The 224,430-nt window shown below is 67.4% G+C and carries 215 protein-coding genes, 5 tRNA genes, 1 other RNA gene and 1 riboswitch (1 of these 222 only partly in view); of the genes, 94 read left to right on the top strand and 127 right to left on the bottom strand.

Annotated elements, in window-relative coordinates; translation table 11 throughout:
- The 7 genes from mgtE to pyrG form a co-directional block, all read right to left on the bottom strand.
- Positions 1 to 1,186, bottom strand: partial view of a magnesium transporter gene (gene mgtE, locus J7I44_RS16000; protein WP_209623071.1) — the 5' portion only. It extends 200 nt beyond the left edge of the window; 1,186 of the gene's 1,386 nt are visible here — the first part of the coding sequence; its start codon is at positions 1,184 to 1,186; the stop codon falls past the left edge of the window.
- Positions 1,183 to 1,656, bottom strand: a complete 474-nt coding sequence (ispF, locus tag J7I44_RS15995; RefSeq protein WP_245188231.1) for a 2-C-methyl-D-erythritol 2,4-cyclodiphosphate synthase — start codon at positions 1,654 to 1,656, stop codon at positions 1,183 to 1,185. Before ispF ends, mgtE begins: the two co-directional genes overlap by 4 nt.
- Complete coding sequence (gene ispD / locus J7I44_RS15990; RefSeq protein WP_209623067.1) at positions 1,656 to 2,345, bottom strand: 2-C-methyl-D-erythritol 4-phosphate cytidylyltransferase; 690 nt, start codon at positions 2,343 to 2,345, stop codon at positions 1,656 to 1,658. The genes ispF and ispD overlap by 1 nt, the downstream gene beginning before the upstream one ends.
- Before the next feature lies 1 nt (position 2,346).
- The gene (gene ftsB / locus J7I44_RS15985; RefSeq protein ID WP_209623064.1) at positions 2,347 to 2,673 is read right to left on the bottom strand and encodes a cell division protein FtsB; all 327 of its coding nucleotides are present in this window, start codon (positions 2,671 to 2,673) and stop codon (positions 2,347 to 2,349) included.
- A 21-nt stretch (positions 2,674 to 2,694) separates the two neighbouring features.
- Entirely contained in the window at positions 2,695 to 3,993 is a 1,299-nt protein-coding gene (eno, locus tag J7I44_RS15980) for a phosphopyruvate hydratase (protein WP_209623063.1), read from the bottom strand.
- A gap of 115 nt (positions 3,994 to 4,108) precedes the next feature.
- Positions 4,109 to 4,942, bottom strand: coding sequence for a 3-deoxy-8-phosphooctulonate synthase (kdsA, locus tag J7I44_RS15975; protein WP_209623061.1), 834 nt, complete (start codon positions 4,940 to 4,942; stop codon positions 4,109 to 4,111).
- A gap of 91 nt (positions 4,943 to 5,033) precedes the next feature.
- Complete coding sequence (gene pyrG / locus J7I44_RS15970) at positions 5,034 to 6,707, bottom strand: CTP synthase (RefSeq protein ID WP_209623059.1); 1,674 nt, start codon at positions 6,705 to 6,707, stop codon at positions 5,034 to 5,036.
- A gap of 346 nt (positions 6,708 to 7,053) precedes the next feature.
- On the opposite strand from pyrG, the gene J7I44_RS15965 reads away from it, so the two are divergent.
- From J7I44_RS15965 to J7I44_RS15955, 3 genes are all read left to right on the top strand, one after another.
- Positions 7,054 to 8,853 carry an aminopeptidase P family protein gene (locus J7I44_RS15965; RefSeq protein WP_209623057.1) on the top strand — a complete coding sequence of 600 codons (1,800 nt, stop codon included), beginning with the start codon at positions 7,054 to 7,056 and terminating at the stop codon, positions 8,851 to 8,853.
- Between the two features lie 218 nt (positions 8,854 to 9,071).
- Positions 9,072 to 10,961: a DNA topoisomerase IV subunit B gene (gene parE / locus J7I44_RS15960; protein WP_209623055.1), complete on the top strand. Its 1,890-nt coding sequence runs from the start codon at positions 9,072 to 9,074 to the stop codon at positions 10,959 to 10,961.
- A gap of 293 nt (positions 10,962 to 11,254) precedes the next feature.
- Entirely contained in the window at positions 11,255 to 11,782 is a 528-nt protein-coding gene (locus J7I44_RS15955; RefSeq protein WP_209623053.1) for a 3-hydroxyanthranilate 3,4-dioxygenase, read from the top strand.
- Between the two features lie 66 nt (positions 11,783 to 11,848).
- Here J7I44_RS15955 and J7I44_RS15950 read toward each other — a convergent pair whose 3' ends face one another.
- Positions 11,849 to 12,400, bottom strand: coding sequence for an NUDIX hydrolase (locus J7I44_RS15950; protein ID WP_209623051.1), 552 nt, complete (start codon positions 12,398 to 12,400; stop codon positions 11,849 to 11,851).
- Positions 12,401 to 12,561: 161 nt separating this feature from the next.
- On the opposite strand from J7I44_RS15950, the gene J7I44_RS15945 reads away from it, so the two are divergent.
- Both J7I44_RS15945 and J7I44_RS15940 read left to right on the top strand, forming a co-directional pair.
- Positions 12,562 to 14,046 carry an amino acid permease gene (locus J7I44_RS15945; RefSeq protein WP_209623049.1) on the top strand — a complete coding sequence of 495 codons (1,485 nt, stop codon included), beginning with the start codon at positions 12,562 to 12,564 and terminating at the stop codon, positions 14,044 to 14,046.
- 73 nt (positions 14,047 to 14,119) lie between these two features.
- A complete protein-coding gene (locus tag J7I44_RS15940) occupies positions 14,120 to 15,574 on the top strand; it encodes an amino acid permease (protein ID WP_209623048.1) in 1,455 nt (484 codons plus the stop codon).
- A 469-nt stretch (positions 15,575 to 16,043) separates the two neighbouring features.
- Here J7I44_RS15940 and J7I44_RS15935 read toward each other — a convergent pair whose 3' ends face one another.
- Positions 16,044 to 16,379 carry a high-potential iron-sulfur protein gene (locus tag J7I44_RS15935; protein ID WP_209623047.1) on the bottom strand — a complete coding sequence of 112 codons (336 nt, stop codon included), beginning with the start codon at positions 16,377 to 16,379 and terminating at the stop codon, positions 16,044 to 16,046.
- Between the two features lie 163 nt (positions 16,380 to 16,542).
- On the opposite strand from J7I44_RS15935, the gene J7I44_RS15930 reads away from it, so the two are divergent.
- The 4 genes from J7I44_RS15930 to J7I44_RS15915 all read left to right on the top strand — a co-directional run bounded on the left by J7I44_RS15930 (position 16,543) and on the right by J7I44_RS15915 (position 19,706).
- Complete coding sequence (locus J7I44_RS15930; RefSeq protein WP_209623046.1) at positions 16,543 to 17,184, top strand: methylthioribulose 1-phosphate dehydratase; 642 nt, start codon at positions 16,543 to 16,545, stop codon at positions 17,182 to 17,184.
- A gap of 160 nt (positions 17,185 to 17,344) precedes the next feature.
- Positions 17,345 to 17,908 (top strand): 1,2-dihydroxy-3-keto-5-methylthiopentene dioxygenase, encoded by a 564-nt coding sequence (locus J7I44_RS15925; protein ID WP_209623045.1) that lies wholly within the window; start codon positions 17,345 to 17,347, stop codon positions 17,906 to 17,908.
- 102 nt (positions 17,909 to 18,010) lie between these two features.
- Positions 18,011 to 18,697: an acireductone synthase gene (gene mtnC, locus J7I44_RS15920; protein ID WP_209623044.1), complete on the top strand. Its 687-nt coding sequence runs from the start codon at positions 18,011 to 18,013 to the stop codon at positions 18,695 to 18,697.
- Positions 18,698 to 18,704: 7 nt separating this feature from the next.
- Positions 18,705 to 19,706, top strand: a complete 1,002-nt coding sequence (locus tag J7I44_RS15915; protein WP_209623043.1) for a C13 family peptidase — start codon at positions 18,705 to 18,707, stop codon at positions 19,704 to 19,706.
- A 93-nt stretch (positions 19,707 to 19,799) separates the two neighbouring features.
- Here the strand turns inward: J7I44_RS15915 and hisIE are convergent, their stop codons facing one another.
- From hisIE to J7I44_RS15870, 9 genes are all read right to left on the bottom strand, one after another.
- On the bottom strand, positions 19,800 to 20,411 hold the full coding sequence (hisIE, locus tag J7I44_RS15910) for a bifunctional phosphoribosyl-AMP cyclohydrolase/phosphoribosyl-ATP diphosphatase HisIE (protein ID WP_209623041.1): 612 nt from the start codon (positions 20,409 to 20,411) through the stop codon (positions 19,800 to 19,802).
- Positions 20,404 to 21,201, bottom strand: a complete 798-nt coding sequence (gene hisF / locus J7I44_RS15905; protein WP_209623039.1) for an imidazole glycerol phosphate synthase subunit HisF — start codon at positions 21,199 to 21,201, stop codon at positions 20,404 to 20,406. Before hisF ends, hisIE begins: the two co-directional genes overlap by 8 nt.
- A 73-nt stretch (positions 21,202 to 21,274) precedes the next feature.
- The gene (locus J7I44_RS15900; protein WP_209623037.1) at positions 21,275 to 22,003 is read right to left on the bottom strand and encodes a 1-(5-phosphoribosyl)-5-[(5-phosphoribosylamino)methylideneamino]imidazole-4-carboxamide isomerase; all 729 of its coding nucleotides are present in this window, start codon (positions 22,001 to 22,003) and stop codon (positions 21,275 to 21,277) included.
- Positions 22,000 to 22,638 carry an imidazole glycerol phosphate synthase subunit HisH gene (hisH, locus tag J7I44_RS15895; RefSeq protein WP_342451999.1) on the bottom strand — a complete coding sequence of 213 codons (639 nt, stop codon included), beginning with the start codon at positions 22,636 to 22,638 and terminating at the stop codon, positions 22,000 to 22,002. Before hisH ends, J7I44_RS15900 begins: the two co-directional genes overlap by 4 nt.
- Before the next feature lie 5 nt (positions 22,639 to 22,643).
- Positions 22,644 to 23,708: a bifunctional histidinol-phosphatase/imidazoleglycerol-phosphate dehydratase HisB gene (gene hisB, locus J7I44_RS15890; protein WP_209623036.1), complete on the bottom strand. Its 1,065-nt coding sequence runs from the start codon at positions 23,706 to 23,708 to the stop codon at positions 22,644 to 22,646.
- A gap of 91 nt (positions 23,709 to 23,799) precedes the next feature.
- Complete coding sequence (gene hisC, locus J7I44_RS15885) at positions 23,800 to 24,858, bottom strand: histidinol-phosphate transaminase (protein WP_209623034.1); 1,059 nt, start codon at positions 24,856 to 24,858, stop codon at positions 23,800 to 23,802.
- On the bottom strand, positions 24,855 to 26,171 hold the full coding sequence (hisD, locus tag J7I44_RS15880; protein ID WP_209623032.1) for a histidinol dehydrogenase: 1,317 nt from the start codon (positions 26,169 to 26,171) through the stop codon (positions 24,855 to 24,857). Before hisD ends, hisC begins: the two co-directional genes overlap by 4 nt.
- Positions 26,168 to 27,064 carry an ATP phosphoribosyltransferase gene (gene hisG / locus J7I44_RS15875; RefSeq protein ID WP_209623030.1) on the bottom strand — a complete coding sequence of 299 codons (897 nt, stop codon included), beginning with the start codon at positions 27,062 to 27,064 and terminating at the stop codon, positions 26,168 to 26,170. Before hisG ends, hisD begins: the two co-directional genes overlap by 4 nt.
- Positions 27,061 to 27,393, bottom strand: a complete 333-nt coding sequence (locus J7I44_RS15870) for a YerC/YecD family TrpR-related protein (protein WP_209623028.1) — start codon at positions 27,391 to 27,393, stop codon at positions 27,061 to 27,063. The genes hisG and J7I44_RS15870 overlap by 4 nt, the downstream gene beginning before the upstream one ends.
- A 569-nt stretch (positions 27,394 to 27,962) precedes the next feature.
- On the opposite strand from J7I44_RS15870, the gene J7I44_RS15865 reads away from it, so the two are divergent.
- From J7I44_RS15865 to J7I44_RS15805, 13 genes are all read left to right on the top strand, one after another.
- On the top strand, positions 27,963 to 28,463 hold the full coding sequence (locus tag J7I44_RS15865) for a hypothetical protein (protein WP_209623026.1): 501 nt from the start codon (positions 27,963 to 27,965) through the stop codon (positions 28,461 to 28,463).
- The gene (locus tag J7I44_RS15860) at positions 28,463 to 29,344 is read left to right on the top strand and encodes a VirB8 family type IV secretion system protein (protein ID WP_209623024.1); all 882 of its coding nucleotides are present in this window, start codon (positions 28,463 to 28,465) and stop codon (positions 29,342 to 29,344) included. The genes J7I44_RS15865 and J7I44_RS15860 overlap by 1 nt, the downstream gene beginning before the upstream one ends.
- Positions 29,341 to 30,108 (top strand): TrbG/VirB9 family P-type conjugative transfer protein, encoded by a 768-nt coding sequence (locus J7I44_RS15855; protein ID WP_209623022.1) that lies wholly within the window; start codon positions 29,341 to 29,343, stop codon positions 30,106 to 30,108. The genes J7I44_RS15860 and J7I44_RS15855 overlap by 4 nt, the downstream gene beginning before the upstream one ends.
- Positions 30,105 to 31,283 carry a TrbI/VirB10 family protein gene (locus J7I44_RS15850; RefSeq protein WP_209623019.1) on the top strand — a complete coding sequence of 393 codons (1,179 nt, stop codon included), beginning with the start codon at positions 30,105 to 30,107 and terminating at the stop codon, positions 31,281 to 31,283. Before J7I44_RS15855 ends, J7I44_RS15850 begins: the two co-directional genes overlap by 4 nt.
- A 4-nt stretch (positions 31,284 to 31,287) precedes the next feature.
- Complete coding sequence (virB11, locus tag J7I44_RS15845) at positions 31,288 to 32,346, top strand: P-type DNA transfer ATPase VirB11 (RefSeq protein WP_245188253.1); 1,059 nt, start codon at positions 31,288 to 31,290, stop codon at positions 32,344 to 32,346.
- A gap of 39 nt (positions 32,347 to 32,385) precedes the next feature.
- The gene (locus J7I44_RS15840; RefSeq protein ID WP_425599774.1) at positions 32,386 to 33,174 is read left to right on the top strand and encodes a lytic transglycosylase domain-containing protein; all 789 of its coding nucleotides are present in this window, start codon (positions 32,386 to 32,388) and stop codon (positions 33,172 to 33,174) included.
- A gap of 117 nt (positions 33,175 to 33,291) precedes the next feature.
- Entirely contained in the window at positions 33,292 to 33,699 is a 408-nt protein-coding gene (locus J7I44_RS15835) for a TrbC/VirB2 family protein (protein ID WP_209623013.1), read from the top strand.
- Positions 33,692 to 34,000 (top strand): VirB3 family type IV secretion system protein, encoded by a 309-nt coding sequence (locus J7I44_RS15830; protein ID WP_209623011.1) that lies wholly within the window; start codon positions 33,692 to 33,694, stop codon positions 33,998 to 34,000. The genes J7I44_RS15835 and J7I44_RS15830 overlap by 8 nt, the downstream gene beginning before the upstream one ends.
- 49 nt (positions 34,001 to 34,049) lie before the next feature.
- Positions 34,050 to 36,530 (top strand): VirB4 family type IV secretion/conjugal transfer ATPase, encoded by a 2,481-nt coding sequence (locus J7I44_RS15825; RefSeq protein ID WP_209623009.1) that lies wholly within the window; start codon positions 34,050 to 34,052, stop codon positions 36,528 to 36,530.
- A 29-nt stretch (positions 36,531 to 36,559) separates the two neighbouring features.
- Positions 36,560 to 37,354 (top strand): hypothetical protein, encoded by a 795-nt coding sequence (locus tag J7I44_RS15820; RefSeq protein WP_209623007.1) that lies wholly within the window; start codon positions 36,560 to 36,562, stop codon positions 37,352 to 37,354.
- Positions 37,355 to 37,422: 68 nt separating this feature from the next.
- Positions 37,423 to 38,547, top strand: a complete 1,125-nt coding sequence (locus tag J7I44_RS15815; RefSeq protein ID WP_209623005.1) for a TrbL/VirB6 family protein — start codon at positions 37,423 to 37,425, stop codon at positions 38,545 to 38,547.
- 108 nt (positions 38,548 to 38,655) lie between these two features.
- Complete coding sequence (locus J7I44_RS15810) at positions 38,656 to 38,928, top strand: hypothetical protein (RefSeq protein WP_209623003.1); 273 nt, start codon at positions 38,656 to 38,658, stop codon at positions 38,926 to 38,928.
- Positions 38,929 to 38,971: 43 nt separating this feature from the next.
- Entirely contained in the window at positions 38,972 to 40,696 is a 1,725-nt protein-coding gene (locus J7I44_RS15805) for a type IV secretory system conjugative DNA transfer family protein (RefSeq protein WP_209623002.1), read from the top strand.
- Here J7I44_RS15805 and lpxK read toward each other — a convergent pair.
- The 14 genes from lpxK to J7I44_RS15735 form a co-directional block, all read right to left on the bottom strand.
- Entirely contained in the window at positions 40,689 to 41,678 is a 990-nt protein-coding gene (gene lpxK / locus J7I44_RS15800) for a tetraacyldisaccharide 4'-kinase (protein WP_209623001.1), read from the bottom strand. The two genes, J7I44_RS15805 and lpxK, sit on opposite strands and share 8 nt — an antisense overlap.
- 9 nt (positions 41,679 to 41,687) lie before the next feature.
- Entirely contained in the window at positions 41,688 to 43,463 is a 1,776-nt protein-coding gene (msbA, locus tag J7I44_RS15795; RefSeq protein ID WP_209623000.1) for a lipid A export permease/ATP-binding protein MsbA, read from the bottom strand.
- Positions 43,460 to 43,888, bottom strand: a complete 429-nt coding sequence (locus tag J7I44_RS15790) for an ExbD/TolR family protein (RefSeq protein WP_209622999.1) — start codon at positions 43,886 to 43,888, stop codon at positions 43,460 to 43,462. The genes msbA and J7I44_RS15790 overlap by 4 nt, the downstream gene beginning before the upstream one ends.
- An 8-nt stretch (positions 43,889 to 43,896) precedes the next feature.
- Positions 43,897 to 44,553, bottom strand: a complete 657-nt coding sequence (locus J7I44_RS15785; RefSeq protein ID WP_209622998.1) for a MotA/TolQ/ExbB proton channel family protein — start codon at positions 44,551 to 44,553, stop codon at positions 43,897 to 43,899.
- Positions 44,554 to 44,653: 100 nt separating this feature from the next.
- Positions 44,654 to 46,960, bottom strand: a complete 2,307-nt coding sequence (locus J7I44_RS15780; RefSeq protein WP_209622997.1) for a DNA internalization-related competence protein ComEC/Rec2 — start codon at positions 46,958 to 46,960, stop codon at positions 44,654 to 44,656.
- A gap of 155 nt (positions 46,961 to 47,115) precedes the next feature.
- The gene (lolD, locus tag J7I44_RS15775) at positions 47,116 to 47,835 is read right to left on the bottom strand and encodes a lipoprotein-releasing ABC transporter ATP-binding protein LolD (RefSeq protein WP_245188230.1); all 720 of its coding nucleotides are present in this window, start codon (positions 47,833 to 47,835) and stop codon (positions 47,116 to 47,118) included.
- A complete protein-coding gene (locus J7I44_RS15770; RefSeq protein ID WP_209622996.1) occupies positions 47,828 to 49,072 on the bottom strand; it encodes a lipoprotein-releasing ABC transporter permease subunit in 1,245 nt (414 codons plus the stop codon). Before J7I44_RS15770 ends, lolD begins: the two co-directional genes overlap by 8 nt.
- A gap of 163 nt (positions 49,073 to 49,235) precedes the next feature.
- The gene (locus J7I44_RS15765; protein ID WP_209622995.1) at positions 49,236 to 49,658 is read right to left on the bottom strand and encodes a hypothetical protein; all 423 of its coding nucleotides are present in this window, start codon (positions 49,656 to 49,658) and stop codon (positions 49,236 to 49,238) included.
- The gene (locus tag J7I44_RS15760) at positions 49,630 to 49,869 is read right to left on the bottom strand and encodes an FAD assembly factor SdhE (RefSeq protein WP_209622992.1); all 240 of its coding nucleotides are present in this window, start codon (positions 49,867 to 49,869) and stop codon (positions 49,630 to 49,632) included. Before J7I44_RS15760 ends, J7I44_RS15765 begins: the two co-directional genes overlap by 29 nt.
- 219 nt (positions 49,870 to 50,088) lie before the next feature.
- A complete protein-coding gene (locus J7I44_RS15755; protein ID WP_342451996.1) occupies positions 50,089 to 50,868 on the bottom strand; it encodes a succinate dehydrogenase iron-sulfur subunit in 780 nt (259 codons plus the stop codon).
- Between the two features lie 22 nt (positions 50,869 to 50,890).
- Positions 50,891 to 52,678 (bottom strand): succinate dehydrogenase flavoprotein subunit, encoded by a 1,788-nt coding sequence (gene sdhA / locus J7I44_RS15750; RefSeq protein ID WP_209622990.1) that lies wholly within the window; start codon positions 52,676 to 52,678, stop codon positions 50,891 to 50,893.
- Between the two features lie 5 nt (positions 52,679 to 52,683).
- On the bottom strand, positions 52,684 to 53,079 hold the full coding sequence (gene sdhD, locus J7I44_RS15745) for a succinate dehydrogenase, hydrophobic membrane anchor protein (protein WP_209622988.1): 396 nt from the start codon (positions 53,077 to 53,079) through the stop codon (positions 52,684 to 52,686).
- A complete protein-coding gene (gene sdhC / locus J7I44_RS15740; protein WP_209622986.1) occupies positions 53,076 to 53,471 on the bottom strand; it encodes a succinate dehydrogenase, cytochrome b556 subunit in 396 nt (131 codons plus the stop codon). The genes sdhD and sdhC overlap by 4 nt, the downstream gene beginning before the upstream one ends.
- An 86-nt stretch (positions 53,472 to 53,557) precedes the next feature.
- Positions 53,558 to 53,725 (bottom strand): DUF1674 domain-containing protein, encoded by a 168-nt coding sequence (locus tag J7I44_RS15735; RefSeq protein WP_209622984.1) that lies wholly within the window; start codon positions 53,723 to 53,725, stop codon positions 53,558 to 53,560.
- 113 nt (positions 53,726 to 53,838) lie between these two features.
- Here J7I44_RS15735 and ygfZ point away from each other — a divergent pair, with 113 nt between their 5' ends.
- Entirely contained in the window at positions 53,839 to 54,636 is a 798-nt protein-coding gene (gene ygfZ, locus J7I44_RS15730; RefSeq protein WP_209622983.1) for a CAF17-like 4Fe-4S cluster assembly/insertion protein YgfZ, read from the top strand.
- 52 nt (positions 54,637 to 54,688) lie between these two features.
- Here the strand turns inward: ygfZ and J7I44_RS15725 are convergent, their stop codons facing one another.
- The 11 genes from J7I44_RS15725 to cmk form a co-directional block, all read right to left on the bottom strand.
- On the bottom strand, positions 54,689 to 54,862 hold the full coding sequence (locus tag J7I44_RS15725) for a hypothetical protein (protein ID WP_209622981.1): 174 nt from the start codon (positions 54,860 to 54,862) through the stop codon (positions 54,689 to 54,691).
- 240 nt (positions 54,863 to 55,102) lie between these two features.
- The gene (locus J7I44_RS15720) at positions 55,103 to 55,435 is read right to left on the bottom strand and encodes a tRNA-binding protein (protein WP_342451995.1); all 333 of its coding nucleotides are present in this window, start codon (positions 55,433 to 55,435) and stop codon (positions 55,103 to 55,105) included.
- Positions 55,436 to 55,437: 2 nt separating this feature from the next.
- Entirely contained in the window at positions 55,438 to 56,727 is a 1,290-nt protein-coding gene (locus J7I44_RS15715) for an NAD(P)/FAD-dependent oxidoreductase (RefSeq protein ID WP_209622976.1), read from the bottom strand.
- Between the two features lie 204 nt (positions 56,728 to 56,931).
- Entirely contained in the window at positions 56,932 to 57,804 is an 873-nt protein-coding gene (gene galU / locus J7I44_RS15710) for a UTP--glucose-1-phosphate uridylyltransferase GalU (RefSeq protein ID WP_209622974.1), read from the bottom strand.
- Positions 57,805 to 59,727 carry a polysaccharide biosynthesis protein gene (locus J7I44_RS15705; protein ID WP_209622972.1) on the bottom strand — a complete coding sequence of 641 codons (1,923 nt, stop codon included), beginning with the start codon at positions 59,725 to 59,727 and terminating at the stop codon, positions 57,805 to 57,807.
- Complete coding sequence (locus J7I44_RS15700; RefSeq protein ID WP_209622970.1) at positions 59,714 to 60,733, bottom strand: MraY family glycosyltransferase; 1,020 nt, start codon at positions 60,731 to 60,733, stop codon at positions 59,714 to 59,716. The genes J7I44_RS15705 and J7I44_RS15700 overlap by 14 nt, the downstream gene beginning before the upstream one ends.
- 20 nt (positions 60,734 to 60,753) lie before the next feature.
- Positions 60,754 to 61,926 (bottom strand): lipopolysaccharide assembly protein LapB, encoded by a 1,173-nt coding sequence (gene lapB / locus J7I44_RS15695; protein ID WP_209622968.1) that lies wholly within the window; start codon positions 61,924 to 61,926, stop codon positions 60,754 to 60,756.
- The gene (locus J7I44_RS15690; protein ID WP_209622966.1) at positions 61,923 to 62,180 is read right to left on the bottom strand and encodes a lipopolysaccharide assembly protein LapA domain-containing protein; all 258 of its coding nucleotides are present in this window, start codon (positions 62,178 to 62,180) and stop codon (positions 61,923 to 61,925) included. Before J7I44_RS15690 ends, lapB begins: the two co-directional genes overlap by 4 nt.
- 231 nt (positions 62,181 to 62,411) lie before the next feature.
- A complete protein-coding gene (locus J7I44_RS15685) occupies positions 62,412 to 62,720 on the bottom strand; it encodes an integration host factor subunit beta (protein ID WP_209622964.1) in 309 nt (102 codons plus the stop codon).
- A gap of 86 nt (positions 62,721 to 62,806) precedes the next feature.
- Positions 62,807 to 64,480: a 30S ribosomal protein S1 gene (gene rpsA, locus J7I44_RS15680; protein ID WP_209622963.1), complete on the bottom strand. Its 1,674-nt coding sequence runs from the start codon at positions 64,478 to 64,480 to the stop codon at positions 62,807 to 62,809.
- 181 nt (positions 64,481 to 64,661) lie between these two features.
- Positions 64,662 to 65,342, bottom strand: coding sequence for a (d)CMP kinase (gene cmk / locus J7I44_RS15675; protein WP_209622961.1), 681 nt, complete (start codon positions 65,340 to 65,342; stop codon positions 64,662 to 64,664).
- Positions 65,343 to 65,440: 98 nt separating this feature from the next.
- Between cmk and J7I44_RS15670 the strand changes: the two genes are divergently transcribed.
- From J7I44_RS15670 to ykgO, 4 genes are all read left to right on the top strand, one after another.
- Positions 65,441 to 65,698 carry an acyl-CoA-binding protein gene (locus tag J7I44_RS15670; protein WP_209622959.1) on the top strand — a complete coding sequence of 86 codons (258 nt, stop codon included), beginning with the start codon at positions 65,441 to 65,443 and terminating at the stop codon, positions 65,696 to 65,698.
- Positions 65,699 to 65,820: 122 nt separating this feature from the next.
- Positions 65,821 to 67,833, top strand: coding sequence for an NADPH-dependent 2,4-dienoyl-CoA reductase (locus J7I44_RS15665; protein ID WP_209622957.1), 2,013 nt, complete (start codon positions 65,821 to 65,823; stop codon positions 67,831 to 67,833).
- A gap of 211 nt (positions 67,834 to 68,044) precedes the next feature.
- Positions 68,045 to 68,953 carry a LysR substrate-binding domain-containing protein gene (locus J7I44_RS15660; RefSeq protein ID WP_209622955.1) on the top strand — a complete coding sequence of 303 codons (909 nt, stop codon included), beginning with the start codon at positions 68,045 to 68,047 and terminating at the stop codon, positions 68,951 to 68,953.
- 64 nt (positions 68,954 to 69,017) lie between these two features.
- The gene (gene ykgO / locus J7I44_RS15655; protein WP_008215056.1) at positions 69,018 to 69,143 is read left to right on the top strand and encodes a type B 50S ribosomal protein L36; all 126 of its coding nucleotides are present in this window, start codon (positions 69,018 to 69,020) and stop codon (positions 69,141 to 69,143) included.
- Between the two features lie 145 nt (positions 69,144 to 69,288).
- Here ykgO and greA read toward each other — a convergent pair whose 3' ends face one another.
- From greA to carA, 3 genes are read right to left on the bottom strand one after another with little or no spacing between them, the layout of a single operon-like run.
- Positions 69,289 to 69,765 (bottom strand): transcription elongation factor GreA, encoded by a 477-nt coding sequence (gene greA / locus J7I44_RS15650; protein ID WP_209622953.1) that lies wholly within the window; start codon positions 69,763 to 69,765, stop codon positions 69,289 to 69,291.
- Positions 69,762 to 72,989 carry a carbamoyl-phosphate synthase large subunit gene (gene carB, locus J7I44_RS15645; protein WP_209622951.1) on the bottom strand — a complete coding sequence of 1,076 codons (3,228 nt, stop codon included), beginning with the start codon at positions 72,987 to 72,989 and terminating at the stop codon, positions 69,762 to 69,764. The genes greA and carB overlap by 4 nt, the downstream gene beginning before the upstream one ends.
- Entirely contained in the window at positions 72,989 to 74,116 is a 1,128-nt protein-coding gene (carA, locus tag J7I44_RS15640) for a glutamine-hydrolyzing carbamoyl-phosphate synthase small subunit (RefSeq protein WP_209622949.1), read from the bottom strand. Before carA ends, carB begins: the two co-directional genes overlap by 1 nt.
- 209 nt (positions 74,117 to 74,325) lie before the next feature.
- Between carA and J7I44_RS15635 the strand changes: the two genes are divergently transcribed.
- A complete protein-coding gene (locus tag J7I44_RS15635) occupies positions 74,326 to 75,021 on the top strand; it encodes a 2OG-Fe(II) oxygenase (RefSeq protein ID WP_209622930.1) in 696 nt (231 codons plus the stop codon).
- 3 nt (positions 75,022 to 75,024) lie between these two features.
- On the opposite strand, the gene J7I44_RS15630 is transcribed toward J7I44_RS15635, so the two are convergent.
- The 6 genes from J7I44_RS15630 to hrcA form a co-directional block, all read right to left on the bottom strand.
- Positions 75,025 to 76,023 (bottom strand): sodium:calcium antiporter, encoded by a 999-nt coding sequence (locus tag J7I44_RS15630; protein WP_209622928.1) that lies wholly within the window; start codon positions 76,021 to 76,023, stop codon positions 75,025 to 75,027.
- A gap of 68 nt (positions 76,024 to 76,091) precedes the next feature.
- A riboswitch (yybP-ykoY riboswitch) is annotated at positions 76,092 to 76,257 on the bottom strand.
- Between the two features lie 108 nt (positions 76,258 to 76,365).
- Positions 76,366 to 77,160 carry a 4-hydroxy-tetrahydrodipicolinate reductase gene (gene dapB / locus J7I44_RS15625; RefSeq protein ID WP_209622926.1) on the bottom strand — a complete coding sequence of 265 codons (795 nt, stop codon included), beginning with the start codon at positions 77,158 to 77,160 and terminating at the stop codon, positions 76,366 to 76,368.
- A gap of 278 nt (positions 77,161 to 77,438) precedes the next feature.
- Entirely contained in the window at positions 77,439 to 78,572 is a 1,134-nt protein-coding gene (gene dnaJ, locus J7I44_RS15620) for a molecular chaperone DnaJ (RefSeq protein WP_209622924.1), read from the bottom strand.
- A 107-nt stretch (positions 78,573 to 78,679) separates the two neighbouring features.
- On the bottom strand, positions 78,680 to 80,596 hold the full coding sequence (gene dnaK / locus J7I44_RS15615) for a molecular chaperone DnaK (protein WP_209622921.1): 1,917 nt from the start codon (positions 80,594 to 80,596) through the stop codon (positions 78,680 to 78,682).
- Positions 80,597 to 80,714: 118 nt separating this feature from the next.
- Entirely contained in the window at positions 80,715 to 81,236 is a 522-nt protein-coding gene (grpE, locus tag J7I44_RS15610) for a nucleotide exchange factor GrpE (RefSeq protein ID WP_209622919.1), read from the bottom strand.
- Between the two features lie 81 nt (positions 81,237 to 81,317).
- The gene (gene hrcA / locus J7I44_RS15605; RefSeq protein WP_209622917.1) at positions 81,318 to 82,373 is read right to left on the bottom strand and encodes a heat-inducible transcriptional repressor HrcA; all 1,056 of its coding nucleotides are present in this window, start codon (positions 82,371 to 82,373) and stop codon (positions 81,318 to 81,320) included.
- A gap of 118 nt (positions 82,374 to 82,491) precedes the next feature.
- On the opposite strand from hrcA, the gene recN reads away from it, so the two are divergent.
- Positions 82,492 to 84,165, top strand: a complete 1,674-nt coding sequence (gene recN, locus J7I44_RS15600; protein ID WP_209622915.1) for a DNA repair protein RecN — start codon at positions 82,492 to 82,494, stop codon at positions 84,163 to 84,165.
- A 96-nt stretch (positions 84,166 to 84,261) separates the two neighbouring features.
- Here recN and J7I44_RS15595 read toward each other — a convergent pair whose 3' ends face one another.
- On the bottom strand, positions 84,262 to 84,900 hold the full coding sequence (locus tag J7I44_RS15595; protein WP_209622913.1) for a response regulator transcription factor: 639 nt from the start codon (positions 84,898 to 84,900) through the stop codon (positions 84,262 to 84,264).
- Positions 84,901 to 85,069: 169 nt separating this feature from the next.
- Between J7I44_RS15595 and J7I44_RS15590 the strand changes: the two genes are divergently transcribed.
- Positions 85,070 to 86,665 carry an MASE1 domain-containing sensor histidine kinase gene (locus J7I44_RS15590; protein ID WP_209622911.1) on the top strand — a complete coding sequence of 532 codons (1,596 nt, stop codon included), beginning with the start codon at positions 85,070 to 85,072 and terminating at the stop codon, positions 86,663 to 86,665.
- Positions 86,666 to 87,007: 342 nt separating this feature from the next.
- Here J7I44_RS15590 and fur read toward each other — a convergent pair whose 3' ends face one another.
- Positions 87,008 to 87,424, bottom strand: coding sequence for a ferric iron uptake transcriptional regulator (gene fur, locus J7I44_RS15585; RefSeq protein ID WP_209622909.1), 417 nt, complete (start codon positions 87,422 to 87,424; stop codon positions 87,008 to 87,010).
- Between the two features lie 74 nt (positions 87,425 to 87,498).
- Between fur and J7I44_RS15580 the strand changes: the two genes are divergently transcribed.
- Positions 87,499 to 87,948 (top strand): outer membrane protein assembly factor BamE, encoded by a 450-nt coding sequence (locus tag J7I44_RS15580; protein ID WP_209622907.1) that lies wholly within the window; start codon positions 87,499 to 87,501, stop codon positions 87,946 to 87,948.
- A gap of 2 nt (positions 87,949 to 87,950) precedes the next feature.
- On the opposite strand, the gene J7I44_RS15575 is transcribed toward J7I44_RS15580, so the two are convergent.
- Both J7I44_RS15575 and J7I44_RS15570 read right to left on the bottom strand, forming a co-directional pair.
- Positions 87,951 to 88,217, bottom strand: a complete 267-nt coding sequence (locus J7I44_RS15575; protein WP_209622905.1) for an RnfH family protein — start codon at positions 88,215 to 88,217, stop codon at positions 87,951 to 87,953.
- Positions 88,210 to 88,638: a type II toxin-antitoxin system RatA family toxin gene (locus tag J7I44_RS15570; RefSeq protein ID WP_209622903.1), complete on the bottom strand. Its 429-nt coding sequence runs from the start codon at positions 88,636 to 88,638 to the stop codon at positions 88,210 to 88,212. Before J7I44_RS15570 ends, J7I44_RS15575 begins: the two co-directional genes overlap by 8 nt.
- A gap of 67 nt (positions 88,639 to 88,705) precedes the next feature.
- On the opposite strand from J7I44_RS15570, the gene smpB reads away from it, so the two are divergent.
- Together smpB and ssrA are read left to right on the top strand one after the other, a co-directional pair.
- Entirely contained in the window at positions 88,706 to 89,197 is a 492-nt protein-coding gene (gene smpB, locus J7I44_RS15565; RefSeq protein ID WP_209622901.1) for an SsrA-binding protein SmpB, read from the top strand.
- Between the two features lie 78 nt (positions 89,198 to 89,275).
- Positions 89,276 to 89,628: a transfer-messenger RNA gene (gene ssrA / locus J7I44_RS15560) on the top strand.
- Between the two features lie 73 nt (positions 89,629 to 89,701).
- On the opposite strand, the gene J7I44_RS15555 is transcribed toward ssrA, so the two are convergent.
- From J7I44_RS15555 to serC, 11 genes are all read right to left on the bottom strand, one after another.
- Positions 89,702 to 90,157 (bottom strand): response regulator, encoded by a 456-nt coding sequence (locus tag J7I44_RS15555; RefSeq protein ID WP_209622900.1) that lies wholly within the window; start codon positions 90,155 to 90,157, stop codon positions 89,702 to 89,704.
- A gap of 15 nt (positions 90,158 to 90,172) precedes the next feature.
- Positions 90,173 to 90,259: transfer RNA gene (locus J7I44_RS15550), tRNA-Leu, on the bottom strand.
- 161 nt (positions 90,260 to 90,420) lie between these two features.
- A tRNA-Cys gene (locus J7I44_RS15545) sits at positions 90,421 to 90,494 on the bottom strand.
- 74 nt (positions 90,495 to 90,568) lie between these two features.
- Positions 90,569 to 90,644 (bottom strand) — tRNA-Gly (locus J7I44_RS15540).
- Positions 90,645 to 90,770: 126 nt separating this feature from the next.
- A tRNA-Gly gene (locus J7I44_RS15535) sits at positions 90,771 to 90,846 on the bottom strand.
- 37 nt (positions 90,847 to 90,883) lie between these two features.
- A complete protein-coding gene (pgsA, locus tag J7I44_RS15530; RefSeq protein ID WP_209622899.1) occupies positions 90,884 to 91,498 on the bottom strand; it encodes a CDP-diacylglycerol--glycerol-3-phosphate 3-phosphatidyltransferase in 615 nt (204 codons plus the stop codon).
- 48 nt (positions 91,499 to 91,546) lie between these two features.
- Complete coding sequence (uvrC, locus tag J7I44_RS15525) at positions 91,547 to 93,373, bottom strand: excinuclease ABC subunit UvrC (protein ID WP_209622898.1); 1,827 nt, start codon at positions 93,371 to 93,373, stop codon at positions 91,547 to 91,549.
- 107 nt (positions 93,374 to 93,480) lie between these two features.
- On the bottom strand, positions 93,481 to 94,251 hold the full coding sequence (gene kdsB / locus J7I44_RS15520; RefSeq protein ID WP_209622897.1) for a 3-deoxy-manno-octulosonate cytidylyltransferase: 771 nt from the start codon (positions 94,249 to 94,251) through the stop codon (positions 93,481 to 93,483).
- Positions 94,252 to 94,571: 320 nt separating this feature from the next.
- A complete protein-coding gene (gene aroA / locus J7I44_RS15515) occupies positions 94,572 to 95,900 on the bottom strand; it encodes a 3-phosphoshikimate 1-carboxyvinyltransferase (protein ID WP_342451994.1) in 1,329 nt (442 codons plus the stop codon).
- Positions 95,897 to 96,985, bottom strand: coding sequence for a prephenate dehydratase (gene pheA / locus J7I44_RS15510; protein ID WP_209622896.1), 1,089 nt, complete (start codon positions 96,983 to 96,985; stop codon positions 95,897 to 95,899). The genes aroA and pheA overlap by 4 nt, the downstream gene beginning before the upstream one ends.
- Positions 96,986 to 97,031: 46 nt before the next feature.
- Positions 97,032 to 98,117, bottom strand: a complete 1,086-nt coding sequence (gene serC, locus J7I44_RS15505; RefSeq protein WP_209622895.1) for a 3-phosphoserine/phosphohydroxythreonine transaminase — start codon at positions 98,115 to 98,117, stop codon at positions 97,032 to 97,034.
- A gap of 164 nt (positions 98,118 to 98,281) precedes the next feature.
- Here serC and J7I44_RS15500 point away from each other — a divergent pair, with 164 nt between their 5' ends.
- Both J7I44_RS15500 and aat read left to right on the top strand, forming a co-directional pair.
- On the top strand, positions 98,282 to 99,418 hold the full coding sequence (locus J7I44_RS15500) for a GNAT family N-acetyltransferase (protein ID WP_209622894.1): 1,137 nt from the start codon (positions 98,282 to 98,284) through the stop codon (positions 99,416 to 99,418).
- The gene (gene aat, locus J7I44_RS15495) at positions 99,415 to 100,137 is read left to right on the top strand and encodes a leucyl/phenylalanyl-tRNA--protein transferase (RefSeq protein WP_209622892.1); all 723 of its coding nucleotides are present in this window, start codon (positions 99,415 to 99,417) and stop codon (positions 100,135 to 100,137) included. The genes J7I44_RS15500 and aat overlap by 4 nt, the downstream gene beginning before the upstream one ends.
- Here the strand turns inward: aat and J7I44_RS15490 are convergent.
- From J7I44_RS15490 to J7I44_RS15480, 3 genes are all read right to left on the bottom strand, one after another.
- Complete coding sequence (locus J7I44_RS15490) at positions 100,134 to 100,970, bottom strand: HD-GYP domain-containing protein (RefSeq protein ID WP_209622891.1); 837 nt, start codon at positions 100,968 to 100,970, stop codon at positions 100,134 to 100,136. The genes aat and J7I44_RS15490 overlap by 4 nt on opposite strands.
- 150 nt (positions 100,971 to 101,120) lie before the next feature.
- Positions 101,121 to 102,380 carry a flavodoxin-dependent (E)-4-hydroxy-3-methylbut-2-enyl-diphosphate synthase gene (ispG, locus tag J7I44_RS15485; protein WP_209622889.1) on the bottom strand — a complete coding sequence of 420 codons (1,260 nt, stop codon included), beginning with the start codon at positions 102,378 to 102,380 and terminating at the stop codon, positions 101,121 to 101,123.
- Positions 102,381 to 103,155: 775 nt separating this feature from the next.
- Positions 103,156 to 103,638 (bottom strand): hypothetical protein, encoded by a 483-nt coding sequence (locus J7I44_RS15480; RefSeq protein ID WP_209622887.1) that lies wholly within the window; start codon positions 103,636 to 103,638, stop codon positions 103,156 to 103,158.
- Between J7I44_RS15480 and J7I44_RS15475 the strand changes: the two genes are divergently transcribed.
- Both J7I44_RS15475 and J7I44_RS15470 read left to right on the top strand, forming a co-directional pair.
- Positions 103,637 to 104,935, top strand: coding sequence for an SDR family oxidoreductase (locus tag J7I44_RS15475; RefSeq protein WP_209622885.1), 1,299 nt, complete (start codon positions 103,637 to 103,639; stop codon positions 104,933 to 104,935). The genes J7I44_RS15480 and J7I44_RS15475 overlap by 2 nt on opposite strands.
- Positions 104,935 to 105,402, top strand: a complete 468-nt coding sequence (locus J7I44_RS15470; RefSeq protein WP_209622883.1) for a DUF2269 family protein — start codon at positions 104,935 to 104,937, stop codon at positions 105,400 to 105,402. The genes J7I44_RS15475 and J7I44_RS15470 overlap by 1 nt, the downstream gene beginning before the upstream one ends.
- 41 nt (positions 105,403 to 105,443) lie before the next feature.
- Here the strand turns inward: J7I44_RS15470 and J7I44_RS15465 are convergent, their stop codons facing one another.
- A complete protein-coding gene (locus J7I44_RS15465) occupies positions 105,444 to 107,393 on the bottom strand; it encodes an acetyl-CoA hydrolase/transferase C-terminal domain-containing protein (RefSeq protein WP_209622881.1) in 1,950 nt (649 codons plus the stop codon).
- An 82-nt stretch (positions 107,394 to 107,475) separates the two neighbouring features.
- Between J7I44_RS15465 and J7I44_RS15460 the strand changes: the two genes are divergently transcribed.
- The 3 genes from J7I44_RS15460 (at position 107,476) to J7I44_RS15450 (ending at position 112,137) form a co-directional block, all read left to right on the top strand.
- Positions 107,476 to 108,900: a phospholipase D-like domain-containing protein gene (locus J7I44_RS15460; RefSeq protein ID WP_209622879.1), complete on the top strand. Its 1,425-nt coding sequence runs from the start codon at positions 107,476 to 107,478 to the stop codon at positions 108,898 to 108,900.
- 307 nt (positions 108,901 to 109,207) lie between these two features.
- Entirely contained in the window at positions 109,208 to 110,563 is a 1,356-nt protein-coding gene (gene xseA / locus J7I44_RS15455; protein ID WP_209622877.1) for an exodeoxyribonuclease VII large subunit, read from the top strand.
- Positions 110,564 to 110,703: 140 nt separating this feature from the next.
- Complete coding sequence (locus J7I44_RS15450; protein ID WP_209622875.1) at positions 110,704 to 112,137, top strand: aldehyde dehydrogenase family protein; 1,434 nt, start codon at positions 110,704 to 110,706, stop codon at positions 112,135 to 112,137.
- Between the two features lie 3 nt (positions 112,138 to 112,140).
- On the opposite strand, the gene J7I44_RS15445 is transcribed toward J7I44_RS15450, so the two are convergent.
- Entirely contained in the window at positions 112,141 to 112,908 is a 768-nt protein-coding gene (locus tag J7I44_RS15445; RefSeq protein WP_209622873.1) for a YdcF family protein, read from the bottom strand.
- Between the two features lie 141 nt (positions 112,909 to 113,049).
- Here J7I44_RS15445 and J7I44_RS15440 point away from each other — a divergent pair, with 141 nt between their 5' ends.
- The 9 genes from J7I44_RS15440 to J7I44_RS15400 all read left to right on the top strand — a co-directional run bounded on the left by J7I44_RS15440 (position 113,050) and on the right by J7I44_RS15400 (position 125,513).
- Positions 113,050 to 114,495, top strand: a complete 1,446-nt coding sequence (locus J7I44_RS15440; RefSeq protein WP_209622870.1) for an esterase/lipase family protein — start codon at positions 113,050 to 113,052, stop codon at positions 114,493 to 114,495.
- Positions 114,496 to 114,544: 49 nt separating this feature from the next.
- Positions 114,545 to 115,147, top strand: a complete 603-nt coding sequence (locus J7I44_RS15435; RefSeq protein ID WP_209622868.1) for an IMPACT family protein — start codon at positions 114,545 to 114,547, stop codon at positions 115,145 to 115,147.
- A gap of 135 nt (positions 115,148 to 115,282) precedes the next feature.
- Positions 115,283 to 117,007, top strand: coding sequence for a vWA domain-containing protein (locus tag J7I44_RS15430; RefSeq protein WP_209622866.1), 1,725 nt, complete (start codon positions 115,283 to 115,285; stop codon positions 117,005 to 117,007).
- Positions 117,008 to 117,140: 133 nt separating this feature from the next.
- Positions 117,141 to 117,695 carry an RNA polymerase sigma factor gene (locus J7I44_RS15425; RefSeq protein ID WP_245188244.1) on the top strand — a complete coding sequence of 185 codons (555 nt, stop codon included), beginning with the start codon at positions 117,141 to 117,143 and terminating at the stop codon, positions 117,693 to 117,695.
- Complete coding sequence (locus J7I44_RS15420; protein WP_209622862.1) at positions 117,692 to 118,486, top strand: hypothetical protein; 795 nt, start codon at positions 117,692 to 117,694, stop codon at positions 118,484 to 118,486. Before J7I44_RS15425 ends, J7I44_RS15420 begins: the two co-directional genes overlap by 4 nt.
- A 309-nt stretch (positions 118,487 to 118,795) precedes the next feature.
- On the top strand, positions 118,796 to 120,784 hold the full coding sequence (locus J7I44_RS15415; RefSeq protein ID WP_209622860.1) for an OPT family oligopeptide transporter: 1,989 nt from the start codon (positions 118,796 to 118,798) through the stop codon (positions 120,782 to 120,784).
- Between the two features lie 246 nt (positions 120,785 to 121,030).
- Positions 121,031 to 122,800 (top strand): ABC transporter transmembrane domain-containing protein, encoded by a 1,770-nt coding sequence (locus J7I44_RS15410; protein ID WP_209622858.1) that lies wholly within the window; start codon positions 121,031 to 121,033, stop codon positions 122,798 to 122,800.
- A 130-nt stretch (positions 122,801 to 122,930) separates the two neighbouring features.
- Positions 122,931 to 123,917, top strand: coding sequence for a ligase-associated DNA damage response exonuclease (locus J7I44_RS15405; RefSeq protein WP_209622856.1), 987 nt, complete (start codon positions 122,931 to 122,933; stop codon positions 123,915 to 123,917).
- Positions 123,918 to 123,920: 3 nt separating this feature from the next.
- Positions 123,921 to 125,513 carry an ATP-dependent DNA ligase gene (locus J7I44_RS15400; RefSeq protein WP_209622854.1) on the top strand — a complete coding sequence of 531 codons (1,593 nt, stop codon included), beginning with the start codon at positions 123,921 to 123,923 and terminating at the stop codon, positions 125,511 to 125,513.
- A gap of 98 nt (positions 125,514 to 125,611) precedes the next feature.
- Here J7I44_RS15400 and J7I44_RS15395 read toward each other — a convergent pair whose 3' ends face one another.
- The gene (locus J7I44_RS15395) at positions 125,612 to 126,379 is read right to left on the bottom strand and encodes an FHA domain-containing protein (RefSeq protein ID WP_209622852.1); all 768 of its coding nucleotides are present in this window, start codon (positions 126,377 to 126,379) and stop codon (positions 125,612 to 125,614) included.
- A 99-nt stretch (positions 126,380 to 126,478) separates the two neighbouring features.
- On the opposite strand from J7I44_RS15395, the gene J7I44_RS15390 reads away from it, so the two are divergent.
- Entirely contained in the window at positions 126,479 to 126,763 is a 285-nt protein-coding gene (locus tag J7I44_RS15390) for a polyhydroxyalkanoic acid system family protein (RefSeq protein WP_209622850.1), read from the top strand.
- A gap of 83 nt (positions 126,764 to 126,846) precedes the next feature.
- Positions 126,847 to 127,065: a translation initiation factor IF-1 gene (gene infA, locus J7I44_RS15385; RefSeq protein ID WP_019466733.1), complete on the top strand. Its 219-nt coding sequence runs from the start codon at positions 126,847 to 126,849 to the stop codon at positions 127,063 to 127,065.
- 155 nt (positions 127,066 to 127,220) lie between these two features.
- On the opposite strand, the gene clpA is transcribed toward infA, so the two are convergent.
- Both clpA and clpS read right to left on the bottom strand, forming a co-directional pair.
- Positions 127,221 to 129,491, bottom strand: a complete 2,271-nt coding sequence (gene clpA, locus J7I44_RS15380) for an ATP-dependent Clp protease ATP-binding subunit ClpA (RefSeq protein WP_209622848.1) — start codon at positions 129,489 to 129,491, stop codon at positions 127,221 to 127,223.
- 65 nt (positions 129,492 to 129,556) lie between these two features.
- Positions 129,557 to 129,883, bottom strand: a complete 327-nt coding sequence (gene clpS, locus J7I44_RS15375; RefSeq protein ID WP_091332759.1) for an ATP-dependent Clp protease adapter ClpS — start codon at positions 129,881 to 129,883, stop codon at positions 129,557 to 129,559.
- A gap of 129 nt (positions 129,884 to 130,012) precedes the next feature.
- Here clpS and J7I44_RS15370 point away from each other — a divergent pair, with 129 nt between their 5' ends.
- From J7I44_RS15370 to hflD, 3 genes are read left to right on the top strand one after another with little or no spacing between them, the layout of a single operon-like run.
- Positions 130,013 to 130,501 (top strand): NUDIX hydrolase, encoded by a 489-nt coding sequence (locus J7I44_RS15370; protein ID WP_209622846.1) that lies wholly within the window; start codon positions 130,013 to 130,015, stop codon positions 130,499 to 130,501.
- A complete protein-coding gene (mnmA, locus tag J7I44_RS15365; protein ID WP_209622844.1) occupies positions 130,498 to 131,610 on the top strand; it encodes a tRNA 2-thiouridine(34) synthase MnmA in 1,113 nt (370 codons plus the stop codon). Before J7I44_RS15370 ends, mnmA begins: the two co-directional genes overlap by 4 nt.
- A 19-nt stretch (positions 131,611 to 131,629) precedes the next feature.
- Positions 131,630 to 132,253, top strand: a complete 624-nt coding sequence (hflD, locus tag J7I44_RS15360; RefSeq protein ID WP_245188242.1) for a high frequency lysogenization protein HflD — start codon at positions 131,630 to 131,632, stop codon at positions 132,251 to 132,253.
- Between the two features lie 82 nt (positions 132,254 to 132,335).
- Here hflD and J7I44_RS15355 read toward each other — a convergent pair whose 3' ends face one another.
- Positions 132,336 to 133,262 carry a LysR family transcriptional regulator gene (locus J7I44_RS15355; RefSeq protein ID WP_209622840.1) on the bottom strand — a complete coding sequence of 309 codons (927 nt, stop codon included), beginning with the start codon at positions 133,260 to 133,262 and terminating at the stop codon, positions 132,336 to 132,338.
- 259 nt (positions 133,263 to 133,521) lie between these two features.
- On the opposite strand from J7I44_RS15355, the gene acnA reads away from it, so the two are divergent.
- On the top strand, positions 133,522 to 136,200 hold the full coding sequence (gene acnA, locus J7I44_RS15350; RefSeq protein WP_209622838.1) for an aconitate hydratase AcnA: 2,679 nt from the start codon (positions 133,522 to 133,524) through the stop codon (positions 136,198 to 136,200).
- A 303-nt stretch (positions 136,201 to 136,503) separates the two neighbouring features.
- Here acnA and J7I44_RS15345 read toward each other — a convergent pair whose 3' ends face one another.
- Positions 136,504 to 136,929, bottom strand: coding sequence for a hypothetical protein (locus tag J7I44_RS15345; RefSeq protein WP_209622836.1), 426 nt, complete (start codon positions 136,927 to 136,929; stop codon positions 136,504 to 136,506).
- Between the two features lie 113 nt (positions 136,930 to 137,042).
- Here J7I44_RS15345 and J7I44_RS15340 point away from each other — a divergent pair, with 113 nt between their 5' ends.
- Positions 137,043 to 138,728, top strand: coding sequence for an AMP-binding protein (locus J7I44_RS15340; RefSeq protein WP_209622834.1), 1,686 nt, complete (start codon positions 137,043 to 137,045; stop codon positions 138,726 to 138,728).
- Between the two features lie 107 nt (positions 138,729 to 138,835).
- Here J7I44_RS15340 and J7I44_RS15335 read toward each other — a convergent pair whose 3' ends face one another.
- Entirely contained in the window at positions 138,836 to 139,204 is a 369-nt protein-coding gene (locus J7I44_RS15335) for a PilZ domain-containing protein (RefSeq protein WP_209622832.1), read from the bottom strand.
- A 687-nt stretch (positions 139,205 to 139,891) separates the two neighbouring features.
- Between J7I44_RS15335 and J7I44_RS15330 the strand changes: the two genes are divergently transcribed.
- From J7I44_RS15330 to arsC, 4 genes are read left to right on the top strand one after another with little or no spacing between them, the layout of a single operon-like run.
- Positions 139,892 to 140,794 carry a segregation and condensation protein A gene (locus tag J7I44_RS15330; RefSeq protein ID WP_209622830.1) on the top strand — a complete coding sequence of 301 codons (903 nt, stop codon included), beginning with the start codon at positions 139,892 to 139,894 and terminating at the stop codon, positions 140,792 to 140,794.
- A gap of 29 nt (positions 140,795 to 140,823) precedes the next feature.
- Positions 140,824 to 141,669 carry an SMC-Scp complex subunit ScpB gene (gene scpB, locus J7I44_RS15325; protein WP_209622828.1) on the top strand — a complete coding sequence of 282 codons (846 nt, stop codon included), beginning with the start codon at positions 140,824 to 140,826 and terminating at the stop codon, positions 141,667 to 141,669.
- Positions 141,666 to 143,102 (top strand): pseudouridine synthase, encoded by a 1,437-nt coding sequence (locus J7I44_RS15320; RefSeq protein WP_209622826.1) that lies wholly within the window; start codon positions 141,666 to 141,668, stop codon positions 143,100 to 143,102. Before scpB ends, J7I44_RS15320 begins: the two co-directional genes overlap by 4 nt.
- Complete coding sequence (gene arsC / locus J7I44_RS15315; protein ID WP_245188227.1) at positions 143,102 to 143,452, top strand: arsenate reductase (glutaredoxin); 351 nt, start codon at positions 143,102 to 143,104, stop codon at positions 143,450 to 143,452. Before J7I44_RS15320 ends, arsC begins: the two co-directional genes overlap by 1 nt.
- A 136-nt stretch (positions 143,453 to 143,588) precedes the next feature.
- Here arsC and J7I44_RS15310 read toward each other — a convergent pair whose 3' ends face one another.
- The 4 genes from J7I44_RS15310 to J7I44_RS15295 form a co-directional block, all read right to left on the bottom strand.
- Positions 143,589 to 144,596: a peptidoglycan-binding protein gene (locus tag J7I44_RS15310; RefSeq protein ID WP_209622824.1), complete on the bottom strand. Its 1,008-nt coding sequence runs from the start codon at positions 144,594 to 144,596 to the stop codon at positions 143,589 to 143,591.
- A gap of 680 nt (positions 144,597 to 145,276) precedes the next feature.
- Positions 145,277 to 146,092, bottom strand: a complete 816-nt coding sequence (locus J7I44_RS15305) for an amidohydrolase (RefSeq protein ID WP_209622822.1) — start codon at positions 146,090 to 146,092, stop codon at positions 145,277 to 145,279.
- A complete protein-coding gene (locus J7I44_RS15300) occupies positions 146,080 to 147,225 on the bottom strand; it encodes a pyridoxal phosphate-dependent aminotransferase (RefSeq protein ID WP_209622820.1) in 1,146 nt (381 codons plus the stop codon). Before J7I44_RS15300 ends, J7I44_RS15305 begins: the two co-directional genes overlap by 13 nt.
- Positions 147,226 to 147,268: 43 nt before the next feature.
- Positions 147,269 to 148,246 (bottom strand): LysR substrate-binding domain-containing protein, encoded by a 978-nt coding sequence (locus J7I44_RS15295; RefSeq protein ID WP_209622818.1) that lies wholly within the window; start codon positions 148,244 to 148,246, stop codon positions 147,269 to 147,271.
- A 116-nt stretch (positions 148,247 to 148,362) separates the two neighbouring features.
- Here J7I44_RS15295 and J7I44_RS15290 point away from each other — a divergent pair, with 116 nt between their 5' ends.
- The 13 genes from J7I44_RS15290 to J7I44_RS15230 all read left to right on the top strand — a co-directional run bounded on the left by J7I44_RS15290 (position 148,363) and on the right by J7I44_RS15230 (position 159,221).
- Positions 148,363 to 148,947, top strand: a complete 585-nt coding sequence (locus J7I44_RS15290) for an FMN-dependent NADH-azoreductase (RefSeq protein WP_209622816.1) — start codon at positions 148,363 to 148,365, stop codon at positions 148,945 to 148,947.
- Between the two features lie 192 nt (positions 148,948 to 149,139).
- Positions 149,140 to 150,807: an amidohydrolase gene (locus J7I44_RS15285; RefSeq protein ID WP_209622814.1), complete on the top strand. Its 1,668-nt coding sequence runs from the start codon at positions 149,140 to 149,142 to the stop codon at positions 150,805 to 150,807.
- 320 nt (positions 150,808 to 151,127) lie between these two features.
- Positions 151,128 to 151,451, top strand: coding sequence for a hypothetical protein (locus tag J7I44_RS15280; RefSeq protein ID WP_209622812.1), 324 nt, complete (start codon positions 151,128 to 151,130; stop codon positions 151,449 to 151,451).
- A 3-nt stretch (positions 151,452 to 151,454) separates the two neighbouring features.
- Positions 151,455 to 151,829, top strand: coding sequence for a GntR family transcriptional regulator (locus J7I44_RS15275; protein ID WP_209622810.1), 375 nt, complete (start codon positions 151,455 to 151,457; stop codon positions 151,827 to 151,829).
- Positions 151,826 to 152,683 (top strand): ABC transporter ATP-binding protein, encoded by an 858-nt coding sequence (locus J7I44_RS15270; RefSeq protein WP_209622808.1) that lies wholly within the window; start codon positions 151,826 to 151,828, stop codon positions 152,681 to 152,683. Before J7I44_RS15275 ends, J7I44_RS15270 begins: the two co-directional genes overlap by 4 nt.
- On the top strand, positions 152,680 to 153,675 hold the full coding sequence (locus J7I44_RS15265) for an ABC-2 transporter permease (protein ID WP_209622806.1): 996 nt from the start codon (positions 152,680 to 152,682) through the stop codon (positions 153,673 to 153,675). The genes J7I44_RS15270 and J7I44_RS15265 overlap by 4 nt, the downstream gene beginning before the upstream one ends.
- A 60-nt stretch (positions 153,676 to 153,735) precedes the next feature.
- A complete protein-coding gene (locus tag J7I44_RS15260) occupies positions 153,736 to 154,386 on the top strand; it encodes a YggN family protein (RefSeq protein WP_209622804.1) in 651 nt (216 codons plus the stop codon).
- 24 nt (positions 154,387 to 154,410) lie between these two features.
- On the top strand, positions 154,411 to 154,947 hold the full coding sequence (locus J7I44_RS15255; protein ID WP_209622801.1) for a DUF2884 family protein: 537 nt from the start codon (positions 154,411 to 154,413) through the stop codon (positions 154,945 to 154,947).
- 39 nt (positions 154,948 to 154,986) lie between these two features.
- A complete protein-coding gene (locus tag J7I44_RS15250) occupies positions 154,987 to 155,700 on the top strand; it encodes a DUF4386 domain-containing protein (protein ID WP_209622797.1) in 714 nt (237 codons plus the stop codon).
- A gap of 131 nt (positions 155,701 to 155,831) precedes the next feature.
- Positions 155,832 to 156,248, top strand: a complete 417-nt coding sequence (locus tag J7I44_RS15245) for a DUF6326 family protein (RefSeq protein WP_209622794.1) — start codon at positions 155,832 to 155,834, stop codon at positions 156,246 to 156,248.
- 147 nt (positions 156,249 to 156,395) lie between these two features.
- Positions 156,396 to 156,974: a GDSL-type esterase/lipase family protein gene (locus tag J7I44_RS15240; protein WP_209622791.1), complete on the top strand. Its 579-nt coding sequence runs from the start codon at positions 156,396 to 156,398 to the stop codon at positions 156,972 to 156,974.
- Between the two features lie 76 nt (positions 156,975 to 157,050).
- Entirely contained in the window at positions 157,051 to 158,550 is a 1,500-nt protein-coding gene (locus J7I44_RS15235) for a DNA-3-methyladenine glycosylase 2 family protein (RefSeq protein ID WP_209622788.1), read from the top strand.
- 161 nt (positions 158,551 to 158,711) lie between these two features.
- Entirely contained in the window at positions 158,712 to 159,221 is a 510-nt protein-coding gene (locus tag J7I44_RS15230; RefSeq protein ID WP_209622785.1) for a methylated-DNA--[protein]-cysteine S-methyltransferase, read from the top strand.
- Positions 159,222 to 159,264: 43 nt separating this feature from the next.
- Here J7I44_RS15230 and J7I44_RS15225 read toward each other — a convergent pair whose 3' ends face one another.
- Entirely contained in the window at positions 159,265 to 159,675 is a 411-nt protein-coding gene (locus tag J7I44_RS15225) for a hypothetical protein (RefSeq protein WP_209622783.1), read from the bottom strand.
- A gap of 47 nt (positions 159,676 to 159,722) precedes the next feature.
- Here J7I44_RS15225 and J7I44_RS15220 point away from each other — a divergent pair, with 47 nt between their 5' ends.
- A complete protein-coding gene (locus J7I44_RS15220) occupies positions 159,723 to 160,967 on the top strand; it encodes an alkaline phosphatase family protein (RefSeq protein WP_245188226.1) in 1,245 nt (414 codons plus the stop codon).
- Between the two features lie 99 nt (positions 160,968 to 161,066).
- On the opposite strand, the gene J7I44_RS15215 is transcribed toward J7I44_RS15220, so the two are convergent.
- On the bottom strand, positions 161,067 to 162,329 hold the full coding sequence (locus tag J7I44_RS15215) for an MFS transporter (RefSeq protein ID WP_209622777.1): 1,263 nt from the start codon (positions 162,327 to 162,329) through the stop codon (positions 161,067 to 161,069).
- A gap of 272 nt (positions 162,330 to 162,601) precedes the next feature.
- Here J7I44_RS15215 and J7I44_RS15210 point away from each other — a divergent pair, with 272 nt between their 5' ends.
- Positions 162,602 to 163,225, top strand: a complete 624-nt coding sequence (locus J7I44_RS15210; RefSeq protein WP_209622775.1) for a hypothetical protein — start codon at positions 162,602 to 162,604, stop codon at positions 163,223 to 163,225.
- Positions 163,226 to 163,355: 130 nt separating this feature from the next.
- On the opposite strand, the gene J7I44_RS15205 is transcribed toward J7I44_RS15210, so the two are convergent.
- On the bottom strand, positions 163,356 to 164,735 hold the full coding sequence (locus J7I44_RS15205; protein WP_209622772.1) for a formimidoylglutamate deiminase: 1,380 nt from the start codon (positions 164,733 to 164,735) through the stop codon (positions 163,356 to 163,358).
- A gap of 92 nt (positions 164,736 to 164,827) precedes the next feature.
- Here J7I44_RS15205 and J7I44_RS15200 point away from each other — a divergent pair, with 92 nt between their 5' ends.
- The 3 genes from J7I44_RS15200 (at position 164,828) to hutI (ending at position 169,115) form a co-directional block, all read left to right on the top strand.
- Positions 164,828 to 166,393, top strand: a complete 1,566-nt coding sequence (locus J7I44_RS15200; RefSeq protein WP_209622769.1) for a bifunctional GNAT family N-acetyltransferase/carbon-nitrogen hydrolase family protein — start codon at positions 164,828 to 164,830, stop codon at positions 166,391 to 166,393.
- A 65-nt stretch (positions 166,394 to 166,458) separates the two neighbouring features.
- Complete coding sequence (locus J7I44_RS15195) at positions 166,459 to 167,886, top strand: chloride channel protein (RefSeq protein ID WP_209622766.1); 1,428 nt, start codon at positions 166,459 to 166,461, stop codon at positions 167,884 to 167,886.
- Positions 167,883 to 169,115, top strand: a complete 1,233-nt coding sequence (hutI, locus tag J7I44_RS15190) for an imidazolonepropionase (RefSeq protein ID WP_209622762.1) — start codon at positions 167,883 to 167,885, stop codon at positions 169,113 to 169,115. The genes J7I44_RS15195 and hutI overlap by 4 nt, the downstream gene beginning before the upstream one ends.
- Positions 169,116 to 169,334: 219 nt before the next feature.
- Here hutI and J7I44_RS15185 read toward each other — a convergent pair whose 3' ends face one another.
- From J7I44_RS15185 to trpB, 16 genes are all read right to left on the bottom strand, one after another.
- Positions 169,335 to 170,135, bottom strand: coding sequence for a cysteine hydrolase family protein (locus J7I44_RS15185; RefSeq protein WP_209622759.1), 801 nt, complete (start codon positions 170,133 to 170,135; stop codon positions 169,335 to 169,337).
- 16 nt (positions 170,136 to 170,151) lie between these two features.
- Positions 170,152 to 170,619, bottom strand: coding sequence for a PA2171 family ribosome-binding persister protein (locus J7I44_RS15180; protein WP_209622755.1), 468 nt, complete (start codon positions 170,617 to 170,619; stop codon positions 170,152 to 170,154).
- Positions 170,620 to 170,758: 139 nt separating this feature from the next.
- Positions 170,759 to 170,920: a 30S ribosomal protein THX gene (locus J7I44_RS15175; RefSeq protein WP_209622752.1), complete on the bottom strand. Its 162-nt coding sequence runs from the start codon at positions 170,918 to 170,920 to the stop codon at positions 170,759 to 170,761.
- Positions 170,921 to 171,031: 111 nt separating this feature from the next.
- Entirely contained in the window at positions 171,032 to 171,964 is a 933-nt protein-coding gene (locus J7I44_RS15170; protein WP_209622750.1) for a cation diffusion facilitator family transporter, read from the bottom strand.
- A gap of 47 nt (positions 171,965 to 172,011) precedes the next feature.
- The gene (locus tag J7I44_RS15165) at positions 172,012 to 172,434 is read right to left on the bottom strand and encodes a MerC domain-containing protein (RefSeq protein ID WP_209622747.1); all 423 of its coding nucleotides are present in this window, start codon (positions 172,432 to 172,434) and stop codon (positions 172,012 to 172,014) included.
- A 430-nt stretch (positions 172,435 to 172,864) separates the two neighbouring features.
- Positions 172,865 to 173,395, bottom strand: a complete 531-nt coding sequence (locus tag J7I44_RS15160) for a transcriptional repressor (protein WP_209622741.1) — start codon at positions 173,393 to 173,395, stop codon at positions 172,865 to 172,867.
- Positions 173,396 to 173,401: 6 nt separating this feature from the next.
- On the bottom strand, positions 173,402 to 176,017 hold the full coding sequence (locus tag J7I44_RS15155; RefSeq protein WP_209622739.1) for an XVIPCD domain-containing protein: 2,616 nt from the start codon (positions 176,015 to 176,017) through the stop codon (positions 173,402 to 173,404).
- A complete protein-coding gene (locus J7I44_RS15150) occupies positions 176,014 to 176,445 on the bottom strand; it encodes a hypothetical protein (protein WP_209622736.1) in 432 nt (143 codons plus the stop codon). Before J7I44_RS15150 ends, J7I44_RS15155 begins: the two co-directional genes overlap by 4 nt.
- A 154-nt stretch (positions 176,446 to 176,599) precedes the next feature.
- Entirely contained in the window at positions 176,600 to 176,869 is a 270-nt protein-coding gene (locus tag J7I44_RS15145; RefSeq protein ID WP_209622734.1) for a hypothetical protein, read from the bottom strand.
- Between the two features lie 16 nt (positions 176,870 to 176,885).
- Positions 176,886 to 178,286 (bottom strand): glutamate--tRNA ligase, encoded by a 1,401-nt coding sequence (gene gltX, locus J7I44_RS15140; protein WP_209622732.1) that lies wholly within the window; start codon positions 178,284 to 178,286, stop codon positions 176,886 to 176,888.
- A gap of 83 nt (positions 178,287 to 178,369) precedes the next feature.
- Positions 178,370 to 178,699: a hypothetical protein gene (locus J7I44_RS15135; RefSeq protein WP_209622730.1), complete on the bottom strand. Its 330-nt coding sequence runs from the start codon at positions 178,697 to 178,699 to the stop codon at positions 178,370 to 178,372.
- A 22-nt stretch (positions 178,700 to 178,721) separates the two neighbouring features.
- Positions 178,722 to 179,153 carry a DUF4399 domain-containing protein gene (locus tag J7I44_RS15130; protein ID WP_209622727.1) on the bottom strand — a complete coding sequence of 144 codons (432 nt, stop codon included), beginning with the start codon at positions 179,151 to 179,153 and terminating at the stop codon, positions 178,722 to 178,724.
- 359 nt (positions 179,154 to 179,512) lie between these two features.
- Entirely contained in the window at positions 179,513 to 180,382 is an 870-nt protein-coding gene (accD, locus tag J7I44_RS15125) for an acetyl-CoA carboxylase, carboxyltransferase subunit beta (protein WP_209622722.1), read from the bottom strand.
- A gap of 104 nt (positions 180,383 to 180,486) precedes the next feature.
- Positions 180,487 to 181,287 (bottom strand): tryptophan synthase subunit alpha, encoded by an 801-nt coding sequence (trpA, locus tag J7I44_RS15120; protein ID WP_209622719.1) that lies wholly within the window; start codon positions 181,285 to 181,287, stop codon positions 180,487 to 180,489.
- Between the two features lie 8 nt (positions 181,288 to 181,295).
- A complete protein-coding gene (locus J7I44_RS15115; RefSeq protein ID WP_209622717.1) occupies positions 181,296 to 182,300 on the bottom strand; it encodes a HEAT repeat domain-containing protein in 1,005 nt (334 codons plus the stop codon).
- A 122-nt stretch (positions 182,301 to 182,422) separates the two neighbouring features.
- Complete coding sequence (gene trpB, locus J7I44_RS15110; protein ID WP_209622715.1) at positions 182,423 to 183,634, bottom strand: tryptophan synthase subunit beta; 1,212 nt, start codon at positions 183,632 to 183,634, stop codon at positions 182,423 to 182,425.
- A 116-nt stretch (positions 183,635 to 183,750) separates the two neighbouring features.
- Between trpB and J7I44_RS15105 the strand changes: the two genes are divergently transcribed.
- Entirely contained in the window at positions 183,751 to 184,635 is an 885-nt protein-coding gene (locus J7I44_RS15105; protein WP_209622713.1) for a LysR family transcriptional regulator, read from the top strand.
- A 110-nt stretch (positions 184,636 to 184,745) separates the two neighbouring features.
- Here the strand turns inward: J7I44_RS15105 and J7I44_RS15100 are convergent, their stop codons facing one another.
- From J7I44_RS15100 to prmB, 11 genes are all read right to left on the bottom strand, one after another.
- A complete protein-coding gene (locus J7I44_RS15100; protein WP_209622710.1) occupies positions 184,746 to 185,381 on the bottom strand; it encodes a phosphoribosylanthranilate isomerase in 636 nt (211 codons plus the stop codon).
- A complete protein-coding gene (gene truA / locus J7I44_RS15095) occupies positions 185,378 to 186,145 on the bottom strand; it encodes a tRNA pseudouridine(38-40) synthase TruA (protein WP_209622708.1) in 768 nt (255 codons plus the stop codon). The genes J7I44_RS15100 and truA overlap by 4 nt, the downstream gene beginning before the upstream one ends.
- A gap of 160 nt (positions 186,146 to 186,305) precedes the next feature.
- The gene (locus J7I44_RS15090) at positions 186,306 to 188,615 is read right to left on the bottom strand and encodes a motility hub landmark protein FimV (RefSeq protein WP_209622706.1); all 2,310 of its coding nucleotides are present in this window, start codon (positions 188,613 to 188,615) and stop codon (positions 186,306 to 186,308) included.
- 161 nt (positions 188,616 to 188,776) lie between these two features.
- Positions 188,777 to 189,079, bottom strand: coding sequence for a hypothetical protein (locus tag J7I44_RS15085; RefSeq protein WP_209622704.1), 303 nt, complete (start codon positions 189,077 to 189,079; stop codon positions 188,777 to 188,779).
- Complete coding sequence (locus tag J7I44_RS15080) at positions 189,079 to 190,110, bottom strand: aspartate-semialdehyde dehydrogenase (protein WP_209622701.1); 1,032 nt, start codon at positions 190,108 to 190,110, stop codon at positions 189,079 to 189,081. Before J7I44_RS15080 ends, J7I44_RS15085 begins: the two co-directional genes overlap by 1 nt.
- 31 nt (positions 190,111 to 190,141) lie before the next feature.
- Complete coding sequence (locus tag J7I44_RS15075) at positions 190,142 to 191,149, bottom strand: 2-hydroxyacid dehydrogenase (protein ID WP_209622699.1); 1,008 nt, start codon at positions 191,147 to 191,149, stop codon at positions 190,142 to 190,144.
- 19 nt (positions 191,150 to 191,168) lie between these two features.
- Positions 191,169 to 192,257 carry a chorismate synthase gene (aroC, locus tag J7I44_RS15070; RefSeq protein ID WP_209622697.1) on the bottom strand — a complete coding sequence of 363 codons (1,089 nt, stop codon included), beginning with the start codon at positions 192,255 to 192,257 and terminating at the stop codon, positions 191,169 to 191,171.
- 117 nt (positions 192,258 to 192,374) lie between these two features.
- A complete protein-coding gene (locus tag J7I44_RS15065) occupies positions 192,375 to 192,602 on the bottom strand; it encodes a Tsi2 family anti-toxin (protein ID WP_209622695.1) in 228 nt (75 codons plus the stop codon).
- Positions 192,603 to 192,629: 27 nt separating this feature from the next.
- Entirely contained in the window at positions 192,630 to 193,040 is a 411-nt protein-coding gene (locus J7I44_RS15060; RefSeq protein WP_209622693.1) for a Tse2 family ADP-ribosyltransferase toxin, read from the bottom strand.
- Positions 193,041 to 193,153: 113 nt separating this feature from the next.
- A complete protein-coding gene (locus tag J7I44_RS15055) occupies positions 193,154 to 193,690 on the bottom strand; it encodes a GNAT family N-acetyltransferase (RefSeq protein WP_209622692.1) in 537 nt (178 codons plus the stop codon).
- 21 nt (positions 193,691 to 193,711) lie between these two features.
- Entirely contained in the window at positions 193,712 to 194,632 is a 921-nt protein-coding gene (gene prmB / locus J7I44_RS15050; RefSeq protein ID WP_209622689.1) for a 50S ribosomal protein L3 N(5)-glutamine methyltransferase, read from the bottom strand.
- A 90-nt stretch (positions 194,633 to 194,722) separates the two neighbouring features.
- Here prmB and asd point away from each other — a divergent pair, with 90 nt between their 5' ends.
- Positions 194,723 to 195,574: an archaetidylserine decarboxylase gene (asd, locus tag J7I44_RS15045; protein WP_209622685.1), complete on the top strand. Its 852-nt coding sequence runs from the start codon at positions 194,723 to 194,725 to the stop codon at positions 195,572 to 195,574.
- Positions 195,575 to 195,662: 88 nt separating this feature from the next.
- Positions 195,663 to 196,115 carry a hypothetical protein gene (locus J7I44_RS15040; protein ID WP_209622682.1) on the top strand — a complete coding sequence of 151 codons (453 nt, stop codon included), beginning with the start codon at positions 195,663 to 195,665 and terminating at the stop codon, positions 196,113 to 196,115.
- 83 nt (positions 196,116 to 196,198) lie between these two features.
- Here the strand turns inward: J7I44_RS15040 and J7I44_RS15035 are convergent, their stop codons facing one another.
- The gene (locus tag J7I44_RS15035) at positions 196,199 to 197,680 is read right to left on the bottom strand and encodes a transglycosylase SLT domain-containing protein (RefSeq protein WP_209622679.1); all 1,482 of its coding nucleotides are present in this window, start codon (positions 197,678 to 197,680) and stop codon (positions 196,199 to 196,201) included.
- Between the two features lie 140 nt (positions 197,681 to 197,820).
- Between J7I44_RS15035 and J7I44_RS15030 the strand changes: the two genes are divergently transcribed.
- The 3 genes from J7I44_RS15030 to greB are packed head-to-tail and all read left to right on the top strand — an operon-like array spanning position 197,821 to position 201,076.
- The gene (locus tag J7I44_RS15030) at positions 197,821 to 199,314 is read left to right on the top strand and encodes a helicase HerA-like domain-containing protein (protein WP_209622676.1); all 1,494 of its coding nucleotides are present in this window, start codon (positions 197,821 to 197,823) and stop codon (positions 199,312 to 199,314) included.
- Entirely contained in the window at positions 199,314 to 200,573 is a 1,260-nt protein-coding gene (locus J7I44_RS15025) for a hypothetical protein (RefSeq protein WP_209622674.1), read from the top strand. Before J7I44_RS15030 ends, J7I44_RS15025 begins: the two co-directional genes overlap by 1 nt.
- A complete protein-coding gene (gene greB, locus J7I44_RS15020; RefSeq protein ID WP_209622670.1) occupies positions 200,570 to 201,076 on the top strand; it encodes a transcription elongation factor GreB in 507 nt (168 codons plus the stop codon). The genes J7I44_RS15025 and greB overlap by 4 nt, the downstream gene beginning before the upstream one ends.
- On the opposite strand, the gene J7I44_RS15015 is transcribed toward greB, so the two are convergent.
- From J7I44_RS15015 to rimO, 3 genes are all read right to left on the bottom strand, one after another.
- Entirely contained in the window at positions 201,061 to 201,465 is a 405-nt protein-coding gene (locus J7I44_RS15015) for a YidH family protein (RefSeq protein WP_209622666.1), read from the bottom strand. The two genes, greB and J7I44_RS15015, sit on opposite strands and share 16 nt — an antisense overlap.
- 294 nt (positions 201,466 to 201,759) lie before the next feature.
- The gene (locus tag J7I44_RS15010; RefSeq protein ID WP_209622663.1) at positions 201,760 to 202,554 is read right to left on the bottom strand and encodes a DUF3025 domain-containing protein; all 795 of its coding nucleotides are present in this window, start codon (positions 202,552 to 202,554) and stop codon (positions 201,760 to 201,762) included.
- A 6-nt stretch (positions 202,555 to 202,560) separates the two neighbouring features.
- On the bottom strand, positions 202,561 to 203,898 hold the full coding sequence (rimO, locus tag J7I44_RS15005) for a 30S ribosomal protein S12 methylthiotransferase RimO (protein ID WP_209622660.1): 1,338 nt from the start codon (positions 203,896 to 203,898) through the stop codon (positions 202,561 to 202,563).
- 330 nt (positions 203,899 to 204,228) lie between these two features.
- On the opposite strand from rimO, the gene J7I44_RS15000 reads away from it, so the two are divergent.
- Together J7I44_RS15000 and J7I44_RS14995 are read left to right on the top strand one after the other, a co-directional pair.
- The gene (locus J7I44_RS15000; protein WP_209622657.1) at positions 204,229 to 204,897 is read left to right on the top strand and encodes a dienelactone hydrolase family protein; all 669 of its coding nucleotides are present in this window, start codon (positions 204,229 to 204,231) and stop codon (positions 204,895 to 204,897) included.
- Positions 204,894 to 205,310: an HIT domain-containing protein gene (locus J7I44_RS14995; protein ID WP_209622654.1), complete on the top strand. Its 417-nt coding sequence runs from the start codon at positions 204,894 to 204,896 to the stop codon at positions 205,308 to 205,310. Before J7I44_RS15000 ends, J7I44_RS14995 begins: the two co-directional genes overlap by 4 nt.
- A gap of 59 nt (positions 205,311 to 205,369) precedes the next feature.
- Here the strand turns inward: J7I44_RS14995 and J7I44_RS14990 are convergent, their stop codons facing one another.
- The 4 genes from J7I44_RS14990 to apbC all read right to left on the bottom strand — a co-directional run bounded on the left by J7I44_RS14990 (position 205,370) and on the right by apbC (position 208,316).
- Positions 205,370 to 205,855, bottom strand: a complete 486-nt coding sequence (locus J7I44_RS14990; RefSeq protein WP_209622651.1) for a hypothetical protein — start codon at positions 205,853 to 205,855, stop codon at positions 205,370 to 205,372.
- 94 nt (positions 205,856 to 205,949) lie between these two features.
- On the bottom strand, positions 205,950 to 206,516 hold the full coding sequence (dcd, locus tag J7I44_RS14985; RefSeq protein ID WP_209622648.1) for a dCTP deaminase: 567 nt from the start codon (positions 206,514 to 206,516) through the stop codon (positions 205,950 to 205,952).
- 154 nt (positions 206,517 to 206,670) lie between these two features.
- Positions 206,671 to 207,225 carry an NADPH-dependent FMN reductase gene (locus J7I44_RS14980; protein WP_209622644.1) on the bottom strand — a complete coding sequence of 185 codons (555 nt, stop codon included), beginning with the start codon at positions 207,223 to 207,225 and terminating at the stop codon, positions 206,671 to 206,673.
- Positions 207,222 to 208,316: an iron-sulfur cluster carrier protein ApbC gene (apbC, locus tag J7I44_RS14975; RefSeq protein WP_209622641.1), complete on the bottom strand. Its 1,095-nt coding sequence runs from the start codon at positions 208,314 to 208,316 to the stop codon at positions 207,222 to 207,224. The genes J7I44_RS14980 and apbC overlap by 4 nt, the downstream gene beginning before the upstream one ends.
- 158 nt (positions 208,317 to 208,474) lie before the next feature.
- On the opposite strand from apbC, the gene J7I44_RS14970 reads away from it, so the two are divergent.
- Complete coding sequence (locus tag J7I44_RS14970; protein ID WP_209622638.1) at positions 208,475 to 208,921, top strand: DUF2147 domain-containing protein; 447 nt, start codon at positions 208,475 to 208,477, stop codon at positions 208,919 to 208,921.
- Between the two features lie 93 nt (positions 208,922 to 209,014).
- Here the strand turns inward: J7I44_RS14970 and panC are convergent, their stop codons facing one another.
- The 4 genes from panC to pcnB all read right to left on the bottom strand — a co-directional run bounded on the left by panC (position 209,015) and on the right by pcnB (position 212,708).
- Positions 209,015 to 209,860 carry a pantoate--beta-alanine ligase gene (gene panC, locus J7I44_RS14965; protein ID WP_209622635.1) on the bottom strand — a complete coding sequence of 282 codons (846 nt, stop codon included), beginning with the start codon at positions 209,858 to 209,860 and terminating at the stop codon, positions 209,015 to 209,017.
- A gap of 20 nt (positions 209,861 to 209,880) precedes the next feature.
- Complete coding sequence (panB, locus tag J7I44_RS14960) at positions 209,881 to 210,711, bottom strand: 3-methyl-2-oxobutanoate hydroxymethyltransferase (RefSeq protein WP_342451993.1); 831 nt, start codon at positions 210,709 to 210,711, stop codon at positions 209,881 to 209,883.
- Positions 210,712 to 210,874: 163 nt separating this feature from the next.
- Positions 210,875 to 211,357, bottom strand: a complete 483-nt coding sequence (gene folK / locus J7I44_RS14955) for a 2-amino-4-hydroxy-6-hydroxymethyldihydropteridine diphosphokinase (protein ID WP_209622632.1) — start codon at positions 211,355 to 211,357, stop codon at positions 210,875 to 210,877.
- Between the two features lie 10 nt (positions 211,358 to 211,367).
- Positions 211,368 to 212,708, bottom strand: a complete 1,341-nt coding sequence (gene pcnB, locus J7I44_RS14950; protein WP_245188223.1) for a polynucleotide adenylyltransferase PcnB — start codon at positions 212,706 to 212,708, stop codon at positions 211,368 to 211,370.
- Positions 212,709 to 212,890: 182 nt separating this feature from the next.
- On the opposite strand from pcnB, the gene J7I44_RS14945 reads away from it, so the two are divergent.
- Both J7I44_RS14945 and fdxA read left to right on the top strand, forming a co-directional pair.
- Positions 212,891 to 212,966 (top strand) — tRNA-Glu (locus tag J7I44_RS14945).
- A gap of 187 nt (positions 212,967 to 213,153) precedes the next feature.
- Positions 213,154 to 213,477, top strand: coding sequence for a ferredoxin FdxA (fdxA, locus tag J7I44_RS14940; RefSeq protein ID WP_209622623.1), 324 nt, complete (start codon positions 213,154 to 213,156; stop codon positions 213,475 to 213,477).
- 340 nt (positions 213,478 to 213,817) lie between these two features.
- Here fdxA and J7I44_RS14935 read toward each other — a convergent pair whose 3' ends face one another.
- Positions 213,818 to 214,396 carry a hypothetical protein gene (locus tag J7I44_RS14935; protein WP_209622619.1) on the bottom strand — a complete coding sequence of 193 codons (579 nt, stop codon included), beginning with the start codon at positions 214,394 to 214,396 and terminating at the stop codon, positions 213,818 to 213,820.
- A gap of 41 nt (positions 214,397 to 214,437) precedes the next feature.
- Positions 214,438 to 215,331, bottom strand: coding sequence for a 4-hydroxy-tetrahydrodipicolinate synthase (dapA, locus tag J7I44_RS14930; protein WP_209622616.1), 894 nt, complete (start codon positions 215,329 to 215,331; stop codon positions 214,438 to 214,440).
- A gap of 163 nt (positions 215,332 to 215,494) precedes the next feature.
- Here dapA and J7I44_RS14925 point away from each other — a divergent pair, with 163 nt between their 5' ends.
- The 5 genes from J7I44_RS14925 to mfd all read left to right on the top strand — a co-directional run bounded on the left by J7I44_RS14925 (position 215,495) and on the right by mfd (position 222,879).
- Complete coding sequence (locus tag J7I44_RS14925) at positions 215,495 to 216,052, top strand: glycine cleavage system transcriptional repressor (protein ID WP_209622613.1); 558 nt, start codon at positions 215,495 to 215,497, stop codon at positions 216,050 to 216,052.
- Positions 216,053 to 216,359: 307 nt separating this feature from the next.
- Positions 216,360 to 216,821: a peroxiredoxin gene (locus tag J7I44_RS14920; RefSeq protein WP_209622610.1), complete on the top strand. Its 462-nt coding sequence runs from the start codon at positions 216,360 to 216,362 to the stop codon at positions 216,819 to 216,821.
- Positions 216,822 to 216,942: 121 nt separating this feature from the next.
- Complete coding sequence (locus J7I44_RS14915; protein WP_209622607.1) at positions 216,943 to 218,322, top strand: PhoH family protein; 1,380 nt, start codon at positions 216,943 to 216,945, stop codon at positions 218,320 to 218,322.
- Between the two features lie 249 nt (positions 218,323 to 218,571).
- Positions 218,572 to 219,174 carry a GNAT family N-acetyltransferase gene (locus J7I44_RS14910; RefSeq protein ID WP_342451998.1) on the top strand — a complete coding sequence of 201 codons (603 nt, stop codon included), beginning with the start codon at positions 218,572 to 218,574 and terminating at the stop codon, positions 219,172 to 219,174.
- 255 nt (positions 219,175 to 219,429) lie between these two features.
- On the top strand, positions 219,430 to 222,879 hold the full coding sequence (mfd, locus tag J7I44_RS14905) for a transcription-repair coupling factor (protein ID WP_209622600.1): 3,450 nt from the start codon (positions 219,430 to 219,432) through the stop codon (positions 222,877 to 222,879).
- A gap of 69 nt (positions 222,880 to 222,948) precedes the next feature.
- On the opposite strand, the gene J7I44_RS14900 is transcribed toward mfd, so the two are convergent.
- Positions 222,949 to 223,956 carry an integron integrase gene (locus J7I44_RS14900; RefSeq protein ID WP_209622597.1) on the bottom strand — a complete coding sequence of 336 codons (1,008 nt, stop codon included), beginning with the start codon at positions 223,954 to 223,956 and terminating at the stop codon, positions 222,949 to 222,951.
- Between the last annotated feature and the right edge of the window lie 474 nt (positions 223,957 to 224,430).

Here is a 224,430-nt window from a genome sequence, read left to right as displayed (position 1 = left end):
TCTCGTACAGCAGCCAAGCCACCACGCCGATCACCCCGCCCCAGACCAGGCCGTTGAACAGCGACACGGCCAACTCCTTGCGCCACAGCCGCTTGGCGCTGTCAGGCGTGATCTGGTTGAGCGCCAGCGCGCGCACGATCATGGTGATGGTCTGGTTGCCGGAGTTGCCGCCGATGCCGGCGACGATCGGCATCAGCGTGGCCAGCGCCACCAGCTTCTCGATCGCGCCCTCGAACAGGCCGATCACGCGCGAGGCGATGAAGGCGGTCACCAGGTTGATGGCCAGCCACGACCAGCGGTTGCGCAGGCTCGCCCATACCGAGGCGAAGATGTCCTCTTCCTCGCGCAGGCCGACGCGGCTGAGAGCTTCGCTTTCGCTCTCCTCGCGGATCACGTCGACCATCGCATCGACCGTGATGCGTCCGATCAGGCGTCCGCCGTCGTCGACCACCGGCGCGGTCACCAGGTCGTAGCGCTCGAACGCCTGGGCCACCTCGTACGCGTCATCGGCCGGGTGGAAGGTGTTGACGTCCGGCGCCATCACTTCGCTCACCATCTTTTCCGGCGAGTTGACCAGCAGCCAGTGCAGCGGCACCACGCCGGTGAGCAGGTTGTCCTGGTTGATCACGAACAGCTTGTCGGTCTGCGCGGGCAGCTCGTCGAAGCGGCGCAGGTAGCGCAGCACGGTCTCCAGGCTCACGTCCTCGCGGATCGTGACCATCTCGAAGTCCATCAGCGAACCGATCTGGTCCTCTTCCCAGGACAGCGCCGACTGCACCCGCTCGCGCTGCTGCGCGTCGAGGCTGGCCATCAGCTCGGGCAGGACCTCGGTCGGCAGGTCCTCGACCAGATCGGCCAGCTCGTCGGCATCCAGCGGCTCGACCGCGGCGAGGATCTCGCGCTGGTCCATGTCCGCGATCAGCGATTCGCGAACCGCGTCGGACACTTCCAGCAGGATTTCGCCGTCGCGGTCGGCCTTGACGCGTTGCCAGACCGCCAGGCGCTCGTCGAGCGGGAGCGCCTCCAGCACGAAAGCGATGTCCGCCGGATGCAGCTCGTCGAGCAGCTGCTGCAGCTGTGCCTGGTCGTCGGGCGAGGGCGTTTCGGCCAACCGCTCCAGCAGCGCGGTAATGGCTTCCAGCTGCTCCGGCAGCCGGTTCGCGCCGCGGGCCTCGGCTTCGCTCACGCGCGCTCCAGCAGCACGCAGGCCTGCGCCGCGATGCCTTCGCCCCGGCCGGTGAAGCCGAGCTTTTCGGTGGTGGTGGCCTTGACGCTGATGCGGGCGACCTCACAGGCGAGATCCTCGGCCAGGTTCGCGCGCATCGCCCCGGCGTGCGGGCCGACCTTGGGCGCTTCGCCGATCACGGTGATGTCCGCATTGCCCAGCGCGTAGTTGTGCTGCGACATCAGAAGCGCCGCGTGGCGCAGGAACTGGCGGCTGTCGGCATCGCGCCAGCGCTCGTCCGACGGCGGGAAGTGCCTGCCGATGTCGCCGAGCGCCAGCGCGCCGAAAATGGCGTCGCACAGCGCGTGGATCACGACGTCGCCGTCGGAGTGCGCGACCACGCCGCGATGGTGCGGCACACGCACGCCGCCGAGCACGACGAAATCGCCCTCGCCGAACGCGTGCACGTCGAAACCCTGGCCTATGCGCATCACCCCGTCCTCGTCAGCAGGAACTCGGCCAGCGCGAAATCCGCGGCCGTCGTCACCTTGATGTTGTCCTCGGCACCCTCCACCAGCAGCGGCGCAACGCCCGAGTGCTCCATGGCCATCGCCTCGTCGCTGACCGGCACACCCGCGCGGCTGGCCGCCTCCAGCGCTGCCACAAGCTGCCCGCGGCGGAACATCTGTGGCGTGAAGGCGCGCCAGCGCTGTTCGCGCGGCTCGGTCCGGACACTGCGATGGCGTTCGTCGGCGCGCTTGAGGGTATCGCGCAGCGGCGCACCGAGCAGGCCACCCTCGACCGCCGACGCCAGCTCGACCAGCCGTTCGATGTCCGCAGCCCGCACGCAGGGGCGTGCCGCGTCGTGCACCAGGACGAATTCATGCTCGCCAACGTCGGCCGGCAGCGCGCGCAGGCCGGCCAGTACCGAGTCGGCGCGCTCGCCGCCGCCGGTCGTGGTGAGCACGGGTTTGCCGCCCATGTGGGCGATGCCCGGCCAGCGCGCGTCATCGGCCGCCAGCGCCACCATCAAGCCGGCGATGCGCGGGTGCGACGCCAACCGCTCCAGCGTATGCAGGATCAACGCGCGTCCCGCCAGCGGCAGGTACTGCTTGGGGCAGTCGCCGCCGACCCGGGTGCCGCGCCCGGCGGCCGGTATCACGCACCACAGCGGGGCCACGTCAGTGCCCGCCGCTGTCGCTGGCCGGCGGCGGGCTGCTGGCGCTGCCGGCCGGTCGTTCGACCACCTGATAAAAGGTCTCGCCGGGCTTGATCAGCCCCAGCTCCGCGCGGGCGCGCGCTTCGACCGCCTGCTCGCCGTGCTTGAGGTCGCTGACGTCGGCCGCCAGCGCCTGGTTGCGCTGTAGCAGTTTGTCGTTCTCGCCGGTCTGCTTCTGCACCGACGCACGCAGCGTCTGGACTTCATGCATGCCGCCGCTGCCGGTCCACAGCTTCAGCTGCAGACCGATCAGGATCACGATGAGGATCAGGGCGATCCAGCGCAGCATGGGCAGTGCGACCTGTCAGCGTCAGCCCGGCAGGCGGGCGAGGTTGGGGAACGCGTCGCGACCGGCGTAGCGGGCGGTACTGCCCAGCTGCTCCTCGATACGCAGCAGCTGGTTGTACTTGGCCACGCGGTCGGTGCGGCAGAGCGAGCCGGTCTTGATCTGGGTCGCGGTCGTCGCGACGGCGATGTCCGAGATGGTCGTGTCCTCGGTTTCGCCCGAACGATGCGACACCACCGCCGCGTACCTGGCGGCATCCGCCATGGCGATGGCTTCCAGCGTCTCGGACAGCGTGCCGATCTGGTTGACCTTGATCAGGATGGCATTGGCAATATGCTTTTCGATGCCTTCCCGGAAAATGGCCGGGTTGGTCACGAACAGGTCGTCGCCCACCAACTGGACCTCTTTGCCGATCTTGTCGGTCAGCAGCTTCCAGCCGTCCCAGTCGCCCTCGGCCATGCCGTCCTCGATGGTGACGATCGGGTACTGCTTCGCCCAGCCGGCCAGCAGGTCGACGAACTGCTCCGGCGCGTAGACCTTGCCCTCGCCTTCCAGATCGTACTTGCCGTTCTTGAAGAACTCGGAACTGGCCACGTCCAGGCCCAGCAGGATCTCGCTGCCGACCTTGTAACCAGCCTTGCCGACCGCCTCAAGGATGGTATCGAGCGCCTCGATGTTGGAGCGCAGGTTCGGCGCGAAACCGCCCTCGTCACCCACCGCGGTGCTGAGGCCCTTGCCCTTGAGCACGGCCTTGAGCGCATGGAAGATCTCCGCGCCGGCGCGCAGCGCCTCGGCGAAGTTGGGCACGCCGACTGGCAGGATCATGAACTCCTGCACGTCGACGTTGTTGTCGGCGTGCGCGCCGCCGTTGACGATGTTCATCATCGGCACCGGCAGGCTGCCCGGCTTGCCGTGCGAGAGGTACTTCCACAGCGGCTCGCCGCGCGAGGCGGCCACCGCGTGCGCTGCAGCCATCGACACGCCCAGCAGCGCGTTGGCGCCGAGCTTGCCCTTGTTCGGCGTGCCGTCCAGCGCGATCAGCTTGCCGTCCAGACCTTTCTGGTCGGCGGCGTCGAAGCCCTTCAAGGCCTCGGCGATGGCGCCATTGACGTTCGCCACCGCGCGGGTCACGCCCTTGCCACCATAGCGCGCCTTGTCGCCGTCGCGCAGCTCGACCGCCTCGCGCGAACCGGTCGAGGCGCCGCTGGGCACCGCCGCCCGGCCGAACGCGCCGCCGGCCAGGGTGACTTCGGCTTCCAGCGTGGGGTTGCCGCGCGAGTCGAGGATTTCACGGGCGTGGATGCGGGTGATCGTCGTGGTCATGGTGGTCCGTCATCAAAGGTGGAAGGGTTACCGCAGGAGCCCGCTTGCGGGCGATGCGCTTCGCGTCTTGCCGAGCGCATCGCCCGCGAGCGGGCTCCCTAAAAGGAGGCCGAGCTTATAGCGCTTGTTCCAGGAAGCCGTGGCGCTTGGTCACGGCGTCCAGTTCCATCAGGGTTTCCAGCAACGCTTCCATCTTGCCCAGCGGCCAGGCATTGGGGCCGTCGGAGAGCGCCTTGCTTGGATCGGGATGGGTCTCGGCAAACAGGCCAGCCACACCGACCGCCACCGCCGCGCGCGCCAGCACCGGCACGAACTCGCGCTGGCCACCGGAGCTCGCGCCCTGGCCGCCGGGCAGTTGCACCGAGTGGGTTGCGTCGAAGACCACCGGGCAATCCGTTTCACGCATCACGCTCAGCGAGCGCATGTCCGAGACCAGGTTGTTGTACCCGAAACTCGCGCCGCGCTCGCACACCATGATGTCGTCGTTGCCCACGGCCTTGGCCTTGGCGACCACGTGCTTCATGTCCCACGGCGCGAGGAATTGGCCCTTCTTGATGTTCACTGGCTTGCCGGCGCGCGCCACGTTCTGGATGAAATCGGTCTGGCGGCACAGGAACGCGGGCGTCTGCAGCACGTCGACCACCGCTGCCACTTCGTTCATCGGCGTGTATTCGTGCACGTCGGTGAGCACGGGCACGCCGATCTGGCGCTTGACCTCGGCCAGCACGCGCAGGCCTTCTTCCAGGCCCGGGCCGCGGAAGCTCTGGCCGGAGGAGCGGTTGGCCTTGTCGAAGCTGGACTTGAAGATGAAGTTCACGCCGAGCCGAGCGGTGATTTCCTTCAACTGGCCGGCCACATCGAGTTGCAGCTGTTCGGACTCGACCACGCAGGGGCCGGCGATCAGGAACAGGGGCTGGTCGAGGCCAACTTCAAAACCGCAAAGCTTCATGGGTGTTTCCCGTCATGGGCCCGCCTGACCGGCGGACCACTGCTGGAGGGGCCGCTGCCGCGCGCCCCGTGAGTCTCGTACTACCGCGCAGTCACGCCCTTGCCTGTGCTCCGGCCAGCTTTTCGCTTTCGCGCATCGCCTTGTACTCGCGCGCTGCCTCGACGAAACCGATGAACAGCGGGTGCCCGTCGCGCGGCGTGGAGGTGAACTCCGGGTGCGCCTGGCAGGCCAGGAACCACGGGTGCTTCTGCTGCGGCAGCTCGACGATCTCCACCAGCAGGTCGTCCATCGACTTGCCGGAAACCACCAGGCCCAGATCCTCGAAATCCTGTCGGTAGCGGTTGTTGAATTCGTAGCGGTGGCGATGGCGCTCGCGCACCACTTCCTGGCCGTAGGTCTCGCGCGCCAGCGTGCCGGTCTTCAGGCGCGCTTCCTGCGAGCCCAGGCGCATGGTGCCGCCCAGGTCCGAGTGCTCGCTGCGCTGTTCGGTCTCGCCGGTGGCGGTGGTCCACTCGGTGATCAGCGCGATCACCGGGTTGGCGGTGTTGCGGTCGTTCTCGCTGGAATCGGCGTCCTTCAGGCCCGCCACGTTGCGGGCGAAGTCGACCACCGCCGCGTGCATGCCGTAGCAAATGCCGAAATACGGCACCCCGTTCTCGCGGGCGTACTTGGCCGAGAGCACCTTGCCCTCGAACCCGCGCTTGCCAAAGCCGCCCGGCACCAGGATCGCGTCGGCCTTGCCGAGCACCTTCTGCGCGCCCTCGGCCTCGACCTGTTCGGAATCGATCCAGTCCAGGTTGACGCGGGTCTGCTGCTTGATGCCGCCGTGGCGCAGCGCCTCGCCGAGCGACTTGTAGGCGTCCTTGTGCTCGACGTACTTGCCCACGATCGCGATGGTGACCTCGTCCTTCGGATGCTCGACCGCCTCGACGGTACGGCGCCAGCTGGACAGGTCCGCCGGCTTGGCGTCCAGCCCAAGGCGCTTGACCACGATGTCGTCCAGGCCCTGGCCGTGCAGCCACAGCGGAGTCTTGTAGATCACGTCCACGTCCACCGCGCTGATGACGGCGTTTTCCGGCACGTTGGTGAACAGCGCGATCTTGCGCCGCTCGCTCTCCGGCAAAGCCTCTTCGCAACGGCACAGCAGGATGTCCGGCTGGATGCCGATCGAGCGCAGTTCCTTGACCGAGTGCTGGGTCGGCTTGGTCTTGATCTCGCCGGCGGCCTTGATGTACGGGACCAGGGTCAGGTGCATGAACAGGCACTTCTCCGGCCCGTGCTCGATGCGCAACTGGCGGATCGCCTCCAGGAACGGCAGCGATTCGATGTCGCCGACGGTGCCGCCGATCTCTACCAGCGCCACGTCGAAGCCGCGGGTGGCCTCGTGCACGCAGTGCTTGATCTCGTCGGTGATGTGCGGGATCACCTGCACGGTGGCGCCCAGGTAATCGCCGCGGCGCTCCTTGCGGATCACCGACTCGTAGATCTTGCCGGTGGTGATCGAGTTCTTGCCGGTCAGGCGGGTGTGGACGAAGCGCTCGTAATGACCCAGGTCCAGGTCGGTCTCCGCGCCGTCGTCGGTCACGTAGACCTCGCCGTGCTGGAAGGGACTCATGGTGCCCGGATCCACATTGATATAGGGATCGAGCTTCATCATGGTGACCGAAAGCCCGCGCGCCTCGAGGATGGACGCAAGCGACGCCGCCGCGATGCCCTTGCCGAGCGAGGACACCACACCGCCGGTGACGAAAATCAGGGGGGTCATGGAATGCAGCCGTGCTGGAAATTCGGCATTTTAGCGGGTGACGGGCCCGGCGGCGAGACTTAAAGAGTCGCGCGATTCATGCTCGGGGCCCCTTTCCCTCCGGGCAAGGGTTCGCTGGCACCCGATTCCGCGCTCCGCCCGTTCCCTGATCGGCCCTTCGAGCCCTCTCCACCAACGATAGAGGGCTGTGGTTCGGCCTCACCATATCCGCCACACCGTTCGCCCTGGCTTAGCGCCAGGCGATGGAGTCGAAGGGCTCACCGGGACCGCCGCGGCGCTTCGACCCCGGTGGTTCTTGCCCGCACCGGGCGTGAACCACTCTCGTGGAAGGCGCTAGCATGGATGGATGACCACCCCCATCCCCTCCCGCCTTGCGGCCCTGCGCATGGCCATGCAGAAGCACGGCGTTGCCGCCTGCCTGATCCCTTCCGCCGACCCGCACCTGTCCGAGTACCTGCCCGCGCACTGGGCCGCGCGCGAGTGGCTGTCCGGCTTCACCGGCTCGGCCGGCACGCTGGTGGTAACCGCCCACGCCGCCGACCTGTGGACCGACTCGCGTTACTTTTCCCAGGCCGAACAGCAGCTGGCCGGCACGGGCGTGGCGCTCAAGAAGCAGAAGATCTCGCACGCCCCCGAGCACCTGCAGTGGCTGCAGGAACACCTCAACGAGGGCGACGTGCTGGCGGTCGCCGGCGACAGCCTGTCCGTCGCCGCCCGCAAGCAGGTCGAACGCCTGCTTGGCGAGGCCGGCGCGCGGGTGCGCACGGACCTGGACCTGCCGGGCGAGGTCTGGACGGACCGGCCCGCCCTGCCCAGGGCGCCGGTGTTCGAACACGCCTCCGGCTTCCCGGGGGCCACCCGCGCGGAAAAACTCGAACGCCTGCGCGCCAGCCTGCGTCGCCAGCAGGCCACGCACCACCTGGTGTCCAGCCTGGACGACGTCGCCTGGCTGACCAACCTGCGCGGCAGCGACGTGGAGTGCAATCCGGTGTTCCTGGCCCACCTGCTGGTGCAGACCGACGGGCCCGCCACGCTGTTCGTCGACCGCGGCAAGTTGTCCGATACGCTGGTCGCCGCGCTCAAGGCCGACGGCATCCGCATCGCCGATTACGCCACGGTCACCGACGCGCTGGGGGAGCTGGGCAAGAACGCGCGCCTGCTGCTCGATCCAGCCCGCGTGGTTTGCACCGTGGCCGACGCGATCGGCACCGAGGCCGGGCGCGTGGAAGCGGCCAACCCCTCGACGGCCTTCAAGGCCCGCAAGACCGAAGCCGAGCTCGAACACATCCGCGAGGTGATGCGCCGCGATGGCGCCGCACTGGTGCGTGCCTTCCGCCGGCTGGAAGAGCGCCTGGCCGCCGGCATGACGCAGTCCGAGCTGGATGTCGATGCGCTGCTGCGCGACGAGCGCTCGGCACAGCCGGACTTCATCGGTGAAAGCTTCGCCACGATCGCCGGCTACCAGGCCAACGGCGCCCTGCCCCACTACCGCGCCACCCCAGAAGCGCACAGCACGCTGCAGCGCAAGGGCCTGCTGCTGGTCGACTCCGGCGGCCAGTACCTCGGCGGCACCACCGACATCACCCGCGTGCTGGCGCTGGGCGAGACCAGCGCCGAGCAGCGTCGCGACGCCACGCTGGTGATGAAGGGCCTGATCGCGTTGTCCCGCGCTCGCTTTCCCAAGGGCGCGAGCGGCCCGCAGCTGGACGCGCTGGCGCGTGCGCCGCTGTGGGCCAGCGGCCTGGACTACGGCCATGGCACCGGCCACGGCGTGGGTTACTTCCTCAACGTGCACGAAGGCCCGCATGCGATCCGCCCGCCGGCGCCCCAGGGGGCACTGGTGCCGCTGGAGCCGGGCATGATCACTTCGATCGAACCGGGCCTATACAAGCCGGCGCGCCACGGGATCCGCCACGAGAACCTCGCGGTCGTGGTGCAGGCGGACCAGACCGAGTTCGGCGAGTTCTACGCCTTCGAGACGCTCACGCTGTGCCCGTTCGATCGTCGCGCGCTGGAAGCGGGCCTGCTCAACCCGGAAGAGCGCGCCTGGCTGGACGACTACCACGCCACCGTGCGGGCGGCCCTGGCGCCGTTGCTGGAGGATGCGGACCTGGCGTGGCTGGAGCGGCACTGCGCGCCACTGTAGTTCGGCGCAAGGGTGCCTCCATCCGCGCTTGCGGGCACCTCCCTGCATAGAACGAGGTGCGACACGAACACCCCGCCCTCTCCTGTCGAGCCTCCATCCCGCAACGCGGAGAAGGTGTCGGAGGCGGGCGGGGGCACCGCCCGCGAGCGTCTCCGCTTGACCACCCCGCCCGCCTCTCGCCATCCTGCAACGCTTCCGTCCCCTGACCGACCCCACGCATGAGCAGTCGCTACAACGCCGCCGACATCGAAGTCCTCTCCGGCCTCGATCCCGTCAAACGCCGCCCCGGCATGTACACCGACACCTCGCGCCCGAACCACCTGGCGCAGGAAGTCATCGACAACTCGGTGGACGAGGCACTGGCCGGACACGCCCGAGCGATCGAGGTGGTGTTGCACACCGATGGCTCGGTCGAGGTCAGCGACGACGGTCGCGGCATGCCGGTGGACATCCATCCGGAGGAAGGCGTGCCGGGCGTGGAACTGATCCTCACCCGCCTGCACGCGGGCGGCAAGTTCAGCGGCAAGAATTACAACTTCTCCGGCGGCCTTCACGGCGTCGGCGTGTCGGTGGTCAACGCCCTCTCGCAACGCGTGGAAGTGACCATCCGCCGCGACGGCAGCGAATACCGCATGGCGTTCGAGCACGGCGATCGCGTCAGCGAGCTGGAGGTCATCGGCTCGGTACCCAAGAAGAAGACCGGCACCACCGTGCGCTTCTGGGCCGATCCGAAATACTTCGATTCGCCGAAGATCTCGGTGCCCAAGCTCAAGCACCTGCTGCGCGCCAAGGCCGTGTTGTGCGCAGGCCTCAACGTCAAACTGGTCGACGAGACCAGCGGCGAAACCAGCGAGTGGTACTACGAGGACGGCCTGCGCGACTACCTGCGCGGCGAGCTTGATGGCGCCGAGGCGATCCCTTCGGAGCTGTTCGTGCACCACGTGGCCCGCGACACCGAGGGGCTGGACGTTGCGCTTACCTGGCTGCCCGAGGGTGAGCTGGTGCAGGAGAGCTACGTCAACCTGATCCCCACCGCACAGGGCGGCACCCACGTCAACGGCTTGCGCTCGGGCCTGACCAACGCCATCCGCGAATTCTGCGATATCCGCAACCTGCTGCCGCGCGGCGTGAAGCTGGCGCCTGAAGACGTGTGGGAACGCCTGGCTTTCGTGCTCTCGGCCAAGTTGCAGGACCCGCAGTTCGCCGGCCAGACCAAGGAGCGCCTGTCCTCGCGCAATGCCGCGGCGCTGTGCGAGAGCGTGGTGCACGACGCCTTCAGCCTATGGCTCAACCAGCACGTGGACCTGGGCGAAAAGATCGCCCAGCTCGCCATCGAGCGCGCCAGCGCGCGCCTGAAGGCGGCCAAGCAGGTGGTGCGCAAGAAGATCACCCAGGGCCCCGCCCTGCCCGGCAAGCTGGCCGACTGCACCGCCACCGACCTCACCCGCACGGAGCTGTTCCTGGTCGAGGGCGATTCGGCTGGCGGCAGCGCCAAGCAGGCGCGCGACAAGGAGTTCCAGGCGATCCTGCCGCTGCGCGGCAAGATCCTGAACACCTGGGAAGTCGAGTCGACCTCCGTGCTTGCCTCGGAGGAAGTCCACAACCTGGCCGTGGCCATCGGCTGCGATCCGGGCAAGGACGACCTCTCCGGCCTGCGCTACGGCAAGGTGATCATCCTGGCCGATGCCGACTCCGACGGCCTGCACATCGCAACCCTGCTCTCGGCCCTTTTCCTGCGCCACTTCCCGTCCCTGGTGCGCGAGGGCCACGTGTTCGTGGCGATGCCGCCGCTGTTCCGCGTGGACGTGGGCAAGCAGGTGTTCTATTGCCTGGACGAGGCCGAAAAGCAGTCCATGCTGCAGAAGATCGAGCGCGAGAAAATGAAGGGCGCCGTCTCGGTCACCCGCTTCAAGGGTCTGGGCGAGATGAACCCGGCGCAGCTGCGCGAGTCGACCATCCATCCGGACACCCGCCGCCTGGTCCAGCTGACCGTCGACGACAGTGAAGGTACGGCCAAGCTGATGGATATGCTGCTGGCGAAGAAACGTGCCGGCGACCGCAAGAGCTGGCTGGAAGAAAAGGGCGACCTGGCCACCCTGGAAGTCTGACCGCCTGCCGGCATGCGCGCAGCCGGCAGGCCGCGGCGCATGCCAGCCCCGGGGCCTGCCCATCCAGCGTTCCGGCTGTCGTGCGGCGATCGCGTCAGTCCCGCCTCGCCGCTCGACCACGAGACGGTCCGCGGCGAACCATGTCAGCCCAAGCCGTAGCGGTCCGGCCATCGCCGTGGACCGTGCGCAGAGCGCATCCTGCGCGACGACCCACATAGCGGTCGCACACAGGCGCGCTCCAGGCGACCACTGTCCGCGCTAAGGTACGCGCTTCCAACCGTCCGAGCGCAGCCATGGCCCTGCTACCGCCTATCGACCTGCAACGCTGGATCGACGAACACCGCCATCTGCTCAAGCCGCCGGTGGGCAACAAGTGCATCGTCGACGGCGACTTCATCGTCATGATCGTCGGTGGCCCCAATGCGCGCACCGACTACCATTACGACGAAGGACCGGAGTTCTTCTACCAGCTCGAAGGCGAGATGGTGCTCAAGGTGCAGGATGAAGGTGCCGCGCGGGACATTCCGATCCGGGCCGGCGAGCTGTTCTACCTGCCCGCACGGGTGCCGCATTCGCCCCAGCGCATGCCCGAATCGGTGGGTCTGGTGATCGAACGCCGCCGTCTGGCTGGCGAACAGGACGGCCTGCTGTGGTTCTGCGAGCGCTGCAACCACAAGTTGTACGAGGAGTACTTCACGCTGCAGAGCATTGAACAGGATTTCCCGCCCGTGTTCGATCGCTTCTACCGCTCACGCGAAGCACGCACCTGCGACGCCTGCGGGCACCTGAACCCCGCCCCCGCACGGTACGAGCCCGCCTGACGGCGCAGGGTGGGCTTCAGCCCGCCGCTCGGGTGCCGCGCGGGAAACGGTGGGCTGAACCCCACCCTACGGAGAGCGGACCAGCCAGCGCTGCGCCATGCGTCGCAGCGATTCGTCCGCCTGCGGGTCCTGAGCGATCGCCCGGATGGAGCGCCAGGCCAGTTCGAGCGACTCCTCGCTGACGGCGAACGCCTCGCTCCCCGTCGCGCGCACGACGTAACGCACGTCGTAGTGCCAATGCGCCGGTTCGTTGCCGCGAGCAGGGATCAGGTGCCGGTCCAGATCGAAAATGTCCGGCTCGACAGCCAGTTCCGGCAGGCCGGACTCCTCTTCCGCCTCACGCCGGGCCACGCGCGCGAGGTCCCGATCACCATCGGCATGCCCGCCCAGCTGCAACCAGCGGCCCAGCTTGCGGTGATGGGTCAGCAACACCCGCTCGCCATCCGCGCTCACCAGCCAGGCCGAACCGGTGAAATGGCCCGGCCCATGCGTACGCTCGAACACCTCCGGCGCGCTGGCCAGAAAGCCCAGGAATCCATGTACCTCCGGGTCGCCCGGCGAGGCTTCTGCGAATCTATGAAGGGCGTCGCCAAGCGGGTGGTTCGATGTCTCGGGCATGTTCGTGGGGCGAAGGACAAACCGCGATTCTAGCGACGCCGCCGCATGGCTTGCGGCGCTTGTACCCCCAGTCACGCTCGGCTAAGGTTGCCCGTCACTTCGGCTCGACGCGTGGCTAACGCAAAGGTCGGGGAGCACGTTGTCTTTCCATGGGGAACGCTATGCTGTTTAAGCGCGTCAAGCCGCTCGACCAGATTCTCGCTACCGCCGAAAAGAAGTCCCTCGTCCGCCAGCTCGGCCCGTTCCAGCTCACCATGCTGGGTATCGGCGCGATTATCGGAACCGGCATTTTCGTGCTCACCGCCGAAGCAGGCCAGAAGGCCGGCCCCGGCATGATGATCGCCTTCGTCATCGCTGCCGTCGTGTGCGCCCTGGCTGCACTGGCCTACGCCGAACTCGCCTCGATGGTGCCGGTGGCCGGATCGGCCTACACCTACACCTACGGCGTGCTAGGTGAAGGTATCGCCTGGATCGTGGGCTGGGCGCTGGTGCTCGAATACACCATTGCCGCCAGTACCGTCTGCGTCGGTTGGGCCGGTTACGTCAACGGCCTGCTGACCCACGCCGGATGGGGCTTGCCGCATTTCCTTCAGGTGGGTCCGATGGATGGCGGCAGCTTCAACCTGCTGGCATGTGCGATCGGCCTGGCCGTCACCCTGTTGCTGGTGCTGGGCACTTCCAAGTCGGCCAAGGTCAACACCGTGCTGGTGCTGATCAAGATCGCCGCGCTCACCGCCTTCATCTTCGTCTCCCTGCCGGCGGTGCAGGACCAGAACTTCCACCCGTTCGTCCCCAACGGCTGGGGCAGCCCGATGGGCGGCATCGGCGTGTTGGGCGCGGCCGCGTCGATTGTTTTCGCCTACATCGGCTTCGACGCGATCTCCACCGCAGCCGAAGAAACCAAAAACCCCAACCGCAGCATCCCGATCGCACTGATCGGTTCGCTCGGCGTCTGCACGATCTACTACCTGCTGGTGAGCTACGGCGCGGTCGGCTCGGTGGGCGCGCAGCCCATGCTCGGTCCGGATGGTGTGGCGCTGGCCCCCGGTACGCCGGCCTTCGCGGCGGCCTGCGTTGGCTCGGACGCGCTGGTGTGCAGCAAGGAGGCGCTGGCCCATGTGGTGCGCCTGCTGGACCACAACACCATCGGCGGCTTCATCGCCTTCGCTGCCGGCATCGCGTTGCCGTCGGTGATCCTGACGATGACCTACGGCCAGACCCGCATCTTCTTCACCATGTCGCGCGACGGCCTGCTGCCGGGCTCGCTCGCCAAGATCCACCCGCGCTACCACACGCCCCACGTGATCACGCTGATCACCGGCACCTTCGTGGCGCTGTTCGGCGCGCTGTTCCCGGTCGGCATCCTGGCGGACATCACCAACTCCGGCACCCTGTTCGCGTTCATCATGGTGTCGATCGGCGTGCTGATCCTTCGCCGCACGCAGCCGGAGCGCCCGCGCCCGTTCCGCACGCCGCTGCCGTGGCTGATCTGCCCGCTGGCGATCATCGGTTGCCTGCTGCTGTTCCTGAACCTCTCGAAGGAAGCGAAGATCACCTTCTTCGTGTGGGGCGCCATCGGCCTGGTGGTGTATTACCTCTACGGCCACCGCAAGAGCCACCTGGCCAACGGTACCGAACCGGTCTGACGCTTGCGTCGCCTTCCCAGCAAACACCTGCCGGCACGGTGAAAACCGTGCCGGTTTCATGTCCGGAACGCCCATGCTGAAGCAACTGCTCGCCCGCAAGACCGACTTCTCCGACGCCGATGATGCACACGGCCCTGGCCTGCGCCGCACGTTGGGCCCGTGGGGACTGACCGCGCTGGGCATCGGTGCGGTGATCGGTGGCGGCATCTTCGTCATCACGGGGCAGGCCGCGGCCGAACATGCCGGCCCGGCGGTGATCCTGGCCTTCATCATCGCGGCGGTGTGCTGCAGCTTCACCGCGCTGTGCTACGCCGAATTCGCCACACTGATCCCGATGTCGGGCAGCTCCTATTCCTATGCCTATGCGACGCTGGGGGAACTGGTCGCCTGGTTCATCGGGTGGAACATGGTGCTCGAGTACGGGGTATCGGCCTCCGCCGTCGCTGTGAGTTGGACCGGGTATTTCGTCAGCCTGCTGGACCATATCGGAATCCACCTGCCCGCCGCCCTCACTACGGCCCCCCTCGCCTACCAGGGTGGCCATCTGGTCAGCACTGGCGCGTTGTTCAACCTGCCCGCCGTGGCCATCGTGCTGGCGCTGACCTGGCTCTGCTACGTGGGCATCCGCGAGTCCAGCGGCGCGAACGTTGCGATGGTGTTGCTCAAGGTCGGCCTGATCGTGGTGGTGATCGTGGCCGGCTGGCGCTACGTGAATCCGGATCTGTGGCATCCGTTCATCCCGGCCAATGAAGGACCGGAAAGGTTCGGCTGGTCCGGCATCATGCGCGCATCGACGCTGGTCTTCTTCGCGTACATCGGTTTCGAGGCGACCTCGACCGCCGCGCAGGAGGCGAAGAACCCGCAACGCGACCTGCCCATCGCCACAATCGCCTCGCTGGCCATTTGCACCGTGCTCTACGTGGGCATGGCGGCGGTCATTACCGGTCTGCTGCCGTTCAAGCTGCTGGGCACGGCCGAGCCGGTGGTCACCGCGGTCAAGGCCCACGCAGAACTGGAATGGCTGCGCTGGCTGGTCGAGGTCGGCGCGCTGATCGGCCTGTCCTCGGTGGTGCTGGTCATGATCATCGCGCAGCCGCGCATCTTCATGATCATGGGCCGGGACGGCCTGCTTCCGCCGGTATTCGCCAAGATCCACCCGCGCTACCGCACGCCACACATCAATACGGTGATCACCGGGCTGGGCATCGCCGCGCTGGCGGCGGTGTTCCCGCTGGACATTCTGGGTGACCTGGTTTCGATGGGCACGCTGATCGCGTTCGTGGCGGTATGCGCGGGCGTACTGGTCCTGCGTCATACCCAGCCGGAACTGCCTCGCACCTTCCGCGTCCCGTGGGCGCCAGTGACCTGCACGCTGGGCGTGCTGAGCTGCCTGACGCTGCTCTACTGGGAAAACTGGTACCAGTGGCTGATGCTGGGCATCTGGACGGCGGTCGGGCTAGTGATCTATTTCGCCTACGGCCGCCGGCATAGCCAGTTGCGCAAAGCGTCGCTGTCCGCCGGCAGCTGACGTGCGGTTGCCGGGCAGGCACCCGCTTCGGGGAAGCATTCAAGCCAACCGGGCGTCCGACCTGGGCAAGCGGCTTTCGAGCCGTCTGTCGCAGACCTGCCCAAGGTTTCAGGAACCCGTTCGTTCGGCGACGTTCGTAGGCGGACGCGACACTTAACTTCAATATAACAATCGCAAACGACCGACCACGAATCATTTACAGCCCCAAAGCCTTGATATTTAAAGGTTTAACGGAACTTTTTCGATAAAAAATCCAGCGACCCGCATCCGAACTGCCCCCCACGGGAGTATCATCTGTGTTCCGAGGGTTGATCACTTGGCAGTGGGCCCCGGATCGCCGCCCGGCGCGTCAGGCGGGTCAGCTCCTCAGCCTGACGCGTCTGGGCAGCACTTTTCACACTGGCCGATCGGCCGCTTTCCCTACACGTAAATCCTCGGCGCGGCGCGCGTCGAACGCGTGCGTGCCTACTCAGGCCTTCCTGGCCGTGTGCGAGACACACCAGCCCTTGGCGTTCACCGACTTGCCAGGGAACAACTGGCAGGGACCGTAAGCCTTGGCGCTGGGGTCGGTATAGAACTGGCAGTTTGCGCAGACATCGCCGGGCTTGCGCTTGGGATTCTTCGACTTGCTGGCGTCCTCGACATAGTCGAGCGCCTTGGCGGTCGGGTCGGATTCCGCCACGTGCGGCAGGTCAGCTGCGCGCGCGATGCGTGGCAAGCCACCGACCACCGCAGCGGCTGCGGCGGTTCCGGCCGCCACCTTCAGGAAGCGACGACGCGATTCGAGGTCTTTCTCTTGCGACATGGTTGAACCTCCATTGTTTCCGCCCACCGCGGACGCGGCGGCCTGTCGCGATGGTACGCCGCGAACGTCAATTCCACCTGACTTGCGAGAACGACTCGCATTTGCCATTGGGCGCACGGGTGAGCGTGTTATAGTCGCACACCGTTTGGACGTCCAAATCACCATGCAGGAATTGCCCTCCTCCGTCGACCCCGCCCGCTTCGCGCTCTGCGCCGACGCCATCGCCGAAGCCGCGCGCGAGCTCGCCTCGCTAGGCTGGACGCCTGCCACCAGCAGCAACTTCTCCATGCGCGTGAACGGCGAACTCGCGGCCATCACCATTTCCGGCCGCGACAAGGGACGGCTGGGTCGCGAGGACATCATGCTGGTGGACATGGCTGGCCACGCGGTCGGCACCCGTGCCCGTCCCAGCGCGGAAACCGGCCTGCATACGCAGGCCTACCGGCGACTGCCGCACGCGCACGTCGTGCTGCACACCCACTCGCGCACGCAGAGCGTGGCATCGCGGCTGTTCGCGCGCGAGGGCGCCGTGCGGCTGGAAGGCTGGGAGCTGCAGAAAGCCATCACCGGCTACACCACGCACGAGAGCGTGCTGGAGATCCCGGTGTTTCCCAACACCCAGCACATGCCCGAACTGGTCGAGCGCATCGACGCCTGGCTGGATGCCGGCAAGCCGCTGCATGCCTACCTGATCGACGGCCACGGGATCTACACCTGGGGCGCCGACATGGCCGAGGCGAGGCGCCACCTGGAAGCGCTGGAATTCCTGCTCGCCTGCGAGCTGGACCTGAGGGTCTATTCATGACCTCCAGGCGTCACGCACCGGAGTGGCTTGCACGCGTACCAGCGTCATCGCCCGATCGTGGACGGGCGCCCAATCCCCGACTCCTCCCTGGCCTGCGCACCCCCCCCTTCCTGCGCGCGGCACTTGGACATCGTGAAGAGACCTTCCGGAGACTATCCATATGAGCCGCCTTCGCATCTACGACGACGCCCAGCCGTCCACGCCTGTTTCGGTGCATAGCGCGCCAGCCGAGATCGCTCGTGAGCTTGGCCAGGTGGGCGTGCGCTTCGAGCAGTGGGAAGCCAACGCACCCATCGCTCCCGGTGCCAGTCAGGACGAAGTGATCGCTGCCTACCGTGCGGACATCGACCGCCTGATGCGGCAGGAGGGCTACCAGTCCGTCGACGTCATCAGCCTGGCGCCGGATCACCCCGATCGCGCCACGCTCCGCGAGAAATTCCTTAGCGAACACACGCACAGCGAGGACGAGGTCCGTTTCTTCGTCGCAGGCAGCGGCCAGTTCACGCTGCATGTTGGCGGCAAGGTCTACGACGTGCTGTGCGAGGCCGGCGATCTGATCGGTGTGCCAGACGGTACGCCGCACTGGTTCGACATGAGCGAATCGCCCTACTTCGTGGCCATCCGCCTGTTTACCAACAAGGAAGGCTGGGTTGCCAATTTCACCGGCACCGATATCGCCGCGCGCTTTCCGCGCATGGAACCCACCACGCGCCGAGTCCCGTAGGGGGCTTGAGCCTACCTTCGATTTCGCCGCGAGGCCCGGCGGGCTGAAGCCCGCCCCACGGAGCTCAGCTATTCTTGCGGTCTCCCTGAACACGTGCCGCCCATGACCACCATCCGCGCCATCGTCACCGACATCGAAGGGACCACCAGCTCGATCGATTTCGTCAGGGACGTACTGTTCCCGTATGCCCGCAAGCGCCTGCCGGCCTTCATCGAGACGCATGCCGACACGCCCGAAGTACAGCATTGGCTGCACGAGGCGGCGAAAGAAGCCGGCATCATCGAGGCCAGCCGCCAGGAGGTGATCGAGCTGCTGCTTGGCTGGATCGACCAGGACCGCAAGTCAACCGCGCTCAAGGCGCTGCAGGGCATGATCTGGAAGGAAGGTTACGAGACAGGCGAGTACCGCGCGCACGTCTATCCGGAAGTGTCCGCCCGCCTGCACGCCTGGCGCGCTGACGGCCTGCACCTGTATGTCTATTCGTCCGGTTCGGTGCCGGCGCAGAAGCTGTTCTTCCGCCACAGCGACGCCGGCGACCTGACGCCGATGTTCGCCGGCTACTTCGATACCGAAACCGGACCGAAGCGCGAATCGGCCTCCTACGCGAAGATCGCCGAGGCGATCGGCGAACGGCCGGAGCACATCCTGTTCCTTTCCGACATCGTCGACGAACTGGACGCCGCCCGCGCCGCCGGCATGCAGACCGGTTGGCTGTTGCGCGCACCGCAGGCACGGCCTGCCGAGCCGCGCCATCGGGCCTACACGGATTTCGACGCCATCGAGCCCTGACGCCACCATGCGCACCAGCCTAATCGCCCTGCTCGCGTTTGCCGCCGGCGTGCTGGCAATGCTGCTGGTGCAAGGCTGGCTGCCCCACCCGCAGGCATCCCAACCGTCCGTTCACCCCGCGCCTGCGTTGCTGGACGACGCCGACGCGCCCGCGCCGCCGCAGGATGATTGGCCCGAGCAGGCTCCCACGCCGGAGCAGGTGCTCTATACCCAGCCGCAACTGCTGGATGCCGCGCTCGCCAGTCTGCGCCCACGCATCCCCGGCAAGCCGAACCTTTACCTGCTCGCCTTCGCCGGTGATGGCACCGAAGACGTCTTTCACAACGAAGTGGAGTACGCCGCACACCTGTTCACCCGGCACTTCGGACCCACGGCACATGCACTGGTGCTGGAGAACTCCCCGAACACGCTTTCCACCCGGCCACTGGCCACCTGGAGCAACCTGGAAAACGCGCTCGACCGTCTATCCGCTGTCATGGACCCGCAACAGGACATCCTGCTGCTCTACCTGACCACCCACGGCAGCGAGGACCACACCCTGCTGGTTGACATGGACCCGCTGCCGCTGGACCAGATCGGCGCGCAGGACCTGGGCGCGATCCTCGCCGCGCATCCCTTCAAGTGGAAGGTCGTGGTGGTCAACGCCTGCTACTCCGGGGGCTTCATTCCGCCGTTGCAGGGCGACGGCACCCTGGTACTCGCTGCCGCACGCAGCGATCGCAGTTCGTTTGGCTGCGGCAACGACTCGGCGGCGACCTATTTCGGCCGCGCCTGGCTGATCGACGCGCTCAACCGCACTCCGGATTTCATTGCCGCGTTCGCCCAGGCGACGGACGAGATCGCGAAGTGGGAGCAACAGGACCGGCTGCTCCCGTCCGAACCGCAGATGGCGGTCGGCAAAGGTATCGCGGCGCAGTTGGCACGATGGCGCGACGGCTTGAGGCTTGGCCCGAAGGTGCCGTTCCGGCCGTCAGTACAACCGCAGGTTTCGCTGGCTGCCCCTCGCTGAGCTACCTGGCAGGAGCGCACCTGGGCGCGACCGGCAACGCCAGATACACGTAGATGCCGACATGGCGGTCGCGCACGGGGTGCGCTCCTGCAGTTATTCGGTCGAGCGCTGAGCGTGTCGGTCAGCCAGCACCGCCGCGGCATCCGCAAGCCCCAGCCCCCGCGCCCGCAGGGCGACGGTGAGGTGGAACAACAGATCCGCCGCTTCACCGAGCAGCTCCGCGTCGCCTTGCGCGACGGCAGCAAGCGCCGTCTCCACGCCTTCCTCACCGACCTTCTGGGCGATGCGGCGAATGCCTCCGTCGAACAGCTCCGTCGTGTAACTGCCGGCCGGTCGCTCGGCCGCACGCCGGGCGACCAGCGCGTCGAGTTCGGCTAGAAAGCCCAGTGGCAACTGCGCCCCGTCGAAACAACTGGGCGTGCCGCGGTGGCAGGTCGGCCCGGCCGGTTCGGCTAGCACCAGCAACGCGTCTGCATCGCAGTCCAGGTGCAGGCTCTTGAGCTTCAGCACGTTCCCTGAACTTTCGCCCTTGGTCCACAGGCGGCCCTTGCTGCGGCTGTGAAAGCTCACCCGTCCGGTGTCGCGCGTGGCCGCCAGTGCCTCGGCATCCATGTAGCCCAGCATTAGCACCTCGCCGGTTAGCCAGTGCTGCACGATCGCCGGTACCAGGCCGCCGCCCTTGGCGAAATCGGGTTGCTCAACCATCACAGGTCTCCGGTTCGATAGCGACGCGGACCATCACGCCTTGATTCGCCAGCCACCGCTTCAGTGCCGACACGTCGATCGCGCCGGAATGGAACACGCTTGCGGCGAGCGCACCGTCGACATCGGCACCGGTGAAGACATCGCGGAAATGCTCCGCTGCGCCCGCGCCGCCCGAGGCGATCAGGGGTACCTCGCAAACCGCACGCGCCTGGGCCAGTTGCGCCACGTCGTAGCCCTGCCGCACGCCGTCGCTGCCCATGCAATTGAGCACGATCTCGCCCGCGCCCAGATCCTGCGCCTGGGCGATCCAGTCCAGCGTGCGCCGCGGCAGCGCCTGCGTGCGCGACGGATCGCCCGTGTACTGGCGCACCCGCCACTGCCCATCGGCGTCGCGGAGCGAATCGATGCCCACGACGACGCACTGCACGCCGAACGCGTCGGCCAGCTCGGCGATGAGCGCGGGCCGTTCGAGCGCCGGCGAATTGATCGACACCTTGTCGGCCCCGGCGTGCAGCACCGCGCGTGCGTCCTCGACGCTGCGGATGCCCCCGGCCACACAGAAGGGAATGTCGATCTTGCGCGCGACCCGTTCGACCCAGGCGCGGTCCACCGAGCGGCCTTCCGGACTGGCGGTGATGTCATAGAAGACCAGTTCATCCGCGCCGGCGTCGCGATAGCGCAGCGCCAGCTCGACGATGCCTCCGACGACCGCGTGGTCGCGGAAGCGCACGCCCTTGACCACCTGCCCCTCGCGCACGTCCAGGCAGGGAATGATGCGACGGCTCAGCACGGGCGACGCTCCCCGGCCATAGCGGCACGTCCGCGGGCGAACACCGCGCGACACCCGGCAAACAGAATCCCGTTCATGCCGCCATCGCCTCCCCTAGCCCGAAACGTCCTTCGAGCAACCCGCGCCCGAGAATCACGCCGCGCGCGCCGGCGGTCCGCGCGGCACAGATGTCCTCCACCGAGCGCACGCCTCCGGACGCCTGCACCGCAAGCTCGGGGGCGATCGCCGCCAGGTGGCGATAGAGCGCCAGGTTGAGTCCGGCCAGCATGCCGTCGCGATCGATATCGGTGCACAGCAGATGCCGCGCGCCGTGCGCCGCATACCAGGGCGCCAGTTCGTCCAGCGTGCGGGTTTCGGCCTGGGTCCAGCCGGCGCTCGGCAGCGTCCAGCGGTCGTCCGACCAGCGCGTGTCCAGCGCGATGGTGAAGCGCTCGGCACCGTGTCGCTGCAACCAGTCGGCCACCCGTTCCGGATGGCGGATGGCGACACTTCCGACCACCACGCGCTCCACGCCCGCATCCATCAACCGGTGCACGTCAGCCACGCGACGCACGCCGCCGCCGGCCTGCACGCGCAATCCCGTGCGCGCCAGCGCCTCGATGACCGACAGGTTGGCAAAGCCGCCCGACTGGGCACCGTCGAGGTCGACCACGTGCAACCAGTTCGCCCCGGCAGCCGCGTAACTTGCGGCCAATGCGACGGGCTCGTCCTGGTAAGTCGTCTGGCGGGCATAGTCGCCCTGGGCGAGGCGAACGACGCGGCCTGCACGCAGATCGATGGCGGGGATGATGTCGGCTTTCATAGGGCGAGGAAGTTGCGTAGCAGGCGGGCGCCCACCGTAGAGGAACGTTCCGGGTGGAACTGCATGCCGAAGAAGTTGCCGCGCGCCACCACCGCCGAAAAGGGGACGCCGTGTCGGGCGGACACCAGCGTGTAGTCGCCCGGCGGCACCGCGTAACTGTGTACGAAATACACCTGTGCGTCGGCATCGATGCCATCAAGCAGGGGATGTTCGCTGCACGTACGTAGCCGGTTCCATCCCATGTGGGGGACACGCACACCGGATGCGGGCTGCAGCCGTCGCACGGTCGCGGGAATCAGTCCGAGGCAGTCCACGTCGCCCTCTTCCGACCGCGCGCAGAGAAGCTGCATGCCCAGGCACACGCCCAGCACCGGCTGGGTAAGAGAGCGCAGCACATCGATGAGGCCCAGTGCCTGCAGGCGCGCCATGGCAGGACCGGCCGCCCCCACGCCGGGCAGTATCACCTTGCCGGCCGCACGGATCGCTGCCGGGTCCGATGTCAGCGGCGCATCCACGCCCAGGCGCTGCAGGGCGTAGCGCACCGAGCCGATGTTCGTACCACCGGCGTCGACCAGTACGACCGAGGCGCTGGACGGCTCGGTTCCTGCACGCGCGTCTGGCGTGGACGTCACCACAGCGCTCACAACGCCCCCTTGGTACTGGGCAGCTCGCTGCCTTCGCGCCGCAGGGCCTGGCGCAATGCGCGGGCGACGACCTTAAAGCAGGCCTCGACCATGTGATGTGCGTTGTCGCCACGCACCGAAAGGTGCAGGTTGGCGCCCAGCGTTTCGCACAGCGAACGGAAGAAATGCGGTACCAGCTCGGTCGGCAGATCACCGACACGCTCGCGCGGGAATGCCCCGTCGAATACAAAGCATGGCCGCCCGGAAAGATCGAGCGCCACACTGGCGAGTGACTCGTCCATCGGCAGGGTGAAGCCGTACCGGCCGATGCCGCGCTTGTCGCCCAGTGCCTGGCGAAGCGCCTGCCCCAGCGCCAGCGCGCAGTCCTCGATCGTGTGGTGTTCGTCCACCTGCGTATCGCCGGCGCAGGCGAGCGTGAGGGCAAAACCGCCGTGCTTGCCGATCTGCTCCAGCATGTGGTCGAAGAAGCCCAGTCCGGTGCGCACCTGCGGCTCGGCCGTGCGATCCAGGTCAACGGTTACGTCGATGGCCGTCTCGCGCGTGCGTCGGTTCACCGAAGCGGCGCGCGGCGCGTCCAGCAGGCGATGCGCAAGCTCTTCCCAGCCGGCCCCCTGCGGACCGATCCGCAAGCCGCGCACGCCAAGATTCGCTGCCAGTTGCATGTCGCTTTCGCGGTCACCGATCACCGCGGAGGCGCCGCGGCTCCAACCGTCGTCGGCAAGGTAATGGCGCAGCAAGCCGACCCCCGGCTTGCGCGTATCGAGCCCCTCGTGCGCGAAACTGCGATCGACCAGCACTTCGCGAAACACGATGCCCTGCGAAGCCAGGATGCGTAGCAACAACGCCTGCGGCCCGCGGAAGGCTTCTTCGGGGAAGCTCGCGGTACCCAAGCCGTCCTGGTTGGTCACCATCACCAGCTCGTAGCCGGCCGCGACACAGCGCTTCAACGCGCCGATCACGCCCGGCAACAGGTCGAGCTTGGCGAAGCTGTCGATCTGCTCGTCCGGCGGCTCGACGATCAGGCAGCCGTCGCGATCGACAAACAGCAACTTCCTGGTCATGCACCCACCCCGCAGGAGCGCACCCCGTGCGCGACCGCGCTGCCGACCCTGTCGGCCCATCGCGCATGCGGCGCTTTACGGCAAGCAATTCTCACAGTCCACCTCCGAGCACCGCCAGCACCCGGTCGTTTTCCCGCGGCGTCCCGACCGTGATGCGCAAGGCATCGGCCAGCCCCGGATATCGCCGCACGTCACGCACGACGATGCCCGCCTCGAACAACCGCCGATACGCCGCCCCTGCGTCCTCGAAACGCACGGCGAGGAAATTCGCCTGCGACGGAAGCACCGCACGCACGCCCGCCATCGCTCCGAGCGCCGCTGCCATCCGGGCACGCTCGACGCGCACCACGCCGATCCGTTCGCGCGCGGCCACCTGTCCTGCCGGTGACAAGGCCTCCAGCGCCGCTGCCACGCAGGGACGCGGCAGCGGATACGGCGGCAGGATGCGCCGCAGCAGGGCCACCACCTCCGGCTGCGCCAGCAGGCAACCGAGGCGCGCACCGGCCAGCGCCCACGCCTTTGACAGCGTGCGCAGCACAGCCAGGTGCTCGTACCGGTCCAGCAATGACGCGGCGCTGCCGCCGTCTGCGAACTCCACGTAAGCCTCGTCCACCACCAGCAGCGCACGACCGGCCAGCCGCTGTGCGAGGCGTTCAACCGCCTCCAGCGATATGCCAGCCCCGGTCGGATTGTTCGGCGCACACACGAACACCAGCTTCACCGCCGGCGTTACGGCCGCCAGCAGCGCGTCGGCGTCGAGCGCGAAATCCGCCGCCAGCGGTACTTCGATCACCCGCGCGTTCTGCACCCGGGCACAGACGGCATACATGCCGAAGGTCGGCGGCTGCACCAGGATTGCGTCCTCGCCCGCACGGCAGAACGCGCGCACCAGCAGGTCGATGGCCTCGTCGCTGCCACGCCCGACCAGCACCTGTGCGGGACGCACGGCGTACAGCGTGGCCAGCCTCTCCACCAACGCCGCGGGCTGCGGATCGGGGTAGCGGTGGCAGTCCATTCCGGCGTCACCGAACGGCGCCCAGGCCGATTCATTGGCGTTGAGCAGCAAGGCGCCACCCGTCGCCTCCATGCGCGCGGAGGAATACGGCACCAACGCGCGGATCTCCGCGCGCGCAAGGTCGAGCACGCTCATGCGAGGGAAACCTCCGCGTCGAGCGCAGCCAGCCGCAGCGTCACCGCGCGGCGGTGCGCGTCCAGTTGCTCGGCGGCGGCCAGCGTGGCCGTGCACGGTCCGATCGCACGCAGCCCTTCGGGCGTAAGCTCCTGCACGCTGATCTGCTTCTGGAAGCTGGCTACCGACACGCCGCTGTGGCTGCGCGCATAACCGTAGGTCGGCAACACGTGGTTGCTGCCGCTGGCATAGTCACCCACGGATTCGGGCGTCCACGCGCCCAGGAACACGGAGCCGGCACATTCCACTTGCGCCAGCCAGACGCGCGGTTCGGCCACCTGCAGGATCAGGTGCTCGGGTGCGTAGCGGTTGCTGACCTCGATTGCCTGCGCGACCGAGTCGACCCGGATCAAGCGGCTGTGGGCCAGCGCCCCGAGTGCGATACCCGCCCGCGGCAAGGCCGCGCACTGGCGTTCGACTTCCTCGGCCACGGCATCGAGCAGCGCGTCCGATGGGCTCACCAGCAATACCTGCGAGTCCAGCCCGTGCTCGGCCTGCGACAGCAGATCGGCGGCCACGAACGCCGGCTCGGCCAGCGCATCGGCCACCACCAGCACTTCGGACGGGCCGGCCGGCATGTCGATCGCCGCGCCGCGTGGATCCGTCGACACCTGCACCTTGGCCTCGGTCACCCAGGCATTGCCCGGGCCGAACAGCTTGTCGCAACGGGGCACGCTGGCCGTTCCGTAGGCCATCGCGGCGATCGCTTGCGCGCCACCGAGCTTGAATACCCGGTGCACGCCGACCACGCGCGCTGCATACAGCACGGCGGGATCGCACCGTCCATCCGCACGCGCCGGCGAGCACAGCACGACCTCCGCGCAGCCGGCGATACGCGCCGGCACGCCGAGCATCAACGCCGTGGAAGGCAGCGGCGCGCTTCCGGCCGGCACGTACAGCCCGACACGGTTGATCGGCCGCAGCACGCGCTCCACCCGCACACCCGGCGCGGTCTCCACCGCCACGGCAGCCGGTGCCGCCGCACGATGGAAGGCGTCGATGCGCCCGGCCGCCTCACGAATGGCCGCCTTCAGCGTCGGATCGAGCGCTGCTTCGGCTTCCTTGAATTCATCCGGCGTCACGTCCAGCCGCTCCAGCTCGCAGCGGTCATACGATGCGGTAAAGCGCAACAAGGCTTTGTCGCCATGCCGGCGTACTTCGGCCACGATCCGGCGGACCACTTCGTTCAGGCCGACCGCATGCGTCTGCACTGGCCGCGCCAACGCCGCTTCGCGCCCCGCTTCGTCCAGCGCATTCCAGACCAGCCGCTTCATGCCAGCATCCTCTCGACCGGCAGCACGAACATCTCGCGCGCACCCGCCTTCTTGATCTCTTCCAGCTGACGCCAGCTCACCTCGCCCGCGCACAGCGCCTGCAGCATCACCTGGTCCGGCTGGCCGGCCAGCGGCAGCAACGTCGGCTGCGGGCCGCCCGGCAACAGCCGGGTGATCGCCTCCAGCGAGCCTCGCGCGGCCTGCAACAGCAGCAGCCGCGACTCGCGCACCTGGATCACGCCATCGATGCGCTTGAGCAGCAGTTCGACCAGGTCGCCCCGCTCGTCCGCCGGCAACACCTGCGGACCGACCAGCAGCGCCTCGCTGTCGAGCACCACTTCGACCTCACGCAACTGGTTCGCCACCAGCGTGCCGCCGCTCTGCACCAGATCGCAGATCGCCTCGGCTGTACCCAGCCGGGGCGCGATTTCCACCGAACCGGCCAGCGTCACTACGCCGGCCTCGATGCCCTGCTCGCGCAGCCAGCGGCCGAGCAGCCCCGGATACGACGTGGCGATGCGGCGTCCGGCGAGATCCGCGGCGCCGGCATAGTCCATCTCCTGCGGCACCGCCAGCGATAGCCGGCAGCGCCCGAAGCCCAGCCCGCGCCATTCCGCCAAGGCCAGGTCATTCTCGCGTCCGGCGGTAAGTTCGTACTCGTTGAGCACGTTGCGCCCGACGATGCCCAGATCACACACGCCCTGTGCGATCAGCCCGGGAATGTCGTCGTCGCGCACCAGCAGCAGGTCCACCGGCTCGCCCTCGCCGAAGCAGAACAGCTTGTCGCGGCTCTGCCGGAAGGTGAACCCGCAGCGGGTGAGCAGATCCTGCGCCGGCTCGGTGAGCCGCCCGGACTTCTGCATCGCGATGCGCAGTCGATCGCGCGGCCTCATGCCGGTGCCTTTGCGGTCTTGCGCTTGCGTGCCGCGCGCGCCGCCGCGGCAAGATAGCCGCCGTTGCCCTGGTTGAGGTAGCGCGCCACCCGCCCAATGGTGGTGATGCTCACCCCTGTGCGTTCGTGGATCTCCCGGTACGGCAGCCCCTCCTGCAGGTACGGCACCACCCGCCAGCGATCCACCATCGCCTCCAGCTCCGCCGGCGTGCACAGGTCATGCAGGAACGCCTGCATCTCGTCCACGTCGCGCAGCGCCAGTAGTGCCTCGCACAGGCTGCGCTCCACCGACTCGTTCGGGGTCTCGGGATCGATCGCTCGTCGCTTCATAATGTACTAGCACGTTAATACAACGAGCGCGCACTATAGACACACTTCGCTCCCGGCACAAGCCTGGCCGGACAGGTCCCGCGCGACTCGCCCGCACAGACCCGCTGCCAGCCACTCGCCCGCCGAGCCGTAAGCTTGCGCCCACACTCACGATGTCCCACGGATTACGTCATGCACTGAAGCATCGCGCTTGTCGATCACGCCGGCCGCGGCTGTAATGGGGCCCGCGTTCAAGTGACGTGAACGCTGCTGCCAACAGGCCCTCGCCTTGCACACGTGGCCTGCTTGAAGACGGAATAGACAGGGGGTCGGAATGGATTCGTTTTCTCGTGCCACGCGAGAGCTGCCGTTTGTCGCGCTCGAAACAGGGGAGGCGGCAAGAAGGGCCGGCTGGTCCATCCGCAAAAGCTCGTACATGGCGGGCAGCACGCTCGCGCCTCGTCGAACCCTGTTTCTCCTCCGCATTTTTTGATTTCCGATACCGGGAGGCTCGGCGTGCCGCACGACCGGCACGTGCGAACCCGCCTTACGCCCTGCGGCTGACGGCCGCCCCCACCTGCGAGCACCACGTGAACAAGGCTTCTCCGAACCGGATCCTGGGCACCCTGCTGCCGGCGATCCTGCTGGCTGGCTGCGGAACGCCTGCCGCCAAGGACTTCGGCGGCCGCTGGAAGCCGGTCAACCGTTTCCAGTCGTCCACCACCGAGATCCCGTTAAACCGGCCGTACACCTATTACGCCGCCCCGATGGACGAAACACTGCGGAACATGCTGGTCCGCTGGACGACCGACACCGGCATCACGCTGGTCTATCGTCTTTCTTCCGACTACACGCTGTTCGCGCCGGTCACCAAAGTGCGCACGGCAGACGTCCGGCAGGCGGCCAGGGAGCTGAGCGCGATCTACGCGGCGCAAGGTGTGTCCGTGACCTTCGCGGCGGGAAGGCTGCAGGTCGATCGCGTAAAGACCTTCGGTTCCAACATCACGCCCGCCAGGACGCAAGCATCCGGCCCGGCGTCCAGCGCGACGACGGATCCCGGCTCACCTGCCATTGCCGAGGGGGTGCGCTGATGCTTGCCGGTAAAGCCAGCTCCCGCAAGGTCGAGGAAGCCGTTTCCAGAGCGGTCAATTACGAACTCTCGATCGCCGACATCGCCCGACGCAGCGAGCGGCGTGCCTGGTGGGTGGCGTTTTCCGCTCTTGGCATGTCGCTCGTCCTCGCCGGCGGCTACTTCTACATGCTGCCGCTCAAACAGAAGGTGCCCTACCTGGTGATGGCCGATGCCTATACCGGTACCAGCACCGTGGCGCGACTGACCGAAGACCTCACCCATCGCCGGATCAGCACCAGCGAGGCGATCAACCGCAGCAACGTGGCCCATTTCGTGATGGCCCGCGAATCCTATGACCTGGCCCTGCTCAACCTCGGCGACTGGACCACCGTACAGACCATGGCCTCGCCCGGAGTCAAGGCTGACTACACGCGGCTCTATTCGCAAATGAACCCGGACAGTCCCTACAAGACCTACGGCAAGGACAAGGCCATTCGCGTGAAGCTGTTGAGCATCGTGCTGATCGGCGGCGGTCCGGGCCGCGTGCCGACCGGTGCCACCGTCCGCTTCCAGCGCAGCCTCTACGACAAGCAGAGCGGCTCCACGCAACCGCTGGACAGCAAGATCGCCACGATGGAATTCACCTACAAGGCGAATCTGGAAATGGACGACCGCAACCGCATCGAGAACCCGCTGGGCTTCTGGGTGACCAGCTACCGGGTGGATAATGATTACGCCACACCCGCGCCTGCCGAGATCCCGGGCACCGCCAATGCGCAGGCCATCACCCAGCCTCCCGCGCCAGGCTACCCGGCGGCATCCCCGCCCACTGAGGGCAAGGATTCTTCGCAGCCGCTCGGTGCAGCGGGAAATGCCGCGGTAACGGGGGCGGCTCGATGAACCGGTGCCATCTGGCGTTTCTCGCGACGCTGGTTTGCGCGGCCGCCATCGGCAAGCCGAGCCTCGCAGAGGCACAGGTCGTGCAGCAGTACGAATACCAGCCGGACCACATCTACCCCGTGCGCACGGGCCTGGGCATCACCACGCAGATCGAGCTCAGCCCGAACGAGCAGATCCTCGACTTCAGCACCGGCTTCAGCAGCGGCTGGGAACTCACGCGCCGCGACAACGTGTTCTACCTGAAGCCCAGGAACGTGGACGTGGACACCAACATGATGGTGCGCACAGCCACGCATTCGTACATCTTCGAATTGAAGGTAGTGGCAACGGACTGGAAAGCCCTCGACCAGGCCAAACGCGAGGGCGTCCAATACAAGATCACCTTCGCGTACCCCGCGGACACCAGCTTTTCGACCGAAAAGAAAAAGGTCGCCGAAGCACCGCCGCTGGATACCCGCCTGGTTCCCGGGCGCAGCTACAACTTCGACTACGAGTACGCCACGCGCAGCAAGAGCGCGCCGTGGCTGGTACCTGCGCATGTCTACGACGATGGTCGCTTCACCTACATCCGCATGAGCGACCTCAAGCGCTTCCCCACCGGCAACTTCCCGGCAGTCTTCATGCGCGAGACCGAACACGGTGAGGACTCCCTCGTCAACACGACAGTCGAGGGCAACACCATCGTCGTCCATGGAACGTATCCCTACCTCGTCATCCGCCATGGCGACGACGTCATCGGCCTGCGAAGGAACGCCGCCAAGTGAGCACGCACACCTCCTACCAGGCCGCCGATGACGCGGATGCCGGTCATGGCGAAGCGTTGAACCATAACCCCTATTCCATGCATTACCAGCAGTCCGCTGCTCCCGACCTGGACGCCGGCGCGCCCGTGCTGAAGTCGAACGAGCTGCGAAGGGCAAACCGGCGCGCACTGCTGATGCTCGGTTCGGCTGTCGTGCTGCTGCTGTTGGTTTCCTACTGGATGATCAGCAGTGCCACCTCGCGCCGTGAACCAAACAAGCCCAGGGAAGAAAAGGTCACCGTGGCCGACGCACCTCCGGCCTTGGCCCTACCGCCTGCGCGCCAACCCGAGCCCGCACCGATTCCGCTGGCCAGGCAACCTGCTCTGCCGCCTCTACCGCCGCCGCAACCGGACGTCCAAACCGCACAGGCGCCGCTGGCCTACGCACCACACGAACCTTCGCTGATCGAGCGCCGGATCGCGGGCGCGTCGGCCCCGATGACCGATCTTTCAGCTGCGCCGGCCAGTGCACCCTCCGCAGGCATCGGACCGTTGGCGACCGGTCGTGCAAGGTCGACCCAGGCCAAGCCCCTGGAGCACGCCGATGCGCTGATGCAGCGCGGCACCTATATTCGCTGCGTGCTGGAGACGCGAATCGTCACCGACGTTCCGGGCTACACCTCCTGCCTGGTCACCGAGCCGGTGTATTCGTTCAACGGGCGCAAACTGCTGCTCCCCAAAGGATCCAAGGTGCTCGGCGCCTATTCGAGCGGCCCCAAGGGCCGACGCGTCGCCGTGGTGTGGGACCGGATCATTACGCCCACTGGCATCGATGTGGACATGAGCAGCAAGCCGAGCCCGGGTATCGACAACCTGGGTGGGGCCGGCCTGCCGGGTCATTACGACGCCCATTGGGGTAGCCGCATCAGTGCTGCGCTGCTCATCAGCATGCTCAGTGATGCGTTCAAGTACGAGGCGGCCAAGCATGGCCCCACGACCTCGTCGATTGCCGCCAGCGGCGTGGTCGTGCAGGAGCCTTTCGAGAGCAACACCGCCCGCACCTTCCAGAACCTGGCCGATATGGCCGTGCGAGAGGCAGCCAACCGGCCGCCGACAGTGACCATCAACCAGGGCACGGTGATCTTCGTCTATGTCGCCCGCGACGTGGATTTCAGTGATGTCGTCGCCCGCTTCTGAGCGCATGGGAACCATGGAAGACACCCTGGCCCTCGTTTCCAACGAATTCCTCGACTACCAGTACGAGGTGTTGGGTGTGCGCGAATTCATGGCCTCACCGGAGGTCACCGAGATCTGCATCAACCGACCGGGCGAGCTTTACCTGGAAAGCCGCGGCGGTTGGCAACGGGTAGAGGTGCCAACGCTGACATTCGAGCGTGCGCGTCAGTTCTGCACCGCCGTGGTGAATGAGAGCAATACCGGCCAACGCATCACCGACATCGATCCGGTAGTTTCACTGACCTTTCCGACTGGCCAGCGTGCCCAATTCGTCATCCCGCCCGCCTGCGAGGCAGGCAACGTCTCAATCACGATCCGCCTTCCCTCGAAGCAGGCCAGGACCCTGGACCAATACCAGGCCGATGGCTTTTTCGACCAGATTCTGGAAGACGGGCGCGACCTGGGCCAAGAAGATCGCCACCTGCTGGACCTGCGCGGACGACGCCGCTATGCCGAGTTCTTCAAGGCGGCCGTACGCAGCAAGAAGAACATCGTGGTGTCAGGGGCAACCGGTAGCGGCAAAACTACCTTCATGAAATCGCTGGTCCATCACATCCCGGCCGAGGAGCGGCTGGTGACCATCGAGGACGCCCGCGAGCTTTTCATCAGCCAGCCCAACGTGGTGCACCTGCTCTATTCCAAGGGCGGCCAGAGCGCCAGCAACGTGACCGCCAAGAGCTGCATGGAAACCTGCCTGCGCATGAAGCCCGACCGCATCATCCTGGCCGAATTGCGTGGCGACGAGGCGTTCTACTTCATCCGCAACTGTGCATCGGGGCATCCCGGATCGATCACCAGCTGCCACGCAGGCAGCACCGAGCAGACCTGGGATCAACTGGCATTGATGGTCAAGGCCTCGGTCGAGGGCGCCGGGCTCGAGTTCGCGACGATCAAGCGGTTGCTCCGGCTGACGATCGACATCGTCGTGCACATCAAGGCGCACGCAGGCCAGCGCCACATCACGGGCATCGACTTCGATCCCGCACGCATTTCGTTGCAAGAACCGCTGCAGCAAGTGCGCTGAGCGACGAGGAATCCAGGGATGGTGCCCGCATACAACCCAATGTCCTGCCCTCATCTGGCGGTTCCTGCGGAAATCATGCAACACGTTGTCCAGGCCGAATCCGGCGGCAACCGCTTCGCGATCGGCGTTGTCGGCGCCCGGCTGGAACGCCAGCCCCGCAACCTTGGCGAAGCGATCGCTACCGCACGGATGCTCGAGTCCGGCGGATACGATTTTTCGCTTGGCGTTGCCCAGATCAACCGCAGCAACCTGTTGCGCTACGGACTGGATACCTTCGAGCAAGCCTTTGACGCCTGCGCCAACCTCAACGCGGGCGCACGCATCCTGGCGGAGTGTTACGCCCGATCCGGCGACGACTGGGGCAAGGCCTTCAGTTGTTACTACTCGGGTAACTTCACCACCGGCTACCGCGACGGCTACGTGCAGCGGATCTTCGCCTCGCTCGGTGCCGGCGTGCCTGACGGCTCCGCGCCCATCACCGTCCGCCCCCGGACAACCGAACACCCTGCCGGTCATCCGACGCCGGCGGAACGCACTGCCTTGCCCGGAAGTGCCGCCTATCGCGCATCGATCCGTTCGACGGCCATCGACACGGTTGCGGGTGCGCTGGTTACCGCTGTGGCAGGAACCCCTGGCCATGCGGAGACGGCCGAAAGCCCACCTCCTCCCTCGCTCCCCGAGCCTGCCGAGCCGAGCGCATCGGCGTTCGTACCGCGTGTTAGCGAACCAGGCGCTCCGCCACGGAGCGACGTTCCGGCGGCCGGCTCCGCCACCGGCAGTCAAGCCACCCGCGACCAGGAGACAGCGGATGCCGCGTTCGTCTTCTGACAGTGGCCGGCAAGCGACTTGCCACCACCGAACCTGGCTGCCCATTCGGGCTGCCACCCATGAAGCGTCCATTGCCCGATGGCCGCTGCTGTCCAACCGTCACAAGGAAAAACCAAGATGGCCAAGAACCTGAACGCAAATCCGAACGCCCGCAACCCCATCCGTAGCGGCACCGCCGTGTTCATGGCCATGGCGATGTGCCTGACGCTCGCGCTGCCAGGTATCGCATTCGGCCAGGATGTCACCGATACGATCGCCACCACGTGCGGTTTCGCCAGCAACGTAAACAAGATCCTCAACGCGATCTCGATCATCGTGGTGACGATCGCGATCGTCTTCTCCGGTTACCAGATCGCCTTCGCGCACAAGCGCATTTCCGACATTTCGCCGGTGTTGATCGGCGCCGTCCTGATCGGCGCCGCGGGGCAGATCGCCAAGATGTTCCTGGCCGGCAGCACCAGTGCTTCGGGCGCCACGGCGTGTACCGCGAGCCTGGTCGCTCACGTGCTCAACTTCTATGCATAAGGATGCATTGTTCCGCGGCTGCACCCGCCCACCCATGTTCATGGGCGTGCCTTACGTGCCGTTCTTCATGGGTGCGGGCGGATGCATGTTGCTGGCGATGTACTTCAACCTTTTCTTCCTGCTGTTGATGCCGCCGGTGCTCTTCGTGATGCGCCAGATGGCCCGCCGCGACGAGATGATCTTCCGGCTGCTCGGCCTGCGCCTGCAATTTCGTACTCGGGTCAGGAACATCGGGGAGAACGATGGCATGTGGGTGTTCACGCCTAACATCCATCGCGGCCAGTCGAAAGCCAATTCGTAACCCACAGCTACCCTGGCGTCACTGCCAGGGCGGCCACCGGAACCTGCGCATGTCCAAGCCGGCTTTTTTGCCCGACACCCCGATCAGCGATCTCGTGCCGCTGTCCACCCACGTCTCGCCTACGGTGCTGAAAACCACAGGTGGCGACTTCCTTATGGTCTGGCGCCTGGGCGGGCTGCCGTTCGTGGGGCGAGAGGAATGGGAACTGGAGCATCGCCACGCCACGTTCAACCGCATGTTGCAGACCCTACGCGCACCCGATTTCGTCAACGTCGCCTTCTGGGTGCACGACGTGCGGCGCCGGCGCCGCATTGCTGACCGCGCGCGTTTCGCGCAGCCATTCAACCAGTCCGTATCCGATGCCTACTACGAAGCGCTGTCGAGCCAGAAGCTCATGCAGAATGAGCTTTACCTGACGATGCTCTACCGCCCTGTCGTCGGCGGCAAGAAACTGGCGGAAAAGTCGAGCGATGTCACCCGGTTGGAGGCCGAACAGCAGCATGCTGTCGACACGGCCTTGGAGCTGGCGGGCAATGTCGAGGCCGTGCTCAAGGATTACGCCCCTTACCGCCTGGGCATGTACGAAGCCGCCAACGGCGTAGTGTTCTCCGAAGCGTTGGAGTTCTACGGTTACCTGCTCAACCGGGTGGACGAGCCGGTCCCCGTGCTGCCCGCGGCGGTCTACAACTATCTGCCTGTAAGCAAGCAGCGCTTTTCCGCCAAGACTGGCGACTTCGTCATCACCACCCCTGAGGGGGTCAACCACTTCGGCGCGATCCTCAACATCAAGGAATACACCGACGGCACCTATCCGGGCATCCTCAACGGCTTGAAGTACCTCGGCTTCGAGTACGTGATCACGCACTCCTTCAGCCCGATGGGGCGCCAGGATGCGCTAAAGGCGCTGGACCGGACCAAGGGCATGATGGTCTCGTCTGGCGACAAGGCGTTCAGCCAGATCGCCGAACTGGACCTGGCGATGGACCAGCTGGCCTCAGGCAACTTCGTACTGGGCGAATATCACTTCACCGTCGCCATCTATGCACCCAGCCAGGAAACGCTGTCGCAGCAGATCGCCGCGACCCGCGCCGAGCTTTCCAACGCCGGCTTCGTATCGGTGAAGGAAGACCTTGCCGTCACCGCGGCCTTCTATGCGCAATTGCCGGGTAACTGGAAGTACCGCACCCGTCTTGCCAACGTCAGCTCGTTGAACTTTCTGGGCCTGAGCCCGCTGCACAACTTCGCCATGGGCAAGCGGGAGAACAACCCCTGGGGCGACTGCGTCACCACCCTGCAGAGCACCAACGGGCAGCCCTACTACTTCAACTTCCACGCCACCCATCCGGCGGAGAACTCGCTGGGCGAGAAGGCCATTGCCAACACGATGGTCATCGGCAAATCCGGCACCGGTAAGACCGCGCTCATCAACTTCCTGCTGAGCCAGGTGCAGAAGTTCGAGCCGGCTCCCACCATCTTCTTTTTCGACAAAGACCGCGGTGCGGAAATCTTCGTGCGCGCCTGCGGCGGCAATTACCTTGCGCTGGAGAACGGCAAGCCCACCGGCTTCAACCCGTTCCACTGCGAGCGGACCGAGGCCAACGTCCAGTTCCTCGCCGACCTGGTCAAGGTTCTGGCCGGCAAGAGCGTGTACAGCTCGCGCGAGGAAGAGGACATCTTCCGTGCGGTCGAGAACATGCTCGATACCCCCATGCGCCTGCGCAACATGACGAACTTCCAGAAAAGTCTGCCGAACCTGGGCGACGACGGCCTGTTCATCCGCATGCGCAAGTGGACTTCCGGCAGTTCGCTGGGCTGGGTATTCGACAACCCGGCCGACACGATCGACCTGGAAAAGGCCAACATCATTGGCTTCGACTACACCGACATCATCGACAATCCGGAAGTCCGGGCACCGGTTATCAACTATCTGCTGCATCGTCTGGAAGCGCTGATCGACGGCCGGCCCCTGATCTATGTGATGGACGAATTCTGGAAAATCCTCGATGGCAAAGGCGGCCTAAAGGAATTCGCCAAGAACAAGCAGAAGACCATCCGCAAGCAGAACGGTCTGGGAATATTCGCCACGCAAAGCCCTGAGGACGCCCTGGCCAGCGATATCGCCGCCGCCCTGGTCGAGCAGACGGCCACGATGATCCTCTTGCCCAATCCCAATGCCAGCCGCGAGGACTACATCAACGGGCTGAAGCTGACCGAAGCGGAATACCAGGTGGTCGTGAGTCTCGACGAGCGATCCCGCTGCTTCCTGGTCAAGCAGGGCCACGCCAGCGCCGTCTGCCAGCTCAACCTTCGCGGCATGGACGACGTCCTGGCGGTGATCTCGGCGTCCACCGACAACATCGACATCATGCACAGGGTCCTGCGCGAATGTGCTGCCGCCGAAGGCATGCACGTCGATGCCTTGCGCCCCGAGCACTGGCTCGACCTGTTCTATGCCAGCCGCAAGGGCAGCGGCAAAACCCGCGCCGTCGCGCAGTCCGTCTCCCGTGCGTCCTGCGCAACGGCCGGTTAGTTCAACGTCATCTGCCAGAGGAAAAAGCCATGATGCACGTATTCCCTCGCCCGTTGCGCCCGCGCCTGTGGGCCCAGGCCGCGCTCGTCGTGGCCCTGCTCGGCACCGTCCAAGCCCCCCGGGCCCAGGTGCTGGTCACCGACCCTACCGCCATCGCGGCGAGCGAGGAAGGCTTCAAGTCGCAGTTGGCACAGAGCCTTGCGGGGTACGCCAGGCAGGGCATGCAGTACGCCAAGCAGCTTGAGCAGTATTACCAGCAAGTGGAGCAATTGAAACAATTGCTCATGACCATTGAAGGCCTGGGCAGGAATATATCGTTCGCCTCAAGCAAGCTTGAGCCGATTGACGATCCGACTAAGCTCATCGACCAGAATTGTCCAGGTGCATCGGGCGGCTCGATCGTGGGAGCCCTGGTGACCTCGGCTGAATCGTCGATCAGTTCGGAAAAGCCCATCCTCCTGGCCCAGCAGCAGATTTGCGCAAACATCACGATGTTGCACATCGACGAGTACAACCGCACGGTGGCTGTGCTCAAGCAGCTTGATGAGTACGGCGGGACCTTGCAGAAGTTGAACAAGCTCGCTAACGAAGTCAGAACCTTGGGCACGACGAGCGGCGCCACTACTCAGGCTGCCACTATCAGCGCCACCACAGCCTTTGCGATGCAGCAGTGGCAGACGGCCATCGCCGGGGACGAGGCGGTGATCAAGACGCTCAACCAGCAGCAATCGATGTTGGCAAAAGCCGCGCTGAGGGGACAAATCAACCCGCTCGGGACCGTAGTACAGGCCGCAGCGTTGAAAGCTGCATTCTCGGTCGACTGACCCATTCCGCGCGGCGCCCCAAGCAGCAGGGACGAATCGCCCGACGCGCAAGAAAGGAATCAGGCGCAATGCCAACAAACCTCGCCGATTTCGTTTACTTCAGGCTGGTGTACGACTACCTGAGTAAGCAGATCAATACGTTCGGAATGGACCTCATGGCGTCTTTCATGACCTGGGCAAGCGCGCTGGCGCTGCTCATGGTCACGCTGTGGATCATGATCCAGGGTTACCGCCTGATTACAGGGCGGTCGCACGAATCGCTGATGGCGATGGTGATGAACATGACGCGAATCGTCATCATCGTCAGCGCCGCCACCACGATGTCGGTCTTTGGCTCCAACCTGCAACGACTGTTCACCACCGACCTGAGTACCGGCGTAAATGAGCTGTTCACCGGTAGCGACGACACGGCTGCAGAGACCATCGACCAGAACCTGGCGTGGACGCAGCTCGCCTTGGGCGCAATCGACGCGGTGCAGGTCGCCCCTGGAGACATGGAGAATGCCGAGCGCAAGGCGCACGCCATGCTCATCGCGGGACTGGGCACTGCCAGCCCACCGATGGCCGCCGGTGCGATGCTGCTGCTCTACCAGGCCACCATTGCCCTCTTCGTCGGCATGGGGCCGCTGTTCATCCTTTGCCTGATCTTCGACCAGACCAAAGACCTCTTCCGCAAGTGGCTGCTTTACGGCATCGGCACCATCTTTTCCATGGCCGCGCTTAGTTTCATCAGCTCACTTGTGTTGCAACTGACGTTGCGCGTGGCAGCGGCGCTCTGGACCGCAAACCTGATCAACAAGATGACCGGTCTCGGTGCGCAGGGCCTGTCCAACCAGGCCCTGCAGCAAGGCGGTATTGGCTTGCTGATGACCGTTCTGATCGTCAGCGTACCGCCACTGGCCGCTGCTTTCTTCCAGGGCACCGTCGGAAGTTTCATGCATTACTCCGCCTTCGGCGGTGGGCCTGGCAATCGCCCCGGGCCGCAGGGGCAACCCCCCGGATCCTACGGTGGCTATGGCCGGTCCCCTGCACATCAACCGGTGCAGGGCAGCCCCCCGAACCCTTACCAACATGGCGGCAGCGGCCCGCACCGCGGTGCGCTGCCCGTATCCGGCGCAGGCACCACGGCGATGTCGGCCCCGCCTAGGGAGGAAGCCATCCCGGTGCGCCCGCATCCGAGAGACCGGACCTGATCTGGCCCGCGTCAGTTTCCTCACACAACACCTTGCCAATCGATGGAGGCCGCCTCGATGCGATATGCCCGTTCTGCCCTGCTTGCGCTCGGCGTTGGAGTCGCTGGCATGACCGCAACGCCAGTTCACGCCCAGAGCGTGGATCCATGCACCGTCTATACCTGCATGGCCGGCATCTCCGGCGCTGGTGCAAGCGGAGGCCCCGCCTGTGTGCCTGCGACCACCTATTTTTTCAGCCTGGCCGTGTTCGACCCCTGGTTCGACGCGCCGGCGACCTCGCAGTTGCGCAGGACCTACCTGATGACCTGCCCTGGCGCAAACGTCGCGACCAATGCCGCGCTGCTGAACGCCATCATCGCCGAATGGGGCACTGTGCCCTGACTCCCAGGCCGGCCGGTTCTCAAATACGTTCAGAGGTAAGCCGATGACGTTGCGCAACAAGGCGCTTGCCGCATTCCTTGCTCTCCTGCTGGCCTTGGGCGCGGGTCTTTATGCGTCCGGGTGGTGGGTGCTGACCCTCCTGCATGTGCAGGCGCCGCTCGACCTGGCAACCTACGGTCGTTACCTGGCCGCAACCGCCAGGCCGGAAGTTCACCCCTTCTTGGCCAGGATCGAACTGGCCGGCGGCGCGGGCTTCGGCTTGCCGTTGGCGGCTTGGGCGGGTTTGCTCTATTTCATCTTCAGGCCACGGGCACGTTCCACCCACGGTGACGCCCGCTTTGCCTCCCGAGGCGATCTGGCTCGACTCGGGCTACTCAACGAGGACCCCACCGGCATCATCGTGGGCAGGCACGGACGCAGCTTCCTGCGTCTTCCAGGCACACGGCACGCCCTGCTCGCCGCGCCAACCCGAAGTGGCAAGGGTGTGGGTGCGGTCATTCCGAACCTGCTCAGCTACCGGGGCTCGATGGTCGTGCTGGACATCAAGCAGGAAGCCTTCGACATCACTTCGAAATGGCGTTCCCGGCTTGGCCCTACCTACCTGTTCAATCCCTTCGCCGAGGATTTGCGGACCCATCGCTGGAATCCGTTCGCCTACGTTCGGAACGAGGCGACCCATCGCACCTCGGACCTGCAGGCCATTGCCGACTGCCTGTACAAGGACCCGCCAAACCAGGACCCATTCTGGGCGACCATGGCGCGCTCGACCTTCGTTGCCTCTGCCAGCCTTCTCTTCGACTGCTGGGCGGACGGCTTGAGCAAGGGATTGCCCAAAGACGATGGCTATCCCACGCTCGGCGCGATCTATCGCCTGCTTTCCGGAGATGGGGCCGACCTCAAGACGCACCTGAAGTCGGTGCTCCAGCTCCCCTATGTCAGCCAGGAGACACGCATAGCCTTTGCCAACGTCACCACGTTGGCGGACCAGACCTTCACGTCGGTGATCGCAAGCACGCAGGCCCCCCTTCTCATTCTTGCCAATCCCATCCTGGACAACGCCACCTCGGGCAACGACTTCTGGCTGCCCGACCTGCGCCGCCGGGTGCAGTCGATCTACGTGGGCATTTCACCCAGCAAGCTCACCGAGGCAGCGAGCCTGCTGAACCTGTTCTTCAACCAGGCGATCAAGCTCAACGTGGACGTCACCCCGGACAAGGACGCGACGCTGCGACATCCATGCCTGTTCATGCTGGACGAGTTCACCACACTGGGTCGGGTGGACGTGATGGTGGATGGGGTGGCCTTTTTTGCCGGCTATAACGTGCGCGTGTTCTGCGTCATCCAGTCGCTCTCCCAACTGGATGCCGTGTACGGCCCCGACAAGGCCCGCAGCATGATCACCAACCTGGCCTGCCAGATGGTCTACACGCCCCGCGAGCAACGCGACGCCAACGAGTACAGCGAGATGCTCGGCTACACGACGCAACGCAAGCGTCAGCGCACGCGTTCCAGGGGCGGCTTCGGCCAGGGCAGCAGTGTGTCACTGGCTGAAGTGGAGGAAAAGCGCGCGCTGATGCTGCCGCAGGAGCTGAAGGCGCTCGACCCCAGGAAGGAAATCGTGTTCATTGAAGGCACACCGCACCCCATCCTTTGCGACAAGATCCGCTATTACGAGGACAGCTACTTCAAGTCCCGGCTTCTTGGCGCCTCCAGCGTGCCCCACCTGGAGATCGGTCGTCCTCGCAGGGAGACCGCCGGCCTCAGCTAGCCCCGCGCCCGGTGGCAACCCGGACACGGCCAGCCAATGCCTCGAAGAACTCCTCCGGCAATTCGGCCCGCACGGGCACCCGCCACCACGCCGGCTGGGCGAAGTGCCGGCACTTGATGGCGTCCTTGTCGGTCATCAGCACCGGCAGGTCCTCGCCAAAGTGGAAGTCCCCGGGGGCGAAGGCATGATGGTCAGGGAAAGCGTGTTCAACCGGCAGGATGCCGTACGCTCGCAGACTGTCGAAGAAGCGCGCCGGATGACCAATCGCCGCCACGGCGTGCACGCGCTGGCCGGTGAAGGCGGTTAGCGGCTGACAGGTGTTGTCGATGAGCGAGCAGGCCTCGCCGCCGCGTAGCTGCATGGGATAAGCGCCCATGCGTTCGCCACCGTTGCAGACGCGGATGTCCGCGGTGGCCAGGCGCATCAGCGGCTCGCGCAGCGGACCGGCCGGCAGCAGGCGACCGTTGCCGAAGCCGCGCACCGCGTCGATCACGCACACTTCCACGTCGCGGGCAAGGCGGTAGTGCTGCAGGCCATCGTCGGCAATGACCACGTCACAACCAGTGCCGATCAGCAGGCGTGCGGCGGCGGGACGGTCACGGCCCACCGCCACCGGAATACCCTGAGTGCGGATCAGGCTGGGCTCATCGCCAACCCGTTGCGGGTTGGGCGTGTCACCGAGCAACAGCGGCACGCGCTGGGTTCCGCCGTAGCCACGACTGACTACACCCGGGTTGAAGCCGCGCTCGCGCAGCGCCTGGGCAACGGCAATGGCCAGCGGCGTCTTGCCGGTACCACCGGCGGTGATGTTGCCGATCACCACCACCGGCACGGGCAGGCGGATGCTGCGGCGCCAGCCATGCCGGTAGAGGAAACGGCGCAGGCTGCTCACGCTGGCATAAAGCCAGGACAACGGGTGCACCCACAACGGGGTGCGGCCATCGTTGTACCAGGCTTCTTCCAGCTTCTGCGCGAGCGCCATAAGGACGCCTCAGCCTTCTTCCTGCTCATGGAACTGCATGCGGTGCAGCGCGGCGTACTGACCGCCCAAGGCTACCAACTCGGCGTGAGTACCGCGTTCAACGATGCGCCCCTGGTCCATCACGGCGATCTGATCGGCATGTTCGATAGTGGACAACCGGTGCGCGATCACCAGTGTCGTGCGATCACGCATCAGGCGCTGTAGCGCTTGCTGGATCAACCGCTCCGACTCGGTATCGAGTGCGCTGGTGGCCTCGTCCAGCACTAGGATCGGCGCGTTCTTGAGGATGGCGCGGGCGATCGCCAGGCGCTGGCGCTGACCGCCGGAAAGCATGCCGCCACCTTGCCCGATGGGACTATGAATGCCATCGGGCATGCGCCGGATGAACTCCATCGCATTGGCCGCCTCGGCCGCGGCAACGATGTCCGCCTCGCTGGCACCCGCCAGTTCACCGTAAGCGATGTTCTGGGCGATCGTGCCGTCAAACAGCACCACGTTCTGGCCAACCCAACCAATCTGCCGGCGCAAGGCGGCCAGGGTGTATTCGCGGTAGTCCTTGCCGTCGAGCACGATGCGCCCGGCGCTGGGCTCCTGGAAGCGCGGCAACAGGCTGACCAGACTGCTCTTGCCACTACCGGAGCGGCCCACCAGAGCGGTCACGGTGCCGGGTGCGCAATGCAGGTCGATGCCACGCAGGGTATCGACCTCGCTACGCGGGTAACGAAGGCGTATGCCCTCGAAACGCAGGTCGCCGCGGGCGCGTTCGAGCTCGAGTCGGCCCGTGTCTTGCTCCGGCGGCAGGTCGATGACCTCGAACAGGTCCTCGGCCGCCGAAATGCCGCGCTGGATGGTGCCCTGCACGTTCGCCAGCCTCTTGAGCGAGGGCATCATGGCGCCCATGGCAGTCAGAACCGTGACAAAAACGCCAGGGGAAATGCCATCGATGACCTGCGGCCGAGTCGCTAGGTAGACCAGCAGCGCGAGTGCAAGCGCGGCGACCGTCTGGATAGCGGTGCTCGACGTCGCGCTCGTGGTGGCGATTTTCATGTTCAGGCGACGAGCGTAGTGCGAGACATCCGCAAAGCGCGCTGCCTCGTGTTGCTGTCCACCGTAGACACGCACTTCGCGGTGCGCATTGACCGATTCGTTGACTGCACCGGTTACCGAGCCCATCGAGCCCTGGATGCGCCGGCTGATCTGCCGATAGCGCCGGCTGACCATGGTCGCAACCAGCGCGATGCCGGGCGCCATCATGAGCAGCGTGAGCGAGAGATACGCACTGTTGGTCAGCATGACGTAAAGCATGCCGATGACGGTGACACCTTCGGTCACGACGACTTTCAGCGCATCCGTGGACGCCGAAGCCACCTGCTCGCTCGTGTAAGTGATGCGGGAGATCTGCTGACCGGAGGGTTCGTTGCCGAAAAACGCAGCCGGTAGCCGCAGGTAGGCAGCAAACACATCGGCCTGCATGGCCTGGACGACGTTACGGCCGACATACGAAATGCCGTAGCTGCTGACGAACGTGCCGACACCGCGCGCCGCAAAAATCAGCACGATCCAGATCGGCATCCAGAAGATGAGATAGGGGTCCTTCTTGGCGAAGAGCTCGTCGATCATCGGCCGCAGTTTCTGGGTGAAGGCCGCCAATGCGCCGCCATCGACCGCCATGCCGATAATGGCGATCGCGCCGATGGCCCACCATCGTCGCGTGTAGCCGAGCAGTCGCTTGTAGACGCGCAGGGTCTCGGCGTCCCAGATCGCCACCTTGCTGGCGGCTGTCAACGCGCCGGTTCCTGGCTGGGCGTGGTCGCGATCGCCAGACGGGTGAAACCGAGTTGGCCAAGCGCGTCCATCGCGGTCACGACGTTCTGGTGCGGCGTCTGCGCATCGGCGCGGATCGTGACCGGCCGGTCGTGGTCGTCGCCGGCCACGCGTGCGATCGCCTGCTTCAGCGGGTCGACGCCCTCGCCCACCACCGCGTCGCTACCCACATAGAAGTGCCCGTCGCGGTCGATCATCACGGTCAGCGCGGGCGCCTGCATGTCGCGCTCTTCGGCGCTGGCCTGCGGCAGCGTGACCTGCATGCGCGAGTGCTGTACGAACGTCGTGGTCAGGACAAAGAACATCAGAAGCGTCAGCAGCACGTCGATCAGCGAGATCACGTTGATCTCGAAGTCGTCCTGCCGACGGTCGGAACCGATACGCATGTTTACCCTCAGCCGCTGGTTGCGGCGCTCGTCGCCGTACGGCGCGGTCGGACCGCCGGGGCGGGCGTACCGGTCAGGTCGTCCAGCAACGCGGTGGCCTGCCTCTCCATGTCGACGCAGTAACCAGCCACCTTGGAGCGGAAGTAGCGGTGCAGCACGTAGGCGGGGATCGCCACCACCAGGCCCATGGCGGTGCAGATAAGCGCCTCGCCGATGCCACCGGCCATCTTGGTCGGATCGGCCATGCCGCCGGCCATCACCTGCATGAACATGCGAATCAGGCCGATCACCGTGCCGAGCAGGCCCAGCAGCGGGCCGATGAGCGCGATGGTGCCGAGGGTGTTGAGGTAGCGTTCCATGCGATGCACGACGTGGCGTCCGGTGTCTTCGATGCGCTCCTTGATTTGCTCGCGGGGGCGGTTGCGCACGGCCAGGGCGCCAGCCAGCAATTCACCCAGCGGCGAACCGGCAGCGAGCGCTTCCAGGTGCGCCGGATCGAGCTGCCCGCTGCGAGCCCACTTGCGCACTTCTTCGCCCAAGCCCTCGGGCAGCACGGCCTTGCGGCGCAGGGACCACCAGCGCTCCAGCACGATCGCCAAAGCCACCGCCGAACAGATCAGGATGGGGGCCAACGCCCATCCGCCAGCCATCAGAATTTCAAGCACTGCCTAACTCCCGCCAGGGCAACTTCTCAAGGAGACGCCGAATCATAGCAGTCCCTTCACATCGTTCCGCGGCGCGCTTGGCAGTTGCAAAACCGCGGATTCATTCGCGCCAATAGCGGGGGCGTCGCTGGCGCCAGGTGGTTGTCACAGCGGGCTCGTCCGTGGGTGGGGCGCCGATCTCGATGGCACCGCGCGTGGCGGTGTTGAGCAAGGGCACACCCGCCTGGGCGTAGCGCGCGAGCACGAGCGGGTGCGGATGGCCGAAGCGGTTATGCCAGCCGGCGGAGACCAGCGCCACGCGCGGTGTGATGGCGGCGATAAAGGCAGGGTCGGACGAGTAGCGGCTGCCATGGTGCGGCACCACCAGCACGGTCGGGCGGCTCACCCCGACTGCCGCTGCCACGATGGGTTCGATCTGGCTACTGATGTCCCCGGTGAGCAGCAGACGCCCACCCGCACCATCCACGGCCAACACGCAGGAACGGTCGTTGCGCCGCCCGGTCACCTGGGGACCGGGCGAAAGTACGCGGAAGTCCACGCCATCCCAGTGCCATGCCTGCCCCGCCTGGCAGGGTTTCGCCGGGAGCGGCATGCGACCGGGTTCGCCCGCGTAGCGTGAGGCCTCGGGAAACGCCTCCGCCACCGCGGGCGCCCCTCCGGCATGGTCGTTGTCGGCATGGCTGACGATCAGTCGATCCAGCCGGTCGATGCCCAGCGCGTGGAGCGCAGGCACCACGACCGCCTCACCCAGGTCGAAGCCTGATGGATAGCGCGCGCCGGCGTCGTAAACCAGCGCATGCCGGCGTGTGCGTACCACGATCGAAAGCCCCTGCCCCACGTCCAGCACCCAGGCCTGGAACCCGCCGATGGCCGGCAGCCGGGCCACCGGCCAGACCAGCGGCAGGAACAGCAGCACGCCCAACCCACGCAACGGCAGCCCGCGCGGGGCGAACAGCCATAACGCCCCCAACGTGGCCAGCAGCAGCGCGCACGGCTGCGTTTCCGGTAGGTACCAGTGCGCGCCGGGCCATGTGGCCAACCGTTCCAGCAGCCACCACTGGACGTGGGCGAACACGGCCGCCAGCTTCAACACGGGCGTCGCGGCAACTGGCGCGAGCAGAAGCAGCAGCATGCCCAGTAGCGCACAAGGCACGATCACGAAGCTGACGAAGGGCACGGCGATGAGGTTGGAGAGCGCGCCGACCAGCGAGGCCTCACCGAAGAACCACAGCGTCAACGGCAACAGCGCCACCGTCATCACCAGCTGCCCGGCGGAGAGCTCGTGCAGAAACCCGCGCAGGCCCCGGGGACGGGCGTCAAGGCAAAGCATCAGGAAGGCCACGCCCACGAACGACAACCAGAAGCCGGCCGACAGAACCGCCAGCGGGTCGGCCAGCAGCATCGCGATCAAGGCCAGACCCAGCGTCTGCGCGCCATCGATCGCGCGACGGCTGCAGCGGGCCAGCGCGATCACGGCGATCATCAGCAAGGTACGCACCGTGGGCAGGCCGAGCCCGGCCAGCGCTCCGTACAGCCCGGCGACCAGCAACGCCGCAGCCGCCTGTGCAGGCATGCGCGGCATCCGGAGCGCCAGACCGGGCCACAACAGATAAAGCAGGCGCACCATTCCCACCCCGAACAGGGCGGCAACGCCCACGTGGAAGCCGGAGATCGCGATCAGATGGGGGACGCCGTTGGCGCGAGCCACCTCCCAGTCGTCCTGATCCAGTCCCCGTGTATCGCCGATGGAGAAGGCCTGCAAAAGCGCAGCGTCGTGCGGGTCGGATACGCGGGCGGCGATCCCGCGGGAGATCCGGTCCCGCACCCCGTCGATACAGTCCGCAGGCCCCAGCAGACGGTCGATTCCGTCCTCGCGGACGTAGCCGGTCGCGGCGATGCGCTTTTCCAGCGCGCTGCGTTCGCCGTCGAAACCGCCCGGATTGAGCAGCCCCCGCGGCCGGCGCAGTCGCACGTGCAGTTGCCAGCGCGAGCAGGCCGGTAGCACGGGGGCATCGTCGTACCAGCTCAGCCGCACGTGGCCGCGCAGTGGAACCGGCGTTCCGTCGAGGGTCGCGTGATCGACATCGAACACGAAGCGGGTGGCATCGCTGCGTACCTGTGGCAATCCGGATACGGTGCCGACCACGTCGAAATCGCGCCGTTCCAGGTCGCGCGGCAGGCGCAGGTCGAGCGCGAGGGTGCCACGCCAGACCGCCCAGGCCGCGCCCAGCAGGACCAGCGCCGGCAGACGCAGCCGAGGCCAGTGCAGGCTGGCCCACAGGACGACCAAGCCGGGAAGCGCGCTCCACGCCGATGGCGGCAAGGCGGGCAGCCATTGCACGGCCGCCACGCCAAGGAGCAAGGCGACGCTGGTCATCGCCGCACCGGGCATCCGTGCCTCGCGCATTGCTTCCTCCCGTCGAAGGAACCAGCTTACTGGCTACCCGCCGGGGGGATGGCTGAAATGCCTGTAGGCGTACGGCGCCTCGAACGCAGCACGCAGGATGGGCCTCAGCCCGTCATCGCCGCGGTGTGCGGTGAGCTGTCTACGCCTTGCGACTGTCAGCCCAGCGGCGCGCGCGCCTTTTCCTGCAACACGCCGTTATGCAACTCGAGCGTACGATCCATCTTTGCCGCCAGCCGATGGTCGTGGGTCACCAGGATGAAGCTGGTGCCCACCTCGCGGTTGAGCTCGAGCATCAGTTCGTAGACATGCGCCGCATTGCCTTCGTCGAGGTTGCCGGTGGGCTCGTCGCCGAGCACACAGGCCGGGCGCGTCACCAGCGCACGGGCGACAGCGCAGCGCTGGCGTTCGCCACCGGAAAGTTCTGCAGGCTTGTGCGCCTCGCGCTTGCCCAACCCCACCCGCTCCAGCAGCACGCGCGCCTGGCGCTGCGCCTCGGCGATGGCCACGCCGCGGATCAGCAGCGGCATGCACACGTTTTCCAGCGCGGTGAACTCCGGAAGCAGATGATGGAACTGGTAGATAAAACCCAGCGACCGGTTGCGCACGCGCCCGCGCTCGGCGTCCGACAGTTGCGAAAGGATGCGGCCGTCCACCTCCACTTCGCCCCGGGTCAGCGTGTCCAGTCCCCCGATGATGTGCAGCAGCGTGCTCTTGCCCGAGCCCGACGCGCCGACGATGGCCAGCGTCTCGCCGCGTTTCAAGGTGAAGTTGACGTCGGTGAGCACCTCGGTCTTCAGGTCGCCTTCCTCGTACGTCTTGGCGATCCCGCTGGCGCGCAGTACAAGGTTCTTGTCCATGGTGGAAGGCTTACTCATAGCGCAGCGCCTGTGCCGGCTGCGTGCGCGAGGCGCGCCACGCCGGATAGAGCGTGGCCAGCAGCGAGAAAACGAAGGTGACCAGCGTGACCCAGCCCACGTCGCTGGCGACCAGTTTGCTCGGCACTTCGCTGATGTAATAGACGTCCGGCGAGAGGAAGGTCACGCCGGTAAGGTGCTCGATCCACTTGACGATCGCCGGCAGCTTCCACGACAGCAGCGAACCGAGGCCCACGCCGAAGCCGATGCCGACCACGCCCACCAGCACCCCCTGCACCATGAACATGCCCATGATGCTGCGCGGGGTCGATCCGAGCGTGCGCAGGATGGCGATGTCCGCCTGCTTGTCGGTCACCAGCATCATCAGCATCGAAATCAGGTTGATCACCGCGACCAGGATGATCAGCGACAGAATGATGAACATGACGTGCTTCTCCATCGAGATCGCGGAGAAGAAGTTGGCATGGCTGTCCATCCAGGTCTGTACGAGGTAGAACTGGCCCAGTGCGTTGGCCAGCTCGCGTGCGACCGGACGCGCGTTGAACATGTCGTCAAGCTTCAGGCGAATGCCGCTGGGACCATTGAGGCTGCCGAGTTTCTCGGCATCGTGCATGTTGACCAGCGCCAGGCCCGAGTCGAATTCCTGCATGCCGAGTTCGAAAATGCCCACGACATGGAAGCCACGCAGGCGCGGCACGCTGCCCATCGGAGTGGCGCGAAATTCGGGCACCGCCATGGTTACGCGGTCGCCGACCGTCACGCCCAGCGTCAGTGCCAGTTCCTTGCCCAGCACTATGTTCCAGCTGTCGGGCTTGAGCTCGTCCAGGCTACCCTCGACCATGTGCGTGTCGATGTCGGAGACCTTGGGCTCCTGCGCCGGATCGACGCCGCGCACCAGCGCACCGCTGGGGCGACGGGCCTGCAGGAAGGCTTCCATCTCCACGTAGGGAGCAGCGCCCTTCACGTGCGGGTTGGCCTCGGCGATATGTACCGCGCGCGGCCAGTCCCGCACGGCCTCGCCGGGCAGACCGGAAACCGTAGCGTGCGAGATGGCACCCAGGATGCGCGTGCGCAGCTCCGAGTCGAAGCCGTTCATCACGGACATCACCGTGATCAGCGCCGTGACGCTGATGGCAATGCACACGATGGAAACGGTAGAGATGAAGGAGATGAACTGATTGCGGCGCTTGGCGCGCGTGTAGCGCAGGCCGATGAACAGTTCGAGCGGTCGGAACATGGGCGGTCGCTTCTTCCAGTCGATGGGCGGGCCGCCCTGTCGGAGCATTATCGGGTATTCGCTCGGACCGTGCCCATGCGCGAAAGTGCCGCGCGGCATGTGTAGGAGCGCCCGCGGGCGCGACCTTCATATCCATGCATGGCGGTCGCGCCCAAGGGCGCTCCTACAGATCGGCAGCCCGCGACTGGGCGGCCAGGCGCATGCGCAGGCGGCGGCGGATGTCAGGATCGCTGTTGTCCGATGCCAGCAGCAGGGTTTCAGTCGCGCGGCCGGTCTTCAACCGCAGCAGGACGCTGGTACCGATCACGCGATGGGAGACCAGCGTCGCCGGAAGCTGGCTGCGGTCGGCCTGGTAGAGCGTCCAGCCGTCGGAACCGTAACCCACGCCGGCGATGCGCGGGCGCATCGAGCGGCGTGCCGTGATAACGCTCGACACCGCGACGCCGGCTGCGAGCAACAGCTTGAGGCCTAGCGGTGCGCCACTGAGTCCGATGGCGACCAGCGCAAGCGTAGTGACAACGGCCAGCAGCCGGCCCGGCAGGCGCGATGGCCGGTAATCAAAGCCGATGGCGGGCGCGGATGTCATCGATGATCGCCTGCCAGTCGGCACGCGCCGCCTGCGCGTGACCCATGATCCAGTCCCACAGGTCCGGGTCCTGGACATCGAGCAGCTCGTCGAAAGCCAGGCGGGTCGGCGCATCCGCCCCTTCGTAGCACTCGTCCAGCCAACCACCCAGCAGGGCGTCCAGTTCGCGTGTGCCGCGACGGGCACGCCAGCGCAGGCGGGCGAGGTTCATCGGGAGGTGCCTGCTTCGGCTCCCTCTCCCCTCCGGGGAGAGGATTGGAGTGAGGGGCAGGGCTCGTGCAAATGGTGGGGCCGGACTCCGACGCAATCGGAGCTCTTCGCGTGTCCAGGCTGCATGGCGGGAGTCCTGATGGAAGTGTGTCGCAAGAGTGGCCCCTCACCCAGCCCTCTCCCCGGAGGGAGAGAGCGCAAAATCCCGCGTGCTTATGCTTTACGAGCGGCGCTCGACCATCAGCTTCTTGATCTCGGCGATCGCCTTGGCCGGGTTCAAGCCCTTCGGGCAGGTGCGCGCGCAGTTCATGATGGTATGGCAACGGTAGAGCTTGAACGGGTCTTCCAGGTCGTCCAGGCGCTCGCCGGTGGCCTCGTCGCGACTGTCCGCGATCCAGCGGTAGGCCTGCAGGAGGATCGCAGGTCCGAGGTAGCGATCACCGTTCCACCAGTAGCTCGGGCAGCTGGTCGAGCAGCAGGCGCACAGGATGCACTCGTAATAGCCATCCAGCTGCTTGCGGTCTTCTGGCGACTGCAGGCGCTCGCGCGCCGGCGCCGGGCTCTGCGTACGGATCCACGGCTTGATGGAGGCGTACTGCGCATAGAAGTGCGTCAGGTCCGGCACAAGATCCTTGACCACCGGCATGTGCGGCAGCGGATAGATCGCCACTTCGCCGCCCTTGCAGTCGTCGATGGCCTTGGTGCAGGCCAGCGTGTTGGTACCCTCGATGTTCATCGCACAAGAGCCGCAGATGCCTTCGCGGCAGGAACGGCGCAGCGTGAGGGTCGGGTCGATCTCGTTCTTGATCTTCAGCAGCGCGTCCAGAACCATCGGCCCGCACGTGGCCATGTCGACCTCGTAGGTGTCGACGCGCGGGTTCTGGCCGTCGTCCGGGCTCCAGCGGTAGACCTTGAAGGTGCGCGGCTTCTTGGCGCCTTTGGCCGGATAGTGCTTGCCGGACTGGATTTTGGAATTCTTCGGTAGCGTGAACTCTGCCACGATGTGTCTCCGGTCCGGTTGCTCAGTAAACGCGCTTCTTCGGCGGCACCACGTCGACCTCGTCGGTCAACGTGTACATGTGCACCGGGCGGAAGTCGAAGCTGGTCTGGCCCACGTCGTTCAGGCTGACCAGAGTGTGCTTCATCCAGTGCTCGTCATCGCGCTCGGGGAAGTCCTCGCGCGCGTGGGCGCCGCGGCTTTCCATGCGCTGTTCGGCCGAGTGCATGGTGACGACGGCCTGCGCGAGCAGGTTGGACAACTCCAGCGTCTCGATCAGGTCGGAGTTCCACACCAGCGAACGGTCGGTGACGCTGACGTCCTTGAACGAGTCGAACACCTCGGAAATGCGGCGCTTGCCCTCGGCGAGCGTCTCTCCGGTGCGGAACACCGCCGCGTCTTTCTGCATGGTCTTCTGCATCTCCGCGCGGATCTGCGCCGTGGGCTTGCTGCCCTTGGCGTTGCGTAGCGCGTCGAAGCGACCCAGCGCCTTGTCCAGGATGCTGGTCGGCAGGTCCTTGTGCAGCGAGTTGGGTTTGACCAGCTCGGCGCATCGGCCGGCGACCGCGCGACCGAACACCACCAGGTCGAGCAGCGAGTTGGAACCCAGGCGGTTGGCGCCGTGCACCGACACGCAGGCGGCCTCGCCGATGGCGAACAGGCCCGGCACCACGGCGTCGACGTCGTCGCCCTTCTTCTGCACGACTTCGCCGTGGTAGTTGGTCGGGATGCCGCCCATGTTGTAGTGCACCGTCGGGATGACCGGGATCGGCTCCTTGGTCACGTCCACGCCGGCGAAGATGCGCGCCGATTCGGCGATGCCCGGCAGACGCTCGTGGATCACGTCGGCGCCAAGGTGCATCAGATTGAGGTGGATGTGGTCCTTTTCGGGACCGACGCCCCTGCCCTCGCGGATCTCGATGGTCATCGCGCGGCTGACCACGTCGCGGGAGGCCAGGTCCTTGGCGCTCGGCGCGTAGCGCTCCATGAAGCGCTCGCCCTCGGAGTTGGTGAGGTAACCACCCTCGCCGCGCACGCCCTCGGTGATCAGGCAGCCCGCGCCGTAGATGCCGGTCGGGTGGAACTGCACGAACTCCATGTCCTGCAGCGCGAGGCCCGCACGCAGCACCATGCCGCCGCCGTCGCCGGTGCAGGTGTGCGCGGACGTTGCGCTGAAGTAGGCGCGGCCGTAGCCGCCGGTCGCCAGCACCACGGCGTGGCCGCGAAAGAAGTGCAGCGTGCCCTCGTTCATGTCCAGCGCGAGCACGCCGCGGCAGATACCCTCTTCGTCGAAGATCAGGTCGATCGCGAAGTATTCGATGAAGAACGTCGCGTCGTGCGCCAGCGCCTGCTGGTAGAGCGTGTGCAGGATCGCGTGGCCGGTACGGTCGGCGGCGGCGCAGGTGCGCTGTGCGGTGCCCTTGCCGTAGTGCGTGGTCATGCCGCCGAACGGGCGCTGGTAGATCTTGCCCTCCTCGGTGCGCGAGAACGGCACGCCGTAGTGCTCAAGCTCGATGATCGCGGCCGGCGCCTCCTTGCACATGTACTCGATCGCATCCTGGTCGCCTAGCCAGTCGGAGCCCTTGATGGTGTCGTAGTAGTGGAAGCGCCAGTCGTCCTCGCCCATGTTGCCCAGCGCGGCGGAGATGCCGCCCTGAGCCGCCACGGTATGCGAGCGGGTCGGGAAGACCTTGGTGATGCACGCGGCCTTCAGGCCCTTCTCGGCCAGGCCGAAGGTGGCGCGCAGGCCCGCGCCGCCGGCGCCGACCACGATCACGTCGTACTTGTGTTGCTGAACCTTGTAGGCTTCCATCGAACTCAGGCTCCCAGGGCGATGCGCAGCACCGCGAGCACGCCGGCCAGGGTGGCCAGCACGGCAATGAACTTGATCGCCATCAGGAGCGTCGCTTCCTTCCAGCGGGTATGCACGTAGTCCTCGATCACCACCTGCAGGCCGAGCACGGCATGCCAGAACGCGGTGACCACGAAGGCGATCAGCAGCACGGCATTCCAGGGGCGGGCGACCAGCTCGCGGGCGGCTGCGTAGTCGGCATGCAGCACGCGCAGCACCAGCGCGACCAACCAGATGCCCAGGCCGACCAGTGCGACCGCGGTGACGCGCTGCACCCACCAGTGGCTTACGCCATGCTGGGCCGAGCCCAGGCCGCGGGCCTTCTTCAGCGGGTTGCGGTATTCCTTCGGATAGGCGCTCATGCGGCAGCTCCCAGGGTCAGCACGTAGGCCCACACGGCCGCGGTCAGCAGCAGGCTGACGATGATCGAGGCCCAGCTGGAGCGCACGAACTGCACGATCTCGTAGCCGTAGCCGCCATCCTGCACCAGGTGCCGGATGCCGTTGCACAGGTGGTAGAACAGCGCCCAGCTCCAGCCGATCAGCAGGATGATTCCGACCGGACTGCCGACGAAGGCGGTGAAGTGGCCGAAGCGCTCCTCGCCGCCGGCCAGCGCAAGCAGGCCCCAGGCAATCAGCAGCAGGCCCACGGACAGGGCAATGCCGGTGGCGCGGTGCAGGATGGAAGTCACCATCTGCACTTGCCACTTGTAGACGGAAAGATGCGGTGAGAGCGGTCGTCGCGTGTCTGCCATGGCGGCTGTCCGTGTGGTGGATTCGCGTCTCGCCCGAGTCGCTCGCTCCTGATGGGCCTGTGCCGGCTCGCGCCGTCACGGGCGGATCAGAAGTCGATGCAGCGTCCGTTCTTTTCCCAGTCGCCGTAGCGGGTGGGATCCGGCGCCGGCCGCTCCGGTCGCGCCTCGCCCTGTGCCGGCCGCGCGGGCACAGCGGGTTGCTCCGCGGGCGCGGAAGCAGGGGCGGGTTCGTTCTTGGAGGAGGTCTCGGACATAAGTAAAGCCGCAGAAGCGTAATACGCGCTGACCGGACAGCACAACCTTGACGGATGCGCAAAAACCTGTCCGGGCCTTGCCTTCACGCGATGCTTCCCTTATTTCATGCGCCATGCCCAGCACCTACCCCGCCGAGCTCGTCGCGCTCGAAGGCCCGGACGCGATCGCGTTCGCGCAAGCCCAGTTCAGCAGCAATCTCGAATCGCTCGATGATGGCCAGTGGCAGTTCAGTGCCTGGCTCGATGCCCAGGGGCGCGTGCGTGCCTTGTTTCATCTGGTCCGGCTCGACGGGCAGCGCCTGCGGCTGTTGCTGCGCGGTGGTCGGGCGGAGGCGCTCGCCAGCCAACTGCAGCGGTATGTGTTCCGCGCCAAGGTGCGTGTCCTCGCTTTGCCCGCGCAAGAGCTGGTGACCGCTGGGCCCATGTCGCTACATGCCGTTGCGGAACAGGACGGCACGCTGGTGCTCGGCTGTGGTTCGCATGGTCTGCAACTGGCGGCACGGGGCGATGACGACTGGCGCCTGCTGCAAGTGCGCGCCGGCTGGCCGTGGCTTGCCTCCCACACCGCAGGCGAGCTACTGCCGGCTTGGCTCAACCTCGGCGCACTGGGCGCCACCGCACTGGACAAAGGGTGCTACCCGGGCCAGGAGATCGTCGCGCGCATGCATTATCGCGGCGGCAGCAAGCGCCACCTCCATCGCCTGGAGCTGTCACGCGTGCCGGAGCCCGGTAGCGTGCTCGCCGTGGACGGCAAGGCGGTGATCCAGGTGCTCGACGCGGTAACGGTCGATGACGCCGCCGAGGCACTGGCGGTAGTGCACGACGATGCACAGGCCAGCCTGGTGTCCGGTGCGCAAGCCGAACTTCCGGACAGCGCCGGCACAGTTCGGGTCATCGGGTTGCCTTCGTAGGGTGGGCTTGAGCCCACCGCATCTGCAACGGGCGCCGGTGGGCTAAAGCCCCCTACGGGGCCACCAGGCGCTTGTCGTAGACGTGCTGGCTCTTCTGCCGCCCGAAGCCCAGGCCTTCATGGAACGGATGCGAAACCTGCCGCTCCACGTTGGAGCGTACGACCACCAGCTCGGTGCCCTGCTCCCGCGCCCGCGCCTCGACCGCGCCGACCAAGTCGAGCCCCAAACGGGCGCGACGTCGACCACCAGGCCGGTGATCTCCACGCGTTCGCCGACCTCCAGGCTCAAACGCCGCGCGGCGGCAATCCACCCGCCAGGCGCTCGCCTTCGTCGATCACACACGTATTGGCGCCGATCCCCGATCAACGCGTCCAGGCCATGCTGGCGGTAGCGACCGGATAACCCAGCTCACCTGCCAGACGCGCGACCTCGGCGGCGTCGGAAGCGCACGCCGGACGCGGAGGACTCACGCCAGCCGCGAGCCGTTGGGCACCGGACGCTCGACCGTGGTGACGACCACGCCCGCGTCCGTGTGGAAACCGGTCAACAGGAACTGCGAACGGAACGGGCCGATCTGCTTCTCGGGGAAATTAAGCACGCCCACGATCTGCTTGCCGATCAGTTGCTCGGGCGTGTAAAGCGCCGCGATCTGCGCGCTGGTCTTGCGCTCGCCGTAAGCGCCGAAATCAGCCCATACCTTCCAGGCCGGTTTGCGCGCCTCCGGAAAGGCCTCGACGCGTACGATAGTGCCGGCCACGATCAGGACCTTCTCGAAGTCCGCCCAACTGATCTCTTCCACACTCATCCTTCCAGTCTCGTTTTCAGCCAGTCTTGCAACTCGGCGCGCCAGTAGCTCGCCTGCGCCGCCATGAAGCCCAGCGGGCGGTAAGTCGACGCCAGCCCGTAATCACTGAATTCGCGCCACGCCGGATCGCCCTCGGCAATGGCCGCCGCCAGCAGCTCCCCGGCTGCGCAGGTCGAACTCAACCCATGACCGCCGAACGCCTGCGCCCACCACAGGCCGTCCTCGCGCCCGCCGATCTGCGGCATCTGGTGGCGCGCGTAGCTCATCAAGCCCGACCAGGCGTAATCAACGCGCACCTCGCCCAACTGCGGGAACACGCGCAACAGGTCGCGCCGCAGCAGGCGTTGCACGGCGCGCGGCGCGCGATCGAGCACCGAGATGCGGCCGCCCCAGAGCAGCCGCGTATCAGGCAGGGGGCGGTAGTAGTCGAAGGCAAAACGGGTGTCGTAGATGGCCGCGCGCGTGGCCAGGCAGGCGGCCAGGCGGTGGCCCAAGGGTTCGGTCACCATCACGTAGGTAGCAATGGGCAGGATCGCCCGATCGATCCGTCGCTCGAGCCCGGCCAGGTACCCGCCGCAGGCCAGCACCACCTGCTCGGCCCATACCTCGCCAGACGCGGTCTGCACGCACCAGCGATCGCCGTCGCGCTGCAGCCGGCGCACGCCGCTGTGCTCATGGATGCGCACACCCTGCCCTGCCGCAGCTCCAGCCAGGCCAATCGCATAGTTGAGTGGGTGTAGATGCAGCGCATCGCGCTCGAACAGGCCATCGTGATAGCGCGGGCTGCGGACGAGCTCACGCAATTGCGGTTCGGACAACCATTCCCAGTCCACACCATAGCGTTCCGCCAGCAACTGCTGGCGACCTCGCAGTACGCCTGGATCCCGGAACCAGTTGGCCCAGATCACGCCGGCATCCACGGCATCGCAGGCGATCGCGTAATGCCCGATGCGCTGGCGGATGCGGTGTACGCCATCAATGGTGCGCCGGAATAGTGCCCGTGCACGCGCCGCACCCAGCTGTTGGAACAAATCCTGCTCGCCCAGCGAATAGCCGGCGAAGACGAAACCGCCATTGCGCCCCGAAGCGCCAAAACCGACCTGCTCGCGTTCCAGCAGCACTACGTCGTGCAGCCCGCGTTCGGCCAGTCCGAGCGCAGTATTGAGGCCCGCGAAACCACCGCCGATCACCACCACGCGCGCCTGCTGCCGGCCAAGGAGCGGCGCATACGGCTCGTACGGCGTAGCCGTGGCTCGGTAATAGGAAAGAGCGGGCGACGGCGTCATGGGCTCGGGCCAGTCGGGCGACGGCTGAGCATATCGCGAGCGCCGGCGTCGTTCGACCGGCCGGCCGGCAGGCGTGGTGCCGGCGTCGCCCGAATGGATGCAACAGGCCCGCGCGGAACAGGAGCCCGCGTTCGGGCAAGGCTCCTGGCTAAGACAGGTGCATCGCCCGCCAGTGCGGGCTCCTGCTCCTGGCATCGACGAGCGTCAGAGCTGCCCGGCGAACTCGCGCACCACCGGTGCGAGTTTGGGATCCTGCATGGCCATGTGCATGGTGGCGCGGACCAGCCCGGCCTTGTTGCCGCAATCGAAACGGGTTCCCTCGAAGCGGTACGCGAGCACTTTACCCTGCTCGGTCAGCAACGCTTCGATGGCGTCGGTGAGCTGGATCTCACCGCCAGCGCCCGGCTGGGTCTGCTCCAGCAGTTCGAAGATGCGGCCGGGCAAAACGTAGCGACCGACGACAGCGAGGTTCGACGGCGCATCGGCAGGCTTTGGCTTTTCGACCATGTAGCGGATACGCGCGCTGCGTTGATCGATCGGCTCGGCGTCGACGATGCCGTACTTGTCGGTCTGGTCGTGCGGCACTTCCTCGACCGCGATCACACCGGCGTTCTCCGATTCGGCCAGCGCGGCCATCTGGCCCAGAGCGCCCTTGCCGCGGTTCCAGATCAGATCATCCGGAAGGATGATGCCAAACGGTTCGTTACCCACGACCGGCTTGGCACAGAGCACCGCGTGGCCCAGGCCATGGGCCTCGGGCTGGGTGACGAAGATCGCGCGCACGTTGGGCGGTAGCGTGCCCTGCACAAGCGCGAGGAGCTCGTCCTTGCCCTTTTCCTCCAGCTTGGCCTCCAGTTCGTAGGCCTTGTCGAAGTAGTCGGCGATGGCGTGCTTGTAACGGTTGGTGACGAACACCAGGGTGTCGGCGCCGGCGTCCACCGCCTCATCGACGGCATACTGGATCAACGGCTTGTCCAGCACCGGCAACATCTCCTTGGCGACCACCTTGGTCGCGGGCAGGAAACGGGTGCCGAGGCCGGCCACGGGGAACACCACCTTGCGCAACGGCTTGGTCACTCAACTTTCTCCTCTTTCCATACGGCCCTGTTCGATACCTCCCGCCTCGCGACGGATGGACACAACATTGTCCGGCTGAGCCACGTCGCTCCAGCGGAACGATGGCAACAAGCTCGAAACGCAACGCCGCAGTTCCTCTTCGTTGAAGGCGGCGGTAGCCTCGACGGCCTTGTTGAGCCAAGCCTGTAGCAACTCCCACGAGACCTCACGGTGTTGCGCGAGGAAGATTTTGGTATGTGCGGTCGCGCTGTAGTTCTCAAGCTGGTGGAAAAGCTCTTCGAACAGCTTCTCGCCTGCGCGCAATCCGGTATATACCAGCGGCACCTCGGTGCCTGGCTTCTTGCCGGCGAGCCGGATCATCTGTTCGGCCAGATCGCGGATCTTCACCGGCTCGCCCATGTCCAGCGCGAAAATCTCGCCTCCCTGCCCAAGGCAGGACGCCTGCAGGATCAGCTGGCAAGCTTCCGGAATCGTCATGAAGTAGCGGGTGATTTCCGGGTGGGTGATGGTCACCGGGCCACCATCCCGGATCTGCTGGCGGAACAGCGGCACTACGGAGCCGGCCGAATCAAGCACGTTGCCGAAGCGCACGGTGATGTAGTGCGTGGCCGAATGGGCATTGAGGTTCTGGCAGTAGATTTCGGCCACGCGCTTGCAGGCCCCCATCACGCTGGTGGGGTTCACTGCCTTGTCGGTCGAGATCAACACGAAGCATTCGACATGGAACTCATTGGCCAGATCGGCCACCGTGCGGGTGCCCAGCACGTTGTTGCGGAAGCCGGCGCGCAACTGCTTCTGCAGCATGGGCACGTGCTTGTAGGCGGCCGCATGGAAAACCACCTGGGGCTTGGTTTCGGCGAACGTCTTCTGCATCGCGATACGATCGCCGCAGTCGCACAGCACGCATTCGAGCAACAGCTCGGGGTAATCGGTACGCAGCTCCTTGCCGATGCGGTAGAGGTTGTATTCGCTCTGCTCGACGATGATCAGCGACTGCGCGCCAAGGCGGGCGACCTGGCGACACAGCTCCGAGCCGATCGAACCGCCGCCACCGGTGATCAATACGCGCCGCCCCGTGAGCGTCTCGCGTATGGCCGTCCAGTCCAGCTCGACGGCATCACGGCCGAGCAGGTCCTCGATCGCCACTTCCTTGATCTCGTTGAACTGCGCACGACCGGCCACCACGTCTTCGAGCCGCGGCACCGTCCGGTAAGGCAGGCCGGTCTGGTCACACAGCTCCACCACCCGGCGCATTTCGGCCGTGGTGGCGCCCGGCATCGCGATGAGCAGCATCTCGACCGCCGCCTCGCGTGCCAGCTCCGGCAGTTGGTCGATGCCGCCCAGGACGGGATGGCCGTTGATGGATGCGCCGCGGAGGCTGGCTTTGTCGTCAACGAAACCGATCACGCTGAAACGCCCATCGTGGCGCAGGTCACGCGACAGCGCTTCACCTGCGCGATCGGCACCGACGATCAGCACACGCTTGGATGTGCGGGTGCTGAAAAGATCGAGCCGACTGTCCTTCCAGAACCGGTAGGCCAGACGCGGCAGGCCAAGCAGCAGGGTCAGCACCACCGGATAGAGCAACAAGACCGAGCGCGGTACGCCTTCCATACGCTCGTACAGAAACAACGCCAGGCCGATAGCCAATGCCCCGAAGACCGCTGCCTTGAGGATGTTCCAGAGGTCCGGCAGGCTGGCGAAGCGCCAGACGCCCTTGTAGAGGCCTGTCCAGGTGAACATCAACCCCTGCATCGCCAGCACGATGGGGAACTCGAGCATGTCGAAGCTGCCGTCCTGTCCGGGCGCCGTGGCATACCGCAATGCCTTGGCGATCCACCAGGCAAGGCCCGCCATCGTCAGGTCGTGCACGACGACCGCGATGCGGGGATGGATGAGGGCAATCCACTTACGGGGCGACATGACGGTGGTCCTTCAATGTTGCACGCCGCATGCAGCGGCGCTTGGTAACGATCCATGTTGCGCCCGCCGCCGTGTAAACGGCGGCACAGGCGGGCAATGCCATGGCTGGAAGTTGTCTTGCGACAACCGCCGCAGGTGCGGCAATGAGCAGGTTCCAGGTCAGGTACCACGCGGCAGCGCGCGCATGCGTGCGGCCGGATCGTACCAGCCACTGGTAGAGATGCTCGCGATGTGGAGCATACCAGCGTCTGCCGCGTAGGAAGCGGTTCAGCAACGTCAAACTGGCATCTGCAACAAAGCTGGACCCCAGGATGAGGGCCGGCCAGAGCAGTGCCGGTTCAATGCCCCAAAGCATGGCGGCCAGGGCAAAAAGCAGCAGCCCGACGCTGCCGCTGCCCACGTCGCCCATGAAGATGCGCGCCCGTGGCCGGTTGTAGAACCAGAAGCCGAGACAGGAGGCCGCTACAGCGAAGCCCGCACCGGCTAGCGCCGGCTGGGTCACACTGGCCGCCAGGCAGCCGATTCCTGCTGCTACGAAAATCCCTTGCTGTGCCAGCAGTGCATCGATGCCGTCCATGAAGTTGTGCAGATTGATGCTCCAGCCCCCGGCCAGGACCAGCAGTGGCAGCCATGCCCACGCCATGCCGGTACCGACAAGCAGGGCGGCGCTGAAAAGCGTGGTTGCCAGCAATTGCACGCCCAGCCGCGGCCACTGCCTCAAGGGCCGATGGTCGTCCCACCAGCCGATGGCTGCCACCAGCAGCAGCGCCAACACCAAGCTGGCGATCGTCCACACCGGCCACGGGCGGGACAGGGTCGCCAGCGTGCCGGGTAGCACGACCAGGCAGGCAAGCACGATGCCGATGCCGCCCCCGCGAGGGGTCGGGAGCGTGTGCGAGCGGCGCTGCCCAGGTTGATCCAGCATGCCCCTACGGTGCGCGTAGGCGATCGCGGCGCGTGCCGCCAGCGCCGCAATCACCAGCCCCGCCAGGCTCCATCCCAGCACAATGATGAATCCCTGCCCAGTCACTCGTTGGCGACGCCGTGGATCGGGCGGATCGTGCTCCAGCCCTTGCAGCTGGGGCACTGCCAGTGGTGCGCCTTCGCGCCAAAGCCGCAACGGCTGCAGCGGTACATGGCCTGGCCTTCGAGCAGCTTGCGGGTGAGGTCGCGCAGGATCAGGAAATTCTCGCGGGCTTCGCCCTCGATCTTGTCCATCGTGGCGTCGATCAGCGCCATCAGGCCGCGGACCGAGGGGCGCTGGCGCAACTGCGACGTCAGGAACTCGATGCCGGCCCGTTCGCCATCGCGCTGGTTGTAGAGCTTGGTCAGTGCCAGCACCGGCGAGATGCCGTTGTAGCGCGCAAGGATGTCGCGCAGGAAGTGTTCGGCGCGCTCCATCTGCCCGGTACGCGCGTAGCTGTTGAGCAGCGGCGGCAGGATCTCCGGCACGAAGGCGATGTCCGCGCCGACGGCCGCTTCGTAGGCTTCGACCGCCTCGGCATGCTCACCCGCCTCGGCATGCAGACGGCCGGTGAGCATGAAGGCACGCACACAGTCGGGCTGGCATTCGAAGGCCTGATGCAGGTAGTCGCGCGCTTCCGACCGCGCACCGTGCTGGCGCGCCTGCTCGGCCAGTTCGCAATAGAACTGGGCGATCATGGGCGACTCGTCGTCGCCGGTCATTGCCTCGAGCCGGCGCGCGTGGTCGATGGCTTTGTGCCAGTCGCGCTCGTGTTGGTAGATCGCCACCAAGTGTCGCAATGCCGAAGGGGCGTGCGCGTTCATGGCGACCAGATCGGAGAACAACGCCTCGGCACGGTCGAGCAGGCCGGCGCGCATGTAGTCCTCGCCCAGCTCCAGCAAGGCGACCGTCTTCATCGCTTCGCTCAGGCCGGGCCGCGACACCAGATGCTGGTGCAGGCGGATGGCGCGATCGACCTCGCCGCGACGGCGGAACAGGTTACCTAGGGCGAGGTGGGTTTCCACCGTGTCGCGGTTGTACTCGGCGAGTTTCAGGAAGACTTCGATCGCCTTGTCCTGCTCTTCGTTGAGCAGGTAGTTCAGACCACGGAAGTAATCGGACGACAGTTCGCTGACGCGCATGCCCGAACGGTGCACCGCCGCCCGCCGGGCCGCGAACCAGCCGCTGGCGAAAGCGGCTGGCACCAGCAGAACCAGCACATAGAGAATGCTCATGCGCGGGCCGGCGTCTTCCCGTTGGACGGCCGTGTGCGGCGCAGCACACGGCGGTGGCGCAGGCTCATGCCGAGCCAGGCGGTCAGGCCACCGAGCAGCCAGCCGATCACCAGGGCGAGCAGCACCCCTGCTCCCTTGGGCATGGTTACCTGGAAGAAAGCCAGATCGTAGCTCACCGGGCCAGCATTGAGCGCGCCGACCACCACGCCGGCGACGATAAACAACGCAAGGATGAGCAGGGCAATCAATCGCATCGCGCGACTTTACCCGAATCGGCTTGAACTGGCACGAACCACAAGGTATGCCATCGAGTTCACGCATCAATCCGGGACGATGGCGTATCGGGATCTCATCAAGACGACACCCTGCCCCGGCCATGGCGGGAGGGCGTTGACACCACGGCGCTTGCGCAAGGGCAACAAAAAAGCAGACGACTCACGCCGCCTGCCTTGGAAAACTCGAAAGTTCGAACTCCGCTGCAGCGCTCAGGCCGCCTCGGTTTCTTCAGCCTGCAACGAGAGATTCACCCGCTCACGCAGTTCCTTGCCCGGCTTGAAGTGCGGCACGTGCTTGCCCGGCAGGGCCACCGCGTCGCCGGTCTTGGGGTTGCGCCCCATGCGCGGCGGCCGGTAGTGCAGTGCGAAGCTGCCGAAGCCGCGGACCTCGATGCGCTCGCCCTGGGCCAGGGCATGGCTCATCTGCTCGATCACGCTTTTGACCGCGAGCTCCACGTCGCTGAACGCGAGGTGGGTCTGGCGCCTGGCAAGCGCCTCGATCAGTTCGGATTTGGTCATGGGTCCCCAATGTCCGTGACGTTCAAACGACGGGGCGGCCTGGGGCCGCCCCGCTTCGTACTCAAGTCATTGTAATCCTAAAGGAATTACTCGGACTTGTTGAGCTGCTCCTTGAGCAGCGCGCCCAGCTTGGTGGTGCCGCCGGCCGCGGAGCCGTACTCGGCCATTGCGTCCTGCAGGTCTTCCTCGTCCTTGGCGCGGATCGAGAGCGCCAGCTGGCGACCCTTGCGGTCCATGCCGGTGAACTTGGCTTCCACCTTGTCGCCCACCTTCAGGTGCTGGGTGGCGTCGTCGATGCGCTCCTTGGCGATGTCGTTGGCGCGCAGGTAACCCTCCACGCCCTCGCCCAGGTCGATCACCGCGCCCTTGGCGTCCACTTCCTTGACGGTACCGTTGACGATCGTGCCGCGCGGATTGTTGGCCATGAACTGGCCGAACGGATCCTGCTCCATCTGCTTGATGCCGAGGGAGATGCGCTCGCGCTCCGGATCGACCGCCAGCACCACCGCCTCGATCTCGTCGCCCTTCTTGAAGTTGCGCACGAGGTCTTCGCCGGAAGCCTGCCAGGAGATGTCGGACAGGTGCACCAGGCCATCGATGCCGCCTTCCAGGCCGATGAAGATGCCGAAATCGGTGATCGACTTGATCTGGCCGGATACCTTGTCGTTCTTCTTGTGCATGGCGGCGAACGCTTCCCACGGATTGGAGCGCGTCTGCTTGATGCCCAGCGAGATGCGGCGACGCTCTTCATCCACGTCCAGCACCATCACTTCGGTCTCGTCGCCGACCTGCACCACCTTGGCCGGATTGACGTTCTTGTTGGTCCAGTCCATCTCGGACACGTGGACCAGGCCCTCGACGCCCGGCTCGATCTCGACGAAGCAGCCGTAATCGGTGACGTTGGAGACCTTGCCGAAGATGCGGCTGCCGACCGGGTAACGACGCGAAATCGCGACCCACGGATCGTCACCCAGCTGCTTGAGGCCCAGCGACACGCGGTTGCGCTCGCGGTCGTACTTGAGCACGCGCACGTCCAGCTCGTCGCCGACGTTGACCACCTCGGACGGATGGCGCACGCGCTTCCACGCCATGTCGGTGATGTGCAGCAGGCCGTCGATGCCGCCCAGGTCCACGAACGCACCGTAGTCGGTGAGGTTCTTGACCGTGCCCTTGACCACCGCGCCCTCGGTCAGGCGCTCCAGCAGCTTCTCGCGCTCCTCGGAGAACTCGGTCTCGACGACGGCGCGGCGGCTGACGACCACGTTGTTGCGCTTGCGGTCCAGCTTGATGATCTTGAACTCGAGGTCCTTGCCCTCGAGGTACACCGGGTCACGGACCGGGCGCACGTCGACCAGCGAGCCCGGCAGGAACGCGCGGACGTCCTTGATGTCGACGGTGAAGCCGCCCTTGACCTTGCCGGAGATCTTGCCGGTGATGGTCTCTTCCTTGTCGAAGGCCTGCTCGAGGTCGTCCCACACCATCGAACGCTTGGCCTTCTCGCGGGAGAGCTTGGTCTCGCCGAAGCCGTCTTCCAGGGCGTCGAGGGCAACCTTCACCTCGTCGCCTACCTGCACTTCCAGCGTGCCCTCTTCGTCCTTGAACTGCTCGATCGGGACGATGCCTTCGCTCTTGAGGCCGGCGTTGATCACGACGACGTCGTTGCGGATTTCCACAACGATGCCGGTGACGATGGCACCCGGCTTCAGCTTGGCGATGGCCTGCTGGCTCTGTTCAAACAGCTCGGCAAAACTTTCAGTCATGTTGATTCCAGAAATGAGAAAAGGCCGTAGCCCCCTGTGCGCGCCGTCGGATGTATTGCGCACGGGCTAACCGGCCCACCGGTTGTGGGTGTCGCAGAAACGTGCCCTGTGACGGACCGCCTGTCGGCACCGTTGACCAAAACCCCCGCCGCGGCGGAGGCGCCTAAAGCCGCGTGCAGCCTTACGGCCGCACGACGGCTAAAACCTTCGCGACCACGGTGTCGATGGGCATGCCGGTGGAATCCACCAGAACCGCATCCTCGGCCGGGCGAAGCGGAGCGACCGTACGCGACGCATCGCGTTCATCGCGCGCCTCGATCTCGCGCTGAAGGGCGCCAAGTGTAACGTTCAGCCCCTTTTCCTTCAACTGCTTATAGCGCCTTTTCGCCCGCTCGGCGGCGCTGGCGGTGAGGAAGACCTTGAACGACGCGTCCTGAAAGATCACCGTACCCATGTCGCGCCCGTCCGCGACCAGACCAGGCGCCTTGCGGAAGCCCAGTTGCAGGTCGACCAGCGCCTGGCGCACCGACGGGATCGAGGCAATCGCGGAGGCCGCCGCGCCGGCGGTCTCGGTACGCAACTCGTCGGTGGCGTCGTGGCCATTGACGATCACCCGTGTGTCGCCGCCATCGGCAGCCGCCTGGAAGCGGATCTTCGTGGTCCGGGCGCAACGGGTCACCGCGTCGGCATCGGACAAGTCCAGACCCTCGGCACCAGCTGCGTAACCGACCGCCCGGTACAACGCGCCCGAGTCGAGCAGACGCCAGCCCAGTTGCTCGGCGACCCGCCGGCTGATGGTGCCCTTCCCCGACCCGGACGGCCCGTCGATAGTGAGGACCGGGACCGGCTGCGTGCGGCTCATGGAGCTCCCTTGGGATCGGCAAAACGCCATGGTAGCGCGTTGACCACCTCCCGGGCGCGTGCTATCTAGCCGCGCACCGCCGTTGCATCCCCTCTGTCATGACCGATCTTCGCCGCGAGTTCGAGCAAGCCGCCGAAGATATCAAACGGCTCGGCACCCGGCCCGACAACGATACGTTGCTCAGGCTCTATGCTCTCTACAAGCAGGGTTCGCTGGGTGATGTCCAGGCCCATCCGCCCGGTTTCTTCGATTTCGTCGGCACCGCCAAACACGAGGCCTGGGCGCAGTTGGCCGGCATGCGGCAAGACGAGGCGATGCGGCGGTATATCGCCCTGGTGGGCCAGCTCCTCGCTTGAGCCATTCCCGGATGCAGGCAGCAAAGCCACACTCCTTTCCAATTTGAAGCAGGCCAGGCTGGCGGCTTGCTTTCGTCACGCCTACCCGGCACATTCATACGATCGTTTGAATGGACGCCGGCATGCACTACCCGCACCTGTTCGCCCCACTGGACCTGGGCCACGTCACCCTGCCCAATCGCATCCTGATGGGCTCGATGCACACGGGACTGGAAGACCGCGCAGCGGACTACGACAAGCTGGCTGCGTACTTCGCCGAGCGCGCCCGGGGTGGCGTGGGCCTGATGGTGACGGGCGGCATCGCGCCCAGCCTCCAGGGCTGGCTGAAGCCGTTCGGTGGCCGGCTGTCGATGCCCTGGCATGTGGCGCGCCACCGCAAGCTCACCCGCGCCGTGCATGCCGAGGGCGGGCACATCTGCCTGCAGATCCTGCATGCGGGCCGTTATGGCTATCACCCCCTGTCGGTGGGGCCCTCGAAAATCAAGTCGCCGATTACGCCCTTCACGCCACGCGCCCTCTCCGCACGCGGCGTCGAGCGCACAATCGCCGATTTCGTGCGCTGCGCCCAGCTCGCCCGGAACGCCGGTTACGACGGCGTGGAAGTGATGGGCTCGGAGGGGTACCTGATCAACCAGTTCCTTGCCGCACGCACCAACCATCGCGACGATGCCTGGGGCGGTGATGCCACCCGCCGCATGCGCTTTGCGGTCGAAATCGTGCGGCGCACGCGCGAGGCGCTTGGGCGCGACTTCATCATCATTTATCGGCTGTCCATGCTGGAACTGGTCGAAGGTGGTCAGTCCTGGGACGAGATCGTCCTGCTGGCCAAGGCCATCGAGGCGGCCGGCGCCAGCATCATCAATACCGGCATCGGCTGGCACGAGGCGCGCGTGCCGACAATCGTCACCTCGGTGCCCCGCGCTGGCTTCGCGTGGGTCACGCAGCGGCTCAAGCGCGAGGTCGGCCTGCCGCTGGTGGCCACCAATCGCATCAACATGCCCGAGGTTGCCGAGCGGGTGCTGGTCACCGGCGAGGCGGACATGGTCTCCATGGCACGCCCGCTCCTGGCTGACCCGAACTGGGCGGCCAAGGCACGTGCCGGCCGCGGCGCTGCCATCAACACCTGCATCGCCTGCAACCAGGCCTGCCTCGATCATGTGTTCCAGAACAAGCGGGCCAGTTGCCTGGTCAATCCACGTGCCTGCCACGAAACCGAATTGGTGGTTGTGCCGGCCGCGCAACAGAAGCGCATTGCCGTGGTCGGCGCCGGTCCTGCCGGATTGGCCTGCGCCACCACGCTGGCCGAGCGCAAGCATGCGGTGACGCTTTTCGAGCAGGCGGCCGACATCGGTGGCCAGTTCAACTACGCCAAGCGCATTCCAGGCAAGGAGGAGTTCTACGAAACGTTGCGCTACTACCGCCATCGCATGTCCGAACTGGGCGTGGAACAACGGCTGGGCTGCCGGGCGGGCGTGGAGGAACTGCTCGGTTTCGACGAGGTCGTGATCGCCACAGGCGTCACGCCGCGGCAGATCCGCTTTCCCGGCAGCGACGACCCGCGCGTGCTGGGCTATCTGGACGTGCTCGCCCACGATCGCCCGGTGGGCCCGCGGGTGGCCATTATTGGCGCCGGCGGCATCGGTTTCGACGTGGCCGAATTTCTGGTTGAGCAGCCACCCTCCCCCTCGCTGGATCCCGTCCGCTGGGCGCAGGCCTGGGGCGTGGATCGCACGCTGACCGCCCGCGGCGGGCTGATTGCTGCGGCGCCTGAACCGCCCGCCCGGCAGGTCTGGCTGCTGCAGCGAAGCGAAGGCCGTCCCGGCGCCCGCCTCAACAAGACCACCGGCTGGGTCCATCGGTCCACGCTCAAGGCGCGTCAGGTACAGATGCTTGGCGGCGTGCAATACGAGCGCTTCGACGACGCGGGCCTGCACATTCTGCTGGACGGCAAGCCGCAGGTGCTGCCGGTCGACAATGTGGTGGTCTGCGCGGGCCAGGAGCCGGCCCGCGCCCTGGCCGACGCCCTGCTTGCGGCCGGCGTCAAGCCACACGTTATCGGGGGCGCCGATGTGGCGGCGGAGCTTGATGCCAAGCGGGCGATCGCCCAGGGCACGCGCTTGGCCGCGGGACTCTAGGCGGAGCCGGAAAAAGAAAGCGCTCCGCGAACGACGCGTCGGTGCCGGCTCTGGGGGAGGAGGACCGGGACCGCGGGGATAGCGTCGCTGCGGAGCGAGGGTCACCGCCACCTGGGGGGAGGGGGAAGGTGGCGGGACGAGGCAAACGATACCCTCGTCACAAACACCCTTCCAATATATATTTGCATGCCGATTTATTTGCGAATCGACTATGTTCGACTTCCGCCAGCTTCGCTATTTCGTAGCCGTCGCCGAGGAGCTGAGCTTCACCCGTGCCGCTCAACGCTTGCACATCTCCCAGCCCCCGCTGTCGCAGCAGATCCAGGCGCTGGAGCATGATCTGGGCACCCGCCTGTTCGATCGGGACAAGCGCAACGTCGCGCTGACCGGGCCCGGGCGCATCCTGCTTGAGCAGGCACGGCAAATCCTGGCCCAGGCCGATCAGGCCCGGGCGTACGTGAGCGATGCGGCGGCGGGTTTCAGCGGGTCGCTGCGCCTGGCCTACACGATCTCGGTCACCTTCCACCGCGCCTTGCCGCAGACCCTGCTGCGCTTCCGCCAGCACGTACCGAAGGTACGCATGCAGTTGCAGGAGATGTACAGCGAACCGCAATTCACCGCCTTGCGCGCCGACCAGATCGACGTCGGTTTCGTGCGTGACGAGCCGCGCCACGAATCAGACGCCCGTACGCTGCGGATCGACGTGATCGACTATGAACCGCTGGTGCTGGCCGTGCCTTGCGGCCACCCACTGTCGGGGAAGGACAGCGTGCAATTTGGCGTACTGGCCAACGAAGTATTCGTCAGCCAGCCCCGGGAACTGGCCGCGACCTTGTACGACCGGCTCGTGCAGCTGGCCGGCAAGGCGGGCTTCCATCCGCTGATCGGTCAGCAGGCCCAGCAGATCAACGGCCTGCTGGCCCTGGTCGCCGCCGGCATCGGGCTGGCGCTGGTCCCGGCCAGCATGCGGGCGGTTCAGCTGGGCGGCGTCAGTTACGTGTCGCTGGAAGACCCGGACGCCTACCTGCTACTTGCCGTGGCCAGCCGCAAGGACAACCCTTCGCCTGTCCTGGCCAAGTTCCTGCAGATCGTAAAGGGCGTGGAAGACGCGGACTTGTGAAGCCGGCGAACTGTGGCTACACTTAGCGGCTTGAATTTTCCCGAATTGTTTCCAGGAGCTGGCCGTGAAGGTGCTTTCCTCTCTGAAGTCCGCCAAGCAGCGGCACCGTGACTGCAAGGTCGTGCGCCGTCGCGGCAAGGTCTTCGTGATCTGCAAGAGCAACCCGCGTTTCAAGGCGCGCCAGCGCTGAGCCGTCCGGGTTGACGCAAAAAGGCCGCTCGAAGCGGCCTTTTTTTGTGCCCGCGTTTTCAGCCGATACATAAGGGTGGGCTTCAGCCCACCCTATGTGGCCGCGGCAAGGTGGGCTGAAGCCCACCCTCCCCCACCCGCGGCGGTTACTCGTAGCGGACGCCGGTGATTTCGTAGTGCTTGACGCCGTTGGGCGCCCTGAACTCGAAGCTGTCACCCTCACTCTTGCCGATCAGCGCGCGGGCGATCGGCGAAGACACGGCGATCAACCGCTGCTTGATGTCGGCCTCAAGGTCGCCAACGATCTGGTAGGTCACGGCGTCACCGGAGTCCTCGTCCTCCAGATCCACGGTGGCACCGAACACCACCTTGCTGCCGGCACCAAGCCGCGAAACGTCGATCACCTCAGCGGTGGACAGCGAAGCTTCCAGCTCGGCAATGCGTCCCTCGATGAAACTCTGTTGCTCGCGCGCGGCGTGATATTCGGCGTTTTCCTTCAGGTCGCCATGGGCGCGGGCCTCGGCGATCGCCGCGATGATACGCGGGCGCTCGACCGACTTGAGGCGTTCCAGTTCGCCGCGAAGACGTTCCGAACCGGCCTTGGTCATGGGTGCGCGACTCATGCGGTCAGCTCCTTGTGCAGTTCCTGCAGGCTGTGCACGTCCGCCTCGCCGTGGAAATCAAGCGAGTGGACGAGCGCACGCGCGCCTGCCACGGTGGTCGAATAGGTGACGCGGTGCTGCAAGGCCTCGCGTCGGATGGAGAACGAATCGGCGATCGCCTGCTTGCCCTCGGTCGTATTGACGATATAGACGATCTCGCCATTCTTGATCAGGTCGACGATGTGCGGCCGCCCCTCGAGCACCTTGTTGATGCGCTCGCATGGCACGCCGTGATCGTTGAGGAAGGCCGCGGTACCGCCGGTGGCGACCAGGCTGAAGCCGCGCGCCAGCACTTCCTTCGCGACCGGCAACAGGCGGTCCTTGTCGGCATCCCGCACGGACAGGAAGATCTTGCCCTTGGCTGGCGCCTTGATCCCCGCCGCCTCGTGGCCGCGTGCAAACGCGGCGCCGAACTTGCGGCCCACGCCCATCACCTCGCCGGTGGAACGCATTTCCGGACCCAGGATCGGATCGACGTTCTGGAACTTTAGGAACGGGAAGATCGCTTCCTTCACCGAGTAATAGTCGGGAATGATCTCCCGCGTGGCGCCCTGGCTTGCCAGCGTGCGCCCCGCCATGCAGCGGGCGGCGATCTTGGCCAGCGGCATGCCGGTGGCCTTGGAGACGAACGGCACCGTGCGCGACGCGCGCGGATTCACTTCCAGGATGTACACGGTATCGCCCTGGATGGCGAACTGCGTATTCATCAGGCCGACGACCTTCAGTTCCTTGGCCATCGCGGCAGCCTGGCGGCGCAACTCGTCCTGGATCTCGGCCGAAAGCGAGTACGGCGGCAGCGAGCAGGACGAATCGCCCGAATGCACGCCGGCCTCCTCGATATGCTCCATGATGCCGCCGACCAGCACGTTGCCCTCGGCGTCGGCAATGATGTCGACGTCGACCTCGACCGCGTGGTCGAGGAAGCGGTCCAGCAGCACCGGCGAATCGTTGGACACCTGCACCGCCTCGCGGATGTAGCGCGAAAGATCGGCGTCGTCGTAGACCACTTCCATGGCGCGGCCGCCAAGCACGTAGCTTGGGCGCACCACCATCGGATAGCCGATCTCGCGCGCCAGCGCCAAGGCCTCGTCCGCGTTGCGCGCAGTGCGGTTGGGCGGCTGGCGCAGGCCCAGCTTGTGGATCATCTGCTGGAAGCGCTCGCGGTCCTCGGCCAGGTCGATGGAGTCGGGTGAGGTGCCGATCACCGGCACGCCAGCCGCTTCCAAGGCACGCGCGAGCTTTAGCGGGGTCTGGCCGCCGTACTGCACGATCACGCCCTTGGGCTTCTCCAGCTCGACGATCTCCAGCACGTCCTCGAGCGTCAGCGGCTCGAAGTACAAGCGGTCGGAGGTGTCGTAGTCGGTCGAGACGGTTTCCGGATTGCAGTTGACCATGATGGTCTCGAACCCGTCCTCGCGCAGCGCCAGTGCGGCATGCACGCAGCAGTAGTCGAACTCGATGCCCTGGCCGATGCGGTTCGGGCCACCCCCGAGCACCACGATCTTTTCGCGGTCCGAGGGATTGGCCTCGCACTCTTCCTCGTAGGTCGAGTACATGTAGGCCGTGCTGGTGGCGAATTCCGCCGCACAGGAATCCACGCGCTTGTACACCGGGCGCACGCCCAGCGTGTGACGCAGGTGGCGCACGGCCGCCTCGTCGGTGTTGAGCAGCTGCGCGATGCGCGCATCGGCGAAGCCCATGCGCTTCAACTCGCGCATGCGTGGCGCGTTGAGCGCGGTCATACCCTGGGCCTTGACCTCCTTCTCGGTGAGGACGATGTCCTCGAAGGCGGCCAGGAACCACGGATCGATGCGGCTGCAGTCGTGGATCTCTTCCAGCGACAGGCCGGCGCGGAAGGCGTCGGCCACGTAGAACACGCGCTCGGGGCGCGGCTCGCGCAGTTCGCGGCGGACCCTCGCCTGGCCCTCGACACTGGCCAGATCCAGGCCGGTCGGGTTCAGGCCCGTCTTGCCGATCTCCAGCCCGCGCAGCGCCTTCTGCAGCGACTCGTGGAAGGTGCGGCCCATCGCCATCACCTCGCCCACCGATTTCATCTGCGTGGTCAGGCGCGCGTCCGCCGAAGGGAACTTCTCGAAGGCGAAGCGCGGGATCTTGGTGACCACGTAGTCGATGGTCGGCTCGAACGACGCCGGCGTCAGCCCCCCGGTGATGTCGTTCTTGAGCTCGTCCAGCGTGTAGCCGACGGCCAGCTTGGCCGCGACCTTGGCGATCGGGAAACCGGTCGCCTTGGAAGCCAGCGCCGACGAACGCGACACGCGCGGGTTCATTTCGATCACCACCACACGGCCGTTCTCGGCATTGATGCCGAACTGCACGTTGGAGCCGCCGGTATCGACACCGATCTTGCGCAGCACGGCCAGGCTCGCATCCCGCAGGCGCTGGTATTCCTTGTCGGTGAGTGTCTGCGCCGGCGCCACGGTGATTGAGTCACCCGTGTGCACGCCCATTGGATCGAGGTTCTCGATCGAACAAACGATGATGCAGTTGTCCGCATGATCGCGGACCACTTCCATCTCGAATTCCTTCCAGCCGAGCACCGACTCCTCGACCAGCACCTCATGCACCGGCGAGAGTTCCAGACCGCGCTTGACGATCTCCTCGAACTCTTCGACGTTGTAGGCGATGCCGCCGCCGGAACCGCCCAGCGTGAAGCTCGGGCGGATGATGGTCGGGAAGCCGACCCGCGTCTGGATGTCGACGGCCTGCTCGTAGCTGCGCGCCACTTCCGCCTTCGGACAGTCCAGGCCGATCTCGGCCATCGCCTGCTTGAACAGCTCGCGGTCCTCGGCCATGCGGATCGCGTCGCGCGAGGCGCCGATCAGCTCCACGCCGTACTTCTCGAGCACGCCGTTGTCGGCCAGGTCCAGCGCGCAGTTGAGCGCGGTCTGGCCACCCATCGTCGGCAGCACCGCGTCGGGCTTTTCCTTGGCGATGATTCGCTCGACCGTCTGCCAGTTGATCGGCTCGATGTAGACCGCGTCGGCCATCTCCGGGTCGGTCATGATCGTGGCGGGGTTGGAGTTGACCAGGATCACCCGGTAACCCTCTTCCCGCAGTGCCTTGCACGCCTGCGCACCGGAGTAGTCGAACTCGCAGGCCTGGCCGATCACGATCGGGCCGGCGCCGATGATCAGCACGCTCTTGATGTCAGTGCGCTTGGGCATTAGCGGGCCTCCTGCATGAGCTGCGCGAAGCGCGCGAAGAGATAGCCGACGTCATGCGGGCCGGGCGCTGCTTCCGGATGGCCCTGGAAGCAGAACGCCGGGCGGTCGGTCAGCGCGAAGCCCTGCAGCGAACCGTCGAACAGCGAAGTGTGGGTCACGCGCACGTTCGCCGGCAGCGTCGCCGGGTCCACGGCGAAGCCGTGGTTCTGGCTGGTGATCAGCACGCGGCCGTCGTCGTGGTCCTTCACCGGATGATTGGCACCGTGGTGGCCGAACTTCATCTTGATGGTCTTGGCGCCCAGCGCGAGCCCCATCAGCTGGTGGCCCAGGCAGATGCCGAACAGCGGAATCTTCGCGTCCAGGAATGCCTTGGTCGCCGCGATGGCGTAGTCGCACGCGGCCGGGTCGCCCGGACCGTTGGACAGGAACACGCCGTCGGGCTTCATCGCCAGCACGTCGGCGGCCGGCGTCTGCGCCGGCACCACGGTGATGTCGCAACCATGGCTGGCCAGCAGCCGCAGGATATTGAGCTTGGTACCGTAGTCGTACGCGACCACCTTGTAGCGGGTATCCGGCTGAGTGAACGCGGCGCGGTCGAGGTCGTACACGCCCTCGGTCCAGCGGTAGGGCTCGCGCACGCTGACCACCTTGGCCAGGTCCATGCCGTTCAAGCCCGCGAACGCGCGCGCCTTGGCCAGCGCGGTCTCGGCGTCGATCCCCTCGCCCGCCAGGATGCAGCCGTTCAACGCGCCCTTGTCGCGCAGGATGCGGGTCAGGCGGCGGGTGTCGATGCCGGCGATCGCCACGATGTTCTGGCGTGCCAGGTACTCGGGCAGGCTCTCGGTGCTGCGCCAATTGCTCGGCCGGCGCGGCACGTCGCGCACGATCAGGCCGGCAGCCTGCACGCGCGTGGACTCGGCGTCGGCCGGGTTCACGCCGGTGTTGCCAACGTGGGGGTAGGTCAGGGTGACGATCTGGCGGGCGTAGGAGGGATCGGTGAGGATCTCCTGGTAGCCCGTCATCGCTGTATTGAAAACCACCTCGCCTACGGTTTCGCCAGTCGCACCCACGGCATGGCCGTGGAACACGCTGCCATCTTCGAGGGCAAGCAGAGCGGGAATGGGCATGGGGGCCGCCTTTAGGTGCAGCAAAGTCCGCAAGCCGCTGCTAGCAGGCTTGTGGACCTTGGGTCGGAAGAAGTCTCGGGCGGGTCGCAATGATAGGTGCCAGGGCCGATTCTGTCCACCGCGTGAAGCGTGAACAAGACATCCACACGGGCCTCTGCGTGTGCTCGGCGCGCGCTAAACTTGCCGGTATCCGGTCCACGAAGGCGTCCATGAAAGCCACCGTCATGCTCGATCCTGCCCGCCTCGACCGCCCCGACACCGACGTGCGAAGGGAGCCGTTTCCGCTCCTGATCGCCCACGGCCAGCTGCCGGAAGATGCGCGCAACGAACTGGATCGCGACTTTCCCCGCTACAGCAGCGCCGGCTTTTTTCCCTACGACCCGGTCGACTGCGGCCCGTCGATCAATGCCCTGGTGACCGACCTCACCGCGCCGGCCTTCGCCAGTGCCATCGGGCAGCGGCTGGGTATTCCGAATCTGGCCGAGTACCCCACACTGGTGACGCTGTGCCGCTACCTCAACAAGCGCCACGGCACGATCCACACCGACAGCAAGTCCAAGGTCGCCACCGCCCTGCTCTACCTCAACAGGCAGTGGACCGACACCAGCAATGGCTGCTTGCGCTTCCTCCACCGCATCGACGACATCGACGACATGGTGGCCCCCGAGCTGACGCCGCTGTACGGCGAGTTCGCGGTATTCAAGCGTTGCGAAAACTCGTTCCACGGTCACTTGCCCTTCGAAGGCGAGCGCCGGGTCATCCAGGTCGCCTGGCTGACCAGCGAAGAAGAAAAGCTGCGCAAGACCCGGCGCGGAAAATTCTCACGAGCCTTCAAGAAGCTCGTCGGTGCGCTGGATCGCCGTTTCGGCGCCCGACGCGACCGCAACGCCGCGCACCGGGACTGATCCTCAGGCCAGGTGCCAGGCCACGAACGCGGCGAACACGCCGTAGAGCAGGCCCACCGGTACCAGCCAGCGCGCCTTGACGTGCCCGCGCTGGAAGAGCCACCACAAGTAGCCGACCGCCACCGTGGTCAACACGCCGGCCACGATCAGCGGCAGGTCGAACAGCCATGGCGTAAAGAACAGCGCCAGCGAACTGGGAATGGTCGCCTGGATCATCATGGCGCCGGAGATGTTCGCCAGCGCCAGCCGCTCCTTGCCCTGGCGGACCCAGATCAGCGCATTGACCGTTTCAGGCAACTCGGTCGCCACCGGGCTGAGGACCAGCGCCACGACGTGCGCGGACAGGCCGAAGGCCAGTCCGATCACCTCGATCTGCGTGACGAAGATACGTGAGGCGATCGCGATCACCACCAACGCGAGCCCACTCTGCAAGGCCACGCGCCACATCGCCGGATCGGCCGCGTGGGGTTGGAACTTCAGCGGTTCGAGCTCCTCCTCGTCCGCCGCCATGTCGCCGGTCTTCAGCTCGCGCCAGACGTACAAGCCGTAGGCGCCGATGAACAATACGCCCAGCCACGGCTTCAGCGCGAACGCGACCAGGCCCAGAGCGCACTTGACCACGAAGATCGAGAGGAACCAGCGCTGGTCGCGCGCAAGCCGTGCGTGGTCGACCTTCACCACTGCGTCGGGCCGTCGCAACCGATGCCGGTTGCTCCAAAGCGCAATGCCGACGACCGCATAAGCGATCGTGCCCAGCACCAGCGGTCCGCCGAGGGCCGCCCCGACGCCGATACCCTTTTGCTCGGGCGTGTGTCCAAACACCACGGCGATGAAAGTGACGGCACTTTCGGGCAATGCGGTGCCGAACGCGGCGAGCACCGTACCGGTCGCCGTGGCGTCAAGCCGAAACTTGCGGCCCAACCACTCGATGCCATTGACGAAATACTCGCAGGCGGCATAGATCGCGCCGGCGGAGAGCAGGAACCACAAGGCGGTGAGCATCAACACGTATCCGGCCGGGCGAGCGGAAAACCGATGGCGCGACGATGCGGCTCGCCCGGCGAGGGTTCGAGCGCATCGTGGCCAAAGGTCTCGCCGGGCACCACCCGCCGGTTTCCGGCGGTGCGGCCATCCACGCCATGGAGCATTGGCTCCAAGTCTGTTGACGCGGATTCCTCGGGGGACGAAGGCTGAATGCCTTCGCGGTGAGGATGGCTACTCCCCAATGACAAGAGGGAAATGGTACCGGCGGACCGCGGGTGGAACAAGCGTCGCCGCCCCTAGGGTGGGCTTCAGCTCACCGCGGCCGTGCAGGATGGGTGGACTCAAAGCCCACCCTGCGGGCTAGGCGCCCAGTCGCGCAGCCAGCAGTGCTTCAAGATCGTAGGCACCTGGAGGCTGGTCGTGCAGCCAATGTGCCGCTTCGATCGCGCCGCGCGCGAAGATGCTGCGATCGGTCGCGCGATGGGCCAGTTCCACGCGCTCGCCCGCGCCGATCAGCATGGCGGTGTGTTCCCCCACGATGTCGCCGCCCCGCACGACCGCGAAACCGATGGAGCCTGCGCGACGCGGCCCCTCGCGCGAACCGGCGACGCCATCCTGCGCAAGCGTGGTGTTGCGCGCCGCCGCGGCGGCCTCCCCGAGCGATAGCGCGGTGCCCGAGGGTGCGTCGGTCTTGCGCTGGTGATGGGCTTCGATGATCTCCAGGTCCCATTGCGGCAAGGCTGCGGCGGCCTCGCGAAGCAGCCGGGTGAGCACGGCCACGCCGAGGCTGAAGTTGCTTGCATGCATCAGCGGGATCCGTGAAGCGGCTTGCGCCACGCGCGCCTTGAGCGCGGCGTCGATCCCGGTGGTGCCGCTGACCAGCGCCGTGCCGTGGGCGGTGCAGTAATCCAGCGCAGAAGCCAGCCCGCCCGGACCGCTGAAGTCGATCACCACGTCCGGCCGGTCCTGCGGCCATTCCACCTGGAAGCACGGCGCGGCGCGGTCATGCCAGGCGCGCTCGCCCAGTTGCGGCATGCCCAGCCCGGTGAGCGCCGAGGTGACCTCGAAGCGCGCGTCGTCACGCAGCAGCTCGAGCAATACGCGTCCCATGCGGCCGGTGGCGCCGTTGACGGCAAGGCGTAGCGGTCGGCTCATCGCGTGGTTCCGTGCGTGCTGGGACGCGTAGCGTAACCGGGAGGGGGCGACTGCGCATGCCGCCAATAGCGCCTGCTCTGCTCCCTCTTCCCTGCGGGGAGAGGGCCGGTGAGGGGCCGGGACTCGCGGCAAGTTCAGGTCGAGCCGAAGAGGTCATTGCCCGCCAAGAGCAAAGATTTGTCTCGGAAGGAAGCTACACCCCCGCGAGCGCCGCCCCACGCCCCAACCTTCTCCCTGGTGGCGAGAGGGCGCTGATTCGCGGCGAAGGGCTGCCGGGCTTACGAAGTGACGCGGGAGAGGAATTCTTTGACCCCGTCGACCCAGCTCTTGGCACGCGGTGTGTGCGCGTCGGGGTCGCCTTCGCTGAAGGTGGCCTCTAGCTTCTCCAGCAGCTCGCGCTGCTCGCGAGTCAGACGCACGGGGGTTTCCACCACGACACGGCAGAGCAGGTCGCCGACACGGCCGGAGCGCACCGACTTCACGCCGCGACCGCGCAGGCGGAAGGTCTGGCCGGTCTGGGTTTCCGGCGGGATCGACACCGGCACTTCGCCTTCCAGTGTCGGGACCTTGAGTTCGGCGCCCAACGCCGCCTGCGAAAAACGGATCGGCACTTCGCAGTGCAGATCGTTGCCTTCGCGCTGGAAGATCGCGTGTTCACGCACGCGTACATCGACATACAGGTCGCCCGGCTCGGAACCGGCTGGGCCGGCTTCACCTTGCCCGGAAAGACGAATACGGTCGCCGTTGTCCACACCGGCCGGGATGTGTACCGACAGCGTGCGCCGCTCCTCCAGCAGGCCTTCGCCATGGCACGCCTTGCAGGGTTTCTCGATGGTCTGGCCGCTGCCTCCGCAATGGGGGCACGCCTGCTGGATCGAGAAGATGCCGTTCTGCATGCGCACGCGGCCATGGCCATGGCAGGTCTTGCACTGCGTGGTCTTGCCGTCGGCCGAACCGCTGCCATTGCAATGGTGGCAATTGACCTGGGTCGGGATCTCGATCGTCTTCTCGACGCCGAAGACCGCCTCTTCCAGATCCAGGTCCATCACGTAGCGCAGGTCCGCGCCCCGACGAGGACGGCCGCGGCCGCCGCCGCCCATGCCGAAGATATCGCCGAAGATGTCCCCGAAGATGTCACCCATGTCGCCGAAACCACCGCGACCGCCCATGCCGCCCTCGAAGGCGGCGTGGCCGTGCTGGTCGTACATGGCGCGCTTCTGCGCATCGGAGAGGACCTCGTAGGCCTCCTTGGCCTCCTTGAATTTCTCCTGCGCGGTGGGGTCGTCCGGGCAGCGGTCCGGGTGGTACTTCATCGCCAGACGGCGAAAAGATTTCTTCAGCTCGACTTCGGTGACGGTGCGTTCGACACCGAGCACCTCGTAGTAATCGCGCTTGCCCGTTGCTGCATTCATGACTTCAACCACACCCCTGATCCAGATCTGGCCGCCGATCAGCAGGCAGCCCGCGCGACATGATAGCCGGCGCGGGCTGCTTCATCGGCTGCGCCGCGTTCCCTCGTTTACTTCTTCTCGTCCTTGACCTCGGTGAACTCGGCATCGACCACGTCGTCGGGCTGGGCCGAGCCGCCGCCCGGGGCAGCCTGCGGGCCGGCCTCCGCGCCGCCGCCCTGGGCCGCGGCGTAGAGCGCCTGCGCGGCCTGTTCGAGCTTCTCGATCTTGGCCTCGATCTGCGCCTTGTCGTCGCCGTCCTTGATCTTCTCCAGCTCCGACAGCGCCTCCTCGATGGAGCCGATCTGCGCGCCGACCTTGCCGCCATGCTCCTTCAGCGCGCTGCGGGTGGCGTGCACCAGCTGGTCGGCCTTGTTGCGGGTGGCGACCAGTTCGTGGAACTTCTTGTCCTCTTCCTTGTTGGCCTCGGCGTCGGCGACCATCCGCTGGATCTCTTCCTCGGACAGGCCCGAGCCGGCCTTGATCTCGATCTTCTGTTCCTTGCCGGTCTTCTTGTCCTTGGCCGACACGTGCAGGATGCCGTTGGCGTCGATGTCGAAGGTGACCTCGATCTGCGGCATGCCGCGCGGCGCCGGGTCGATGCCGGACAGGTCGAAGCGGCCCAGCGACTTGTTCGCGCTGGCGCGCTCGCGCTCGCCCTGCAGCACGTGCACGGTCACCGCGGTCTGGTTGTCGTCGGCGGTGGAGAAGGTCTGCGCGGCCTTGGTCGGCACGGTGGTGTTCTTCTCGATCAGCTTGGTCATCACGCCGCCCATCGTCTCGATGCCGAGCGACAGCGGGGTGACGTCCAGCAGCAGCACGTCCTTGACCGAGCCGCCCAGCACGCCGCCCTGGATCGCCGCGCCCACGGCCACGGCCTCATCCGGGTTGACGTCCTTGCGCGGCTCCTTGCCGAAGAAGTCCTTGACCGATTCCTGCACCTTGGGCATGCGGGTCTGGCCGCCGACGAGGATCACCTCGTTGATGTCCGAGACGCGCAGGCCGGCGTCGTTGAGCGCGATGCGGCAGGGCTCGATGGTGCGCTTGACCAGGTCTTCCACCAGCGCTTCGAGCTTGGCGCGGGTGAGCTTGATGTTCAGGTGCTTCGGGCCCGAGGCGTCGGCCGTCACGTATGGCAGGTTCACCTCGGTCTGATGCGCGGAGGAGAGCTCGATCTTGGCGCGCTCGGCCGCGTCCTTCAGGCGCTGCAGCGCCAACGGGTCCTTGCGCAGGTCGATGCCCTGGTCCTTCTGGAACTCGTCGACCAGGTAGTCGATCACGCGCTTGTCGAAGTCCTCGCCGCCGAGGAAGGTGTCGCCGTTGGTGGCCAGCACCTCGAACTGCTTCTCGCCGTCGACTTCGGCGATCTCGATGATCGACACGTCGAACGTGCCACCACCGAGGTCGTAGACCGCGATCTTGCGGTCGCCGCCCTTCTTGTCCAGGCCGTAGGCCAGCGCGGCCGCGGTCGGCTCGTTGATGATGCGCTTGACCTCCAGGCCCGCGATGCGGCCGGCGTCCTTGGTCGCCTGGCGCTGGCTGTCGTTGAAGTAGGCCGGCACCGTGATCACCGCCTCGGTGACCGGCTCGCCCAGATAGTCCTCGGCGGTCTTCTTCATCTTCATCAGCACCTTGGCGGAGATTTCCTGCGGCGCCATCTTCTTGCCGTCGGAAGTCTGCACCCAGGCGTCGCCGTTCTCGTGGGCGACGATGCCGTAGGGCACGATGTGCAGGTCCTTCTGGACCTCGGCGTCGGTGAACTTGCGGCCGATCAGGCGCTTGACCGCGTAGAAGGTGTTCTTCGGGTTGGTCACGCTCTGGCGCTTGGCCGGCGCGCCCACCAGGACTTCGTTGTCCTTGCTGAAGGCGACGATGGACGGCGTGGTGCGATCGCCCTCGGCGTTCTCGATCACCTTCGCGGTGCTGCCGTCCATCACGGCGACGCAGGAATTGGTGGTACCCAGGTCGATGCCGATGATCTTGCCCATAGTGTTCAGCTCCAATGCTTTCTAGGCGGCCCCCGCGGCCGCGATGGTTTTCCAGATGGTGGCCCGTATCCGGCGATTCAATGCCGCGGGGCCGTATGTGTGTTCAGCGAGTGACGCGTCAATCCCTGGCCACGGCGACCAGCGCGGGACGCAGCAGCCGGTCGTTGAGCACGTAGCCTTTCTGCAGCACGTTCACCACGGTACCGGGCGCCTTGCCGGGCGCCTCGACCATGCTCACGGCATGGTGGCGTTCCGGGTCGAGCGGCAGGTCGACCGGGTCCACCTGCACCAGACCGTGGCTCTCGGCCACCTTCAGTAGCGCCTTGAGGGTCAGCGCCAGGCCTTCGCGCACGGCGGCCGCGTCGCCGCTTTCGATCGCCAGGCCGCGCTCCAGGCTGTCGTAGACCGGCAGCAGCTCGTTCAGCAGCTTTTCGTTGGCGAAACGGCGAGCCTGTTCCAGGTCGCGATGCAGGCGCCGGCGTTGATTTTCCAGCTCGGCGTGTTCGCGCAGCACGGACTCGCGCAACTCGGCGTTGCTCGCTTCCAGCTCGGCGATCCGCGCCTGCAGCGCCTCGGTCCCCTGCGCCTCGGAAGAACCTAATTCCTGCACCTGGTCCGGCGTCTGCTCGTTGTTCTGCATGCGTTACTCCAAACGAATGTCCGGGCCGGCACCTTGAGTGCCGACCGCCATAAAACGCGGGAAACCCGCCCTCCGGGGCGGTTATAGGGACGTCGCGGCGCGATTCAAGGCGTCGCTGAGCAATCCGGCCGTCGCCTGCACCACCGGAATCACCCGGTCGTAGGCCATGCGGGTAGGTCCGATCACGCCGACCGCGCCCAGCACCCTGCCCTGCACGCCGTAGCTGGCGGTCACCACGCTGCAGCCATCGAGCGCGGCAAAACCCGATTCCTCGCCGATGAACAGGCGCACGCCCGGGGCCCGGGCGCACACTTCCATCAGTTGCAGCAACTCGTTCTTCTTCTGGAACGCTTCGAACAGCTCGCGCAGGCGATCCAGGTCGGCCAGTTCCGCGTAGCCCATCAGGTTGGTCTGGCCACTCACCAGGACGTCGTCCCCGCCCCCTTGAGGGGCAAAGGAGGCGGCTGCCAGTTCCGTCGCACTGGCAACCAGGCGGTTGAGTTCGCTCCCCGCCTCGCGCAGCTCGCGCAGGAGGTGCGCGCGGATGTCGTCCACGCGAAGCCCGGCGAAATGCGTGTTGAGGTAGTTGGCCGCCTGCTCCAGCTCGCGGCTGTCCAGCGGCTTGCCCAGCTGCACGATGCGGTTCTGCACCTGGTTGTCGGAGAACACCAGGATGACCAACACCCGGGCGTCCGGCAGCGGAACGAAGTCGATATGCCGTAGCGGGAAATCGCCCTGGCGCGGCACCGTCACCACGCCGGCGAAGTGGGTCATCGCCGAAAGCAGGGTGGACACGTTGCCAAGCAGGTCACGCGTGGTCGTGGGGCCAGGGGGCAGCTCGCGCTTGAGCCGGGCCATCTCCTCGCGCGGCAGCGGCTGCAACTCGATCAGGCTGTCGACGAACAGCCGCAGGCCGCGTGGCGTGGGCACGCGACCTGCCGACGTGTGCGGCGAGGCGACCAGGCCCGCGTCCTCAAGGTCCGCCATGATGTTGCGGATCGTCGCCGGGCTCACGTCCAGGCCGGAGGAGCGGGACAGCGTGCGCGACCCCACCGGCTCGCCGTCGGCCAGGTACTGCGCAATCAGGGTGCGCAGCAGGCGGCGGGCGCGGGCGTCGAGGTCGTGAGGTCGGGTCATTCGCTGTGGCAAACGGTGAGACGGGACAGAAATAAGGTGTCGCCGCCGAGTTTGCAAGAACACCGGTCGCGGCGGTAGCCGCGCCCGCGCGTCCCTTCTGCCCGTACAATTCCACGCCATGCTCACTTCCCTTTACGTCCGCCATTTCGCCGTCGTCGAAGAAGCCGAGGTCGCCTTCGGGCCCGGCCTGACCGTGGTCAGCGGCGAAACCGGCGCCGGCAAGTCGCTGCTGGTCGACGCGCTGATGCTTCTGGCCGGCGCGCGCGCCGACAGTGGCATGGTGCGCGAAGGCTGCGACCGCGCCGAACTGATCGCCGAATTCGACCTGACCGCCCTTCCCGAGGCCCGCGCCTGGCTGGCGCGGGAAGAGTTGGACGACGAAGGAGCCTGCCAGTTGCGACGTGTGATCCGAGCCGAAGGCAGCTCGCGCGCCTGGATCAACGGCCGGCCGGCCAACGCCAGCCAACTTGGCGAGCTGGCGACCCTGCTGGTGGAAATCCACGGCCAGCACGAGCACCAGGCGCTGCTCTCGCGCAGCCACCAGTTGAACCTGCTCGACGCCTACGCCGGGAACGAAGAGCAGGTCGCGCAGGTCCGTGCGCTGGCCACGCAATGGCGGGAGCTGGGCGCGCGCATCCGCAAACTCAGCGGCGGCGACGACCGCGAGCAGCGGCTGGAACTGCTGCGTCACGAAACCGGCGATCTCGAACGCTGGGCCTTGCCGCCGGCGGAACTGGCCGAACTGGAAGCGAACCACAAACGTCTGGCCAACGCCGGCCGGCTGGCCGAGGGCGCCTCGGGCGTGGTGGAACTGCTCGACGGCGACAGCGAATTTGCCCTGCGCAGGGCGCTCGGCCGCGCGCATGGCGAACTGGGCAAACTGGCTGCGCTCGATCCGCGCCTCGCGCCGCTGCTGGAGCTGCTCGACAACGCCGAAATCCAGCTTGGCGAGGCCTCCGACGGCCTCTCCCGCTACGCCCAGGACGTCGATCTCGATCCCGAACGCTACGCCGAGGTCGACGCCCACCTCACCCGCCTGCATGAGCTGGCGCGCCGGCATCGCCTGCCGGTCGCCGAGCTGCACGAACGGCTGGGCGCTCTGCAGATGGAACTGGCCGAACTGGAAGGCGCCGGCGATGCGCTCGAGCGGCTCGCCGCCGAACGCGCACGACTGGAACGCGACTACGCCAAGGCCGCCGACGCCCTGGGCCTCGCCCGCCGCACGGCCGCCGCGCGCCTGGGCGAGGAAGTCAGCGCACTGATGGGCGAACTGGGCATGGCAGGTGGCCGGCTGGTGGTCGAACTCGAGCCGGTCGACGGGGACGAGCCCGACTTACAGGGCCGCGAGCGCTGCGAGCTGCTGGTCAGCGCCAACCCCGGCCAGCCGCCGCGCGCGCTGCGCAAGGTCGCTTCCGGTGGCGAACTGGCGCGCATCAGCCTGGCCATCGAGGTGGCCACGCTGGGCAAGGACACGATCGGCTGCATGGTATTCGACGAGGTCGACACCGGCATCGGCGGCGCGGTAGCCGAGGTGGTCGGGCAGAAGCTGCGTGCGCTTGGCGGCGAACGCCAGGTGCTGTGCGTCACCCATCTGCCGCAGGTCGCCGCACAAGGCCACGCGCATCTGCGGGTGAGCAAGCACAGCGACGGCGACACCACGCGCACGCAGATCGAGAAGCTGGATGCCGCGGGACGCCGCGACGAGTTGGCGCGGATGCTGGGCGGCGTGGAGATTTCGCGCGAAACACGCGCCCACGCCAGGCAGATGCTGGAGCGCGCGCAAAGCGCCTGATCGCGCGACTGACGTGCAGGAGCCCGCTTGCGGGCAATGCTCTTGCCCGGCAGGGACCAAGAGCATCGCCCGCAAGCGGGCTCCTGCGAAAACAGGCTAGTTCTTCCGCTCGGACAACAGCCCGCGCTCGCTGGCCATCCGGTAGAGATCCAGTTCCGAGCCTGCGCCAAGCTTGCCCATCAGGCTCGCGCGATGGATATAGATGGTCTTCTGCCCCACCCCCAGCGCCGCCGCGACCTGCTTGGGCGCCTTGCCGGCCGCGAGCAGCAGGAATACCTCACGCTCGCGCGCGGTCAGCCGGTTGACCGGATCGAGTGCCTCGCTGGGCCGCTCGGCACGGCGCTGGCGCAGATCCGAACTGAGGAACGTCTCGCCTTGCATCACCTGGCGCAGGCCCGCCACCAGCTCTTCCGGCGCGGCACCTTTGGTGACGTAGCCACTGGCGCCACGGCGCAACGCTTCGGAAACGTAAGGCTCGCCGTCATGCATGCTCAGCACCACGATATGCGTGTCCGGCGCCAGGCTGTGCAGGTGCTCGATGAGCGGCAGGCCGCTGCCGTCGGGTAGCGAGAGATCCAGTGCGACAAGGTCGGGCCGGCGCTGGTTGATCGCGTCCACCGCGTCGTCGGCGCACCGGCATTCGGCAATCACCTCCAGGTCCGGCTCCAGCTCGATGAGCCGCTTGAACCCCTCGCGGACGATGGCGTGGTCGTCGACCAGAACGATGCTGTACATGCTGCCCCGCTGACTTTCTGTTTTTCGGGCGGCGCGCCTTGATACGGCTCGACCGCTTCGGACGCCCCCGCGTCCGGCCCTAGCTTCCTGAGTCTATAAGAGTCCGGCAACCCCTGCCCAAACGCCCGTCCTGCGCTGGGCAGGCAGCAGTCGCATGTACCATCGCCGCATGCGATCGAAGCCCTTTTCCTTGCCTGACTCCGGCCCGCTGCTGGGCGTCATCTACGTGCTGCTGTGGCTGGCGTTGCTGCCTACGCAGCAACCCTACTGGATGCTGCCCTTCGGGCTGCGCTTCGCCGCACTATTGATCGTACCGGTGCGACAGTGGTTCTGGCCGTTGGGGCTGGAACTGGCGGCGACGGTGATCCTGGACCTGCGCTCCGGGCTACCGATGGGCTGGGAAACCTTCATCATCGGCGACCTGCCCGAGCCGCTGGTCATGGCGATCGGCCTGTGGCTGCTGCGCCGAGTCAACCTGCACGCCAGCCTGCGCGACCCGGAAGAAGCCACACGCCTGCTGCTATCGGCCGTGCTCGTGGTGGTTGCGGTGGCGGCGACCGATGCGGTGCTGCTGGCCCTGCTCCACCAAAGCGCGGCTCCCGCGGCGATGGTGCGCGCACTCGGCCGCGAGCTGCTTGGCAACTACCTTGGCGTGCTGCTGGTTGCGCCGCTGTCGATCATGCTGCTGCGCGCGCGGCCGAACCGGAAAATGGTCGCCAGCCTAGTGATGGACGGGTTGCTGGTGATGCTGCCGGCAATGGCATTGCTGCTGATGCTTTCCGAGCACGCCGCACCCCAGCCCGAGTTCGCCCGCGTGTTGTCGCTGGCACCCGTACTGTTCTTCGCCTTTCGCCACGGCTGGCGTGGCGCGACGCTGGCGATGCTGATCTCGTGCCTCGGCATGACCGCGGTCGACCATCAGCCAGGTCATGCACAGAGCGCGGCCGGCTATTTGTTCCTGGCCGTTGCCGGCACCGGCGCCCTGATGCTCGGGGCGGCGACCGATGCCCTGCGCCGCAGCAGCGAACGGGTCGCCGAGCAGAACGTCTACCTGGGTGCGGTCAACCGCCGCCTGGACCAGCTCGCGCGCCAGTTGCGCGATGCGGCCCGGGGCAACCTGCAGGCGGAGGAAAACCAGCGCCGGCACATGGCCGCCGAACTGCACGACGAACTGGGACAGAACATCACCGCCATCCAGACCCACATGAAGCTGGCGCAGGTACGGCTGCGCCAGGCCGGGCTGGACGACATCAGCGTCTCGATCAACACCATCCTGGGTTACATGCGCCGCGCCCTGCACCGCCTGCTGGACGACCTGCGCCCGGCCGTTCTGGACGAGTTCGGCCTGCTGCGCGCGCTGGACGAAGGCCCGATCCGCGACCTGCTGACCACTGCCGGCATTCTCTTCCACACCGACATGCGCGGCGATCCACGGTTGCTGGACGAAGACACCCGCATCGCGGTGTACCGACTGGTACAGGAAAGCGCGACCAACGCCGTCAAGCACGCCCAGGCCAGCGAATTCCGCTTGCGCCTGCGTATCGGCGAACGCCATGGGGTCGTGCTGGCCCTGCTCGACATCCGCGATGACGGCGTGGGCCTGCCCAGCCGCCTGCCCCGCGGGGGCCGCGGCCTGCAAGGCATGCGCGACCGCGTCACGTCGCTGGGTGGCCTGTTCCGGCTACGACCCGACCGCCAGGGCGTCCACCTGCGCGTTTTGTTGCGGGGCAGCATGCCAAGCCATGAACCCGGTCGCCTGGCATAGGAATTTTTCCAATACCGAAGTCGTGAACAGCTCGTTAGCATCAGTCCATCGATGTGGGGGAGCCGCCATCGCAAGATGGCGTGCCGTGGTCACCGTGGGGACGGTGGCCACGAAGAACGGCAGGATGCCGTTCCGCCGGTACCAACGGCGCCACCCGGCCAGCGAGCAATTCGCACTGCCGAGGCGCTATGTGGTAACGGATCAGCCGTGGGTGGACAGGAGTCCTCCCGCGGCTTTTTTTTGGACCCACCGCGGCGCTCTTGTAGGAGCGCGCTTGCGGGCGATGCTTATCACCTACCCGGGAACCTCGCCATCAAGCGGGCCCCTACTGGGTTTCCAGGCTCAGCGGGCCTTGTTCTTGGGCCGCACGTACAGCACCAGGCTGTGATCCTCCAGCACGTAGCCGTGCTTGGCGGCGATTTCCTGCTGCAGCCGCTCGATCTCCTCGCTGACGAACTCGATGACCTTGCCGCTGTCTACGTCGATCATGTGGTCGTGGTGCTTGCCGCGGTCAAGCTCGTAGACGGCCTGGCCGCCCTCGAAGTTGTGCTTGACCACGATGCCCGCGGCCTCGAACTGGGTGAGCACGCGATAGACCGTTGCCAGGCCGATGTCTTCCTGTTCGGCCAGCAGCTTCTTGTAGACATCTTCGGCGGTGAGGTGCTGGACGCCCTCCTCCTCGAAGATCTGCAGGATCCGCATGCGCGGGTGGGTGACCTTCAGGCCGACCCGGCGCAGCTCTCTGGTTTCCTGTTCCATAGCTAGCTCCAAGCACGGCGTACCAAGGCCGTTAGTGTATCATCGACACCTTCACGATCCGGACGCAAACACGCATGCACAAGCTGATTCGCACGCTCGGTTCCGCCATGCTGGCGCTCTCGCTGGTGGGCTGCGGACTGGTCTATGTTCCCGACGTGCAGCAGGGCAACTTCCTGGACAAGAAGGATGTCGATCAGCTCAAGCCGGGCATGACCAAGCACCAGGTGCTGGTGCTGCTGGGCTCGCCTTCGGTCCATACCCCGTTCAACCAGAACCGCTGGGACTACGTGTCCACCCAGCAGCACCGTGGCGGCAAGATCAAGATCCGCACGTTCACGCTGACCTTCAACAACGACACGTTGGTACGCACCGACGGCGACTTCTTTGCGCAGGATCCGCAGAAGATGCTGGAGGACAGCAAGAAGTACCACGTCACCTACCCGGTCGACGAAACCCAGGGCGACAAGAACACCAGCGGTACCGAGGACAGCGGCTCCACGCCACCCGACGACGGCACGCGCTGACGTCAGCGGGCGCGGCGACGCCGCGCCTCCTTGGGGTCGACCACGAGCACCCGATAGATTTCCACCCGGTCGCCGTCGCGCAACCGATGCTCCGGTGGTACGCGGCGGCCGAACACGCCCACCCGCTGCAGATCGACCTGGATGCTGTCCTGGCCCAGCTGCGCCGCCGCGATCGCGTCGCATACGGTCGCGCCCGAGTCCAGCACCAGTCGCTTGAGCAGCGTGCGTCCAGGCAGCGCGAGCACCACTTCCACCGCGATCTCAGCCATACGCGCGCCGGGCCTCGCGGCCAAAATCGTCGACCATCTTGCTCGCCAGCGCCTGGAAGCCCAGCTTGATCGCGGTGGCTCCCAGGCCCACATAAACGAAATCTAGCGCAAAAGCGATCTTGCAACCCTGTTCGCCGAGCGGGATGAATTCCCAGAGCCCGTCCAGGCTGCGGAACGGCCCCTCCACCAGTTGCATGTGCAGGCGCCGCGGCGGTTCGGTGGTGTTGCGGGTGGTGAAGCTCTGCTTGAGCCCTGCGTACCTGAGATCGAGCCGCGCCACCAGCATGTCGCCCTCGCGCTGGAGCACCTGCGCTCCGGCACACCAGGCGAAGCGCTTTGGGTATGCTTCCACGTCGTTGACCAGATCGAACATTTGCGCCGGGGTGTAATTAACCAGCGCGCTTCGTCGGATTTCGATCACGGCTACCTCTTCCATCATTCGGGTGCGACGGCTTCCGGCGCACCGCAAAGGCGCAAGTCTAGCGGACATGGCAAAAGCGAAGGACAAGGACAAACACGCCGGCGGGACGATCGCGCTCAACAAGCGCGCCCGCCACGAGTACCACATCGACCAGCGCTACGAGGCCGGCATCGCGCTTCAGGGCTGGGAACTGAAGGCATTGCGTGCTGGCCGGATCAATTTCGGCGACGGCTACGCGGTCGTGCTCAAGGGCGAGATCTTCCTGGTGGGTACGTCGATCCCGCCGCTGATCAGCGCATCGACCCACGTCATTGCCGAGGACCGGCGCACCCGCAAGCTGTTGCTGCACAAGCAGGAGATCGACCAGCTGATCGGCGCGGTCGAGCGCAAGGGCTACACGCTGGTCCCGATCGCGATGTACTGGAAAGGCAACAAGGTCAAGGTCGAGATCGGCCTGGCCCGTGGCAAGCAGGCGCATGACAAGCGCGATGCGGAGAAGGAACGCGACTGGCAACGCGAGAAGCAGCGCACCATGCGCGCGCACAACCGCGAGGTCTGAACGGTCGCCGGCGCGCGCATTGAAGCGGGCCGTGCCGGCCCCATATACTTGTTCGACTGACCAGCTCAGATTGTCCCCGGGGGTGTCCTGGCTTCGACGGGGGTAGTGAGATGGCTTGGTGCATGCCGAGGGGGCAGCTTTCCTCGTAAATCCAGCCGCAAACTCATAGTTGCCAACGACGACAACTACGCTCTGGCCGCTTAAGGCCTAGCCCCGAACCCACTTGTGCCTGTGCTCGTGGATGTAGGGTCATTATCACGGGATCGCCCGAAGCTGCCGCCCGTCGGCTCAGGGTCAAATCAAGCGGGCTGGTCCTTCGATGCGCTTCGCACATCGTGCTGTCGCGGGACGAGATCCAACGGTGAGCTAAGCATGTAGTACCGGGCGTCAAGCGCCTTCGGACGCGGGTTCGACTCCCGCCACCTCCACCAATACGGCATCCACCCGATGCCATGCGAACCGGCACCGACGCGCAAGCGCAGGTGCCGGTTTTCTTTTGGCGATTCAGGGACGCGTCAGTGCGCGACGTACGCTTTCGGCCAGACTCACGCTGTCGTAGGGCTTGCAGAGGATCGCAGCGCGCGGCCGCCCTTCCCGGCTTTCCAGCTCCGTGTCGCCGGTGGCGAAGACCAGCCCGATATCCGGCTGCAGCTGGCGTGCACGTTCGGCAAGCTCGGTGCCCGACATGCCCGGCAATCCCACGTCGGTCACCAGGACGTCGATAGACCGCTCGCGAAGCTGCGCCACCGCGTCCGGTCCGTATTCGGCTTCCAGTACCTCGTGACCCATCTCCCGCAACATGTCGGCGGCGTCCATGCGGATGAGCGCATCATCCTCGACCAGCAGAACCGTCAATGCCCCTGGGGCACCCGAATTCCCGCCCGCGGGCCCGGACTCGCGCGCCGCCGAAGAGGCCGCCTTGTAGTGGCCCGTGACATCTGAAATGTGCGAATTGGACATGAATGGAGTCGTCGATGGTGCCCGGAGCGGGGGTCGAACCCGCATAGCCTTTCGGCTGAGGGATTTTAAGTCCCTTGCGTCTACCAGTTTCGCCATCCGGGCATAAGGCCAAGGATCGTAGCACCCGCCTACCTCTGTAGGAGCCCGCTTGCGGGCGGATGCTCGCCGTGGCCGCGGGAAGATGTCGCGCGAAGTGGGCACCAGAGGTTCGAAGCGCGCCAAACGAAAAGGCCCGCCGGGGCGGGCCTTCGACGATCGCGCAATGGAGGCCAGGGTCGGAATCGAACCGGCGTACACGGCTTTGCAGGCCGCTGCATGACCACTCTGCCACCTGGCCATCGCGCGCGGAACGCATGGTTGCGATCCGCTTAAAAAAAACAAAACCCCGGTGAACCGAGGTTTTGCGGAAACTGGAGCGGGAAACGAGACTCGAACTCGCGACCCCGACCTTGGCAAGGTCGTGCTCTACCAACTGAGCTATTCCCGCGTCAGAGTCGGAAAGGATAGCAGAACCCGTCAGGATGTGAAGGCCCCGGCCGCGGTTTTTGCATGTTTCCGTAGCGGCTGCCGGAAACGACGAAGCCCCGGCAAGGCCGGGGCTTCGAGAAGAAACTGGAGCGGGAAACGAGACTCGAACTCGCGACCCCGACCTTGGCAAGGTCGTGCTCTACCAACTGAGCTATTCCCGCATCGGAGCCGCGCATTTTAGCGGCGAAAACGAACTCGTCAAGACTCGGCGCGCTTGCCGGCACCGGGTTGCTTTGGCGGCGCCCCGCGCAGCATCGGCCAGGCCGCGCGCAGGTAGTGCATGCCCGACCAGATCGTCAGCCCGCCGGCAATCACCAGCAGTCCTTCGCCGATGTGATAGAGCCGCAGCGCCTCGGCTTCCTTCTCGTGCTGCACGATGAGCACCACCAACGCGAACATCTGCATGACGGTCTTGAGCTTGCCGACGAACGCCACTTTGACCGTGGCGCGCATGCCGATCTCGGCCATCCATTCGCGCAGCGCAGAGATACTGATTTCGCGGCCCACGATGACCGCCGCCGTCACCGCCATCAGGATGCCCGGCCAGCCGCCGCGATGGGATTCGACCAGCAGGAACAGCGTCACCGCCACCATCAGCTTGTCGGCGACCGGATCGAGAAATGCGCCGAACGCGGACGTCTGGTTGAGCCGGCGTGCCAGGTAGCCGTCCAGCCAGTCGGTGACGGCGGCCAGCAGGAAAACGATCGCGGCGGTGATGTTGTGCCCCCGAAACGGCAGATAGAACACCACCACCATTACCGGCAGCAGTGCCACGCGAAACAGGGTCAGCCAGGTGGGGAGGTTGATGCGCATCGTCCTTTCCGTCGGTTGTCGTTACCAGTGTCTCACGCAAGATGGGAGCTAGCCGTGCAAGGCGGCGTAGATGCGCTCGGCCAGGCCGCGATCGATACCCTTGATCGAGGCCAGCTCTTCCACGCCGGCGGCCTCCACCCCGGCCAGTCCGCCAAACGCCTTGAGCAGCGCTGCGCGGCGCCGCGCACCGATGCCGGGCACCTCTTCCAGGATGCTGCGCTCGCGCGCCTTCTCGCGCCGCTTGCGATGCCCGCTGATGGCGAAGCGATGGGCCTCGTCGCGTACGGCTGCGACCAGATGCAGTGCGGGCGAGGCCGAGCCGGGATGGATTTCCCGGCCGGAGTTGGCCAGCACCAGGGTTTCCTCGCCCGCACGGCGCCCCGGGCCCTTGGCCACGCCGACCACCTGGATGCCGGCCACGCCCAGTTCGGTCAGCACATCCAGCGCCTGGGCGACCTGCCCGCCGCCACCATCGATCAGCAGCACATCGGGCTTGGCGCCCTCGCCCGCCGCCACCTTGCGGAAGCGCCGGGTGAGCGCCTGGTGCATGGCGGCGTAATCGTCGCCCGGCGTGATGCCGGCGATGTTGAAGCGGCGGTAGTGCGACTTCTCCGGCCCTTCCGGGCCAAACACCACGCAGGAGGCGACGGTCGCCTCGCCCATGGTGTGGCTGATGTCGAAGCACTCGATGCGCCGCGGCGGCTCGGCCAGCTCCAGCAGCTTCTGCAGGTCATCGAAGCGCGCTCCGAGGGTCTGCCGGCTGGCCAGGCGCGAGGTCAGCGACGCCTGCGCGTTACGCTCGGCCATCTGCAGGAAACGGGCCCGCTCGCCGCGGACGCTGGACTTGATCTCCACCCCGTGACCAGCCTGCTCGCACAGCACCTGCGCCAACAGCGCCTGGTCGGGAATCGCCTCGCAAAGAATGATCTCGCGCGGAACCGGCCGCTCCAGGTAGTACTGCGCGATGAATTGCGCCAGCACGTCTGCCGGCGCGGCATCCAGCGCCAGGCGCGGAAAGAAGTCGCGGGTGCCCAGGCTGATGCCGTTACGGAAGAACAGCACGCTGACGCACGCCATGCCGCCCTCGATACGGCAGGCGACCACGTCCATGTCGGCGCTGGCGCCTTGCACGTGATGCTGCGCCTGCAACTTCCGCAACGCGGCAACCTGGTCACGCAGCGCAGCGGCGCGCTCGAAGTTGAGCTCGACGGCGGCCTTTTCCATGGCGGCGGCCAACTCGTCGATGACCGCGCTGCTACGTCCTTCCAGGAACATTTCGGCGTGGCGCACGTCGTTGCGGTAGTCCTCGACCGATATCAACCCCACGCACGGCGCCGTGCAGCGACCGATCTGGTGTTGCAGGCACGGGCGCGAGCGGTTGCGGAAGTAGCTGTCCTCGCACTGGCGCACCTTGAACAGCTTCTGCATCAGGTTGAGGCTTTCGCGCACGGCGAAGGCACTTGGATAGGGCCCGAAAAAGCGACCCTTGAGATTCTTGGCGCCACGATGGAACGCCAGGCGAGGGTAGTCCTCGCCACCGGACAGGTAGATGTACGGGTAGCTCTTGTCGTCCCGCAGCAGGATGTTGTAGCGCGGCTTGAGCGACTTGATCAGCTGCGATTCGAGCAGCAGCGCCTCGCCTTCGGTACGCGTGACGGTGATCTCGCAGCGCGCGATCTGCGCCACCATCGCGCCGATGCGCGGCTCCATCCGCGGCTTGAGGAAATAGCTGCCGACGCGCTTCTTGAGGTTACCCGCCTTGCCCACGTACAGCAGCTCGCCGTCGGCGTCGAAGTAGCGGTAGACGCCCGGCGAGGTGGTCAGGGTGTGGACGAAGGCCTTGCCGTCGAACGGCGGCGTCTGGGGCGACTGCATGGACGCGATTCTATCCGGTCCGGCAGGCGGCGCCGTGACCAGAGGCCGAACAGCTTCCGCCGACCCTCTGGTCACCGGAGCCGGTGGGCGCAAGCCCACCCTGCGGCTTAGGGCTGGGTGGCGAGCCAGCGCTCCGCACGCTCCACGTCTGCCTCGGTGTCGATGCCGGGAGGGAACGGCTCGGGGGTCAGTCGTACCGCGATTGGAAAGCCATGTTCCAACACCCGCAGCTGCTCAAGCGACTCGGCCTGTTCCAGCGGCGTGCGCGACAGCCCCGTGTAGCGGTCAAGGAAACCGGCGCGGTAGGCATAGATCCCGATGTGGCGCAGGAACGGCACGTTCGCGGGCAATGTTTCGCGGTCCGCGGCGAACGCGTCGCGAGCCCAGGGCAGTGGCGCCCGGCTGAAATACAGCGCGCGCCCGTCGGCTCCGCACACGAGTTTGACCACGTTGGGATCGAACAGCTCATGCGCTTGCGTGATGGGCGTGGCCAGCGTGGCCATCGGCGCGTCGTCCTCGGCCAGCGCGCGCGCGACCTCGCGAATGCCGGCCGCCGGGGCGAACGGCTCGTCACCCTGCAGATTCACCACGATCGCGTCATCCGGCCAACCGTAGTGGTCGGCGACTTCGGCCAGACGATCGCTGCCGGAAGCGTGGTCGGCGCGGGTCATGCAGACATCGACACCCTGCCCGCCCAGCGCTGCGGCAACACGCGTGTCGTCCACCGCAACGACCACCTGGCCCGCCCCGGCCTGCAGCGCGCGTTGCGCCACCCGGACGACCATCGGCAAACCACCGAGACTACGCAGCGGCTTGGCTGGCAGACGGGTGGAACCGTAGCGTGCGGGGATGGCGACGATGAAAGGCGGGACGGACATGGCGTGGCGCATGGTGGAAAAGCAGCGAGCCTAGCATCCGCCTGGCCGGAAACGCGCGCCTCGTCCTTCTCCTGCCCGGATCCGAGCGACAAACCTCAGCAATAGAGCCGGACGCGTCGATGCGCCGGACGCCGTTTGCGCGAAGGTCCGAGTCCATCCGGCTCTGAATCCCCCCTGGCTTTGATGAGCCAAGGCAGGCATCGATTCCCGCTTTCGCCAATGACGTCCCGTTTGGAGCGGTCGAATGAAGTTCGTCGCTGATCAGGCTGCCGGGAGAGAGCGCCTCACCCATTCCCGGCAGAGCGGCGCAAGGCCTCCGACTACGCTCCCGCCAGCGCGAAGCCGCAGCCGTTCGCCAGTTCCATGAAACCGGGGAAGGAGGTGCCCACGTTGCGGCAATCCTCGATGTGCACGCCGCTGCCCGTGGCGACCAGCCCCGCGACAGCGAAGCTCATGGCTACGCGGTGGTCGCCATGGCCCTGGACCGTGCCCGCGCCCAGGGGGCCGCCCGTAATGACAGCGCCGTCGGGCGTCTCCGCCACCTGCACACCCAGCCCACGCAAGCCGGCCGCCATGCTGGCGATGCGGTCGGACTCCTTCACGCGCAATTCGGCGGCGCCACGGATCACGGTGGTGCCTTGGGCCGCCGCGGCCGCAATGAATAGCGCGGGGAACTCATCGATCATGTCCGGCACCAGCGCCGGCGGAAGCTCGATGCCATGCAGCGGTGCGTGGCGCACACACAGGTCGGCCACGGTTTCGCCGCCGCTGCTGCGCTCATCCAGTACCTCGATGTCCGCACCCATGAGCTTGAGCGCCAGCAGCAGTCCGGTGCGTCGCGGATTCAGACCCACCCCACGCAGCCGCAATTCCGAACCGGGCACCAGGCTGGCGGCAACCAGGAAGAACGCCGCGGAGGAAAAATCGGCCGGCACCTGTACGTCGGTGGCTTGCAGGACGTGCCCTCCGGTCAGGCTCGCCTGGCCCGGTCCGAACCGGATCGGCCAGCCGAACGCCGAAAGCATGCGTTCGGTGTAGTCGCGGGTCGGGTGCGGTTCGAGGATCTCGGTTTCGCCCTCGGCGTACAGCCCGGCCAGCAGCAGGGCGGATTTCACCTGCGCGCTGGCCACCGGCGATTCGTAACGGATGCCACGCAGTCGCCGGCCACCGCGGATAAGCAGCGGCGGCAACCCCTCGCTGGTGTCGATGCGGGCGCCCATCCACACCAGCGGTTCGGTGACCCGCCGCATGGGCCGGCGCGACAGCGACTCGTCCCCGACCAGCGTGGCATCAAACGCCTGACCGGCCAGCAAACCGGCGAGCAGCCGCATGCCGGTGCCGGCGTTGCCGCAATCCAGCGGCCGGCTGGGACCGCGCAAGCCGTGCAGGCCCACGCCATGCACGCATCGCTCGCCCGGCGCGGGCGTTTCGATGATTACACCCAACTGCGCCAGGACGGCGGCGGTGGCGCGGGTGTCCTCGCCTTCGAGGAAGCCGCTGATGCGCGAGGTACCTTCGGCCAACGCGGCCAGCATCAATGCGCGGTGGGAAATCGACTTGTCGCCCGGCACCGTGATCGCACCGCGCAGTGGTCCGCCGCGGCGGCTGATCCAGTCCAGGCGCGTGGCGGCATGGTTGCCGCCGCTCACGGCAAGGCCACCGGGTAGGAGCCCAGCACGCGGACCTGCGTGGCGACCGGCCCCATGTCCTTCAGGGCCTCCTGCAGTGGCGCGTCGTCGATATGGCCCGAAACGTCGATGAAGAAGGCGTACTGCCACTTGCCGGTGTGTGCCGGTCGCGATTCGATGCGGTTCATGCTCACGCCATGTTTGGCGAACGGGTTCAGCACGTCGTACAGCGCGCCCGGCTTGTCGTTGACGGTAATCAACAGCGAGGTACGATCGTTGCCCGAGGGCGGGAACAGCGAGCGGCCGATCACCAGGAAGCGCGTGGTGTTGTCGGCGCGGTCCTCGATGCCCTCGGCCAGTGGCTTGAGGCCGTAGACCTTGCCGGCGGTCTTGCCCGCGATGGCCGCCGTGTCGACCGCGTGCCGGGCCAGCCGGGCGGCCTCGGCATTGCTGCCGACCGCCACGCACTCGACATCCGGCAGGTTGATGCGCAGCCAGGTCTTGCACTGCTGCAGCGACTGCGCATGGGCGAACACGCGACGGATCTCGCCCAGTGACGCGGCTTTCGACAGCAGGCACTGGTGCACGCGCAGCTCGATCTCCCCGCAGATGCGCGCCTCGGAGGTGAGGAACATGTCCAGCGTCACCTGGATCATGCCCTGCCCCGAGTTCTCCACCGGTACCACGCCGAAGTCGGCATGCCCGGCGGCGACCTCCTGGAACACTTCCTCGATGCTGCCCAGCGGCAGGCCGTACGCCGCGTGGCCGAAGTGCTTGCGCACCGCCTGCTCGCTGAAGGTGCCCTCGGGCCCGAGGAAACCGACCTTGAGCGGGTCCTCCTGCGCCAGGCAGGAAGACATGATCTCGCGGAACAGCCGCACCATCTCGGTGTCCGACAGCGGGCCGTTGTTGCGATCGACCACCATGCGCAGCACGTGCGCCTCGCGCTCGGGCCGGTAATAGTCGATCGCCGACAGCCCCTCGCCCTTGACCCGCGCGACCTCCTGCGCCCAGTTGGCGCGCTCGGAGATCAGCTCCTGGATCTGGCGGTCGATGCTGTCGATGCGGTCGCGCACCTTGCCCAGCGATTCCTTCGGATCGGTCATCTGGCGTTCCAGCGGTAAAGAAGTCCAAACGTTAGCAGCTGATCGCTCAGCCGTGGCGACGTGCGAAGTCGCGCATGAACGCCACCAGTGCCTCGACGGCCTCCACCGGCACGGCGTTGTAGAGCGAGGCACGCATGCCGCCCAGCGCCTTGTGGCCTTTCAGCGCGAGCAGTCCGGCGGCCTCCGACTCGGCCAGGAAGGCCGCGTCGAGGGTGCCGTCGTGCAGGGTGAAAGGCACGTTCATGCGCGAGCGCGAGGCCGGGGCGATCGGGTTGCGGTAGAAGCCGCCCGAGTCGTCGATCGCTCCGTACAGCAGCGCCGCCTTGGCGCGGTTGCGCTCGGCCATCGCGGCCAGCCCGCCCTGCCCCTTGAGCCACTGGAACGTCAGCCCGGCCAGGTACCAGCCGAAGGTATTGGGCGTGTTGAGCATGGAACCGGCCGCGGCGTGCTCGGCGTAGCGGAAGATGCGCGCCATCGGTCGCCCCGGCCGCGCCAGCAGGTTACGGCGGACGATCATCACCACCAGGCCGGACGGTCCGATGTTCTTCTGCGCGCCGGCGTAGATCAGCCCGAAGCGGCGCACGTCCATCGGCCCGGACAGAATGTTGGAGGACATGTCCGCCACCAGCGGCACCTCGCCGACCTGCGGCACGTCATGGAACTCGACGCCGTGGATGGTCTCGTTGGGCGTGTAGTGCACGTACGCGGCCTGCGGGTCCAGCCGCCACTCGCCACGGGGCGGCAGGTGCAGGTAACCGTCGGCCTGGCTGCTCGCGGCCACGTTGACGCGCAAATACGGCCTGGCCTCGCCGGCAGCCTTCTCGCTCCAGTGCCCGCTCACGATGTAGTCGGCGGTGTCCTCCGGGCCGGCCAGGTTCATCGGGATCTGCGCGAAGTGCTGGGTCGCGCCGCCCTGCAGGAACAGCACCGCGTAGTCGCCGGGGATCTCCAGAAGCTCGCGCAGGTCGGCTTCCGTCTGCTCGGCCATCGCAATGAAGCGTTTGCCGCGGTGCGACTGTTCCATCACCGAGACACCGCTGCCCTGCCAGTCCAGCAACTCGCGCTGGGCCTGTTCGAGCACCGCCTGCGGCAATGCCGCCGGCCCCGCACTGAAGTTCCAGACCTTGCCCACTGCGCGTGTCCTCACGGGATGAGCGGGCATTATGGCGCGGTGCAACATGCGGGCGTCAAATGCGCTCTCTGGCGGGACCCTGCACGGCGACGGAAGGTTTGGGTGAGCCCGCGCAAGTTCGCTAGTCTTGCCGGGTTCCCTGCCAGCTCACCGACGCCCCGCCGATGCTCACTGCCCGCTTCCACGCTGCCATCGCCGAGCTTCCCGCGGCGGCCTGGGATGCGCTGCGGGCGCGCGCCAACCCGTTCGTCTCGCATGCCTTCCTGCACACGCTCGAAAGCACCGGCTGCATCCGTCCGGACTGGGGTTGGCAGGCGCACCACCTGGGCCTGTACAAGGACGACCGCCTGGTCGCGGCCGCGCCGCTGTACCTGAAGGGCAACTCGCATGGCGAGTTCGTGTTCGACTGGAGCTGGGCCGGCGCCTGGGAACGCGCCGGCGGCGACTACTACCCCAAGCTGCTTAATGCCGTGCCCTATTCGCCCGTGCCGGGCCCGCGGCTCCTCGCCGGCCGCGACGCACGCGCGCCGCGCCTGCGGCAGGCGCTGGTGGAGGCGATGCGGGCGGAAGCCGATCGCCTGGGCCTGTCCTCGGTACACGCCAATTTCCTGGAGGACGAGGAACTGGATGCGTTCGGGAGCGACTGGCTGGCGCGATCGGACGTGCAGTTCCACTGGCACAACCAGGGCTACGGGCACTTCGAGGACTTCCTGGGGACGCTGAAGTCCAAGAAGCGCAAGAACATCCGGCAGGAGCGGGCGCAGGTACAGGCGTATGGCCTGGACATCCGCATGCGGGACGGCGCGACCCTGGACGCGGATGCCTGGCGCCAGATCCATGCGCTCTACACGGCCACCTTCGACGCCAAGGGCAACCCTGCCGCGCTGACGCCCGCGTTCTTCCAGGCCCTGGGCCAACTCGGCGGCGCCGTGCAGGTCGCCTGCGCGATGGATGGCGAACGCATCCAGGCCATGGCCCTGTTCCTGCAAAGCGATACCACGCTCTACGGGCGCTACTGGGGCGCGCGGGAGGAGGTGCCGGGCCTGCATTTCGAACTGTGCTACTACCGCGGCATCGCGCATGCGATCGCCCGTGGCCTGGCCCGCTTCGAGCCTGGCGCGCAGGGCGAGCACAAGCTCGCGCGCGGCTTCGTGCCGGTACGCACGCACTCGCGCCATTACCTTGCCCATCCGCAGTTCCGCCGGGCCGTGCGCGAGGCGCTGGCCCACGAAGCACGGGCGATGGACGATTACGTTGCCGAACTGGACGCCCACGCGCCCTACGCCGGGGCCTGCCGGTGATCCGCCTGCCGCTGCTCGATCCGATGGCGCCCGAGCGCTTCCCCGACCCGCGCCATGCGCTGGCCGAGCCCAACGGCCTGCTCGCCTTCGGCGGCGACCTGTCGCCGCGACGGCTGCTGGCCGCTTACGAGCGCGGCATCTTTCCCTGGTTCAACCCGGGCGAGCCGATCCTGTGGTGGTCGCCCGATCCACGCTGCGTGTTCGACACGGCGACTTACCGCGCCAATCGCAGCCTTCGCCGGGCACTGGCAGGCAAGGACTGGCGGGTGACCGTGGACGAGGCCTTCGTGCGCGTGATGCGCGCCTGCGCCGCGCCCCGGCCCGGCCAGCACGGAACCTGGATCGGCCAGGCGATCGTCGACGCCTACGCCTCGCTGCACACGCAGGGCCACGCGCACAGCGTCGAAGTGTGGGAAGGCGATGCGCTGGTCGGCGGCGTGTACGGCGTGAGCGTGGGACGGCTGTTCTGCGGCGAGTCGATGTTCAGCGCCCGCAGCGGTGGCTCGAAGCTGGCGCTGGTGGCGCTGGCGGCCCTGCTGCGCGAGTGGGGCTTTCCACTGCTCGATGCGCAGGTCAGCAACCCCCACCTGCTGGGGCTTGGGGCCCGCGAACTGCCGCGCGATGCGTTCCTGGCGCAGGTGCGCACGCTGGCGGCGCAGCCGTGCGATCCGTTGCGCTGGCGCAAGGTGGCGCCGCGGCGCGCGGCCGACTTCCTCTAGGCCTGCGCCAGTTCCAGCGACGGGTGCGATCCGGCCATGCCGAGCGCCTTGAGGTCCGGGTAATGGGCGAGGAACAGTTCGACCAGTTGCGGATCGAGCTGGCTGCCGGCCGCCTGGCGCAGGTAGGCCAGCACGTCCTCCTCCGGCCACGCCGGCTTATAGACGCGCGGGAAGCTCAGCGCGTCCCACACGTCCACGATGCTGAAGACGCGCGCAGCGAGCGGAATCTCCTCGCCGCGCAGGCCGCGCGGATAGCCGCCACCGTCCCAGCGCTCGTGATGCGCGTAGGGGATGTCGATCGCGCTACGCAGGAAGTCGACCTGCTCCATCAGCTCGCGCCCGATGTCCGGATGCCGGCGCATGTGCGCCATCTCGGCGTCGTCGAGCTTGCCCGGCTTGATCAGGATGGCATCGGGAATCGCCAGCTTGCCGATGTCATGCAGCAACGCGCCGAACTTGACCGCCAGCAGCGCGTCCCCATGCATGCCGGCCAACCGCGCCAGGCCCATCGCCATGCGCATGACGCGGTCGGAGTGGTCGCGGGTTTCCTTGTGGCGGATGTCCATCGCCGACACCAGCACGCGCAGCGTCTGCTCATGGCCGCGCATCAGCTGGCGGTTGATGGCGGCCAGCCGTCGCACGTCCTTGCCGATCATCCAGTACAGCATCGCGCCGGTCATCACCACGAAGAACCAGCCCTTGGCGCTCTGCGCCCACAGCCGTGCGTCGGGGTCCAGCACCAGCGATGCGAGCGCACGGTCCGACAGCCAGATCCACAGGCTGGCGAGCGCGACGTACAGGAACGCGATTCGGAATTGCGGACTGATCGACACGCCAGGCTCCCAGGCACCAGGTGGCACGGGCGGCATTCTTCCCCGCCACGAGGAGGACTGTCGACACACTGTCTGCGGCCTGTACAGCCGGATGTGAAACACGTGATCCAGCGCACATCCCGGAACCCCGGCGGGGGCCGGGTACGGGGGTCAGGCAGTCCGGGTGGCGTACTTGCGTGCCACGTAATCGTCCAGGATGCCGACGAATTCCTCGGCAATGCGGTCGCCACGCAGGGTCATCGCCTTTTCGCCGTCGATGAACACCGGTGCCGAGGGCGCCTCGCCGTTGCCCGGCAGCGAGATGCCGATGTTGGCGTGCTTGGATTCGCCCGGCCCGTTGACCACGCAACCCATCACCGCGAGGGTGAGGTTTTCCACGCCGTCATACATCACGCGCCATTCGGGCATCTTGGCCCGCACATGGCCCTGCACGGTCTTGGCCAGTTCCTGGAAGAACTCGCTGGTGGTGCGTCCGCAGCCCGGGCAAGCGGTGACCAGCGGGGTGAACGCGCGCAGCCCCATGGTCTGCAGCAGCTCCTGCGCGACGATCACCTCCTGCGTGCGCGAGCCGCCGGGCTCGGGCGTGAGCGAGATGCGGATGGTGTCGCCGATGCCCTCCTGCAATAGCACCGCGAGCGCCGCCGCCGAGGCGGTGATGCCCTTGGAGCCCATGCCGGCCTCGGTGAGGCCCAGGTGCAGTGCGTAATCGCAGCGGGTTGCCAGGTCGCGGTAGACCGCGATCAGTTCCTGCACGCCGGACACCTTGCAGGACAGGATGATGCGATCGCGCGGCAGGCCGATCTGCTCGGCGCGGGCAGCCGAATCGAGCGCGGAACGGATCAGTGCCTCGCGCGCGACCACGCCTGCGTCCCACGGCTGGGGACGCTGCGCGTTCTCGTCCATCAGCGTGGCGACCATGCCCTGGTCGAGCGAGCCCCAGTTGGCGCCGATACGCACGGGCTTGCCGTACTGGATGGCCTTCTCGATGATCGACGCGAACTGGCTGTCCTTCTTCTTGCCGAAGCCGACATTGCCCGGGTTGATGCGGTACTTGGCCAGCACCTCGGCGCAGGCCGGCTCGGCTTCGAGCAACTGGTGGCCGTTGTAGTGGAAGTCGCCCACGATCGGGACGTCCACGCCCATCATGGCCAGCCTTTCGGCGATGCGCGGCACGGCCGCGGCGGCCGCCGGCGTGTTGACGGTGATGCGCACGACTTCGGAGCCCGCGCGGGCCAGTTCGGCGATCTGTTTGGCGGTGCTGGCCGGGTCTTCGGTGTCGGTGTTGGTCATCGACTGCACCACCACCGGCGCGCCGCCGCCGACCATGATCTTGCCCACGCGTACGCCTACGCTCGGGCGGCGCGTGGCCGGGCCGGCGGTGCGTGGTTGCTGGGAACTGGAGTCGCTCATGGGTCGCTACGAAGAGTGGGCCGCCTTGGCTGCGGCAATGCACAAGAATACCACTGGCCCTGCCCGCGCCCCCCTTTGGGGAAAGGGCGGGATGAGGGGCCGGGGCTCGCGGGAGTGCCCGCAGGAACGATGCTTTGCTTTTCGTTCTTGCGTGGCCTCCCCGTGACGCTTGGCTCGTTTGCGGCGGGCTTCCTGCGGCCTGCCGGCGCTTGGATCACTTTTCCTTGCTGGCTCGAAAAGTGACCGCAAGAAGCGGCCTGACTTGTCCCGGTGAGGGATGAGAGCCAGCTGCCTGTGCGTTTGGTTTGGTCAGCCGCCCTCATCTTGGAGGAGCTGCCGCCGCCTTACCGCGGGCGCTCGGGGGCTGAGGTAAGGAGTTTCGCGAGCATGTGTGTACGTGCCCCGCACTCGGCTCCCTCTCCCCTCCGGGGAGAGGGCTGGGGTGAGGGGCCGGGGCTCGCGGGGACCTTCCCGCATGGGGCTCTGTTTTGACGCTCTTGCATGGGCTCCGCGCGACAGGGCTCGCTTGCCGTGGGGGGCCCGCAAGAAAGGTAAGCAAGGCACTGCTCTCGCAGGCATTCCCGCGAGCCCCGGCCCCTCACCCCAACCCTCTCCCCGGAGGGGAGAGGGAGCCAAGTGCGGCGCACACAGACGCCCGCGAGACGCCTTGCCTCAGCCGCCTCCGAGCGCCCGGGACAAAGCGGCGGCAGCTCCTCCAGGAGCAGGACTCACCCCGCCAGGCGAAGTGGGAGAGAGGGAGCCAAGGCGCCACGCCCTAGCGGACGTACCGACGCCGAGCCCATGCGCCTGCGAACAGACCGGCGCCGAACGCCAGGTACACGGCGGCGATCGAGGCCCGCCCGATATGTCGCTCGAACCCCGGGCGAAACCGCGGCGGCGTGATCGTGTAATCCACCACGCAAGCGGCCACCGCCACCGCCGCGGCGCGAGCGGCCGACACCCGGGGCGGCGCGGGCCAACGCAAGCACCAGGCCTCGTAGACACCCGCCCACAACAGCGAGCTGAAGTGATGCACCACGTATCCCACCGCGGTGTAACGCCAGCTCGGCCCGACGTGCCGCTTCGCCCGCCGCCCCCACAACCATTGGCTGGGCGCGTTCACCCCGGCCAGCGGCGCACGCGCTTCGCACGCACTACACGCCGCCACCACCACGCTCGACAGCACGGCGGCGATCGCGCCGCTGAGGTTGGTGCGGGCAATCCACGAGGGTTTGAGGCGCGCGAGCGGCGTGGGCATGACGGAAGCCTCCGGAGGGAACAAGGCGCGCTTGCGCGTGCTGGTGCTTGGCGCGGATGGGCTGATCGGCCGGGCCGTATGCGACGCGTTGCAGGCGGCCGGTCATCGCCCGGTCCGCGGCGTACGGCGCAGGCAGGGTAGCGGTGCCGCGGGTGTAGAGCTTGTCGAAGTGGACTTCGCGCACGACACCCACCAGACCGACTGGCTGCCACGTCTGCAAGGTATCGATGCCGTGGTCAACGCCGTCGGCATTTTCGCCGAGCATGGCGCGCAGACGTTCCGGCGCATCCATACGCAGACACCACGCGCGCTGTTCGCGGCCTGTCGCGCGGCGGGCATCACGCGCGCCGTGCAGATCTCCGCGCTGGGGGCCGACGAACACGCCACGAGCCGCTTCCACCGCAGCAAACGTGCCGGCGACGCGGCGCTGCACGCGATGGTGCCGAGCGGCACGGTGCTGCAGCCTTCGCTGGTGTTCGGCGCAGCCGGCGCCAGCAGCCGGATGCTGATGTTGCTTGCCTGGCTGCCGCTGGCGGTGTTGCCCGGCAGCGGGCGCCAGCGCATCCAGCCGATCCATGTCGATGACGTCGCGGCGCTGATCGTGCGCCTGCTGGAGGACGAAGCCCGCCCGCCCAGCCTGGCCGCGGTGGGGCCGCAGCCGCTCTCGCTGGCGCACTACCTGTCGGTGCTGCGGCGTGCGCTCGGTGGTGGGCGATTGCGCGTGCTCGGCATCCCGACGGCCTGGCTGGCGCACTTCGGCCGGCTCGGCGGGCACTGGGTGGATCGCGAGGCGCTGGCAATGCTCGACCGCGGAAACGCGGCCGATGCCGGGCCCGCCACGCAGTGGCTGGGCCATTCGCCGCGACCGCCGCGCCTGTTCCTGTCGCGGGCCGAGGCGGCGGACATGCGGGTGCTGCTGGCCTGGCGCGTATGGGCCCAGGTCGCCCGGGTCGCCGTCGCGCTGGTATGGCTGGTGACCGCGGTGCTGTCGCTCGGCGTGTATCCCGTGGCAGGCAGTTTCGACCTGCTGGACCAGGTCGGTTTGCACGGTCCCTTGGCGTCCGCCGCGCTCTATGGCGGCGCGCTGCTCGACCTGGTGCTGGGTATCGCCACGTTGTCGTTGCGCGGCCGTGCGCTGCGGATCACGTACCTGGCGCAGGTCGCGCTCATCCTTTCCTACACGGGGATCATCTCGATCGCCTTGCCGGCGTTCTGGCTGCACCCGTTCGGACCGATCCTGAAGAACCTGCCGATGCTGGCGCTGATCGGCGCGTTGTACGCCACCGAGCGGCGCTGATGGCATATCTGCTCGTCAAGTGGCTGCACGTGCTGTCGTCCACGCTGCTGTTCGGCACCGGCATCGGTACCGCGTTCTACCTGCTGGTGGTCAGCCTGCACCGCGACGTGCGCGTGGTGGCGGTGGTGGCGCGCTACGTCGTGCTGGCCGACTGGCTGTTCACCGCGACCACCGTGGTGTTCCAGCCCGTGAGCGGCTTCTGGATGGTGCACTGGGCAGGGATTCCCTGGCGCAGCGGCTGGGTCGGCTGGTCGACGCTGCTCTACGCGCTGGCGGTGGCGTGCTGGCTGCCGGTGATGGCGTTGCAGGTGCGCATGCGTGACCTCGCGGTCGACGCGGCGGCGCGCGGCGCGTCCTTGCCGCCGGCGTACTGGCGGGCCTTCCGGCTGTGGGTGGCGCTGGGCATCCCGGCCTTCTTCGCCTTCGTGGCGGTGTTCTACCTGATGGTCGTCAAGCCGCCGTTGTAGGGCGCGCCCTGTGGCACGGCGGCCGCGCGCGGAGCGCGCTCCTACAAGGGGCGATTTTTGCGCAGGGCGGCCAGGACGAGGCGCTGCTGCGCACGCTCGCCGACGCCCCCGGGCTTGCCCAGCCGCATACGCTCCAGCGCCGCCGCCTCGCCCGCCATCGGTTTGCCCGGCCGCAGGAAAGCGCCGGCCACGGCAAGGCGTCCGCGCCACGTCTCACCCCGCTCCTTGAGCCAGCCCAGCGCGGGGACGAGCCGCAACTCGTCGTCCGTGAAGTCGCTGCCGAAAGGAAACGTCGGCAGCAGCCCCGCGCGCGTGAGCGGCGCCAATGCCTGTGCCAGGCACTCCGGCCGGTGTCGCCGCCACGCCTCGGGAATCCGGAAGCCCGGCGCAAGCTTGCCGTTCGCCTTGGCCTCGGCTGCCAGCGCATCGAGGAAGCGCGCGTCGCAGATCGAAAGCATCGCCTCGATGCACTCGCTGTCGCTCTTGCCACGCAGGTCGGCGGCGCCGTACTCGGTCACCACGATGTCGCGCAGGTGGCGCGGGATGGTGGTGTAGCCGTAGTTGAACCGGATGTTGGTGCGAACCTCGCCGCCCTCGCGGCGGGTGGCGCGCAGCAGCAGGATCGAGCGGCCGCCATCCAGCTCGTGGGCCATCGCGACGAAGTTGTACTGGCCACCCACGCCGCTGACCACCTGGCCGTCCTCCAGCGCGTCGGAGACCGCGCCGCCCAGCAGCGTGGCCATCATGCAGGTATTGAAGAAGCGCGCGCCCCGGCGCTGCAGCGCGGCCAGCGGCTGGTGGTCGCCGTAGAGCTGGTTGACGTTGGAGACCGGGCACATGTCGATGGCATCCGGGTCGGCTGCCTCGGTGGCGTCGAGCCACGCATACAGCTCGCGGCTGCCCAGGAAGAACGCGCCGCGCAGGTAGTGCCCGCCCGGCGTGGCCGGGTTCAGCCGGCCGGCGGCGGCGGCCTTCTCCAGTGCCAGGTTGTCCCAGCTGCGGCGCTTCAGGATGCCGGCGCGTGCCAGGTGCATGAAGCCGTCCATCACCATTTCGCTGGCGCCGTACAGGCCGGCCTCGAACGGATCCAGCCCGCCGATGCGCCGGGCCAGCGCCAGGGTCGGGCTCTCGCCGTCGAGCGCGCGCAGGCCGTCTCGCCAGGCGGCGTTGTCCTGCTGGCGCAGCAGCAGGCTGCGCACCAGGGCGTCGGACAAGGCGCCGATGCCGATCTGCAGGCAGCCGCCGTCTTTCACCAGCGCACTGGCGTGGAGGCCGATCGCGTACTCGGCCACGCCCACCGGCGTGCGCGGGAGGGCGAACAGGCGCGGCGAGTGCGCCGGAACCAGTTCCATGTCGAAGAAGTCGGGCGCCACCTCCGCGTGCCCGCTGAGGTAGGGCAGGTCCGGATGCACCACCGCCACGCACAGCGGCCGCGGCTTGCCGGCACGGGCGCACTGGGCCAGGAAGTCCAGGGTCAGGTCCGGGTTGCTCGAGAGGCTGTAGCGCACGCCTTCCGGCGTCTCGCGCCGCGCCACCAGCTGCACCAGCAGGTTCACGTCCTGCGCGGCCAGGTCGCGCGCCACGTGGGTGTAGTTCTGGCTGATGTAGTCGCGCTGCGCGCGCGGCGCGTGCAGCAAGGCGCCCGACTGCAGGTAGAACTCGTGCACCGCCACGTTGGTGGGGAGCGCGTGGCGCTGCTCGGCCAGCGCGTACTCGAGGTCCTCGAAGTCGGCGCCGAAGTGCCGCTCCAGGAACGGCGCGAGGAAGCGGGCCTCGAGCCCGGGCTTCGGCTGCGGGCGGGTCAACGACAAGGCGGTATAGATCGTCAGCGACCGGGCCGGGTCGGCCACGGTCAGGCGGTACAGCGCGTTGAGCAGGCCGTGCGGCTTGCCCAGGCCCAGCGGCGCGGCCACGCACAGATGCGCCCCCAGCCGGTCGGCGATGAGCTGTGCGCAGGCGGCAGTGTCGTCGAGGCGCGTCGCGGGCGGCATGTGCCGATCATGGCAGAAGCCGCAAGCGACGCGTATCGACCCGCGACATTCACGGCACGAGCCATGCCCTAAACTCGCCGCCATGGCGACGACCCCGCTGATTCCCTCCGCGCCCAGCCGCTTCCTGGCCGAACAGGCCCTGAGCCGCGCTGCCGGTGCGCCGCTGATCGGCGGCAACGCGGTCGAGCTGCTGATCGATGCGCAGGCCCATTTCGACGCCTGGCTCGCCGCGATCCGCGGCGCCCGCCAGCGCATCCTGCTGGAGAACTACCTGATCAGCGACGACGTGGTTGGCCGCGCCTTCCGCGATGCGCTGGTCGAACGCGCGCGGGCCGGCGTGATGGTCGCGGTGGCCTGCGACTGGCTCGGCTGCCTGGGCCAGTCCGGCTATGGGTTCTGGCAGCCCTTGCGCCAGGCCGGCGGCGAGGTGCGCGTATTCAACCCGCCCCAGCTGGGCAAGCCGTTCGGCTGGATCACCCGCGACCACCGCAAGCTGCTGGTGGTCGATGGGCACCTCGGCTTTCTGTCCGGCGTGTGCATCAGCGCGCGCTGGCTGGGCAACGCGGCGCGCGGCGTGCCGCCATGGCGCGATACCGGCGTGGCGCTGCACGGTCCGGCCGTGGGCGAACTGGAACAGGCCTTCGCGCAAAGCTGGGCGAGCATGGGCAAGCCGCTGGCGCTGCCGCCGCCGGAAGACCGGACCGCCGGCGAGATCGCCCTGCGCGTGATCGCCACCCAGCCCTCGACCGCCGGCATGTACCGGCTCGACCAGCAGGTCGCGGCGATGGCGCGCCGCACGCTGTGGATCACCGACGCCTACTTCGTCGGGATGGCCCCGTACGTGCAGGCGCTGGCCTCGGCCGCGCGCGACGGCGTGGACGTGCGCCTGCTGGTGCCGGGCACCAGCGACATCCCGCTGGTCGCCGGCATGTCCCGCTCGGGCTACCGACCGTTGCTCAAGGCCGGCATCCGCGTGTTCGAGTGGAACGGCTCGATGCTGCACGCCAAGACGGCCGTGGCCGACGGCCAGTGGGCACGCGTGGGCTCGTCCAACCTCAACATCGCCAGCTGGCTGGGCAATCGCGAGATCGACGTGGCGGTGGAGGACACCGGCTTCGCCGGGCTGCTGGCCGAACAGTACGAACGCGACCTCACCAACGCCACCGAGATCGTGCTGGCGCCGCGCCGGCATCGCCCGCACATCGCGCGGGTAAAGAGCAGCACCGAACGCCCGCCGCGGCCCAAACACCCCGGCGGCAGCACCAGCCGCGCCGCGGCCGGCGCGCTGCGCATCGCCAACACGGTCGGCGCCGCGCTGACCGACCGCCGCGTGCTCGGCGATACCGCGCGCGGCCCGCTGCTGGCCGGCATCGCCGTGTTGACCGTGCTGGCGGTGGTGTCGCTGGCCTGGCCGAAGGTGGTGAGCTGGCCTATCGCGGTGCTGTCGGCGTGGTTCGCGTTGAACCTGGCGATCCGGGTCTGGCGGCTGCGCCGGCGGCGGGACTGAGGCAAGGCCTCCCCCATCCGCCCTTCGGGCACCTTCCCCCGCGGGCGGGGGAAGGACCGTGAGGAAGCTTCTCGTACATACGGGGCAAACCCATCGAGCCTTCTCCCGCCCGCCCGGTGGCTGCGCCGGGGAGGGCCCTACGGCGCTACCCGTACACGCGGCAAGACTCCCGATCGAGCCTTCCCCCGCCTGCGGGGGAAGGTGCCGAAGGCGGATGGGGGAAGCCTCGCCACGAACTGACACCCAACATGCACTTCCTCGCCCAAGCGCATGTTCAACAAGCGCTTCGTGCTAGGCTCGACGGTCCATGCGTACCCCCGACCAACCCGCCGCCCCGCCGCGCAACATCCTGACCCCGAGCACGCTCAACCGGCTGGTGCGCGGGCTGCTGGAGGACGCGCTGCCGCTGGTGTGGATCGAGGGCGAGCTGTGCAACGTGTCGCGCCCGGCCTCGGGGCACCTCTACTTCACCCTGAAGGACGCCGGCGCCCAGGTGCGCGCGGCGATGTTCAAGCCCAAGAGCAGCTGGCTGCGCTTCAAGCCGGCCGACGGCATGCACGTGCTGGTGCGCGCGCGGGTCGGCCTGTACGAACCGCGCGGCGAGTTCCAGCTGGTCGCCGAACACATGGAGCTGGCTGGCGAAGGCGCGCTGCGGCGCGAGTTCGATCTGCTCAAGGCACGGCTCCAGGCCGAAGGCCTGTTCGAGGATTCCCGCAAGCGCACCCTGCCCCGCTTTGCCCGGCGCATCGGCGTGATCACGTCGGCCACCGGCGCGGCGATCCGCGACGTGCTGAGCGTGCTGCGCCGGCGCTGGCCGCTGGTCGAGGTGGACGTGCTGCCGGTGCCGGTACAGGGCCGCGAGGCGCCACCGGCCATCGAGGCGATGCTGCGCAAGGCTTCGGCCGCGCGCCGCCACGATGTGCTGCTGCTGACCCGCGGCGGCGGCTCGCTGGAAGACCTGATGGCCTTCAGTGACGAAGCCGTCGCCCGCGCCGTGCATGCCAGCGCGGTTCCGGTGGTGAGCGCGGTCGGGCACGAGATCGACTTTTCCATTGCCGATTTCGTCGCCGATCTGCGCGCGGCCACCCCCTCGGCCGCCGCCGAGCTGCTGGTGCCGGACGCGCTAGCCCTGCGGCGGCACCTGGGCCAGGTGGCGCAACGCCTGCAACTGCTGCAAAGCCGCCGGCTGCAGGCGCAGACCCAACGCCTCGACCACCTGCTCGCCCGCCTGCAGGCGCAGCGCCCGCAGGCGCGGCTGGCGCGCGACCGCGAACGGCTGGGGCAACTGCACCACCGCCTGCACGCGGCGCTGCGCGAGCAGGCCCGCAACCGCTCGATGCGGCTCGAGAGGCTGCACGCACGACTGCTGGCACAGCACCCGCGCCAGCGCCTGCAGTTGCTGCAGCGGCGCCTGGCCGAGCGGGAGCGCTCGCTGCAGCAGTGCATGGGCCACCGGCTGGAACGCGCCCGCCTGACCCTGCGCCAGTCCGCCCGCGCGCTGCAGGCAGTCAGCCCGTTGGCGACGCTGGAGCGCGGCTACGCGATCGTGTTCGACAGCGAAGGCCACGTGTTGCGTGCCGCAAGGGATGCACCGCCGGGCACGCCGCTGCGCGCGCGGCTGGCCGAAGGCGAGCTTGCGCTCAAGGTGACCGACAACCCGTAGGTGGGCGCAGGGTGGGCTCAAGCCCCTTCCCCGTGCGGCCATGGTGGGCTGAAGCCCACCCTACGCCCCCTGCGCCCACCGGCTCACGCGTCGGCAACGCGGTCGACGGCACCCTGCCGTGGCCCCTCCGGGAGACGTTCATGCTCGACAAGACCTACCCCTACTACCTCGCCAACCGCCCGCAGCATCACAACGCCGACCTCGAGGTGCGCGACAAGTACAGCGGCAAGGTCGCCACCCGCGTGGCGGTGCCCGACGCCCGCGCGATCGAGAAAGCCATCGCCGCCGCGGTGAAAGCGACTGCGCCGATGCGTGCGTTTAAGCCCTGGGCGCGACAGGCCGTGCTGGAACATTGCATCGCGCGCTTCGAGCAGCGCCGCGACGAACTGGCGCTGGCGCTGTGCGTGGAGGCAGGCAAGCCGATCAAGGACGCCGCCGGAGAAGTCACCCGGCTCATCGAGACGTTCCGCATCGCCGCCGCCGAGGCGGTGCGCCTGGACGGCGAGACGCTCAACCTGGAACTCGCGCCGCGCCTGGACGGCTATCACGGCTTCACCAAGCGAGTGCCGATCGGCCCGGTCTCCTTCATCACGCCGTTCAACTTCCCCCTCAATCTCGTCGCGCACAAGGTGGCCCCGGCGATCGCCGCCGGCTGTCCGTTCGTGCTCAAGCCCTCGGAGAAGACGCCGATCGGCGCGCTGATCATCGGCCAGGTGCTGGCCGAGACCGACCTGCCCAAGGGCGCCTTCTCGATCCTGCCCGTGGGTGGCCAGGAGGCCTCGCCGCTGGTCGAGGACGAGCGCTTCAAGCTGCTTTCCTTCACCGGCGGGCAGATCGGCTGGGATCTCAAGGCCCGCGCAGGCCGCAAGAAGGTGGTGCTGGAGCTGGGCGGCAACGCGGCCTGCATCGTCGATGCCGACCAGGGCGACAAGCTCGACGCCATCGTGCAGCGGCTGGTGTTCGGTGCGTTCTACCAGTCCGGCCAGAGTTGCATCGGCGTGCAGCGGATCTACGCGCACGCCTCGCTCTACGAGGCCCTGAAGAAGAAGCTGGTCAGCGCCACGAAGAAGCTCAAGGCAGGCGATCCGAAGAGGAAGGACGTGTTCATCGGCCCGATGATCGACGAGGCCGCGGCCGAGCGCCTGCACGGCTGGATCGAAGAAGCGCGTCGCGCCGGCGCGACATTGCTCTGCGGCGGCAAGCGCGAGGGCAACATGCTGGAAGCGACGCTGATGGAAGGCGTGCCGCGCGACGCCAGGGCCAACCGCATGGAAGCCTTCGGCCCGTTCGCGTTGCTTGCCCCGTTCGACACGTTGGACGAGGCCATCGGGCTGGTCAACGATTCGGACTACGGCCTGCAGGCAGGCATTTTCACCGACCGGCTCGAACACGCCATGCGCGCCTGGGACGAGCTTGAACAGGGCGGCGTGATCGTCAACGACATTCCCAGCTTCCGCGTCGACAACATGCCCTACGGCGGCATCAAGCTGTCCGGCTTCGGCCGCGAGGGCGTGCGCTATGCCATCGATGACATGAGCGAAGTGCGGTTGATGGTGATGCGCCGGCCGAGGTGAGGATCAGTCCTCTGCCGGCCCCTCGTTTTCCGTCGGTACGTCGGTCCGCCCGCGCCAGGCATACCAGTGGTAGAGCGCCATCCCCACGTACTCGTGCAGTGCCGCGTTGGTGACATAAAGGTTGTACGCGTTGGGCATCGACGACCACACGCCGCGCAGGTAATCGGCCCTCACAGGCGTCACCTTGATGCCGAAATGATCGAACGCGAACACCGCCCGCCGCAGATGGTGCGCCGAGGTGACCAGCCAGACGCGGTCGGCGCCGATCTGCCGGAGCATGTCACGCGCGTACAGGGCGTTGCCCCAGGTGGTGAGGCTGCGTTTTTCCAGCACCATGTCCTCGCGCGGCACGCCCAGTTGCAGCAGGGTGCGCTTGTAGGTGCGCGCGAGCGGCTCGCCGGTGTTTTCCGCATCGCCGCCGCTGACCAGCACCGTGCAGCGTGCGCCCGACGCATGGCAGTCGCGGTAGAGCACGACCGCCTCGGCGATGCGCGAATAGGCAGTGTGACCCGGCTCCAGCGGTCCGCCCGGCGGATAGGTCGCCCCGGCGGTGAGCAGGACGATCGCATTGGACGGCGCCCAGTCCAGCGCCGGCCGCTGCGCGTAGGGTGACTGCCATACCCGCAGCAGCAGCTTCGGTAGCGCTCCGCATCCGGCCGCGACCAGGAACGCCAGCGCGAGCACGATGCCGACGAGTCGCAACCGCCGCCAGCCCAGCCGGCCGGCCAGCCAGGCCAGGGCGAACAATGCGATCAGCAGGTGCACGGTCATCGGCGCTCTCCACGGTCGAGTCCGGCATTATGCGGACGCAAAGATGAGCGGGAGGTCGTGCGGGACACCCACAAGGTGTGCTGGTGCCGAAACACATCCACGCGCCTGTTACGCTCGGGCCACCCCGCGAAGGACCACCGCATGACGACACTCGTCTTCGTCCATGGCTGGAGCGTGACCAGCACCGCCGTCTACGGCGCGATGCCGCGGCGCGTGCAGGAGGCCGCGCGCGCCGCGGGCCTGGCGCTGACGATCCACGACGTCTACCTGTCCGAATACGTGAGCTTCGACGATGCGGTCACCATGGGCGACCTAGTACGCGCGTTCGACCGCGCCCTGCGGGACCTGCACCTGTCCACCGGCAGCTTCGCCTGCATCACCCATTCGACCGGCGGTCCGGTGGTGCGCGAATGGCTGCGTGCGCAACGCGGCACGCCCGGCAGCTACAGCACCATCCGGCTCAGCCACCTGGTGATGCTGGCGCCGGCGAATTTCGGCTCCGCGCTGGCCAGGCTGGGCAAAGGCACGCTGGGCCGGCTCAAGGCCTGGTTCAATGGCGTCGAGCCGGGGCAGCGCATCCTCGACTGGCTCGAACTGGGCAGCGCCGCGTCGCTTTCGCTCAACCTCGAGCACATCCATGGTGGGGACCCGGCCGCGACGGGCCGGTTCCTGTTCGTGCTCACGGGCGACCGGCCCGACCGGTCGCTCTACGACCACCTCAACAGCTACACCGGCGAGGACGGCTCCGACGGCGTGGTGCGCATCGCCGCGGCCAATCTCAACGCGCGCCATGCGGTGCTCGCGGTGGCGGCCGGCAAGCGCGGCGTCGCGGCCGACCCGCTTTCGCTCAGCCTCCTGCGTGGCCCGCGTTGCGCGTTCAAGCTGATCGCGGGCGCCGCGCACTCGGGCGAGGATCAGGGCATCCTCACCGCCGCGGCCCCGGCGACCGTCGACGCCATCCTGCGCTGCCTGGCCGTCAACGACGCCGGCGCCTACGCGGCCCTGTGCGATTCCTTCGACGCGGAGAACCGGGCCCGCGATGCTGACAAGGTGGAGCTGGAGCCGGCCGGCCCGTTCGCCCCGCGGGTACACATCCACGACCCGCGCAGCATGCTTGTCCTGCGGCTGGCCGACGACACCGGCGAGCCGCTCACCGGCGCAGGTTTCCTGCTCACCGCCGGTCCGGAGGCGAGCCTGGACCAGTTGCCGCCCGGCTTCCTGACCGACCGGCAGGCCAACGCGGCCGATCCCTGCACCGTCACCCTGTTCCTCAACCATGCGCTGCTCGCCGGCGACGCCCGCGTGGCCGACCCGCGCAATCCGCGGCGCACCCTGCGTGCTGCCGTGGCCAGCCACCGCCCGTATGGTGCGCGCGTGCAACCGGTCGACCTGGCCGGACTGGTGCACCACGTCCTGGCCGCCAGCGCCGCGAACGAGGACCTGTTCGCCATGCTGGGTGCGCACCAGACCACCGTGCTCGACGTAGTGCTGCCGCGACGCGTCCACGAAGGCGTGTTCCGGCTGACGCGTGACCCGGTGCCGCACGATTTCCGCCACCCCGAGCCAGGCCAGTCGATCGGCGGGTGAGGCGGCACGGCGTGGTACCGTGCCGCCGTTACGCCACTGCCCGCCCAGCATGTCCGAAACCCTGCACGTCCTGGTCGCCGCCTGCCGGCACGCGCAGGACATCCGCAAAAGCCGGTTCCTTGCACAGGCCGCGCCGGTCACGTCGATCGAGCAGGCGATGGCCTTCCTGCACGAGGTCGCCGACCCGACGGCCACGCACAACTGCTGGGCCTACCGCATCGGGCAGGACTACCGCTTCAACGATGACGGCGAACCCGGCGGCACCGCCGGCCGTCCGATCCTGCAGGCGATCGAGGGGTCCGGCGTGGACCGCGTGATGGTGGTGGTCACCCGCTGGTACGGCGGCATCAAGCTCGGCGCCGGCGGACTGGTGCGTGCCTACGGCGGCACCGCCGCCGAATGCCTGCGTCTGGCCGAACGCGTGCCGCTGGTGGCGATGGCACGGCTGACCGTGCACTGCCCGTTCGCTGACCTGGCGCTGCTCAAGGCCCGCTGCCCCGGCTGGCAGGCACGCATCGAACAGGAGAACTTCGACGCCGAAGGCGCCACGCTGGAGCTGGAACTGCCGGCCGACTGGCTCGCCGAAGCCTGCGCGCGCATCGTCGACCTCACCCGTGGCCAGGCGCGCGTGCGCACGGTGCCGCCCCTGTAGGAGTCCGCTGGTGGGCGATGCTCCCGGCTTCCGGCGAAGTGCATCGCCCTCGAGTCGGCCCCTGTGGAAAGCCGCTTAACCCCTTTTCGGCCGACGCTCCGTTTCATCTCCCACACCCCCGAGGGAGATCCGCCGATGAACGCCCTGCGTAGCCTGCTGCTCGCGCTGTTCGTGCTCCTGGTCGGCTGCACCGCGTCGAAGCCCCCGGCGCGACAACCGGCCGCCAAGGGCCCGCCCCTTTCCACGGTGCAGCCCGCACCGCTGCCACCACCCCCGCCGCCCATGGCCAAGCCCGGGGCGACGGCCGACAGGGTGCTGCGCGAGGCCGCGCCCGCGCCCCCCGCCATGCAGGTGATGGCACAAGCGGCCGCGCCGAATGCGCTCTACGCCGCCTCCCTGCCCTCGTGGGTCGCGCCACCGGTCGACACCGAGCGCTACACCCACCACGAGGACAACCCGGTGCAGCTGGCCTCCGAGCAGCCAGTGTCCACTTTCGGCATCGACGTCGACACCGGCGCCTACGCCAACGTGCGGCGCATGTTGAACGAAGGCGCCCTGCCGCCGGCCGACGCCGTGCGCGCCGAGGAGTTCATCAACTACTTCGACTACGGCTACATGCCGCCAGCCGACCGCGCCCAGCCCTTCAGCGTGACGACCGAACTGGCTCCGGCGCCGTGGAACGCCAAACGCCAGCTGCTGCTGATCGGCATCCAGGGCTACCGCGTGCCGGCGGCGCAGATCCCGGCGGCCAACCTGGTGTTCCTCATCGACACCTCCGGCTCCATGGACGAGCCGGACAAGCTGCCGTTGCTCAAGGCCTCGCTGCGGCAGCTGGTGCGCCAGTTGCGCAGGCAGGACCGCGTGGCGATCGTCACCTATGCCGGTAGCGCCGGTGTCGCGCTGCCGTCCACGCCCGGCGACAGGCACGCCACCATCGAGGGGGCCATCGACGCGCTCGGCGCATCCGGTTCCACCAATGGCGGCGCCGGCATCGACCTGGCCTACGCACAGGCCGAACAGGGCTTCATCGAAGGCGGCGTCAACCGCGTGATCCTGGCTACCGATGGCGACTTCAACGTCGGCACGGTGGACGAGCAGACGCTCAGGACGCGCATCGAAGACCACCGCAAAAGCGGCATCGCGCTGACCACCCTGGGCTTCGGCCAAGGCAACTACAACGATGCCATGGCGGTGATGCTGGCCGATGTCGGCAACGGCAGCCACCACTACATCGACAGTCTGCAGGAAGGCCGCCGCGTGCTGGTGCAGGAGATGTCCGCCACGCTGCTGACGATTGCCAGCGACGTGAAGATCCAGGTCGAGTTCAATCCCGCGCAGGTGAAGGAGTACCGCCTGATCGGCTACGAGAAGCGCGTGCTGCGCCGCGAGGACTTCAACAACGACAAGGTCGACGCCGGCGAGATCGGCGCGGGGGCCAACGTCACCGCGCTGTACGAGATCGTGCCGCAGGGCTCGGACGGCGGGCGCATCGATCCGCTGCGCTATGGCGAGGCGAAGGTGGCCGGTACGCACGGCAACGAGCTGGCCTTACTGCGCCTGCGCTACAAGCTTCCGGGGCAGTCGCACAGCCGGCTGATCGAACGGCCGATCGCTGCACAGACCTCGGCCCGCGCCAGCGAGCGCCTGCGCTTCGCCGCCGCGGTCGCGGCCTTCGCCGACCAACTGCGCGGCGGCAAGGGCACGGGGGACTTCGGCTATCGCCGCATCGCGGCGCTGGCGAACGCGGCGCGCGGTCGCGACCCGGACGGCTACCGCGCCGGCTTCGTGCAACTGGTGGGCCTGGCCGACGGCCTGGCCACGCATGCGCCCGATGGGAACGCGTCCACCGCGGCGCGCTGAGGCCACCGGCCCCGCCGCGGCGACGGCGGCAGCGGATGCGCACCCTCCCTGCGCATCCCTCCCCGGCCGCCGGCGCGCGGCGGGGTCGGACCGGATGGCAACCATCGAAACAAATCGCGTACCCTCGCCGGCCATGGATGCCGCGGTCGACCCGGATGCGATGCTGATGCTGGCCTACGCCCGCGGCGACCTGGCCGCGTTCGAGGCGCTGTACGCACGCCACCGCGCCACGCTCTACCGCTTCGTGCTGCGCAGCCTGCACGACACGGCGCTGGCCGAGGAGATGTTCCAGGAGACCTGGAGCCGGGTGATCGCCACGCGCTCGCGCTACCAGCCGCAGGCGCGCTTCCGCACCTGGCTGCTGCAGATCGCCCACCACCTGGTCATCGACCAGTTCCGCGCGCGCAGGCCGCAGGCCGGCAGCGCGGAAACCGAGGTGGTGTTCGCACACCTGGCCACGCCCGAGGGCGAGCAGCCGGAGCACGCGCTGTCCGAGTTCGAGCGGCGCCGCCACCTGCAGCGCGCCATCGAGCAACTTCCGGACGAACAGCGCACTGCCGTGCTGCTGCGGCTGGAACACGAACTGAGCCTGGAGGAAATCGCCGAGGTGACCGGCGCGGGCCGCGAAACGGTGAAGTCGCGCCTGCGCTACGCCATGGACAAATTGCGCGAGGCGCTTGCCCAATGACCACGCCACTGCTACCGCAGGAACCGCAAAAGCTGCCTGGCGAGGCCGAGCTCACGGCGCTGTATCGCAAGCTGCCGCAGACCGAGCCCGCCCCGGCGCTGGACCAGGCCGTGCTGCGCGCCGCCGCGAAGGCGCTGGCCGACGACGGCGAGCGCGCACCCGCCACGCACGCCGTGCGCCGTCCCCGCTGGCCGGTGGCGCTGGGCAGTGCCGCCACGCTCGTGCTCGTCGCCGGCCTGGCCTGGCACATGCGCCAGATGCCCGAGGCGACCGCGCCGGCCGCGCAAGCACCCGCCGCCATGACCGAGCCGAGCGCGCAGGCGCCAACCGCCCCGGTCATGCCACCGCCGCCGCCCGCGCCCCCCGCCCCGGCCATGGCGACACCGCGAGCCAAGACCATGGCCGAGCCTGCGCCCGTCCGACCGGCCGCCGCAGCGAGGGCGTCGCACCCACCGGCCCGCAAGGCACTCGCCTTGCCGGAGCCCAGGCCACCCATCCGGCAGCAGGTTGCCGTGCCGATGCCGGCGCCCATGCCGGCGCCGCCTGCGGTCATGGAAACCGCCGCCCCCGCACCGGCTCTCGTCACGCCGCCACCCGCGCCTCCCGCGCCTCCTGCAGCCACGGTTGCCGACTTTGCGGCGGAGAACCCGACCGCCGAGCTCGCAGCCATCCGCCAGTTGTTCGCCCAGGGCAACGACAAGGAAGGAAGCGAGCGGCTCGCCCGCTTCCGCAAAGCGCACCCGGACATCGCTCTCCCCGATGACCTGCGCGCCCATCTGCCCCAGCCCTGACCGGAAGCCTGTCCCGGCGCGGCGCGACGAGCCGCGCCTGACCCTGTGGGAGCGCACCCTGTGCGCGACCGGGGGGCCTGGGCTCGCCTATCCACCCCTCCTCCCGAAGACGGCTACCTCTTGCGCAGAACAGTCGCGCACAGGCTGCGCTCCTGCCGCCACGGGAGGTGGGCGCGACCGAGCCCGGACGGGCCGGGCAGGCTGCATCGCACCCATCCACGCTATGCTCCCCCGGCGGCCTGCCGGGGAGCGGTCGCGAGGGGCGCGTCACCGGCGCGCAGGGGAACCAACCAGAACGGAACCGCTTTTGTGAATGCCCAATCCCAAGGCGCCAAGCGCACCGAATTCACCCTACGCGGCCTGATCATCGGCATCGTCATCACCGTGGTGTTCACCGCGGCCAACGTGTTCTTCGGCCTGAAGGCCGGCCTGACCTTCGCCACCTCGATCCCCGCCGCGGTGATCTCGATGGCGATCCTGCGCGCCATGAAGAACTCCACCGTGCAGGAGAACAATATCGTGCAGACGGTGGCCTCGGCCGCCGGCACCCTTTCGGCCATCATTTTCGTGCTGCCGGGCCTGATCATCATCGGCTGGTGGAATGGCTTCCCGTTCTGGATGTCCTTCGGCATCTGCGCCACCGGTGGCGTGCTCGGCGTGATGTACACGATCCCGTTGCGCCGCGCGCTGGTGACCGATTCGGACCTGCCCTACCCCGAAGGCGTGGCCTGCGCCGAAGTGCTCAAGGTCGGTTCGAGCAATTCGCCCGAGGCGGCCGAGTCGGTCGAATCCGGCGGCGCCGGGCTCAAGGCGGTGATCGTGGGTTCCATCGTCTCGGCGGTGTTCTACGTGATCGTCAAGACCCGCGTGTTCGCCGAGGCGGTCTCGGACTACTTCCGTATTGGCGACCGTGGCGCGGCGACCGGCTTTGATTTCAGCCTGTCGTTCGCGCTGTTCGCGGTTGGCCACCTGGTCGGCCTGTGGGTCGGCGTGGCGATGCTGGTCGGCGCGCTGATCGGCTGGGGCTGGGCCGTGCCGCACTTCCTGCTGCTGCATCCGGAAGCCGGTTCGGCGGCCGACGCCGCGCAGGCGACCTGGAGCCACTACGTGCGCTTCGTCGGCGCCGGCACCATCGGCGTGGCGGCGATCTGGACGCTGGCCAAGCTGGTCAAGCCGGTGATCAGCGGCCTGGCCGGCGCCATGGCCGCCTCGCGCGTGCGCAAGGCCGGCAAGCTGGAGACGCTGCCGCGTACCGAGCACGACATCCCGATCGGCCTGGTCGGCATCATCACCGCGATCTGCCTGGTGCCGGTGGCCTGGCTGCTCGGCCACTTCGCCAACGTCAGCGGACTGGGCTCGCACACCGCGCTGCTGGTGATCGGCGGCGTGATCTTCGTGGTGATCCTGAGTTTCCTGGTCTCTGCCGTGTGCGGCTACATGGCCGGACTGATCGGCTCGTCCAACAGTCCGCTGTCGGGCGTGGGCATCCTGGTGGTGATCATCGCCGCGCTGCTGCTGGTGCTGGGCGTCAAGGCGATGGTGCCGGAAGAAGCCGGCAAGGCGCTGGTGGCCTTCGCGCTGTTCATCACCGCGATCGTGTTCGCGGTGGCCTCGATCGCCAACAACAACCTGCAGGACCTCAAGACCGGCCAGCTGGTCGACGCCACCCCCTCGCTGCAGCAGTGGGCGCTGGTGATCGGCGTGATCGCCGGCGCGGTGGTAATCCCGCCGGTACTGGATCTGCTTAACCAGGCCTACGGCTTCGTCGGCGCGCCGGGCGTCGATCCGGCGCGTGCATTGCCGGCGCCGCAGGCGGGCCTGATCTCGGCGCTTGCCCAGGGCGTGATCACCGGCAACATCGACTGGAGTCTGATCACCATCGGTGCAGTCATCGGCGTGGCGCTGATCATCGTGGACGAGCTGCTGGTGCGCACCAGCCGGGCGCGCCTGCCCCCGCTGGCGGTTGGCCTGGGCATCTACCTGCCCACCTCGACCACGCTGATGGTGGTGGTCGGAGCGCTGGTCGGCGCCTGGTTCGACAAGCGCGCGGACCGTCGCCCGGACGGCGAAGCGACCAAGCAGCTGGGCGTATTGCTTGCTTCGGGCCTGATCGTGGGCGAAAGCCTGCTCGGCGTGGTGGTCGCGGCGATCGTGGCGATCTCCGGCAAGCAGACCCCGCTGGCCGTGGTCGGTGATGGCTTTGAAATCCCGGCCATCTGGATCGGCGGCCTCGTCTTCGTGGCGAGCATCGTGGTGATGTACCGCTGGATCGCCCGCATGGGCCGCACCACCGCCTGATGCTTTCAGACCCTCCCCCTCACGGGAGGGTTGGGTCCGGAGGTCCCGCCTGCCGGATTCCGTTTCATGATCCTTCCCCCGTTCGACGGGGGAAGGTGCCCGACAGGGCGGATGGAGGAAGCCTCGCCTCAGGCCCCCAAACGGTCGAAGCCTCCCGTCTGGGCTCACCGGAGCGATACTTCGCAGCGCTTGGGGAATGCCCGCCCGCCCCCACTTCATGAGGCTTCCACCCGTCCAGGCGCCTCGATGAGCGACCCTACGCCCTCCGGCAAGCCCACCGCCCGCGTCGGCGCCCTGCGCCAGCTGTGGCCTTTCCTCAAGCCGCACAAGGCGCTGGCGATCGGCTGGTTGGTGTTCCTGGGCCTGTCGTCAGGCTCGACCCTGGTGCTGCCGATGGCGGTGCGGCACATGATCGACGCCGGCTTCGGCCACGCCAGCAGCGACACGATCAACCGCACCTTCCTGGGCCTGTTCGCCGTGGCCCTGGTGCTCGCCTTCGCCACCGCGGCGCGTTACTTCTGCATCACCCTGCTCGGCGAACGCTCGCTCGCGGCGTTGCGCACGAAGCTTTACGCCCACGTGATCCGGCTGGACGTGGGTTTCTTCGAGCGCTCGCGGGTGGGCGAGCTGATCTCGCGCCTGGGCACCGACACCGAGGTGGTACAGGCGCTGATCGGCTCGGGCATCTCGGTCGCCCTGCGCAGCGCGGTGATGCTGCTGGGCGCCAGCGCCATGATGGTGTGGACCAGCCCGCGGCTGGCCGGTCTGACGGCGCTGGTGATCCCCGCGGTGATGCTGCCGATCCTGGTGTTCGGGCGCCGCGTGCAGCGACTTTCGCGCGCCAGCCAGGACCGCCTCGCGGACGCCGCGGCGATCGCGAACGAAACCCTCAACGCTGCGCCCGCGGTGAAGGCCTACGCGCGCGAAGGCATCGAGAGCCGCCGCTATGGCGACGCCATCGACCGCGCACTGGACAGCGCGCGCCGGCGCATCGGCATGCGCGCGCTGCTCACCGCGGCGGTGATCGTGTTGTTCTTCGGCGCCATCACGCTGGTGCTCTGGGTCGGTGCGCGGGACGTGCTGGGCGGCACGCTCAATGCCGGCATCCTCGGCCAGTTCGTGCTTTATGCCGTGTTCGCCGCGGGCTCGGTAGCCGGCCTGTCCGAAGTGTGGGGCGACGTGTTGCGCGCCGCCGGCGCCATGGAGCGCATCGGCGAGTTGTTCGGCGAGCAGGCGCACATCGCCGACCCGCCGCAGCCGGTCGCCCTGCCCCGCCCGGTCCGCGGGGCGCTGCGCTTCGAGCACGTCGGCTTCCACTACCCCACGCGGCCGGATGCGCCGGCGCTGCATGATTTCACCCTGGACATCCGCCCCGGCGAGACGGTGGCGCTGGTCGGCCCCTCCGGTGCCGGCAAGAGCACCGTATTCGCCCTGCTGCTGCGCTTCTACGACCCGCAGATCGGCGCCATCCGGCTCGACGGCACGGACCTTCGTGCGCTCGCGCTGCCCGAACTGCGCGGCACCATCGCGCTGGTACCGCAGGAAACCGTGATCTTCGCCGGCAGCGCCGCGGACAACATCCGCTTCGGTCGCCAGACGGCCAGTGACGAGGAGGTCATGGAAGCGGCCCGCGCCGCCGAAGCGCACGAGTTCATCAGCGCGCTCGCCGACGGCTACGACGCCGAACTGGGCGAACGCGGCGTGCGTCTCTCAGGTGGCCAGCGCCAGCGCATCGCGATCGCCCGCGCGATCCTGCGCGACGCGCCCTTGCTGCTGCTGGACGAAGCCACCTCGGCGCTCGACGCGCAATCGGAAGCGGCCATCCAGCAGGCCCTCGAGCGCCTGGAAAAAGGACGTACCACGCTCGTCATCGCCCACCGCCTGGCCACCGTGCAACGCGCCGACCGCATCGTGGTGATGGATGGCGGACGCATCGTCGCCCAGGGCACCCACGAAAGCCTGCTCGCCGAAGGCGGCCTCTACGCCGAGCTGGCGCGACTGCAGTTCGTCGCCTGATTCCAGCCACGTGACAGCTCCCTCTCCCCTCGGGGGAGAAGGGCGGGTTGAGGGCCGAGGGCCAGACACAGACATCCGCGTGGCAGGCTTGTTGCCGCCAACTTGACGCACGCCCCCCGAGCATCGACGCATGCGCGACCCGCTGCTCCAGCCCCGCCGCGAGGGCCTCTACTGCCCCGCCGGCGGCTTCTACATCGACCCGGCCGAGCCGGTGGCACAGGCCGTGGTGACGCATGCGCACGGCGACCATGCGCGCCAGGGCAACGCGCGCTACCACGTAGCGCGTGCCGGATTCCGTCTGATGCGCGAGCGGCTGGGCGAGCCGGCGCTGATCGAGGCCTACGACTACGGCGAGCCCTTCACCCTGGGCGAGGTGCAGGTGTCGCTGCATCCCTCCGGTCACATGCTCGGCGCCGCGCAAGTGCGGATGGAGTACGCCGGGCGCGTCGTCGTGGTTTCGGGCGACTACAAGCGCGAGCCGGATCCGACCTGCGCGCCGTTCGAACCAATCGCCTGCGACACCTTCGTCACCGAATCGACGTTCGCCCTGCCCGTGTATCGCTGGCCACCGATGGCGCAGGTGATCGACGAGCTGCTCGCGTGGTGGGACGACTGCGCCCGCCGCAAGGTGTCGGCCGTGCTCTTCTGCTACGCGCTGGGCAAGGCGCAGCGGCTGCTGGCGGAGTTGGCTCCCCGGGTCGATCGCGTGGTGCACCTGCACGGTGCGCTGCTGCGCCTGACCCAGCTCTATCGCGAAGCCGGCGTGGTGATGCCGCCCACGCAGCCGCTGGAGGAGAACGCGCGCGGCGCGGCGCTCGCGGGCGAGCTGGTGCTCGCGCCGCCCTCCGCGGCCGGGTCGCCCTGGATGCGGCGCTTCCCGAACGCCTCGACCGCGTTCGCTTCGGGCTGGATGCAGGTCCGCGGCAATCGCCGCCGGCGCGGCTATGACCGCGGCTTCGTGGTGTCGGATCATGCGGACTGGAACGGCCTGCTGCGCAGCGTGCGCGACAGCGGGGCCCGCCGCATCTACGTCACCCATGGCGACGGCGACGCGCTGGTGCGCTACCTGCGCGAACAGGGTCACGATGCGCTGCCGCTGTCGGCCCTGGGAGCCTGAGCGATGCGCCGCTTCGTGCAGCTGTACGCCGCGCTCGACCGCACCGGGTCCACCACCGCCAAGCGCGACGCCATCGCCGCCTTCCTGCACGACGCGCCGCCGGCGGACGCCGCGTGGGCGGTGTACGTGCTCGGCGGCGGCAAGCTCCGCCGGTTGGCCAGCGTCACCGAACTGCGCCAGGCGACCGGCACGGCGACCGGGTATCCCGACTGGCTGATCGACGAAAGCTACGCGCATGTGGGCGACCTGGCCGAAGCGATCGCGTTGCTGCTGCCGCCCGGCGAGCCGTCCGATGACACGCCGTTGCACGTGTGGATGGAGCAGCGCCTGCCATCCCTGAGCCGGCTCGACCCGAGCGCCCGCGTGGCCCAGTTGCAGGCCTGGTGGGCGACCCTTCCGTCGGAGGAGGTCTTCCTGCTCAACAAGTTGATTACCGGCGCATTGCGCGTGGGCGTGTCGCAACGTCTGGTGGTGCAGGCGCTGGCGCTCTGGTCGCAGTTGCCCACCGACCTGATCGCCCATCGGCTGAGCGGCGACTGGAAGCCCGATGCCACCTCGCTGGCCGCGCTGGCCCAGCCCGCCGGCGACGACGCCCATCGCGAGCATCGGCCCTACCCGTTCTTCCTCGCCTCGCCGCTGGAGTCGCCCGTGGAAAGCCTGGGGGAGCGCGCCGAATGGCTGGCCGAATGGAAATGGGACGGCATTCGCGCACAGCTCATGCGCCGTGGCGAGGAGGCGCGGCTGTGGTCGCGCGGCGAGGAACGGCTGGACGGCCGCTTCCCGGAAATCGAGCAGGCCGCCGGCGCCCTGCCATCCGGCTGCGTGCTGGACGGCGAGATCCTCGCCTGGGATGCCCAGGCGACGGCGCCGCGGCCGTTCACCGCGCTGCAGAAACGCATTGGCAAGCTCAAGCCCGGGGCGAAGCTGCTGGCCGAGACACCGGTGCGCTTCATGGCGTACGACCTGCTGGAACGCGATGGGGCGGACCTGCGCGAGTCACCGCTTCACCTGCGCCGCGCGCGGCTTGCCGAGCTGCTGCAAGCCATGCCGCCGACGTTGCTGCTTTCGCCCGCCGCCGATACCGACGACTGGGCCGCCCTGGCGCGACTGCGCGAGCAATCGCGCGAACGGCGTACCGAGGGGCTCATGCTCAAGCGCCTGGATTCGCCCTACCGCGTCGGCCGCAAGCGCGGCGACTGGTGGAAGTGGAAGGTCGATCCCTACACGCTCGACGCGGTGCTGATCTACGCCCAGTCCGGCCACGGCCGACGCGCCGGCCTGTTCACCGATTACACCTTCGGCGTGTGGGACCGCGGCCACCTAGTGCCGGTGGCGAAGGCCTACTCCGGCCTGGATGATGCGGAGATCGCGCGTCTGGACGCCTGGATCCGCGCGCACACGATCGAGCGCTTCGGACCGGTGCGTTCGGTCGAACCGGAGCATGTGTTCGAGCTGGCCTACGAGGCGATCCAGCGCTCGGGGCGGCACAAGTCGGGGGTTGCCGTGCGCTTCCCCCGCATCCTGCGCTGGCGGTCGGACCTGTCGATCCGGGACGCCGACCGGCTGGAAGACCTCAGGCGCATGGCCGAGGGCTGAACCTGCGACCCCGGTTCCCTGGAAGCACACCCTGTATGCGGCCGGGAGGGTGGTCGCGCACAGGGTGCGCTCCTACACAGAAGTGCCGTCTTACCTGTTCAGAACCGCACCAGCAGGATCAGCGCGATCAGCAGCGCCAGCACCGCCGCGGTCGCGATCAGCCACCACACTTCCCCGCGCGGCCCTGCCGCGTCCTCGGGCAGGTGCTCGACCGGCTGTTCCGGCGGCGTGCCTACCGGCGAGGGCAACAGTCCGGGCGCATCCACCACGAAACGGTGCATGGCGATACCGAGCTGGTCGCCCGGATGCAACGCCGCCTGTTCCACCGCCATGCCGTTGAGCCGAAGGGGGTAGCGCGGAGGCGTCGGCCCGGCGGCCACGCGCAGCTCGCCGTCCTTCCAGAACAGCGCCAGCGTGGCCGCGGCGGCCTGCGGCAGCTCCAGCGGCTGGTCGCCTTGCGGACCCAGCTCCAACCGCTCCTGCAACGGAAACACGCGCCCGGACAGCGGCCCGGCCACGGCGCGCAGGGCAGCGGTGCAGCGGCCCTGCTCGGAGAGGGCCACGGGCGGGCGCGTGGCGGGCACCTCGTCGGCGCACAGCAGCATGCGGCAATCGCCCAGGCTCAGGATGTCGCCGGCGCGCAGCAACGCACGCTCGCGCACGGGGCGTGCGTTGACGTAGACGCGGCCCGCGCCGGAAAGCACTTCGAGTACCCAGCCGCGACGGTCCTGCAGGATGCGCAGGTGGTGCGCCGCGCCCTGCTGGGCCGAGACCACCAGGTCATTGTCCGGCGCGCTGCCGATGCGCAAGGCGACCTGCGCCCAGCGGAACGCCTCGCGAGCCGAATTGGGAAACTCGATGCGCATCTAAAGATTGATCCAAAGATGGCCGGGACTCTAGCAGATGCGTGGCCTCTCCTTCGCGCACGCCGCGTAAGATGGGCGATCCACACGGAGGCCTTTTCCATGCCCAAGATCGACATCCGCCGCCCGCACAATCTCCCGCTGGACCAGGCACGCGCCGTGGTCGACAAGGTCGCCGCGCGCATGCGCGAGAAGTTCGACATGCAGAGCCAGTGGCAGGGCGACACGCTGCGCTTCTCCCGCTCGGGCGTGAGCGGCGGGATCGCGGTGGCGCCCGAATCGGTGCACGTCACCGCCGAGCTAGGCCTGATGCTCTCGCCCCTCAAGGGCATGGTGGAGCAGGAAATCCGGCGCAAGCTGGACGAGTATTTCGGGGGCGCCGCCTGAGCTTCCTTTGATCAGGCGCCCGGACGTGGCATACTTGCCCGCTTACGCGGCCGCCACGGCCGGGACCCAACACACCGGAACGCATGGCCAAAGACGACGTCATCGAAATGGAAGGCACGGTCCAGGAGACCTTGCCCAACACCATGTTCCGTGTGCAGCTGGAAAACGGGCACGTGATCACCGCCCACATTTCCGGCCGCATGCGCAAGCACTACATCCGCATCCTCACGGGCGACAAGGTCAAGGTCGAGATGACTCCCTATGACCTGACCAAGGGGCGGATCACCTACCGCATGAAGTAGGTTCCACCAGGACAAACGGAAAGGCCGCGCATTGCGCGGCCTTTTTCGTGCCTGGTCTTCCACGCAACCTGCAGGAGCGCGCCCTGTGCGCGACCGCCGGACGGGAGCGGATCGCGCGGTCGCGCACGGGGTGCGCTCCTACAGGAGAGAGCCGGTTACTCCACCACGACCGGCATCTTTTCCGCCGCTTCGGTCTCCACGTGAAGCTCGCCGTCGCGCACGCTCAGCAGCACCTTGCCGCCCTCGGACAGCTTGCCGAAAAGCAGCTCGTCCGCCAGCGCCCGCTTGACCTTCTCCTGGATAACGCGTGCCATCGGGCGCGCGCCCATCTGCGGGTCGAAGCCGTGCTCGGCCAGCCAGCGGCGGGCGTCGGCATCGACATCCAGGCTGACGTGCTTGTCGGCCAGCTGCGCTTCCAGCTCGATCAGGAACTTGTCGACCACGCGCAGGATGTGCTCGAAGTCGAGCGCATGGAACTGGATGACCGCATCCAGGCGGTTGCGGAACTCCGGCGTGAACATCTTGCGGATCGTCTCCAGCGAATCGGTCGCGTGGTCCTGCTTGACGAAGCCGATGCTGCGGCGCGACGCCTGCTGCGCGCCGGCGTTGGTGGTCATCACCAGGATGACGTTCTTGAAGTTCGCCTCGCGCCCGTTGGTGTCGGTCAGCACGCCGCGGTCCATCACCTGCAGCAGGATGTTGAACACGTCCGGGTGCGCCTTCTCGATCTCGTCCAGCAGCAGCACGGCGTGCGGGTGCTTGGTCACCGCCTCGGTCAGCAGTCCGCCCTGGTCGAAGCCGACGTAGCCCGGGGGCGCGCCGACCAGGCGCGAGACCGAATGCGCTTCCATGTACTCGGACATGTCGAAGCGGATCATCTCGATGCCCAGCTGCAGCGCCAGCTGCTTGGTCACCTCGGTCTTGCCGACGCCGGTCGGACCGGCCAGCAGGAAACTGCCGATCGGCTTGGTCGGGTCGGCCAGGCCCGAGCGGGCCATCTTGATCGAGGCAGAGAGCGCCTCGATCGCCTGGTCCTGCCCGAACACGACCATCTTGAGGTTGCGCTCGAGGTTCTTCAGCACGTCGCGATCCGAAGCGGAAACCTGCTTGGCCGGAATGCGCGCCATCTTGGCGACGATGTACTCCACCTCCGGCACGTCGATGGTGCCGGTGCGCTGGTCCTCGGGCAGCAGGCGCTGGCGTGCGCCGGCCTCGTCGATGACGTCGATGGCCTTGTCCGGCAGCAGGCGGTCGGGGATGTGCTTGACCGACAGGTCCACCGCGGCCTTCAGCGCCTCGTTGGTGTAGGAGACGTTGTGGTGTTCCTCGAAGCGGGTCTTCAGGCCCTTGAGGATCTCGATGCTGTCGGCGACGGTGGGCTCGACGATATCGATCTTCTGGAAGCGGCGGGCCAGCGCGCGATCCTTTTCGAAGATCCCGCGGAATTCCTGGAACGTGGTCGAGCCGATGCAGCGCAGCTCGCCGGAGGCCAGCATGGGCTTGATCAGGTTGGATGCGTCCATGGTCCCGCCCGAGGCGGAACCGGCACCGATGATGGTGTGGATCTCGTCGATGAACAGGATCGCGCCCGGCTGCTTCTTGAGCTGGGTGATCACCGCCTTCAGGCGCTTCTCGAAGTCGCCGCGGTATTTGGTGCCAGCAACCAGCGCGCCCAGGTCGAGCGACCAGATCACCGCGCTCTCCAGCACCTCGGGTACTTCGCCCTCGACGATGCGCTTGGCCAGGCCCTCGGCCAGCGCGGTCTTGCCCACGCCCGCGTCGCCCACGTAAAGCGGGTTGTTCTTGCGCCGGCGGCAGAGCACCTGGATGGTGCGCTCGATCTCGTCCTGGCGGCCGATCAGCGGATCGATCTTGCCTTCCAGCGCCAGGTCGTTGAGGTTGGTCGCGTATTCGCTGAGCGGGTTGCCCTTGCTGTCGGCACCCTCCTCGCCCTCGCGCTCGCCGCCGGGCATGCCCGCGCTCGGCTCGTCGCCGATCTTGGCGATGCCGTGCGAGATGTAATTGACCACGTCCAGCCGGGTGATCTCCTGCTGGTGCAGGAAATACACGGCGTGCGAGTCCTTTTCACCGAAGATCGCCACCAGCACGTTGGCGCCGGTGACCTCCTTACGGCCGGAGGACTGCACGTGGTAGACCGCGCGCTGGAGCACGCGCTGGAAGCCCAGCGTCGGCTGGGTGTCGCGCTCGTCCCCGTGCGGCAGCACCGGGACGGTCTCGGCGATGATCCGCTCCAGTTCCGCCGACAGCCGCGGCAGGTCCACGCCGCAGGCGCGCAAGGCGCCCAGGGCGGACTGGTTTTCGGTGAGGGCGAGCAACAGGTGCTCCACGGTCATGAACTCGTGGCGCTGCTCACGGGCCTGCTTGTAGCAGTGGCCGATGGTGACTTCGAGATCCTTGCTGAACATCCGGACCTTCTCCGCTGGGGAATGACAAGGGCGGCCTAGCCGCGATGGCTACAAGATGGGGCCGCTCATAGCTTTTCCATAGTGCACAACAAGGGATGCTGATGAGTCCGTGAGTACTCGTTCACCTGCGTCACTTTCGTCTCCGCCACCTCGCGGGTGAAGACGCCGCACACACCCTTGCCGCGGGTATGCACGTGCAGCATCACCTGCACCGCGCGCTCCTGGTCCATGGCGAAAAAGCCGCGCAGCACCTCGACCACGAAGTCCATGGGAGTGAAATCGTCATTCAGCAGCACAACTTGAAAAAGTGGCGGCCGTGCCAGTTCCGGACGGCTGGTCTCGACGGCCAGGCCGTGTCCGCTGCCAGGGTCGTGTTCGGGTTCGTGGGCCATTGCTCGTGGGGACTTTGTTGCTGGTACGGAGTATACGCCGCGACGGATGCGGTCCCGTCGCGCCGCCGTGCAAAACGCGCCTCGTTTAGGTGATGGCACAATGGCGTATTTCCAGCCCTCTTGTCCCCGATGTCCGTCACTTCCCCCGCTTCGTCCGTCTGGCGCCCCCACGTCACCGTCGCCTGCGTGGTCGCGCGCGGCGAGCATTACCTGATGGTCGAGGAGGAAGTCGGCGGTCGACTTGTCTACAACCAGCCGGCCGGTCACCTGGATGACCGGGAAACCCTGCTGCAGGCCGCGGTGCGCGAGACGCTGGAAGAAACCGGCTGGACGATCGAAGTGGAGCACTTTCTGGGCGTCCACCAGTGGCACAGCACCGAGCACGGCGAGGGCGTGGTGCGCTTCAGCTTCGCGGCGCGCGCGCTGGCGCACGATCCACACCGGCCGCTCGATGAGGGTATCCGCCGCGCGGTGTGGCTGACCCGCGCCGAGATCGCCGCTCTGGGCGATCGCCTGCGTAGCCCGATGGTGTTGCTGAGCATTGACGCCTGGCTGGCTGGGCGGCGCCTGCCGCTGGACGTATTGTCCAGCCTGCTTGCGGAGCCTGACCTGTCATGAAGGTGATGCTGGGCGTCTCCGGCGGGGTCGACTCGTCGGTCGCCGCGCTGCTGCTCCAGCAGGCCGGCCACGAGGTCGAAGGCCTGTTCATGCAGAACTGGGAAGAAGACGACCGCGACGGCCCATGCACCGCCGACGCCGACCGCAAGGACGCCCTGGCCGTGTGCGGGCGCCTCGGTATTCCCTTCCACGCACGCAACTTCGCCGGCGAGTACTGGGATAGCGTCTTCGAGCACTTCCTGGCCGAGTACCGTGCCGGGCGCACGCCCAACCCGGACGTGCTGTGCAACCGCGAGATCAAGTTCAAGACCTTCCTGGACGAGGCACGCTCGCTGGGTGCCGGGAAGATCGCCACCGGCCACTACGCGCGCGTCGACGAGCGCGACGGCCAGTACCGCCTGCTGCGCGCGGTGGATGCGGGCAAGGACCAGACCTACTTCCTGCACGCGCTGGGCCAGCAGCAACTGGCCGCCACGCTGTTTCCGGTCGGCGAAATCGAGAAATCGCAGGTGCGCGAGTTGGCCCGTGCCGCCGCCCTGCCGACGCACGCCAAGAAGGATTCGACCGGCATCTGCTTCATCGGCGAGCGCGACTTCCGCAGCTTCCTGGCGCAGTACATTCCGGCACGCCCGGGCGAGATGCGCACCCCGGAGGGGACCTTGGTCGGCGAACACCAGGGCACCATGTATTACACGCTGGGCCAGCGCAACGGATTGGGCATCGGCGGACGCCAGGGCATGGGTCCCGAGCCGTGGTACGTGGTCGGCAAGGACGTGGCGGCGAACGTGCTCTACGTGGCGCAGGGCGGCGAGAACCGCTGGCTGCAGTCAAAAAAGCTGCGGGCCGAAACGCCGAGCTGGGTCACCGGCACGGCGCCGGCGGCCTCGTTCCGCTGCAGCGCCAGGACCCGCTACCGGCAAGCGGACCAGGCATGCGAGGTCCGCGTGTCGCGGGCCGGCCTGGAGGTGTACTTCGACGAACCCCAGCGGGCGGTCACCCCGGGCCAGTCGGTGGTGTTCTACGACGGCGAGGCCTGCCTCGGCGGCGCCGTGATCGCGGCCACCGACGCGCCGTTCGGTGGCCTTCCCCCTCTTTCCGCAGGACCTTGACGTGCTCGACACCCTCGCCATGAATGAACCGCGCGTGCTCGCGCTGGCCGGCCTGTTCCAGGCGGCGGGGCTGGCGCACCAGCTGGCAAACCAGGGCCGCTGCGACGAAGGCGCGATGGAGTCGAGCGTGGCCAGCGTGTTCCGTATCGACGCGCCTTCGGTAGCCGCGGTCTACGGCGGCGTGGGCGGCGTGCGGCTGGGCCTGCGCAACCTGATCGGCCAGCTCGACGACAGCAGCCGCGACATGGGGCTGACCCGGATGGCGGTCACCGTCATGCGGCTGGAACGCAGCCTGGCCCGGCGGCCCGAGCTCACCGCCAAGCTGCAGGAAGGCATTGTCGCCGCCCAGCGGCAGGTCGCCCATTTTGGTCAGGATTCCCCGCAGGTGGTCCGGCGCCTGGCCGATCTCTACGCCTCGACCCTCTCGGTCCTGAGCCCGCGCGTGATGGTCAGCGGCAACCCGCAGTTCCTGCAACAGCCGGCGGTGGTGGAAAAGGTGCGCGCCAACCTGCTCGCCGCCGTGCGCTCGGCGGTGTTGTGGCGACAGGTCGGCGGGCGGCAGTGGCAGATCGTCCTCAACCGCCGCCAGTGCAGCATGCTGGCCCGAGGCTTGCTGACCGGCGTGACCCTGGACAACGGTTGAACCACCCGGTCCTTGCAGGCGCCCGCTTGCGGGCGATGCTCCTGGCCAGGCGATCGCAAGACCCTCGCCCGCAAGCGGGCTTCTACAGGTTCACGGCCAATCCGGGGCGCTGCTGCGCCACCTTGCACAGCAGCTCGGCGAACGCCTGGATGTCCGCATGCCAGGGAGACGCCTCTCGCCAGTACAGCGCGATCTGCCGGCCCGGCACCGCCCCTTCGAGCGGCACCACCGTGAGTTCGGGCTTGGAGGCCAGCCGCTCGCGCGCCAGCGCCGGCACCAGCGCATAGCCGCCACGCAGGCCGACCAGCGCCGCCAGGCTCTCCAGGCTCACGTCCTGCACGTGTCCACCGTGGCCGCCCTGCCCGTCGATGCCGTCCGGGTGGCTCTCGGCCATCAGCGTGGCTTCGGCTTCGTCCAGCTCGTCCAGCGACACGCTGGCACGGCTGGCCAGCGGGTGGTCGGCACGAAACAGCACCTGCCACGGTTCGGCAAACAACGGCCGGGTAGCAATGCCACTGGGGGCGTTGGCCGGCGGCGCCAGCACGGCATCCAGCTCGCCCTCGTGCAGGCGTCGCAGCAGGCCACGCGGCTTGCCTTCGGACAGGCTCAGCCGGGCCGCCGGGAAATGCAGCGGGAACGGCTCGACCAGGTGGGGCAGCAGGTAGGGGCCGAGCGACGCCGGCACACCCAGGCGCAGCTCGCCGCCGAAGGCGACCGTGCCGGCGCGGGCGGACTGTTGCAGGTGTCCGGCGGCATCCAGCACCGCGTCGATCCGCTCCAGCAGCCGCTGTCCACCGGCGGTCGGCACGATGCGCCGGCCACCGCGCTCGAACAGCGGTGCCCCCAGTGCCTGCTCGACCTTCTGCACCTGGTGGGACAGGCCCGACGGACTGATATGCATGGCCCGTGCGGCGCTGTTGAAGCTTCCATGTCGATGCACGGCCTGCACCAGCGCCAGGTCGCGCAGCGAAACCGCCGAGAGCGCCGTCGAAATCATCGAATGCTGCATGTCACCAAAAGCGTTTGTGCGGAAGGTCAGGCCGTCGCATGCTTGGCGGCCAACGGCGGGAAGCTCGGCTTGTCTTCGGCCATTCTAGCCGTCCCGCTCGCCCGTGCCGCGAGAACGTCCTGCCCGCCAGCCAGCCCGATCTTCCGCGCCACACGGACGCCCGGGCGCGGTATTTGCGATAATCACAGGCTTGCGTGCGCTTGACCGCAACGCCCAGCTCTCCCCAGCCGCTTCAAAAGCTCAAGCCAGGAGTTCCGTCATGAAAGACTCGTTTTCCATCCGCGACACCCTCGAGGTCAACGGCAAGCGCTATGCGTACGCCAACCTCGCCAAGTTCGGCGAGCGCTTCGACCTCAAGCGGCTGCCGTACTCGCTGAAGATCCTGCTTGAGAACCTGCTGCGGCACGAGGACGGCATCAACGTCACCACGAAGGAAATCGAGGCGGTCGCCAAGTGGGACGCCAAGGCCGAGCCGGATACCGAGATTTCCTTCATGCCCGCGCGCGTGGTGCTGCAGGACTTCACCGGCGTGCCCTGCGTGGTCGACCTGGCGGCGATGCGCGATGCGGTCGTCAAGCTCGGTGGCGATGCCACCCAGATCAATCCGCTGGCGCCGGCCGAACTGGTGATCGACCACTCGGTGCAGGTGGACGTCTACGGCTCCGAGGCGGCGCTGGAGAAGAACGTCGAGATCGAGTTCGAGCGCAACCAGGAGCGCTACGCGTTCCTGCGCTGGGGCCAGAACGCGTTCAACAACTTCAAGGTCGTGCCGCCGCGCACCGGCATCGTGCATCAGGTGAACCTGGAGCACCTGGCGCGCGTGGTGTTCACCGCGGAGAAGGACGGCCAGCTGTGGGCCTACCCGGACACCGTGTTCGGCACCGACTCGCACACCACCATGATCAATGGCGTGGGCGTGCTGGGCTGGGGCGTGGGCGGCATCGAGGCCGAGGCGGCCATGCTGGGCCAGCCCTCCTCGATGCTGGTTCCGCAGGTGGTCGGCTTCAAGCTCACGGGCAAGCTCTCCGAGGGCGTGACCGCCACCGACCTGGTGCTGACGGTCACCCAGATGCTGCGCAAGCTCGGCGTGGTGGGCAAGTTCGTCGAGTTCTTCGGCGACGGCCTCAAGCATCTGCCGCTGGCAGACCGCGCCACCATCGGCAACATGGCGCCGGAGTACGGCGCCACCTGCGGCATCTTCCCCGTCGACCAGGAGGCGCTGAACTACCTGCGCCTGTCCGGCCGCAGCGAAGAGCAGATCAAGCTGGTCGAAGCCTACGCCCGCGCCCAGGGCATGTGGCACGACGAGAACAGCGTCACCCCCGAGTTCACTACCACGCTCGAGCTCAACCTCGCCGACGTGCGTCCGTCCATGGCCGGCCCCAAGCGCCCGCAGGACCGCGTGCTGCTCGAAGGCGTCAAGCAGAGCTTCCACGACGTGGTCGGCCCGCTCACCGCCAGTCGCAAGTCGGGCAGCGGCAGCGTGGGCGTGACCAAGGATGGCGAGAATTTCACCCTGAAGGACGGCTCGGTGGTGATCGCCGCGATTACCTCCTGCACCAATACCTCCAACCCGGCGGTGATGCTGGGCGCCGGCCTGGTCGCCAAGAAGGCGGCTGCCAGGGGCCTGAAGGCCAAGCCGTGGGTGAAGACCTCGATCGGTCCGGGTTCGCTGGTGGTCAGCGACTACCTGGAGAAGACCGGCCTGTTGAAGGAACTGGAGAAGATCGGCTTCTACATCGTCGGCTACGGCTGCACGACCTGCATCGGCAACTCCGGCCCGCTGCCGGCCGAGATCAGCCAGGGCATCGGCGCGGGTGATCTTGCCGTGGCCTCGGTGCTGTCGGGCAACCGCAACTTCGAAGGCCGCGTCCACGCCGAGGTCAAGATGAACTACCTGGCCTCGCCGCCGCTGGTGGTCGCCTACGCGCTGGCCGGCACGCTGGACATCGACCTGACCTCCGATCCCATCGGCCTGGGCAACGACGGCCAGCCGGTGTACCTGAAGGACATCTGGCCCAGCAACAAGGAAATTTCCGACGCCATCGCCGGTGCCATCAACCCGCAGATGTTCGAGAAGAACTACGCCGACGTATTCAAGGGCGACAGCCGCTGGAACGCCATCCCGTCCGCCGAGGGCGCGCTGTATGGCTGGGAGGATTCGACCTACATCAAGAATCCGCCCTACTTCGAGGGCATGACGATGGAGCTGTCGCAGGTCGACGACATCCACGGCGCGCGCGTGCTGGGCCTGTTCGGCGACTCGATCACCACCGACCACATCTCGCCGGCCGGCTCGATCAAGAAGGACAGCCCGGCGGGCCGTTACCTGATCTCCAAGGGCGTGGAGCCGAAGGACTTCAACTCCTACGGCTCGCGTCGCGGCAACGACGACGTGATGGTGCGCGGCACCTTCGCCAACATCCGCATCAAGAACCTGATGCTCGACGGCGTCGAGGGCGGCTACACCGTGCACGTGCCTTCGGGCGAGGAAATGGCCATCTACGACGCGGCCATGAAGTACAAGGCCGAAGGTACGCCGCTGGTGGTCATCGCCGGCAAGGAGTACGGCACCGGCTCCTCGCGCGACTGGGCGGCCAAGGGCACGCTGCTGCTGGGCATCAAGGCGGTGATCGCCGAGAGCTTCGAGCGCATCCATCGCTCGAACCTGGTCGGCATGGGCGTGCTGCCGCTGCAGTTCAAGCACGGGCAGAACGCGCAGTCGCTGGGCCTGACGGGCAAGGAATCGATCGAGATCCTCGGCCTGGGAGGTGGCGAATCGAAGGAAGCCAAGGTGGTCGCCACGGCGGCCGACGGCACCAAGAAGGAGTTCGCCGTGCACGTCATGCTGCTGACGCCGAAGGAGCGCGACTTCTTCCGCCACGGCGGCATCCTGCAGTACGTGCTGCGCCAGCTGGCCGGCCGCAAGGCGGCCTGAGGCCAGCGCTTCGATCCAGCGAAAGGCCGCCTCCGGGCGGCCTTTTCGTTGCCCGATGCCGCCTGGTTTCTGATGTTCCTTCCCCCGCCTGCGGGGGAAGGTGCCCGGAGGGCGGATGGGGGGAAACCTCGCCTCAGACTCGCCTAGAAAGTGCCCGCTTCGTGAGGGCAAACCTTCGCCAGGCTTCCCCCATCCGCCTGTCGGCACCTTCCCCCGCAAGCGGGGGAAGGCTCGGTCGCAGGTGCACGGGCACTGCGGGCGAGTCCACGGGCGCTGTGAGCGTGGCCATTTCTGGCAATCGCGCTAAAGCTGCCGCTTCCACGTCGCGCTGTAGCAGCGCCAGTCGTCCCCCTCACTGCGCCACGCCGTTTCCACCTTGTACACACCCGCCGAGTCCGGCAGCAGGCGGCTGCCCTGGGTGAAAGTCACGGTGAAGTCCGCCACCAGCCGCTCGCCGCGCCGCTCCACCGAGATCGGCCCGAGCGTCACCCCGACGTGCTCGCCGCGCAGACGCGCCAGCCGGATCAGGTTGGCGATGTCCTTGCGCTCGAGCCGGCCGCCGTTGCCATCGAAGTCTTCGCTGAGCGGCTCGACCACGCCGCCCGCATCAGCCTGTTCGGCCGCCTGTTCGGCGGATGCAATGGCTTCGCGCACGCGCGTTTCGTCGGGCGCGTGCCGGCATCCGGCCAACGCCGCGAAGGCCAGCGCCAGCCCAAAGAAAGACAGCATTTTTCCTGCTCGCATGAACCCTCCGATCCTCGCCGCAGCGCGGCTTGCCGCCATGCGCAGGCGTATGCTCCAATGCCTCGGCCGCAAGGCCGAACGGGGAACAGGAACAGTACATGAGCAACGATCGTCCGTGGCTTGCCCACTATCCGCATGACGTACCCGCCCAGATCGACGTCAACGCCTATGCGTCGGTGGCGGAGGTGGTGGAAGAAGCCTTCGGCAAGTTCCGCGACAAGCCGGCCTTTTCAAGCTTCGGCAAGCAATTGAGCTACGGCGAGATCGAGACCCGGAGCCGCCAGTTCGCCGGCTACCTCACCGGCGTGCTGGGCCTGAAGAAAGGCGATCGGCTCGCCATCATGCTGCCCAACGTGCTGCAGTACCCGATCGCGCTGTTCGGCGCGCTGCGCGCCGGCGTCGTGGTGGTCAACACCAACCCGCTCTACACGGCGCGCGAGCTCAAGCACCAGTTGGAAGACTCCGGCGCCAAGGCCATCGTGGTGCTGGACAACTTCGCCTCCACGCTGCAGGAAGTCATTGGCCAGACCCACGTCGAGCACGTGATCACCACCGGCATCGGCGACCTGCTGGGCTTTCCCAAGGGGGCGCTGGTCAACTTCGTGCTCAAGCACGTCAAGAAGATGGTGCCGCACTACTCGCTGCCCAAGGCAGTGCGCTTCCGCGATGCGCTGGCGCAGGGCGCATCACACCCCATGCCCAAGGTGGAACTCGGCCACGCCGACCTCGCCTTCCTGCAGTACACCGGCGGCACCACCGGCGTGGCCAAGGGCGCCATGCTCAGCCACGGCAACATGGTCGCCAACATGCTTCAGGCCAGTGCCTGGATCGGCGACCTGGCCAACCCCGGCGAAGAGGTGATCATCACGGCGCTGCCGCTGTATCACATCTTCTCGCTGACGGCGAACGGGCTGGTATTCATGCGCCTGGGCGGACTGAACTGGCTGATCACCAATCCGCGCGACATGCCGGGTTTCGTCAAGGAGCTGAAGAAGTCCGGTTTCACGGCACTCACCGGCGTCAACACACTGTTCAACGGCCTGCTCAACACGCCCGGATTCGCGGAACTGGACTTCTCCCGCCTGCACCTGACCCTGGGCGGCGGCATGGCTGTGCAGCGCGCGGTCGCCGAGCGCTGGAAGAAGACCACCGGCTGCACCCTGGCCGAAGCCTACGGCCTGACCGAAACCTCCCCGGCGGTGTGCATCAACCCGCTGGATCTGCGCGATTACAACGGCTCGATCGGTCTGCCGGTGCCTTCTACCGATGTCGCGATCTGGTCGGAAGAGAACCAGCCGCTGCCGATTGGCGAGACGGGCGAATTGATGGTGCGTGGCCCACAGGTGATGCAGGGCTACTGGCAGCGCCCCGAGGAAACCGCCAAGGTGCTCGGCGCCGACGGCTGGTTGCACACCGGCGACATCGCCCGCATGGACGAGAACGGTTACGTCTACATCGTCGACCGCAAGAAGGACATGATCCTGGTCTCGGGCTTCAATGTGTATCCGAACGAAGTCGAGGACGTCGTCATGCAACACCCCGGCGTGGCCGAGGTCGCCGCCGTGGGCGTGCCCGACGAACACTCGGGCGAGGTGGTGAAGCTTTTCGTGGTGCGCAAGGACCCGGCCCTGACCGCCGACATGCTCAAGCAGTTCTGCCACGACAACCTGACCGGCTACAAACGCCCCCGCCAGATCGAGTTCCGCGATGCGTTGCCCAAGTCCAACGTGGGCAAGATCCTTCGTCGCGAACTACGCAGCGAACAAAAGAAGACGCCCGCCTAAGCGAGCAACGCTTGCGGGGGAGCCCGCTTGCGGGCGATGTTCTTGTGCGCGATCGAAGTAGAAGCATCGCCCGCTAGCGGGCTCGGGCGAAAAACGCGCGGCCGGAATCACTCCTCCCGCCAATGCTCCAGGATGTCGGCGTAACCGCCGAGCAGGTTCCACAGCGGCACCTGCTTGTCTTCCGGAATGCGTGAGTAGGCGAAACCGATGTGGCGATCGGAAATGCGCGCGACCACCGCTTCCAGGTGGATGTGCAGGTCGCGACCAAAAATCATGTCCAGCACCCACGCCTGCCCTGGCTCGCCCTGCCAGCCCAGCGGCCGGCGCAACAGCGCGCCCGTGGCGGAAATGTCGACCAGCTCGGTCGGATGCGACTGTACCCCGTGGCTCATAAGCACGGTGGTCTCGATGCGCATGCGCGCGGGCCGCAGGAACTTGGGGCCCGATTCATTCGCCACGTTGTCTTCGATCGTCATCTAGCTCCCCAAGCGAAGCGCACCTGCGCCCTGTGACGTCCCTGCGATCGTACGACGCATCCTGCGCCCCATCGACAGTCCTTTGCCGCTCGCCACCCCGGCATTCAGCGGACGGCGCGCGTAGAACGAACGCCATCGCCCCTTCGGGTCGGACGAAGCAATCTCCATGCCATCCGCGCGTCGGGCGGCATCATCCCACGTCCGCCCCGGACATGCGTCCGAACTGCCGCGCTCGGCTGCAGCACGACACAACGTGTCACATGCTGCCCACCCGCCGGCACATACTGGACTTGCCGCAACGCTACCGCTAACCTGTGGTCATGCCCGGTTCCAGCGTGCGCCGTGCCGGTCGATACCGGCCATCGCGGCATGCTTCCCAGGTTCCCGGCAGATCGATTTGAACCGTCCGTGGCGCCGTGTCGCCATCCTGTCTTGCGTCCGCTTCGGGGTCTGATGCCCAGTGCGGACGCCTTGGTGGTCGCCTGAGCCGCCTGACCGAACCGCCGTGGCGCGGCTTCGTCATGCGATACCGCGGCGACGGCTGCGCCGAAAGCGGCAAGCCGGCTTGACCGGCCGTCGGTCCGAAGCCGCGGTCACGAGGGGATAGCGTCCGCAGGGCGACGCCCGGCCAGGACGAAAGGTTTGAACGCATTGCCGGCCGCGTGAGCGGCCCCACGACATGCATTGATGAGCACAGAACCGCAGCAGCCGGCCGCACCGTCGCAGGACGCCTTCGCGTCGATTCCCCAGCAGCAGGAAATGCCGCTGGCGGTCGTGCGTGGCGAACCCTTGCTGCAGATGCCGCAGGACCTGTACATCCCGCCGGACGCGTTGGAAGTTTTTCTCGAGGCGTTCGAGGGTCCGCTGGATTTGCTGCTTTACCTGATCCGCCGCCAGAACCTGGACATCCTGGACATTCCGATTGCCGAGATTACCCGGCAGTACATGGAATACATCGACATGATGCGGGACGTGATGCGGCTGGAGCTGGCCGCCGAATACCTGCTGATGGCGGCGATCCTGGGCGAGATCAAATCGCGCCTGCTGCTGCCCCGGCCGCCCGCCGAGGAAGGCATCGAGGACGACCCGCGCGCCGAACTGGTGCGTCGCCTGCAGGAGTACGAACGCTTCAAGCGGGCTGCCGAGGACATCGACACCCTACCCCGCGTCGAGCGCGACACGGTCGCAGTGCACGCCGAGGTCGGCGAGCGCAACGTGGTCAAGCTGCCGCCTCCGCTGGACCTGAAGGAAATGCTGCTGGCGCTCAAGGACGTGATGCACCGCGCCGAGCTGTTCGGCCACCACGCGATCAAGCGCGAGGCGCTGAGCGTGCGCCAGCGCATGGGTGAACTGCTGAGCCGGCTCGAAGACGGCGTGTTCCACCGGTTCGAAAGCCTCTTCGACGTCAACGAAGGCCGCCTTGGCGTCGTGGTGACGTTCCTTTCGATGCTCGAGCTGGCCAAGGAAATGCTTGTGGAAATCGTGCAGGAAGAACCGCTGGCGCCGATCTATATCAAGGCGAAAGCCTCGCTTGCCGAGGAAAGCGCCGAACTGCCGGACGACGTGCCGGTGTCCGCCGCCGCCGAGTAAGGCGCCGGCTCCCCGAAAACCATCAGGCCATGCAGATCGATCAACTCAAACCGATCATCGAGGCGGCCCTGCTCGCCGCCAGCCAACCGCTCACCGTGGCACAGTTGGGCGAGCTGTTCGTCGAAGAGGACCAGGTCGACCGCGAGGCCATCGCGCGCGCGCTCGAAGCGCTGGGCGAAGACTGCAACGGACGCGGCGTGGAGTTGAAGGAAGTCGCCTCCGGCTTCCGCTACCAGGTCCGCCAGGACGTGCACCCGTGGGTGTCGCGCATGTGGACCGAGAAGCCAAGCCGCTACTCGCGTGCTCTGCTGGAAACCCTCGCGTTGATCGCCTATCGCCAGCCGATCACCCGGCCGGAGATCGAGCAGATCCGCGGCGTCGTGGTCTCTTCCAACATCATCAAGACACTGGAAGAGCGCGAGTGGATCCGCGTAGTCGGCCATCGCGACGTGCCCGGCAGGCCGGCGCTGTTCGGCACCACCCGCGCCTTCCTCGATTATTTCAACCTCAAGTCGCTGGACGAACTGCCGCCATTGTCGGAAATCCGCGACATGGAAGACCCGCAGCTACGGCTCGACCAAGAGCCGCTGCCGCCGCGGGTGATCAAGGACCTCCCGATCGACCCGGACGAGGAAGGCGCCGAAGCCACGCCGGATGAGGCCTCCGAAACCGACCAGATCACCGCCGGTCCCAGTCCGGACGCAGTAGCCACCGACGGCGCGCCCGCCGAGGCCGAACCGGCCGACGCCATCGAAGCCACCGCCGCGTCCGAGGACGAGGCACCCACCCCATCCGCCACTGCCGACGAGGCAGCAGCCCCTGCGGACGTCGACGAAGACGCCGCCGAGCAGCACACCGAGGAGTACCGCGCATGACTGCGCCGCAGAAATCCGTCCTGACCCTCAAGCGCGAACCCCGCGAAGAGGCCAACAATCCCGCCCTTGAAGAACGCCTGCACAAGGTGCTGGCCAACGCGGGCCTCGGCTCGCGCCGCATGCTGGAGCAGCGCATCCAGGGCGGAGAGGTCGAACTCAACGGCGAGCCGGCCGGCATCGGCGCCAGTGTGCACGCCGGCGACCGCGTGGTGCTCGACGGCAAGCAGTTCGTCGTCGCCACCGACAACCGCGACGACACCGAGGTGCTGCTTTACCACAAGCCCGAGGGCGTGGTGACCACCCGCGAAGATCCCGAAGGCCGTCCCACCGTCTTCGAGCAGCTGCCGCGCCTGAAGGGCGCGCGCTGGGTCGCCGTGGGTCGCCTGGACATCAATACCACCGGCCTGCTGCTGCTCACCACGGACGGCGAATTGGCCAACGCGTTGATGCACCCCAAGAGTGGCCTTGGTCGCGAGTACCTCTGCCGCGTGCACGGTGAGGTGCCCGACGAGGTGATCGAAAAGCTCAAGGCCGGCGTCGAACTGGAAGACGGCGCGGCCCGCTTCGATGAGATCGCCATCATCAGCCGCGGCGGTAGCCACAGCTGGTTCCGCGTGGTGATCCGCGAGGGCCGCAACCGCGAGGTGCGCCGCCTGTGGGATTCGCAGGGCTTCCTGGTCAGCCGCCTCAAACGCATCCGCTATGGCAGCGTGGAGCTGCCGCGCACGCTGCGCCGCGGCGAGAGCGAGTCGCTATCGGAAGACGCCATCAAGGACCTGCGCAAGTCCGCCGGCCTGGGCCCGGCCCAGCCCGTACTGACGCTCAGTCCTGTGCTTCACCAACGCCGTGCCAGCCGCAGCGTGACGGAATACCGCCCCGAGCGCGGTGCGCCGACCGGCTGGAGCGGTGCCTACCAGGACGAGGCGCGCGAACTGCGCGCATTTGATCGCATCCGCGAGGAACCGGCGCGCGGCAAACAGCAGCGCCGCCGCCCCGGCAAGGAAGTGAACGGCAACGTCGCCCGTCCCGAGCGTCCGGCCAGTGCTGGCCGCCGCAAGAACAAGCGCGGCGTGGCGCCGGGACAGGAGCTGCCATCCGTGCGTACCTGGTTCGCTGGCGAGAGCCGTGACGGTGGCGCCCGCGGCCCGTCGGGCAACCGGGCCGGTGGCAATCCGGCAGGTGGCAATTCGGCCGGCGGCAACCGTCGTGGCGGCAAGCCCGGTGGTGGCCGCGGCGGTGAAGCGCGCAACGCCAGTCCTTACTCGGGCTTCGGTGGTGGCGGTGGTGGCGGTGGTGGTGGCAATCGCGGCAACCGCCAAGGCGGCGCACCCGGCCAGGGCGGCCGGCCGCAGAACCGCGGCAACCGTCCGCAGGGCCATGGCGGCGGCCGTCCGCCCGGCGGTCGCGGCGGCAACCGGTCCGGCAACCGCTGATGAGCGTGCGCATCTACCACAACAGCCGCTGTTCCAAGTCGCGCGGCACGCTGGAGTTGTTGCAGGCGCGCGGCATCGAACCGGAGGTCGTAAATTACCTGGACACACCGCCCAGCGTGGACGAGCTCCGGACTCTGCTGTGCATGCTCGGCATGACGCCCCGCCAGCTCCTGCGCACGGGCGAGGCCGACTATAAGGAACAAGGGCTGGACGACTCGGCGCTGGGCGACGAAGCCCTCCTGAAGGCCATGGTCGCGCATCCGAAACTCATCGAGCGTCCTATCGTCGTGGCCGATGGGAAGGCCGCCATCGGTCGCCCGCCGGAAGCCGTCCTGGCCATCCTTCCCTGAGCCGCAGGGCAGGCTTCGGCCTGCCCCTCCACCAAGATGGACTGACGCCACCTGCGCCACACGCTGATGTCTGCCCGCAAACGGAAGCCGCCCCATGGGCGGCTTCGTCGTGATGGAGCATCCCGCGCGTGGCGTGTCAGTTTCTCAGGGCATCGGCAGTTGCGTCGTCCAATTGCCCGGTCACCGTCAAGCCACGTATCTGCTGAAAGCGACTGATGGCCTTGGTGGTGCCCGGCCCTGGCAGACCGTCGACCTTGCTCGTATACAGGCCCAGCCCCGCGAGCCGCCGCTGGGCGTCGGCCAGCGAAAAGCTTTCGCCCTGCGGTCGCGATGCGCCATCGACGCCCAGGCTGCCACCCGTGCCCAGACCGCCTGCGACCTTCTGTGGCGCATAATTGCGGACCGCGCGCACCATTTCGTTATACGAATCCATAAAGGCACTGGCGATGAGCCGGCCCTGCGGAGTCCTGCTGTATCCGCCCATGGCTGCGCCAGCAGAACCGCCGATGCCCAGCCCGCCGAAGCCGAAGTCGTTCTTGCTCGCGCTGCCTTGCGCCACGGCGACCTGCACCCCCGAACGCACGTCCGTAAGCATCAGCGTGGTCGAAGCCTCGCGATGCTTGATCGAGCCGGCAACCGCGCCAATCAGCGCGCCATACGGCAGCACGCCGGCCAGTGCGGCGGCGCCACCACCGGTGTCCTCCGCGAACTGGATGGTCGGCGTGACGACATAATCGGCCGCCACCATCTGACCCCTGCCCATGTTGCTGCGTCCGCGCAGCTCGCCCGAATCGGCCAGGCCGCGTTCCTGCATCATCGAGCTCATCGCGCGACCGCGATCCACCACGACGAAACAGTTGCTTTGCTGGATCATCAGGCGGATCAGCGGCGTGGTGGCCGGCAGGTGGTATTGGGTGGTAAGGATCGCGAACCAGTTCTGGCTGGTGTCCTCCTCGACCGCCAGCGTGCCCAGTGGCTTGGAGCAATGCTCCAGCGTCTTGTTGGCATTGGCGCTGTTCGACCCTGCGGCAGATCCGCCGATCGGATCCTTCTTGGTGGCGGCCAGGCTGGCGCAGCCACTGAGCAGCATGACCGAGCCGACACCCAGTGCCAGGACGCCACGCTTCAACGATTCAGTTCTCATCGCGATTCCATTCCGTTTGCAGGTAGTCGCAACGCGCCGGAACTGGCAGACGCGCTGCAGGTGACAAGGGACGCGGAACCGGCCTCTTTCGCGCACGCTCCCGCGCCGCCGGCAAAAGCGGATCAAGCGAGTGCATGAGTCGGTGAGTCCAGTAGCCCGATCCGTTCGGGGCCTTGTGCTTCCCTGGTGCCCCGCGTAGGGGTTCGTGCGCCCTACGGGCGGCGAACCTTGGGGGACCGGCGTCAAGACTACGTGCAAATGCCCATCGGTCAATCGGAGGAAATGGCAGCGATCGAGTATCGGCAAACGCTTCCGCGTGCCTTGGACAGTCGATTGGAAATGCGGCAAAGGGCTTGTTTTGCCGAGGCAAAAAAGAAGGTCGCCGGGAAAGCTTTCGCCCATGCGGGACACAGGCCCGGCTGCTGCAGGAAGTGGTCCTGCCGGAAAATCAGGCTTCCCTTATAAGCTTCATAAATTGATGCCTACGATCCGCATGGCACGACCCGCAAGCAAGGCGCGAAAGGTGGCGAAAAAGCAGAGGCCGTTCGACTTTGTGGGTTCGGCGGCAAGAGCGGCCATGACCCATGCCATACATTGGCGCCACGGCTTCTCCCGCAAGTGGGCTTGCCACGGGCCGGTGACATCGGGGCTTTTGCTGCCGAAGCGTGGAAGCGGTTCGATCAAACCGGTGCCAGCGTGAACTCGTCCGCGTCCATCCAGGCCGGGAAGCGCTCGCGATGCGCCAGCAGTGGCGCCGGATCCAGGCGCACTGTGGAAACCTGCTCCTGCGCGCCAAGCTCGATCATGGCATCGCCGATCGCATCGATCACTGCGCTATCGCCGGCATAAGGCAAGTCATTGCCGTCGACGCCGACGCGGTTGACGCCCACCACGCAGGCGAGGTTCTCGATCGCCCGCGCGCGCAGGAGCGTGCGCCACGGCTGTCGGCGCGGCGCCGGCCAGTTGGCGACAAACAGCGCCAGGTCGTAGTCCATGCCACCGGCGGCGCTTTCCAGCCGGCGATTGCGCAGCCACACCGGAAAGCGCAGGTCGTAACAGACCTGCGGGAGGATGCGCCAACCCTTAAGTTCCACCACCAGCCGGTCGCGACCGCCGCCGTAGCGGGTGTGCTCGCCCGCCATGCGGAACAGGTGACGTTTGTCGTACTGCGCGTGGCTGCCGTCCGGGCGCATCCAGAACAGGCGGTTGTAGACCGTGCCGTCTTCGATGATGGCCAGGCTCCCGCAGATCACCGCGCCCACCTCGCGCGCCAGATCGCGCAACCAGGCCACGCCCTCGCCGTCCATGGTGCCGGCACTGGCGCGGGTGTCGTTGCTGAAACCGGACAGAAACGTCTCCGGGAGCACGATCAGGTCGCTGCCCCTGGCCTGGCGCACCAGCCCGCCGTAGTACTCGCGATTGGCCGGCGCATCGTGCCAGCGCGTCGCACCCTGCACCAGGCTGACGGTCAGCGGCTGCATGCTTACAGGCGACATAGGCGCTCCGCGGCGGCGGTCATGGTGGCATCGCTCTTGGCGAAGCACAGGCGCAGCAGGCGCGTGCCCGGCGGCTTCTCGTAGAACGGCGTCAGCGGGACGCCCGCCACGCCGCCCTGCTCCACCAGCCAGCGCGCGAAGGCAAGGTCGTCCTCGTCGCGGATGGCCGAGTAGTCGACCAGCTGGAAATAACCGCCTGGCACGTCCAGCAGCTTCAGGCGCGAGGGCGCCAGCAGCGCGCGGAAGCGGTCGCGCTTGGCCTGGTAGAAGTCCGGCAGTTCCAGGTAATGCGCGGGGTCGTTCGCCATGATCTCGGCGAACGCGACCTGCGCCGGATGGAAGGTGCAGAAGGTCAGGTACTGATGCACCTTGCGGAACTCGGCCGACAGTGCCGCCGGCGCCACGGCGTAGCCGACCTTCCAGCCGGTGCAGTGGTAGGTCTTGCCGAAGCTCGACACCACGATGCTGCGCGCAGCCAGTTCCGGATGGCGCAGCACGCTCTCGTGCCGCGCGCCGTCATAGACGATGTGCTCGTAGACCTCGTCCGACAGCACGATGATGTTGGTGTCGCGGGTGATCTGCGCCAGCGTCTCCAGGTCGTCCGCCGAGAGCACCGCACCGGAAGGATTGTGCGGGCTGTTGATCAGGATCATCCGGGTCTTGGGCGTGATCGCATCGCGCACGCGCTGCCAGTCGATGGCGAAGCTGGGCACCGTCAGCGGAATGTGCACCGCACGCGCGCCCTGCAGCTCGATCGCCGGCTCGTAGGAGTCATACGCCGGATCGAACACGATCACTTCCTCGCCCGCGCGCACGATCGCCGCGATTGCCGCGAACAGCGCCTCGGTGGCGCCGGAAGTGACCGTGATTTCGGTGGCCGAGTCCACGCGTCGCCCGTACAGCCGTTGCGTCTTGATCGCGATCTGCTCGCGCAGCGCCGCCGTACCGATGCCCGGCGCGTACTGGTTCTTGCCTTCGGCCATCGCGCGGGTAAGCGCATCGCGCAGTGACTGCGGCGGCTCGAAATCCGGAAAGCCCTGGCCCAGGTTCACCGCCTGGTTATCCAGCGCCAGCTGGCTCATCACGCTGAAGATGGTGGTGCCGACCTTGGGCAACTTGGTATCGATGTTCATGCGCGCGGATGTCTGGAAGGCCAAACGGCAAGCCTAGCACGGCTCATGTGCGCGGCCGGTCGAGCGGGGCCAGCGGGCGCTGGCGGCACTGTTCGTGCTTCTGGCGGGTCGCCTCGGGCAGGCGCTCGGCGAGGAAGTCCACCAGCGCCCGAACGCCAGGCAGCATGCCGCGGCGGCTGGGATAGACGAAGTGCATCGTCCCCTCCGGCGCACTCCACTCCGGCAGTACGACCTCCAGCTCGCCGCGCGTGACCGCCGGCGCGCAGACGAACTCGGGCAGCAGCGCCACGCCCAGACCCCGGCGTGCCGCTTCCAGCAGCAAGGCGAACTCGCCGGTGACCAGGCGTGCGCTCATCTCGACCGAGACGCGCTCGCCTTGCGCGTCGATCAGCTCCCACACCTGCGCCCCTTCGTGTTCGAGCATGGTCAGCGCGGGCAACGCGGACAGCCCCGTCGGCGCCGTCGGCCGTCCCAAGCGGTCGAGCAACGCAGGGCTGGCCACCGCCAGCACGCGCGAGAGGCCGAACGTGCGCATCACCAGGTTGGCATCGCTGTCGAGCTTGCTGCGTACGCGGATGGCGAGGTCGTAGCCCTCGCCCACCACGTCGACGCGTCGGTTGCTGGAGAGCACGCGCACCTGCACCTTGGGGTATTGCGCCAGGAAGTCCGGCAGCACGTGCGCCACCACCGTCTGCGCGAGCGATACCGGGCAGCTCAGCCGCACCACGCCCCGCGGCTCGGCGCGCAACTCGTCGACCGCCTCCTGCGCTGCCCGCGCCTCTTCCAGTACCGCGCGGCAATGGGCATAGAAACGCTCGCCGACTTCGGTGACGACGAAGCGGCGGGTCGTCCGCTGCAGCAGGCGCACGCCCAGTCGCTCCTCCAGTTGCGACACCCGCTTGCTCAGGCGCGACTTCGGGATACCCAGCGCGCGGCCAGCCGCGGAAAACCCGTTGTGCTCGACCACCATGGCGAAAAAGTAGAGGTCGTTGAGGTCCTGCAGCGTGCCATCGAGTGTCATGCCGGCTGTTTCCTTTTAGAAACGATAAGTTCGATATTACCCGTCTTATCAGTCCATTGTTGCGAAAGTATCGTTACTCCGTCGCCGGCATGCCGGCCTTCGACTGGAGCTACGCCATGAAACTGCTGCACATCGATTCGAGCGCCCTGGGCCAGCATTCGGTCTCGCGCGGGCTCACCGCGGACATCGTGGCCCAGGTCAGGCGCGATCACCCGGCCGCTTCCATCCGCTACCGCGATCTGGCGGCCCAGCCGCTGCCCCACTGGACGCCGGTGGCCGATGCCAACGATGCGGCCGCGCTGCTTGGCAACGAGGTGATGGACGAGTTCCTTGCCGCCGACGTGATCGTGCTCGGCGCGCCCATGTACAACTTCGGTATCCCCAGCACGCTCAAGGCCTGGATCGACCGCATCGCGGTGGCGGGCAAGACCTTCCGCTACACCGCCAACGGCCCCGAGGGCCTGGCCGGCGGCAAGCGGGTGATCGTGGCTTCCAGCCGTGGCGGTTTCTACGGCGAAGGCACTGGCGCCGCGGCGATGGATTTTCAGGAGAACTACCTGCGCGCAGTCCTCGGCTTCCTCGGCATCACCAACGTGGAGTTCGTGCGTGCCGAGGGCGTGGCGGTCAGTGCCGAGCACAAGAGCCAGGCGCTGGCGGCGGCCAGGGACGCGATCGGGACGCTGCTGCCCAAGGCGGCGTAATCCTCTTCCCATCCCCCCCCGGAGAGGTGCCGACAGGGCGGCAGCGGGTTCGGGCAAAGCGAGGATTTCGCGCTGGCCAGACCCTCTCCACAGCCCCTCTCCCGACGGGAGAGGGGCTTTCGCTTTCCGACAAGTGGAAAAACCTCGCCCGCCCCGACACACTGCGGCTTTCCCGCACAGGAATCCGCACGCATGAATCGCACCCTGCGTCTGTCCTTGCTCGCCCTGCTGGCCACCGCGCCGACGCTGCAGGCCGCCGATCTTTACGTGCACAACGTCAAGGGCTACACCCTGGACAGCCAGGGCAAGCTGCAGCGCTTCGATGCCCTGCTGGTGGATGACGGCAAGGTGGTTGCCACCGGCGCCGACAACACGCTCGCCAGACGCGCGGGTGACGCCAAGGTGGTCGATGGCCACGGCAAGACCCTGCTGCCGGGCCTGATCGACGCCCACGGCCATGTGCTGGAGCTGGGCTACGCGCTCACCCAGGCCGACCTGACCGGAACGCAATCGCTCGACGAGGCGCTCGCCCGCGTCAAGGACTACGCCAAGTCCCATCCGGACGCGCGCTGGATCATCGGCGGCGGCTGGAACCAGGTGATCTGGAAGCTCGGCCGCTTCCCGACGGCCAGTGAACTGGACGCAGTGGTGTCCGACCGCCCTGTCTGGCTGAGCCGCGTCGACGGCCACGCCGCCTGGGCGAACACCGCGGCGATGAAGCTGGCCGGCATCACTCGCGACACCAAGGATCCTCCCGGCGGCCGCATCGAACGCGACGCCCAGGGCAACCCCACCGGCGTGTTCGTCGATGGCGCCGCGGCGCTAGTCGGAGCGGTCGTGCCCGAACCCACCGACAACGAGCGCGCCCTCGCGCTCGACACCGCGCTGGCGGAGATGGCGCGCGTGGGCCTGACCGGCGTGGACGACGCCGGCATCGACCTGCCCAACTACCGCCTCTACAAGCGCTACGCCGACGAACACAAGCTCACCGCGCGCATCTACGCGATGATCCGCGACACCGGCGACGCTTTCGACACCATCACTGCTGGCGCTCCGCTGGACGGTTACGGCGATGGCTACCTGACGGTGCACGCGGTCAAGCTGTTCGCCGACGGCGCGCTGGGCAGCCGCGGCGCGGCCATGCTCAAGCCCTACTCCGACGACCCGCACAACCATGGCCTGCTGTTCATGAGCCCTGGCACGATGGAGTCGAAGATCGAGAAGGCCTTCGCCAAGGGTTACCAGGTCAACATCCACGCAATCGGCGATGCGGCCAATCGCGAGGTGCTCGACAGCTTCGCCGCCGCCTACAAGGTCCATCCAGGCGCGAAGGCCTTGCGCAACCGCGTCGAGCACGCGCAGATCGTCTCGCTCAAGGACATCCCACGCTTCGTGCCGCTGAACCTCATCGCCTCGATGCAGCCCACGCACGCCACCTCCGACATGAACATGGCCGAGGACCGCGTGGGCCAGGCGCGCATCGCCGGCGCCTACGCGTGGCGGCGTTTCCTCAAGCAGGGCACGGTGGTCGCCTTCGGCTCGGACTTCCCGGTCGAGTCGCCCAACCCGTTCTTCGGCCTGCATGCCGCGGTCACCCGCCAGGACCACCAGAACCAGCCGCCGGGTGGCTGGTATCCCGACCAGAAGCTCAGCCTGGTCGAGGCGCTGCGTGCATTCACCCTGAGCGCGGCCTACGCCGGCCACGCGGAGAAGACCCAGGGCACGCTGGAACCGGGCAAGTACGCCGACTTCATCCTGGTCGACCAGGATATTTTCAGCGTCCACCCGCAGGACATCTGGAAGACGCGGGTGCTGGGGACGTGGGTCGGCGGCAAGCAGGTGTATCCGGCCGGCAAGTGAGCGGTCGGGGGCTCCGGCGCACCACGCCCCTTCGACGGGATGCCTTCGAAAGCACGCCGACGCCCCGCCATTCGGGCCTCGGCGGCCCCTGGAGGGCGGTCGCGCCCTAGGGCGCTGCCACAGGCATGCAGCGTTCCCTGTAGGGGTCCGCTCGGGCGCGACGACCATGCCTGGTGGCGCCTGCCTCACCTAACCCTTTGACAAACCTTAGGGTTCCGCAAATAGGCCATGAGTAATGGCCACTTGCCTGTTGACGCTTTCGAGGATGGTGTTATAGTTCACTACAACACCGGTCCACGAGGTCACTAAGGAGACCCGCCATGAAAGCGCAGAACCTGATCGCCCTGGCCGCCGCCACCCTGATTACCGCGACGAGCCTGGCCACCCTGAACAACCCGGTGCGCACCACGCCGGTTTCCGAAATCAACGGCATTCGCGTGGTGAACCTGGCCCCGGTCGAGGTCAGCCCGACCGCCAGCGACCTGCGCGCCGCCGCACTGCTGGAAGGCTCGGACATCACCAGCGCCACCCTGGCGCCGACGCTGGGCACCCGCGCCGAAGCGGGCGCCACCCTGCTCGGGGCGCAGTTGGCCATGCCCTACTATTCGTTCGGCACCCAGATCGCCCGTGCCAGCAAGGAATAACGTATGACCATCACCTGGAACGACAGCGTCCCGATCTACCGCCAACTGCGCGAACGCGTGGTGGCGATGATCCTGGATGGCGCCTTGAACGAAGGCGACCCGCTGCCGTCGGTACGCCAGGTGGCGGCGGATTTTCAGATCAATCCGCTGACCGTTTCGAAGGCGTACCAGGAGCTGGTCGACGATCAACTGGTCGAGAAAAGGAGAGGACTGGGCATGTTCGTCACTGATGGGGCCCGCGAGGCCTTGTTGAAATCCGAACGCGAGCGCTTCCTGCGCGAGGAATGGCCGGCCCTGTTCGCGCGCCTGCAGCGCCTGGGTCTGGATATCAAAACGCTGATGCGCGAAGCGCCGGCCACCACGGAATCGAAGCCATGAGCGCCATCGTCACCGCTCGCAACCTGAGCAAGCGCTACAAGAACGCGACCGCGCTGGACAGCGTGAACTTCGAGATCCAGCCCGGCCGCATCGTGGGCCTGATCGGCCCCAACGGCGCCGGCAAGACCACCGCGCTCAAGGCCATCCTGGGCCTGACGCCTTTCGACGGCGAACTGAACGTGCTCGGCTACGACCCGCGCACCCAGCGCGACAAGCTGATGGAACAGGTCTGCTTCATCGCCGACGTGGCGGTGCTGCCGCGCTGGATCCGAGTGCGCGAGGCGGTCGACTTCGTTGCCCACGTGCACCCGCGCTTCGACCGCGCCAAGTGCGAGGGCTTCCTCAAGCGCACCAAGCTCACCCCCGACCAGCGCGTGCGGCAGATGTCCAAGGGCATGATCGTGCAGCTGCACCTGGCCCTGGTGATGGCGATCGACGCCCGCCTGCTGGTGCTGGACGAGCCCACGCTCGGCCTGGACATCCTCTACCGCAAGCAGTTCTACCAGAGCCTGCTGGAGGATTACTTCGACGAGAACAAGACGATCATCGTCACCACCCATCAGGTGGAAGAGATCGAGCACATCCTCACCGACCTGATGTTCATCCGCGACGGCAAGATCGTGCTGGATACCGACATGGACGCCGTCGGCGACCGCTTCGCCGAAGTGATGGTCAACGCCGACCAGGCCGCCGCCGCACGCGCTCTCAAGCCGATCGACGAACGCCAGGTCTTCGGCAAGAGCATCTTCCTGTTCGACGGCGCCGACCGCCCGACGCTCGAGGCACTTGGCGAAATCCGCCGCCCGTCCGTCAGCGACCTGTTCGTCGCCACCATGAAAGGGACCTACGCATGAAAACCCTTGCTGGCAACCAACTGTACTGGCTCGTCAAGCGCGAGTTCTGGGAACATCGCGGCGGCTTCCTGTGGGCGCCGCTGGTCACCGGCGGCATCTTCCTGCTGCTGAACATCATGGGCATCATCGCCGCTGAAATCATCGGCGCCCGCCACGGCGTCCATATCGGTGAGCTCGCAGCGGCCAAGCAACACTTCGCCGGTGGCAACCTGCAAAGCGTCATTTCGCAGATGGATGCCGGTGACCTGAGTCATGTAGGCATGGCGCTGGACATGGCCATGTACTCCTCCATGGCGCTGATCTTCGTGGTGCTGGGCTTCGTGGTGTTCTTCTACTGCCTGGGCGCCATCTACGACGAGCGGCGCGATCGCAGCATCCTGTTCTGGAAGTCGCTGCCGTTGTCGGATACCGAAACGGTCCTGTCCAAGGTCATCAGCGCCACGCTCGTGGCCCCGGTGATCGCCACGTTGGCCGGCATCGCCGCAGGCATCCTGCAACTGCTGATCGTGGCCCTGACGCTGTCCTTCCACGGCGTGCATGTCTGGCAACTGCTGACGCTGGCCCATCCGTTCCGTGTCACCGTCAACATGCTCGGCCACATCCCCCTGTACCTGCTGTGGGCCCTGCCCTCGGTCGGCTGGCTGATGGCGTGCTCGGCCTGGGCCCGCACCAAGCCGTTCCTGTGGGCCATCGCCCTGCCGGTCGCCACCGGCCTGCTGGTCACCTGGTTCGGCATCATGGGACTGTTCAACCTGTCGACCGGCTGGTTCTGGCAGAACATCGTGGCCCGCGCCCTGTTCAGCGCCTTCCCCGGCGCCAGCCTGATCGCCAGTGACGACCTGATCCACACCGGCAACAACAACCTCGATTTCATGAACCTCGGCAACGCCTACCAGTTGCTCGGCTCGGTGAATCTGTGGGTCGGCGTGGCGGCGGGGGCGGCACTCATCGCCGCGGCCATCTGGTTCCGCCGCTGGCGCGACGAAGGCTGATCGCCGAAGACCCGCCCTGCATTGCAAGTCCGAACGCCGCATCCGACCCGAGGACGATCCATGAAGATCCGCACGCTCACCCCCGGCGCCATTGCCCTGGTCCTGCTCCTGGCCGGATGCGGCTCTTCCGGCTCGGACGCTGGCGACAACGTGACCCAGGCGATGAAGGAGGTCGACAAACAGACCTACCCATCGATGATCTCGGCCGAGATCCACAAGGGGATCGAACAGGCCAAGCGCGAACTGGCGACCAAGGACATCGACATCGGCCACATCCACGTCGGCCACGGCCGGCAGGATGATCGCGACTCCCTCCCCCATGCGGCCATCACGCCGCAAGGGGATCTGGTGATCGCCGGCAAGACGATCGACGCCACGCCGGAACAGCACACTCTGTTGCTCGATTACCGCCAGCAGGTCGTGGGCATTGCCGAGGCCGGCATGGACATCGGCGAACACGGCGCCAACCTGGGCACCCGCGCCGCCAAGGAAGCGATCTGGGGCGCGCTCACCGGCAAGAGCGACAAGGAGATCGAGGCCAGCATCAAGCCGCAGGCCGAGCAGATCAAAGTCGCCGCCATGAAGCTCTGCCACGACCTGCCGGGCCTGCTGGCCTCGCAGCAGAAGCTGGCCGCGGCAATGCCGCAGTTCCGCCCCTACGCGACCATGACGCAGAAGGATGTCGACGACTGCGGGCGCGACGAAAACTAAACCGGTTCTTCAGGAGGCCAAGGAATGTTCTCTCGTCACTCGCGCTTCGCCCTCGCCCTTGCGGCCAGCCTCGTCCTGGCCGGTTGTGGCAACGGGCTCGATACCACCACGATTGCCAACGGCGGCATCGTGGTCCTCGGCGACCAGGTCACGCTCCACGGCACGGGCAACAGCGAGGCGCTGCTGGACGCCACCGGCCGGTTGGTGATCGACGGCCACGACGTGGCGGTCGATACCACGCAGCGGCAACTGCTCCAGCAGTATTACCAGGGCGCCCGCGCCGTACGCGAACACGGCGTGGCCACCGGCAAGGCGGGCGCCGCGGTGGCGGTGCAGTCGCTGAAGAACGCGGCAGAGCACGTCACCGGCAGCGACAGCGAACAGGCCGACGCGAAGCTCGACACCGCGACCCGGCGGGTCGACGACGAGGCCAACAAGATCTGCCTGGACATCGGCCAGATCCGCGCCGCGCAGAACCGCCTCGCCGACTCGCTGCCCGCCTTCAAGCCGTTTGCCCGGATCATCGACGGCGACGATTCCGACTGCTCCGACGACTCCTGAAAAAGCCCGCGTTCACCCGTACACGAAACGGAGGCAAGCATGAAAGGAAACGCGCGGGTCGCAGGCCTGCTCTACCTGATCACGGTCGTCACCGGCATGTTCTACCTGGGCTACGTGCCCTCGCAGTTGGCGACAGACGGCGACGCTGCGGCGAAGGTCGCGCGGATCGTGCAGATGGACACGTTGTTCCGGCTGGGCATCGTTGCCGAGCTGGCCTGCCAGGCCGCCTTCCTGCTGCTGCCGCTGGCGCTGTATCGGCTGCTGGGCGGTGCCGGCCGGACGGCCGCGGTGCTGATGGTCGCGTTCGCCGCTGCAAGCGTGCCGGTCGCCCTCGCCAACCTGGGACATCGCCTGGACGTCCTGTCGTTGCTGGACAACGCGGACTACCGGCAGATGTTCGACACCGGGCAGTTGCAGGGCCAGGTGATGGTGCAGCTGGGTGCCTACCGGCAAGGCCTGCTCATGCTCGAGGTCTTCTGGGGCGCGTGGCTGCTGCCGCTGGGCTACCTGGTGAGCAAATGCGGCTTGCTGCCGCGGTTGCTCGGGATGCTGCTGATCCTGGGCGGGCTGGGCTACCTGGCCGACTTCCTCGCCACGCTCATGCTGCCCTCGTATGCGGTATCGGCCGTGGCCGACTACGTCCTGCTGCCGGCCTCCGTCGGCGAACTGGGAACCTGCCTGTGGCTGCTGGCCGGCGCATCCGCGATCCGCAACCACGGCGCCCTGTCGATCCAGCCTCAAGGAGGGACCTGATCACCTCCCGCAGGCCGCTGCTTTTTTCAGGAGCCCCACCCTTACGGAGGCACGTCGCCGGCCTCGACGCCGTTTGCCGCGGAGCACACCCGACCGGGCCGTCAGGCCCACCCATCGACACGGAGCAACCGATGGCCCGTACCCGCCTGGAAGACCTCAAGGTCCATGTGAGATTCAAGCTGTCCGCGCTGTGGGCAGCCATCATGTCCTGCTACATCTACGGCGATTTCTGGGGCCTGTACCGGCCCGGCAACCTCAAGGACATGCTCGACGGCATCGGCCCGTTGGGCCCGACGAGCCAGGGCTCGCTGGTGGCCGTGTCCGTGCTCGTGGCGGTGCCGGCGGTGATGATCTTCCTCTCGCTTGCCTTGCCGGCGGCGTTCGCACGCTGGCTCAACCTGCTGATCAGCATCGCGCTGACCGCGATCATCCTTGCCACGCTCCCGGGCGCCTGGGCTTTTTATGTGTTCATGAGCTGCGTCGAGATCGCGCTGCAACTGGGCATCGCCTGGTACGCCTGGCGCTGGCCGCGGCAAATCGCAAGCTGACCCGCGCGGGCCTGCCCCGCTTCCATCGCACCCTCTCCCCCGGAGGCCGAACCGGCCGCCGCACTCCCCCCTCATGCCCGAGGTATGCCCATGCGACTGATCAGGATCCTGCTTGCCGCCCTTCTCGTTGCCTTGCTGCCAGCGTCCATGGCGCTGGCCGCGGCCCCACCGCGAACCGTGCTGCTGTTGGGCGACAGCCTCAGTTCGGCCCACCGCATACCGGTCGAATCCGGCTGGGTTCACCGCCTGCAGGACCGGCTGACGCTCGCCAGTGCGACGCCACCGGTGCTCATCAATGCCAGCCGGGCCGGCAAATCGATGACCGATGCGCTCGCGGAACTGCCTGGCTTGCTGGCAAAGCACCATCCCGACGCCGTCATTCTCGAACTCGGCGGCAATGATGCCTTCCTCGGCGCCAGCGAAATGCAACTGCACCGGGATCTTTCCCGTCTGATCGATCTGGCCCGCAACGCCGGTGCGCGGGTGGCCGTGCTCGGCTTCGAGATTCCGCCCAGGCTGGACCGCGATCATTGCGGTGCGCGGCTGAGCGCTGTCTATCGGCGGGTGGCGGGCGAGAAGAACGTCGTGCTGCTGCCCTCGCTGATGGCCGGCGTGTCCGATCATCCGTCGCTGCTGCTCGACGATGGCGTCCATCCCACGGCCGCCGCCGGTGCGCGCGTGCTGGAAAACGCCTGGGGCACGCTGAAGCCGTTCCTGCTGGATTAGGACTGGCGCCGATCTGCTCTCATTGATGTCCGAAAGCGGCGAGTGCTGCGCGATGGCCGGTGCTAGCCTGCATCGCATGTCCACAGCGCAAGCCAAGCTGCCCGACCACCAGGTCTGCGAACAGGCCCGCCTGAGCCGCGATGCGCGCTTCGACGGGCTGTTCTTCACCGCGGTGACCAGCACGCGCATCTACTGCCGCCCGGTCTGCCCCGCACCGCCGCCCAAGCCGTCGAACGTGCGCTACTACGCCAACGCGGCGGCGGCCGAGGCGGATGGTTTCCGTCCCTGTCTGCGCTGCCGTCCCGAGCTTGCACCGGGCCACCCGGCTTGGCGTCGTGGGGAACACGTGGTGGCGCGCGCGCTGGAGATCATCGACGACGGGGCGTTGTCGGAGGGATCGCTCGATGCGGTGGCGTCCCGCGTAGGCGTCGGTGGGCGGCAATTGCGCAGGTTGTTCGTCGAACACCTGGGCACACCGCCGCTCAGCGTGCACACCACGCGCCGGCTGCTGTTCGCCAAGCAGTTGCTGACCGAGACCGCCTTGCCGGTCACCGAAGTGGCGCTGGCCGCGGGCTTCGGCAGCCTGCGCCGCTTCAACGCGGCATTCGCGCAGGCCAACCGCATCGCACCCAGCGAGCTTCGGCGCCACCCCCGCGCGCTGGATGCCCATCACGCGCTGGTGCTGCGGCTGAGTTATCGGCCACCTTACGACTTCGACGGCGTGCTGGATTTTCTGCGCACGCGCGCCCTGCCCGGCATCGAGCAGGTGGATGAGCATGCCTACGCGCGCGTGTTCGGCCCCGCCGAGGCGCCCGGCTGGTTGCGCCTTTCGGCCTGGCCCGGCGGCGAGCACGCCCTCAGGCTGGAACTGCATTGCCCGCAGCCGGACCGGCTGCTGGCGGTGGTGACGCGGTTGCGGCGCATGTTCGACCTGGACGCCGAACCTCAGGCGATCGGCGCGACCCTGGGCGCCGACGGCGGCGTGCTCGTGCCTCTGCTGCACCGACGGCCGGGCCTGCGCCTGCCCGGCGGATGGGACGGTTTCGAGATTGCGGTGCGCGCGGTGCTGGGCCAGCAGGTCAGCGTGGCCGCGGCGCGCACGCTCGCCGCCCGCATCGTGGAGCGCTGGGGCCAGCCGTTGGCCATCCCCGCACTGCCCGGCCTGGGGCGATTGTTCCCGGCAGCGGAGCGGCTGGTGGACGCGGACCTGCGCGAGGTAGGCGTGATCACCGCGCGAGCGCAGACCATCCGCGGCATCGCGCGCGCGTTGCTTGACGGCCGCGCGGATTTCCGCGCCGGGCAGTCGCTGGACGCCTTCGTGGCGCACTGGACCGCGCTGCCCGGCATCGGTGAATGGACCGCGCACTACATGGCGATGCGCGCGTTGAGCCATCCGGATGCCTTCCCCGCGGCCGACCTGATCCTGCGCCGTGCGGCGGCCCGTGACGGCAGCGAACTGAGCACGCGCGCACTCTCGGCGATGGCCGAATCCTGGCGCCCCTGGCGCGCCTACGCAGTCATGCATTTGTGGCGCAGCGTGGCGGATCAGGCGCCACCTGCAAGAAAGCGCGCGTGAGTATGCAGGGCTCTTCGACGTCGCTGCGCCACGCTCGGGCCGAACAGTCGGGAAGCACCCGCCTGCGCCGGAGACAGGCCATCCCTCTCCATCCGCCGTTCTCCTGAGCGCAGGCCCTCCGGGCCGAAGTCGAAGGGCATCCAAGGCAACGAGCGCGACCCGTGAACCCTGTCTGGTACGACAACCTGTCCACCCCGATCGGCCAGCTCCGCCTCGTCGCCGACGAACAGGGCCTGTGCGAGGTGTGGTTCGAAACCGGCCGCCACCAGCGCGAACCGGATCCTTCCTGGGAGCACTCGCCACCGGCGCTCGCCTTTGCGCGCAAGCAACTGGAGCAGTATTTCGCCGGCACCCGACAGGTGTTCGAATTACCGCTGCATCCGCGGGGCACGCCGTTCCAGCAGGCCGTGTGGCGAGCGCTCGCAGGCATCCCCTACGGCGCGACCATCAGCTACGGCGAACTGGCACGACGCATCGGCCAGCCTCGGGCGATGCGTGCCGTCGGCGCCGCCAACGGTCGCAATCCCTTGCCCATCGTGCTGCCGTGTCATCGTGTGATCGGCGCCAACGGCAGCCTCACCGGCTTCGGTGGCGGCCTGCCAACGAAACGCTTCCTGCTCGCTCATGAGAGCGGCGTGGCGCGCGGAGACCTGTTCGGCCCGATGAACTGAGCTGTCGCACGCGCATGCCACGCGTGCGCACGCAACGGACCGGTCAATCCCCGCTGCGCGAGGACGCCGGCGCCTTGCCCGAACGCACCAGCGGCGGCGCGACGGCGCTCTGGTAGCGGTTGAGCAGATCCTGCTGGCGGGCGCGGTAGAGTTCCTGCTGCGCCTGGTCGCCCTGGTCCAGCCGGGTCGCGTGGACGGTGCTGGCGGCATAAGGCCGGCGCATGGCGTCCGCGCGTCCCTGTCGCAGTTGTTCTTCGACCCGGTTCTTCTGCAACTGGTCGCGCACCTGGTTTTCCCGCACGGTCTGCTGGAAGCGTGCGTTCGAAGGCGGCTGCACCACGATCACAGGGCGGGGCGTCGCGGGCTGTGATTGCCAGGCGCAGGCTGCCGCAGGTAGCGCCAGCGCGAAGGCAACAGGCCAGAAGCGTGATGGCGCACGGGTTTTGAACGACATGGAAGCGATGCGATGATGGCGAGTTGTCGCATCGTACGAACTCGCCTATGAAAAACCTGTTTCGTCTCTTGTGCTGCCTGATGTTGGCATTCAGCGCCGGTTGCGCCATCCCGACACGCACCACCGATAACAAGCCGACGCCGCTGCTGCTGGTTTCGATCGATGGCTACCGTGCCGATTACCTTGATCGCGGCCTGACACCCACCGTGGCGATGCTCGCGCGCGATGGCATCCACAGTGCCATGCAGCCGTCCTTCCCCTCGCTCACGTTCCCGAACCATTACACGCTCGTGACCGGCTTGCGCCCCGATCACCACGGCATCGTCAACAACACGATGTACGACGCGCAACTGGGCAAGTTCTCGCTGCACAACCGCAAGGCCGTCAGCGACGGGCGCTGGTGGGCCGAGGGCACGCCGCTGTGGGAGACCGCGGACCGCTACGGCCTGCTGACGGCGACGATGTTCTGGCCCGGATCGGAGGCCGATATCCATGGTCGCCACCCCGACCACTGGCAGCCGTACGACGGCAACGTGACGCCGACCCAGCGCGTCGACCAGGTGCTGGCGTGGCTTGATCTTCCGCCCGACCGGCGGCCGAGCTTCCTGACCCTGTATTTCGATGCCGTCGACCACGCCGGCCACTATCACGGGCCGGATTCGCCGCAGGTCGACCAGGCGCTGCGAGAAACCGACCAGGCCATGGCGCGGCTGGTGCGGGGGCTCAGGGAGCGCGGCCTGTTCGACAAGATCAATCTGATCGTGGTCGCCGACCACGGCATGGCTTCGGTGCCGCTGGACCACAGCGTTCTGATCGAACGGCAGCTGGATCTGGACAACGTGCAGGTGGTGAGCCTGGGCGTGCTGGCCGGCTTCAATCCCAAGCCCGGGCATGACTTCGCTGCGGTCGAGGCGCGGATGGAACGCCCGCACCCGCACATGCAGTGCTGGGACAGGACCCGGGTGCCGGCGCGCCTGGCTTACGGCCACAACCCGCGCGTGCCGCAGTTGCTGTGCCTGGCCGACGTCGGCTGGCGCATCACCACGGCCGACTGGCTGGCCTCGCACAAGGGCCGCATCAGCATAGGTGAGCACGGGTACGACAACGCGGCGCCGCAGATGCGGGCGCTGTTCGTCGCCCACGGCCCGGCATTCCGCGATGGCGCGACGGTGCCGCCCTTCCCCAACGTGGACGTCTACCCGCTGATGGTGCACCTGCTCGGCCTGCCGCCGCAGCAGAGCGATGGTGACTACGACGCGGTCAAGGAGATGCTGGAACCGGCGGCACGCTGACACTCTCCCCTGCGGGAGCCCGCTTGCGGGCGATGCTTTTGCTCCCTTCCCCGGGAGCATCGCCCGCAAGCGGGCTCCCACCAAGAGCGGCGCCAGGGGCTAGGGCAACGGCGGCTCGGTTCCCGGCGAGGGCGGCCCCGGCAACGGCTTCAGGAAATACAGCCTCCATGCAACCAACAGGCCGGCCAGCACCATGGCAGCGATGAAAGCGGCCACGCCGTTCCAGCCGTGGTCGGCATAGAACAGCCCGCCGCCCGCGCCAGCCAGGCTCGAGCCCATGTAGTAGGCGAACAGGTACAGCGACGACGCCTGCGCCTTCGCGTTGCCTGCGCGCCGACCGACCCAACTGCTCACGATCGAGTGACCGCCGAAGAAACCGAACGTCACCGCCACCACGCCGGCGACCACCAGCACCAGCGGCCGGAACACGGTCAGCCCCACGCCCGTCAGCATCAGCGCAAAGGTCGTCCACAGCACGCGCCGGCGCCCCAGCCTGCCGGCCAGGTGGCCCATCCAGGCCGAGCTGAAGGTGCCGATCAGGTACACGCTGAAGATCAACCCGACCACCGCCTGGCTCAGGCTGTACGGCGGCGCCAGCAGCCGGTAACCGATGTAGTTGTAGACGGTCACGAACGCGCCCAGCAGCAGGAAGCCCTCGACAAACATCCATGGCAACCCGGCATCGCGGAACACGCCGGCGAAGCGGGCCATCAGCGTACGTAGGCGCAGCGGCCGGCGCTCGAAGTGGTGCGACGGCGGCAGCAGTCGCCAGAACGTCAGGCCCGACGCCAGACCGATGCCGGCCACCACCATGACGCCCACGCGCCAATCGAAGAAGTCCGCCAGCACGCCGGTAACCAGGCGCCCGCCCATGCCGCCGATGGCGTTGCCGCTGATGTAGAGGCCCATGCCCAGCCCGATCGAGTCGGGGTGCATCTCCTCGCTCAGCCAGGTCATCGCCACGGCGGGCAGGCCGCTCAAGGAAATGCCAAGCAGCGTGCGAAGGACCAGCAGACTGGTCCAGCCGGGCACGATCGCGGTGAGCAGCACCAGCAGTGCCGAGGCGATCAGCGATACGGTCATGACCGACTTGCGCCCGTAGGCGTCGGACACCGCGCCGGCAAACAGCATGGCGAAGGCGAGCACGCCGGTGGTCAACGAGAGCGACAGCGCGCTGGTCGCCGCGCTGACGCCGTAGTCCTTGCTGAATTCGGGCATCAGCGGCTGCACGCAGTACAGCAGTCCAAAGGTGGCGATGCCGGCGGCGAACAGGGCCAGGTTGGCCTGGCGGAACAGCGGCGTGCCGTGGCGGATCAGTGATCCGTCGGCGGTGCCGGCAACCGGCACGGGGTGGTCATTCATCGGCTGCCCTTGGCGGGCCGTAGCGGGTGGGGAGCACCATTGTCCTCCTCTGCGGAATGGCCGCAAAGCCATCCGGCTTCCTCGATGGTCCACGGCTGGGCTGGAATGCGGAACGAAAACGAGCTCCCTCTCCCCTTCCGCAACGTCGGCGTCAACCCTCGTGTGGCACGCTCGGGCCCAGCCCACAACCACCCGCGTTACCCACGATGGATCGCCACGTGCCCCACCCCTCACCTCCCCCTTTTGCCCAAAGGGGAGAGCTAACCAGGCGCTTGGCATCGGGTACGCCCACGATCAGGCCGACATCGTTCCTGCTGCTGGTACTGACGGGGTTGGCCTCGTGCACCGCGCAGACGCCCACCTCCACGGCCCATCACCCCGCATCCGCGTCAGGGATCGTCGACACCGCGCATGGCTTTGCGATCGCGGTGCCGCCTGGCATGTACGTGCGCCACGATTTTCAGCGCAGCTACCTGGGCGGCGCCGCGTGGAAATCGTTCGTAAGAGCAGACGACCACGGCGAACCGGTCGTGGCGCTGGTACTGGACCACTCCAACGCCGTTACCGCGGCGGAACTGCGCATCGGCGTCGGCGACGATGCGACAGCCCGCGCGCATTGCCTGGACGTGCCGGCCAGCGGCGTGCCTGCGCAGGTTTCACGCGTCACCCTGGCCGGCGTGAGGTTCACCCGCTTCCGTGCCGTCGACGCGGCGATGAGCCACTACTTGCGTGTAGACGCTTACCGGGCCGTCCACGACGGCCGCTGTTACGCCATCGATCTGCTGGTCACCGGCACCCGACCGGAGGTCTACGATCCGCCAGCCACGCCGCCCTTCGAACAGGATGAGGCCAGGGAACGACTGCGCGACGCGCTCGCTGGCTTCCGCTTCCTGTAACGCCGCCGCGCCTCCCCGAGCCAACGGTTCTGGCCGGGCAATGTTCGGACGTCCTTACGTGGCCAGGCACCTGAGGGAACCTTCGACCTCGACCACCAGCTACACTCAGTGCGAGCGGCGTTGGATGCACTCAGCCTGGCGGCCGCTGCCTGAGCCGCTGCACCGTTTCGCGATACCGCTGCGCGATGCGCGCTTCGTCGTGGTGCTGGAAATCCCGCACCACCCAGCGCCCGCCGCTCATGACGTGTCTGACCAGCGGCGTGTTGCCGGCGAAGAGGAAACTGTCCAGCAAGGCCGGCTCCTCGCGCGCGGCGAGCAGCGGCGAGCCGTCGTCGAGCACCAGCAGATCCGCGCGATGACCCGGCTGCAATGCGCCGATCACGAGCCCCGACGCCTGCGCGCCACCTTTCAGCGCGGCGCGCCACAGCGCCTGGCCGACGCTCGCACCCTCGTGGCGCGCGGCGATATTGCGGTGGCGCGTGGCCAGGCGCTGGCCGTATTCGAGCCAACGCAGTTCCTCCACGGGCGAAACCGAAATGTGCGAGTCCGAACCGATACCCAGCCGACCGCCCGCGTCCATGTAATCGGCCAGCGGGAACAAGCCATCGCCCAGGTTGGCCTCGGTGGTCGGGCACAGCCCGGCGACCGCGCCGCTGCGTGCCAGGCGTGCGGTCTCCGGTTCGCTCAGGTGCGTGGCATGCACCAGGCACCAGCGTGCGTCGACCTCGGCATGGTCGAGCAGCCATTCGACCGGGCGCACGCCGCGGATGGCCAGGCAGTCCTGCACCTCGCCGATCTGTTCGGCGATGTGGATGTGGATTGGCGTGTCCTGCGCCAGGCCGCTGGCGAGCACGGCCTGGAGCGCGTCCTCCGTTACCGCGCGCAGCGAGTGCAGCGCGATGCCGACCTTCAGATCCGCGTCCTGTTGCGCGCGCAAGGTCTCGAGCAGGCGCAGGTAAGTCTCGACCTCATGGCCGAAGCGGCGCTGCCGCGCTCCCAGCGGTCGCCCGTCGAAACCGCCACGCATGTACAGCACCGGCAGCAAGGTCAGCGCGATACCGGCCTCGCGTGCCGCCTCGACCAGCGCCAGCGACATCGCCTCGGGCGGCGCGTAGGGCGCGCCATCGGGACGATGGTGCAGATAATGGAACTCGCAGACCTGGGTATAGCCGGCCTTGAGCATTTCGACGTAGAGCTGCGCGGCAATGGCCTTCAGATCGTCCGGGCCGATCGAGGCGGCGAAGGCGTACATCGTCTCGCGCCAGCTCCAGAAGCTGTCGTCCACCCTGCCGCGCCGCTCGGCCAGGCCGGCCATCGCGCGCTGGAAGGCGTGCGAATGCAGGTTGGGCATGCCCGGCAGCACCCAGGTACCCAGCGTTTCGGCGGGACCATCCTCCACCGCCTGCAACATGCCATCGGCGCCGATGCCGAAAATCCCGTCCCGGGTCCAGCCGTCGCCCTGCCACAGGTAACCGGCATGGCATCGGCGGGGGCGATTGGATGAGGTCATGGGGCTCTCCGGGGCGGACGGCCAAGTGTAGCGCCCGACGGGCGACCGGCCCGGCAACGGTTCCACCACACATCCTTTCGGATACTGGCCGCATGCCAAAGAAGACGCCCGAGCAAACCGCCAAGCTGCTGCTGCGCCAGGCCCGCCCCGACGACGTGCCCGCGCTGGTCGACCTCACCGGCCGCGTCTACTCGCCCGAATGGGGCCATTCGGCCGAGATGCTCCGTTCCCAGCAGACGCACTTCCCCGAGGGCCAGTTCGTCGTCGAATACGCCGGCAAACTGGTCGGCTACTGCGCGACCTTCCGCATCGACGAGGCCACCGCGCTCAAACCGCACACCTGGGCGCAGATCACCGGGGGCGGCATGGGCTCGCGGCACAAGGCCGACGGCGACTGGCTGTACGGCATGGAGGTGGTGGTACATCCGGACTACCGCGGCATGCGCATCGGCCAGCGGCTCTACCACGCACGCAAACGGTTGTGCGTGGACCTGAAACTGCGCGGCATCGTATTCGGCGGGCGCATTCCCGGGCTGGCCAAGGCGATCGGCCGCTACGGCAGCGCCGAGTCCTACGTGCAGGCGGTGGTCGCGGGCGAGCGGCGCGACGCCACGCTGAGCTTCCAGCTCGCCAACGGCTTCGAAGTGATCGGACTGCTGCGCGCCTACGTGCCCTCGGACCACGAGTCGCTGGGCTGGGCGGTGCATCTGGCATGGCGCAACCCCAGCCTGCTGGACCACCCCGACATTCCTTCCATCCCCTCGCCCAAGCACTTGCCCGATTCGGTGCGCGTGGCCTCGGTACAGTATTTCCAGCGGCGCATCCGCTCGTTCGAGGAATTTGCGATGCAGGTGGAGTACTTCACCGACATCGCCGCGGACTACAACGCCGATTTCGTGACCTTCCCCGAGCTGATCACGCTGCAGTTGCTGTCGATCGAGAACGAGGAGCTGTCGCCGGTCGAGGCGATCCGCAAGCTCAGCCAGTACACGCCGCAGGTAAAGGAGCTCTTCAGCCGCCTGGCCGTGCACTACAACATCAACATCATCGCCGGTTCGCACCCCACCGAGCAGCCCAACGGCGATATCCACAACGTCTGCTACGTGTGCCTGCGCGACGGCTCGCTGCACGAGCGCGAGAAGCTGCATCCCACGCCCAGCGAGCGCAACGTCTGGAACATCACCGGCGGCGAGAGCGCAGCGACCATCCAGACCGACTGCGGCCCGATCGGCGTGATGATCTGCTACGACTCCGAGTTTCCGGAAGTCGCCCGCCACCTGGTCGACCAGGGCGCACTGATCCTGTTCGTGCCCTTCTGCACCGACGTGCGCGAAGGCTACCTGCGCGTGCGCTACTGCTCGCAGGCACGGGCGATCGAGAACCAGTGCTACGTGGTGCTCTCGGGCAACGTGGGCAACCTGCCGGGCGTCAACAACTTCGACATCCAGTACGGCCAGAGCTGCATCCTCACGCCCAGCGACTTCCCCTTCGCGCGCGACGGCGTGGCGGCCGATTCCACGCCCAACATCGAGACGGTCCTGTTCGCCGACCTGCGTCTGGAAAGCCTCGCCCGCGCGCGCAACGCCGGCGCGGTGACCAACCTCAAGGACCGTCGCTTCGACCTGTACGAAATGCGCTGGCGGCCGCAGCCGCTGTAGCGCGCGACCGGCGCGCGGCGGATGCCCCGGTCGCGCGCCGTGTCCACTCCCACGATAATGGCCCGATGCCCGCCTCCAATCCCCGCCTGCAGGCCCTGCTAGGCCACGAATTCTTCGCACCGCAACAGTGGAAGCGGCGCATCGCGCTATGGAGCGGCGCGGTACTGGTGGCGCTGGCGGCGATACTGTTCGCCAAGGCCAGCACCTGGGCATACGAGGTGTTCCTGGGTGTCCTGGCGCAGGGGGTGTGGATTCCGCTGATCCTGACGCCGTTGGTGTTCGGGCTGCTCTCCTGGATCACCGCAGGCCGCTTCCGCGCCACCCGCGGCAGCGGCATCCCGCAGGCGATCGCGACGCTGCACGTCGAAGACGAGTCGTTCCGCAAGAACATGCTCTCGTTGCCGATCGCCGCGGGAAAAATGCTGCTCACGCTGATCGCACTGGCCGCCGGCGCCTCGATCGGACGGGAGGGACCGACCGTGCACGTGGGCGCCGGGCTGTTCTACACCTTCGCGCGCCGCTTCGGCTTCACCGACCCGAAGGCAGCTTCGCGCTTCATCCTGGCCGGCGGCGCGGCGGGCATCGCCGCGGCGTTCAACACGCCGCTTGCCGGCGTGGTGTTCGCGATCGAGGAACTGGCCGGCACGTTCGAGCATCGCTTCAGTGGCCTGCTGCTTACGGCGGTGATCGTCGGCGGTGTGGTCTCGCTGGGGATCATGGGCAACTACGCGTACTTCGGCAAAGTCGAAGCCAGTCTGACGCTGGGCCACGCGTGGGTGGCCGTGCTGCTGTGTGGGGTGGTCTGCGGGTTGCTCGGCGGCTTGTTCGCGCGGTTGATCCTGCTCAGCCGGCGCGGGCCGCTGGCGCGCATCGGCGCGCTGCGCGCGCGCTGGCCGGTCGCCTTCGCCACCGGCTGCGGGCTGGTACTGGCGGTGCTGGGCGTGCTGTTCCACGGCTCGGTGTACGGCACCGGTTACGACCAGGCACGCGCCATCGTGCAGCAGGCGGCGGTGACGCCAGGACCGGGTTTCGGCCTGGCCAAGCTGGGCGCCAACGTTGTGTCGTACTGGGCAGGCATCCCGGGCGGAATCTTCTCGCCGGCGCTGGCGGTCGGTGCGGGCCTGGGGCAGAACATCGCCCAGTTCCTGCCTGGCGTGCCGGCCGCGGCGGTGGTGCTGCTGGGCATGAGCGCCTACCTCTCGGGCGTCACCGGCGCGCCGCTCACCTCCGCGGTCATCGCGATGGAGCTGACCGACAACCAGGCCATGGTGATCCCGGTGATGGCGGCCTGCCTGCTGGCCCGCGCCGCCTCGTCGCTACTCAGCCCCACGCCGGTCTACAAGGATTTCGCCGAACGCCTGGTGCAGGACTTCGAGCGGCAACAGGCCGCGCGCCACATGCCTCCCGAGCCAGTCGAACATATCGGGCGGAGCAGCGCCTTCGACGAACCGGCGGCGCCTGCCGACACCCCCGCTCCACAGGAAAAGCCATGACCGCGCCACGTTGGGATCATCTGTTGATGGACGCCACCTTGGCCACCTTCGCCGGCGAGCGTCCTTTCGGATCCATCGAGCGCGGCGCGCTCGCGATCAAGGACGGGGCCATCGCCTGGGTCGGTGCGATGGCGGACCTTCCCGGCTCGGCTGCTGCAGTGGCCCGCACCGTCGAACACCTCGACGGCGCTCTGGTGACGCCGGGCCTGATCGACTGCCACACGCACCTGGTGTTCGGCGGCGATCGCGCGCGTGAGTTCGACATGCGCCTCAACGGCGCCAGCTACGAGGAGATCGCGCGTGCCGGCGGCGGTATCGCCTCGACCGTCGCCGCCACCCGCGCGGCGGACGAGGACGAGCTTTTTCGCCAGAGCCTTCCGCGCGCGCGCGCGCTGCTCCGCGATGGCGTGACCACACTGGAGATCAAATCGGGCTACGGGCTCGAGCTCGACACCGAACGCCGCATGTTGCGCGTGGCGCGGCGCATCGGCGAAGCGCTGGGCGTCGGCGTGCGCACCAGCTTCCTCGGCCTGCATGCCCTGCCGCCGGAGTACCGCGAGCGGCGTTCCGATTACGTGGCCCTGGTGTGCGACGTGATGCTGCCAGCGCTGGCCGCCGAAGGCCTGGTCGACGCGGTGGACGCGTTCTGCGAAGGCATCGGCTTCAGCCGCGAGGAGACTGCACGCGTGTTCGAGCGCGCCCGCGCGCTCGGCCTCCCGGTGAAATTGCATGCCGAGCAGCTGTCCGACCTCGGCGGCGCGGCGCTCGTCGCCGAGCACCGCGGGTTGTCCGCCGATCACCTGGAGCATCTGAGCGAATCGGGCATCCGCGCGATGGCCACCGCAGGCACCGTGGCAGTACTGCTGCCCGGCGCGTTCTACGCGTTACGCGAAACCCGTCTCCCGCCGATCGACGCCTTGCGTGCGCACGGCGTGCCGATGGCGATCGCCACCGACTGCAACCCGGGCACCTCTCCGCTGCTTTCGCTGCGGCTGGCAGCGAACATGGCATGCACGCTGTTCCGGCTGACGCCTGAAGAGGCGCTGCGCGGGATCACGCTGAACGCGGCGCGCGCCCTCGGACTGGCGGATCGCGGCACACTTGCGGTTGGCCAGCGCGCGGACCTGGTGGTGTGGAACTCACGGATGCCCGCCGAACTTTGCTACTGGGTCGGCGGCGATCTGCAGCGGTCGGTCTGGGTGGCTGGAAAACCCTTGCCGCAAGCCTGATCGGAGACCGCGCTGCGAGCGCCCATCAGCCCATCAGCACCTTCCCGGTGTCCACGAGGAAGGCTCGTTGAGGGTGCTGCGGCCCGAGTCCCCATGCCTGCTTGCAGGGAATGGCGACCGCACGAATCCTTCCCCCGCTTGCGGGGGGAAGGTGCCCGAAGGGCGGAAGGGGGGAGGCCTTGCGAGAAACCGGCCCTCAGCCTCCCACCATCGTGGGGATCAATCCTCTGGCGTTTTCGCCGGGATGAACGGCGATACCGGATCACTCGCCGGGAAAGTCTCCTCGACGGCTTCGTCGGTAAGGTCGCTCTCATGCGCCTTGCGGCCCTGCCGTTCGTTTTCGGTCTCCGGGCGCTGGGGCTTGTTGCAATCGGGATGCTGCGAGTCTTTGCGGTCGTGGCTGCTCATCTTCTGGCTCCGCTGAGTGTGGTCCCATTCCGGCAGGCGTGCGTCGATGCGGGTGATGTCGGCCTTGGCGACTTCCTGCATGCACGCCAGCGCACGCTGGTTGCGCAGGGTGGTCTGCGAGGCAATACCGTCGGCCGGAACCCACAACGGGTACTGGCGCATCTGCGCATCCATCGCGGTGCGCAGCACACAGTCATCACCGGCGATGCCGACCAGCGCCAGCGCCTTGATTTGGAGTTTTTCCAGCAGCGTGCACAACGGCGTCTCATAGAACGCCGAATGACGCGGCTTGAGGATGAAATAATCCTCCACGCCCGGCAGCAGGCCGTCGCTGAGCCGGGCGCCGCGGGAACCGACGCGGCGGCAATGCTCGATGACCTTGGCAAGGTCGGCATGCCAGCGCCCGAAGTTGTCGTTGGCGTAGATCACCGGCAGGCGGTGCGCGTGGTACCAGTCGCGCAAATGCCCGATCGTCGTCGCGACCGGCATGGCCTGCTCGAGCAACGCCTCGCCCCCCTCGAATTCGAGGTCGTTGAGCATGTCGATGATCAGCAGGGCGCTGTGCCGCGGATCGAAGGCGGCATCGTGTTCATGCTGGCCAGTGTTTGCCATGATGTCCGATGCCACCTCAGGCCGCTTCCTGGCGTTTCTTCAGCTCTACCTTGCGCTGCGCCATCTGCTCGCCCAGCTCTTCCAGCGTCTTCTTGCTCAGCAACGCTTTGGCGCGCTTGAACATCTCCTTCTCCTCCTCGTCCGCGTGGTGCTCGAACAGTTCCTTGAGCACCTTGGCACGACCGGAGAATTTTTCGCTGTCGACGTCGGTCTTGAGCAGGTCCGGCAGCACCAGATCGCCGGCGGCGCGGTGTTCTTCCAGCGCCTCGAAATACATCTTCGCGTCGTCCTTGCCATCGCCGGCCTTCTTGAACGCCGGGTAGAAAATTTCTTCCTCGATGGTGTTGTGGGCGCGCAGGCTGGTTTCGATCTTCTCCACCAGTTCCTTGCGTTTCTTCACGCCGCGCGTGGTGGTGCCGGCCAGCTCCTCCAGCAGCGCCCTCATGTTCTTGTGGTCCTGGGTCAAAAGCTCGATTGCGTTCATGCCGACTCCACTGCAACCCCTGCCAGCCGCACGTTTCCATGCACGCGGTGAAGCGCGTGTCTTCCCCGGTTAATCGTGACGGAACGCCAAAAAAAAGCCCCGCGCATGGCGGGGCTCCTTCGATCCGTGGGCGGGAAGCTCAGGCGGACTTTTTCTTCGGCGCTGCCTTCTTGGCGGCGGCCGGCTTGGTGACGGTGGCCTTGGCGCCGACCACGGCCGGCTGCGCATCGTGCGCGCGGCTGTTGCCGTAGCTGCCGCGGTAGGTCTTGCCGCGACGGGTCTTGCGATCGCCCTTACCCATGGGAACTCCTTGATTCGTATGCGTGAACGGCCAGCCATCGTAGCAGCGAAGAGGCAAAGCGCAAGAGCGCCCGCACGGGTACGGAAAGACGAAGCCGGTCCCCGGGCGCGCTCAGCGATGGCCGTGTCCGAGGCAGTCGCGCGCATGGTCCGTGCACGGGCCGGCGTCCACCTGCACGGTCGCGTGCAGGATGCCGAATTGCTTGCGCAGCAGGCGATGGATGGCCGCCACCGCCTCGGCGCCATCGCCCTCCACCTGTGTATGCACCGTCGCCATGCGCGATCCGGAGGCAAGCTGCCACACGTGCAAGTGGTGGATGTCGCGGATGGAGGCATCGGCCTGGCGCAGCGCCTGCTCGACCTGGGCGACATCCAGGTCTTCAGGCACGCCTTCGAGCAGGATGTGCGCCGACTTGCGCAGCAGCCGCCAGGCACCCCCCAGAATCAGCAGCGAGACGAGAAGCGAGAGCACCGGATCTGCCCAGTTCCAGCCCATGAAACGCACCGCCAGCGCAGCCAGCACGGCGCCGAGCGAGCCAAGCAGATCGCCCAGTACGTGCAGGCTCGCGCCTGCCATGTTGACATCGTCGTGCGCATGTCCGTGCAGCACGCGCAGCACCAGCAGGTTGACCAGCAGGCCCACCACCGCCACCGCCAGCATCACGCCGGAAAGGATCGCGCCCGGATGCATCAGGCGGGTGATCGCCTCGAAGGCGATGAAACCCACCAGCACGAACTGCGTCAGCGCGTTGACGAAGCCAGCCAGCACTTCCAATCGCCCGTAGCCATAGCTGCGACGGGCATCGGCCGGCCGCAGCGCCAGCCGGGCGCCGATGAAGGCGAGCGCGAGCGCCAGCGCATCGACCATCATGTGCCCCGCGTCGGCAAGCAACGCGAGCGATCCCGACCACAGGCCGCCGACAGCCTCGGCCACCAGCATCAGCAGGGTCAGCAGGAAAGCGACCAGCAGCTTGCGTCCGCGCGCGCCCGAGTGATCGCGATCGTGGTCGTGGTCGTGGTCGTAGTGTTCGTGCGGTCTGCTCATCGGGCCATCGTAGGAATGCCCCGGCGCGTTACACAATCACCGCACGATCAATGCGCGCAACCGGCATCGTGCACGTGCGCCTGCCGGTGATCGAGCCGAAGATTGACGAAGTGCGCGCTTGCCAGCAGCAGGCCACCACAAGTAACCAGCACGCTGTGCAGGGTGATCGGATACCGCTCGGCCACGGTCACGCCCAGCAGAAGCAGCGACAGGCCCGGAAACGCCAGCATCAGCGACGCCGGCCGCCGATGTCGGCGGTAGCCATTGACCAGCGTCAGCAACGCCAGCGCGCAGGCAAAAATGACGAACCCACGCTCGAAACGGTGATCGGCCAGGAATTCGAGCCCCACCAGCGGCAACACGGCGAGCACGAACGGCAGCGCCGCGCAATGGATCGCGCACAGGAACGAGGCGAACGCACCGAAGCGGTCGGCGATCTGCCATGTGCGTGATGTCGGGGGCTGGGCCATCGTGGCGTCGGCGAGGAGCGTGGCGGTAATGTTACTTTATAACGCAAGCCGCTGCCACGATGCTGCAATCACCCGTCAACCCAGCTGTCGTCACCGCGTTCTACAATGACTGAACGCACGCCATACGGCCTGCGGTTCGAGCCAGAGGTTTTCCGGTGCGGCAACGTTCCCTCCCCGCCAACACCGGGAAAAGCGGGGCGCGATACGGGATGTATCGCGCCCCGCAACTTATGCGAGCTTTGGATTGGCGCCCGCCAACCGGTTTTTCGCGAAGCGAGCCGTAGCGGGCGAAGTACCAAGGCCGCAAGGCCTCACGCATGCCGCTCATGCAGGTACGGCCTTGCTGGCGCACGGCTGGAGGCACGGCTCACCGGCAGCGGGAAGATCAGCCGGCTGGACCCATCGCGGCGTTCTGCTCCGGCTCAGCGCGTCAGCCCTTGCGGCACTGCCTGCAGAGGCCGTGGACTTCCAGCGTCTGCGCCTGCGGCCGGAATCCGAACGCCTGGGCCTGCGCCTCGATCAACTCCGCGACACGCGCGTCGCAGACTTCCTGCGCACTCGCGCAACTGTCGCAGATCAGGAAAGGTACCTGGTGCGCCTCGGCGGGGTGGTGGCACGACACGTAGGCGTTGATCGACTCCAGTTTATGGATGAAGCCTTGTTCGAGAAGGAAATCGAGCGCGCGATAGACCGTAGGCGGCGCCGCATTCCCGTGGCGCTCACGCAGTTGATCGAGGAGATCGTAGGCCTTGACCGGCTTGTCCGCCGCGGCAACCAGCTCCAGCACCTCCTTGCGCAACGGCGTCAGCCGCAGGCCGCGCTCCTCGCTGGCCTGTTCGACTGCCGCGACGAAACTCGCGGCGTCTTCGACGTGATGTGAGTGGAGCTTGGCTGACACGTTCGGCCCATCCGGTTGCTGCAGCGATGATACCGCTTGCCCGACGCTCGGGTGGATGACCATTCTTGGTTATCGGACATGGGTGTGCTGCGGCGCATGCTCCGGCCGTCCGCCCTGGCCTCTCTGAACGAGGGCGTCATCCTGCGAGGCCTGCAGTTCCGTCGCCGGAATCCGGCTGCGCAACGTCAGGGTTCCGTGGCTTTGTTGCACCAGCAGGTCGCTGTCCGGACCGATCACGCCGGTTCCCGGATCGGCCAACAGGCTTACCTGCGTTCGGCTGCTTTGCGCGCGTCCGTGCGACGTATGGGACAGGACCGCCGCGGCAGCTTCGTCGAGCTGATCCGGGCTGCGCGCGATGCCGGCGTCGGTATAGGCCGCCGCCACTTTTCCGCGCAGCGTCTCGAACTGCGCATGCGCCGGGTTGTCCGGACAACGAGGATCATGGGCAGGCCATGCCCTGGCTTGGGGTACGGCCACGTCCGCCTGCGCGATCGGACTTTCTGCATGCAGGTGTGGCATGTAGCGGCTCGCCCAATCCCGGGAACTTTGCTCGACGCTGCGCGCGAGCGCCTTGTCCAGCGGTATCACGACCTGCACGTCGGGCAAGTGGTAGTTGACGCGTCGGTCGACCGTCACTGCCAGGCGATCGCTACCCTCCCCGCGAAGCTCGACACGTTCCGGCGTACCGAAGCGCTCGCCCGGCGACTTGCCGGTGTTGTAAGCGGCTATCGCATTGGTCAGGGCGGCGGCCAGTCGTTCGCTGTGTATTCCGTATGGCATCTGGTCACGGTCTTCCATGTCGTGCACCTTGGCCAGCGCCCGTTCGTAGAGCGCGTGCAAGGGGTGGCCGACCTGGCGGAAGTCGAGCAGATGCCCGGGACCTGACGCGGGAGACGACATCGGCGGGTCTTTGCGTGAACGCGTTGGCGCGGGTCTGGCGTGTGCCAGCTGCTCAGGCGCCGCTTCAACCCCACGGAGCGTCGTTGCCACAACTTCCGGCAACGCCCCGTACTTTTGCCAATCGTAAGCGCGATAAGCAGCCTCGTAACGCTTTGCGATCGCCCGGGGCGACTGGGCCGCATTTTTCGCAACCGTGCTTTCGGCCGCACGGTCCAGCTCGGCCGCGCGTGCCGCCGGTGCCCGCTCGGCGTGCGCGTTGACCATGCCGTGCTCGAGCAAACCGAAAACCGCCCGGCGCGTCCAGACGTGGGTTTGCGGATCACGCTTCCATGGGGCGTCGCGGATACTGTGCGTGTCGCCGGGACTCGCGGGCTGCGTGTAGGGGTCCGTTGGCGGAGGCGGATGTGCCAGCGCCAGCTCGATGGCCGCGTTGGACGCTTGGTAATTCAGCCGGTCGGCCAAGGCCGCTTCCGCGGTCTGGCTTCGTTCGCGGTAGACGGGGAAACCGTCATTCAATCTCATCGCACCCGTGTCTAGCTCGCTGGCGATGTGCGTCCAACCGCGAGCGGGGTGTTCCGGATCGAAGATCCAGGCACGCCCGTCCGGATCGCGCTGGTGATAGATGCGCTGCCTGTCCATCGCATCGGCCAGCTTGTCGCCGGCGATCGCGCCCACCAGCGCCCCTGCCCCCCCGATCACGACATCGAGCGGCCCCGTCTCGGCTCCCGCCGTCCCGAACACCTCGGCGCCAAGCACCACCCCACCCCACATGCCGAGGTTGCGGGTGCCGAAGTGGACGATCTCCGACGCGGCGCCGGCGTGGTTGCCTTGCTCCAGCATCGCTGCCGCGCTCTCCCCACTGGACACCAGGTCATAGGCAATGGTGGCGGCTGCGACCACCCGGAGGCCCTTGCCGAGGTGAAAGTGAGCGGCCGCTGGGGACGTCGCCGCCACGTCGCCTACCGTACCTGGCATCGCCCCACCGGTTGCCTCGGGCGAATGCACCCCAAGGTGTGGCTCAACCGGCGCAAGGACGAGGCCCCCAGCCTGCAGATAGGCGCCCCTAATGAATTTGTCCGCGTCCAGCCCAAGCGCTTCGGCGACCTCCTTTGAGACAGAGACCTGCGTAATGGCGTTTCCCGGATGATCGGGCAGCGTATAGATGCCCTTGTTGGTGGCATCGGAGAATTGCCTCTGCACTGCCGAAAGGACCGCTTCGGTGCTCTCGTGGGCACGCAGCATCCGCAGGTGTTCGGTCGCCTGTCCCGCAAGCGACTCGACCGCCCCCTTGTCCAAGGTGGAGGGGATTTCAACCTGAGCGAGAACTCGTTTCGCATGTGCTGCCGAAGCGATCACCAACACCCGCCCGCGCAGGGAACTCGCGAATTCTCTGGATGCCTCACCCCACAAGCAGTTCCTGACGGAGACGGATTCAACAGGCAGCGCGTGCGGATCGCCGTACAGGAAGTGCTCTGCGGACTGGGCGGCTTTTTCAGTTGTCTGCCCTTGCTGCCGGAATATTTCTTCCGCCCTTCCCTCGATGGTCTGTCTTACCCCATCGTCGGTGAGAAACTTTGCTCGCGGAGTTTCGTTGATAATCGGCAGCCCCGTGCGCCTGCTGATTTCCAGGGCGATGGACTCCGCCCTCACGCTCCCGACCCAGCCGCTGTAAAGTACGCCGCCTTCCCGACCTGCCTGCGCAGGCAACTCGCGAACGATAGACCTGATGTCTTCGAGCGTCGCAGCCTGCTTGATCCGTTGGATTTGGCCGGCGTGACTGATCATGCATCGTTGCCTTCGGGCGGCTGCACGAGAGCCCAGCCTTCGCGGAACACCACCTTTCCCATGAATCGGGAACCAGGGTATTCCGTCAGCACCCGCGGCCTTTCCGCAAAGGAGAGTCCCCTCTGAACCAATCCAACGAGTAGGGTTCGGGCTGTTTCAAGCTCAACCGACGTCAACGAATGGCGCGCTTCGAACGGTGCCTCGCCAACGTATTCTTTGCTCGGAAAACCGAACGAGACGATTTCGACGTTGAAATCCTGCCCATTCGGCATAAACGAGCGCCTGACTTCCCCAAAATAATTCTGCTTTCCGATGCTTACCGCAACGGTTTCGTGGCCGCGCTCGTCAACGCCACGAATGCCTCCGGAAAAACAGGCGCGTCCTTCGGGAAAATCAACCCAGCAAGACGTCTCATCCTCAACCGCCATGATATGTCCCTATGCCTGGTGCCCTGTCAGTGAAAAACGCAATCCGCTGACCACCCGAACCGAAGGGCGTGCAGCGCCGAATGCAGGAAATCATGCCCCCTTTCAGGGAGCGTAACCATCGGCGCTTTCCTACAAGAACGCTTCAGAACGACGATTACTTTGGCAAAGGCGGCGGCATCTTGCGCCGCGGTTTGCCCAGGATGATCAGCCAACCGATCGGGCCGAGCACGAGCGCCCAGGCGATGCCCTCGGCGGTGCGGCCGCGCCACCAGCCCAGTAGCGCGCCGACGGCGAGGAACAGGAGGTTCCACCAGAAGAGCGTGGCCCAGGGAACCAGCGCCATCAGGTTGAGGAAGACGCGCAGGAACGCGTCAGGGGCGTCGGGGTCGACGCCCTGCATGGCGCGGGCAAGGAGCTCGTCCATGCCGCGCGCCCTTCGATCAGCCCCGCGCGCGCGCGATCGCGTCGTCGATGCGCTTGAGCGCCTCGGCGCGGCCAGCCAGGTAGATGGTGTGGTCGATCGAAGGCGACACCTGGGTACCGGTCATCGCCACGCGCAGGGGCTGGGCGATCTTGCCCATGCCCAGTTCGAGCCTGGCCGCGATCTGCTCGATCGCCTGGTGGATCGGCTCGGGCCTCCATTCGACCTCGGCGAGCAGCGCCCTGGCCTGGTCGAGCACAGCGAGGGCGCTGTCGCTCTTCAGGTGCTTGGCGACGGCCTTGTCGTCCCACTCGGCGATCGGCGCGTACCAGATCTTGGCGCGCTCGGCCATTTCCTTGAGCGTGTGCACGCGATCACGCAGCGCCACGATCACGTCGGCGGGGGCCGGACCCTTGGCAATGTCGATGCCGGCGCGCGCCAGGTGCCATTCGAACTCGGACGCGAGCGTCTGCGGATCGTCGGTCTTGAGGTAATGCTGGTTGAGCCAGGCGAGCTTCTCGGTGTCGAAGCGCGAGGCGGCCTTGTTGACGTCGGAGATGTCGAACAGCCGGATCATTTCCTCGCGCGAGAAGATCTCCTGGTCGCCGTGCGACCAGCCCAGCCGCACCAGGTAGTTGAGGATTGCGTGCGGCAGGAAGCCGGCATCGCGGTACTCCATCACACTGACCGAGTTGGTGCGCTTGGAGAGCTTCTTGCCTTCCTTGTCCAGGATCATCGGCAGGTGCGCGAACTCCGGCACCGGCGCGCCGAGCGCCTGGTAGATGTTGATCTGGCGCGGGGTGTTGTTGACGTGGTCGTCGCCGCGGATCACCTCGGTGATGCCCATGTCGATGTCGTCCACCACCACCGCAAAGTTGTACGTCGGCCAGCCGTCGGAGCGGAAGATCACCAGGTCGTCGAGTTCGGCGTTGGCCCACTCGACGCGACCCTTGACCTTGTCCTCGAAAACCACCGAACCCTCGGTCGGATTCCTGAAACGGATGACGCGGTTGGGGTCTTCCCGGTACGGCTCGTTGCGGTCGCGGTAATAGCCGTTGTAACGAGGCTTCTCGCCCCTGGCCATCGCCGCCTCGCGCATGGCCTCGATCTCTTCCTTGCTCTCGTAGGCGTAATACGCCTTGCCTTCGGCGAGCAGGCGGTTGGCCACTTCCTTGTAGCGATCCAGGCGATGGGTCTGGTAGATCGCCGCCTGGTCGGCCGAAAGGTCGAGCCACGCCATCGCGTCCAGGATCGCCTGCACCGCCTCGTTGGTGGAGCGCTCGCGGTCGGTATCCTCGATGCGCAACAGGAACTCGCCGCCCCGACGACGCGCTTCCAGCCAGCAATAGAGCGCGGTGCGGGCGCCGCCGATATGGAGGAAGCCGGTGGGACTGGGGGCGAAGCGGGTGCGGACGGTCATGGGATTCTGCGGCTGCGAAAGGGCAAACGCAGGATTTTAGCCCATTGCCGGGTTTGAGCTGTGCCGGCGGAGGCGCAGGCAAGTCAGGGTTTGCGCTGGCAGCCCCAGCCGTAGCACACGAGCGTATTGGGGTCGCGCTCCAGGGTCCCCAGCCTCGCCGCAGGAAAGTCACTCCCTGGCGGCACGAGCCGGGGACTCGCATCGTCGATCACGATCGACGGTGTGTCGGCAGGCGCTCGGCGCAATACGAACTTGACGATGAACAACGGGCGGTGCGCCCCGGGGGCGGTCGGGGGCGCCTGGAGGGCCTCCCCCGACTCGACGGATTGCTGCGCGTCCATGGAGACGGTGGCCGCTGCGCAGATCGGCGGCGACGCCATGGCCACGGCGGCCACCAGGGACAACAGCTTCATGCGGCACCTCCCGAGGTGCGCGTCACTTCACGTGGATGGTAATCCTTTTGGACACCACCGGCGGGGCGAACGGCACGTGGTTGGCATCGCCCAGTTCCAGCTGCAGCGTGTGTGTGCCGGGAGCGAGCTTCAGCGTGGTCTGGGTCTGCCCGCCACCGAAGTGCATGTGGTGTTCGTCGTTGGGGATCGGCTGGCCGGCTGGCGGCAGGTCGGTGACATCGACCAGCAAATGGTGATGGCCAGTGTGGTCCTTGCTCACGCCGGCCGGTGCCACGCCCATGCCCTTGAGGCCGAAGCGCACCGTGACTTCACGGCCGACGGTGGCGCCATCTGCAGGCGAGATGATGTAGGCCTCCGCGCCAGCGGGCGCCTTGCTGGTCGGTAGCGCAGGTGTCTGCGCGAAGGAGGCGGCGCAAGCCGTGGCGAGTGCAGCAGCAAACAGCATCCGTTTCATGCGTGGGATCTCCTCGGGCGTGGCAGGCCAGTATGACGGCAGCGTTCGCGTGCGTCATGCGGGGCGTTGGTCACTTCCTGCGCAACGTGTCGAGGTGTGCTTGCCCATCAAGAAGATAGGCCACCTATCCACAGGCTTACCCCAGCCAGCTCCACAAGCTTTGTGGACAACCTGCGAAAGCGAAGTTGCGCCTGCGTAAAAACTGATCAGTGTGTGCCAAGTGACTGACGGCAAAGCTGCCTCTGCGGTTTGTCCACAGGGTTTTCCGGAAGGCATCCACATCGGCTGTGGAAAACACGCGTGGCACAAACGACGATGCCGCCTCGCGGCGGCATCGCAACGTCCGGCAACGCCGATGGTCAGGCCGCGCGGGGCGCCTTCATCAACAGTCCGAACAGCTCGGCGAGCTTCTCGCGCATCTCGCGGCGGTCGACGATCAGGTCAATCGCGCCATGCTCGAGCAGGAACTCCGAGCGCTGGAAGCCTTCCGGCAGCGTCTCGCGCACGGTCTGCTCGATCACGCGCGGGCCGGCGAAGCCGATCAGTGCCTTCGGCTCGCCGATGTTGATGTCGCCGAGCATCGCCAGACTGGCCGATACGCCGCCGGTGGTTGGATTGGTCATCACGCTGATGTACGGCACGCCGGCATCACGCATGCGTGCCAGCGCGGCGGAGGTCTTGGCCATCTGCATCAGCGAGAACAACGCCTCCTGCATGCGCGCACCGCCGGTGGCGGAGAAGCACACCAGCGCGCTCCTCTCCGCCAGCGCCTGTTCCGCGGCGCGGGTGAACTTCTCGCCCACTACCGAACCCATCGAGCCGCCCATGTAGGAAAACTCGAACGCGGCGGCGACCAGCGGGCGACCCTTCAGGCGCCCGCTCATGGTGAGCAGCGCGTCCTTCTCGCCGGTCTTCTTCTGCGAGGCGACAATGCGGTCGCGGTATTTCTTGGAGTCGCGGAACTTAAGCGGATCGGTCGGCTCCAGGCTGGCCCACAGCTCCTTCGTCGAACCCTCGTCGAACAAGGACAACAGTCGCTCGCGCGCGCCGATCGGGTGGTGGTGGCCGCACTTGGGGCAAACCATCAGGTTGCGCTCCAGCTCGGGCCGATAAAGCACCGTGCCACAGCCACCGCACTTGTCCCACACGCCCTCGGGAACCTTGCCCTTGTTGGCCGGAGCGCTGTGCGTGCGTGCACGCGGGGTCATGATTTTCTGGAGCCAGTTCATGGGAACCTCGTTGGAGCCATGTGCCGCTTGTGACGGCACCATCTTTAACTGGTCGCGGGCCCCGGCTCCTCACCCGGCAGTTCCCGAAAGGGAGCGAGCGCGGGTTACGGCACGTCCAGGGCCGCGCGGATGGGTGCAAGAAACGCGTGCGCCCGCGCGGCGATTTCGTCCGCTTCCGTGGCGCCGGCCAGGCGCTCGACCAGCGCACTGCCGATGACCACGGCGTCGGCGAAACCGGCAATCGCTTTCGCGCTTGCCGCATCGCGGACGCCGAAGCCGACGGCTACCGGCGCCTTCGCCACGGCGCGCACTTCAGCCACCCGCGCGGCAATGTCCGCCGTGCTCAGCCGTGCCGCGCCGGTGATGCCGGCGAACGACACATAGTACAGGAAGCCCCGGGCCGCCTCGCACAACTTCACCATACGCGCGGGTGCGGTGGTCGGGGCTGCCAGCAGTATCTGCTGCAGGCCGGCGGCGCGCAGCGGTTCCAGCACGGCCGACTCCTCCAGCGGACAATCCACGATCAGCACGCCATCGACGCCCGCCTTCGCGGCATCCTGCGCAAAGCGCGCGTAGCCATGCAATTCGATCGGGTTGAGATAACCCATCAGCACTACGGGCGTGTCGGCATCGTGCTGGCGAAACTGGGCAACCCAGCGCAGCACGTCACCGAGGCCCACGCCGCGGGCGATGGCACGCTCGCTCGCGTGCTGGATCACCGGGCCGTCGGCCATCGGATCGGAGAACGGCACACCCAGTTCGATCAGGTCCGCACCGGCGGCGACCAGCGCATGCATCAGCGCCACCGCGTGCTCGGGCGCCGGATCGCCAGCCGTAACAAAGGGGATCAGGCCGGTGCGACCCGCCTGCTGCAAGCGGAAAAAGCGCGATTCGATGCGGTTCATCGCAAGTCTCAGTAGATGGGAACAGCGCAGGTGACGGCAAAGCCCTGGGTTGCCCGCAGTGCCGCCGCCGTTTTCGCAACCCGGTCATGTTCGGCCCCGGCCGTCACGGGCAGCGCTTCATCTTCCAGCGCGAGCAAAGCGTCGCACCGGGCTCTGGCAAGCACCGAGGCATCCTCCGGGAAAACGGGATCGCCACGGGAAAAAGCCGAGAATGCAGGCGCGAGGCGGTTGAGTGTGTCCAGAGCCCGATCACGGGCGACGGAATCGGCACCTTTGAGCTCTCGGAGCAGTCGCACGTAATCGGTTTGGTAGAACTCGGCGAGTTCGGGACTTTCCGTGACCTGAAGCGCAATGCGGAGTGCGAAGCGGATCTCCCGGCGCTCACGCTCGCTTTCCGCCAGGGCGAGTCTCCACATCAGCAGTGGCAGCGCACGAGCGCCGAAATGACCGACAACCACGGGTGCACGCGAGTTGCGCTCCTCGAGCCCACGGCCGATCAACCCCACCAGCGCAGGTAAAGTACGCGGCGACCTTACGTGCCCCATAGCCTCCGCGGCCGCAGCGAGCGCGGGCGCGTCGTACGAAGGCACCTCCTTCAAAGCCGCGGTAAGCGGGCCGAGTGCCTCCGGGGGGAGTTCGCCCGCATTCGCAAGCGCGACGAGCAGGCCCGAGTCGTCCCCATCGCGATGTGGCGAACGAGCCAGACGCTCCAGCAGATCCGCGGTCAACGCCTGCGAGCGCGGCCGAAGCACCACTAACGACTGCAGCACCCGCCTGCGTACCTGCACGCTCGGATCGTCGAGCAACCGCCGCAACTGCGGTACCGCAGGCAGCCCCTTGTCACCTAGCGCGGAAATTCCGGCCACAGCCATCTCGCGGGCGCTCTCGCGACTGGAGTGCAACATCGCCTCCAGCCCAGGAACTGCGAGCGCGCCAAAGCGCGACAGATACCCCGCGGCGCATTGAGCCTCCTCCGTAGAGCCTGCACGCAGGATGTGGAGCAGCGCCTCCATGGACAGGTTCCGATGCGCCGGATGGCGCATGTCGCATGTCGGAATCAACGGTCGCGTGGCGCTGGCAGGAACCCAGGCCCATGCCAACACGATGAAAATCCCTGCGCGTGCGAGCCCTTGCATCACAAAGTGATGCCCTCGCGTGCGGCGATGGTGTGCACGTCCTTGTCGCCGCGACCAGAGAGGTTGCACAGCACCAGCGCATCTTTCGGATATTCACGCGCAAGCTTCATCGCCTGCGCCACGGCGTGGCTGGATTCGAGGGCGGCAAGGATACCCTCGGTGCGCGCAAGCAGATGGAAGGCTTCAAGGGCTTCGTCATCGGTTACGCCGACATACTCGGCGCGGCCGGCATCCTTGAGGAAGGCGTGCTCCGGTCCCACGCCCGGATAGTCCAGGCCGGCCGAGACCGAGTGCGTCTCGGTGACCTGGCCCTTGTCGTCGCAAAGCACATAAGTCCGGTTGCCATGCAGCACGCCGGGTCGACCGGCCGCCAGCGAGGCGGCGTGGCGGCCGGTGGCGATGCCCTCGCCCGCTGCCTCGGCGCCCACGATGCGCACGCCCGCGTCATTGAGAAAGGCATGGAACAGGCCGATCGCGTTTGAGCCGCCGCCGACACAGGCGGTAATCGCGTCGGGCAGGCGGCCGTAGCCCTCCAGCATCTGCTCGCGTGCCTCCCGTCCGACGATCGCGTTGAAATCGCGCACCATCTGCGGATATGGATGCGGGCCGGCCACGGTGCCGATGATGTAGAAGGTGTCGGCCACGTTGGTGACCCAGTCGCGCATGGCCTCGTTGAGCGCGTCCTTGAGCGTTTTCGAGCCGGAGGTAACGGGCACCACTTCGGCACCCAGCAGCTTCATGCGGTAGACGTTGATCTTCTGCCGCTCGATGTCGACCGCGCCCATGTAGACCACGCACTTCATGCCGAACCGGGCGGCCACCGTGGCGCTGGCCACGCCGTGCTGGCCGGCGCCGGTTTCTGCGATCACGCGCCGCTTGCCCATGCGGCGCGCGACCAGGGCCTGCCCGATGGTGTTGTTGATCTTGTGCGCGCCGGTGTGGTTGAGGTCCTCGCGCTTGAGCAGGATCTGCGCCCCGCCGACGTGTTGCGACAGGCGTTCGGCGTGGTAGATCGGGCTGGGGCGGCCGACGTAATACTTCAGATCCCGGTCCAGCTCGGCCAGAAAATCCGGGTCCTGCCGCAGGCGCTGGTAGGCCTCGGTCAATTCAGCCAGCGGCGCCATCAGTGTCTCGGCGACGTAGCTGCCGCCATAGGCGCCAAAGCGGCCATGCGCGTCCGGCCAACGGTGGAAATCCTGGGTAGCGGGCATGAGGATACTCCAAGATGTCGGCGACAGGGGCGCCGCTCAAAGACTCACACCTTAGTGCCGGCCAAGCGCGGGGAAAAGCGAAAATTTCGTCCCCTCTTGTGAGTTAGACTCACAATATGTCCGAGCGTGACCTGCCCTCTCTGCATGCCCTGCGCGCGTTCGAAGCGGCCGCGCGACTGAGCAGCATGAGCCTGGCGGCGCAGGAGCTGCACGTAACCCATGGCGCCGTGAGCCGGCAGGTGCGCTCGCTGGAAGAAGCACTGGGCCAGCCGCTGTTCGTCCGCCAGGGCCGGGGTATCCGGGTCACCACCGCCGGACGAACGCTGCAGGAAAGCTGCCAGGCGGCGTTCGGCCAGCTGCGTGAGAGCTGGACACGGCTTCGGCGAGAGCAGGCTGGCGCCCCCTTGGTGCTGGGCTGCTCGGGCAGCGTGCTCGCGCGCTGGGTGATCCCGCGGCTGGAACGCCTGAGGCACGAGTTGCCAGCCCTGACCTTGCACCTGGCCGCGCAGGAGGAACCGACATCTCTCGCTGGCGTGGACGTCGCCCTGCTGCTGGAGGCGCCGCCCTGGCCCGTGTCCTGGCAGGTGTACGACCTGGGAGCCGAACGCATCGGTCCCGTGCTCAGCCCGCGCCATCCCGACGTCGAACGCCTGCGCGCCCTGCCCGCCTCCGCCTTGGGCGACGAACCGCTGCTGTACACCGATTCGCGTCCACAGGCCTGGCCCGACTGGGCGCGCGCGATGGGCTTGGCGCCGGAATCCATGCAGCAGACTCAGGCGCTGCCGCACCTCTACTTCCTGCTCGAAGCCGCGGCCGCGGGACTGGGCGTGGCGATCGCGCCGCAGCCGCTGGTCGCCGACGACCTGGCCAGCGGCCGGTTGCTGGCGCCCTGGGGTTTCCGCGAGACGGGCGGACGCTGGATCCTCGCGACCGCCCACGCGGGCGATACCCGCCTGGACGCCCTGGCCGCATGGGCGCGCGACGAACTGGCGGCGCACTGAAACACGCGGCGCTCACGTGCAACATCCCGTGCGAGCGATCGTGCGGACCATCGGACGCGCGCGCCGCCAGGTTCCAGGCTCCGAAGCCTTGCAGGAGCTGCAGCGGCTAGTCAAACGCCCTGGACATGCCCATCTGCGGCACGCGCTGCAGCGATGAAGGCCGCCAGCCGCCCCGGGTCCTTGATGCCCGGTGCCGATTCGATACCGCTGGACACATCCACGCCCCACGGACGTGCGACGCGGATCGCTTCGGCCACGTTGCCCGGGTGCAGGCCACCGGCAAGGATCAACGGCTGCCCCAGGTCGCGCGGCATCAGCGACCAGTCGAACGCCCTGCCGCTACCACCCGCCTCGCCCAGGCCATGCCCGTCGAGCACCAGGCCCGCGGCGCCGGGATACGCGCGCAGGCGCGGCACCGCATCGGCGCCCTCACCCATCGCGATGGCCTTCAGATAGGGCCGCCCGAACTGCGCGCACCAGTCGTCACGCTCGGCACCATGGAACTGCAACAACGCCGGCTGCACGGCGGCAATCACCTCATCGACGAACGCCGGATCCTCGTCCATGAACAGCGCCACGGTGGTGACCATCGGCGGCAGCGCACGGGCGATCGCGCGTGCCTGGTCGACATCTACCCGCCGGCGGCTGCGCGCGGTGAAGATCAGCCCGATGGCGTCCGCACCCAGTTCGGCAGCGCGCACGGCGTCCTCGACACGCGTCATGCCGCAGCACTTGATGCGGATCATGCACTCACCGCTGCCGGCAGGCCCCAGTGGGATTCGTAACGCGGCCCCACGAATGTCAGGCCGGAGGCAGGTGCAGTCGGACCGGCGACGTCGCGATTCCTCCCTGCCAGCAATTCGGCCAGCCACGCGACCGGCTGCTGCCCGCGCCCCACCATCAGCAACGAGCCGACGATATTGCGCACCATATGGTGCAGGAAGGCGTTGGCCTCGATCTGCACGATGACCTGTTCGCCCTCGCGCCGTACCTCCAGGCCCAGCACGCAGCGTCGCGCGTGCGCGGCCTGGCAGGACACCGCGCGAAACGCGGAGAAGTCGTGTTCGCCCAGCAGCGCCTGCCCGGCCTCATGCATCGCCGCGGCATCCAGCGGGTGCCGCTCCCAGGTGACGTAGCGCGCGTCCAGCGCGGCACGCACGGTGCGGTTGAGGATGGTGTAGCGGTAGCGCCGGCTGCGCGCGCAGAAGCGGGCGTGGAACGTCTCGGGCACCGGTTGCGCCCACAGTACCGCCACGGAGGTGGGCAGGTTCGAACAGGACCCAAGCACCCAGCCGCGCATGTCGCGTTCGACCTCGGTATCGAAATGCACCACCTGGGCACGTCCATGCACGCCAGCGTCGGTGCGGCCGGCGCAGGTCACCGTGACTGGCTGCGCAGCCACGCGCGAGAGCGCCTGCTCAAGCGCACCCTGCACGGTGACGCCGTGGGCCAGGCGCTGCCAGCCGAGAAAATCGGTGCCGTCGTATTCGACGCCCAGGGCGATGCGCATGTGGGAGGTCCTGCGGAACAGCCGGGAAGCGTAGGGTGGGTGTCAGCCCACCGCAACCGCTCCGGGCGCGGGAAACGGAGAGACTTCGGGCCAGTCTACGCGGGCCGGACACGCGAAGGGCCGGCATGGCCGGCCCTTCGCGCGTGCAATGGAGCAAACCTCAGGACAGCGAATCGATCAGGCGCTGCGCCGCATCCCTCTGCATCTGCGTGCCTTCGTTCATCACTTCCTCGAGCATGGCGCGGGCCCCGTCGGCATCACCCATGTCCATGTACGCGCGGGCCAGGTCGAGCTTGGTGTCGATCGGGTCGTCGCTGAACTGGTTCTGGGTCATCTCCTGCGGTTCGGCTGCCGCTGCCGAGGCCGTAGTGTCGTTCACCGGCTCTTCGAAGTTCCACGTCGAGGGCGTCGCGTCCTCCACCGGTGCCGGCTCGACGTTCCGCATGACGGTCAGGTCCTCGTCCTCGTCCTGATCCTCGTCGCGGACCGCGCTGTCGGCGAGCGGGGCCTGGGTCGGACGCGGCGGCGTGAGATCGAAATCGAAATGGTACTCGCTGACCGGGGGACGCTGGCCGCCGGTCGGCTCATCGTGGATGTCGGTTTCCTCGGCGTGGCTGGCGTAGCTGTCGAGGTCGAACGGCTCCATCGCCTCGCCTGCATGCTGGCGCTCGTCCTCGCGGGAATCGAACGCGTCCTGCGCACCCTGGCCTGCGAACAGCGGATGACCGGGCACCAGGTCCTCGCCCATGGCGAGTACGTCCTGCCACTCGTCCTGCTGAGGGTCGACGATGTGGGCGTGCATCGCTTCGGCCGCGGCCTCGAAGTGCTCGACGTCGCGCCGGGAGTAATACAGGCTCACCAGCTCCAGGTGCAGACCGATATCGTCCGGGTGCTCGGCCAATTGGTCGAGCAACTCGTCCTGATCCGGATCCGCGCTCGCCGAGGCGGACGCATCCGGCGCCGCGCCGAAACGATCGGCCAGCGAGGGCGCCGTGGACACGGCGCGGGTAGCGGCCGGCTTGCGGCGGCGACCCAGCAGGGCAAGCAGGATCAACAGCAGGACAGCACCACCCGCCGCGGCCCACGCCCATGGCTGCATGAACCAGGGCTCCTCGGCAGGCGCCGTGGGTTTGTGCGTCACCGGCCTGGGCTTGTTGACCGGCTTGGCGGCCGGCTTGGTCTCCGGCTTGCTGACGACCGGCGCCGCGGCACTATGCGCCGACGCGACGGAGCCGGCCGCGGCCAGCGTGCCCACGCTGCCGGGCTTGGCCGGCGTCGCCGCGACCGAAGCGGGCGGCGTGGGCTTGGCGGTGGATTCGGTGGCCGGCGCGGCAATCGGCGCAGCGGCGGTCGCCGCGACGGCCGGCAAGCCGGCCTTCTTGCGGGCATCGGCGAGCTTCTGCTGCAGCTCGGCGATCTCGTTGTCCTTGAGCGCGAGAAGGCGGGTGTTCTTGTCGTTGATGTCCTGCAGGTCCTTCAGGCGCGACTTCAGGTCAGCGCTCTGCTGCTGCAGGGTGGTGAGGGTTTCCTGGCTGCGCATCAGGTCCTGGCGCAGGGCCGCATCGCCCTTGCCGCCCTGGGCACCGGCCCCCTTGCCGCCTTCCTTCGCCGGCACCAGCGCCAGCCGGTCGGCGGACGCGGTGGCGGGCGCCTGGGAGGCTTCCGAACGTGCGGCGGCATCAGCCACGGTGGTGGTCGCGCCGGTCGACTGGGCGCGCCAATCGCCGTTCTGGCGGCGGACTTCGGCCATCGCCGCGGCCACGTCCATGGCCTGCGCTTCCTGACTGGTCGGCACGCGCAGTACCGCGCCGCTCTTCAGCGCGTTGATGTTGTCCTGGTAGAACGCATCCGGATTGGCCTGCTTGAGGGCGAGCATCATCTGGCTGGCATCCACGCCGGCCGGCGCGACCTGGCGGGCAATGCCCGACAGCGTCTGGCCGCGCTCGACCTGGAACTGCCCGCCGGCGGCCACGCGACCGGCAGCCGGTTGGGCTGCGGTCGAGCCGGTCGTGGCCGGACGCGCGGCGCTGCGGAGCGCGGTACTACGCGGCACACCCGCGCTGGGCGTCATCGGCGCGGTGCCCGGCGGGTCGAGCAGGACCGGGAATTCGCGCAGGCTGCGGCCGGAGGCGTTGTCCACTTCCACCAGCAGGTCGAGATAGGGATCGTTGACCGCGACGGCGCTGGTGATGCGGATCACCTTGCGACCGCCCACGTCCACGATACTGAACTGCAGCGGCAGGTCAGGCCGGTTGCCGGAAAGGCCAGCGCGGGCGAAATCCTCCGCCGAGGCCAGGCGCGCAGTGAGGTTGCGCAGCTCGGCCGGGCTGTCCGGCGTCAGCGGAATTTCCGCCAGCAGCGGCTGACCCAGGGCCGACTTGACCTGGATCTGCCCCAGCTCGAGTGCGGCCGCCTGGGTGCTGCCCAGGGCCAACGCCAGCAGCATCGACAGTTTCAACGAACGATTCATCGCTTCGATTCCCCCAAACGCCCGAGACGCTTCATGCCATCGCCGCGGGCTGCGGCGACACCGGAACGCGCGTCACTTTAGTTATATAGATGCCAATCAACAATAGCTGCGGCGACCGCTTAGCGCATATTGCTGCGGCCTGTTCTCGTTCCGGCAGCAGGTCAGCGACCGGCGTCGCCTCCCTGGCGATGGTCATCCAGGGCCTGCAGTTGACGGCGCAGCCGGGCGATTTCCCGGTCCTGCTCATCCAGGCGGTCGTTGGCCTGGCGGCTGTGCGACTCCTGCTCGGCAAGCTGGCGCTGCAATTGCGCCAGCTCCGCGCCGCGTGTGCGCAGCTGCCGCTGTAACTGTGCCTTAGCGGGCACCCGCTGCCCTACCACCGCGGCCTGCTCCGGGCCGCCGTCGGCTAAGGCCGGCAACGCGGCGAGGGTCAGCAGCGGGAGCAGGAGCCAGGGTTTTCGCATCAGAGATAGTCCTCGATCAGCCGTTCGGCGATCTGTACCGCATTGAGCGCGGCGCCCTTGCGGATGTTGTCGGCCACGATCCACAGGTCCAGGCCGCGCTCGTGCGAGATGTCCTCGCGGATACGGCCCACGAACACCGGATCCTTGCCGGCGGCATCGCCTACCGGCGTCGGATAGCCGCCCGGCTTGCGCTCGTCCATCACCACCACACCCTCGGCCTGTTCCAGCAGCGCCCGGGCCTCGTCAGCGCCGATCCTGTCGCGGGTTTCCACGTGCACCGCCTCGGCGTGGCCGTAGAACACCGGCACCCGTACGGCGGTGGGGTTCACCGCGATGGAGTCGTCCTCCAGGATCTTGCGCGTCTCCCACACCATCTTCATTTCTTCTTTGGTGTAGCCGTTGGGCTGGAACTCGTCGATGTGCGGGATCACATTGAAAGCGATCTGCTTGGGGAATTTCTTGCCCGGTTCCACATCCTGGAAACTCAGGAGGGCCGCCGTCTCGCGGCCGAGCTCCTCCATCCCGCTGCGGCCTGCGCCGGAGACGGACTGGTAGGTGGCCACGTTGATGCGCTCGATGCCGACGGCGCGATGGATCGGGGCCAGCGCCACCAGCATCTGCATGGTCGAGCAATTGGGATTGGCGATGATGCCGCGGGTGGTGTAGTCGGCGATGGCGTGCGGGTTGACCTCGGCGACCACCAGCGGGATGTCGTCCTGGTAGCGGAACTCGGAGGTGTTGTCGATCACCACCGCGCCGGCCGCCGCCGCGCGCGGGGCATGCACGCGGCTGACCGAGCCGCCGGCGGAGAAGAAGGCGATGTCCACGCCGTCGAAGTCGTAGTCGGCCAGGTTTTTCACCGTCACCTGCCTGCCGCCGAAGGAAATCTTCTCGCCGGCCGAGCGCTCGCTAGCCAGCGGCACCAGCTCGCCAACGGGGAAATCGCGTTCGGCCAGGATGCCCAGCAGGGTTTCGCCGACCGCGCCGGTGGCGCCGACCATGGCCACCTTGTAGCTGCTCTTCTTGCTCATGGGATGTCTTGCTGCCTGTGTGGGGAGGTGATCAGGGCGCCGGCCGCGCGGCCAGCACCCCAGGGTTGACGAGGGAAGGCGGATGCCCGGCGTGCGGGCCATGCCCGAACAGCGCCAGCACGTTGTCCACCGCCAGCGCGGTCATCGCGCGGCGAGTGTCCCAGGTGGCGCTGGCAATGTGCGGGCTCAGGATGACGTTGTCGAGCGCGAGCAAGGCCGGATGGACGGCGGGCTCGCCTTCGAACACGTCCAGTGCGGCGGCGGCCAGGCGCCCGTCGGCCAGGGCGGCGGCCAAGGCCGCGTCATCGACGATCCCACCGCGGGCGATGTTGACCAGTACGGCGGTGGGTTTCATCGCCGCCAGCTCGGCTGCACCGATGGCGTGGTGGCTTTCGCCGGTCAACGGCACCGCCAGCACCAGGAAGTCCGATTCGGCCAGCAGCGTGGGCTTGTCCACGTAGCGCGCGGCGCATCCGGCCTCGACAGCGGCTGGCAGCCGGGAACGGTTGTGGTAGATCACCGGCATGCCGAAGCCGGCGGCGCGGTGCGCGATCGCCTGCCCGATGCGCCCCAGGCCCAGGATGCCCAGCGTGCGACCGCGCGTGTCCAGCCCCAGCCAGTCCTTGAAGCCGTTGGCGCGCCACTGCCCTGCCCGCAGCCAGCGTTCGGCGGCGCCCATGTGCCGCGCCGTAGCCAGCATCAGCGCCCAGGTGTAATCGGCCACGCTTTCGCTGAGCACGTCCGGCGTATTGGACGCAGCGATACCTGCCGCGGTCAGCGCGGGGACGTCCAGGTTGTCATAGCCCACGGCGAGGTTGGCCACGATGCGCAGGCGTGGCGCGTTGGCCACTTCGGCCGCCCCGATGCGCTGGTTCAAGCCCACGATGGCCGCGTCGAGCGACGCCAGCCGGGAAGCCAGCTCCGCCGGCGCGAACACGCGTTCGACCGCCTCGGCCGTCACTTCGAAGTACGGCTCCAGCCTGGCGACGATGTCGGGAAAGGTGGGACGCGAGATCCACACCCGCGGCTTGCCGGTCATGGGATTTCCGTGCGAAAAATCAGGCGATGCGTGGGGCGACCGGCCCCACGTCGCCACATTGCGCGCGATGCCGCAGCGCGTGGTCCATCAGCACCAGTGCCAGCATGGCCTCGACGATGGGGGTGGCGCGGATGCCCACGCAGGGGTCGTGACGCCCCTTGGTGACCACCTGCACCGGCTCGCCGGCCAGGTTCACGCTCTGCCCCGGCACCAGGATGCTGGAGGTGGGCTTGAACGCCACCGACACCGTCACCGGCTGGCCGGTGCTGATCCCGCCAAGGATGCCACCGGCATGATTGGACGTAAAGCCGTCCAAATGCATTTCATCGCGGTGCTGCGTGCCGCGCTGCGCAACGGACGCGAAACCGGCGCCCATTTCCACGCCCTTGACCGCGTTGATCGACATCATCGCCGCCGCCAGGTCGCCATCGAGCTTGCCGTAGACCGGCTCGCCCCAGCCAGGCGGCACGTTTTCCGCAACGGCATTGACGCGCGCACCCACCGAGTCACCGGACTTGCGCAACGCATCCATGGCTTTCTCCAGTTCCGCCACCTGCGCCGCGTCGGGCCAGAAGAACGGATTGGACTCCACCGCGTCCCAGTCGAAGCCGCGCGGGGTGATCTCGCCCAGCTGCGCCAGGTAACCACGCACGCGCACGCCATGCCGCTCGGCCAGCCACTTCCGGGCGATCACCGCCGCCGCCACGCGCATGGTGGTCTCGCGCGCCGAGGCGCGCCCGCCGCCGCGCGGGTCGCGGATACCGTATTTCTGCCAGTAGGTGTAGTCGGCGTGGCCCGGGCGGAACGTCTGCGCGACGTCGCCGTAGTCCTTGCTGCGCTGGTCGGTGTTGCGGATCAGCAGCGCGATCGGCGTACCCGTGGTGCGGCCTTCGTAGACGCCCGAGAGGATTTCCACCTCGTCGGCCTCGTGGCGTTGCGAGGTATGCCGGCTGCGGCCGGTGGCGCGGCGCTCCAGGTCGTGGCGAAACTCCTCCGGCGCGATCGCCAGCCCCGGCGGACAGCCGTCGATGACGCAGCCGATCGCCGGCCCGTGGCTTTCGCCAAAGGTGGTGACGGTGAAGAGCTTGCCGAAGGAATTGCTGGACATGCCGCGCGCCCGGAATCGAATGGCCGAAGCATAGCCGCTAACCCGGTCCTCCGAGATGCCTTGCTCGTTGCCAGCCTGCCTGCGCCTGCAGGAATAACGGTGGGATTGTCGCCGGCGTCAACGCACGAGCATGTCGTACGGCGGCAGGTTGCTGCTTACCCGCTCCTCCGCCTCGTAGGCCTGCCGCAAGGCCTCGGCTGCCTTCATGTAACCCATCAGCAGGTCTTCGGCATCGGTGACGTCATCATCATCGCCCGCCGCGTCGATCTGCTTGCCCAGGACGCGGATTTGCGCCTGCACCGCTTGCACCGCCATCAACAACACTCGACCTTCGACATTAGCCATGGCAAGCGATCCGGAAGCGAAGTTTCATCAGGCGAGCTCCACGGAGCGGGCAATGGCGTTACGGGCCAGGCTGTCGAGCGCACCTTTGAAGGCATCTACCCGCATGGTTTTCGAAGCGCATTCGATCTGGTAGTGATTGGCCTGGTATCTCTGGTTGAAATTCGTCTTGCGTACGACCAATGACTCGGGCACCGGCGTACCTTCGGGAATTTCAAATGACAACCAGCTCTTGCCCTTGAACACGTTTTTCTTGTCGAACAACGAGGTCCCGCCGAGCGACTTGACCCATTCCACTCCGTTCTTGTCGCGTACAAGCTCCACATCGGCCTCTCTGAAGGCACCATTGGGGAGAAGACGCGCGTAAAAATCGGGGTAAAGGACACAGGGCGCGGGCTGCCCCTCGATCACCGTTCCCTGCGGAAAATCTTCCTTGCGCACGGAACGCACAACGCGGTCGCTATCTCGGCCATATCCACTCCCTGGACAAAAAAACATGTCGGGCCAGTAGGCCGCAACGCTGGTTTCGCGTCAAGCGGCCGCCGTGTCGTGGACTAGTTTCCGATTCCAGGCCACTCGCGGGCGAGCATGGCGAACACCACGTCGTCCACCCACTCGCCGTGCAGCCACAGGCTTTCGCGGAAATGCGCTTCCTGGCGCATCCCCACCGCTCGCAACAAGGCCATGCAAGCGGTATTGCGGGGATCGACCGAAGCGTGGATGCGGCGCCAGCCCAGCACGTCGAAACCCTGGTGGAACAGCGCCTTCAGTGCCTCGCGTGCATAGCCCCTGCCTTGGTGCGCGGGCGCCAGGCTGATGCCGAACTCCACCGAGTCGCCCGGCGTAGCCGGCAGGCATACGCCCAGGTCGCCGATCAGCGCGTGGCCGTCGCGCAACCGGATGGCGCGCTGGAACCAGAGGCCCGGCGCCGGCTCGGCCTGCGTGTCGATGAACGCGCGCGCCTCCGCGACGCTGGCGGGGCGCCAGCCCTGGAAGCGCGCCACTGCCGGGCCGGCCCGGCAGGCGTACAGGGCATCGGCGTCCTCCGGATGCAGGCGATCGAGCTGCAGGCGGTCGGTGGTCAGTTCCATGCGGCCGCCTCCTGCGATGGTTCAGCGACGCGCGTCGGCCGCGGTGCGGATCGCCACCGCATGTTCCACCAGGTCGCGGCGATCGATCGCGAACACGCCCATCGGCCCGACCTTGAACTCGATCCAGACAAAGGGCACCTGCGGCAGCAGCGCAGCCAGCGCGTGCTCGCTCTCGCCGACCTCGACGATGATCAGGCCGTCGTCGTTCAGGTGGTCGGCCGCCTGGTCCAGGATGCGCAGGCAGATGTCCAGGCCGTCCGCGCCCGAGGTGAGGCCGAGCTTGGGCTCGTGGCTGTACTCGCCGGGCAGCGCGGCGTACTCGTCCTCGGTCACGTAGGGCGGGTTGGAGACGATCAGGTCGTAACGACGGCCTTTCACGCCATCGAACAGGTCGGACTTGATCGCTTCCACGCGACCCTCGACGTGCTGGAACGCGATGTTCTCGCGCGCCAGCGACAGCGCCTCGTCGCTGATGTCGACGATGTCGACCTGCCAGTCCGGGTTGTACTCGGCCATGGCGATGCCGATGCAACCGGAGCCCGTGCACAGGTCCAGCGCGCGCCCGACGTGGCGACCGTCCAGCCACGGGGCGAAGCCCGACTCGATCAGCTCGGCGATCGGCGAGCGCGGCACCAGCGCGCGCCGGTCGCTCTTGAACTTGAGCCCCGCGAACCAGGTCTCGCCGACCAGGTAGGCCACCGGCAGACGCTCGTTGACGCGCCGCTCGATCAGTTCCAGCACGCGCTTGCGCTCTTCGGCGGTGAGCTTGCCGGCGCCGTAGGCCGGCGGGATGTCCGGCGGCAGGTGCAGGCTGGCCAGCACCAGGTGGGTCGCCTCGTCGATCGGGTTGTCGTGGCTGTGCCCGAAGGTCAGCCCGGCGGCGGAGAAGCGGCTGGCGCCGTAACGGATGAAGTCGATGATGCTGGCAAGTTCGGCGGTCACGGGCCTTTCCTGGCGGGCGCGGCGTAAGGGATCGGCGATTATCCCTCACCGCCGCGCTCAGGGCGAACCGCCGCGCCTTATACTGGCCGGATGACTTTCGCCGTCCTCGTCCAATACCTCATCCCCCACCGCGCCCTGTCCCGGGTGGTCTACTGGGCCACGCGCTGGACCTGGCGGCCGTGGAAAAATTTCCTGATCGGTCAGATCGTAGACCGCTACAAGGTGGACATGACCGAGGCGGCGCAATCCGATCCGTTTGCCTACCAGCATTTCAATGCGTTCTTCACCCGCAAACTGAAGCCCAACGCGCGGCACGAGGACGGCGACCCGACCGCGCTCATTTCGCCGGCGGACGGCCGTATCAGTCAGGCCGGCCGCATCGTCGACGGGCGCATCTTCCAGGCCAAGGGGCAGGACTACACCGCTGCCGAACTGCTCGGCGACGAGGCGGCAGCCGCGCCGTACCGCAACGGCGACTTCGTCACGATCTACCTCTCCCCGCGCGACTACCACCGCGTGCACATGCCGCTGGGCGGTACGTTGCGGGAGACCGTACACATCCCCGGCCGCATCTTCAGCGTGGCGCCCTTCGCGGTGGAAGCGATCCCGCGGCTGTTCGCGCGCAACGAGCGGCTGGTGTGCCATTTCGACAGCCCCAATGGCCCGTTCGTGGCGGTGATGGTCGGCGCCGTGCTGGTGTCCTCCGTCGCCACGGTATGGGACGGACTGGTGATCCCACCCTATGCCTCGGACATCCGTCGCAAATCGTTTGCCGGCCAGGACATCACCCTGGCCCGGTTCGCCGAGATGGCGCGCTTCAACATGGGTTCGACCGTCATCCTGCTGCTGCCGCCGGGGATGATCGAGCTGGACGCACTCCAGTCCCAGCAGACGGTGAAACTGGGCCAGCGCCTCGGACGCCGGCCGCTACCAGGCAACTGACGCAAAACGTCATTCTGTGACGTTTTAGGCGTACTCGACCGTATCTGTTGGCTATGCTCCCGCCGTCAAACGGCTCGGGGGAGAACCCATGCGATCGATCGTTCCGCTCATTGCCTTCGTGCGCGGCCAGCAGTTGGAACGGCAGTTCCGCCGCATCGGCAAGACCCTGGATGCGCTGCCGGCCTCGGCCCGCGCCAGGCTGAGCCTGCTCACCCTGCGCGAGATCGGCCAGGCGGCGCGCAGCGAGTTCCCGCATCTGTACGGCACCCCGCCGCAGGACCGCTACCTGCCCTGGGGTCGCGGTACCGCTACCGGCTTTGCCCGCGCCTGTTCGGACAACCCCGAAGTCGCGCTGCGCGGCACGGCGCTGTGGCTGGCGGTGGCCTACCACGAGACCAAGGATTCGCCCTACGCCTTCGTGCGCTCGCGCCATCGGCAGCTGTTGCGCGTGGTGCGCGAGCTGAAGGAGTTGCACGGTAACGGCGCCCATGAGCGCGAGGGCGTGGTCGAGAGCTGGATGCAGTCCGGCGCTGCGGCCTGAGCCGGGGATAGACAGGGTGGGCTGAAGCCCACCCCACGTGCCACGGATCGCGCAGGGTGGGCTTCAGCCCACCGCCGCACTCCTCAGCGCCGGCAGGACGGCAACCGCAGCACCTGCCCCGCACGGATCCGATGGTGCTTGAGATCGTTGAGGTTGGACACCTCGCGCACGTCCGAACAGCCCAGCTTGTGCACGATCCCGAGCAATGTGTCGCCATGCCGCACGATGTAGCGCGAGTGCGGCTGCACGGTACGCTTCGGTTCCGGCTTGACCACTTCCGGCACCACCGCAGCATGCAGGTCGCTCGCCAGGATCGGCCACGGCCCATCGACGCAGCGCGAGGCGTAGACGGACTCCAGTTCCCTGGGCACCTTCAGTTGGCTGCCGACCGGCTGCTCGTCCTGCGGGTTCAGTCGCGGATTGAGGTTGCGCAGCGTGCGGAACCAGCCATCGTCCATGCCCTGCGCCGAACCCATGCAGATGGTCAGCTCGGACAGCGAGGCCGGACGCTTGAGCGTGATGCGTCCCGGCGCGCCGTCGATCTTAGGGAAGTTGAGGTTGTAACTGTCCGGATGCAGGAACAGCCACGCCGCGGCCAGCACCGCCGGCACGTACTCGCGGGTTTCTGCCGACAGCTGGTTGTAGATCGCCGGGTCGTAGAAGCTCACGCCGGTGTTGCCGTTCACCAGCCGGCGCATGCGCCCCTCGCCGCCGTTGTAGGCGGCCAGCGAAAGCTCCAGGTTGTCGTTGAACGCCTTCAACTGCTCGTCCATGTAGGCGGCATTCGCCCGCGCCGCCTCGGACGGATCGAAGCGCGTATCGAAGCCGTCCCGGCTGTTGAGGCCGAAGCGCAGGCCGGTCGCGTACATGAACTGCAGCGGGCCGGCCGCGCCCGAGCGGGACACCGCGTGCACCTTGCCGTGGGACTCCTTGGCCATGATGCCGAACAGCAGCGCCTCCGGCAGGTCGGCCTTGTCGTACTGCGGCCACATCTCGTAGCGCATGTACTGGTAGTTGATCCAGGTGTCGACCAGGTTCGAGCGCCACTGCGTCAGCCACATTTCAAGTGCGGCCTTGACCGGGCCGTTCATGGCGATCAGTTCGGAGAGCTTGTGCCCACGCAGCAGGGTCACCGCGCGCTGCGCCTGGGGCAGCGCCGCAGCGCCGCCCGGCTTGCCGGCCACCGCTTCCTCGGGGGCGTCCTCGCCGACCGTTTCCAGATCCTCACCGGCGAAGAAGCTGCCGTCCTTCAGGCGCAGCAGGCGGTCGAACACCGAGTAGAAGCGTTGCGAGTCGCAGCCAGGCGTGGCGCCACAGCGCGCCGCGGCCTGCTTCAGGCTGTCCAGCGAATCCTTCAGGCTCTGCTCGGACGCCTGGTCGTCGCCTTCGCGTGCCTGTTGCAGCGCGGTCTCGTAGCCCTTGCTGGCCTGATCCAGTTGCGTATACAGCGCGTTGACGTCGCCGGAGGCGCGACTACCGCCGCCGCTGGCGCAGGCAGCGAGCAGGACGAGCCCGGCAGCCAGCGGCGCCAGGCGGAAACGATGGGCAAGAGTAGACAGCGGCATGACGAAAGCTTGACGAAGTGGACACATTCACCTTAGCGCATGCAGCCCTGATGCCAAAACCGCGGCGCCCGCCCGAACCTTCGAAATGCGACCTGCATCTGCTTGGCTACAATCGCGCATCCGACCGCGGAGTGCCTGCATTGACCGACATCCTGATTGGCCGCAACGACACCGCCGAGGTCGCCCTCGAATCGCGCTACGGCAACCGCCACGGCATGGTTGCCGGCGCTACCGGCACCGGCAAATCCGTCTCGCTGATGGTGCTGGCCGAGGGTTTCTCGCGGCTGGGCGTGCCGTGCGTGCTGGCCGATGTGAAAGGCGACCTGGCCGGCCTCGCCATGGCCGCAAGCGAGCCCGGCGACAAGATCAAGGCACGCCTGTCGAAACTCCGGCTCACCGACTGGCAGCCGCAGGCCGACCCGGTAATCTTCTGGGACCTCTACGGTAAGCAGGGTCACCCGCTGCGCACGACCGTCAGCGAGATGGGCCCTACCCTGCTCGGACGCGTGCTGGAGCTCAACGACACCCAGCAGGGCGTGCTGGAAATCGTGTTCAAGCTGGCGGACGACCAGGGCTGGCTGTTGCTGGACCTGGCCGACCTGCGTGCACTGCTCGCCTTCGTCGCGGACAACACCAGGGACATTTCCACCCGGTACGGCCTGGTCGCCAAGACCAGCATCGGCGCCATCCAGCGCGCACTGCTGGCGCTGGAGCAGGCCGGCGGCGAGAACTTCTTCGGCGAGCCGGCGCTGGAACTGGCCGATCTCATGCGCCAGGACATGAGCGGCCGCGGCGTGATCAACGTGCTCGCGGCCGACCAGTTGATCCTCAAGCCGCGCCTCTACACCACCTTCCTGCTGTGGTTGCTGTCGGAGCTGTTCGAGCAGTTGCCGGAAGTGGGCGACCAGGAGCTGCCCAGGCTGGTGTTCTTCTTCGACGAGGCCCACCTGCTGTTCGACGACTGCGCGCCCGCGCTGCGCCAGCGCGTGGAACAGGTCGTGCGCCTGATCCGCTCCAAGGGCGTGGGCGTGTACTTCTGTTCGCAGAACCCGGACGACGTTCCGGAGGACATCCTCGGCCAACTCGGCAACCGCATCCAGCACGCACTGCGCGCCTTTACCCCGCGCGACCAGAAGGCCGTACGCGCGGCCGCCGAGACCTTCGCGCCCAATCCGGGGCTCGACGTGGCCGAGGCGATCGGCCAGCTCGGCGTGGGCGAGGCGCTGGCCTCGACCTTGCGCGAGGGCGGCGTGCCCAGCCCGGTCCAACGGGTGCTGGTGACCACGCCGCGCTGCCGCATCGGCGCCATCACCGAGGCCGAGCGCGCGGCGGTACGCCAGCGCTCGCCGGTAGGAAGCAAGTACGACACGGCGGTCAACCGGGACTCGGCGGCGGAAATGCTTGCCCGTCGCGCGGACGAAAAGGCGGACGCCGACGCGGCCGCCACCGCGCCGGCGCCGAAACAGGAAGGTGACGCCTGGGGTGGGGCTGTGCACGACGCGCTGTTCGGCACCAAGCGCCGACAGGGCATGATCGAGACGATGGGCAAGCAGGTCGTGCGCACCATGGGCAGCCAGATCGGCCGGCAGATCCTGCGCGGCGTGCTGGGCGGCATCTTCGGCGGGAAGCGCTGATGCCGCACGTCGCCACCGTCGCAGCCGACACGCCATTCGGCGAGCGGCTGCGCCAGGGCTTCGGCTATCCCCTGCGCGGCGCCGCGCTCGCCACCTGCGTGGCGCTGGCGCTGGCCCATTACGTGGCGCTGCTGCCCGCGTTCATCGGCCTGCTGGGAGGCGCATTGGTATGGACCGCGACCTGGCGCTACGCGGCCGACTGCATGCAGCACACGGCGCACGGTTACGCCGACCCGCCGGACGTCGGCATCGATGGCAACGACACCGCCGGCTGGGCGCTGACGGCAATCCACCTGTTCGCCGTCGCCTGCGGCGTGATAGCAGGCGTGTTCTTCCCGTCGATGGTGTGGCCGGTGGTGGTGGTGTTCGCGCTGATCCTGCCCGCGGTGGATATGACCCTCGCCTTCGACGCCAACCTTGCGCTGGCGCTCAACCCCTTTCACCTGGCGCGTGTGGTGGCCGGCTTTGGCGGCGCCTACCTGGTACCGGTGGCGATCAACCTGTTGCTGGGCGTGCTGGTGGTGGTGGCGTCGCTGACCACGGCGATGCTGCCGCGCGTGCTGGCGGTGCCGCTGTTCGCTTTCGCCTGTACTTACCTGGTGGTACTGGCGTTCCATCTGATGGGCGGCATGCTGCACCAGCGCAGCGAGCATTTCGGTATCCAGGCGGATGCCGAGGCGTTGGCCGCCGAGGCTGGGCAGGACGAGGACAGCCGGCTCGCAACCCATGCCCGCGCGTTGGCGGCAGCCGACCCGCAAGCTGCCTTGCGGCTGCTCGCCGGCCGGCTGCAGGACCGCGTTGCGCCGCCGGTGCTGCACGAAACCTACCGGGAACTGATGCGGCAGCAGGGCATGCGCGACGGTCTGCTGGTGCATGGGCAGATCTGGATCGCCGCGCTGGTGGCCGGTGGCGAAGCGCGCAGGGCGCTGCGCCTGGTGCAGGAGTGCAGCGAGCTCGATCCTGCCTTTCTGCCGGATGACCCCGGTAATGCCGGGGTGCTCGCTGAAGCCGCGGCGCGGCACGGGTTGAACCGGATGGCCGTGCAGTTGTGCCGCGGCTTTTTGAAGGCCTGGCCGCGCGACGTGCGCGGGGCAGCGTGCGCTCTGCTGGGCGCCCGACTGCTCGCCGGCCCGCTCGGCCAGCCGGTGGAGGCGCTGGTGCTGCTTGGTCGCCTGGGCGAGCTTCCGGACAACCACCCGTTGCGACCGGACGTGGAAACGCTCACCGCGCAACTGCGCCAGACGGCGGGTGCGGCATGAGTCGCTGGCGTCCACCCGCACCCTCGTCCACGGCCATCGTCACCCGCGAGGGCTTCGAACGGCTTAAGGCCGAACTCGACCATCTCTGGCATACGTTGCGGCCTGAAGTCGTCAAGGCGCTGGCGGCCGCAGCGGCCGAGGGCGACCGTTCGGAGAATGCCGAGTACACCTATCGCAAGAAGCAACTGGGCGAAATCGACCGGCGCGTGCGCTATCTGAGCAAGCGCATCCCGCAGCTCAAGGTCGCCGAGGGCGCACCCGCCGATCGCCAGACCGTGTTCTTCGGTGCTTGCGTGAAGCTTGAAAACATCGACAGCGGCGATACGGTCCGTTACCGCATCGTCGGGCCGGACGAGACGGACGCCAGGCGCGGATGGATCAGCATCGATTCGCCGCTGGCGCGTGCGCTGATCAAGAAGAAGCTCGATGACGAGTTCGAAGCCGAGCTGCCCGCGGGCCGCACGCGCTTTGCCGTCGTCGCCGTGGATTACATGTCCGGCTGAGAGCTGAGCGCCGCCAGCTCCTGCCCTACATAGACCACCAGGAACAGGCCGAGCAACACCAGGATCGCCGCCAGCAGCTTCTCGCCCACCGGGCCGGCGTAATCCTCCATGCGCTCGTGCGCGATGTCGCGCCGGTTGCGCAGGAATCGCGCCGAGGCGAGCAGGATGATCAGCGCGCCGAACACGATCAGCAGCAGGCCGACCCACTCGGTCAGGCGCAGGTGCATGTGCAGCTTGTGCGCCGCGCGCGAGGCGTTCTGCGAGGCGTAGGTGATGAACAGGTCGAAGCGCTCGACCAGGAAGCCGAACGCCATCACCGCGATTGCCGTACGCACCCAGGCGAGGTAGGTGCGCTCGTTGGCGGCGTGGTCGTTGAAGCGTGGGATCACGCGGGCGCTCCACCGTGCGGAAGGGCTACTGTGCCGGGAGGGGCGTCAAGGGGTCGTGGGGTCGCACGATGGTCCGTCGCGTGCTGGTGAGCCGTGTGGTGGCTGGCCCGCGCTCCGGCCGCCCCCATCCGCCCTTCGGGCACCTTCCCCCGCGTGGCGGGGGAAGGCTCACGCCCGGAAACCGCGCCTGGTCCTCGCTCCGCATGGCGAGGGAAGGCTCACATCCGGAAACCGCGCATCGATCTTCCCCGCTTGCGGGAAAGGGCGGACGGGGTTGCCGGAGCAGGATGCCTGCTAGACCAGCAGTGGCTGCGGATACACCCGTCCCGCGCGCAACGGCTGATAACAGGGTGCTGATCGATGGAACGCTTCGCTCGCGTTGCCCTCATGCCAACCCGGGATCCCTGACAGCGGCAACGGCCGCAGTTCCTGCGGATCGCGCAACAGGCGCCGCTGCGCGATCGCTCGCGCCACCCGCTCGCAGGATGGGCCCTCCCCGATCACCGCGATCGCCTTGCCGACCAGCAAGCGGTGCGGCGTCAACGCGTGTTCGAGCAACGCATGCCCGAACACCACCAGTTCCAGCGAACCGTCCCGCCACGCGTCGCGCCGGCGCCAGAACAGGCCATGCCAGTCGTGCGCATCCCACAACGCCAGCAGCGTGGGATCGCGCAGCGCCAGGATCACGCCTGCCTCATCGAAATGCGTCAGCGCGCACTGCGGCCTCGTGCGGATCTTCGGGCCGACGCGCGCGATCTCGGCGACCTGCTGCGCGTTGAGCGCACGCTTGAGCGGCGCGTGGCGCAGCCAGGCCAGAGCGTTGAACAAGTCGTGCCAGTTGCGCTCGCGGGTGGCGATGGCCCCGGTTTCGGCGATGCGTTGCTCGTAGTGACGGCCGTCGGCCAGCAACGCCGGCGCCTGCGGTACGAAGCGCTCGCGCGTGCCGGCGGGCCAGCGCGCGTTCAAGGCGTCGAGCGCGGGCCATTGTGGCCCATCGAGCAGTTCCGCGAACTCGCCCCATCCGGCCAATGGCGGCCGCCCGAACACGGCCGGGTCGACCGACTCGCGCGCCGGCGCGACGTAGCGCATGGACGGCTAGACGACCTTGAGCAACGGCTGCGCCAGGCGCGCGTGCAGGTCGTGCTCGTCGGCGCTCTCGACCACCACCTGCACGAACTGGCCCGGCTTGAGCGCCTGGCCGTCGGCGATATGGACCAGGCCATCGATTTCCGGCGCATCGGCCGCCGAGCGCGCCACCGCGCCCTCAGCGCCGGCCTCGTCGACCAGCACGGTCAGCGTGCGGCCGAGCTTGCGCTGCAGCTTGGCCGCGGAAATCTCCGCCTGGACGGCCATGAAGCGTTCGAGGCGGTCTTCCTTCAGCTCTTCGGAAACCGGATCGGGCAGCTCGTTCGCCCGGGCGCCCTCGACCGGCGAATAGGCGAAGGCGCCCACGCGGTCGAGCTCGGCCTCGCGCAGGAAGTCGAGCAATTCCTCGAACTCGGCGTCGGTTTCACCCGGGAAGCCAACGATGAACGTGCTGCGCAAGGTGATGTCCGGCACCGCGGCGCGCCAGTTGCGGATGCGCTCGAGCGTTTTGTCGATGTTGCCGGGCCGCTTCATCAGCTTGAGGATGCGCGGGCTGGCGTGCTGGAACGGGATGTCCAGGTACGGAAGGATCTTTCCCTCGGCCATCAGCGGCATCACCTCGTCCACGTGCGGGTACGGGTAGACGTAGTGCAGTCGTGTCCAGACGCCGAGCTCGGAGAGACCCTGGCACAGCTCGGTCATGCGTGTGCGGTAGGCCTTGCCGCGCCACTCGCGCTCGGCATATTTCAGGTCCACGCCGTAGGCGCTGGTGTCCTGCGAAATGACCAGCAGTTCCTTCACGCCGCCCTTGACCAGCCTCTCCGCTTCGAGCAGCACCTGATCCACCGGGCGCGAGACGAGGTCGCCGCGCATCGAGGGGATGATGCAGAAGCTGCAACGGTGATTGCAGCCCTCGGAGATCTTCAGGTAGGCGTAGTGCTTGGGCGTCAGCTTGATGCCGGTGTCGGGGATGATGTCCAGCAGCGGATTGCGCTGCGGCGGCAGCGCCGTGTGCACTGCGCTCATCACGCTGGCGTAGTCCTGCGGGCCGCTGATCGAGAGCACCTCCGGATAGGCCTCGCGGATCAGTTCCGAGCGCTTGCCCAGGCAGCCGGTGACGATCACCTTGCCGTTCTCGTGCAACGCCTCGCCGATGGCGTCCAGCGACTCCTGCACCGCCGCGTCGATGAAGCCGCAAGTGTTGACCACCACCGCATCAGCCGCCTGGTAGCTGGGCACGATCTCGTAGCCCTCCACCTTCAGCTGGGTGAGGATGCGCTCGGAATCGACCAGCGCCTTGGGACAGCCGAGGCTGACGAAACCGATCTTGGGGGAAGCCTGCGACATGGAGTGCTACCGGGAGAGTGCTGGGTAAACAGGCAATTATAGGGGAACGGGGAGCGGCAGGACGCCACGTCCCCGAGCCTCCCCGCGAACACGCGGAAGGTGCCGACAGGCGGATGGGGGCGCCTTTGGGCGTGATGCACAGGGTGAGCCTTTCGCAAGACCTCCCCCATCCGCCCTACGGGCACCTTCCCCCGTGAACGGGGGAAGGATCGAAGCAACCGCCGCCCTCCTTCAACATGACGACGACCGGCACCGCGGCAATCTGCATGTTCGCCGTTCCCTGCCCGATACAATGCGCACACCACCCGCCGCCCCCACAGGAGCATCACCATGGGCCAGTCCATCAACATCCCTACCAGCGGCACGCAGTGCATCGGCGGCTACCTTGCCCGGGCGGAGGGCAAGCCCAAGGGCGGCGTGGTGGTGATCCAGGAGATCTTTGGCGTCACCGCGCACATCCGCGATGTGGCGGACCGCCTGGCGGCGGCCGGCTACACGGCGATCGCGCCGGCGTTCTTCGACCATCTGGAAAGCGGCCTGGAGCTCCCTTACGACGACAGCGGCATGCAGCGCGGCAAGACGCTGGTCACCGAACTGGGCCTGGAACGCGCGGTGGAGGATGTCGCCAGCGCTGCCGAGGCGATCGGCTCGGCCGGGCGCATCGGCACCGTCGGTTTCTGCTGGGGCGGCACCGTGGCGCTGCTCTCCGCGTTACGGCTGGGGCTGCCGTCGGTGAGCTATTACGGCGCGCGCAACCTGCCCTTCCTGGGCGAAACGCCCAAGGCGCCGGTGATGTTCCACTTCGGCGAGCACGACCGGAGCATCCCGCCTGAAGCCGTAGCCAAGCACCGCGAACGGCTGCCGCAGATGGATGTCTTTACCTACCCGGCGGGCCACGCCTTCAACCGCGACCACGATCCGCACTACGACGAAGCCAGCGCCCGGCTGGCGTGGCAGCGCACGATGGGCTTCTTCGACAAGGAGCTGGCGGGCGCATGAGCAGCATCGGATTCGAGCTCGATCCACGCTTGGCGGCCGATACCGTCCCAGTGGCGCGGCTGGACCTTTGCGAGGCGCGTCTGATGAACGACGCGCGCTTTCCCTGGCTGGTGCTGGTGCCGCAACGGGCGGGGCTGGTGGAGATCGCCGACCTGACGCCTTCGGAACGGACGCTGCTGTGGCACGAAACCGACCGCGCCGGCGCTGCCCTGCGTGCGGTGGCGCCGTGCGACAAGCTCAACCTGGGTGCGTTGGGCAACGTCGTGCGCCAGTTGCACGTGCATGTGGTGGCGCGTTGCGAAGGCGACGCCGCGTGGCCTGGCCCGGTGTGGGGCAGCGGCCCCGCGCTTGCCTACGCGCGGGACAGGCGCGACGCCCTGCTCGATTGCCTGCGCGAGGCGCTGTCTCGCTGATCACCATCAGGCTTGTAGAAACCGCCTGCGGTTTCTACAGGCCAGACCGGCACGTGGCTTCAGTACTGCTGGTCGGTACGGCCGGACGCGTCCTTGCCCTGCAGTTCGTCGTTCATCTTGACCGGGGCGTGGTAGTCCTCCAGCGCACGGGCCTTGGTTTCGACGGGGTTGATCTTCTTCAGCTCGCCATCGTCGTCGTAGTAAACGGCAAAGCCGTAGTCGAGCACCATGCGCGCCATGAACTGCAGGTGGGTCTTGCGGATCTTGGAGTCGTCGCTGGGCAGCAACAGCACGGTCTTGGGCAACTTGCCGACGTCCTTCAGGTAGGCGAAGTGGCTGCCGGTATCGAGCGCGGAAAGCACTGCGCCATCGACCAGGAACTGGCCGCTCTTGTAGGCCTTGAGCGTGGTATCGAACTCGTTCTGCGCCTTGGTCATGGCGGCCTGTTCCTTGACGCTGCTGCCGTGGCAGCCGCCCAGCACCAGCAGGCTGCCCAGCAGGAGCGCGGCGCCAGCGCGGTGGAACATCGTGGTAAAGCGGGTCATGGGGATCTCCTGGGTCGAACCTGGGAACAGGCGCAGTGTAGCGCCGGGCAAAGGCGCGCCGGCCGCTCCTGGCCGGTGCGATTCAGGCGGCCGCTCAGGTACGCGGCAGGGTCACACCCTGCTGGCCCTGGTACTTGCCGCCACGATCCTTGTAGCTGGTCTCGCACTCCTCGTCGGACTCGAGGAACAGCATCTGCGCAACACCCTCGTTGGCGTAGATCTTGGCCGGCAGCGGCGTGGTGTTGGAGAACTCCAGCGTCACGTGGCCCTCCCACTCCGGCTCCAGCGGCGTCACGTTGACGATGATGCCGCAACGCGCGTAGGTGCTCTTGCCCAGGCAGATGGTGAGCACCTTGCGGGGGATACGGAAGTACTCGACCGTGCGCGCCAGCGCGAAGGAGTTGGGCGGGATGATGCACACATCGGCCTCGACGTCGACGAAACTGGTCGGATCGAACGCCTTCGGGTCGACGATGGTCGAATTGATGTTGGTGAAGATCTTGAACTCGCGCGCGCAGCGCACGTCATAGCCGTAGCTGGAGGTCCCGTAGGACACCAGCTTGTTGCCCTCGCGCACCTTCACCTGACCTGGCTCGAACGGCTCGATCATGCCGTGCCCTTCGGCCATGCGGCGGATCCACTTGTCGGACTTGATGCTCACGCGGCGCTCCATCGGTGCCCGGCTGCCGGGCGCAAAGCGGGAAAAATACACGGTCGGACAGGCCCGACGCCACCTCCGGCCATGGGCACGCGACTCGCAGGGAGGGCTTCAGCGCGCCCGGCCCCCTGACCGGGGAGGTGGGCCGACGCCCACCCTATGCCGGCACGTATGCGGCCAACGCATGCTCCAGGGCAGCCAGCAAGGCGCGCAACTCGGCGCAGCGCTGCGGACTTGCGAGCACGTCGTCATGACTGCAACCGGCGCCGGGCAACGCCACCGTGCCACAGGCGCCGCCCAGGACGCGGGCCGACATCGTCCGCAGGATTTCCTCCAGCGCCTCCTGCGCATGATGGGAGCCGCGGCCGGAGGTATTGATCAACGCCACCGGCTTGCCGGGAAACTCCAGGCTGCCGACCAGCCAGTCCAGCAGGTTCTTGAAGGTCCCGGGGACGCCATGGGCGTATTCCGGGCAGGCGATCAGCAGCGCGTCGGCGTGCCCGACCGCCTCGCGCAGGACCCGCGCCGCAGGCGGTACGGCCGCAAGTTCGACGTCCGGATTAAAGGGTGGCAGGGCCGCAAGCCCGTCGTAGAGCACCAGTTCAAGGCCGGCGGGCGCGAGCCCCCGGGCCGCCTGCAACGCGGCCGTATTGGCGGAGCGCTGGCGCAGGCTCCCTGAAAGACACAGCACCCGCCTCCGGGATGCGCTCATGCCGAAGGGGCGTTCTGCACCACGATCTTGCCCAGCCCCAACGATTTGTTGCGCGGCTGGCGCGATAGCCGGCCGGCGGCGTTGCGCGCGATCTCCCGATAGCGTGCGGCGAGGTCCGACTCGGGCATGGCCGCGACCGTGGGCGTGCCGCCGTCGGCCTGTTCCCGGATGCGGATGTCCAGCGGCAGCGAGCCCAGGTACGGCACGGCGTACTGCTCGGCCATGCGCGCGCCACCCCCGGCACCGAAGATGTGCTCCTCATGACCACAGTTGGAGCACACGTGAGTGGCCATGTTCTCGACCAGGCCCAGTACCGGCACCTCGACCTTCTCGAACATCTTCAGCGCCTTGATCGCGTCGAGCAGCGCGATGTCCTGCGGCGTGGTGACGATCACCGCACCGGCGACCGGCACCTTCTGCGAGAGCGTGAGCTGGATGTCGCCGGTACCGGGGGGAAGGTCGATCACCAGGTAGTCGAGCATGTCCCAGCGGGTGTCGTTGAGCAGCTGCATCATCGCCTGGGTGACCATCGGGCCACGCCAGATCATCGGGGTCTCCGGATCGACCAGGAAGCCGATCGACATCGCCTGCAAGCCATGGGCTTCCATCGGCGTGATGCTCTTGCCGTCGGGCGACTGCGGCTTGCCTTCGATGCCGAGCATGCGCGGCTGGCTGGGGCCATAGATGTCCGCGTCCAGCACGCCGACTCGCGCGCCCTCGGCCTTGAGCGCCAGCGCGAGGTTCGCCGACACCGTCGATTTGCCCACGCCGCCCTTGCCGGAGGCGACCACGATGATGTTCTTGATGTTCGCCAGTGGCGCCAGCACGCCCTGAACCTTGTGCGGGTGGATGCGACTGGCGATCGACACGCTGGCCGCGTCGATCGCCGGGTCGGCTTCCAGCGCGTGGCGCACGCGCGCGGCCAGCTCGTCGGCCACGGAGGCGGCCGGATAGCCCAGCTGGATGTCCACCGACACCCGCGTACCATCGACGCCCACCGCCCGCACCGCATCGGCCAGGGGTGCGCCGGTATGGGGGTCGACCAGGTCGACCAGCAACTGGCGCACGCGCACCTCGTTCACTTCGCTCATGGGAAAACTTCTAGGATTCGCAGGCCGCCCATTATGCCAGCCGCGGGCCCTGCCCCGGCTGATGCAGGTCAGCCGACAGGCGTTGCGCAACGCAGCTTGACGGCCCCGCGGCGGCTCGCCAGTCTGCGCACCGTACGCTTTCGTACAGGAGGGCAACCATGAAGCAACTGTTCCGTCTGGCGCTGGCCGCCGGCCTACTGTTCGGCAGTGCCGCCGTCTACGCCGCCAACGACACCCCGGTCGGCACCTGGAAAACGATCGACGACCAAACGGGCAAGGCCAAATCCATCGTGGAAATCACCGAACAGAACGGTGAGCTGCAGGCCAGGGTGCTCAAGGTGCTGCAGTCGGACGAGGGCCCGAACCCGACCTGCCGCAAGTGCGAAGGCGAGCGCAAGGACAAGCCGGTCGAAGGCATGGTGATCATGTGGGGCGTCACGCGCGACGGTGACAAATGGGACGGCGGCAAGATCCTCGACCCGCACAACGGCAAGACCTACAAGGTCAAGCTCAGCATGCTCGACGGCGGCCAGAAGCTCGACGTGCACGGCTACATCGGCTTTGCTCTGCTCGGCCGCAGCCAGGTGTGGGAACGGCAGGAGTAAGCCGTAACGTAGGAGCCCGCTTGTGGGCGATCCGCTTGTCTCGCCCACGCGAAGAGCATCGCCCGCAAGCGCCCCTACACGTGACGTCGCATCTCAATCGAACGGCAGGTTGTCGATCAGCCGCGTGTTGCCGAGGCGCGCTGCGATGAGCGCCACCAGGCCCTGCCGCTCGTCGTCGCCCGGTTCGGAAAGATCCTCGGCGCGACGGATGACCGCGTAGTCCGGAGCAAACCCCGCACGCTCCAGCGTCGAGGCGGCGACCTGCTCGATCACCTTGCGCGCGTGGCCCTTCTCCAGCAGCTCGCGCATTTTCAGCAGGGTCTGGTGGATCTGCGGTGCCAGCGCGCGCTCGTCCGCGGACAGGTACTGGTTGCGCGAGCTGAGCGCCAGGCCGTCATCCGCACGCAACGTGGACGCGCCCACCACCTTCAGCGGCAACGCCAGGTCGCGCACCATCCGTTCGATCACCTTCAGCTGCTGGAAATCCTTCTGGCCGAACACGGCCACGTCCGGTTGCACCAGGTTGAACAGCTTGCACACGACCGTGGCCACGCCATCGAAATGGCCAGGCCGGTGCGCCCCTTCCAGGGTGTCGGTGATGCCGGTTACGTGCACGCGCACGCTTTGTTCCGCACCAAACGGGTAGATGGTGGCCACGTCCGGCGCAAACAGCAGGTCGCACTCGATCTCGGCCAGGCCGGCCTGGTCCTGCGCCAGGGTGCGCGGGTAGCGCTCGAAATCCTCGCCGGGGCCGAACTGGGTCGGGTTGACGAACACGCTTGCCACCACGCGATCGGCACGGGCCCGCGCCAGCTTGATCAGCGAATGGTGACCCTCGTGCAGGTTGCCCATGGTGGGCACGAAGCCCACGGTCTGGCTCTGGCCCCGCCAGCCGCGGATGGTCGCGCGCAAACCGGCGGCGTCTTGCACTGTCTGCATGGCGTGCGCTCCCGAAAGGATCAATCGAAGCAGTGTTCCGGCGCCGGAAAGGCGCCGCTGCGCACATCTGCCGCGAAGGCCGCGATGGCGTCGGCCACAGAATTGCGGCCGGCGAGGAAATCCTTGCTGAACTTGGGTCGCTTGCCCGGCGTGATGCCGAGCATGTCGTAGATCACCAGCACCTGGCCGTCGCAGTGCGGACCGGCGCCGATGCCGATGACCGGAATCTCCACGGCGCGGGTGATCCGCTCACCCAGCGCGCTGGGCACGCCTTCCAGCACCAGCAGGTCGGCGCCGGCCGATTGCACGGCGAGTGCCTCGGCGAGCACGCGGTCGGCGGCCTCCTGCTCGCGTCCCTGGATGCGGAAGCCACCGAACTTGTGCACCGACTGTGGCGTCAGGCCCAGGTGCGCGCACACCGGAACGGCGCGCGCGCCAAGCGTGGCGATGGCATCGAGGATATGCGGCGCCGCACCTTCGATCTTTACCGCTGCCGCGCCGGCCTCGCCAACCAGACGTGCGGCGGCTTCCAGCGTATGCGCCACGTCGCGGTCGGCCATGAACGGCAGGTCGGCAATCAACAGGGTGGACTGCAAGCCACGCGCCACCGCACGGGTGTGATAGGCGATCTCATCGAGCGTCACCGGCAACGTACTGCGGTGCCCCTGCACCACCATGCCCAGCGAATCGCCGACCAGCGCCACGTCCACGCCCGCAGCTTCGATCTGCCAGGCGAAACTGGCGTCGTAGGCGGTCAGCATCACGATCCTGCGTCCCTGCGCCTTCATCGCGCGCAGGCCCGGCACGGTCACCGGCTTGCGAGCGGGAACGCTGGCGTTGTCCACGTACACGGCAGTTCCTTGGGGGTGGGCGAGCAGGCGATTATCCGGCCCCCGGCCCGGCAGGCCAAGCACGGGCACCGGAAACGGCAGGATGGTGCTTCAGCCGGCCAGCAGGGCCGTTCCAATCCCGCAGGAGGGCTTTCCCCTGTGAAAGGACGGGATCCAGGCCATCCTATGGGTCGACCGTGCAGCCGGACGCGTCGACGGCGGCCAGCAATGCGTCCACCCTGCCCTGCCCGGGCAATTCCAGGTCGGGCGCCAGATCGGCCAACGGCAGCAGCACGAAGGCCCGTTCGGCGATCCGGGGATGCGGCAGGGTCAGACGCTCGTCGTCGAGCACCACGCCGCCCATGTACAACAGGTCCAGGTCCAGCGTACGCGGCCCCCAACGCTCGCCATCGCGCACGCGGCCGGCGCCGCGTTCGATCTCAAGCAGGGCATCGAGCAGCGCGTGCGGCGCCAGTCCCGTGTCCAGCTCCGCTGCGGCGTTGAGGAATGCGGGTTGCTCGTGCAGCCCCCACGGCGGTGTACGGTAGAAACGCGAGTGCGCCACCAGGCGCGTGCGCGGCAGCGCATCCAGCGCATCGAGCGCCTTGCGCAAGGTGGCGTGCGTGTCGCCCAGGTTGCCGCCGAGCGCGATGAAGGCCCGCGTCATGCGCGTCGGATCAGGCCGAGCCCGACTTGCCCGACGGCTTGCGCCGCCGACGCTTGCGCGGCGCCGTCCCGGGCACACCGGCAGGCGTACCCGTGCCGGCCGGCAACGCCGCCGCCAGCATGTCCTGCGGCAACTGCTGCGCGTGCGCCCACCATTGGCCCAGTTCCCGCAGCGCGGGCGATTCGGGCGCACGCAACAGCAGGAAGTCGAACGCAGCCCGGAAGCGCGGGTGCGCCATCAGCCTGAACACGCGCTTGCGGTGGATCTGCTCGAAGCGCGGCTGCAGCGACCAGATCTCTTCCATGGTGAGGGTGAAACGGCGCGGGATCGCCACACGCTGGCACTGCTCGCCAACCACCTGCGCGGCGGCACGCGACCAGGCTTCACTGTCATCGGCGCCCTTGGCCATCCAGGCGTGCGCAAGGTCGCGCACTTCGCCCCACAGCAACACCGCGAACAGGAACGCCGGTGTCACCGACTTGCCTTCGGCAATGCGCTGGTCGGTGTTCGCCAGGCCCTGCTCGATCAGCGAACGCAGCGCCTCATCGCCCCGCTTGAGCGCGCGTGCGGTGGCCGGAAACAGGAATTTCAGCAGGCCGCACTTTTCCAGCATGCGGAAGCTCTTCAAGCCGTTGCCGGCCAGGAACATCTTGAGCGACTCGTCGAACAGGCGCGCCGGCGCCGCGTCGCACAGCAGCGGGCCCAGCTCCTCGAACGGCGCGGACGCCTTCGGATCGATGGTGAAACCGAGCTTGGCCGCCAACCTCGCGGCGCGCAGCATGCGCACCGGGTCCTCGCGGTAACGCGTGGCCGGGTCGCCGATCAGGTCCAGCACGCGGTTCTGCAGATCCTGCATGCCGCCGACGTAGTCGCGCACCGAGAAGTCGCTGATGTCGTAGTACAGCGCGTTGACGCGGAAGTCGCGGCGCACCGCGTCCTCCTCGATCGAGCCCCACACGTTGTCGCGCACGATCAGGCCGTCGACGATGTGGCGATCGCCTTCGGAGGCATCGTCCTCGCCGGTGCCGCGAAAGGTGGCCACTTCGATGATTTCCGGCCCGAACACCACGTGCGCCAGGCGGAACCGGCGACCGATCAGGCGGCAGTTGCGGAAGAGTTTCTTTACCTCGTCCGGCGTGGCATTGGTGGCCACGTCGAAATCCTTCGGATGGCCACCCAGCAGCAGGTCGCGCACGGCGCCGCCAACCAGGAAAGCGTCATAGCCGGCGTCGTGCAACCTGTAGAGCACGCGCAACGCGGCCTTGCTGATGTTCTTGCGGGAAATCACGTGCTGCTCGCGGGGAACGATCGCGGGCACGGGCGTGACGGAAGTCCTTGCTTCTGGGTTCAAGCGGTCTGGGTCCTTGGCGGCGCACGGCGCCGATACACAAATCGCCGCGCAACGCGCTGCGGTCCGTCCGCGCGGCGGCTTCGGGGGCCGGCGCGGCTGTTCCGGACGGCGCGCGAAGAACTCTTCACGAGGCATTGCCGGGCGAAACAATTCCGCTATACTAGCGCGCCTCGCAGCTCTGCGCTCCCTTCGTCTAGTGGCCTAGGACACCGCCCTCTCAAGGCGGGAACACGAGTTCGAACCTCGTAGGGAGCGCCATTTGCTTTTGCAATCGTCCATGATTGCCGCTGTCTGGAAAGGCCTCGCTGACCCCATGGTCGTTGGCTGTCGGCTACACTAGAAGCGGCCGTCCATGGCCGCACTCTTCATAAGGAGCAGCGCTCCGGCCGTCGTTTTCGTGCAGGGCCGGCAGGCGCAGTTCTCCACAGCCGACGCGAAGCCGCCCATGACCTTTGTCGTTACCGACAACTGCATCAAGTGCAAGTACACCGATTGCGTCGAGGTCTGTCCGGTCGATGCCTTCCACGAAGGCCCGAATTTCCTGGTGATCAATCCGGACGAGTGCATCGACTGCACCCTGTGCGAGCCGGAGTGTCCGATCAATGCGATCTACCCGGAGGACGACGTGCCGGCCGGGCAGGAGCAGTTCGTGGCGATCAATGCCGAGCTGTCGCGCGACTGGCCGGTGATCACCGAGCGCAAGGACGGTCTGCCCGACGCCAAGGAATGGGAGGGCAAGCCGGACAAGCTCAAGCTGCTGGAACGCTGAGCCAACTGCCCGTTCACGTGACGCCGCCTCAGGGCGGCGTTTTTGTTGGTGCCGCCGGGGCGCTTCGACGTCGCCCTCGGATCCCGCGCAACGTGAATCTGCCAGGCGCGACCGCCTGTCCCGCCCGCCGCGGGGTCGTGCAGCGCCGAAATCCAAAGTCCGTTGCGCGAGGCTCCGGTCCGGCTCGCCCGAGCGTAGGCACGCAGTCTTGAAGCCGAAGCACTCGCTCGCTGAGCGCAGGCGCGTAGTGCCGACGTCTTGGGGGCGGGGGTTTGCCTCACGTCCCCAAACGCAAAACGCCGCCCGAGGGCGGCGTTTCGGTGTCGCTGTACGACCGGAATCAACCGCCGAGCTTCGCCTTCAACGTATCGACCACCTTCGCCACAGCGGCGGCCTGCCCCTGCGCGCGCACTTCGCTGGCGTTGCCACCGCTGGCGGTGACGCTCACCTGAACCTGGCGGGAGGCCTTGCCGGCCGTGGCGGCGTCACCCTTGCCGTTGCGATGGAACAGGCGGCTGAAAAAGCCACGCTTCTTGGCCGGACCGGCGGTCACGTTCACCGTGTACGTGTGCGAGGCATCGTCCTTCGCGGTGACCTGCCCCACGCTACCCAGCACCTCGCCGACCCGGCGATAGGCGTTGTCGGCACTGTCGGGCATCACGAAGCCGTCGGCGATCGTGCCGCCGACGCCACCGACGTCAGCGGTGACGCCCGCGGAGGTCGGATTGTTCGCGCCCTGCGGCGGGATCACCAGGGCATCGCTTGCCGGCGGCGTATCCAGGCCCGGCGGGATTTCCAGTGGCGATTCCTGACGCGCCGTCTCCCAGGCCTTGTGCGAGCGGAGCATGCCGCAACCGGAAAGCAGCAGGCCGCTCAGGACCAGGGCCGGCAGGGTGACGACGAGCGAACTTTTCTTCATGGAATGTTTTTCCGTAGAGGGATCAAGCGGCAGCCGGCAGATCAGGCGGCGGCCACCAAGGATGCCAGAGCGGACAGCGCTTCGTGCAGGCGTCGGCGGTCCGCACCGTCGGCCAGCTCGACCAGCGGCAGCCGTGGCCGCGCGGAGCCAAACCCGAGCGCCGGCAGCATGGCCTTCACCGCGATCGGATTGGGCGCGCAATTGAGCGCCTGCACCAGCGGATCGAGCCGGTCGTGCGCGCGCCCGGTTGCCTCGCGGTCGCCCGTCGTGGCCGCATCGCAAAGCGCACGGAACGCCTGCGGCACCAGATTGACCACCACCGAAACGGTACCGGCCGCGCCGGCCAGCATGGCCTTGCCCGCCGTGCCGTCGTCGCCCGACAGGTAGACGAAATCCGCGCGCGCAAGTTCCGCAAGCGCGTGGATGCGCTCGTCGCTGGCGACCGCTTCCTTGATGCCTACAATGGCTGGATGGTCGCGCAGCTGCGCCACGGTTTCCGGCAACAGGTCGCAGCCAGTACGCGTAGGCACGTTGTAAAGCAGCACCGGCAGGCCGCCGCGCTCGGCCACTTCCAGGAAATGCCGGCGCAACCCTTCCTGGGTGGGACGCACGTAATAGGGTGTGACCACCAGCGCCGCGTCGGCCCCCAGCGCGGCGGCCCGGCGCGTCTGCGCCACGGTGCTTGCAGTGGCCGCCTCACCGGTGCCGGCGATGACCGGCACGCGGCCGGCAACCCGCTCGACGGCGAAGGCCAGCAAGCGGTCGAACTCGTCGTGCTGGAGCATGTGCGCCTCGCCGGTCGATCCGGCCACCACCAGCGCCTGGGTGCCCCCGGCGAGCTGGTAGTCGAGCAGCCGCCCGAAGGCCGCCAGATCGATCGAGCCATCGGCGGCAAACGGTGTCGCCAGTGCGCAGATGCTTCCACGAATGTCCAAGACGCGATCCCGGCTTGAAGGCAAGCAGCGGATGGTACCGGCGGCCCGTGCGCAGGGGAAGGGACAGCCTGCGAGCCATCTGGCGCCCCTGCATGTTCTGCCATGTCCTGAGCTAAGCTGATCGGGTTCCGCATGGCGGAAAACCCCTGACAGGTAACCTCTCTTGAACCGTCCCTCCGCGCGCGCCGGCAACGACAACCAGCTGTTGATCCATACGCTCACCCCGGCATCGCGCGCGCCACTGCTCACGCTGACCAAGCGCATCGCCGACGCCGGCTGCAGCCTGGCCGACTCGCGCGTGTCCACGATCGGCAACGACACCTCGGTGTTGATGCTCGCCGCAGGTGCATGGGACGCCATCGCGAAGCTGGAAACCGCACTGGCCAAGCTCGGTCGCGACGAGGAACTGCGCCTGTCGCACTACCGTACCGGCCCGCGCGAGCAGAACGCATCGCTGCTGCCCTACCTGGTTGAAGTGGTGGCGGCCGACCGCCCCGGCATCCTGGTGAAGGTGGTGGAATTCTTCAGCCGCCACGACATCCGCGTCGAGCAGCTGAGCTCGATGCGCTACCAGGCCATGCAGACCGGCGCGCAGATGTTCCAGGCGCAGATCACCATCGGCATCCCGTCCCAGATCCATCTCGCCACCTTGCGCGACGATTTCCTGGAGCTCTGCGACGGGCTCAACCTCGACGCGATCATGGACCCGGTCAAGTTCTAGGTTGGCCGGTAGCTCGCTTGCGTCGAGCAGTCTGCGCAACCGCGACGATCGCGCGTAGGGTGGGCTTCAGCCCACCATTTCAACGTTTCGCGGAGCGCCGGTGGGCTGAAGCCCACCCTACGAAAACTGCACGCCGCCTCGGGGTGGGACCCGCGCGATCTCGCGCAACCGTGTCGCCGCGGGAAGCGCGAAGCATCGCGCGAGACGGCTTCTTCGACAACCCTGTTGCATGCCGCCACGGGCGCGCTAGTCTTCGCCCCAAGGGCGCGCGGTGCGCCTTTTCTTCGACCGACCTCGCGGAGACCCCATGCCCGAAATCGGCAAACCGATTCCCCCACTGATCGGCACCACCGGCGACGACACCGAGCTGGAACTTTCCGAACTCAAAGGCCGCTGGGTGGTGATCTACTTCTACCCGAAGGATTCCACTCCCGGTTGCACCACCGAGGCGCAGGACTTCCGCGACCTCTACGACGACTTCAGGAAACGCAACGCGGAAATCGTCGGCGTCTCGCGTGATTCGGTGACCTCCCATGCCAACTTCGCCGACAAGCAGGCCCTGCCCTTCCCGCTGATCGCCGACACCGATGAGACCTGGTGCAAGGCGTTCGACGTGATCCACGAGAAGATGCTCTACGGCAAGACCCATCTGGGCATCGTGCGCAGCACGTTCCTGATCGATCCCAAGGGCCATCTCGCGCAGGAATGGCGTGGCGTGAAAGTCCCGGGCCATGCCCAGGCCGTACTGGACGCCATTCCCGCCAAGTGAATCCCCTCCACACCTTCGAGCATTCCCCTTGCACGGTGCCCAACCGTGCCATCCGGCGGCCTGCGACCCTTCGGTCCAGGCCGCTTTTCTTTGGTCCGACCACAAGCGAGGCCCCTTCCGCATGACCGGAAGCAAGCGTATCTACGCACTCGACACCAATGTGCTGCTGCACGACCCCACCTCGCTGTTCCGTTTCGAGGAACACGACGTGTTCATTCCCATGACGGTGCTGGAGGAGCTGGACGAAAAGAAAAAGGGTGGATCGGAAGTTTCGCGCAACGGCCGCCAGGTCAGTCGCTTCATCAACGAATTGATCGAGCGCGGCAACGGGCACGGCATCAGCAACGGGCTGGACCTGTCCAACCCCCAGGGCGTGAGCCTCAAGCGCGGCCAGGCGGTGGGCAAGCTGTACTTCCAGCAGCGCGCCACCAACGGGCACGGCAAGGCAGACAACCTGATCCTCGCGGCGGTGATCGAGCTGCGCGACCAGAACCCGGATCGCTCGGTGATCCTGGTCACCAAGGACATCAACCTGCGCATCAAGGCCAAGATCTACGGCATCGATGCGGAGGACTACGAGAACGACCGCGCGCTCGACGACTTCGCGCTGCTCTACACCGGCTCGACCGGGCTGCCCGAGGATTTCTGGGACCGCCACCCGGAAGTGCAGTCCTGGTCCGAGCGCGGCCGCACCTTCTACAAGGTCGACCGTGGCGAAGGCGAGGACTGGCATCCCAACCAGTGCCTGTTCCTGCCCGGCGACAACAGCGTGGAACTGCGCGTGCTGCAGGTCGACGAGCAGCTCGCCACGCTGGTGTTGCTGGACGACCACAGCCACCCCAATCACAGCGTCTGGGGGATCGCCGCGCGCAACCGCGAGCAGAACTTCGCGCTCAACGTGCTGATGGATCCGGACGTCGACTTCGTCACCCTGCTCGGCACAGCCGGCACCGGCAAGACCCTGCTGGCGCTTGCCGCCGGCCTGGCGCAGGTCATGGATCAACAGCGGTACCGCGAGATCATCATGACCCGCGCCACGGTCTCGGTCGGCGAGGACATCGGCTTCCTGCCCGGCACCGAGGAAGAAAAGATGACGCCGTGGATGGGGGCGCTCACCGACAACCTGGAGGTGCTCGCCAATCCCGAGGAAGGCGGATCGTGGGGTCGCCAGGCGACCAACGACCTGCTCGCCTCGCGCATCAAGATCCGCTCGCTCAACTTCATGCGCGGGCGCACCTTCCTGTCGCGCTACCTGATCATCGACGAGGCGCAGAACCTCACGCCCAAGCAGATGAAGACGCTGATCACCCGCGCCGGCCCCGGCACCAAGATCGTCTGCCTGGGCAACGTCGAACAGATCGACACGCCCTACCTCACCGAGACCACCTCGGGCCTGACCTACGCCGTGGACCGCTTCAAGAACTGGGAGCACTCGGCGCACATCACGCTTCGGCGTGGCGAGCGCTCGCGGCTTGCCGACTTCGCCTCCGAAGCCCTTTGACGACCACCGGCGCACCTACCGCCCGGCCCCTGTAGGAGCGCACCCTGTGCGCGACCCGCGACGGCATCAAACCCCTCGCGATCGCGCACAGGCGCCGCCCGCACCGCTGCCGCAACGCCGCAAGCCGCAGCCAGGCACCCGCCTGCCTGTTCACGCCGGCTGCGCACCCATTGGCCCATAACAGCGCCTCCCGGACGCTGCCGCAGGACATGCTGCAGCGCAAAAATACGCTACAGTATGGACATGAATATCCAACCCGCCATCGACTTCGCCAGCCCTACCCGCAGCACCCCGCTGCCCCCGCCTGCCAGCCAGCGTTTCGCCCGCGCCGAGGCCCTGCCGGCCACCGGCGAGCCTGTCGTCACGCGCGACGGCCGCGTGCTGCACCTGCGTCCGATCGAGCCGGGCGACGTCGCCGCATTGCGCCGCTGCTTCACGCGCCTGCCGGCCGAGGACATCCGCCGTCGCTTCCTGCACACGCTGACTGAGCTTCCCGAACCGATGGCGCGCCGGTTGTGCCACATCGATCCGGACACCGAAGCGGCGTTCGTGCTGGTCGACGACAACGTGTCGCCGGCGGAACTGCGCGGCGTCGGCCGCGTGTTCATCGACGCGGCGACGGACACCGCGGAGTTCTCGGTACTGGTCGAACGCGAATGGACGCGCCTGGGGCTGGGCGCCGAGCTGATGCACCGCTTGGTCGCCACGTGCCGCGAGCGCGGCCTGGCCGAGCTGTGGGGCTACGTCCTGGTGGAAAACCGCCCGATGCTGCGGCTATGCAGCGAACTGGGCTTCACCTCGCGCATGGTTCCGGACGAACCGGGCGTGGCGCAGATCACGCTGCGCCTGTAACGGGCCGCTGAGGCGCGCCTTTCCTGATCCGCCCTACCGGCACCTTCCCCCGCAAGCGGGTAAGGATCGTGCGCGAGGACCGCGATGGACCGGCATCCCTCGCCAGGGGTGAACGTTCATCGCAAGGGCGCCTCCCCCGTTGCACAGAGGTAGCCGCCCGATGGGCGAATGGCCCCGCCCGGAGCGCTCACGCCTACCGCGCTAAACTCCTCCGCTTTCCCCGCGCCGCCAGACGCCGCGCGACAAGCGACCCCGATGCCCCAGATTCCCCACCCGCCCCTCCCCACCCAGCCGAAGCAGCGCCGCTTCTGGACCCCGCCGCACGGTTCCTCGCGCGCCCTGCTGCTCGCCGAAGCCGCGCGTGACCACGACGGCCTGCTGGTGGCCGTCACGCGCGACACCCAGCGCGCCACGGCACTGGAGGACGAACTGCGCCTGTTCGCCGGTGACCTGCCGGTGCTGCACTTCCCCGACTGGGAAACGCTGCCCTACGACGTCTTCAGCCCGCATCCGGAGATCGTCTCCCAGCGCATCGCCACGCTCTATCGCCTGCCGGCGGTTACCCGCGGCGTGCTGGTGGTGCCGGTGGCGACGCTGATGCAGCGCATCGCGCCGCGCTCGCACATCACCGGCTCCGGCCTGGTCGTGTCCAAGGGACAGAAGCTGGACCTTGCCGCCGAGCAGCGGCGCCTGGAAGCGGCCGGCTACCGCCACGTGCCCCAGGTGGCCGAGCCGGGCGACTACGCCGTGCGCGGCGCGCTGATCGACATCTTTCCGATGGGCACCGCCGAGCCCTACCGCGTCGAACTGTTCGACGACGAGGTCGACTCGATCCGCAGCTTCGACCCGGAAACCCAGCGCTCGCAGCAGCCGGTGGACAAGGTGGAACTTTTGCCCGCGCGCGAGTTCCCGCTCACCGAGGAGGCGGCGAAGGATTTCCGCACCACGTTGCGCGAGCGCTTCCCGATCGACATCCGCCGCTGCCCGCTCTACCAGGACATGAAGGAAGGCGTGACGCCCGGCGGCATCGAGTACTACCTGCCGCTGTTCTTCAAGCAGACCGCCACGCTGTTCGATTACCTGGGCGAGGGTGCGCTGTTCGTCCTGGGCGAAGGCGCCGGCGAGGCCTCCGACCAGTTCTGGGCCAGCACCGCCGAGCGCTACGACCAGCGCGCGCACGACATCGAGCGCCCGGTGCTGCCGCCGCCCGAGCTGTATCTCTCGCCCGAGCAATTGCGCGAGCAGCTCAACCGCCGCCTGCGCGTGGAAGTGGTCCCCTCCGGCCACGAACACGCGGTTGACTCGGGCACCTTGCCCGCGCCTGACGTGCCGCTCACCCGCAAGGGCGAGGAGCCGGGCACCTCGCTGCGCCATTTCCTGGAAAGCTATCCCGGCCGCGTGCTGATCGCCGCGGACTCGGCCGGCCGCCGCGAAGCGCTGGCCGAAACGCTGGCCGCCGCCGGCCTCAAACCCGACACGGTCGACGGCTGGAACGGCTTCCTCACGACCGGCGCAACGCGCCTGGCCATCACGGTCGCCCCGCTCGAACAAGGCTTCGCCCTCAAGCAGCCCACGCTCACCGTGCTCACCGAGCGCGAACTCTACGGCGAGCGCGTGCGCACCGACCGCAAGCGCCGCCGCGGCGCCGCACGCGACCCCGACGCGATCATCCGCGACCTCACCGAACTTTCCGTTGGCGCGCCGATCGTGCACGTCGACCACGGCGTGGGCCGCTACCAGGGCCTGGTGTCGATGGAACTGGGCGGCATGGAAGGCGAGTTCCTGGTCATCGAGTACGCCAAGGGCGACAAGCTCTACGTCCCGGTGGCGCAACTGGGGCTGGTCAGCCGCTACTCCGGCACCGCGCCGGAGCTGGCGCCGCTGCACTCGCTCGGTGGCGACGCATGGGAACGCGCGCGCAAGAAAGCCGCCGAGAAGGTGCGCGACGTCGCCGCCGAGCTGCTGGCCATCTACGCCCAGCGCGAGGCGCGCGGCGGCGAGTCGATCAACATCGACCGCGGCATGGTCGAGGAATTCGGCACCACCTTCCCGTTCGAGGAAACGCCCGACCAGGAGCAGGCCATCGACGCCGTGCTGCAGGACCTGGCCGCGCCGCGTGCGATGGACCGCGTGATCTGCGGCGACGTCGGCTTCGGCAAGACCGAAGTGGCCCTGCGCGCCGCCTTTGCCGCGGCCACCGCCGGCAAGCAGGTGGCAGTGCTGGTCCCCACCACCCTGCTCGCCCAGCAGCATTACCGCAACTTCGCCGACCGCTTCGCCGATTGGCCGGTGAAGGTCGACGTGCTCTCGCGCTTCAAGTCGTCCAAGGAGGTCACCGAGGCGCTCAAGCGTCTGGCGGACGGCCAGATCGACGTCATCGTCGGCACCCACAAGCTGCTGCAGCCGGACATCAAGTTCAAGAACCTGGGCCTGGTCATCGTCGACGAGGAGCAGCGCTTCGGCGTGCGCCAGAAAGAACAGCTCAAGAAGCTGCGCGCCGAGGTCGACCTGCTCACCATGACCGCCACGCCGATCCCGCGCACGCTCAACATGGCGATGGCCGGCCTGCGCGACCTGTCGCTCATCACCACGCCGCCGGCGCACCGCATGGCCGTGCGCACGTTCATCAGCACGTGGGATCCGGCCACCATCCGCGAGGCCTTCCAGCGCGAGCTCTCGCGCGGCGGCCAGGTGTATTTCCTTCATAACGAGGTCGACTCGATCGAGCGCACCGCGCGCGAGCTGGAAGCACTCATCCCCGAGGCGCGCATCGGCATCGCCCACGGCCAGATGCCCGAGCGCGAGCTCGAACGCGTGATGGCCGACTTCCACCGGCAGCGCTTCAACGTGCTGGTGTGCACCACCATCATCGAAACGGGCATCGACATCCCGACCGCCAACACCATCATCATCGACCGCGCCGACCGCTTTGGCCTGGCCCAGCTGCACCAGCTGCGCGGCCGCGTCGGGCGCTCGCACCATCGCGCCTACGCCTATCTGATCGTGCCCGATCGCAAGGCGATCACGGCGGACGCGGAAAAGCGGCTGGAAGCACTCGCCTCGCTGGAAGAGCTGGGCGCCGGCTTCACCCTGGCGACCCACGACCTGGAAATCCGCGGCGCCGGCGAACTGCTCGGCGAGGAACAATCCGGCCAGATCCAGGAGATCGGCTTCGGCCTCTACACCGAGCTCCTCGACCGCGCCGTGCGCGCGTTGCGAAGCGGAAAAGTACCTGACTTCGACCTCTCCTCCGAGCACGAGACGGAAGTCGAACTGCACCTGCCCGCGCTGATCCCGGACGACTACCTGCCCGACGTGCACACCCGGCTGACCCTCTACAAGCGCATCGCCAGCGCGAAGAACGAGGACCACCTGCGTGACCTGCAGGTGGAAATGATCGACCGCTTCGGCCTGCTGCCCGAACCGACCAAGACGCTGTTCGCGCTGTCCAGCCTGAAGCTGATGGCCACCCCGCTGGGCATCCGCAAGCTCGATCTGGGCGCCAACGGCGGGCGCATCACCTTCCGCGACAAGCCCGAGATCGAGCCGATGGCCATCATCCGCCTGATCCAAAGCCAGCCGCGCGTCTACAAACTCGACGGCCAGGACAAGCTGAAGATCACCCTCGACCTGCCCGGCGCCGCCGAGCGCATCCGCTCCGCCCAGGAAGTCCTCGTCCAGCTCGGCGCCCGCCGCCCTGCCTGACGCACCCCAGCCCTCTTCCCTCCGGGGAGAGGGCTGGGGTGAGAGGTCGGGGCTCGCGGCCTCCCGAGCCTATCCGCGATCCAAGGGACTGACGACTCCGCGCCCGCCTCGATTGAGCACATGCGTGTAGATCTGGGTGGTCGATACATCGGCATGCCCCAGCAACTCCTGGATCGTGCGCAGGTCATACCCATCCTCCAGCAGATGCGTGGCAAACGAATGCCGAAGCGTATGGCAGGTAGCCGGCTTGGCCAGCCCCGCCCGCACCCGCGCCTGCTTGACCGCCCGTTGCAGGCGCGATTCGTCCAGGTGATGCCGCCGCTCCTGACCGTCGCGCGGATCGTGACTGCGCACCGACGCCGGGAACACGTACTGCCAACCCCACTCGGCGGCAGCCCGCGGATACTTGCGCGCCAGCGCATCGGGCAGCCATACCCGGCCGAATCCCGCCTGCAGGTCACGCTGGTGAATGCGCCGGGCTTCCTCCAATTGCGCCTGCAGCGGATCGACCAGGCCGGCAGGCAGCACGGTGCGACGATCCTTGCCGCCCTTGCCCTGCCTCACGACCAGTTCGCCCTTGCCAAAGTCCACGTCCTTCACTCGCAAGCGGACGCACTCCATGAGTCGCAACCCCGCGCCATACAGCAGACCAGCCATCAGCCAGGGCGTGCCCGTGAGCTCGTCCAACAACGCCGCCACCTCCGGGCGCGTGAGAACGACCGGGAGTCGCTGCGGTTTCTTCGCCCGCTCGATGCCATCCAGCCAAGGCAGTTCCACCCCAAGCACCTGCTTGTAGAGAAACAGCAAGGCGGATAACGCCTGATTCTGGGTCGACGCAGAAACGCTGCCGTCCACCGCCAGCCGAGTCAGGAATCGCTCGACCTCCGGCGCCCCCATGTCCGAGGGATGCCGCTTGTCGTTCGCCAGGATGAACCGGCGGATCCATCCGACGTAGGCCTCTTCGGTCCTTCGAGCCAATCCCAGACGCCGGATCCGTGCACGCACCTGCTCCAGCAACCGTGGTTGTCGCCCAGATTCCACGCTTGCGACGCCGTCCACCCCGTGAAAGGATGCCATCAGTCCACTCCGGCAAAGGCTGCCAGATTAGGCTGCCGGATTAGGCCGCAAGAAGACGGGCAAGGCATTGATGGATGTGGGTAAGGAACCGCGCGGCACGTAGGCGAGCACCCGTTAGGCTGCGAGATTACACCGCGAATCGAAATCTACTTTGAGTTAGTCGGCAGCTCGTGTTGGTTTGTCGTATCGTGTGTTTCGCTCAGCTTCGCGCTGGCTTGTCGTCCGTCGCCGCCGCAGCATTTCGCGCAGTGTCGTCGCAAGCCTGAGCTTTCAGAGCTGGCAGTTTTGGGGTGGTTGGTTGCTCAAGCTTCGCGTTCGTCGTGCGCCAACACTGTCGCCCGAGCATGCTGCGTCGCAACCGTCTAACTCCTCGTCCAAGCGGACGGCTGCGCCGCCGCTTAACTCAGGCGTTAGGCCCCGGAACAATGAGCACTCTGTACCGTGAGAGATCCAACTTCGAGCGAGCGCTTCTGC

This window comes from Frateuria flava, assembly GCF_017837635.1.
Taxonomy (GTDB): Bacteria; Pseudomonadota; Gammaproteobacteria; order Xanthomonadales; family Rhodanobacteraceae; genus Frateuria_A; species Frateuria_A flava.
Note: the sequence above shows the minus strand (reverse complement) of the source record. Positions and strands in the feature narration are given on the sequence as shown.

Bases quoted from the DNA above. Each gene is read 5' to 3' on its own strand.
- ispF (WP_245188231.1), bottom strand. From the start codon at position 1,656: ATGCGCATAGGCCAGGGTTTCGACGTGCACGCGTTCGGCGAGGGCGAT.
- ftsB (WP_209623064.1), bottom strand. From the start codon at position 2,673: ATGCTGCGCTGGATCGCCCTGATCCTCATCGTGATCCTGATCGGTCTG.
- eno (WP_209623063.1), bottom strand. From the start codon at position 3,993: ATGACCACGACGATCACCCGCATCCACGCCCGTGAAATCCTCGACTCG.
- kdsA (WP_209623061.1), bottom strand. From the start codon at position 4,942: ATGAAGCTTTGCGGTTTTGAAGTTGGCCTCGACCAGCCCCTGTTCCTG.
- pyrG (WP_209623059.1), bottom strand. From the start codon at position 6,707: ATGACCCCCCTGATTTTCGTCACCGGCGGTGTGGTGTCCTCGCTCGGC.
- J7I44_RS15965 (WP_209623057.1), top strand. From the start codon at position 7,054: ATGACCACCCCCATCCCCTCCCGCCTTGCGGCCCTGCGCATGGCCATG.
- parE (WP_209623055.1), top strand. From the start codon at position 9,072: ATGAGCAGTCGCTACAACGCCGCCGACATCGAAGTCCTCTCCGGCCTC.
- J7I44_RS15955 (WP_209623053.1), top strand. From the start codon at position 11,255: ATGGCCCTGCTACCGCCTATCGACCTGCAACGCTGGATCGACGAACAC.
- J7I44_RS15950 (WP_209623051.1), bottom strand. From the start codon at position 12,400: ATGCCCGAGACATCGAACCACCCGCTTGGCGACGCCCTTCATAGATTC.
- J7I44_RS15945 (WP_209623049.1), top strand. From the start codon at position 12,562: ATGCTGTTTAAGCGCGTCAAGCCGCTCGACCAGATTCTCGCTACCGCC.
- J7I44_RS15940 (WP_209623048.1), top strand. From the start codon at position 14,120: ATGCTGAAGCAACTGCTCGCCCGCAAGACCGACTTCTCCGACGCCGAT.
- J7I44_RS15935 (WP_209623047.1), bottom strand. From the start codon at position 16,379: ATGTCGCAAGAGAAAGACCTCGAATCGCGTCGTCGCTTCCTGAAGGTG.
- J7I44_RS15930 (WP_209623046.1), top strand. From the start codon at position 16,543: ATGCAGGAATTGCCCTCCTCCGTCGACCCCGCCCGCTTCGCGCTCTGC.
- J7I44_RS15925 (WP_209623045.1), top strand. From the start codon at position 17,345: ATGAGCCGCCTTCGCATCTACGACGACGCCCAGCCGTCCACGCCTGTT.
- mtnC (WP_209623044.1), top strand. From the start codon at position 18,011: ATGACCACCATCCGCGCCATCGTCACCGACATCGAAGGGACCACCAGC.
- J7I44_RS15915 (WP_209623043.1), top strand. From the start codon at position 18,705: ATGCGCACCAGCCTAATCGCCCTGCTCGCGTTTGCCGCCGGCGTGCTG.
- hisIE (WP_209623041.1), bottom strand. From the start codon at position 20,411: ATGGTTGAGCAACCCGATTTCGCCAAGGGCGGCGGCCTGGTACCGGCG.
- J7I44_RS15900 (WP_209623037.1), bottom strand. From the start codon at position 22,003: ATGAAAGCCGACATCATCCCCGCCATCGATCTGCGTGCAGGCCGCGTC.
- hisB (WP_209623036.1), bottom strand. From the start codon at position 23,708: ATGACCAGGAAGTTGCTGTTTGTCGATCGCGACGGCTGCCTGATCGTC.
- hisC (WP_209623034.1), bottom strand. From the start codon at position 24,858: ATGAGCGTGCTCGACCTTGCGCGCGCGGAGATCCGCGCGTTGGTGCCG.
- hisD (WP_209623032.1), bottom strand. From the start codon at position 26,171: ATGAAGCGGCTGGTCTGGAATGCGCTGGACGAAGCGGGGCGCGAAGCG.
- hisG (WP_209623030.1), bottom strand. From the start codon at position 27,064: ATGAGGCCGCGCGATCGACTGCGCATCGCGATGCAGAAGTCCGGGCGG.
- J7I44_RS15870 (WP_209623028.1), bottom strand. From the start codon at position 27,393: ATGAAGCGACGAGCGATCGATCCCGAGACCCCGAACGAGTCGGTGGAG.
- J7I44_RS15860 (WP_209623024.1), top strand. From the start codon at position 28,463: ATGCTTGCCGGTAAAGCCAGCTCCCGCAAGGTCGAGGAAGCCGTTTCC.
- J7I44_RS15855 (WP_209623022.1), top strand. From the start codon at position 29,341: ATGAACCGGTGCCATCTGGCGTTTCTCGCGACGCTGGTTTGCGCGGCC.
- virB11 (WP_245188253.1), top strand. From the start codon at position 31,288: ATGGGAACCATGGAAGACACCCTGGCCCTCGTTTCCAACGAATTCCTC.
- J7I44_RS15840 (WP_425599774.1), top strand. From the start codon at position 32,386: ATGTCCTGCCCTCATCTGGCGGTTCCTGCGGAAATCATGCAACACGTT.
- J7I44_RS15835 (WP_209623013.1), top strand. From the start codon at position 33,292: ATGGCCAAGAACCTGAACGCAAATCCGAACGCCCGCAACCCCATCCGT.
- J7I44_RS15830 (WP_209623011.1), top strand. From the start codon at position 33,692: ATGCATAAGGATGCATTGTTCCGCGGCTGCACCCGCCCACCCATGTTC.
- J7I44_RS15825 (WP_209623009.1), top strand. From the start codon at position 34,050: ATGTCCAAGCCGGCTTTTTTGCCCGACACCCCGATCAGCGATCTCGTG.
- J7I44_RS15820 (WP_209623007.1), top strand. From the start codon at position 36,560: ATGATGCACGTATTCCCTCGCCCGTTGCGCCCGCGCCTGTGGGCCCAG.
- J7I44_RS15815 (WP_209623005.1), top strand. From the start codon at position 37,423: ATGCCAACAAACCTCGCCGATTTCGTTTACTTCAGGCTGGTGTACGAC.
- J7I44_RS15810 (WP_209623003.1), top strand. From the start codon at position 38,656: ATGACCGCAACGCCAGTTCACGCCCAGAGCGTGGATCCATGCACCGTC.
- J7I44_RS15805 (WP_209623002.1), top strand. From the start codon at position 38,972: ATGACGTTGCGCAACAAGGCGCTTGCCGCATTCCTTGCTCTCCTGCTG.
- lpxK (WP_209623001.1), bottom strand. From the start codon at position 41,678: ATGGCGCTCGCGCAGAAGCTGGAAGAAGCCTGGTACAACGATGGCCGC.
- J7I44_RS15790 (WP_209622999.1), bottom strand. From the start codon at position 43,888: ATGCGTATCGGTTCCGACCGTCGGCAGGACGACTTCGAGATCAACGTG.
- J7I44_RS15780 (WP_209622997.1), bottom strand. From the start codon at position 46,960: ATGCGCGAGGCACGGATGCCCGGTGCGGCGATGACCAGCGTCGCCTTG.
- lolD (WP_245188230.1), bottom strand. From the start codon at position 47,835: ATGAGTAAGCCTTCCACCATGGACAAGAACCTTGTACTGCGCGCCAGC.
- J7I44_RS15770 (WP_209622996.1), bottom strand. From the start codon at position 49,072: ATGTTCCGACCGCTCGAACTGTTCATCGGCCTGCGCTACACGCGCGCC.
- J7I44_RS15765 (WP_209622995.1), bottom strand. From the start codon at position 49,658: ATGACATCCGCGCCCGCCATCGGCTTTGATTACCGGCCATCGCGCCTG.
- J7I44_RS15760 (WP_209622992.1), bottom strand. From the start codon at position 49,869: ATGAACCTCGCCCGCCTGCGCTGGCGTGCCCGTCGCGGCACACGCGAA.
- sdhA (WP_209622990.1), bottom strand. From the start codon at position 52,678: ATGGAAGCCTACAAGGTTCAGCAACACAAGTACGACGTGATCGTGGTC.
- sdhD (WP_209622988.1), bottom strand. From the start codon at position 53,079: ATGAGCGCCTATCCGAAGGAATACCGCAACCCGCTGAAGAAGGCCCGC.
- sdhC (WP_209622986.1), bottom strand. From the start codon at position 53,471: ATGGCAGACACGCGACGACCGCTCTCACCGCATCTTTCCGTCTACAAG.
- J7I44_RS15735 (WP_209622984.1), bottom strand. From the start codon at position 53,725: ATGTCCGAGACCTCCTCCAAGAACGAACCCGCCCCTGCTTCCGCGCCC.
- ygfZ (WP_209622983.1), top strand. From the start codon at position 53,839: ATGCCCAGCACCTACCCCGCCGAGCTCGTCGCGCTCGAAGGCCCGGAC.
- J7I44_RS15715 (WP_209622976.1), bottom strand. From the start codon at position 56,727: ATGACGCCGTCGCCCGCTCTTTCCTATTACCGAGCCACGGCTACGCCG.
- J7I44_RS15705 (WP_209622972.1), bottom strand. From the start codon at position 59,727: ATGTCGCCCCGTAAGTGGATTGCCCTCATCCATCCCCGCATCGCGGTC.
- lapB (WP_209622968.1), bottom strand. From the start codon at position 61,926: ATGAGCATTCTCTATGTGCTGGTTCTGCTGGTGCCAGCCGCTTTCGCC.
- J7I44_RS15690 (WP_209622966.1), bottom strand. From the start codon at position 62,180: ATGCGATTGATTGCCCTGCTCATCCTTGCGTTGTTTATCGTCGCCGGC.
- J7I44_RS15685 (WP_209622964.1), bottom strand. From the start codon at position 62,720: ATGACCAAATCCGAACTGATCGAGGCGCTTGCCAGGCGCCAGACCCAC.
- rpsA (WP_209622963.1), bottom strand. From the start codon at position 64,480: ATGACTGAAAGTTTTGCCGAGCTGTTTGAACAGAGCCAGCAGGCCATC.
- cmk (WP_209622961.1), bottom strand. From the start codon at position 65,342: ATGAGCCGCACGCAGCCGGTCCCGGTCCTCACTATCGACGGGCCGTCC.
- J7I44_RS15670 (WP_209622959.1), top strand. From the start codon at position 65,441: ATGACCGATCTTCGCCGCGAGTTCGAGCAAGCCGCCGAAGATATCAAA.
- J7I44_RS15665 (WP_209622957.1), top strand. From the start codon at position 65,821: ATGCACTACCCGCACCTGTTCGCCCCACTGGACCTGGGCCACGTCACC.
- J7I44_RS15660 (WP_209622955.1), top strand. From the start codon at position 68,045: ATGTTCGACTTCCGCCAGCTTCGCTATTTCGTAGCCGTCGCCGAGGAG.
- greA (WP_209622953.1), bottom strand. From the start codon at position 69,765: ATGAGTCGCGCACCCATGACCAAGGCCGGTTCGGAACGTCTTCGCGGC.
- carB (WP_209622951.1), bottom strand. From the start codon at position 72,989: ATGCCCAAGCGCACTGACATCAAGAGCGTGCTGATCATCGGCGCCGGC.
- carA (WP_209622949.1), bottom strand. From the start codon at position 74,116: ATGCCCATTCCCGCTCTGCTTGCCCTCGAAGATGGCAGCGTGTTCCAC.
- J7I44_RS15635 (WP_209622930.1), top strand. From the start codon at position 74,326: ATGAAAGCCACCGTCATGCTCGATCCTGCCCGCCTCGACCGCCCCGAC.
- J7I44_RS15630 (WP_209622928.1), bottom strand. From the start codon at position 76,023: ATGCTCACCGCCTTGTGGTTCCTGCTCTCCGCCGGCGCGATCTATGCC.
- dapB (WP_209622926.1), bottom strand. From the start codon at position 77,160: ATGAGCCGACCGCTACGCCTTGCCGTCAACGGCGCCACCGGCCGCATG.
- dnaJ (WP_209622924.1), bottom strand. From the start codon at position 78,572: ATGAATGCAGCAACGGGCAAGCGCGATTACTACGAGGTGCTCGGTGTC.
- dnaK (WP_209622921.1), bottom strand. From the start codon at position 80,596: ATGGGCAAGATCATCGGCATCGACCTGGGTACCACCAATTCCTGCGTC.
- grpE (WP_209622919.1), bottom strand. From the start codon at position 81,236: ATGCAGAACAACGAGCAGACGCCGGACCAGGTGCAGGAATTAGGTTCT.
- hrcA (WP_209622917.1), bottom strand. From the start codon at position 82,373: ATGACCCGACCTCACGACCTCGACGCCCGCGCCCGCCGCCTGCTGCGC.
- recN (WP_209622915.1), top strand. From the start codon at position 82,492: ATGCTCACTTCCCTTTACGTCCGCCATTTCGCCGTCGTCGAAGAAGCC.
- J7I44_RS15595 (WP_209622913.1), bottom strand. From the start codon at position 84,900: ATGTACAGCATCGTTCTGGTCGACGACCACGCCATCGTCCGCGAGGGG.
- J7I44_RS15590 (WP_209622911.1), top strand. From the start codon at position 85,070: ATGCGATCGAAGCCCTTTTCCTTGCCTGACTCCGGCCCGCTGCTGGGC.
- fur (WP_209622909.1), bottom strand. From the start codon at position 87,424: ATGGAACAGGAAACCAGAGAGCTGCGCCGGGTCGGCCTGAAGGTCACC.
- J7I44_RS15580 (WP_209622907.1), top strand. From the start codon at position 87,499: ATGCACAAGCTGATTCGCACGCTCGGTTCCGCCATGCTGGCGCTCTCG.
- J7I44_RS15575 (WP_209622905.1), bottom strand. From the start codon at position 88,217: ATGGCTGAGATCGCGGTGGAAGTGGTGCTCGCGCTGCCTGGACGCACG.
- smpB (WP_209622901.1), top strand. From the start codon at position 88,706: ATGGCAAAAGCGAAGGACAAGGACAAACACGCCGGCGGGACGATCGCG.
- J7I44_RS15555 (WP_209622900.1), bottom strand. From the start codon at position 90,157: ATGTCCAATTCGCACATTTCAGATGTCACGGGCCACTACAAGGCGGCC.
- pgsA (WP_209622899.1), bottom strand. From the start codon at position 91,498: ATGCGCATCAACCTCCCCACCTGGCTGACCCTGTTTCGCGTGGCACTG.
- uvrC (WP_209622898.1), bottom strand. From the start codon at position 93,373: ATGCAGTCGCCCCAGACGCCGCCGTTCGACGGCAAGGCCTTCGTCCAC.
- kdsB (WP_209622897.1), bottom strand. From the start codon at position 94,251: ATGTCCGTCCCGCCTTTCATCGTCGCCATCCCCGCACGCTACGGTTCC.
- pheA (WP_209622896.1), bottom strand. From the start codon at position 96,985: ATGACCGATCCGAAGGAATCGCTGGGCAAGGTGCGCGACCGCATCGAC.
- J7I44_RS15500 (WP_209622894.1), top strand. From the start codon at position 98,282: ATGCTCACTGCCCGCTTCCACGCTGCCATCGCCGAGCTTCCCGCGGCG.
- ispG (WP_209622889.1), bottom strand. From the start codon at position 102,380: ATGAGCGACTCCAGTTCCCAGCAACCACGCACCGCCGGCCCGGCCACG.
- J7I44_RS15475 (WP_209622885.1), top strand. From the start codon at position 103,637: ATGACGGAAGCCTCCGGAGGGAACAAGGCGCGCTTGCGCGTGCTGGTG.
- J7I44_RS15480 (WP_209622887.1), bottom strand. From the start codon at position 103,638: ATGCCCACGCCGCTCGCGCGCCTCAAACCCTCGTGGATTGCCCGCACC.
- J7I44_RS15470 (WP_209622883.1), top strand. From the start codon at position 104,935: ATGGCATATCTGCTCGTCAAGTGGCTGCACGTGCTGTCGTCCACGCTG.
- J7I44_RS15465 (WP_209622881.1), bottom strand. From the start codon at position 107,393: ATGCCGCCCGCGACGCGCCTCGACGACACTGCCGCCTGCGCACAGCTC.
- J7I44_RS15460 (WP_209622879.1), top strand. From the start codon at position 107,476: ATGGCGACGACCCCGCTGATTCCCTCCGCGCCCAGCCGCTTCCTGGCC.
- xseA (WP_209622877.1), top strand. From the start codon at position 109,208: ATGCGTACCCCCGACCAACCCGCCGCCCCGCCGCGCAACATCCTGACC.
- J7I44_RS15450 (WP_209622875.1), top strand. From the start codon at position 110,704: ATGCTCGACAAGACCTACCCCTACTACCTCGCCAACCGCCCGCAGCAT.
- J7I44_RS15445 (WP_209622873.1), bottom strand. From the start codon at position 112,908: ATGACCGTGCACCTGCTGATCGCATTGTTCGCCCTGGCCTGGCTGGCC.
- J7I44_RS15440 (WP_209622870.1), top strand. From the start codon at position 113,050: ATGACGACACTCGTCTTCGTCCATGGCTGGAGCGTGACCAGCACCGCC.
- J7I44_RS15435 (WP_209622868.1), top strand. From the start codon at position 114,545: ATGTCCGAAACCCTGCACGTCCTGGTCGCCGCCTGCCGGCACGCGCAG.
- J7I44_RS15430 (WP_209622866.1), top strand. From the start codon at position 115,283: ATGAACGCCCTGCGTAGCCTGCTGCTCGCGCTGTTCGTGCTCCTGGTC.
- J7I44_RS15425 (WP_245188244.1), top strand. From the start codon at position 117,141: ATGGATGCCGCGGTCGACCCGGATGCGATGCTGATGCTGGCCTACGCC.
- J7I44_RS15420 (WP_209622862.1), top strand. From the start codon at position 117,692: ATGACCACGCCACTGCTACCGCAGGAACCGCAAAAGCTGCCTGGCGAG.
- J7I44_RS15410 (WP_209622858.1), top strand. From the start codon at position 121,031: ATGAGCGACCCTACGCCCTCCGGCAAGCCCACCGCCCGCGTCGGCGCC.
- J7I44_RS15405 (WP_209622856.1), top strand. From the start codon at position 122,931: ATGCGCGACCCGCTGCTCCAGCCCCGCCGCGAGGGCCTCTACTGCCCC.
- J7I44_RS15400 (WP_209622854.1), top strand. From the start codon at position 123,921: ATGCGCCGCTTCGTGCAGCTGTACGCCGCGCTCGACCGCACCGGGTCC.
- J7I44_RS15395 (WP_209622852.1), bottom strand. From the start codon at position 126,379: ATGCGCATCGAGTTTCCCAATTCGGCTCGCGAGGCGTTCCGCTGGGCG.
- J7I44_RS15390 (WP_209622850.1), top strand. From the start codon at position 126,479: ATGCCCAAGATCGACATCCGCCGCCCGCACAATCTCCCGCTGGACCAG.
- infA (WP_019466733.1), top strand. From the start codon at position 126,847: ATGGCCAAAGACGACGTCATCGAAATGGAAGGCACGGTCCAGGAGACC.
- clpA (WP_209622848.1), bottom strand. From the start codon at position 129,491: ATGTTCAGCAAGGATCTCGAAGTCACCATCGGCCACTGCTACAAGCAG.
- clpS (WP_091332759.1), bottom strand. From the start codon at position 129,883: ATGGCCCACGAACCCGAACACGACCCTGGCAGCGGACACGGCCTGGCC.
- J7I44_RS15370 (WP_209622846.1), top strand. From the start codon at position 130,013: ATGTCCGTCACTTCCCCCGCTTCGTCCGTCTGGCGCCCCCACGTCACC.
- mnmA (WP_209622844.1), top strand. From the start codon at position 130,498: ATGAAGGTGATGCTGGGCGTCTCCGGCGGGGTCGACTCGTCGGTCGCC.
- hflD (WP_245188242.1), top strand. From the start codon at position 131,630: ATGAATGAACCGCGCGTGCTCGCGCTGGCCGGCCTGTTCCAGGCGGCG.
- J7I44_RS15355 (WP_209622840.1), bottom strand. From the start codon at position 133,262: ATGCAGCATTCGATGATTTCGACGGCGCTCTCGGCGGTTTCGCTGCGC.
- acnA (WP_209622838.1), top strand. From the start codon at position 133,522: ATGAAAGACTCGTTTTCCATCCGCGACACCCTCGAGGTCAACGGCAAG.
- J7I44_RS15345 (WP_209622836.1), bottom strand. From the start codon at position 136,929: ATGCTGTCTTTCTTTGGGCTGGCGCTGGCCTTCGCGGCGTTGGCCGGA.
- J7I44_RS15340 (WP_209622834.1), top strand. From the start codon at position 137,043: ATGAGCAACGATCGTCCGTGGCTTGCCCACTATCCGCATGACGTACCC.
- J7I44_RS15335 (WP_209622832.1), bottom strand. From the start codon at position 139,204: ATGACGATCGAAGACAACGTGGCGAATGAATCGGGCCCCAAGTTCCTG.
- J7I44_RS15330 (WP_209622830.1), top strand. From the start codon at position 139,892: ATGAGCACAGAACCGCAGCAGCCGGCCGCACCGTCGCAGGACGCCTTC.
- scpB (WP_209622828.1), top strand. From the start codon at position 140,824: ATGCAGATCGATCAACTCAAACCGATCATCGAGGCGGCCCTGCTCGCC.
- J7I44_RS15320 (WP_209622826.1), top strand. From the start codon at position 141,666: ATGACTGCGCCGCAGAAATCCGTCCTGACCCTCAAGCGCGAACCCCGC.
- arsC (WP_245188227.1), top strand. From the start codon at position 143,102: ATGAGCGTGCGCATCTACCACAACAGCCGCTGTTCCAAGTCGCGCGGC.
- J7I44_RS15310 (WP_209622824.1), bottom strand. From the start codon at position 144,596: ATGAGAACTGAATCGTTGAAGCGTGGCGTCCTGGCACTGGGTGTCGGC.
- J7I44_RS15305 (WP_209622822.1), bottom strand. From the start codon at position 146,092: ATGTCGCCTGTAAGCATGCAGCCGCTGACCGTCAGCCTGGTGCAGGGT.
- J7I44_RS15300 (WP_209622820.1), bottom strand. From the start codon at position 147,225: ATGAACATCGATACCAAGTTGCCCAAGGTCGGCACCACCATCTTCAGC.
- J7I44_RS15295 (WP_209622818.1), bottom strand. From the start codon at position 148,246: ATGACACTCGATGGCACGCTGCAGGACCTCAACGACCTCTACTTTTTC.
- J7I44_RS15290 (WP_209622816.1), top strand. From the start codon at position 148,363: ATGAAACTGCTGCACATCGATTCGAGCGCCCTGGGCCAGCATTCGGTC.
- J7I44_RS15285 (WP_209622814.1), top strand. From the start codon at position 149,140: ATGAATCGCACCCTGCGTCTGTCCTTGCTCGCCCTGCTGGCCACCGCG.
- J7I44_RS15280 (WP_209622812.1), top strand. From the start codon at position 151,128: ATGAAAGCGCAGAACCTGATCGCCCTGGCCGCCGCCACCCTGATTACC.
- J7I44_RS15275 (WP_209622810.1), top strand. From the start codon at position 151,455: ATGACCATCACCTGGAACGACAGCGTCCCGATCTACCGCCAACTGCGC.
- J7I44_RS15270 (WP_209622808.1), top strand. From the start codon at position 151,826: ATGAGCGCCATCGTCACCGCTCGCAACCTGAGCAAGCGCTACAAGAAC.
- J7I44_RS15265 (WP_209622806.1), top strand. From the start codon at position 152,680: ATGAAAACCCTTGCTGGCAACCAACTGTACTGGCTCGTCAAGCGCGAG.
- J7I44_RS15260 (WP_209622804.1), top strand. From the start codon at position 153,736: ATGAAGATCCGCACGCTCACCCCCGGCGCCATTGCCCTGGTCCTGCTC.
- J7I44_RS15255 (WP_209622801.1), top strand. From the start codon at position 154,411: ATGTTCTCTCGTCACTCGCGCTTCGCCCTCGCCCTTGCGGCCAGCCTC.
- J7I44_RS15250 (WP_209622797.1), top strand. From the start codon at position 154,987: ATGAAAGGAAACGCGCGGGTCGCAGGCCTGCTCTACCTGATCACGGTC.
- J7I44_RS15245 (WP_209622794.1), top strand. From the start codon at position 155,832: ATGGCCCGTACCCGCCTGGAAGACCTCAAGGTCCATGTGAGATTCAAG.
- J7I44_RS15240 (WP_209622791.1), top strand. From the start codon at position 156,396: ATGGCGCTGGCCGCGGCCCCACCGCGAACCGTGCTGCTGTTGGGCGAC.
- J7I44_RS15235 (WP_209622788.1), top strand. From the start codon at position 157,051: ATGTCCACAGCGCAAGCCAAGCTGCCCGACCACCAGGTCTGCGAACAG.
- J7I44_RS15225 (WP_209622783.1), bottom strand. From the start codon at position 159,675: ATGTCGTTCAAAACCCGTGCGCCATCACGCTTCTGGCCTGTTGCCTTC.
- J7I44_RS15220 (WP_245188226.1), top strand. From the start codon at position 159,723: ATGAAAAACCTGTTTCGTCTCTTGTGCTGCCTGATGTTGGCATTCAGC.
- J7I44_RS15215 (WP_209622777.1), bottom strand. From the start codon at position 162,329: ATGAATGACCACCCCGTGCCGGTTGCCGGCACCGCCGACGGATCACTG.
- J7I44_RS15205 (WP_209622772.1), bottom strand. From the start codon at position 164,735: ATGACCTCATCCAATCGCCCCCGCCGATGCCATGCCGGTTACCTGTGG.
- J7I44_RS15200 (WP_209622769.1), top strand. From the start codon at position 164,828: ATGCCAAAGAAGACGCCCGAGCAAACCGCCAAGCTGCTGCTGCGCCAG.
- J7I44_RS15195 (WP_209622766.1), top strand. From the start codon at position 166,459: ATGCCCGCCTCCAATCCCCGCCTGCAGGCCCTGCTAGGCCACGAATTC.
- hutI (WP_209622762.1), top strand. From the start codon at position 167,883: ATGACCGCGCCACGTTGGGATCATCTGTTGATGGACGCCACCTTGGCC.
- J7I44_RS15185 (WP_209622759.1), bottom strand. From the start codon at position 170,135: ATGGCAAACACTGGCCAGCATGAACACGATGCCGCCTTCGATCCGCGG.
- J7I44_RS15180 (WP_209622755.1), bottom strand. From the start codon at position 170,619: ATGAACGCAATCGAGCTTTTGACCCAGGACCACAAGAACATGAGGGCG.
- J7I44_RS15175 (WP_209622752.1), bottom strand. From the start codon at position 170,920: ATGGGTAAGGGCGATCGCAAGACCCGTCGCGGCAAGACCTACCGCGGC.
- J7I44_RS15170 (WP_209622750.1), bottom strand. From the start codon at position 171,964: ATGAGCAGACCGCACGAACACTACGACCACGACCACGACCACGATCGC.
- J7I44_RS15165 (WP_209622747.1), bottom strand. From the start codon at position 172,434: ATGGCCCAGCCCCCGACATCACGCACATGGCAGATCGCCGACCGCTTC.
- J7I44_RS15160 (WP_209622741.1), bottom strand. From the start codon at position 173,395: ATGGTCATCCACCCGAGCGTCGGGCAAGCGGTATCATCGCTGCAGCAA.
- J7I44_RS15155 (WP_209622739.1), bottom strand. From the start codon at position 176,017: ATGATCAGTCACGCCGGCCAAATCCAACGGATCAAGCAGGCTGCGACG.
- J7I44_RS15150 (WP_209622736.1), bottom strand. From the start codon at position 176,445: ATGGCGGTTGAGGATGAGACGTCTTGCTGGGTTGATTTTCCCGAAGGA.
- J7I44_RS15145 (WP_209622734.1), bottom strand. From the start codon at position 176,869: ATGGACGAGCTCCTTGCCCGCGCCATGCAGGGCGTCGACCCCGACGCC.
- gltX (WP_209622732.1), bottom strand. From the start codon at position 178,286: ATGACCGTCCGCACCCGCTTCGCCCCCAGTCCCACCGGCTTCCTCCAT.
- J7I44_RS15135 (WP_209622730.1), bottom strand. From the start codon at position 178,699: ATGAAGCTGTTGTCCCTGGTGGCCGCCGTGGCCATGGCGTCGCCGCCG.
- J7I44_RS15130 (WP_209622727.1), bottom strand. From the start codon at position 179,153: ATGAAACGGATGCTGTTTGCTGCTGCACTCGCCACGGCTTGCGCCGCC.
- accD (WP_209622722.1), bottom strand. From the start codon at position 180,382: ATGAACTGGCTCCAGAAAATCATGACCCCGCGTGCACGCACGCACAGC.
- trpA (WP_209622719.1), bottom strand. From the start codon at position 181,287: ATGAACCGCATCGAATCGCGCTTTTTCCGCTTGCAGCAGGCGGGTCGC.
- J7I44_RS15115 (WP_209622717.1), bottom strand. From the start codon at position 182,300: ATGGAGGCGCTGCTCCACATCCTGCGTGCAGGCTCTACGGAGGAGGCT.
- trpB (WP_209622715.1), bottom strand. From the start codon at position 183,634: ATGCCCGCTACCCAGGATTTCCACCGTTGGCCGGACGCGCATGGCCGC.
- J7I44_RS15105 (WP_209622713.1), top strand. From the start codon at position 183,751: ATGTCCGAGCGTGACCTGCCCTCTCTGCATGCCCTGCGCGCGTTCGAA.
- J7I44_RS15100 (WP_209622710.1), bottom strand. From the start codon at position 185,381: ATGATCCGCATCAAGTGCTGCGGCATGACGCGTGTCGAGGACGCCGTG.
- truA (WP_209622708.1), bottom strand. From the start codon at position 186,145: ATGCGCATCGCCCTGGGCGTCGAATACGACGGCACCGATTTTCTCGGC.
- J7I44_RS15090 (WP_209622706.1), bottom strand. From the start codon at position 188,615: ATGAATCGTTCGTTGAAACTGTCGATGCTGCTGGCGTTGGCCCTGGGC.
- J7I44_RS15085 (WP_209622704.1), bottom strand. From the start codon at position 189,079: ATGCGAAAACCCTGGCTCCTGCTCCCGCTGCTGACCCTCGCCGCGTTG.
- J7I44_RS15080 (WP_209622701.1), bottom strand. From the start codon at position 190,110: ATGAGCAAGAAGAGCAGCTACAAGGTGGCCATGGTCGGCGCCACCGGC.
- J7I44_RS15075 (WP_209622699.1), bottom strand. From the start codon at position 191,149: ATGACCGGCAAGCCGCGGGTGTGGATCTCGCGTCCCACCTTTCCCGAC.
- aroC (WP_209622697.1), bottom strand. From the start codon at position 192,257: ATGTCCAGCAATTCCTTCGGCAAGCTCTTCACCGTCACCACCTTTGGC.
- J7I44_RS15065 (WP_209622695.1), bottom strand. From the start codon at position 192,602: ATGGCTAATGTCGAAGGTCGAGTGTTGTTGATGGCGGTGCAAGCGGTG.
- J7I44_RS15055 (WP_209622692.1), bottom strand. From the start codon at position 193,690: ATGGAACTGACCACCGACCGCCTGCAGCTCGATCGCCTGCATCCGGAG.
- asd (WP_209622685.1), top strand. From the start codon at position 194,723: ATGACTTTCGCCGTCCTCGTCCAATACCTCATCCCCCACCGCGCCCTG.
- J7I44_RS15040 (WP_209622682.1), top strand. From the start codon at position 195,663: ATGCGATCGATCGTTCCGCTCATTGCCTTCGTGCGCGGCCAGCAGTTG.
- J7I44_RS15035 (WP_209622679.1), bottom strand. From the start codon at position 197,680: ATGCCGCTGTCTACTCTTGCCCATCGTTTCCGCCTGGCGCCGCTGGCT.
- J7I44_RS15025 (WP_209622674.1), top strand. From the start codon at position 199,314: ATGCCGCACGTCGCCACCGTCGCAGCCGACACGCCATTCGGCGAGCGG.
- greB (WP_209622670.1), top strand. From the start codon at position 200,570: ATGAGTCGCTGGCGTCCACCCGCACCCTCGTCCACGGCCATCGTCACC.
- J7I44_RS15010 (WP_209622663.1), bottom strand. From the start codon at position 202,554: ATGCGCTACGTCGCGCCGGCGCGCGAGTCGGTCGACCCGGCCGTGTTC.
- rimO (WP_209622660.1), bottom strand. From the start codon at position 203,898: ATGTCGCAGGCTTCCCCCAAGATCGGTTTCGTCAGCCTCGGCTGTCCC.
- J7I44_RS15000 (WP_209622657.1), top strand. From the start codon at position 204,229: ATGGGCCAGTCCATCAACATCCCTACCAGCGGCACGCAGTGCATCGGC.
- J7I44_RS14995 (WP_209622654.1), top strand. From the start codon at position 204,894: ATGAGCAGCATCGGATTCGAGCTCGATCCACGCTTGGCGGCCGATACC.
- J7I44_RS14990 (WP_209622651.1), bottom strand. From the start codon at position 205,855: ATGACCCGCTTTACCACGATGTTCCACCGCGCTGGCGCCGCGCTCCTG.
- J7I44_RS14980 (WP_209622644.1), bottom strand. From the start codon at position 207,225: ATGAGCGCATCCCGGAGGCGGGTGCTGTGTCTTTCAGGGAGCCTGCGC.
- apbC (WP_209622641.1), bottom strand. From the start codon at position 208,316: ATGAGCGAAGTGAACGAGGTGCGCGTGCGCCAGTTGCTGGTCGACCTG.
- J7I44_RS14970 (WP_209622638.1), top strand. From the start codon at position 208,475: ATGAAGCAACTGTTCCGTCTGGCGCTGGCCGCCGGCCTACTGTTCGGC.
- panC (WP_209622635.1), bottom strand. From the start codon at position 209,860: ATGCAGACAGTGCAAGACGCCGCCGGTTTGCGCGCGACCATCCGCGGC.
- folK (WP_209622632.1), bottom strand. From the start codon at position 211,357: ATGACGCGGGCCTTCATCGCGCTCGGCGGCAACCTGGGCGACACGCAC.
- fdxA (WP_209622623.1), top strand. From the start codon at position 213,154: ATGACCTTTGTCGTTACCGACAACTGCATCAAGTGCAAGTACACCGAT.
- J7I44_RS14935 (WP_209622619.1), bottom strand. From the start codon at position 214,396: ATGAAGAAAAGTTCGCTCGTCGTCACCCTGCCGGCCCTGGTCCTGAGC.
- J7I44_RS14920 (WP_209622610.1), top strand. From the start codon at position 216,360: ATGCCCGAAATCGGCAAACCGATTCCCCCACTGATCGGCACCACCGGC.
- J7I44_RS14915 (WP_209622607.1), top strand. From the start codon at position 216,943: ATGACCGGAAGCAAGCGTATCTACGCACTCGACACCAATGTGCTGCTG.
- mfd (WP_209622600.1), top strand. From the start codon at position 219,430: ATGCCCCAGATTCCCCACCCGCCCCTCCCCACCCAGCCGAAGCAGCGC.
- J7I44_RS14900 (WP_209622597.1), bottom strand. From the start codon at position 223,956: ATGGCATCCTTTCACGGGGTGGACGGCGTCGCAAGCGTGGAATCTGGG.